Source organism: Phreatobacter sp. (assembly GCF_027532945.1).
Taxonomy (GTDB): Bacteria; Pseudomonadota; Alphaproteobacteria; order Rhizobiales; family Phreatobacteraceae; genus Phreatobacter.
Map to the genome: position 1 here is coordinate 1 of NZ_JAPZTZ010000017.1, position 223,246 is coordinate 223,246.

At 68.4% G+C, this 223,246-nt stretch carries 213 protein-coding genes, 1 pseudogene and 1 riboswitch (1 of these 215 cut by a window edge); of the genes and pseudogenes, 109 read left to right on the forward strand and 105 right to left on the reverse strand.

Annotation, left to right across the window (positions count from 1 at the left end):
- The 5 genes from O9344_RS13135 to O9344_RS13155 all read left to right on the forward strand — a co-directional run.
- A partial coding sequence (locus tag O9344_RS13135) for an integrase core domain-containing protein (RefSeq protein WP_298478545.1) occupies window positions 1-128 on the forward strand: 128 nt, incomplete at its 5' end.
- A gap of 91 nt (window positions 129-219) precedes the next feature.
- Window positions 220-978, forward strand: a complete 759-nt coding sequence (locus O9344_RS13140) for a carbonic anhydrase family protein (protein ID WP_298477883.1) — start codon at window positions 220-222, stop codon at window positions 976-978.
- 135 nt (window positions 979-1,113) lie between these two features.
- A complete protein-coding gene (locus O9344_RS13145; RefSeq protein WP_298477886.1) occupies window positions 1,114-1,332 on the forward strand; it encodes a hypothetical protein in 219 nt (72 codons plus the stop codon).
- Window positions 1,333-1,540: 208 nt separating this feature from the next.
- Window positions 1,541-2,212 (forward strand): response regulator transcription factor, encoded by a 672-nt coding sequence (locus O9344_RS13150; protein WP_298477888.1) that lies wholly within the window; start codon window positions 1,541-1,543, stop codon window positions 2,210-2,212.
- A 38-nt stretch (window positions 2,213-2,250) separates the two neighbouring features.
- On the forward strand, window positions 2,251-3,570 hold the full coding sequence (locus tag O9344_RS13155; RefSeq protein WP_298477891.1) for a HAMP domain-containing sensor histidine kinase: 1,320 nt from the start codon (window positions 2,251-2,253) through the stop codon (window positions 3,568-3,570).
- 64 nt (window positions 3,571-3,634) lie between these two features.
- On the opposite strand, the gene O9344_RS13160 is transcribed toward O9344_RS13155, so the two are convergent.
- From O9344_RS13160 to O9344_RS13190, 7 genes are all read right to left on the reverse strand, one after another.
- Window positions 3,635-5,098, reverse strand: a complete 1,464-nt coding sequence (locus O9344_RS13160) for a hypothetical protein (RefSeq protein ID WP_298477896.1) — start codon at window positions 5,096-5,098, stop codon at window positions 3,635-3,637.
- Between the two features lie 11 nt (window positions 5,099-5,109).
- Window positions 5,110-6,054 carry a DUF6384 family protein gene (locus O9344_RS13165; protein ID WP_298477899.1) on the reverse strand — a complete coding sequence of 315 codons (945 nt, stop codon included), beginning with the start codon at window positions 6,052-6,054 and terminating at the stop codon, window positions 5,110-5,112.
- A gap of 54 nt (window positions 6,055-6,108) precedes the next feature.
- Entirely contained in the window at window positions 6,109-7,314 is a 1,206-nt protein-coding gene (locus O9344_RS13170; protein ID WP_298477901.1) for a cell surface protein, read from the reverse strand.
- Window positions 7,315-7,416: 102 nt separating this feature from the next.
- Complete coding sequence (locus tag O9344_RS13175; protein WP_298477903.1) at window positions 7,417-8,160, reverse strand: SGNH/GDSL hydrolase family protein; 744 nt, start codon at window positions 8,158-8,160, stop codon at window positions 7,417-7,419.
- A gap of 95 nt (window positions 8,161-8,255) precedes the next feature.
- Window positions 8,256-9,311 carry an AbrB family transcriptional regulator gene (locus O9344_RS13180; protein WP_298477906.1) on the reverse strand — a complete coding sequence of 352 codons (1,056 nt, stop codon included), beginning with the start codon at window positions 9,309-9,311 and terminating at the stop codon, window positions 8,256-8,258.
- A gap of 75 nt (window positions 9,312-9,386) precedes the next feature.
- A complete protein-coding gene (locus O9344_RS13185) occupies window positions 9,387-11,024 on the reverse strand; it encodes a cisplatin damage response ATP-dependent DNA ligase (protein WP_298477909.1) in 1,638 nt (545 codons plus the stop codon).
- The gene (locus O9344_RS13190; protein WP_298477912.1) at window positions 11,021-12,070 is read right to left on the reverse strand and encodes a ligase-associated DNA damage response exonuclease; all 1,050 of its coding nucleotides are present in this window, start codon (window positions 12,068-12,070) and stop codon (window positions 11,021-11,023) included. Before O9344_RS13190 ends, O9344_RS13185 begins: the two co-directional genes overlap by 4 nt.
- An 87-nt stretch (window positions 12,071-12,157) precedes the next feature.
- On the opposite strand from O9344_RS13190, the gene O9344_RS13195 reads away from it, so the two are divergent.
- The 3 genes from O9344_RS13195 (at window position 12,158) to rmuC (ending at window position 14,208) form a co-directional block, all read left to right on the forward strand.
- On the forward strand, window positions 12,158-12,328 hold the full coding sequence (locus tag O9344_RS13195) for a hypothetical protein (protein WP_298477914.1): 171 nt from the start codon (window positions 12,158-12,160) through the stop codon (window positions 12,326-12,328).
- A 7-nt stretch (window positions 12,329-12,335) separates the two neighbouring features.
- The gene (locus O9344_RS13200) at window positions 12,336-12,959 is read left to right on the forward strand and encodes an SCO family protein (protein ID WP_298477916.1); all 624 of its coding nucleotides are present in this window, start codon (window positions 12,336-12,338) and stop codon (window positions 12,957-12,959) included.
- Window positions 12,960-13,026: 67 nt separating this feature from the next.
- Window positions 13,027-14,208: a DNA recombination protein RmuC gene (rmuC, locus tag O9344_RS13205; protein WP_298477919.1), complete on the forward strand. Its 1,182-nt coding sequence runs from the start codon at window positions 13,027-13,029 to the stop codon at window positions 14,206-14,208.
- 38 nt (window positions 14,209-14,246) lie between these two features.
- Here the strand turns inward: rmuC and dnaJ are convergent, their stop codons facing one another.
- Window positions 14,247-15,386 (reverse strand): molecular chaperone DnaJ, encoded by a 1,140-nt coding sequence (dnaJ, locus tag O9344_RS13210; RefSeq protein WP_298477922.1) that lies wholly within the window; start codon window positions 15,384-15,386, stop codon window positions 14,247-14,249.
- A gap of 79 nt (window positions 15,387-15,465) precedes the next feature.
- Window positions 15,466-17,361 (reverse strand): molecular chaperone DnaK, encoded by a 1,896-nt coding sequence (gene dnaK / locus O9344_RS13215; protein WP_298477925.1) that lies wholly within the window; start codon window positions 17,359-17,361, stop codon window positions 15,466-15,468.
- Between the two features lie 381 nt (window positions 17,362-17,742).
- On the opposite strand from dnaK, the gene O9344_RS13220 reads away from it, so the two are divergent.
- Both O9344_RS13220 and O9344_RS13225 read left to right on the forward strand, forming a co-directional pair.
- The gene (locus O9344_RS13220) at window positions 17,743-18,627 is read left to right on the forward strand and encodes a hypothetical protein (protein WP_298477928.1); all 885 of its coding nucleotides are present in this window, start codon (window positions 17,743-17,745) and stop codon (window positions 18,625-18,627) included.
- On the forward strand, window positions 18,624-19,247 hold the full coding sequence (locus O9344_RS13225; RefSeq protein WP_298477931.1) for an alpha-ketoglutarate-dependent dioxygenase AlkB: 624 nt from the start codon (window positions 18,624-18,626) through the stop codon (window positions 19,245-19,247). The genes O9344_RS13220 and O9344_RS13225 overlap by 4 nt, the downstream gene beginning before the upstream one ends.
- A 207-nt stretch (window positions 19,248-19,454) precedes the next feature.
- Here O9344_RS13225 and O9344_RS13230 read toward each other — a convergent pair whose 3' ends face one another.
- Window positions 19,455-19,835 carry a VOC family protein gene (locus O9344_RS13230; protein ID WP_298477934.1) on the reverse strand — a complete coding sequence of 127 codons (381 nt, stop codon included), beginning with the start codon at window positions 19,833-19,835 and terminating at the stop codon, window positions 19,455-19,457.
- A 114-nt stretch (window positions 19,836-19,949) separates the two neighbouring features.
- On the reverse strand, window positions 19,950-21,047 hold the full coding sequence (gene hrcA / locus O9344_RS13235; RefSeq protein WP_298477937.1) for a heat-inducible transcriptional repressor HrcA: 1,098 nt from the start codon (window positions 21,045-21,047) through the stop codon (window positions 19,950-19,952).
- 148 nt (window positions 21,048-21,195) lie between these two features.
- Between hrcA and rph the strand changes: the two genes are divergently transcribed.
- Window positions 21,196-21,909 carry a ribonuclease PH gene (gene rph, locus O9344_RS13240; protein ID WP_298477940.1) on the forward strand — a complete coding sequence of 238 codons (714 nt, stop codon included), beginning with the start codon at window positions 21,196-21,198 and terminating at the stop codon, window positions 21,907-21,909.
- On the opposite strand, the gene O9344_RS13245 is transcribed toward rph, so the two are convergent.
- Window positions 21,910-22,188, reverse strand: coding sequence for a hypothetical protein (locus O9344_RS13245; RefSeq protein WP_298477943.1), 279 nt, complete (start codon window positions 22,186-22,188; stop codon window positions 21,910-21,912).
- A gap of 85 nt (window positions 22,189-22,273) precedes the next feature.
- On the opposite strand from O9344_RS13245, the gene O9344_RS13250 reads away from it, so the two are divergent.
- Window positions 22,274-22,918 carry a non-canonical purine NTP pyrophosphatase gene (locus tag O9344_RS13250; protein ID WP_298477946.1) on the forward strand — a complete coding sequence of 215 codons (645 nt, stop codon included), beginning with the start codon at window positions 22,274-22,276 and terminating at the stop codon, window positions 22,916-22,918.
- A gap of 139 nt (window positions 22,919-23,057) precedes the next feature.
- Window positions 23,058-23,184, forward strand: a riboswitch (TPP riboswitch).
- 97 nt (window positions 23,185-23,281) lie between these two features.
- Window positions 23,282-25,180: a phosphomethylpyrimidine synthase ThiC gene (gene thiC / locus O9344_RS13255; RefSeq protein ID WP_298477949.1), complete on the forward strand. Its 1,899-nt coding sequence runs from the start codon at window positions 23,282-23,284 to the stop codon at window positions 25,178-25,180.
- A 135-nt stretch (window positions 25,181-25,315) separates the two neighbouring features.
- Here the strand turns inward: thiC and O9344_RS13260 are convergent, their stop codons facing one another.
- Window positions 25,316-25,852: a hypothetical protein gene (locus O9344_RS13260; RefSeq protein ID WP_298477952.1), complete on the reverse strand. Its 537-nt coding sequence runs from the start codon at window positions 25,850-25,852 to the stop codon at window positions 25,316-25,318.
- A 150-nt stretch (window positions 25,853-26,002) separates the two neighbouring features.
- On the opposite strand from O9344_RS13260, the gene O9344_RS13265 reads away from it, so the two are divergent.
- Entirely contained in the window at window positions 26,003-27,013 is a 1,011-nt protein-coding gene (locus tag O9344_RS13265) for an NADP-dependent oxidoreductase (RefSeq protein ID WP_298477955.1), read from the forward strand.
- Between the two features lie 27 nt (window positions 27,014-27,040).
- Entirely contained in the window at window positions 27,041-28,210 is a 1,170-nt protein-coding gene (locus O9344_RS13270) for a mannosyltransferase family protein (RefSeq protein ID WP_298477958.1), read from the forward strand.
- Between the two features lie 3 nt (window positions 28,211-28,213).
- Here the strand turns inward: O9344_RS13270 and O9344_RS13275 are convergent, their stop codons facing one another.
- A complete protein-coding gene (locus tag O9344_RS13275) occupies window positions 28,214-28,747 on the reverse strand; it encodes a VOC family protein (protein ID WP_298477961.1) in 534 nt (177 codons plus the stop codon).
- A gap of 121 nt (window positions 28,748-28,868) precedes the next feature.
- Entirely contained in the window at window positions 28,869-30,146 is a 1,278-nt protein-coding gene (locus O9344_RS13280) for a hemolysin family protein (RefSeq protein ID WP_298477963.1), read from the reverse strand.
- Between the two features lie 193 nt (window positions 30,147-30,339).
- On the opposite strand from O9344_RS13280, the gene dapD reads away from it, so the two are divergent.
- The 4 genes from dapD to dapE all read left to right on the forward strand — a co-directional run bounded on the left by dapD (window position 30,340) and on the right by dapE (window position 33,399).
- Entirely contained in the window at window positions 30,340-31,182 is an 843-nt protein-coding gene (gene dapD / locus O9344_RS13285; protein ID WP_298477966.1) for a 2,3,4,5-tetrahydropyridine-2,6-dicarboxylate N-succinyltransferase, read from the forward strand.
- A 13-nt stretch (window positions 31,183-31,195) separates the two neighbouring features.
- Entirely contained in the window at window positions 31,196-31,663 is a 468-nt protein-coding gene (locus O9344_RS13290) for a DUF805 domain-containing protein (RefSeq protein ID WP_298477969.1), read from the forward strand.
- A 123-nt stretch (window positions 31,664-31,786) separates the two neighbouring features.
- Complete coding sequence (locus O9344_RS13295; protein WP_298477972.1) at window positions 31,787-32,242, forward strand: DUF805 domain-containing protein; 456 nt, start codon at window positions 31,787-31,789, stop codon at window positions 32,240-32,242.
- The gene (dapE, locus tag O9344_RS13300) at window positions 32,239-33,399 is read left to right on the forward strand and encodes a succinyl-diaminopimelate desuccinylase (RefSeq protein WP_298477975.1); all 1,161 of its coding nucleotides are present in this window, start codon (window positions 32,239-32,241) and stop codon (window positions 33,397-33,399) included. The genes O9344_RS13295 and dapE overlap by 4 nt, the downstream gene beginning before the upstream one ends.
- Window positions 33,400-33,444: 45 nt before the next feature.
- Here the strand turns inward: dapE and ubiB are convergent, their stop codons facing one another.
- Both ubiB and ubiE read right to left on the reverse strand, forming a co-directional pair.
- Entirely contained in the window at window positions 33,445-35,013 is a 1,569-nt protein-coding gene (gene ubiB, locus O9344_RS13305) for a 2-polyprenylphenol 6-hydroxylase (protein ID WP_298477978.1), read from the reverse strand.
- A 4-nt stretch (window positions 35,014-35,017) separates the two neighbouring features.
- The gene (gene ubiE / locus O9344_RS13310; RefSeq protein WP_298477981.1) at window positions 35,018-35,770 is read right to left on the reverse strand and encodes a bifunctional demethylmenaquinone methyltransferase/2-methoxy-6-polyprenyl-1,4-benzoquinol methylase UbiE; all 753 of its coding nucleotides are present in this window, start codon (window positions 35,768-35,770) and stop codon (window positions 35,018-35,020) included.
- Window positions 35,771-35,890: 120 nt separating this feature from the next.
- Between ubiE and mutM the strand changes: the two genes are divergently transcribed.
- A complete protein-coding gene (gene mutM, locus O9344_RS13315) occupies window positions 35,891-36,775 on the forward strand; it encodes a bifunctional DNA-formamidopyrimidine glycosylase/DNA-(apurinic or apyrimidinic site) lyase (protein WP_298477984.1) in 885 nt (294 codons plus the stop codon).
- A gap of 12 nt (window positions 36,776-36,787) precedes the next feature.
- Window positions 36,788-37,405: a glutathione S-transferase family protein gene (locus tag O9344_RS13320; protein WP_298477987.1), complete on the forward strand. Its 618-nt coding sequence runs from the start codon at window positions 36,788-36,790 to the stop codon at window positions 37,403-37,405.
- A gap of 12 nt (window positions 37,406-37,417) precedes the next feature.
- On the opposite strand, the gene O9344_RS13325 is transcribed toward O9344_RS13320, so the two are convergent.
- The gene (locus O9344_RS13325; RefSeq protein WP_298477989.1) at window positions 37,418-38,449 is read right to left on the reverse strand and encodes an aldehyde reductase; all 1,032 of its coding nucleotides are present in this window, start codon (window positions 38,447-38,449) and stop codon (window positions 37,418-37,420) included.
- 80 nt (window positions 38,450-38,529) lie between these two features.
- Here O9344_RS13325 and O9344_RS13330 point away from each other — a divergent pair, with 80 nt between their 5' ends.
- The 5 genes from O9344_RS13330 (at window position 38,530) to yihA (ending at window position 42,381) form a co-directional block, all read left to right on the forward strand.
- On the forward strand, window positions 38,530-39,144 hold the full coding sequence (locus O9344_RS13330) for a TetR/AcrR family transcriptional regulator (protein ID WP_298478548.1): 615 nt from the start codon (window positions 38,530-38,532) through the stop codon (window positions 39,142-39,144).
- A gap of 144 nt (window positions 39,145-39,288) precedes the next feature.
- Window positions 39,289-39,423: a 50S ribosomal protein L34 gene (gene rpmH / locus O9344_RS13335; protein ID WP_108179624.1), complete on the forward strand. Its 135-nt coding sequence runs from the start codon at window positions 39,289-39,291 to the stop codon at window positions 39,421-39,423.
- Between the two features lie 48 nt (window positions 39,424-39,471).
- A complete protein-coding gene (rnpA, locus tag O9344_RS13340; protein ID WP_298477998.1) occupies window positions 39,472-39,849 on the forward strand; it encodes a ribonuclease P protein component in 378 nt (125 codons plus the stop codon).
- Window positions 39,850-39,863: 14 nt separating this feature from the next.
- Window positions 39,864-41,726 carry a membrane protein insertase YidC gene (gene yidC / locus O9344_RS13345; RefSeq protein WP_298478001.1) on the forward strand — a complete coding sequence of 621 codons (1,863 nt, stop codon included), beginning with the start codon at window positions 39,864-39,866 and terminating at the stop codon, window positions 41,724-41,726.
- Between the two features lie 4 nt (window positions 41,727-41,730).
- On the forward strand, window positions 41,731-42,381 hold the full coding sequence (gene yihA, locus O9344_RS13350) for a ribosome biogenesis GTP-binding protein YihA/YsxC (protein WP_298478004.1): 651 nt from the start codon (window positions 41,731-41,733) through the stop codon (window positions 42,379-42,381).
- 113 nt (window positions 42,382-42,494) lie between these two features.
- On the opposite strand, the gene polA is transcribed toward yihA, so the two are convergent.
- From polA to O9344_RS13365, 3 genes are all read right to left on the reverse strand, one after another.
- Window positions 42,495-45,512 carry a DNA polymerase I gene (polA, locus tag O9344_RS13355; RefSeq protein ID WP_298478008.1) on the reverse strand — a complete coding sequence of 1,006 codons (3,018 nt, stop codon included), beginning with the start codon at window positions 45,510-45,512 and terminating at the stop codon, window positions 42,495-42,497.
- Between the two features lie 73 nt (window positions 45,513-45,585).
- Complete coding sequence (locus O9344_RS13360) at window positions 45,586-46,218, reverse strand: NrsF family protein (protein ID WP_298478011.1); 633 nt, start codon at window positions 46,216-46,218, stop codon at window positions 45,586-45,588.
- A 25-nt stretch (window positions 46,219-46,243) separates the two neighbouring features.
- Window positions 46,244-46,792, reverse strand: a complete 549-nt coding sequence (locus O9344_RS13365) for a sigma-70 family RNA polymerase sigma factor (RefSeq protein WP_298478013.1) — start codon at window positions 46,790-46,792, stop codon at window positions 46,244-46,246.
- A gap of 166 nt (window positions 46,793-46,958) precedes the next feature.
- On the opposite strand from O9344_RS13365, the gene O9344_RS13370 reads away from it, so the two are divergent.
- The 3 genes from O9344_RS13370 to O9344_RS13380 all read left to right on the forward strand — a co-directional run bounded on the left by O9344_RS13370 (window position 46,959) and on the right by O9344_RS13380 (window position 50,984).
- A complete protein-coding gene (locus O9344_RS13370) occupies window positions 46,959-47,867 on the forward strand; it encodes a hypothetical protein (protein ID WP_298478016.1) in 909 nt (302 codons plus the stop codon).
- A 196-nt stretch (window positions 47,868-48,063) separates the two neighbouring features.
- Entirely contained in the window at window positions 48,064-50,421 is a 2,358-nt protein-coding gene (locus O9344_RS13375) for an Orn/Lys/Arg decarboxylase N-terminal domain-containing protein (RefSeq protein WP_298478019.1), read from the forward strand.
- 5 nt (window positions 50,422-50,426) lie between these two features.
- Complete coding sequence (locus O9344_RS13380; RefSeq protein ID WP_298478021.1) at window positions 50,427-50,984, forward strand: GNAT family N-acetyltransferase; 558 nt, start codon at window positions 50,427-50,429, stop codon at window positions 50,982-50,984.
- A gap of 43 nt (window positions 50,985-51,027) precedes the next feature.
- Here the strand turns inward: O9344_RS13380 and O9344_RS13385 are convergent, their stop codons facing one another.
- Window positions 51,028-51,807, reverse strand: a complete 780-nt coding sequence (locus tag O9344_RS13385) for a cysteine hydrolase family protein (RefSeq protein ID WP_298478024.1) — start codon at window positions 51,805-51,807, stop codon at window positions 51,028-51,030.
- On the reverse strand, window positions 51,804-52,226 hold the full coding sequence (locus O9344_RS13390; protein WP_298478027.1) for a cupin domain-containing protein: 423 nt from the start codon (window positions 52,224-52,226) through the stop codon (window positions 51,804-51,806). The genes O9344_RS13385 and O9344_RS13390 overlap by 4 nt, the downstream gene beginning before the upstream one ends.
- Window positions 52,227-52,832: 606 nt before the next feature.
- On the opposite strand from O9344_RS13390, the gene O9344_RS13395 reads away from it, so the two are divergent.
- The 6 genes from O9344_RS13395 to O9344_RS13420 all read left to right on the forward strand — a co-directional run bounded on the left by O9344_RS13395 (window position 52,833) and on the right by O9344_RS13420 (window position 61,502).
- Complete coding sequence (locus O9344_RS13395; protein ID WP_298478030.1) at window positions 52,833-54,032, forward strand: pilus assembly protein TadG-related protein; 1,200 nt, start codon at window positions 52,833-52,835, stop codon at window positions 54,030-54,032.
- Window positions 54,033-54,402: 370 nt separating this feature from the next.
- A complete protein-coding gene (locus O9344_RS13400) occupies window positions 54,403-54,873 on the forward strand; it encodes a MerR family DNA-binding transcriptional regulator (RefSeq protein ID WP_298478032.1) in 471 nt (156 codons plus the stop codon).
- Window positions 54,874-54,941: 68 nt separating this feature from the next.
- Window positions 54,942-56,738 (forward strand): acyl-CoA dehydrogenase C-terminal domain-containing protein, encoded by a 1,797-nt coding sequence (locus O9344_RS13405; RefSeq protein WP_298478035.1) that lies wholly within the window; start codon window positions 54,942-54,944, stop codon window positions 56,736-56,738.
- A gap of 135 nt (window positions 56,739-56,873) precedes the next feature.
- A complete protein-coding gene (locus O9344_RS13410; protein ID WP_298478038.1) occupies window positions 56,874-58,031 on the forward strand; it encodes an acyl-CoA dehydrogenase family protein in 1,158 nt (385 codons plus the stop codon).
- Window positions 58,032-58,071: 40 nt separating this feature from the next.
- On the forward strand, window positions 58,072-59,280 hold the full coding sequence (locus O9344_RS13415; RefSeq protein ID WP_298478041.1) for an acetyl-CoA C-acetyltransferase: 1,209 nt from the start codon (window positions 58,072-58,074) through the stop codon (window positions 59,278-59,280).
- A gap of 14 nt (window positions 59,281-59,294) precedes the next feature.
- Entirely contained in the window at window positions 59,295-61,502 is a 2,208-nt protein-coding gene (locus O9344_RS13420) for a 3-hydroxyacyl-CoA dehydrogenase NAD-binding domain-containing protein (RefSeq protein ID WP_298478043.1), read from the forward strand.
- Window positions 61,503-61,563: 61 nt separating this feature from the next.
- On the opposite strand, the gene O9344_RS13425 is transcribed toward O9344_RS13420, so the two are convergent.
- Window positions 61,564-61,956 carry a type II toxin-antitoxin system VapC family toxin gene (locus O9344_RS13425; RefSeq protein WP_298478045.1) on the reverse strand — a complete coding sequence of 131 codons (393 nt, stop codon included), beginning with the start codon at window positions 61,954-61,956 and terminating at the stop codon, window positions 61,564-61,566.
- Between the two features lie 3 nt (window positions 61,957-61,959).
- Window positions 61,960-62,211: a type II toxin-antitoxin system VapB family antitoxin gene (locus O9344_RS13430; protein WP_298478048.1), complete on the reverse strand. Its 252-nt coding sequence runs from the start codon at window positions 62,209-62,211 to the stop codon at window positions 61,960-61,962.
- Between the two features lie 356 nt (window positions 62,212-62,567).
- Here O9344_RS13430 and O9344_RS13435 point away from each other — a divergent pair, with 356 nt between their 5' ends.
- Genes O9344_RS13435 through O9344_RS13460 form a run of 6 tightly spaced genes read left to right on the forward strand, consistent with a single transcriptional unit; the run spans window position 62,568 to window position 67,910 of the window.
- Window positions 62,568-63,128, forward strand: coding sequence for a F0F1 ATP synthase subunit delta (locus O9344_RS13435; protein WP_298478050.1), 561 nt, complete (start codon window positions 62,568-62,570; stop codon window positions 63,126-63,128).
- Window positions 63,128-64,657 (forward strand): F0F1 ATP synthase subunit alpha, encoded by a 1,530-nt coding sequence (atpA, locus tag O9344_RS13440; protein ID WP_298478052.1) that lies wholly within the window; start codon window positions 63,128-63,130, stop codon window positions 64,655-64,657. Before O9344_RS13435 ends, atpA begins: the two co-directional genes overlap by 1 nt.
- Before the next feature lie 10 nt (window positions 64,658-64,667).
- A complete protein-coding gene (locus O9344_RS13445) occupies window positions 64,668-65,120 on the forward strand; it encodes a PH domain-containing protein (protein WP_298478054.1) in 453 nt (150 codons plus the stop codon).
- A complete protein-coding gene (locus O9344_RS13450; protein WP_298478056.1) occupies window positions 65,120-65,998 on the forward strand; it encodes a F0F1 ATP synthase subunit gamma in 879 nt (292 codons plus the stop codon). Before O9344_RS13445 ends, O9344_RS13450 begins: the two co-directional genes overlap by 1 nt.
- Window positions 65,999-66,026: 28 nt before the next feature.
- Window positions 66,027-67,469 carry a F0F1 ATP synthase subunit beta gene (atpD, locus tag O9344_RS13455; protein WP_298478058.1) on the forward strand — a complete coding sequence of 481 codons (1,443 nt, stop codon included), beginning with the start codon at window positions 66,027-66,029 and terminating at the stop codon, window positions 67,467-67,469.
- A 27-nt stretch (window positions 67,470-67,496) separates the two neighbouring features.
- Window positions 67,497-67,910, forward strand: a complete 414-nt coding sequence (locus O9344_RS13460) for a F0F1 ATP synthase subunit epsilon (protein ID WP_298478060.1) — start codon at window positions 67,497-67,499, stop codon at window positions 67,908-67,910.
- A gap of 432 nt (window positions 67,911-68,342) precedes the next feature.
- Here O9344_RS13460 and pncA read toward each other — a convergent pair whose 3' ends face one another.
- From pncA to O9344_RS13475, 3 genes are all read right to left on the reverse strand, one after another.
- On the reverse strand, window positions 68,343-69,089 hold the full coding sequence (gene pncA, locus O9344_RS13465; protein WP_298478062.1) for a bifunctional nicotinamidase/pyrazinamidase: 747 nt from the start codon (window positions 69,087-69,089) through the stop codon (window positions 68,343-68,345).
- 92 nt (window positions 69,090-69,181) lie between these two features.
- Window positions 69,182-69,694, reverse strand: coding sequence for an RNA pyrophosphohydrolase (locus tag O9344_RS13470; protein WP_298478064.1), 513 nt, complete (start codon window positions 69,692-69,694; stop codon window positions 69,182-69,184).
- A 26-nt stretch (window positions 69,695-69,720) separates the two neighbouring features.
- Entirely contained in the window at window positions 69,721-70,884 is a 1,164-nt protein-coding gene (locus tag O9344_RS13475) for a divergent polysaccharide deacetylase family protein (protein WP_298478066.1), read from the reverse strand.
- Window positions 70,885-71,063: 179 nt separating this feature from the next.
- Here O9344_RS13475 and O9344_RS13480 point away from each other — a divergent pair, with 179 nt between their 5' ends.
- The 5 genes from O9344_RS13480 to recF all read left to right on the forward strand — a co-directional run bounded on the left by O9344_RS13480 (window position 71,064) and on the right by recF (window position 75,503).
- Window positions 71,064-72,368 (forward strand): glutamate-5-semialdehyde dehydrogenase, encoded by a 1,305-nt coding sequence (locus tag O9344_RS13480; protein ID WP_298478068.1) that lies wholly within the window; start codon window positions 71,064-71,066, stop codon window positions 72,366-72,368.
- A gap of 77 nt (window positions 72,369-72,445) precedes the next feature.
- Window positions 72,446-73,021 (forward strand): nicotinate-nucleotide adenylyltransferase, encoded by a 576-nt coding sequence (locus O9344_RS13485; RefSeq protein ID WP_298478551.1) that lies wholly within the window; start codon window positions 72,446-72,448, stop codon window positions 73,019-73,021.
- A 72-nt stretch (window positions 73,022-73,093) separates the two neighbouring features.
- Window positions 73,094-73,621 carry a response regulator gene (locus tag O9344_RS13490; RefSeq protein ID WP_298478070.1) on the forward strand — a complete coding sequence of 176 codons (528 nt, stop codon included), beginning with the start codon at window positions 73,094-73,096 and terminating at the stop codon, window positions 73,619-73,621.
- A 100-nt stretch (window positions 73,622-73,721) separates the two neighbouring features.
- On the forward strand, window positions 73,722-74,237 hold the full coding sequence (locus tag O9344_RS13495) for an L-2-amino-thiazoline-4-carboxylic acid hydrolase (RefSeq protein ID WP_298478072.1): 516 nt from the start codon (window positions 73,722-73,724) through the stop codon (window positions 74,235-74,237).
- Window positions 74,238-74,360: 123 nt separating this feature from the next.
- Window positions 74,361-75,503 carry a DNA replication/repair protein RecF gene (gene recF / locus O9344_RS13500; RefSeq protein ID WP_298478074.1) on the forward strand — a complete coding sequence of 381 codons (1,143 nt, stop codon included), beginning with the start codon at window positions 74,361-74,363 and terminating at the stop codon, window positions 75,501-75,503.
- A gap of 64 nt (window positions 75,504-75,567) precedes the next feature.
- Here the strand turns inward: recF and O9344_RS13505 are convergent, their stop codons facing one another.
- From O9344_RS13505 to O9344_RS13520, 4 genes are all read right to left on the reverse strand, one after another.
- The gene (locus tag O9344_RS13505; RefSeq protein WP_298478076.1) at window positions 75,568-76,305 is read right to left on the reverse strand and encodes a TerC family protein; all 738 of its coding nucleotides are present in this window, start codon (window positions 76,303-76,305) and stop codon (window positions 75,568-75,570) included.
- A 116-nt stretch (window positions 76,306-76,421) separates the two neighbouring features.
- Entirely contained in the window at window positions 76,422-77,105 is a 684-nt protein-coding gene (locus O9344_RS13510) for a TerC family protein (protein WP_298478079.1), read from the reverse strand.
- A 329-nt stretch (window positions 77,106-77,434) separates the two neighbouring features.
- Window positions 77,435-78,511 carry a tartrate dehydrogenase gene (locus O9344_RS13515; RefSeq protein ID WP_298478081.1) on the reverse strand — a complete coding sequence of 359 codons (1,077 nt, stop codon included), beginning with the start codon at window positions 78,509-78,511 and terminating at the stop codon, window positions 77,435-77,437.
- Between the two features lie 73 nt (window positions 78,512-78,584).
- Window positions 78,585-79,661, reverse strand: coding sequence for a tartrate dehydrogenase (locus tag O9344_RS13520; RefSeq protein ID WP_298478083.1), 1,077 nt, complete (start codon window positions 79,659-79,661; stop codon window positions 78,585-78,587).
- A 131-nt stretch (window positions 79,662-79,792) separates the two neighbouring features.
- Between O9344_RS13520 and O9344_RS13525 the strand changes: the two genes are divergently transcribed.
- Window positions 79,793-80,488: a GntR family transcriptional regulator gene (locus O9344_RS13525; protein ID WP_298478085.1), complete on the forward strand. Its 696-nt coding sequence runs from the start codon at window positions 79,793-79,795 to the stop codon at window positions 80,486-80,488.
- 208 nt (window positions 80,489-80,696) lie between these two features.
- A pseudogene (locus O9344_RS13530) lies at window positions 80,697-81,524 on the forward strand (tripartite tricarboxylate transporter substrate-binding protein).
- A gap of 210 nt (window positions 81,525-81,734) precedes the next feature.
- Here the strand turns inward: O9344_RS13530 and O9344_RS13535 are convergent.
- Window positions 81,735-82,631: an alpha/beta hydrolase gene (locus O9344_RS13535; protein ID WP_298478089.1), complete on the reverse strand. Its 897-nt coding sequence runs from the start codon at window positions 82,629-82,631 to the stop codon at window positions 81,735-81,737.
- A gap of 161 nt (window positions 82,632-82,792) precedes the next feature.
- Here O9344_RS13535 and O9344_RS13540 point away from each other — a divergent pair, with 161 nt between their 5' ends.
- Window positions 82,793-83,776 carry a tripartite tricarboxylate transporter substrate-binding protein gene (locus O9344_RS13540; protein ID WP_298478091.1) on the forward strand — a complete coding sequence of 328 codons (984 nt, stop codon included), beginning with the start codon at window positions 82,793-82,795 and terminating at the stop codon, window positions 83,774-83,776.
- 73 nt (window positions 83,777-83,849) lie between these two features.
- Here O9344_RS13540 and O9344_RS13545 read toward each other — a convergent pair whose 3' ends face one another.
- Genes O9344_RS13545 through hisD form a run of 5 tightly spaced genes read right to left on the reverse strand, consistent with a single transcriptional unit; the run spans window position 83,850 to window position 88,538 of the window.
- Window positions 83,850-84,896, reverse strand: a complete 1,047-nt coding sequence (locus O9344_RS13545) for a putative 2-aminoethylphosphonate ABC transporter substrate-binding protein (RefSeq protein ID WP_298478094.1) — start codon at window positions 84,894-84,896, stop codon at window positions 83,850-83,852.
- A gap of 60 nt (window positions 84,897-84,956) precedes the next feature.
- A complete protein-coding gene (locus O9344_RS13550; protein ID WP_298478097.1) occupies window positions 84,957-86,258 on the reverse strand; it encodes a glycerate kinase in 1,302 nt (433 codons plus the stop codon).
- Window positions 86,251-86,715 (reverse strand): low molecular weight phosphatase family protein, encoded by a 465-nt coding sequence (locus tag O9344_RS13555; protein ID WP_298478100.1) that lies wholly within the window; start codon window positions 86,713-86,715, stop codon window positions 86,251-86,253. The genes O9344_RS13550 and O9344_RS13555 overlap by 8 nt, the downstream gene beginning before the upstream one ends.
- Before the next feature lies 1 nt (window position 86,716).
- Complete coding sequence (locus tag O9344_RS13560) at window positions 86,717-87,220, reverse strand: UPF0262 family protein (protein WP_298478103.1); 504 nt, start codon at window positions 87,218-87,220, stop codon at window positions 86,717-86,719.
- Window positions 87,221-87,239: 19 nt separating this feature from the next.
- Entirely contained in the window at window positions 87,240-88,538 is a 1,299-nt protein-coding gene (gene hisD, locus O9344_RS13565; protein ID WP_298478106.1) for a histidinol dehydrogenase, read from the reverse strand.
- A gap of 151 nt (window positions 88,539-88,689) precedes the next feature.
- Here hisD and O9344_RS13570 point away from each other — a divergent pair, with 151 nt between their 5' ends.
- Window positions 88,690-89,496 carry a DUF2470 domain-containing protein gene (locus tag O9344_RS13570; protein WP_298478110.1) on the forward strand — a complete coding sequence of 269 codons (807 nt, stop codon included), beginning with the start codon at window positions 88,690-88,692 and terminating at the stop codon, window positions 89,494-89,496.
- Between the two features lie 19 nt (window positions 89,497-89,515).
- Here O9344_RS13570 and O9344_RS13575 read toward each other — a convergent pair whose 3' ends face one another.
- Window positions 89,516-90,151 (reverse strand): TetR/AcrR family transcriptional regulator, encoded by a 636-nt coding sequence (locus O9344_RS13575; RefSeq protein ID WP_298478113.1) that lies wholly within the window; start codon window positions 90,149-90,151, stop codon window positions 89,516-89,518.
- Window positions 90,148-91,788, reverse strand: coding sequence for a long-chain-fatty-acid--CoA ligase (locus O9344_RS13580; protein WP_298478116.1), 1,641 nt, complete (start codon window positions 91,786-91,788; stop codon window positions 90,148-90,150). Before O9344_RS13580 ends, O9344_RS13575 begins: the two co-directional genes overlap by 4 nt.
- A 229-nt stretch (window positions 91,789-92,017) precedes the next feature.
- Between O9344_RS13580 and O9344_RS13585 the strand changes: the two genes are divergently transcribed.
- The 7 genes from O9344_RS13585 (at window position 92,018) to O9344_RS13615 (ending at window position 98,942) form a co-directional block, all read left to right on the forward strand.
- Window positions 92,018-93,208 carry an acyl-CoA dehydrogenase family protein gene (locus O9344_RS13585; protein WP_298478119.1) on the forward strand — a complete coding sequence of 397 codons (1,191 nt, stop codon included), beginning with the start codon at window positions 92,018-92,020 and terminating at the stop codon, window positions 93,206-93,208.
- A 7-nt stretch (window positions 93,209-93,215) separates the two neighbouring features.
- Window positions 93,216-94,352, forward strand: a complete 1,137-nt coding sequence (locus O9344_RS13590; RefSeq protein ID WP_298478122.1) for an acyl-CoA dehydrogenase — start codon at window positions 93,216-93,218, stop codon at window positions 94,350-94,352.
- Window positions 94,353-94,366: 14 nt separating this feature from the next.
- On the forward strand, window positions 94,367-94,828 hold the full coding sequence (locus O9344_RS13595) for a MaoC family dehydratase (protein ID WP_298478125.1): 462 nt from the start codon (window positions 94,367-94,369) through the stop codon (window positions 94,826-94,828).
- A 10-nt stretch (window positions 94,829-94,838) separates the two neighbouring features.
- Window positions 94,839-95,768 (forward strand): SDR family NAD(P)-dependent oxidoreductase, encoded by a 930-nt coding sequence (locus tag O9344_RS13600; protein ID WP_298478128.1) that lies wholly within the window; start codon window positions 94,839-94,841, stop codon window positions 95,766-95,768.
- Between the two features lie 32 nt (window positions 95,769-95,800).
- Window positions 95,801-96,991, forward strand: coding sequence for an acetyl-CoA C-acyltransferase (locus tag O9344_RS13605; protein WP_298478130.1), 1,191 nt, complete (start codon window positions 95,801-95,803; stop codon window positions 96,989-96,991).
- Window positions 96,992-97,143: 152 nt separating this feature from the next.
- On the forward strand, window positions 97,144-98,163 hold the full coding sequence (locus O9344_RS13610; RefSeq protein ID WP_298478553.1) for a phosphotransferase: 1,020 nt from the start codon (window positions 97,144-97,146) through the stop codon (window positions 98,161-98,163).
- Window positions 98,163-98,942, forward strand: coding sequence for a glucose 1-dehydrogenase (locus O9344_RS13615; protein ID WP_298478133.1), 780 nt, complete (start codon window positions 98,163-98,165; stop codon window positions 98,940-98,942). The genes O9344_RS13610 and O9344_RS13615 overlap by 1 nt, the downstream gene beginning before the upstream one ends.
- Window positions 98,943-98,951: 9 nt before the next feature.
- Here O9344_RS13615 and apaG read toward each other — a convergent pair whose 3' ends face one another.
- Both apaG and O9344_RS13625 read right to left on the reverse strand, forming a co-directional pair.
- Window positions 98,952-99,344, reverse strand: a complete 393-nt coding sequence (gene apaG, locus O9344_RS13620; protein WP_298478136.1) for a Co2+/Mg2+ efflux protein ApaG — start codon at window positions 99,342-99,344, stop codon at window positions 98,952-98,954.
- A 78-nt stretch (window positions 99,345-99,422) separates the two neighbouring features.
- On the reverse strand, window positions 99,423-99,770 hold the full coding sequence (locus O9344_RS13625) for a DUF952 domain-containing protein (protein ID WP_298478139.1): 348 nt from the start codon (window positions 99,768-99,770) through the stop codon (window positions 99,423-99,425).
- A 143-nt stretch (window positions 99,771-99,913) separates the two neighbouring features.
- On the opposite strand from O9344_RS13625, the gene O9344_RS13630 reads away from it, so the two are divergent.
- On the forward strand, window positions 99,914-100,540 hold the full coding sequence (locus tag O9344_RS13630) for a helix-turn-helix transcriptional regulator (protein ID WP_298478141.1): 627 nt from the start codon (window positions 99,914-99,916) through the stop codon (window positions 100,538-100,540).
- 31 nt (window positions 100,541-100,571) lie between these two features.
- On the opposite strand, the gene O9344_RS13635 is transcribed toward O9344_RS13630, so the two are convergent.
- Window positions 100,572-102,224, reverse strand: a complete 1,653-nt coding sequence (locus tag O9344_RS13635) for a lysine--tRNA ligase (RefSeq protein ID WP_298478144.1) — start codon at window positions 102,222-102,224, stop codon at window positions 100,572-100,574.
- A 119-nt stretch (window positions 102,225-102,343) separates the two neighbouring features.
- Between O9344_RS13635 and O9344_RS13640 the strand changes: the two genes are divergently transcribed.
- Entirely contained in the window at window positions 102,344-102,919 is a 576-nt protein-coding gene (locus tag O9344_RS13640; RefSeq protein WP_298478147.1) for a methylated-DNA--[protein]-cysteine S-methyltransferase, read from the forward strand.
- A 6-nt stretch (window positions 102,920-102,925) separates the two neighbouring features.
- On the opposite strand, the gene O9344_RS13645 is transcribed toward O9344_RS13640, so the two are convergent.
- Window positions 102,926-103,543 (reverse strand): DJ-1/PfpI family protein, encoded by a 618-nt coding sequence (locus O9344_RS13645; protein WP_298478150.1) that lies wholly within the window; start codon window positions 103,541-103,543, stop codon window positions 102,926-102,928.
- A 182-nt stretch (window positions 103,544-103,725) separates the two neighbouring features.
- Here O9344_RS13645 and O9344_RS13650 point away from each other — a divergent pair, with 182 nt between their 5' ends.
- Entirely contained in the window at window positions 103,726-104,814 is a 1,089-nt protein-coding gene (locus O9344_RS13650) for a TRAP transporter substrate-binding protein (protein ID WP_298478153.1), read from the forward strand.
- 28 nt (window positions 104,815-104,842) lie between these two features.
- Window positions 104,843-105,502 (forward strand): MSMEG_1061 family FMN-dependent PPOX-type flavoprotein, encoded by a 660-nt coding sequence (locus tag O9344_RS13655; protein ID WP_298478156.1) that lies wholly within the window; start codon window positions 104,843-104,845, stop codon window positions 105,500-105,502.
- A 6-nt stretch (window positions 105,503-105,508) separates the two neighbouring features.
- Here the strand turns inward: O9344_RS13655 and O9344_RS13660 are convergent, their stop codons facing one another.
- Window positions 105,509-106,378, reverse strand: a complete 870-nt coding sequence (locus tag O9344_RS13660) for a transporter substrate-binding domain-containing protein (protein ID WP_298478159.1) — start codon at window positions 106,376-106,378, stop codon at window positions 105,509-105,511.
- Between the two features lie 100 nt (window positions 106,379-106,478).
- Between O9344_RS13660 and O9344_RS13665 the strand changes: the two genes are divergently transcribed.
- Complete coding sequence (locus O9344_RS13665; RefSeq protein WP_298478162.1) at window positions 106,479-108,605, forward strand: glycosyltransferase; 2,127 nt, start codon at window positions 106,479-106,481, stop codon at window positions 108,603-108,605.
- Window positions 108,606-108,683: 78 nt separating this feature from the next.
- Window positions 108,684-109,118, forward strand: coding sequence for a PaaI family thioesterase (locus tag O9344_RS13670; RefSeq protein WP_298478165.1), 435 nt, complete (start codon window positions 108,684-108,686; stop codon window positions 109,116-109,118).
- A 3-nt stretch (window positions 109,119-109,121) separates the two neighbouring features.
- Here O9344_RS13670 and O9344_RS13675 read toward each other — a convergent pair whose 3' ends face one another.
- Window positions 109,122-110,093, reverse strand: coding sequence for an Hsp33 family molecular chaperone (locus O9344_RS13675; RefSeq protein ID WP_298478169.1), 972 nt, complete (start codon window positions 110,091-110,093; stop codon window positions 109,122-109,124).
- Window positions 110,094-110,408: 315 nt separating this feature from the next.
- On the opposite strand from O9344_RS13675, the gene O9344_RS13680 reads away from it, so the two are divergent.
- The 4 genes from O9344_RS13680 to O9344_RS13695 all read left to right on the forward strand — a co-directional run bounded on the left by O9344_RS13680 (window position 110,409) and on the right by O9344_RS13695 (window position 114,194).
- Window positions 110,409-111,032 carry a L,D-transpeptidase gene (locus O9344_RS13680; protein WP_298478172.1) on the forward strand — a complete coding sequence of 208 codons (624 nt, stop codon included), beginning with the start codon at window positions 110,409-110,411 and terminating at the stop codon, window positions 111,030-111,032.
- A gap of 179 nt (window positions 111,033-111,211) precedes the next feature.
- The gene (locus tag O9344_RS13685) at window positions 111,212-113,599 is read left to right on the forward strand and encodes a UvrD-helicase domain-containing protein (RefSeq protein WP_298478556.1); all 2,388 of its coding nucleotides are present in this window, start codon (window positions 111,212-111,214) and stop codon (window positions 113,597-113,599) included.
- An 81-nt stretch (window positions 113,600-113,680) separates the two neighbouring features.
- Window positions 113,681-113,875, forward strand: coding sequence for a type II toxin-antitoxin system HicA family toxin (locus O9344_RS13690; RefSeq protein ID WP_298478174.1), 195 nt, complete (start codon window positions 113,681-113,683; stop codon window positions 113,873-113,875).
- A 22-nt stretch (window positions 113,876-113,897) separates the two neighbouring features.
- Window positions 113,898-114,194 carry a type II toxin-antitoxin system HicB family antitoxin gene (locus O9344_RS13695; protein ID WP_298478177.1) on the forward strand — a complete coding sequence of 99 codons (297 nt, stop codon included), beginning with the start codon at window positions 113,898-113,900 and terminating at the stop codon, window positions 114,192-114,194.
- Between the two features lie 6 nt (window positions 114,195-114,200).
- Here O9344_RS13695 and O9344_RS13700 read toward each other — a convergent pair whose 3' ends face one another.
- Window positions 114,201-115,277, reverse strand: a complete 1,077-nt coding sequence (locus tag O9344_RS13700) for a methyl-accepting chemotaxis protein (RefSeq protein ID WP_298478180.1) — start codon at window positions 115,275-115,277, stop codon at window positions 114,201-114,203.
- A 248-nt stretch (window positions 115,278-115,525) separates the two neighbouring features.
- Here O9344_RS13700 and O9344_RS13705 point away from each other — a divergent pair, with 248 nt between their 5' ends.
- Entirely contained in the window at window positions 115,526-116,428 is a 903-nt protein-coding gene (locus tag O9344_RS13705; RefSeq protein ID WP_298478559.1) for a 50S ribosomal protein L11 methyltransferase, read from the forward strand.
- Between the two features lie 11 nt (window positions 116,429-116,439).
- Here the strand turns inward: O9344_RS13705 and O9344_RS13710 are convergent, their stop codons facing one another.
- Window positions 116,440-116,586: a hypothetical protein gene (locus O9344_RS13710; RefSeq protein ID WP_298478183.1), complete on the reverse strand. Its 147-nt coding sequence runs from the start codon at window positions 116,584-116,586 to the stop codon at window positions 116,440-116,442.
- Window positions 116,587-116,691: 105 nt separating this feature from the next.
- Between O9344_RS13710 and O9344_RS13715 the strand changes: the two genes are divergently transcribed.
- Together O9344_RS13715 and O9344_RS13720 are read left to right on the forward strand one after the other, a co-directional pair.
- Entirely contained in the window at window positions 116,692-119,139 is a 2,448-nt protein-coding gene (locus tag O9344_RS13715; protein ID WP_298478185.1) for a penicillin acylase family protein, read from the forward strand.
- 97 nt (window positions 119,140-119,236) lie between these two features.
- Window positions 119,237-119,572, forward strand: a complete 336-nt coding sequence (locus tag O9344_RS13720; protein ID WP_298478188.1) for a hypothetical protein — start codon at window positions 119,237-119,239, stop codon at window positions 119,570-119,572.
- 3 nt (window positions 119,573-119,575) lie between these two features.
- Here O9344_RS13720 and gor read toward each other — a convergent pair whose 3' ends face one another.
- Window positions 119,576-120,979: a glutathione-disulfide reductase gene (gene gor / locus O9344_RS13725; RefSeq protein ID WP_298478189.1), complete on the reverse strand. Its 1,404-nt coding sequence runs from the start codon at window positions 120,977-120,979 to the stop codon at window positions 119,576-119,578.
- A gap of 163 nt (window positions 120,980-121,142) precedes the next feature.
- Here gor and O9344_RS13730 point away from each other — a divergent pair, with 163 nt between their 5' ends.
- The 4 genes from O9344_RS13730 to O9344_RS13745 all read left to right on the forward strand — a co-directional run bounded on the left by O9344_RS13730 (window position 121,143) and on the right by O9344_RS13745 (window position 125,338).
- Entirely contained in the window at window positions 121,143-122,243 is a 1,101-nt protein-coding gene (locus O9344_RS13730) for a hypothetical protein (RefSeq protein WP_298478192.1), read from the forward strand.
- 96 nt (window positions 122,244-122,339) lie between these two features.
- Window positions 122,340-123,314, forward strand: a complete 975-nt coding sequence (locus O9344_RS13735) for a tripartite tricarboxylate transporter substrate-binding protein (RefSeq protein WP_298478195.1) — start codon at window positions 122,340-122,342, stop codon at window positions 123,312-123,314.
- Complete coding sequence (locus tag O9344_RS13740) at window positions 123,314-123,787, forward strand: tripartite tricarboxylate transporter TctB family protein (protein ID WP_298478198.1); 474 nt, start codon at window positions 123,314-123,316, stop codon at window positions 123,785-123,787. The genes O9344_RS13735 and O9344_RS13740 overlap by 1 nt, the downstream gene beginning before the upstream one ends.
- 45 nt (window positions 123,788-123,832) lie before the next feature.
- Window positions 123,833-125,338 (forward strand): tripartite tricarboxylate transporter permease, encoded by a 1,506-nt coding sequence (locus O9344_RS13745; RefSeq protein WP_298478201.1) that lies wholly within the window; start codon window positions 123,833-123,835, stop codon window positions 125,336-125,338.
- Window positions 125,339-125,420: 82 nt separating this feature from the next.
- Here O9344_RS13745 and O9344_RS13750 read toward each other — a convergent pair whose 3' ends face one another.
- The 3 genes from O9344_RS13750 to O9344_RS13760 are packed head-to-tail and all read right to left on the reverse strand — an operon-like array spanning window position 125,421 to window position 128,524.
- Window positions 125,421-125,981, reverse strand: a complete 561-nt coding sequence (locus O9344_RS13750) for a DUF2059 domain-containing protein (RefSeq protein WP_298478205.1) — start codon at window positions 125,979-125,981, stop codon at window positions 125,421-125,423.
- Window positions 125,982-126,035: 54 nt separating this feature from the next.
- Complete coding sequence (gene rpiA, locus O9344_RS13755; RefSeq protein ID WP_298478208.1) at window positions 126,036-126,737, reverse strand: ribose-5-phosphate isomerase RpiA; 702 nt, start codon at window positions 126,735-126,737, stop codon at window positions 126,036-126,038.
- A gap of 47 nt (window positions 126,738-126,784) precedes the next feature.
- On the reverse strand, window positions 126,785-128,524 hold the full coding sequence (locus O9344_RS13760; protein WP_298478211.1) for an NAD+ synthase: 1,740 nt from the start codon (window positions 128,522-128,524) through the stop codon (window positions 126,785-126,787).
- 239 nt (window positions 128,525-128,763) lie between these two features.
- On the opposite strand from O9344_RS13760, the gene O9344_RS13765 reads away from it, so the two are divergent.
- Window positions 128,764-129,639 (forward strand): hypothetical protein, encoded by an 876-nt coding sequence (locus tag O9344_RS13765; RefSeq protein WP_298478213.1) that lies wholly within the window; start codon window positions 128,764-128,766, stop codon window positions 129,637-129,639.
- A gap of 79 nt (window positions 129,640-129,718) precedes the next feature.
- On the opposite strand, the gene O9344_RS13770 is transcribed toward O9344_RS13765, so the two are convergent.
- Window positions 129,719-131,104, reverse strand: a complete 1,386-nt coding sequence (locus O9344_RS13770; protein ID WP_298478215.1) for a class II 3-deoxy-7-phosphoheptulonate synthase — start codon at window positions 131,102-131,104, stop codon at window positions 129,719-129,721.
- A gap of 247 nt (window positions 131,105-131,351) precedes the next feature.
- Here O9344_RS13770 and O9344_RS13775 point away from each other — a divergent pair, with 247 nt between their 5' ends.
- Window positions 131,352-132,845 carry a hypothetical protein gene (locus O9344_RS13775; RefSeq protein ID WP_298478218.1) on the forward strand — a complete coding sequence of 498 codons (1,494 nt, stop codon included), beginning with the start codon at window positions 131,352-131,354 and terminating at the stop codon, window positions 132,843-132,845.
- 15 nt (window positions 132,846-132,860) lie between these two features.
- On the opposite strand, the gene O9344_RS13780 is transcribed toward O9344_RS13775, so the two are convergent.
- Window positions 132,861-133,823, reverse strand: coding sequence for an MBL fold metallo-hydrolase (locus O9344_RS13780; protein WP_298478221.1), 963 nt, complete (start codon window positions 133,821-133,823; stop codon window positions 132,861-132,863).
- 22 nt (window positions 133,824-133,845) lie between these two features.
- The gene (locus tag O9344_RS13785; RefSeq protein ID WP_298478224.1) at window positions 133,846-134,859 is read right to left on the reverse strand and encodes a fumarylacetoacetate hydrolase family protein; all 1,014 of its coding nucleotides are present in this window, start codon (window positions 134,857-134,859) and stop codon (window positions 133,846-133,848) included.
- Between the two features lie 266 nt (window positions 134,860-135,125).
- On the opposite strand from O9344_RS13785, the gene O9344_RS13790 reads away from it, so the two are divergent.
- On the forward strand, window positions 135,126-135,611 hold the full coding sequence (locus O9344_RS13790) for a MarR family transcriptional regulator (protein ID WP_298478227.1): 486 nt from the start codon (window positions 135,126-135,128) through the stop codon (window positions 135,609-135,611).
- Between the two features lie 13 nt (window positions 135,612-135,624).
- On the opposite strand, the gene O9344_RS13795 is transcribed toward O9344_RS13790, so the two are convergent.
- Genes O9344_RS13795 through O9344_RS13805 form a run of 3 tightly spaced genes read right to left on the reverse strand, consistent with a single transcriptional unit; the run spans window position 135,625 to window position 138,594 of the window.
- A complete protein-coding gene (locus O9344_RS13795) occupies window positions 135,625-136,416 on the reverse strand; it encodes an alpha/beta fold hydrolase (RefSeq protein ID WP_298478230.1) in 792 nt (263 codons plus the stop codon).
- Window positions 136,417-136,419: 3 nt separating this feature from the next.
- Window positions 136,420-137,925 (reverse strand): long-chain fatty acid--CoA ligase, encoded by a 1,506-nt coding sequence (locus O9344_RS13800; protein ID WP_298478233.1) that lies wholly within the window; start codon window positions 137,923-137,925, stop codon window positions 136,420-136,422.
- A 33-nt stretch (window positions 137,926-137,958) separates the two neighbouring features.
- A complete protein-coding gene (locus O9344_RS13805) occupies window positions 137,959-138,594 on the reverse strand; it encodes a TetR/AcrR family transcriptional regulator (protein WP_298478236.1) in 636 nt (211 codons plus the stop codon).
- A gap of 136 nt (window positions 138,595-138,730) precedes the next feature.
- On the opposite strand from O9344_RS13805, the gene O9344_RS13810 reads away from it, so the two are divergent.
- From O9344_RS13810 to O9344_RS13850, 9 genes are all read left to right on the forward strand, one after another.
- Entirely contained in the window at window positions 138,731-139,933 is a 1,203-nt protein-coding gene (locus tag O9344_RS13810) for a substrate-binding domain-containing protein (protein WP_298478562.1), read from the forward strand.
- Window positions 139,934-140,007: 74 nt separating this feature from the next.
- Window positions 140,008-140,781, forward strand: coding sequence for an ABC transporter ATP-binding protein (locus tag O9344_RS13815; RefSeq protein ID WP_298478238.1), 774 nt, complete (start codon window positions 140,008-140,010; stop codon window positions 140,779-140,781).
- The gene (locus tag O9344_RS13820) at window positions 140,774-141,508 is read left to right on the forward strand and encodes an ABC transporter ATP-binding protein (protein WP_298478240.1); all 735 of its coding nucleotides are present in this window, start codon (window positions 140,774-140,776) and stop codon (window positions 141,506-141,508) included. The genes O9344_RS13815 and O9344_RS13820 overlap by 8 nt, the downstream gene beginning before the upstream one ends.
- A 10-nt stretch (window positions 141,509-141,518) precedes the next feature.
- Window positions 141,519-142,535, forward strand: coding sequence for a branched-chain amino acid ABC transporter permease (locus O9344_RS13825; RefSeq protein WP_298478243.1), 1,017 nt, complete (start codon window positions 141,519-141,521; stop codon window positions 142,533-142,535).
- Window positions 142,536-142,540: 5 nt separating this feature from the next.
- A complete protein-coding gene (locus tag O9344_RS13830) occupies window positions 142,541-143,602 on the forward strand; it encodes a branched-chain amino acid ABC transporter permease (RefSeq protein WP_298478246.1) in 1,062 nt (353 codons plus the stop codon).
- A 61-nt stretch (window positions 143,603-143,663) separates the two neighbouring features.
- Window positions 143,664-143,795: a hypothetical protein gene (locus O9344_RS13835; protein ID WP_298478249.1), complete on the forward strand. Its 132-nt coding sequence runs from the start codon at window positions 143,664-143,666 to the stop codon at window positions 143,793-143,795.
- A gap of 208 nt (window positions 143,796-144,003) precedes the next feature.
- The gene (locus O9344_RS13840; RefSeq protein ID WP_298478252.1) at window positions 144,004-144,606 is read left to right on the forward strand and encodes a TetR/AcrR family transcriptional regulator; all 603 of its coding nucleotides are present in this window, start codon (window positions 144,004-144,006) and stop codon (window positions 144,604-144,606) included.
- An 11-nt stretch (window positions 144,607-144,617) separates the two neighbouring features.
- A complete protein-coding gene (locus tag O9344_RS13845) occupies window positions 144,618-145,724 on the forward strand; it encodes an efflux RND transporter periplasmic adaptor subunit (protein WP_298478255.1) in 1,107 nt (368 codons plus the stop codon).
- A gap of 63 nt (window positions 145,725-145,787) precedes the next feature.
- Window positions 145,788-149,009, forward strand: coding sequence for an efflux RND transporter permease subunit (locus tag O9344_RS13850; protein WP_298478258.1), 3,222 nt, complete (start codon window positions 145,788-145,790; stop codon window positions 149,007-149,009).
- A gap of 37 nt (window positions 149,010-149,046) precedes the next feature.
- On the opposite strand, the gene O9344_RS13855 is transcribed toward O9344_RS13850, so the two are convergent.
- The 6 genes from O9344_RS13855 to O9344_RS13880 all read right to left on the reverse strand — a co-directional run bounded on the left by O9344_RS13855 (window position 149,047) and on the right by O9344_RS13880 (window position 154,095).
- Window positions 149,047-149,940, reverse strand: a complete 894-nt coding sequence (locus O9344_RS13855) for a sugar kinase (protein ID WP_298478261.1) — start codon at window positions 149,938-149,940, stop codon at window positions 149,047-149,049.
- An 86-nt stretch (window positions 149,941-150,026) separates the two neighbouring features.
- Entirely contained in the window at window positions 150,027-150,365 is a 339-nt protein-coding gene (locus tag O9344_RS13860) for a cupin domain-containing protein (protein ID WP_298478264.1), read from the reverse strand.
- The gene (kduI, locus tag O9344_RS13865) at window positions 150,362-151,198 is read right to left on the reverse strand and encodes a 5-dehydro-4-deoxy-D-glucuronate isomerase (RefSeq protein ID WP_298478267.1); all 837 of its coding nucleotides are present in this window, start codon (window positions 151,196-151,198) and stop codon (window positions 150,362-150,364) included. Before kduI ends, O9344_RS13860 begins: the two co-directional genes overlap by 4 nt.
- A 16-nt stretch (window positions 151,199-151,214) precedes the next feature.
- Window positions 151,215-152,495 (reverse strand): TRAP transporter large permease, encoded by a 1,281-nt coding sequence (locus O9344_RS13870; RefSeq protein WP_298478270.1) that lies wholly within the window; start codon window positions 152,493-152,495, stop codon window positions 151,215-151,217.
- A gap of 15 nt (window positions 152,496-152,510) precedes the next feature.
- Window positions 152,511-153,032: a TRAP transporter small permease gene (locus O9344_RS13875; protein WP_298478272.1), complete on the reverse strand. Its 522-nt coding sequence runs from the start codon at window positions 153,030-153,032 to the stop codon at window positions 152,511-152,513.
- Window positions 153,033-153,105: 73 nt separating this feature from the next.
- The gene (locus tag O9344_RS13880) at window positions 153,106-154,095 is read right to left on the reverse strand and encodes a TRAP transporter substrate-binding protein (RefSeq protein ID WP_298478274.1); all 990 of its coding nucleotides are present in this window, start codon (window positions 154,093-154,095) and stop codon (window positions 153,106-153,108) included.
- Window positions 154,096-154,240: 145 nt separating this feature from the next.
- On the opposite strand from O9344_RS13880, the gene O9344_RS13885 reads away from it, so the two are divergent.
- Window positions 154,241-154,933, forward strand: a complete 693-nt coding sequence (locus O9344_RS13885; RefSeq protein ID WP_298478276.1) for a GntR family transcriptional regulator — start codon at window positions 154,241-154,243, stop codon at window positions 154,931-154,933.
- 1 nt (window position 154,934) lies between these two features.
- On the opposite strand, the gene O9344_RS13890 is transcribed toward O9344_RS13885, so the two are convergent.
- From O9344_RS13890 to urtA, 9 genes are all read right to left on the reverse strand, one after another.
- Complete coding sequence (locus O9344_RS13890) at window positions 154,935-155,303, reverse strand: hypothetical protein (protein WP_298478285.1); 369 nt, start codon at window positions 155,301-155,303, stop codon at window positions 154,935-154,937.
- Between the two features lie 90 nt (window positions 155,304-155,393).
- Window positions 155,394-157,619: a PBP1A family penicillin-binding protein gene (locus O9344_RS13895; protein WP_298478288.1), complete on the reverse strand. Its 2,226-nt coding sequence runs from the start codon at window positions 157,617-157,619 to the stop codon at window positions 155,394-155,396.
- A 125-nt stretch (window positions 157,620-157,744) separates the two neighbouring features.
- Entirely contained in the window at window positions 157,745-160,555 is a 2,811-nt protein-coding gene (locus O9344_RS13900; RefSeq protein ID WP_298478291.1) for a [protein-PII] uridylyltransferase, read from the reverse strand.
- Between the two features lie 88 nt (window positions 160,556-160,643).
- Window positions 160,644-162,245, reverse strand: coding sequence for a gamma-glutamyltransferase (locus O9344_RS13905; RefSeq protein WP_298478294.1), 1,602 nt, complete (start codon window positions 162,243-162,245; stop codon window positions 160,644-160,646).
- A gap of 108 nt (window positions 162,246-162,353) precedes the next feature.
- The gene (gene urtE / locus O9344_RS13910) at window positions 162,354-163,049 is read right to left on the reverse strand and encodes an urea ABC transporter ATP-binding subunit UrtE (RefSeq protein WP_298478297.1); all 696 of its coding nucleotides are present in this window, start codon (window positions 163,047-163,049) and stop codon (window positions 162,354-162,356) included.
- A 3-nt stretch (window positions 163,050-163,052) separates the two neighbouring features.
- Entirely contained in the window at window positions 163,053-163,847 is a 795-nt protein-coding gene (gene urtD, locus O9344_RS13915) for an urea ABC transporter ATP-binding protein UrtD (protein ID WP_298478565.1), read from the reverse strand.
- Between the two features lie 25 nt (window positions 163,848-163,872).
- Window positions 163,873-165,015: an urea ABC transporter permease subunit UrtC gene (gene urtC, locus O9344_RS13920; protein ID WP_298478568.1), complete on the reverse strand. Its 1,143-nt coding sequence runs from the start codon at window positions 165,013-165,015 to the stop codon at window positions 163,873-163,875.
- Window positions 165,015-166,619 carry an urea ABC transporter permease subunit UrtB gene (urtB, locus tag O9344_RS13925; RefSeq protein ID WP_298478572.1) on the reverse strand — a complete coding sequence of 535 codons (1,605 nt, stop codon included), beginning with the start codon at window positions 166,617-166,619 and terminating at the stop codon, window positions 165,015-165,017. The genes urtC and urtB overlap by 1 nt, the downstream gene beginning before the upstream one ends.
- Before the next feature lie 93 nt (window positions 166,620-166,712).
- Window positions 166,713-167,975 carry an urea ABC transporter substrate-binding protein gene (gene urtA, locus O9344_RS13930; protein ID WP_298478575.1) on the reverse strand — a complete coding sequence of 421 codons (1,263 nt, stop codon included), beginning with the start codon at window positions 167,973-167,975 and terminating at the stop codon, window positions 166,713-166,715.
- 352 nt (window positions 167,976-168,327) lie between these two features.
- On the opposite strand from urtA, the gene O9344_RS13935 reads away from it, so the two are divergent.
- The 4 genes from O9344_RS13935 (at window position 168,328) to rlmJ (ending at window position 172,825) form a co-directional block, all read left to right on the forward strand.
- Window positions 168,328-169,512: an acyltransferase gene (locus tag O9344_RS13935; RefSeq protein ID WP_298478300.1), complete on the forward strand. Its 1,185-nt coding sequence runs from the start codon at window positions 168,328-168,330 to the stop codon at window positions 169,510-169,512.
- A gap of 67 nt (window positions 169,513-169,579) precedes the next feature.
- Window positions 169,580-170,965: an MFS transporter gene (locus O9344_RS13940; RefSeq protein WP_298478302.1), complete on the forward strand. Its 1,386-nt coding sequence runs from the start codon at window positions 169,580-169,582 to the stop codon at window positions 170,963-170,965.
- Between the two features lie 53 nt (window positions 170,966-171,018).
- Window positions 171,019-171,954 carry a methyltransferase domain-containing protein gene (locus tag O9344_RS13945; RefSeq protein WP_298478305.1) on the forward strand — a complete coding sequence of 312 codons (936 nt, stop codon included), beginning with the start codon at window positions 171,019-171,021 and terminating at the stop codon, window positions 171,952-171,954.
- A 31-nt stretch (window positions 171,955-171,985) separates the two neighbouring features.
- Window positions 171,986-172,825: a 23S rRNA (adenine(2030)-N(6))-methyltransferase RlmJ gene (gene rlmJ / locus O9344_RS13950; RefSeq protein WP_298478308.1), complete on the forward strand. Its 840-nt coding sequence runs from the start codon at window positions 171,986-171,988 to the stop codon at window positions 172,823-172,825.
- 5 nt (window positions 172,826-172,830) lie between these two features.
- On the opposite strand, the gene O9344_RS13955 is transcribed toward rlmJ, so the two are convergent.
- The 4 genes from O9344_RS13955 to O9344_RS13970 all read right to left on the reverse strand — a co-directional run bounded on the left by O9344_RS13955 (window position 172,831) and on the right by O9344_RS13970 (window position 175,894).
- Entirely contained in the window at window positions 172,831-172,953 is a 123-nt protein-coding gene (locus tag O9344_RS13955; protein ID WP_273510984.1) for a hypothetical protein, read from the reverse strand.
- A gap of 162 nt (window positions 172,954-173,115) precedes the next feature.
- The gene (locus tag O9344_RS13960; protein WP_298478314.1) at window positions 173,116-174,003 is read right to left on the reverse strand and encodes an NAD-dependent epimerase/dehydratase family protein; all 888 of its coding nucleotides are present in this window, start codon (window positions 174,001-174,003) and stop codon (window positions 173,116-173,118) included.
- A gap of 74 nt (window positions 174,004-174,077) precedes the next feature.
- Complete coding sequence (gene queG, locus O9344_RS13965; RefSeq protein WP_298478578.1) at window positions 174,078-175,187, reverse strand: tRNA epoxyqueuosine(34) reductase QueG; 1,110 nt, start codon at window positions 175,185-175,187, stop codon at window positions 174,078-174,080.
- A 14-nt stretch (window positions 175,188-175,201) separates the two neighbouring features.
- Window positions 175,202-175,894, reverse strand: a complete 693-nt coding sequence (locus O9344_RS13970) for a glutathione S-transferase family protein (RefSeq protein WP_298478317.1) — start codon at window positions 175,892-175,894, stop codon at window positions 175,202-175,204.
- 275 nt (window positions 175,895-176,169) lie between these two features.
- Between O9344_RS13970 and O9344_RS13975 the strand changes: the two genes are divergently transcribed.
- Window positions 176,170-176,973, forward strand: a complete 804-nt coding sequence (locus O9344_RS13975; RefSeq protein WP_298478320.1) for an undecaprenyl-diphosphate phosphatase — start codon at window positions 176,170-176,172, stop codon at window positions 176,971-176,973.
- A 4-nt stretch (window positions 176,974-176,977) separates the two neighbouring features.
- On the opposite strand, the gene O9344_RS13980 is transcribed toward O9344_RS13975, so the two are convergent.
- A complete protein-coding gene (locus tag O9344_RS13980; RefSeq protein WP_298478323.1) occupies window positions 176,978-177,940 on the reverse strand; it encodes a complex I NDUFA9 subunit family protein in 963 nt (320 codons plus the stop codon).
- A 101-nt stretch (window positions 177,941-178,041) separates the two neighbouring features.
- Window positions 178,042-178,515 carry a VTT domain-containing protein gene (locus O9344_RS13985; RefSeq protein WP_298478326.1) on the reverse strand — a complete coding sequence of 158 codons (474 nt, stop codon included), beginning with the start codon at window positions 178,513-178,515 and terminating at the stop codon, window positions 178,042-178,044.
- A 122-nt stretch (window positions 178,516-178,637) separates the two neighbouring features.
- Here O9344_RS13985 and O9344_RS13990 point away from each other — a divergent pair, with 122 nt between their 5' ends.
- Together O9344_RS13990 and O9344_RS13995 are read left to right on the forward strand one after the other, a co-directional pair.
- Window positions 178,638-178,988, forward strand: a complete 351-nt coding sequence (locus tag O9344_RS13990) for a MarR family winged helix-turn-helix transcriptional regulator (RefSeq protein WP_298478330.1) — start codon at window positions 178,638-178,640, stop codon at window positions 178,986-178,988.
- Between the two features lie 47 nt (window positions 178,989-179,035).
- A complete protein-coding gene (locus tag O9344_RS13995; RefSeq protein WP_298478333.1) occupies window positions 179,036-179,902 on the forward strand; it encodes an NlpC/P60 family protein in 867 nt (288 codons plus the stop codon).
- A 3-nt stretch (window positions 179,903-179,905) separates the two neighbouring features.
- Here the strand turns inward: O9344_RS13995 and O9344_RS14000 are convergent, their stop codons facing one another.
- From O9344_RS14000 to O9344_RS14040, 9 genes are all read right to left on the reverse strand, one after another.
- On the reverse strand, window positions 179,906-180,598 hold the full coding sequence (locus O9344_RS14000) for a DsbA family protein (protein WP_298478336.1): 693 nt from the start codon (window positions 180,596-180,598) through the stop codon (window positions 179,906-179,908).
- A 77-nt stretch (window positions 180,599-180,675) separates the two neighbouring features.
- Window positions 180,676-182,613: a HAMP domain-containing methyl-accepting chemotaxis protein gene (locus O9344_RS14005; protein WP_298478339.1), complete on the reverse strand. Its 1,938-nt coding sequence runs from the start codon at window positions 182,611-182,613 to the stop codon at window positions 180,676-180,678.
- 293 nt (window positions 182,614-182,906) lie between these two features.
- Window positions 182,907-183,857, reverse strand: a complete 951-nt coding sequence (locus O9344_RS14010; protein WP_298478342.1) for a glyoxylate/hydroxypyruvate reductase A — start codon at window positions 183,855-183,857, stop codon at window positions 182,907-182,909.
- Window positions 183,854-185,488, reverse strand: coding sequence for an ABC transporter ATP-binding protein (locus O9344_RS14015; protein WP_298478345.1), 1,635 nt, complete (start codon window positions 185,486-185,488; stop codon window positions 183,854-183,856). The genes O9344_RS14010 and O9344_RS14015 overlap by 4 nt, the downstream gene beginning before the upstream one ends.
- A gap of 10 nt (window positions 185,489-185,498) precedes the next feature.
- A complete protein-coding gene (locus O9344_RS14020) occupies window positions 185,499-185,963 on the reverse strand; it encodes a PIN domain-containing protein (protein ID WP_298478347.1) in 465 nt (154 codons plus the stop codon).
- Window positions 185,960-186,196, reverse strand: a complete 237-nt coding sequence (locus O9344_RS14025; RefSeq protein WP_298478349.1) for a hypothetical protein — start codon at window positions 186,194-186,196, stop codon at window positions 185,960-185,962. Before O9344_RS14025 ends, O9344_RS14020 begins: the two co-directional genes overlap by 4 nt.
- Window positions 186,197-186,216: 20 nt before the next feature.
- The gene (locus tag O9344_RS14030; protein WP_298478351.1) at window positions 186,217-187,380 is read right to left on the reverse strand and encodes an ABC transporter permease; all 1,164 of its coding nucleotides are present in this window, start codon (window positions 187,378-187,380) and stop codon (window positions 186,217-186,219) included.
- 3 nt (window positions 187,381-187,383) lie between these two features.
- A complete protein-coding gene (locus O9344_RS14035; protein WP_298478354.1) occupies window positions 187,384-188,478 on the reverse strand; it encodes a microcin C ABC transporter permease YejB in 1,095 nt (364 codons plus the stop codon).
- Between the two features lie 63 nt (window positions 188,479-188,541).
- Entirely contained in the window at window positions 188,542-189,201 is a 660-nt protein-coding gene (locus tag O9344_RS14040; RefSeq protein WP_298478357.1) for an aspartate/glutamate racemase family protein, read from the reverse strand.
- A 71-nt stretch (window positions 189,202-189,272) separates the two neighbouring features.
- Between O9344_RS14040 and hydA the strand changes: the two genes are divergently transcribed.
- Genes hydA through O9344_RS14055 form a run of 3 tightly spaced genes read left to right on the forward strand, consistent with a single transcriptional unit; the run spans window position 189,273 to window position 193,312 of the window.
- On the forward strand, window positions 189,273-190,754 hold the full coding sequence (gene hydA / locus O9344_RS14045) for a dihydropyrimidinase (protein ID WP_298478360.1): 1,482 nt from the start codon (window positions 189,273-189,275) through the stop codon (window positions 190,752-190,754).
- Window positions 190,751-191,212 carry an NUDIX domain-containing protein gene (locus tag O9344_RS14050; RefSeq protein WP_298478363.1) on the forward strand — a complete coding sequence of 154 codons (462 nt, stop codon included), beginning with the start codon at window positions 190,751-190,753 and terminating at the stop codon, window positions 191,210-191,212. Before hydA ends, O9344_RS14050 begins: the two co-directional genes overlap by 4 nt.
- Before the next feature lie 42 nt (window positions 191,213-191,254).
- Complete coding sequence (locus O9344_RS14055) at window positions 191,255-193,312, forward strand: M3 family metallopeptidase (protein WP_298478366.1); 2,058 nt, start codon at window positions 191,255-191,257, stop codon at window positions 193,310-193,312.
- Between the two features lie 13 nt (window positions 193,313-193,325).
- Here O9344_RS14055 and O9344_RS14060 read toward each other — a convergent pair whose 3' ends face one another.
- Entirely contained in the window at window positions 193,326-194,156 is an 831-nt protein-coding gene (locus O9344_RS14060; protein ID WP_298478369.1) for a trypsin-like serine protease, read from the reverse strand.
- 329 nt (window positions 194,157-194,485) lie between these two features.
- Between O9344_RS14060 and O9344_RS14065 the strand changes: the two genes are divergently transcribed.
- Window positions 194,486-195,151, forward strand: a complete 666-nt coding sequence (locus O9344_RS14065) for a response regulator transcription factor (protein ID WP_298478371.1) — start codon at window positions 194,486-194,488, stop codon at window positions 195,149-195,151.
- An 18-nt stretch (window positions 195,152-195,169) separates the two neighbouring features.
- Here the strand turns inward: O9344_RS14065 and O9344_RS14070 are convergent, their stop codons facing one another.
- Window positions 195,170-196,069 carry a neutral zinc metallopeptidase gene (locus O9344_RS14070; RefSeq protein ID WP_298478374.1) on the reverse strand — a complete coding sequence of 300 codons (900 nt, stop codon included), beginning with the start codon at window positions 196,067-196,069 and terminating at the stop codon, window positions 195,170-195,172.
- A 312-nt stretch (window positions 196,070-196,381) separates the two neighbouring features.
- Here O9344_RS14070 and O9344_RS14075 point away from each other — a divergent pair, with 312 nt between their 5' ends.
- The 4 genes from O9344_RS14075 (at window position 196,382) to O9344_RS14090 (ending at window position 200,512) form a co-directional block, all read left to right on the forward strand.
- Complete coding sequence (locus O9344_RS14075; RefSeq protein ID WP_298478377.1) at window positions 196,382-197,458, forward strand: site-specific DNA-methyltransferase; 1,077 nt, start codon at window positions 196,382-196,384, stop codon at window positions 197,456-197,458.
- Window positions 197,459-197,562: 104 nt separating this feature from the next.
- Window positions 197,563-198,561, forward strand: coding sequence for an efflux RND transporter periplasmic adaptor subunit (locus O9344_RS14080; protein WP_298478380.1), 999 nt, complete (start codon window positions 197,563-197,565; stop codon window positions 198,559-198,561).
- On the forward strand, window positions 198,558-199,793 hold the full coding sequence (locus O9344_RS14085; protein ID WP_298478383.1) for an ABC transporter permease: 1,236 nt from the start codon (window positions 198,558-198,560) through the stop codon (window positions 199,791-199,793). The genes O9344_RS14080 and O9344_RS14085 overlap by 4 nt, the downstream gene beginning before the upstream one ends.
- Complete coding sequence (locus tag O9344_RS14090; protein ID WP_298478386.1) at window positions 199,790-200,512, forward strand: ABC transporter ATP-binding protein; 723 nt, start codon at window positions 199,790-199,792, stop codon at window positions 200,510-200,512. The genes O9344_RS14085 and O9344_RS14090 overlap by 4 nt, the downstream gene beginning before the upstream one ends.
- A 3-nt stretch (window positions 200,513-200,515) precedes the next feature.
- Here O9344_RS14090 and O9344_RS14095 read toward each other — a convergent pair whose 3' ends face one another.
- From O9344_RS14095 to groES, 5 genes are all read right to left on the reverse strand, one after another.
- A complete protein-coding gene (locus O9344_RS14095; protein ID WP_298478388.1) occupies window positions 200,516-202,087 on the reverse strand; it encodes a TRAP transporter large permease subunit in 1,572 nt (523 codons plus the stop codon).
- Window positions 202,087-202,773: a TRAP transporter small permease subunit gene (locus O9344_RS14100; RefSeq protein WP_363321939.1), complete on the reverse strand. Its 687-nt coding sequence runs from the start codon at window positions 202,771-202,773 to the stop codon at window positions 202,087-202,089. The genes O9344_RS14095 and O9344_RS14100 overlap by 1 nt, the downstream gene beginning before the upstream one ends.
- Window positions 202,774-202,869: 96 nt before the next feature.
- Window positions 202,870-203,994, reverse strand: coding sequence for a TRAP transporter substrate-binding protein (locus tag O9344_RS14105; RefSeq protein ID WP_298478391.1), 1,125 nt, complete (start codon window positions 203,992-203,994; stop codon window positions 202,870-202,872).
- A 383-nt stretch (window positions 203,995-204,377) separates the two neighbouring features.
- Entirely contained in the window at window positions 204,378-206,015 is a 1,638-nt protein-coding gene (gene groL, locus O9344_RS14110) for a chaperonin GroEL (protein ID WP_298478393.1), read from the reverse strand.
- 55 nt (window positions 206,016-206,070) lie between these two features.
- A complete protein-coding gene (gene groES, locus O9344_RS14115) occupies window positions 206,071-206,361 on the reverse strand; it encodes a co-chaperone GroES (RefSeq protein WP_108178450.1) in 291 nt (96 codons plus the stop codon).
- A gap of 218 nt (window positions 206,362-206,579) precedes the next feature.
- On the opposite strand from groES, the gene O9344_RS14120 reads away from it, so the two are divergent.
- From O9344_RS14120 to O9344_RS14130, 3 genes are all read left to right on the forward strand, one after another.
- Window positions 206,580-207,083, forward strand: a complete 504-nt coding sequence (locus O9344_RS14120) for a MarR family winged helix-turn-helix transcriptional regulator (RefSeq protein WP_298478397.1) — start codon at window positions 206,580-206,582, stop codon at window positions 207,081-207,083.
- A gap of 128 nt (window positions 207,084-207,211) precedes the next feature.
- Complete coding sequence (locus O9344_RS14125) at window positions 207,212-209,542, forward strand: EAL domain-containing protein (RefSeq protein ID WP_298478401.1); 2,331 nt, start codon at window positions 207,212-207,214, stop codon at window positions 209,540-209,542.
- A gap of 92 nt (window positions 209,543-209,634) precedes the next feature.
- Entirely contained in the window at window positions 209,635-210,120 is a 486-nt protein-coding gene (locus O9344_RS14130; protein WP_298478404.1) for a PaaI family thioesterase, read from the forward strand.
- 191 nt (window positions 210,121-210,311) lie between these two features.
- On the opposite strand, the gene O9344_RS14135 is transcribed toward O9344_RS14130, so the two are convergent.
- The 3 genes from O9344_RS14135 to O9344_RS14145 all read right to left on the reverse strand — a co-directional run bounded on the left by O9344_RS14135 (window position 210,312) and on the right by O9344_RS14145 (window position 212,523).
- Entirely contained in the window at window positions 210,312-211,178 is an 867-nt protein-coding gene (locus O9344_RS14135; RefSeq protein WP_298478407.1) for a DMT family transporter, read from the reverse strand.
- A complete protein-coding gene (locus O9344_RS14140) occupies window positions 211,175-211,966 on the reverse strand; it encodes a sulfite exporter TauE/SafE family protein (protein WP_298478409.1) in 792 nt (263 codons plus the stop codon). Before O9344_RS14140 ends, O9344_RS14135 begins: the two co-directional genes overlap by 4 nt.
- 218 nt (window positions 211,967-212,184) lie before the next feature.
- Complete coding sequence (locus tag O9344_RS14145; protein ID WP_298478412.1) at window positions 212,185-212,523, reverse strand: DUF1127 domain-containing protein; 339 nt, start codon at window positions 212,521-212,523, stop codon at window positions 212,185-212,187.
- Window positions 212,524-212,724: 201 nt separating this feature from the next.
- Here O9344_RS14145 and O9344_RS14150 point away from each other — a divergent pair, with 201 nt between their 5' ends.
- Window positions 212,725-213,606: a LysR substrate-binding domain-containing protein gene (locus O9344_RS14150; protein WP_298478415.1), complete on the forward strand. Its 882-nt coding sequence runs from the start codon at window positions 212,725-212,727 to the stop codon at window positions 213,604-213,606.
- 66 nt (window positions 213,607-213,672) lie between these two features.
- Here the strand turns inward: O9344_RS14150 and O9344_RS14155 are convergent, their stop codons facing one another.
- The gene (locus O9344_RS14155; protein WP_298478418.1) at window positions 213,673-215,043 is read right to left on the reverse strand and encodes a glutamate--cysteine ligase; all 1,371 of its coding nucleotides are present in this window, start codon (window positions 215,041-215,043) and stop codon (window positions 213,673-213,675) included.
- 263 nt (window positions 215,044-215,306) lie between these two features.
- Between O9344_RS14155 and O9344_RS14160 the strand changes: the two genes are divergently transcribed.
- Genes O9344_RS14160 through hisS form a run of 3 tightly spaced genes read left to right on the forward strand, consistent with a single transcriptional unit; the run spans window position 215,307 to window position 218,199 of the window.
- Window positions 215,307-215,963: a hypothetical protein gene (locus tag O9344_RS14160; RefSeq protein ID WP_298478421.1), complete on the forward strand. Its 657-nt coding sequence runs from the start codon at window positions 215,307-215,309 to the stop codon at window positions 215,961-215,963.
- Entirely contained in the window at window positions 215,960-216,682 is a 723-nt protein-coding gene (locus O9344_RS14165; protein WP_298478423.1) for a hypothetical protein, read from the forward strand. The genes O9344_RS14160 and O9344_RS14165 overlap by 4 nt, the downstream gene beginning before the upstream one ends.
- Window positions 216,683-216,714: 32 nt before the next feature.
- Entirely contained in the window at window positions 216,715-218,199 is a 1,485-nt protein-coding gene (gene hisS / locus O9344_RS14170) for a histidine--tRNA ligase (protein ID WP_298478426.1), read from the forward strand.
- 173 nt (window positions 218,200-218,372) lie between these two features.
- On the opposite strand, the gene O9344_RS14175 is transcribed toward hisS, so the two are convergent.
- From O9344_RS14175 to dnaA, 6 genes are all read right to left on the reverse strand, one after another.
- On the reverse strand, window positions 218,373-218,993 hold the full coding sequence (locus O9344_RS14175; RefSeq protein WP_298478429.1) for a trimeric intracellular cation channel family protein: 621 nt from the start codon (window positions 218,991-218,993) through the stop codon (window positions 218,373-218,375).
- Window positions 218,994-218,999: 6 nt separating this feature from the next.
- Window positions 219,000-219,605 carry a nucleotide exchange factor GrpE gene (gene grpE, locus O9344_RS14180; RefSeq protein WP_298478432.1) on the reverse strand — a complete coding sequence of 202 codons (606 nt, stop codon included), beginning with the start codon at window positions 219,603-219,605 and terminating at the stop codon, window positions 219,000-219,002.
- A 78-nt stretch (window positions 219,606-219,683) separates the two neighbouring features.
- Window positions 219,684-220,706, reverse strand: coding sequence for a 2-dehydropantoate 2-reductase (locus O9344_RS14185; protein WP_298478435.1), 1,023 nt, complete (start codon window positions 220,704-220,706; stop codon window positions 219,684-219,686).
- 11 nt (window positions 220,707-220,717) lie between these two features.
- Window positions 220,718-221,626, reverse strand: a complete 909-nt coding sequence (folD, locus tag O9344_RS14190) for a bifunctional methylenetetrahydrofolate dehydrogenase/methenyltetrahydrofolate cyclohydrolase FolD (protein ID WP_298478438.1) — start codon at window positions 221,624-221,626, stop codon at window positions 220,718-220,720.
- Between the two features lie 5 nt (window positions 221,627-221,631).
- On the reverse strand, window positions 221,632-222,750 hold the full coding sequence (gene dnaN / locus O9344_RS14195; RefSeq protein WP_298478441.1) for a DNA polymerase III subunit beta: 1,119 nt from the start codon (window positions 222,748-222,750) through the stop codon (window positions 221,632-221,634).
- Between the two features lie 148 nt (window positions 222,751-222,898).
- On the reverse strand, window positions 222,899-223,246 hold the end of the coding sequence (dnaA, locus tag O9344_RS14200) for a chromosomal replication initiator protein DnaA (RefSeq protein ID WP_298478444.1). Its footprint extends 1,068 nt past the window's final position; 348 of the gene's 1,416 nt are visible here — the last part of the coding sequence; its start codon lies off the right edge, out of view; it ends in the stop codon at window positions 222,899-222,901.

Consider the following 223,246-nt stretch of genomic DNA (forward strand, 5'->3'; position numbering starts at 1 on the left):
TCATCGCGCAGTTGCCGCAATGGTTCGAGCACTACAACACCGTTCACCCGCATAGCGCGCTGGGATATCGTTCCCCGCGCGAGTTCATCAACGAGCGCTCAAGCCGGGAGGCGCTGTCCGGAACTTAAGGGGCGACAACACTGCAAGGCAGTCCCGTCTATATCGCAGTGACGACACGTGAATGGCGCCCCGGCGGCGCCGCGACCTGCGAGGACCACCATGAAGAACCCCCTGGACCGTCGGCGCTTCCTCGCGTCGATGATTGCATGTCCGGCCTGCGCCTCTGCGGCTCTCGCCCAGAGCCCGCTGCCACACTGGGAGTATGACGGCGCCCGCGGCGCAGAGAATTGGGGGCAGCTCGACAACAGGTTCCAGGCCTGCGCAGTGGGCAGCCAGCAATCGCCCATCGACCTGAAGGGCGCTGTCCGAGCCGATGTCGGCGGGCTTGATATCCGGTGGGAACCGCAGCCGTTCGAGGTCGTCAATAACGGCCACACGATCCAGGCCAATGCGGAGGCCGGGAGCCGCCTGACACTCGGGCGGACCGCTTACGAGCTGAAGCAGTTTCATTTCCACACGCCCAGCGAACACGCATTCGACGGCAGGAGGACGGCCATGGAGGCTCACTTCGTCCATGCCGCGTCCGATGGCAAGCTGGCCGTGGTCGGCGTGCTGATGACCGCTGGCAAGAAGCACGACGCCTTTGCCGAGATCATGAAGGCCGCGCCGAAGAGGGAAGGGGAGGCCAAGCTTCGCCGGCCGATCAACGCCCGCAGTTTCCTCCCCGAAGCCAGGGAATTCTTCCGCTACGAGGGCTCCCTGACCACGCCGCCCTGTTCCGAGACCGTGAACTGGAACGTCCTCCGCTCCACCATCGAGGTGGCGGCGAGCGACATCGATACGTTCAAGGGCCTGTTTCCCATGAACGCCCGCCCGCTGCAGGCGGCAAACCGCCGCTTCCTGCTGCGGAACCGGTAGAGCCAGCCGGCCGTCGCACAGCAGCCCGCCCCTCCCCCATACCAGCAGGGCGCCCGGCAACGGGTGCTGCTTCGAAAACCTTGCCCGGAAGGTTCCCCCAAGGGGCTTTCCCGAGGCCAATAGAGGAGTGTCCCCATGAGAACGACGCAGGATAACCTCGCCGGGCGGCCCATCCGCCTGGCGGACCGCCAATGCGCCCGCAGCGGCCTCACACAAGCTGCCATTTGTCTGGCGCTTGCCCTCGCCCTCGGCGCCTGCTCGGTGTCGCGCGACGCCGCCCGGTCGGCCACCGGGCAGACCTCCGGCCAGGTTGAGCCGAAAGTGCCGGTCAGGGACTATCCGAGCCAGCACTGATCGGCACGCCCCGGGGCCCCTTTGTCCGGTGGAGGGGCCCGCCGTTGTATGACGTCGAGGATCTTGGCCGCGGGTGCAACACTGCGAGGGGACCGTAACCAGCCGCCCCCGGCGAAGTCCGGAGATCGACAAAAATCATCGCAGGCGTCATGTGTTTCCGTTAGGGCACGTCAGATCGTGCGCCTGACGCGGCACAGGGGCAGCCTTCTTGCGTATTCTGGTCATCGAAGACGAAGTGCATATCGCCCGGGACATCCGTGACAGTCTGGTTGACGCAGGCTATCTGGCGGACCTCGCCCGCGACGGCGAGGACGGGTGGTACCGCGGCGACAGCGAAACCTTCGATGCGGTCGTCCTTGATCTCGGCTTGCCGGTCCTCGACGGCCTGACCATCCTCAGGCGGTGGCGTCGCTCGGGTCGGATGATGCCCGTGGTTATTCTGACGGCGCGGGACGGCTGGCGCGAAAAGGTCGATGGTATCGATGCCGGGGCCGATGACTACCTGGTCAAGCCGTTCCAGATGGAGGAATTGCTGGCGCGGATCCGCGCGGTGACCCGGCGCGCGGCCGGCCACAGCTCGCCGATCCTCTGCCGAGGCGTGCTTGAAGTCGATACGCGGCGCCGGGCCGTCAGCCTCGAAGGACGCGAGGTCGCCATGAGCCCCCTCGAATACCGGCTGCTCTCCTATCTCATGCACCATCAGGGGCGCGTCGTGTCCCAGGGGGAACTGTCCGAGCACATCTATGACCAGGACGCGGACCACGACTCCAATGCCATCGAAGTTCTGGTATCCCGCGTCCGCCGAAAGGTAGGCAGCGAACTGATCGAGACACGGCGCGGCCACGGATACATCGTCAGCCAGATCGAGGGCGCGCCATGATCTCGTTGCATCGACGGCTGCTGCTCACGGCAGCCGTCGTGCTCACCGCGGTCTTCGTCCTGATGGCGGGGGTCCTCAACTATGCTTTCGATCGCGCGGTGCGCGCCCACACCTATGCCGAGCTCGATGACCGCATCGGCGGACTGGCCCGGGGGCTGCACTCCGGTGCCGATGGCGGTCTGTTCCTGTTGCGGCTGCCGCATGATCCCCGGTTCGATGTGATCGCGGGCGGCCTCTATTGGCAGATCGGCACCGCCGACCGGGTCGTCCTGAGGTCGGGCTCGCTCGGCGCGCTCGACCTCGCATGGCCGGACATCTGGCCGCAGGTCGGCGGCAAGCGCGTGGCGGTGATGGCCGGGCCACGGGACCAGGAACTGCTCGCGGTGGAACGTGCCGTGCCGGTCGAGACCCCATCGGGGCCTTCCGAGGCGCGGATCATGGTCGCCATCGACGATGCGGAGCTGGTCGAGGCCCGCCAGGGCTTCCTCGCGGCCATTGTCCCTTCCCTGGCCGGGATTCTCATCCTGCTCGTGGCCGGCCTCTGGGGCTTCCTCCGGTTTGGACTGGCGCCGCTGAATCAGCTTCAGGGGGCGATTGCCGATGTCCGCGCCGGCACCCGGCCAACGATCTCGGGAGAGTTTCCCCGGGAGGTGCAGCCGCTCGTTGATGAAGCCAATGCCCTCATCGCGGCCCGGGCCAAGGACCTCGTCCAGGCGCGCGCCCGGGCCGGCGATCTCGCCCATGCGATCAAGACGCCGCTGGCTGTGATCGATGTCCATGTCAGGCGGCTGCGGTCGGAAGGGCAGCTGGACATTGCAGATCCCATCGCCCTCGAACTCTCGCATATGGACGGGGTCGTCCGACGGGAGCTCGCCCGGGCAAGAGCGAATATCCACGCCGCAAGCCGGCAGGGGCGGACAGAGGTCGGCCCCATCCTGAAGCGAACCTGCACGGCCTTGTCGAAGGTGGGGCGTGGACGCGAACTCAGCTTCAACATCGACTGCGACCGGTCCATCGCGGTGCTCATGGACGAGACTGACCTTCTGGAGATCACCGGCAATCTCGTCGAGAACGCGGCCAAATGGGCCCAATCGGCGATCCGGGTTTCAGCCAGGCGCGGCGACGACGGGTCTGCCCGGCTGGAGGTGACGGACGACGGACCCGGGCTTTCTCCCCAGGACATCATGGCCGTCCAGGCGCGGGGAGTCCGACTGGACCAGACTGTTCATGGTACCGGCCTCGGCCTCGGGATCGTGCGCGACCTTTGCGATCTCTATGGTGCCGAACTGCTTCTCGACCGAGCCCCTGCGGGTGGGCTCCGTGCGGTGGTCGCCTTTCCCGCCGAGCGGGTTGCCTGACTTTCGTGTCGGGCTCGGCCTTGCCGGCAGTCGCAGCAAGCCCTGCAGGACGATCCAAGGTTTCTCAGAAGCGTCCGCCGGTGTCGAAGCCGTCACCACCGCCCGACGAACCGCCTGACGAGCCGCCGCCGCTCCAAGAGCCGCCGGACGAGCTGCCACCGGACGAGCTGCCACCGGACGAGCCTCCGCCCCAGCTACCGCCGCCGCCCCAGCTGCCGCCACCCCAATTGCCGCCACCCCAGTTGCCATCGTCCTGGCGCTGCCAGCGGCGGCCCTGTTCCATGCGGCCCCAATAGTCGGCGCCGGTGATGACACCGGTGACGAGGCCGCGCAGCAGGGCGCCGACCACGTCGTTGGAGAAGACCGAGCCATCGGCGTCGTAGCGGCGCTGGCGGAAGCCGTTCGCCACCTGCGAGACCTCGCCCTTGCGGCGCGACAGCTCGGCGAGCTCGGCCCTCTGCCGTCGCGTGTCGAGCGCAAGCCGCTCCTGCTCGTCGCGCAGGGCGCGGATCCGGCCGACCAAGGCCTCGTCCTCGGGCGAGGGCGTGCGCAGGGCCTCGGCATAGAGGCGGTCGAGGTCTTCGCGGCGCAGCGCCTCGGCGAGGGTGCCCACGGCCTGGCGGAAACGGTCGTCCTCGCCGCGGGCGAAGGCGGCCGCCTTGTCGTCGAGGTCCTTGTGCCTTTGCTCGGCGGCGGCGCGGGTGGCGTCGAGCCGTTCCAGCTCGGCATGGAGCTTGCCGATCTCGGCCTCCGCGGCATCGCCGCCGGTGCCGAGGAAGGCCTCCCGCTCCATGGCCTTCAGCCGCTCGGTTGCCTCCACCGCGGCGGCGGCGCTGCGGTTGGCATGTTCCCGGAGCCGCTTGGGGATCTCGGTGAGGCGGGCATAGTTTGGACGGGCGTTGTTGTAGTCGACGAGCCTTGCCACCCAGCCATCGAGCAGCCGGGCGATGTTGCCGGCCTCATAGGCGCCCGTCGCGTAGGACCGGCGCCACAGATACATGAACAGCGCATCGTCCTCGTAGGGCTTGCGCTTGGCCTCGAGCTCCTCCTCGGCGAGCTTCGCCTTCTTGTCGGCCTCCTCGGCGACCCTGACGAGGCGTTCGGCCTCGGCCTTGCCGGCGAGATAGTCGGTCTTTGCGGCGAGGCCGATCTGGGCGGCATTGGCCACCGCCTCGCGCTTCTCGGCGGAGTCGTCGAGGCGACGGGTCGCCTGCTGGCGCTCGTCGGCGATGCGGTCGATCTCCGCTTCTACCGCGGTGATCTCGGCATCCAGCTTGTTGCGGTCGTTGAGGCGCAGCGCCAGCATGGCGCGCACGTCGGTGGCGAGCTGGGCGAGCGTGCCGCCGAGCGCCCCGGCCGCATTGAGGCGGAAGGCGGCGAGGCCGCGGAAGGCCTCCGCCTCCTCAGCCCGCGCCTCGGCCACGCGTCGCGTCGCCGTGTCGAGGCGCGCATTGGCGTCGGCCTCGGCCCGGCGGATTTCGGCGAGGGCGCTCTCGATGCCGCCGAGGGCGGAATGTCCGGGAATCATGGCGGCTCGTCCTACCAGTCGAGAATGGCGCCGCCGGGCAGCGCCTCGCGCCAGACCGGTTCGAGCTGCCCGCGGGCCTTGCGGCCGAGGATGGCGTTCTGGACGATGCCGTCGTCGCGCTTGTCGGCCTCGACGCGGCGATAGAGGCTCTCGGGAACCCTGACGCCCCACTTGGTTACGGTCCGCGTCGTGCCATCTTCCTCCGAGGTGACGGGCCTTGCGATGGCCCGACCGTCCCGGCCGATGGCCTCGACGATGACATAGTAGTTCATGGCGCCTGGGTTGCGACGCGGGCGGCGCCAGACGCCGGTGGATTCGCCGGGGCGTGAGACGATGCGCAGGTCATATTCGAGGCGAAGGTCGTCGCGCAGGGCCTCCAGGGAGGCGACCGCGGCGCGGGCGGCAGCCGCCTTGCCGTCGCGGGCCGCCGTCTCGCCGTCCATGACGAGGGCCGCGGCGCGCTGGCGCACGGCGTCGGAGCCGGCCTCGCGGGTGATGTCGGTGGAGAGGCGGGTGATGGCGGCGGGGATGGTCTGGGTCAGCTCGACGCGGGCCGAATAGCCCTCATAGGCAAGCCATCCCGCGCCGATGACGACGGCCGCGAGGGCGCCGAGGGCCCATTTGCCCCAGCGCTCACGGGTCACGTAGAGCCGGGCGAGCTTCAGCGACAGGCTGTCGCGCGGTGGCTTGTAGGTGAAGCGCTCCTCGCGCAGCGCCTTGACGCCCTGGCGCAGGATCTCGTCCGGCACCGCGATGCCCTGGCTGCGATAGACGGCGCGCAGGCGCTCGATCAGGTCCTCCTCACGGTCGCTCTCGGCGAGTTCCCGCTCGGTGATCTTCTGGTCGTGGCGCAGCGTGTCGACGACGTCCATGGCGAGCATGACGTCGTCGAGCTTGGAGGACTGCCTCTCGGGCGCCGGGGCGGCCGCGGCGGGAGCGAGAGCGGTATCTGTCATGAAGCGGACCCTCGGTCAGCGGCGGCGGCAAGGCTGGCGGGCGTCAGGCCCGCCTCACATGCCGAGCGCCGCGCCCTTCTCGGCGAGAGCCGAGAGCCGGCGCTTGCCGTCCTCGACCACGTCGCGGATCTCCTTGGAGTTCTGCGTCGACTGCTTGCGCATCTCGTAGATGATCTCGCCGGACTTCTCCTGGAACGAGACGACGCTCTCCACCAGCTTCTTCACGGCATCGGCGCGGATGGTCGGTCCGTAGCCGGCTCGTAAAGCCTCTTCCTGCACCTTGTCGCCGATCTCGGACAGGGTCTCCAGCGACTTGGAGACGCCCTCCTTCATCTCGTTGAGGGTGCGGGTCGATTCATGCAGGCCCTGCAGGCCGGTGAAGGAGGCCTTCAGCGCGGTCAGCACGGCATCGTTGGTGGAGAAGAAGGAGATGGCCTGGGCATAGACGCGCTCCTTGGCGTTCGTCGTCTGCATCAGGCGCGCCATGATGACCTCGGAGGTGTTGTAGCCGATGGTCAGGTTGTCGGAGAGGTCCTTGGCGATCTGGAAGCGCTTCTCCTCGTCCTGCATCTCGCGCAGCCTGCTGTCGCGGACGAGTTCGAGATTGGCGCGCTCGGCGGGCACCGAGCCGGCATAGGCGGCCACTGCCTCGGAGGCGGCCTTCAGCTCGGCCTGCTTCTCCTGCAGCTTGGCGTCGGCCTTCTGCAGAACCTCGAGGGCGAGGACCTCGGCCTGTTTCAGCGCGCCGCGGAAATCGCGATAGGCGTCGAGAATGGTCTGCTCGCGCTGGATCTGGTCCTTGGTGGCGCGGGCGACGTCGAGATAGGTGGTGCGGATGCTGTCGAAGCGGGTGGCGATGTCGCCGCGGCGCACCTTGGTCCAGACGTTCTCAAGCCGTTCGAAGGTCGAGAGCTTGCCATCGGCGAGCTGGTCGACCATGCGCTTGGCATCGTCACGGATCGAGTTGAAGCTCTTGGTGATGAGCTCGTAGCGCTCGCCGACCTCCATGCCGGCGACCTGGTTGCGCACCACCTCGTTGAAGACGCCGACCTGGTTGAGGGTGCGGGCGATCATGGTGACGCGCCCCTCGTCGAGGTCGGAGATCTTCTGCAGCAGCGGGATGATCGGCTGCTCGTCGATCTTGGCGGGCATGAGCCCGAGATCGCGCAGGACCCCGGTGGCGCGGTCGAGATATTGCATCGCCGAGGGCACGACCGTCGTCGTGGTTCCGGTCGGGGCGGTGGTGGTGGGCGTCGTCATCACATCGCTCATGGGGCCAGAACCGGCCTGACGCCGGCGGCCTCAATGTGATGGCGGCATGTGCCGATGGCAAGACAGCCGCGCGGCTGCGTCGCGGCTGTTTCAGCGGCGGGCGTTGCGGACGATGGTCCCGGCGACCTGCTGGGCCATGCAATCGTGGCCGGCGGCGCTGAGATGAAGGCCGTCGAAGGCGATCAGGCCGTCGAAGGCTGGGCGGTTCGATTGGGCGAGCTGGAACATGGCCTGGTAGCGCCGGACCACCGGCACGCCGGCCCGCGCGCCCTCGGAGGCGATGAGCGCGGCGAATTCGCCGGTGCGCGGGCGACCTTCGGCCCAGCGGGAATATTGCGGATCGACCAGCAGGGCGTCGGCATTCGCCGCACGGATGGCGGCGAGGCCGGCGGTGATGGTGGCGCGGAAGGCCTCGGCCGAGACGCCGAAATTGGCGTCGTTGGTGCCGAGCTGCCAGACGACGAGGATCGGCTGATGCTGGGCGAGCTCGGCCCGCAGGCGGCCCGCCGCGCCCGAGGCGGTCTCGCCGGAGACGCCGGAGACGACGACCTCGACGGTGGTATCGGGCCAGCGCGCCTTCACCATCGGGCCGAGGCGATGGGCGAAACCGGCTCCGCCCGCGCCGACGCCGGCGGTGGTCGAGGAGCCGATGGCGAGGATGCGCACGGGCTGGCGGGCCTTGAGGCGCGCTGTCGTGCGCGGCAGCGCGCCGGAGGCCGTCGCCGTGGCGATGGAGGGAACGGTGCAGAGGGCGGAGGCGGGGGATGTGGCGGTGCCGGCGACCAGGAGCGCGGCGAGGGCGATGCCGAGATGGGGCAGGCGACGACGGAGCATACGGGGAACCCCGAAAAAACCTGCTGCGACCGATAGCCGAGACGGACCGTGTCGGCAATCACGTTGGGGTTGTTTTTGGCCGTTTTCCGCCGTTTTCAGCCCTTCCGGGAGGGTCCGAGGACGATCCGCGCCGCAAGCGGCAGGAGCAAGGCGATGCCGACGAAGCGGACGAGATGGTGGGCGCCGACGAAGGCGGGGTCCATGTCGAGGACGAAGGCGAGGATGGCCATGGCCTCGATGCCGCCAGGGGCATAGGCGAGGATGACCTTGCCGGCGGGCAGGCCGGTGATCAGGGCGACGGCGAGGGCGACGACCAGCGTGACGGCGACGCCGACGACGAAGGCGCCGATGGAGGCTCGGAGCAGCTGGCGCAGCTCCACCAGCGAGGTGCCGGCGAAGCGTGCGGCGATGATGAGGCCGATGACGATGAAGCCAAGCGTCATCAGCGGCTCGGGCACGCCGACCGTCACGAGGCCGGTGCCGTGCAGCACGGCGCTTGCCAACATGGCGCCGACGGTCGCGCCTCCGGGTACGCGCAGGCGCTCCATGCCGAGGCCGCAGCTCGCCGACAGCACGGCGAGGAGCAGGAGTTCACCGGCCGTGTCCGTGGTGGCAGCCGGGGCGGGCGGCATGGGCACGCCGCCGAGGCCGGCGAGCGTCAGCAAGCCGGGCAGGGCCGCGACCAGCAGGACGAGTCGGAAGCTCTGGATCACGGCGACCGCGCGGGTGTCGGCGCGGGAGGCGAGCGTCATGGCCATGACGTAGCTCAGCGCGCCCGGAATGGAGGCGAAGAAGGCCGTGTTGCGGTCGAGGCGCTCCACCCGCTGCAGATAGAGCGTGATGCCGGCGATGATGGCCGGGACCAGGACGGCAAGGCCTGCCATGGAGACCGGCCAGGTCATCATCAGGCGCAGGGTGTTCGGCGTCACCGCCGAGCCCATGATCGTGCCGAAGAGCAGGAAGATGCCGGTGGCGATGGGGCCAGGCACCGCCACGGTGAAGCCCGCCAGCGCCATGACCGTGGTCGCGACCAATGCTCCCGACATCCAGGCGGCCGGAAGGCCGAGCCACGCGAAAATCCAGCCGCCGACAGCCCCGACGAGGCCGGGCAGCGCAAAGGTCCGGAGAAAGTGGAGAACCGAAGCGGGCATCACCTCGCCCGCTTCGCACGAAGCGGCGGGCGAGGCAAAGCCACGGGCGAATGCCTGCTGCGCGGGGCGCGCCGGTCAATCCTTCAGCCTGACCTCCAGCGCCTCGATCCGGTCGGCCTCGCCCGGCGGCTTGTCCCAGCGGATGCGGGCGATGCGCGGAAAGCGCATGGCGACGCCCGACTTGTGCCGCGTCGAGCGCTGCAGGCCCTCGAAGGCGATCTCCAGCACCAGCCCCTCGGTGGCGCTGTGGACGACCTCGCGCACCGGGCCGAAGCGGTTGATGGTGTTGTTGCGCACGAAGCGGTCGAGCTGGCCGAGCTCCTCGTCGGTGAAGCCGAAATAGGCCTTGCCGACCGGCACCAGCTCGTCGCCGGATGGGCCGGCGCGCCAGACGCCGAAGGTGAAGTCGGAATAGAAGCTGGAACGCTTGCCGTGGCCGCGCTGGGCGTACATCAGCACGCAGTCCACCGCCATCGGGTCGCGCTTCCACTTGTACCAGAGGCCCTTGGGGCGCCCCGGCATGTAGGCGGACTGGAGCTGCTTGATCATCAGCCCCTCGATGGCCTCGGCATCCTCGCCCGCTGCGGCGGAGGCCGGATCGAGGCGGGAGGCGGCGAGCGCGTCCCAGGAGTCGAAGGGGACGAGGGGGGAGAGGTCGACCCGCGGCGAGCCGATGCTGCCGACGAAGGCCTCCAGCAGCGCGCGGCGGGCGGCGAAGGGCCTGTCGCGCAGGTCCTCGCCATCGGCGACGATGAGGTCATAGGCGCGGATATGGGCGGGGAAGTCGGCCAGCATGGCCGGCGTCACCTGCTTGCGGTTGAGGCGCTGTTGCAGGACGTTGAAGCTCTGCACGCGGCCCTCGCGCAGCACCAGCAGCTCGCCGTCGATGGCGCCGTTGAAGCTCATGGCCTCGGCAAGGTCCGGGAAGGCGGCGGAGATGTCCTCGCCGGTGCGGGAATAAAGCCGGGCGACCCGCCGCCCGTCGGGCAGGGTGCCGGCGGCGGCCTGGACGCGGATGCCATCCCATTTCCACTCGGCGGCGAAGTCGGCAGGGTCGAGCTTGGCGAAATCCTCGTCCTCGATGCCATGGGCGAGCATGGGCGGTCGGAAGGGCGCGGGATCGATGGCCTCCGGGCGCGGCCCGCGGCCCTCGACCCAGGCGAAGAGCTCCTCGTAGGGCGGCTTGAGCCCCGGCCAGACCAGCTCGATCTCGTCGGGGTCGCGATCGCCCAGCGCCGCCACTGCCGTCTTGGCGAGGCGGGCGGAGACGCCGATGCGCAGCGCGCCGGTGATAAGCTTGAGCAGGGCCCAGCGTCCGGTCTCGTCGAGATGGTCGAGCCAGCCGGCAAGGATGCGCGGCAGCGCGGTCTTGGATGTGGAGGCAAGCGTTGTGACGACCTCGGAGAGGGTCGGAGGCGGCTCGTTCCGCGCGGGACCTTCGGGTGCCGGCCACATCAGCGCGACGGTCTCGGAGAGGTCGCCGACATAGTCATAGGAGAGGCCGAAGAGGACAGGATCGGTGCGCTCGGCGATGAGGCCGCGGATGAGGCCCGCCTTGGCATTGCGGAAGGAGAGGGCGCCGGTCATGGCGGCGAGGGCGAAGCCGCGCTCCGGATCGGGTGTCGAGCGGAAATGGTCGGCGATCAGTGCCAGCTTGGCGTTGCGGCGCGGCTCATAGGCGAGGCGGTCGAGAAGGGCGGCGAAGCGGTTCATGCCGCCGGCTCCGTGCTGGCGGGGGCGAGGTCGGCGGGCTCCGCCTCGCCCTCCTCGCCATAGCCGACGAGGCGCAGCGGCCGCGCCTTCAGGCCCACCGTGCCGCACCAGTGGACGAGGGCGTCCTCCTGGCCATGGGTGACCCAGACCTCCGAGGCCCCCGTCTCGCGGATGGTCTCGCGCAGCTCGTCCCAGTCGGAATGGTCGGAGATGATCAGCGGCAGCTCGACGCCGCCCTGCCGGGCGCGCGCTCTCACTCGCATCCAGCCGGAGGCGAAGGCGGTGACCGGGTCGGGGAAGCGGCGGGCCCAGACGTCCTTCATGGAGCCGGGTAGGCAGAGCAAGACGGCGCCGCCCAGCGCCTTGCGGTCGGCGGCCTTGACGAGGCGCACCTCGCCGAGGTCGATGCCCTCCGCCTCGTAGAAGCGCGTCAGCTTCTCGGCCGCGCCATGCATGTAGATCGGCTGGTCCCAGCCGGCGGCGCGCACCAGCGACATGACCCGCTGCGCCTTGCCCAGCGCATAGGCGCCGACGAGATGGGCGCGGTCGGGGAAGAGCCGCAGCGAGGCGAGGAGCTTGGCCACCTCCGCCGCCGGATCGGGATGGCGGAAGACCGGCAGGCCGAAGGTCGCCTCGGTGATGAAGACGTCGCAGGGCACGACCTCGAAGGGCTCCGCCGTCGGGTCGCGTCCGCGCTTGTAGTCGCCGGAGGCGACGATGGTGAGGCCCTTCCAGCTCACCGCGATCTGCGCCGAGCCGAGGATGTGGCCGGCGGGATGGAAGGTGAAGGTGACGCCGTTGATGGTGACAGGCCGCCCCCAGTCCGCCGCCTGCACCGTGCCGGCGAAGTTCTCGCCGTAGCGGATCGCCATGATCTTCAGCGTCGCGGCGGTGGCGAGCACCGCCCCATGGCCGGGCCGGGCATGGTCGGAATGGCCGTGGGTGATGAGCGCCCGCTCCACCGACCGGACCGGGTCGATATAGACATCGGCCGGCGGACAATAGAGGCCCCGCGGCGTCGGCTGGAGAAGGTCGTCGGGGCGCATCGGGGACGGGTGGCTCTTCACGAAAAGGGGAACGGGCGGGCGTCCCGGGCTTTTGCGTCGGGCTGCATTGTGGACTAGATAAACGCCATGTCGACCCGGACGGTTCAGCAGCCTTCCTCCAGCGTCCCGCGCCTCGCCAAATGGGCGACCGCGGCGGGCGTTGCCGCGCTGTTCCTCGCCTCGGGTCTCCTCTGGTGGACGCAGGGCGCCAAGGTCTTCCTCGACACGCTCGCCGCCGGCCTCGCCTGGTGCTTCTGAGCCTGCCATGACCGACAAGACACCCTCGCCCGCCAGGGGCCCGCGCTCCATCGCGCTGCTGCTCTCGCTCGCTCTCCTGGTCGGCGGCCTCGGCATTCTCGCTGCCGTGGTGCATTTCACCATGCCGCGCGGCGGCCAGCTCGCCTCCAGCCCCTCGGCGATCGGCGGCGCCTTCGCCCTCACCGACCAGACCGGCAAGGCGGTGAGCGAGCAGGACCTGATGGGCAAGCCGAGCCTCGTCTTCTTCGGCTTCACCCATTGCCCGGACATCTGCCCGACCAAGCTCTTCGAGATCACCCAGATCCTCGACCAGCTCGGGACGGATGCCACCAAGGTCAATGTGGTCTTCATCACCGTCGATCCGGCGCGCGACACGACGGAGCTGCTCTCGACCTATCTCGGCAGCTTCCATGCCGTTATCCGCGGCTTCACCGGCACGGAGGAGCAGGTCACGGCGGCGATGCGCGCCTACCGGGCCTATGCGCGCAAGGTGCCGCTGGATGCCGGTGGCTACACGATGGACCACACGACCTTCGTCTATCTGATGGACCGGCGCGGCCAGTTCGTCTCGACCTTCGACGTGGCGCGCGACCCGGCGAAAGCCGCGCAGGACCTGCGCCGCTATCTCTGATCGGGCGGTGCCCACTACCGTTCCCCCTTCGTTCGTGAAGCGCCGCCGAATCACCTAAGGTGGCGGCATGTCCGACATCCTTCTTGTCATCGGCGGCCGCCCCGTCACGGCCGGCGAACTCGTCCTCGGCCTCCTCGGCTTCGCGGTCCTGCTGCTCGTCGTGGTCTTCGTGGCGCTGCGCCGGCAGGCCGCCGCCCAGGCGCTGGAGGCCCAGCGCTCCGTCATCCACGCCCAGGAGCTGGAGGAGCGGATGGGAGAGATGACCCGCATTCAGTCCGAATTGACCGGCCGGCTCCAGGCCATGGCTGAAGGGCTCGGATCGCGCCAGAACGACCTCGCCAAGCAGCTCGGCGACCGGCTCGACGGCATGACGACCCGGATCGGCCAGTCGCTGGAGGGCCAGTCCAAGTCGACGATGGAGAACCTCGGCAAGCTCAACGAGCGGCTCGCCGTCATCGACAATGCCCAGCGCAACATCACCGACCTTGCGGGCCAGGTGGTGACGCTGAAGGACGTGCTCGCCAACAAGCAGGCGCGCGGCGCCTTCGGCCAGGGGCGCATGGAGGCGATCCTCACCGACGCCCTGCCGCGCAACGGCTTCCAGCTGCAGCCGACGCTGTCCAACGGCAAGCGTCCCGACGCGGTCATCCGCCTCGCCGGTGACAGCCGCGGCCTCGTCGTCGACGCCAAGTTCCCGCTGGAGGCGGTGACGCTGTGGCGCGAGGCCAAGGCCGAGGAGGTCAAGCGGCTCGCCGCCCAGCGGCTCAGGCAGGACCTCTCCGTCCACATCAAGGACATCGCCGAGAAATACCTGCTCGCCGGCGAGACGCAGGACGTCGCGCTGATGTTCGTGCCCTCGGAGGGCATCTATGCCGACCTCAACGAGTTCTTCGACGACGTGATGCAGAAGGCCTTCCGGGCCCGCGTGCTGGTCGTCTCGCCCTCGCTGCTGATGCTGGCGGTGCAGGTGGTCCAAGGCCTCCTGAAGGATGAGCGGATGCGCGAGGAGGCCCGCGTCATCCAGAAGGAGGTCTCGCTGCTGCTCGATGATGTCGGGAGGCTGACGGATCGGGTGCTCAACCTGCAGAAGCATTTCGGCCAGGCGCAGGACGATCTCGGCCAGATCATCACCTCGTCGGAGAAGATCACCAGGCGGGGGGCGCGTATCGAGGCGCTGGAATTCGACGAGCCGGCGGTCCAGCCACCGCTGGCCAAGCTGCCGCTGAAGGGGTCGATGGCGGCGGAGTGAGGGAAAACAGTGCCTGACGCATGGCAGGCCCGCCCGCCTCACCCCTCCTTCGCGAGACCGTCCCAGAACGCCTTGGCGCGGGCGAAGAAGCCGGCGGTCTCCGGCTGGGTGTCCTTGGAGCTCTCCTTCTCGAACTCCGCCAGCAGCTCCTTCTGCCGCTTGGTGAGGTTGCGCGGGGTCTCCACGTCGACCTGGACATAGAGGTCGCCCAACGCCTTGGAGCGCAGCACCGGCATACCCTTGCCCGACAGGCGGAAGCGCTTGCCGGACTGGGTGCCCTCGGGGACCTTCACCTGGGCGCGGCCGCCGTCGATGGTCGGCACCTCGAAGGTGCCGCCGAGCGAGGCGGTGACCATGGAGACCGGGGCGCGGCAATAGAGGTCCTGGCCGTCGCGCTGGAAGAAGGCGTGCGGTTCGATGGACAGGAAGATGTAGAGGTCGCCTGTCGGGCCGCCGCGGAAGCCCGCTTCGCCCTCGTTGGCGAGGCGGATGCGGGTGCCGTCCTCGACGCCCGAGGGAATGTTCACCGAGAGCACGCGCTCGCGGGTGACGCGGCCGGCGCCCGAGCAGGAGGCGCAGGGATCCTCGATGACCTGGCCGCGGCCCTGGCAGGTCGGGCAGGTGCGCTCGATGGAGAAGAAGCCTTGCGAGGCGCGGACGCGGCCATGGCCGCCGCAGGTGCCGCACGTCTTCGGCTTGGAGCCGGGCTTGGCGCCGGTTCCCGAGCAGGCCTCGCAGGACACCGTGGTGGGAATGCGGATCTGGGCGGACTTGCCGGCGAAGGCTTCCTCCAGGGTGATGTCCATGTTGTAGCGCAGGTCGGCGCCGCGCTCGCGTCCGCCGGACGAGCCGCGGCGACGGCCGCCGCCCATGCCGAACAGCTCCTCGAAGATATCGGACATGGAGGAGGCGAAGTCGCCGCCAAAGCCGGGATGGCCGCCACCGCCGCCATTCTCGAAGGCCTGGTGGCCGAAGCGGTCATAGGCCGCGCGCTTCTGGCCGTCGGACAGCACCTGATAGGCCTCGTTCAGCTCCTTGAACTCGGCCTCGGCCTTCTCGTCACCGGTATTGCGGTCGGGATGGCACTGCATCGCCTTCTTGCGGAAGGCCGATTTCAGGGCCGCCTCGTCGGCGTCCCGGGGGACACCGAGGATCTCGTAATAGTCGCGCTTGGACATCGACAGTCGCTCTCGCCCCTCGTCAAGCGAAGGCCCCCGGAACAATGTCCGGGGGCTCGATGGGTAGGCCCTTCAGGCCTTACGCGCTCTTCTTCTTGTCGTCCTTCACTTCCGTGAAGTCGGCATCGACGACATCGTCCTTCTTCGGCTGGGCGCCGCCCTCGGCTTCCGCCTGCTGGGCCGCATACATGGCCTCGCCGAGCTTCATGGAGGCCTGCGCCAGAGCGTTGGTCTTCTCCTTGAGGGCCTCGGCATCCTCGCCCTTGACCGCTTCCTTCACGGCCGCCAGCGCGTCCTCGATGGCCTTGCGCTCAGGTTCCCCGACCTTGGCGCCATGCTCGGCAAGTGCCTTCTCGGTCGAATGAACGAGGCCGTCGGCCTGGTTCTTCGCCTCGGCGAGCTCCTTGCGCTGCTTGTCCTCGGCCGCATGGGCCTCGGCGTCCTTCACCATCTTCTCGATGTCGGAATCGGACAGGCCACCGGAGGCCTGGATGCGGATCTGCTGCTCCTTGCCGGTGCCCTTGTCCTTGGCCTGGACGTTGACGATGCCGTTGGCGTCGATGTCGAAGGTGACCTCGATCTGCGGCACGCCGCGCGGCGCCGGCGGCAGGCCCACCAGGTCGAACTGGCCGAGCATCTTGTTGTCCGCCGCCATCTCGCGCTCGCCCTGGAAGACCCGGATCGTCACCGCGTTCTGGTTGTCGTCGGCGGTGGAGAAGACCTGGCTCTTCTTGGTCGGGATCGTGGTGTTGCGGTCGATCAGGCGGGTGAAGACGCCGCCGAGCGTCTCTATGCCGAGGGACAGCGGGGTCACGTCGAGCAGCAGGACGTCCTTCACGTCACCCTGCAGCACGCCGGCCTGGATCGCGGCGCCGATGGCGACGACCTCGTCCGGGTTGACGCCCTTGTGCGGCTCCTTGCCGAAGAACTGCTTCACGACCTCCTGGACCTTCGGCATGCGGGTCATGCCGCCGACGAGAACAACCTCGTCGATCTGGCCCGCGGAGATGCCGGCGTCCTTGAGGGCCTTCTTGCAGGGCTCCATGGTGCGCTGGATGAGATCGTCCACCAGCGCCTCGAACTTGGCGCGGGTGAGCTTCAGCTGCAGGTGCTTCGGGCCCGAGGCGTCTGCGGTGATGAAGGGCAGGTTGATCTCGGTCTGCGTCGAGGACGACAGCTCGATCTTGGCCTTCTCGGCCGCTTCCTTCAGGCGCTGCAGGGCGAGCTTGTCCTTGCGCAGGTCGATGCCCTGCTCCTTCTGGAACTCGGCCGCCAGGTAGTCGACGAGGCGCATGTCGAAGTCCTCGCCGCCGAGGAACGTATCGCCGTTGGTCGACTTCACCTCGAAGACGCCGTCGCCGATCTCGAGGATCGACACATCGAAGGTGCCGCCGCCGAGGTCGTAGACCGCGATGGTGCCGTTGGACTTCTTGTCGAGGCCATAGGCGAGGGCCGCCGCCGTCGGCTCGTTGATGATGCGCAGCACCTCAAGGCCGGCGATCTTGCCAGCGTCCTTGGTGGCCTGGCGCTGGGCGTCGTTGAAATAGGCGGGAACGGTGATGACCGCCTGGTCGACGCTCTGGCCGAGATAGGCCTCCGCCGTCTCCTTCATCTTCATCAGCGTGAAGGCGGAGATCTGCGAGGGCGAGTAGGCCTTGCCCTCGACCTCGACCCAGGCGTCGCCGTTGCCGGCGCGGGCGATCTGGTAGGGGACGAGCTTCTGGTCCTTGGTAACGGTCGGGTCGTCGAAGCGACGGCCGATGAGGCGCTTCACCGCGAAGATGGTGCGCTCGGGGTTCGTCACCGCCTGGCGTTTGGCCGGCTGGCCGACGAGGCGTTCCTCGTCGGTGAAGGCGACGATGGACGGCGTCGTGTTGGCGCCTTCCGAATTGATGATGACCTTCGGCGTGGTGCCTTCCATGACGGCCACGCAGGAATTCGTCGTACCCAGGTCGATGCCGATGACCTTGCCCATGGTCTACTCCTTCTCAAGCGGATCGGCCGGGCCCGAAGCACCCGTGATGCTCACGCGCCGGGACGAAGAGGGATTTTCGTTCCGGCCGCTCGCGCCGACCCCTTCGTCAAGCGGGGTTTGCAAGCTGGTGGTGACTGGCGAAAGCCGCGGCGCCCTGCCGCTTTCCGCCTGTTGGGCCGGATATAGGGGGGGCACCATGGCGCCGCAAGCGTCCGCGTCACGTCGCCGTGAGGGAATCTTTCGACCTGGGGATACCGGCAGGACCACCGGCGAGTGCGTCCCGCGCGCAACATCGCGGCAGCGTCGTGCCGAACTTGTACCGTGCGTAATGACGCTGAGTCGGGCGCAGGTTATGTGTCGGCTCCGAACTGTGGATGATTCATGCCCCGCCGCGCCGCACTCCTGCTGATTCTGACGCTCGCCGTTCCCTCCGGGCCGGCGCTGGCGCAGCTGCAGTTGCCGGGTGCCGTGAACCCCACGCCACAGGGGGCTGCGACGCCGGGCGGTGCCGGTGCCCGCCCGATCGGTGATCCCTCCGTGCCGCGCACGGTCTCGGGCCCGCCGCTGCGGCGCTGGGAGGAGGGTCTGCCCGGCCGCACGCTGCGCTTCCTCGGCCAGCATGGGTCCATGGTGATCAGCCGCACCGGGGCCGGCGCGCAGGCGGGCTACACGATCGCCGCCACCAACATCGTCGGGCGCCGCGGCAACGATATCCGCAATATGTGCGCGCCCGACCTCAATGGCGGCAGGCCGGTGACGCTGACGCCGGCGGGCCGGCCGGAGGGGCTCGCGCGCTACCAGGCCGCTTTCCCCGGCTGCACCATCATTCTTGACCTGATGGCGGATGCCGCCTTCGTTTCGGCGCCGGGCGGGGTCTGTACCTTCGACGATTGCGTCTTCGACCCGTCCGGGCTCTGGGGGCCGAACGACCGCGAGATCCCCGCGGATCGCGAGATCGAGCGTGCGCGCGGCGTCGCCGAACGCAAGCTCAACGATGCCCGCCGCATCCTTCAGGAGCGCCTGCGCAGCACGCCCGAGGGCCGGCAGTTCCTGCAGGAGCAGGCGGCCTTCCCGGCAAACCGCGAGCGGCTCTGCCGCAATTACGGCACCTCCGATATCGGGCCTGGCTTTTGCGCGCTGAAGTTTACCGAGGCGCGTGCCGAGAAGCTCACCGCCATGGTCGGCGGGCCGTCCTCCGACGCGCCTCCGCGCCCCGCCCGCCCGCGCCCGCCGCCGCAGAACCCGGCGCCCGCCCCGCAGCAATGAGCGCGGTTCCGGTCGTTCCGGGCTGCACCTGGTATCCGGGCTATTGCGATGGTGAGGCGCAGCGCCGCCTCGTGGACACGCTACGCGAGATCCTGCATGTCGCGCCGCTGTTCCAGCCGGTCATGCCGCGCACGGGGCAGCCCTTTTCGGTGAAGATGACCAATCTCGGGTCGCTCGGCTGGGTGTCGGATCGCGAGGGCTATCGCTACCAGCCGCTGCATCCGGTGACGGCCGAGCCCTGGCCGCCGATCCCCACCGAGATCATGGCGATCTGGGAGGCGGTATCGGGCTATCCGCATCCGCCGCAGGCCTGCCTCGTCAACTGGTACGGGCCGGGCGCGCGGATGGGCCTTCATCAGGATCGGGACGAGGAGGATTTCGATGCGCCGGTCGTGTCGCTGTCGCTCGGCGAGACCGGGCTGTTCCGCATCGGCGGCACGGTGCGCGGTGGCAAGACCGTGCCGGTGAAGCTCGCCTCGGGCGACGTGCTGGTCTTCGGCGGCGCGGCGCGGCTCGCCTATCACGGGGTGGACCGGCTCATCCCCGGGACCAGCGGCCTCTTGAAGGATGGCGGGCGCATCAACCTGACGCTCCGGCGCGTGACGAAGCCTGCGGTTTAAGCACCGGCCTGCTCCAGTCGATCAAGACCGTCACGGTTATGGGTCCGGTCGCCCGTTCATGCACCATTCCCCTCCCCCCGCTTGCGGCGGGGAGGGGTCAGGGGTGGGGGCCTTCCGGGGCATGGCATTCCATCCCCCCACCCGGCCCTCCGCTGCCGCTCGGGCCACCCTCCCCGCCGCTCTGCGGGGGGAGGGGAGCCGCGATCCTCAACTCGCGGGCGCGGTGACCGGCTTCATCAGGCCGAGCACGGCGCCGGCCGGATCCTCGACCACAGCGATGCGGCCGACATTCGGAATGTCCATGGGTGGCTGGAGGACCTGGCCGCCGCTGGCGGTGGTGGCCGACACGGCGCGGTCGAGGTCGTCGACCTGGACGTAGGACAGCCAGCCGGGCTGGCTTTCAGTGTCCTGCGGGTCCATCGGCATGATGCCTGCGGTCGGCGTGCCGTCGGGGGCGCGGGCAATCCAGTACTCGCCATCGGGCATGGGGAAGGGCTCGAACGTCCATCCCAGGGTCTGGCCATAAAAGGCCTTCGCCTTGGCAATGTCGTTCGTCATCAGTTCGTTCCAGTTGAACCGGCCGCTCATGCGGGTCTCCTCCCATGTATGCGCGCGGGAGGACGACCTCCCCCCGCCAGTCGCGAGAGGATCATGGTCGGATGGCAGCCCGGCGACAATGAGGCGGCGCCGGTCATGTGCCGTTCAGGTGATGAGCCGCGACAGGACTTTCGCCGTGTAGTCCACCATGGGCACGATGCGCGCATAGTTCAGCCGGGTCGGGCCGATGACGCCGAGCACGCCGACGATGCGGCTCTGGCCGTCGCGATAGGGCGCCACCACCATGGAGGAACCGGAGAGCGAGAAGAGCTGGTTCTCCGAGCCGATGAAGATGCGCACGCCGTCGGCGGTCTCGGCCCGGCCGAGGAGGTCGACGAGGTCGCGCTTCGATTCGAGGTCGTCGAACAGCAGGCGGATGCGCTCGAGGTCCTCCATGGCCTTGAGATCACCAAGCAGGTTCGCTTGGCCGCGGACGATGAGCTTGCGCTCGGTCGGATCGCCGCCGGACCAGGAGGCGAGGCCCGCCTGCACCAGCTTCTGCGTCAGCCCATCCAGTTCCTGGCGCGACTGGTCGAGGCTCGATTGCAGCTCGTTGCGCGCATCGGCGAGGGTTCGGCCGCGGATATGGGCGTTGAGGAAGTTCGAGGCCTCGATCAGCGCCGAGGGCGGAAGGCCCGCCGGGATCGGCACGATGCGGTTCTCGACCTGGCCATCCTCGGACACGAGCACGACGAGGGCGCGCTCCGGCTCGATGCGGACGAACTCGATGTGCTTCAACCGGACATTGCTTTTCGAGGACAGCACCACGCCGGCGCCGCGCGACAGGCCGGAGAGGAGCTGCGTCGCATCCGCCAGCACGGTTTCGAACGATTGCTGCCGGGCGGAGGCCGCCACCTGCGCCTCAATGGCCTGGCGCTCTTCCTGGGCGAGGTCGCCGAACTGCATGAGCGCGTCGACGAAGAAGCGCAGGCCCCGTTCGGTCGGCATCCGGCCAGCGGAGGTGTGCGGCGCATAGATGAGGCCGGCCTCCTCGAGGTCCTGCATGACGTTGCGGACCGAGGCCGGCGACAGCGTCATCGGGATGATCTTGGAGATGTTGCGCGAGCCCACCGGCTCGCCGGTGGCAAGATAGCTCTCGACGATCTGCCGGAAGATCTCGCGGGAGCGTTCGTCGAGCCGGGCCAGCGCCGAAGGGGCACCGGCGGTCGGATCGGGATTCTGGCGCGGGAACTCGGCTGACAAGGGGCAAACCTCCAGCAGCGAATTTGGGCCTGCCGGGCCCGCCGATCAAGCATTCTGTTGGCGGGCCCCCGGCTGAGCGTCCTTGCCGCCCCGGCCGTTCGGCCCTATGACCGCCCGACCCGGCCCCCTTCGCCCCAGGATCACGCCCATGCGTCCCTCGAAACGCGCCCCCGATGCGCTGCGCCCCGTCTCGCTGGAGCGCGCCGTCGCCCGCTACGCGGAGGGCTCCTGCTTCGTGAAGTTCGGCAACACCCACGTGCTCTGCACCGCCTCGCTGGAAGAGAAGCCGCCGCCGTGGCTGCGCGGCCAGGGCCGCGGCTGGGTGACAGCGGAATATTCCATGCTGCCGCGGGCGACGCTGGAGCGCACCCGCCGTGAATCGACCTCCGGCAAGCCCTCGGGCCGCACCCAGGAGATCCAGCGGCTGATCGGCCGGTCGCTGCGCACCATCGTTGACCTGCAGGCGCTTGGCGAGCGGCAGATCACCATCGATTGCGACGTGATCCAGGCCGACGGCGGCACCCGCACGGCCGCCATCACCGGCGCCTGGGTGGCGCTGCACGACTGCATCGCCTGGATGACGGCAAGGTCCATGCTCAAGGTGAACCCGATCCGCGACCATGTCGCGGCGGTGTCCTGCGGCATCTACCAGGGCACGCCGGTGCTCGACCTCGACTATGCCGAGGATTCGGACGCTGACACCGACGCCAATTTCGTCATGACCGGTGGCGGCGGCATCGTCGAGATCCAGGGAACGGCAGAGAAGACCCCCTTCAGCCAGGAGGAGCTCCTCAGCCTGCTCGACCTCGCGCGCGGCGGCTGCGCCCGCCTCGTCGACCTGCAGAAGACGGCGGTGGTCTGATCAGGCGATGCCGAGTTTCGCGCGGCCGAGGGCGTTCAGCGCCTCGCCGTCGGCGAAGACATAGCCACCCTCGACCAGCCGGGTCGTGTACTGCTTGTTGTACATGAAGGCCCAGATGATGTTGCTGATGCCAAGGGTGAAGAAGCTCAGCACCATGGTGACGAGGCCGATGACGATGTCGCCACGGAACAGGGCCGGGAAGCCGCCGAAGAAGAGCGTGGTCCAGGAAAAGCCCACCAGGCCCTTCTTCACCAAACCGGTCTGAGGATGCCTCATCATCACAGTCGTCGCCACGGATAGCCCCTTGAATGTACGAGCGAAATCGGTCGAATTCACTTGTGCATATGACCATACGGAAAGCACGATGTCACGCGCCATGACGGTACTGGAGGCTGGTATGCGCCTCGTGGTGGCCACCCATAATGCGGGCAAGCTCGCTGAATTCCGCGACCTGCTCGGACCGCACGGCGTCGAGCTCGTCTCGGCCGGCGATCTCGGCCTGCCCGAGCCCGATGAGACCGGCACGCTCTATGCCGAGAACGCGCTCATCAAGGCGCGCGCGGCGACGGATGCGACCGGCCTTCCCGCCATCGCCGACGATTCCGGCCTCGCCATTGACGCGCTGGACGGCGCACCGGGCCTGTTCACCGCGGACTGGGCGGGCAAGCCACGCGATTTCGCCGCCGCCATGGCGCGGGTGGACCGGGAACTCGCCCTGCGCGGCGTGACGACGGCGGGCGCGCGGGCGCATTTCGTCTCGGCGCTGGCGCTGACCTTCCCGGATGGCTCCGAGCGCATCTTCGAGGGGCGCGTCTTCGGCACACTCGCCTGGCCGCCGCGCGGGCCGAAGGGCTTCGGTTATGACCCGATGTTCCAGCCGGACGGCCATGCTCTGACCTTCGGCGAGATGACGGCCGAGGAAAAGCACGGTCTGCCGCCAAAGGGTGCCGGCCTGTCGCATCGGGCGCGCGCCTTCATCGCGCTGGAAAAGGCGGTGTTCGGCGGGTGAGCGTGGGTGAGGAGCCTGGATTGAGCTCCTGCCGCTCCGGTCCCGCTGTCCGTCATGCCCAGCCCCATGGGCACTCCTTCCCCCGCATCCCTCTCCCGCGCCCCTCCGCTTGACTTCGCCGGCGAAGGGTCCAGATTGGGCCCCGTCCAAGGGGGGCCCCGACGAAGGGGCTGAGAGGCTGCACCGTTCCTTCACCGGAACCCCGCAAGCGACCCTTGAACCTGATCCGGGTCATGCCGGCGGAGGGATGGGACACCTTGGTTTCACGACACTCCCCGTCCGTCATCCGACTGGCCCGTCCGACTGTCGCCGGCGCGCTTTCGCGCGGCCGGCCAACATCATCTGCCTGAAGGGAGGCGCCCCATGAACGTCCCGGTCAAGGACATCAAGCCCGCGGTCACCACCGGTCCGCTGCCCGCCTCCCGCAAGGTGCATGCGATCCCTGAGAGCGCGCCGGACCTGCGCGTGCCGTTGCGCGAGATCATCCTGTCGGAGGGCTCGGGCGAGCCGCCGCTTCCCGTCTATGACACGTCCGGCCCCTATACCGATCCCAGCGTCGTCATCGACGTGGAGAAGGGCCTTGCCCGCAACCGCACCGCCTGGGCGCTGGAGCGCGGCGGGGTCGAGGCCTATGACGGCCGCGAGGTGAAGCCCGAGGACAATGGCCATGCCGGCCGGCACCTTGCCCGCGCCTTCCCCGTCTCCCACCAGCCGCTGCGCGGCGTCGGCGATGCGCCGGTGACGCAATACGAGTTCGCCCGCGCCGGCATCATCACCAAGGAGATGATCTACGTCGCCGAGCGCGAGAATCTCGGCCGGAAGGCGATGATCGAGGGCGCCGCCCAGACGATCGCCGACGGCGAGAGCTTCGGCGCGGAGATCCCGGCCTTCATCACCCCGGAATTCGTCCGCTCGGAGATCGCCCGCGGGCGGGCCATCATCCCCTGCAACATCAACCACCCGGAGCTGGAGCCGATGATCATCGGCCGCAACTTCCTGGTGAAGATCAACGCCAATATCGGCAATTCCGCCGTCTCCTCCTCCATCGAGGAAGAGGTCGACAAGCTCGTCTGGTCGATCCGCTGGGGCGCCGACACGGTCATGGACCTGTCGACGGGCCGCAACATCCACAACACCCGCGAATGGATCATCCGCAACTCGCCGGTGCCGATCGGCACGGTGCCGATCTACCAGGCGCTGGAGAAGGTCGGCGGCGATCCGGTGAAGCTCACCTGGGAGCTCTATCGCGACACGCTGATCGAGCAGGCCGAGCAGGGCGTCGACTATTTCACCATCCATGCCGGCGTGCGCCTCGCCTATGTGCCGCTCACGGCCAAGCGCGTCACCGGCATCGTCAGCCGCGGCGGCTCGATCATGGCCAAATGGTGCCTCGCCCATCACCGCGAGAGCTTTCTCTACGAGCATTTCGACGAGATCTGCGACATCATGCGGCGCTACGACGTGTCGTTCTCGCTGGGCGACGGGTTGCGGCCCGGCTCCATCGCCGACGCCAATGACGCGGCGCAGTTCGCCGAACTCGAGACGCTGGGCGAGCTCACCCAGATCGCCTGGAAGAAGGGCTGCCAGGTGATGATCGAGGGGCCCGGCCACGTGCCGATCCACAAGATCAAGATCAACATGGACAAGCAGCTGCGCGAATGCGGCGAGGCGCCCTTCTACACGCTCGGCCCGCTGACCACCGACATCGCGCCGGGCTATGACCACATCACCTCCGGCATCGGCGCGGCGATGATCGGCTGGTTCGGCTGCGCGATGCTCTGCTACGTCACGCCGAAGGAGCATCTCGGCCTGCCGAACCGCGACGACGTGAAGACCGGCGTCATCACCTACAAGATCGCCGCCCATGCGGCCGATCTCGGCAAGGGCCACCCGGCCGCGCAGCTGCGCGACGACGCCCTGTCGCGGGCGCGCTTCGAGTTCCGCTGGGAGGACCAGTTCAATCTCGGCCTCGATCCGGACACGGCGCGCGAGTTCCACGACGAGACCCTGCCGAAGGAGGCCCACAAGGTCGCGCATTTCTGCTCGATGTGCGGGCCGAAATTCTGCTCGATGAAGATCACGCAGGACGTGCGCGACTATGCGGCGACGCTGAATGATCCGGAGCGGCGGGCAGTGGCCGGCGCCGACGGGATCACGGCCGAGGAGGGCATGGCGCAGATGAGCGAGAAGTTCCGTGCCATGGGCGGCAAGGTCTATGTCGAGACCACGCAAGCGGTGAAGGCCAGCAACAGCAAGCTGTGAGCGAGACGGGGGCGCGGCGAAGGTCGCGCCCCTTCCTCATCCTGAGGTGCGAGCGAAGCGAGCCTCGAAGGACGCACTCCCGACCTGCATCACAGTCAGTGCCGGCTCTGCACCAGATCACCCCTTGGGGTGAAGTCAGTTCAGTTGGCCCAAGTACCGCCTTATCAAACCCTCGTTCGCCGTGAGCCATCGAAGGCGGGCGTGCCAAGCCTGCTCGCCGTAGAACACGGTCTGCCAATTGCCGTTGTCGTAGGCGCGGGCGCGGTCGAGGAATTCCCCGAACATGGGATAGCCTTCGACGAGAAAGTTGCGTTCCGCGACGGCCCGCGCCCTTGAAGCGATCGCATCGGCCTCGCAGTGGTCGCAGCAGCGCCGAAGCTCCGGGATGGTTCCCGCGTGATCAGGTGCTCCGGTCAGGGCATAGGCCCTTTCGGCGATGTCCAGCATGACCCGCCAGTGGGCGACACAGTTCCACAGAAACTGCCCCCAGCCGCCATTGCTGACATTGTATTCCAGAGAATCCATCACGCAGAGCATCCGGATTTCGAAGGGCTCCGCCGCGAGAGCGTGATAATCGGCCTCGCCCCAACGGGGACCGTCCGGATCTCTTTCGTCCAGCTGCACCATGAGGGCACGCCAGAGGGTCAGGCCTTTCTCCACCGCCTCATCCATCGCCCGCTCGCTTGCTGCGCGTTATGTTCTTATTTTGTTCTTATACCCCAGGTTGCGTCAAGAGTATTGGGTTTAATCCTGATCTGGCTGGTGGTCAGGTCCCGGGCGCCCGTGCTTTCCTGCGCGTCCCCTCATCCACCGAGCCCGCCCATGCCCCTCTCCCGCCGCGTCGTCCTCGCCGCCCGTCCCGACGGCATCCCGCAGGCCCAGCATTTCCGGGTCGAGGCCTATGAGCCGCCGGCGCCGAAGGCCGGCGAGGTCGTCGTGCGCAACCAGTTCCTCTCGGTCGAGCCGGCCATGCGCGGCTGGGTCTCGGCGGTGGCGAACTATGCCGAGCCCGTCGGCATCGGCGAGGTCATGCGCTCCTTCGCCTCCGGCGAGGTGATCGCCTCGGAACATCCGGGCTACCGGCCCGGCGACAGGGTGACCGGCATGTTCGGCTGGCAGGAGGTGGCGGTGGTGCCGGCCTCGGCCATCAGCCGCAAGGTGACCGAGACGGACCTGCCGCTCTCCACCTCGCTCGGCGTGCTCGGGCTCAACGGCGTCACCGCCTATTTCGGCCTCCTCGATGTCGGACAGCCGAAGCCCGGCGACACCGTGGTGGTGTCGACCGCCGCCGGCTCGGTCGGCTCGGCGGTCGGCCAGATCGCCAAGCTCATGGGCTGCCGCACGGTCGGCATTGCTGGCGGCGCGGACAAGGTCGCCCAGTGCCGCGAGGAGTTCGGCTATGACGCGGCCATCGACTACAAGGCGACGAACGACCTCGCCGCGGCGGTGGCCGAGGCCTGCCTGCGCGGCGTCGACGTCTATTTCGACAACACCTCCGGCGCGGTGTCCGACGCGGTTCTCAGGACCCTCGCTATGGGGGCGCGTGTGGTGATCTGCGGCACGGCCTCCGTGTCCTCCTGGGATCCCTGGCCGACGGGGCCGCGGCCCGAGCGGCACCTCCTCGTCAAGCGCGCGCGGATGCAGGGCGTGCTCGCCTTCGACTATGCCCACCGCTTCCCCGAGGCGCTGTCGCGGCTGGCGGGCTGGGTGCGCAGCGGCGAGCTGCGCTACGCCGAGGACATCCTGGAGGGGATCGAGGCGGCGCCCGACGCGATCGCCTCGCTCTATCGCGGCGAGAACCGCGGCAAGCGCCTCATCCGCCTCCACGCCTGATCCATGGCTCCGGGCCTGCAACCGCGGATGGCGCATCCTGCCGGCGAGCCATCGCTCCCGGCCCGCATCGGCGCGCTGGCGCTCGCCCATCCCGTCGCCACCGCCCTTCTGGTCTTTGCCGCGTCGCGGGTCGTGGTCTGGCTCGGCGTGATCTTCGCCGATGTCGTCATTGCCCCCCGCACCGGGCCGGGCCTGTGGAACGTCGGCGAATACTGGTTTCACCGGCTGCTGCGCTGGGATGCCGGCTGGTACATGAGGATCGTAAACCAGGGCTACCGGGTCGGCGCGACGCCGCAGGCCGAGGGCTCCATCGTCTTCTTCCCGCTGCTGCCCCTGCTGGCGCGCGGACTGTCGGGACTGACGGGGCTGCGCGGCTTCGACGCGCTGCTGGTGGTGGCGAACCTCGCCTCTGTCGCGTCCATCGGCCTGCTGGCGGCCCTGGTGCGGCCGGTCTTCGGACCGAAGGTCGCGATCCTCTCGGCGGCGATCCTCGCCTTCACGCCCACCTCGGTGTTCCTGTCCTCCGCCTATACCGAGCCGGTGACGCTGGCTCTCGTGCTGGCCATGTTCCTCGCGCTGCAGCGCGGCTGGCTCTGGGCGGCGGCTCTGGCTGCGGGCCTTGCCTCCGCCGCCCGCCTGACGGCGGTGGCCGCAACGGCTGCGCTGGTCGCGCAGGTCGTCCTTGCGGGTGCCGGGTCCGCCCCGCGGCGGCTCCTCCTTGGCGCGGCGCTCGGCCTTGTCGGCATCAGCGGGCTCCTCGCCTTCATGGCCTGGCAGGCGTCCGTCTTCGGCGATCCGCTGGCCTTCATGCGTGGGCAGGAGGCCTGGTCCGGCCGGATCGATGCCGGCGAGCGACTGTGGCGGATGGTGACACTGTGGCCCCTCCGCTCGCTCAATCCAGGCGCCGCCTGTTTCCTCGCCTATACCGTGGTGCTCGCCATAGGCGCCCGGAAACTGCCCTGGAGCTGGACCCTCTATGGCGCCCTGACCCTCGCCATCCCCTATGCCACGGTCGGAACCGGCGTGGCAGGGCTGGGCTCCATGCCACGCTTTGTGCTCACGGTCTTCCCCGCCGCAGTGGCGGCGGCGCTGCTGCTGGAGCATCGCCCGCGCTTGACCCTCGCCGTGCTCGCGGCGGGGGCCATCGGGCTCTTCATCGCCACCGCCCGGTTCAGTGGCTGGCACTGGGCCGGCTGACGATCAGACCGCCGGGGCTTCGGCCAGCAGGGCCTGGAGGTCGAGGCGCTTCGTCACCATGGCGAGCGTGCCGTCGGCATTGCGTGGCCATTCCGCCTCGGGCCGGTCGCGATAGAGCTCGACACCGTTGCCGTCGGGATCGGAGAGGTAGAGCGCTTCGCTCACCCCGTGGTCGCTGGCCCCATCAAGGCGGATGCCAGCCTCGATCAGGCGGCGCAGCGCGTCGGCCAGCGCCGTGCGGTCGGGATAGAGGATCGCCGTGTGGAAGAGGCCGGTGGTGCCCGGCGCGGGCGGGCGGCCGCCACGGCTCTCCCAGGTGTTGAGGCCGATATGGTGGTGATAGCCGCCGGCCGAGAGGAACACCGCCTGGTCGCCATAGCGCTGGGTGACCTCGAAGCCGAGGACGTCGCGGTAGAAGGCGAGCGAGCGGTCGAGATCGGCGACCTTCAGGTGGACATGGCCGATCCGGGTGCCGGCGGCGACGGGGCGCGGCGGGCTCTCGGTGGGGACGAGCGGGACGGCGGTGGCGGTGGTCATGGTCATGCTCCTCGGATCGTGGGCGGCATCGCGCCGCGTCGTCGAGAAACATGCGCTTGCCGCTCTCGTGGCGCGAGAGCGGCAAGCGGATTCTTGCAAACGTGCATGATCGCCTTGCGGATCAGCCGATGCGCGTCGCCAGGATCTTGTCGATGCGGCGGCCGTCGAGGTCGACGACCTCGAAACGCCAGACGCCCTTGTCGAAGCTCTCGCCCACCTGCGGCAGGCGCTGCATCTCGTGCAGCACGAATCCGGCCACGGTGTGGAAGTCCGCGTCACGGTCCATCACAATGCCGAACTGCGCGGCGAATTCGTCCGCCGCCATCCAGCCCGCCACCAGCAGCGAGCCGTCGGTGCGGGAGACGACCGCGGGTTCCTCGTCGGTTTCATCGGGCAGCGCGCCGACGATGGCTTCGAGCACGTCATTGGCGGTGATGAGGCCCTCGAAATGGCCGTACTCGTCGAAGACCAGCACCATATGGGCGTTGGAGCCGCGCAGCGCCCTCAGCACGTCGAGGGCGGGTGTCCGGTCGAGCACCACAGGAACGTCCTGGATGAGGCCGGCAATATCCGGCCGCGCCTTCGCCCCAAAGGCCTCGAGCAGGTCCTTGGCGAGGATGATGCCGATGATGGAATCGGAATTGCCGTCCTGGACCGGCAGGCGCGAGCGGCGCGTCGCCACGGCGCGCTGGCGGATGGTCTCCAGCGGCTCGGCGAGGTTGATGACCTCCACGTCGCGGCGGGGCGTCATCAGGGCGTTGGCGGTGCGGTCGGCGAGGCGCATGACGCCGGCGATCATCTCGCCCTCGTCGCGCTCTATGACGCCTGCGGTTTCCGCCTCGGCGATGATGGTCTTGACCTCTTCCTCGGTGACCTTCTCACCGCTCGCGCCGCGCTGGCCGAGCAGGGCGAGGACGAGCCGGCCGGAATGGTCGAGGAGCCAGACCAGGGGCGCGGCGACGCGCGAGAGCAGACGCATGGCGGGCGCCACCATGACGGCGACGCGCTCGGGGTCGCGCAGCGCGACCTGCTTGGGCACGAGTTCGCCGATGATGAGCGAGAGATAGGTGATGAGCACCACTACCAGGCCGAAGCCGAGCCATTCCGCAATGTTCTGCGACAGGCCGAGGTCCTGCAGCCCTGCGGCGGCGCGCACGCCTAGGGTCGCGCCGGAAAAGGCGCCGGACAGCACGCCGACGAGGGTGATGCCGATCTGCACGGTGGAGAGGAAGCGGCCGGGATGCTCGGCCAGGGCGAGGGCTGCCGTGGCACCGCGGCTGCCCTGTTCGCTCAGCACCTTGAGACGCGCGGGGCGGGAGGAGACCACCGCCAGCTCGGACATGGCCAGCACGCCGTTGACGACGGTCAGGACCAGGATGATCGCAATCTCGAGGTACAAAGATCTCTCGCGTGACGCGGATGCCGCACTCGATATCGGCCCGCTTCCGGCGCCCCTCATACAGGATGGAGGTGGCATCGCGCCATGACTTCGCGACGCACCCGGCCTGCCGCGCGTCACCGCCTCGCTTGACAGGACCCGGTGGCACGGGGACAAGGCGCGACTGATCCTGCCCTTCCGCGGAACCCGCCCCATGTCCCACGCCCAGCTCCAGTCCGTCATCGAGACCGCCTTCGAGAACCGCGCCGAGGTGACCGCCGCGACGAAGGGCGAGATCCGCGAGGCGGTGGACACCGCCCTCGACCTGCTCGATGCCGGCACGCTGCGCGTCGCCTCCAAGGAGACGGGCGAGTGGGTCGTCCACCAGTGGCTGAAGAAGGCGGTGTTGCTCTCCTTCCGCCTCAACGACATGACGACCATTGCAGGCGGGCCGGGTGGCTCGTCCTGGTGGGACAAGGTGCCCTCGAAGTTCGACGGCTGGGGCGCGCCCGAGTTCTCCCGCGCCGGCTTCCGCGCCGTGCCGAACTGCGTCGTTCGCCGCTCCGCCTTCATCGCCAGGAACGTCGTGCTGATGCCCTCCTTCGTGAATCTCGGCGCCTATGTCGACGAGGGCACCATGGTCGACACCTGGGCGACGGTTGGCTCCTGCGCGCAGATCGGCAAGAACGTTCACCTGTCCGGCGGCGTCGGAATCGGCGGCGTGCTGGAGCCGCTGCAGTCCAACCCCACCATCATCGAGGACAATTGCTTCATCGGCGCGCGCTCGGAGGTGGTCGAGGGCGTCGTGGTCGGCCAAGGTTCGGTGATCTCGATGGGTGTCTATCTTTCCGCCTCGACCAAGATCGTCGACCGCCAGACCGGCGAGATCCATGTCGGCCGCGTGCCGCCCTATTCGGTCGTCGTCTCCGGCAACCTGCCGGGCAAGGTGCTTCCGGGCGAGAACTGGGGCCCGTCGACCTATTGCGCGGTCATCGTCAAGACGGTGGACGAGAAGACGCGCTCCAAGACCGGCATCAACGAATTGCTGCGCGACTGAGGCGGCCCGGTCCGTGGCGCGCCTCGACTGGACGAGCCGGCGGATCTGGGTGGACCCTGCCGCCTGGTCCTACCTCCTGCTGTCCTTCGAGGGGCGCATCCCGCGGCTGCCATTCTGGGTCGCCGCTGTGGCGCTCAACATCGCGGCCTTCCTCGCCGACCGGCTCGCGATGGCTCTCGGCGGCAATCCTGCCGCTGCGGTCGTCGGGCTCGCCTTCCTTTATCCCTCGCTGGCGCTCGCCATCAAACGCGCCTACGATCGCGGCCATTCCGACCTATACCTGCTCTTCCTCTTCCTGCCGGCCTTTCTCGTGACGGTGCTGCAGGTGCTCGGCTATCTCGATTCCTCCGGTCCCGTCGGCCCGATCCTGTCGATCCTCGGGCTCTGGGTGCTCATCGCGCTCATTGTCCTGGTGATCGATCTCGGGCTGCTGCGCGGCCAGGAGGGCCCGAACGCCCATGGGCCCGACCCCCTCGGCTGATCTGTGCGGAGGGGGGCCGATCGGCGACATGGGGTGGAAACCTTCGGCGTTGACCTTGCCGCCGTCACCAGCCACCTTCGGCACGGGTGGCGTTTCAGGCAGTGTCAGACCCGAGGCAGACCCATGGACCTCCAGTATCTTTTCCTCAACGGTGACGGGCGCATCGCCCGCCGCGACTTCTGGATCGGCATCGCCATCCTGATCGTCACCAACATCCTGCTCAGCATCGTCCTGGGCCTCATCGGGTCGATGATCGGCGGCATGTGGGGCGCCATCATCCTGGTTGGCATCGCCGGTCTCGTCATGGCCATCCCCGGCTATCTCCTCATGGTGAAGCGGTCCAACGACCGCGATTACCCGCAGACCTATGTCCAGGCCCTGACGGCGCTCAACATCGCCTTCCAGCTCCAGGCCATGGTGCTGCCGATGACCATGGGCGGGCAGAGCCTGCTCGCCAATCTCTTCTCCATCGCCATCGCGTTGGCGGGCCTCTGGGCGCTGGTCGATCTCGGCTTCTTCCAGGGCACCCGCGGTCCGAACCGCTACGGTCCCGATCCCCTGGAAGTTCCGCAGACATGACATCCGATCCGGTCGCGCTGACGCGCGCCCTCATCCAGTGCCCCTCCGTCACACCGACGGAGGGCGGCGCCCTCGCCTTCCTCGAAACGGTCCTCAAGCCTGCCGGCTTCAGGGTCGAGCGCGTCACCTTCTCCGAGCCCGGCACGCCGGACGTGGAGAACCTCTATGCCCGCATCGGCACCGAGGGCCCGCATCTGGTCTTCGCCGGCCATACCGACGTGGTGCCGCCTGGCGATGCCGGCCAGTGGCGGCACGGACCCTTTGCCGGCGAGGTCGTCGACGGCCAGCTCTATGGCCGCGGCGCGGTCGACATGAAGGGCGGCATCGCCTGTTTCCTCGCCGCAGCGCTGGATCACGTGGCGTCGCATGGCGGGCGACCGAAGGGCTCCATCAGCTTCCTCATCACCGGCGACGAGGAGGGCCCCTCCGTCAATGGCACGGAGAAGCTCATCGCCTGGGCGCATCAGCGGGGCGAGCGCTTCGACCATTGCATCGTCGGCGAGCCGAGCAATCCCGAGGCCCTCGGTGACATGATCAAGATCGGCCGGCGCGGCTCGCTCTCGGCCATCGTCACGGTGGAGGGCCGCCAGGGCCATGTCGCCTATCCGCACCGTGCGGCGAACCCGATCCCCGTCCTGCTGGCGATCCTGAACAGGCTGACGGCGGAGCCGCTGGACGCCGGCAATGCGCATTTCCAGCCCTCCAATCTCGAGATCACCTCCATCGATGTCGGCAATGGCGCGACCAACGTCATCCCGCAGGTGGCGACCGCGCGGTTCAACATCCGCTTCAACGACGAGCACACGCTGGATGGCCTGAAGGCGCGGATCGGCCAGGTGGTGGCGGAAGCGGCCCGGCCGGGCATCACGCCCTCCGTCACCTATGCCCGCGGCAATTCGCAGAGCTTCATCACCAAGCCCGGGCCCTTCGTGGAGATGGTGGCCGAGACCATCGCTGCGGTGACGGGGCGCCGGCCGGAACTGTCGACCACCGGGGGCACGTCGGATGCGCGCTTCATCAAGGACTATTGCCCAGTGATCGAGTTCGGCCTTGTCGGACAGACCATGCATGCTGTGGACGAGCGGGTGGCGGTTGCCGACCTCGTGGCGCTGACCGCGGTCTACCGGCGGATCATCGACCGCTATTTCGGCGACTAGGGCACCGGTTTCGGAAACGGGCACCCAAGCCGCAGGCTTGCCCGCCTAGCCCCAGATCAGGTTCGCCGCCAGCAGCGCGGCGATGATCCAGAGCGCCACGGTCGAGGACCGGTTGCGGCGGGCCTCGGCCTCGCCGATGCCCTTCAGCGAGTCCGGCGCCAGCACGAAGCCCTCCCGCGTCAGCTCGTCGATGCGCTCCGACAGCATGGCGGCGCGGCTGAGCAGGGCCGGGGCCTCGGCGATGACGCGGCCAACCTCGCGGACGCCGGCACCGGCCTCCTCGATGCGCCCGACGGGCCCGAGGTTGCGGGTGATCCACTCGCGCACGACAGGCTCGGAGCTCGTCCAGATGTCGAGGCGGGGATCGAGCGAGCGGGCGACGCCCTCGACCACCACCATGGTCTTCTGCAAGAGGATCAGCTCGGTGCGGGTCTTCATGTCGAAGATCGCCGTCACCTCGAAGAGCAGCGACAGGAGCTTCGCCATGGAGATCTGGTCGGCGGTGCGGGAATGGATGGGCTCGCCGATGGCGCGGATGGCCTGGGCGAACTCGTCGATGGAATGGTGCGCCGGTACATAGCCGGCTTCAAAATGCACCTCGGCGACGCGGCGATATTGCTTGGTGATGAAGCCGAGCAGGATCTCGGCGAGGAAGCGCCGCTCCTTCGGGCCGATGCGGCCCATGATGCCGAAGTCGACGGCGACGAGATTGCCGTCACGGTCGGCGAATAGATTCCCCTGATGCATGTCGGCATGGAAGAAGCCGTCACGCAGGGCATGGCGCAGGAAGCTCTGGATGACGATCTGGCCGAGCGCTCGCGCATCGATGCCGGCGGCGTCGAGGCCGGCGCGGTCGCCGAGCTTCAGGCCGTCGATCCATTCGGTGGTGAGCACGGAGCGCCCGGTGCGGTTCCAGTCGACCGAGGGCACGCGGAAGCCGGGATCGTCCTTCGTCCGCTCTGCCATCTCGGAGGCGGCGGCCGCCTCGAGCCTCAGATCCAGCTCGATGGCCATGGAGCGGGCGAGGGTGTCGACGATACCGAGGGGCTTGAGGCGGCGGCTTGCCGGCACGAGGCGCTCGGCGAGGTGCGCGGCGAAATAATAGTCGGCGAGATCGGCGCGGAAGCGGTCCGCCACCTGCGGCCGCAGGATCTTCACCGCGACGTCGCGTTCGATGTCGCCGTCGCGCACCCGCGCCTTGTGCACCTGGGCGATGGAGGCGGCGGCGATCGGCGGGCCGAAGGCGATGAAGGCGGAGGCAACCGGCTCGCCCAGCGTTTCGGCGACGATGGCCTCGGCGGTCGCCTGGTCGAAGGGCGGCACCTTGTCCTGGAGGCTTTCGAGGTCCCGCGCGATGAGCGGGCCGACCACGTCCGGCCGGGTCGACAGGAACTGGCCGAGCTTCACATAGGTCGGCCCGAGGCGGGTGAGGGCGGCGGTGAGACGGTCGGAACGGGTGCCGGCGCGGCGGCGCTCGACAAGGCGGGCGAGCCTGAGGCCGAGACGCGCCGGCGGCGGCAGGGCCGCCGGATCGACAAGCGCGAAGACGCCCTCGCGGGCGAAGACGAAGCCGGCCCGCCCGAGGCGGATGGCGTGGAGGAGACCTGCGATCACGGCGTCAGATCTTCCAGCCGCCGGAGAGGCAGGCAATGCCGCCGGTCATCGGCGTCACCTCGACGCGCGAGAAGCCGGCCTTGGCGATCATGCCGGCAAAGACGTCATTGCGCGGGAACTTGCGGATGGATTCGACGAGATACTGGTAGGGCTGGGCATCGCCGGTGACCATGCGGCCCATGGGCGGGATGACGGTGAAGGAATAGGCGTCGTAGACGCGGTCGAGGCCGGGGATGACATCGGGCGAGAATTCCAGCACCAGCAGCCGGCCGCCGGGACGCAGCACGCGATAGGCCTCGTCCAGCGCCTTCTGGATGCGCGGCACGTTCCGGATGCCGAAGGCGATGGTGTAGCCGTCGAAATGCGCGGAGGGGAACGGCAGGTCCTCGGCATTGCCCTGGACGAAGGTGACCCGGTCCGACAGGCCGCGCTTGTCGGCCCGGCCCTGCCCGACCTTCAGCATCTCGCCATTGATGTCGCAGACGGTGGCGCTGGCACGCTCGCCGGCGCCGACCACCTTGAAGGCGACATCGCCCGTGCCGCCTGCGACGTCGAGATGGCGGAAGGGCCGGGTCTTCGACAGGCCGAGCCGCGTCACCAGCACGTCCTTCCAGACGCGGTGGAGGCCGGCCGACATCAGGTCGTTCATCAGGTCATAGCGGGCCGCGACCTTGTGGAACACGTCGTCGACGAGGTCTTGCTTGGCGTCGAGGTCGACGCGGCGGAATCCGAAATCGGTCTGGGCGGCTGCTGACATGGCCAGGTCCTGTAAGGTTGGCCGGACCATAGCGGAATGGTCCTGCCGGCGCTATGTGGGGCAGGGCGCGGCTTCTGCCAGCGCTTCCGCTGCCCTTTTCGTGCCGAAAGGCCTGTTCTCATGCCTGAATTGCCCGAGGTCGAGACCGTCCGCCGCGGCCTCCAGCCGGTGATGGAGGGGGCGCGGATCGTTGCCGCCGAGGTGCGGCGGCCCGACCTGCGCTTTCCCTTTCCCGAGCGTTTCGCCGAGCGGCTCGCCGGGCGCACGGTGACCTCGCTGGGGCGGCGGTCGAAATATCTCCTCGCCGATCTCGACGGCGACGACGTGGTCATCATGCATCTGGGCATGTCCGGCTCGTTCCGCATCGCCCAGGCACCGACCGGCGGCGCGGTGGTCGGTGACTTCCACCATGAACGTTCGCGGGATGCCGCCCACGATCACGTCGTCCTGTCGCTCTCCTCGGGCGCCATCATCACCTACAACGATCCCCGCCGCTTCGGATTCATGCTGATGACGCCGCGGGCGAGCCTTGCCGACCATCCGCTCATGGCGAAGCTCGGCGTCGAGCCGACCGGCAACGACCTTTCGGCCGAGCACCTCGCGAGCGCCTTCCGCGGCAAGGCGGCGCCGCTCAAGGCGGCGCTCCTCGACCAGTCCATCATCGCCGGCCTGGGCAATATCTATGTCTGCGAGGCGCTGCACCGGTCGGGGCTGTCGCCGCAGCGGGCGGCGGGCACGCTGGTCACCAAGGGCGGCGATCCGACCGTCCGGCTGGAGCGGCTGGTGCCGGTGATCCGCGAGGTCATCGCCGAGGCCATCGCCGCCGGCGGCTCATCGCTGCGCGATCATGCCCAGCCCTCCGGCGAGCTCGGCTATTTCCAGCACAGCTTCCATGTCTACGATCGCGAAGGCGAGGCTTGCAGACGGTGCGGGGATGGGCACAGAGTGCGCCGCATCGTGCAATCTGGCCGCTCCACCTTCTACTGCGCGGCGTGCCAGCGCTGAGGATCAAAAAGAATGCTGAAGGTCTGGGGTCGGAACAATTCGTCCAACGTGCAGAAGGTGATGTGGGGCATCGCCGAGATGGGTGTGCCGCATGAGCGCATCGATGCGGGGCGCCAGTTCGGCGTCGTCAACGAGCCCACCTACCGCGCCAAGAACCCGAACGGCATGGTGCCGACCATCGAGGACGAGGGCGTCGTCCTGTGGGAATCGAACGCCATCCTGCGCCATCTCGCCCGCAAGCACGGAAAGCTGATGCCGGCGGCCCTCGCTGACCAGGCCCGCGTCGACATGTGGATGGACTGGCAGCAGACCGTGCTCGGCCAGGGTGTCGGTCCCGTCTTCATCGGCATGATCCGCACGCCGGCCGAACAGCGCGACATGGCGGCCATCGAGAAGGCCAAGCAGGCGGCCATCGCCGCCGTCGGCATCCTCGACGCCGAGCTCGAGAAGCACATGTTCGTGGTCGGTAACACGTTCACGGTGGCCGACATCCCGATCGGCATCATGATGTTCCGTTACAAGACGCTCATCCCCGAGGCGCCGGCGCGGGCGAATGTCGACCGCTGGTACGCCGCGATGCAGGCGCGCCCCGCCTTCCGCCAGCACGTCACCGACATCCCGCTGACCTGACCCGATCTGCGATCAGCGCCCGACATGGCCCCAACGGGTCATGTCGGCGACGGTCTCGGCGATCGACTGGCGGATGTCGCGGAAGGACATCGCAAGCTCCCGCTGGATCTTCGCGGTGTCATAGCGCGGGGCGCGGCCGATATGGCTGCGGAGATACGAGCCGACGCCCTGCGGCTGCGTGTAGGACAGGAGCCGGACGAGCAGGCTGCCGACAGGATTGTCGAGGCCGACAGTGGGAAGCCGCTGGCCCGGCACGTCGAGGCCCCGCATGAGGCCGACCACCTCGCGCATGGTGATGGTGTCGCCGGCGCAGAGGTAGCGGCCGGCGGCGGCCGGCGTTTCCAGCGCGCGCAGATGGGCGAGCGCCACGTCGCGGACGTCCACCATGCCCCAGGTCAGATCGATGATCCCGGGATAGGTGCCCTTCAGCAGGTCGGCGAGAATGGCGTTCGAGGTGTTGAGCTGGGGCGTCAGGCTCGGCCCGATGACGATGAACGGGTTGATGGCGACGAGGTCGAAGCCCGGCTTGTCGGCTTCGACGAAGGACCAGGCCGCGCGCTCGGCCTCGGCCTTGGAGAAGTAATAGGGGTTGCGGGTGAGGGAGGAGGTCGTGTTCCAGTTCGCCTCAGTCAGCAGCACGGCGCTGTCCGGCTCGTCGGTCACCGCGGCCATGGACGAGGTGAGGACGACCCGTCCCACCGACGGAGCCCGCGCACAGGCGCGCAGCACGGAGACCGTGCCCTGAACCGCCGGGTCTACCAGGTCGCGCTGCGCGTCCGCGACCGTCATGACATAGGGGCTCGCCATGTGCAGGACCGCATCGCAGCCGGCGACCGCCGCATCGAAGGACTGTGGCGCCAGCAGATCGGCCTCCACCAGGGTCAGCCGCTCCTCGGCTCCCGGGAGGCTGGTGAGAAAGGCATGGGCCTCCGGCCGCGCCAGCGAACGAACGGTGCCGCGGACGCGATGACCCGCCTCCAGCAGCAGGGCAATGGTATGGGATGCGATGAAGCCGGTGGCCCCGGTGACGGCGATGGTCCGCATGGGTGTTCTCACAAAAAAACTGTTCAGTATTTGAATACTATTCGGTATCTAAAAAAGCAAGGAGACCGGTGTTGACCCGCGTGCCGCGCGCCGAACAGAAGATCCGGACTCGCTCGCGCCTCATCGAGGCGGCGGGCCAGCTGTTCCTCGCCCACGGGATCGAGGGCGTCTCGCTGGACGCGGTTGCGGACGCTGCCGGCTTCTCCAAAGGAGCCGTCTACGCCAATTTCACCGGCAAGGAGGACCTGCTGCTCGCCGTCTGGCGTGAACATTTCGCCGCCAAGCGGATGCGTCTCGCCGATTCCGTCGCAAGCGCCGACGAGGCAGCGGCGGTGCTGGGCGCGATCCACGCGACGATGACGGCGTTCTTCGCTGCCGGTCCCTGGGCGCTGCTGCAGGCCGAGATCCGCCGCCGCTCCGCCGACTGGCCGCGTCTTGCCGGAGAACTCGCGGCGCTGGAGGCGGAGGAGCTTAACGAGATGAAGGCGCTGGTCTCCGGCTTCCTGCAGCGCTTCGCCGCCGAGCCCCGTCCCGATCCCGCCGAGATGACCGAAACCCTTGCTGCCTTGTTCGATGGGCTGGTGCTGCGCGGCGTGGTCGCGCCGGTCGCCCCGGAACGGCTCGCCGACCGGTTCATGAGCGTGGTGATCGCCCTCGCGGGGCTGGATCGGCTGGCACCGGGGGCATCGCGTTGACTTTTGCCGGCCCACCTGCCTATAACCCGCCCCGACTTGGGAGCGGCCCGCGCCCGAGCGCGTGATCCTTATACCGGTTCACCGCCCGCGATCTGCCCCGATCCCCATTTGACCGATTGACACCGATCCGCGCGGAGACGTCCCGTGAAACGCACCTATCAGCCCTCGAAGCTCGTCCGTAAGCGCCGCCACGGCTTCCGCGCCCGCATGGCGACCAAGGGCGGCCAGAAGGTTCTCGCCGCCCGCCGCGCCCGCGGCCGCAAGCGCCTGTCCGCGTGAGCCGACACGGCCGGTCACGCGGCTGATCCGATCGACGGGAGGGCGCGAATGACGCATTCGACCACGCCCATCCGTCTCGTTCGCCGGGCCGATTTCATCGCCTGCTCGAAAGGCCGCCGTGTCTCCACGGCGGCTTTCGTGTTGCAGGAGCGCCTGCGTGGCGATGCCCACCCGCCGCGCTTCGGCTTCACGGTGACGAAGAAGACCGGTGGCGCCGTCGAGCGCAACCGGATGCGCCGCCGCCTGCGCGAGGTGGTGCGTCTCGCCGCCGCAGAGGCGGCCCGCCCCGGTTCTGATTACGTGCTCGTGCTGAACCGCGCCGCGCTCGACCGCCCCTTCGAAGTGCTCAAGACCGACTTCGCCGAGGCGCTTGCTCGCGCCGCAGCTCCCCGCCCCGCCAAGCCGGCGGGCCGCCCCCCTTCCTGACATCCGACGGACCGATGGCCGATAACCGCAACTACATTCTCGCGATCGTTCTCTCGATCCTCGTCCTGGTCGGCTGGCAGTACTTCGTCGGCATGCCGCAGATGGAGCGCCAGCGCGAGGCGCAGCGCCAGCAGCAGATCCAGCAACAGCAGCAGGCGGGCCAGGCCCCCGGTGCCGCGGCCACGACGCCCGGCGCGCCCCCTGTGCCCGGCCAGCCGGCGGCGGCTCCCGGCGCCACGCCGGCCGCGCCCGGCGCTCCGGTCCCCGGCCAGACGATGACCCGCGAGGCCGCGATCGCCGCCACGCCGCGCGTCGCCATCGCGACGCCGCGCCTCACCGGTTCGATCAACCTCGTCGGCGGCCGCGTCGACGACCTGGTGCTCGCCACCTATCGCGAGACCATCGAGCGTAACAGCCCGAACGTGGTGCTCTTCGCGCCCGCCGGCTCGCCGATCGACCCGGTCCACCACAGGCATCCGTTCTATGCCGAGTTCGGCCATGTCGCCGGCGCCGGCCAGACGCTCGCCGTGCCGAATGCCCAGACCGTGTGGACGCAGCAGGGCACGGGCACGCTCACCCCCGCGACGCCGGTGGTGCTGACCTGGGACAATGGCCAGGGTCAGACCTTCCGCCGCACCTTCGAGATCGATTCCGAATATCTGATCACCGTGAAGGACGCCGTGGTGAACAGCGGCGCCGCGCCGGTCACGCTGCATCATTTCGGCCTCATCTCCCGTCACGGCCTGCCGCAGACCTCGGGCTACTACATCCTGCACGAGGGCCTGATCGGCGTGTTCGGCGACAAGGGCCTGCAGGAGGTCGGCTATTCCACGCTTGAGACCGCCAAGGTCCAGAACTTCCGCGCCCGCGGCGCCTGGCTCGGCATCACCGACAAGTACTGGGCGGCGACGCTGATCCCGGATCAGTCCATTGAGACCGACGCGAGCTTCAAGTTCTTCCAGTCCGGCACGGCCAAGGCCTTCCAGACCGACTTCCTCGCCCCCGCGGTGACGGTCGCCCCCGGCGCCACCTCCGAGACCACCACGCGCCTCTTCGCCGGCGCCAAGGAGGTCCGCCTCGTCGACGGCTATGCCGACCGGCTGAAGATCGACCGCTTCGACCGCCTCATCGACTGGGGCTGGTTCTATTTCATCACCAAGCCGCTCTTCGTGGTGATGGACTGGATCTTCATCCAGACCGGCAATTTCGGCATCGCCATCCTGCTGGTCACCCTGCTCATCAAGGGCCTGTTCTTCCCGCTCGCCAACAAGAGCTACGCCTCCATCACCATGATGAAGAAGGTGCAGCCGGAGATGATGGAAATCCGCGATCGTTACGCGGAGGACAAGATGAAGCAGCAGCAGGAGCTGATGGCGCTCTACAAGCGGGAGAAGATCAACCCGCTGGCCGGCTGCTGGCCGATCCTGATCCAGATCCCGGTGTTCTTCGCGCTCTACAAGGTGCTGTTCATCACCATCGAGATGCGGCACGCGCCGTTCTTCGGCTGGATCCAGGACCTCTCGGCACCCGATCCGACCTCGATCTTCAACCTCTTCGGTCTCCTGCCCTTCTCGGTCCCGGCCTTCCTGCTCATCGGCGTCTGGCCGATCATCATGGGCATCACCATGTGGGTCCAGATGCAGATGAACCCGGCCCCGACGGATCCGATCCAGGCCGCGTTCTTCAAGTGGATGCCGATCCTCTTCACCTTCATGCTGGCCTCGTTCCCGGCGGGCCTCGTCATCTACTGGGCCTGGAACAACCTGCTCTCGGTGCTGCAGCAGGGCCTGATCATGCGCAAGTACGGCGTGAAGATCGAGCTGTGGGACAACATGCGGTCGATGTTCGGAGGCGGGCCGGCCAAGCCCGCCGCCTGACGGCATGGCCGACGACGCCATTGAGGTCGGGCGCAAGCTCTTCGCCCGGCCCTGGACCTTCTGGCGGGGCACGCCCGACATGAAGCACCTGCCCCCGATGACGGGGGTGGAGATCGCCTTTGCCGGGCGGTCCAATGTCGGCAAATCCAGCCTGATCAACGCGCTCGTCGGTCAGAACCAGCTCGCCCGTACCTCCAACACGCCGGGGCGGACGCAGGAGCTGAACTTCTTCCACGTGCCCTCGGATGCCGGGCCGGGCATCGGCCTCGTGGTCGTGGACATGCCGGGCTACGGCTTCGCCGCGGCTCCCGAGGCCAAGGTGAAGGCCTGGACCAAGGTCATCCACGACTATCTGCGGGGCCGGCAGAACCTCGCCCGCGTCTATGTGCTGATCGACGCCCGCCACGGCATCAAGCCGGTGGATGTCGAGGTGCTGGACGAGCTGGGCAAGGCGGCGGTGTCCTACCAGATCGTGCTGACCAAGGCGGACCAGATCAGCCCGGCGGCGCTCGACAAGCTGATCGCGACGACGCTGGAGCAGCTCAAGAAGCGGGCCGCGGCTTTCCCCGAGATCATCGCCACCTCCAGCCGCAAGGGCGAGGGCATCCCGGAACTGCGCGCTGCCATCGCGCGGGTGGCGGCCGAGCGCGCCTGAGGGCGACCCAATGGCCTGCGGGCAGCCCTGCCGCCCGCAGGGTGAGATAGCGCCTCGCTTTCCGGACTTCCCGAAGGATGAGGCTGTCGGACAGACTGCCTCTCGTCCGTCCCTCAGTGCGCCTCTTCCCAGTTCGCCGCGGCCCGCGCATCCACCGCCAGCGGCACCTTGAGCTGCAGCGCCGGGTGGGTCGCCTCCTCCATCACCCGCTTGATGACGGGCAGAGCGCGGTCCACCTCGCCGTCCGGCACCTCGAAGACCAGTTCGTCGTGGACCTGCAGCAGCATGGAGGCCTTGAGCCCCGCCGCCTCCAGCGCCGCATCCATCCGCACCATGGCGCGGCGGATGATGTCGGCGGCCGAGCCCTGGATGGGGGCATTGATCGCCTGCCGCTCGACGAAGGCGCGCTCGGACGGATTGCCGGAGCGGATGGCGGGGAAGTGGCAGCGCCGGCCGAAGATGGTCTCCACATAGCCGTGCTCGCGCACGAAGGCCTTGGTCGCGTCCATATAGTCGCGGATGCCGGGGAAGCGCTCGAAATACTTCTTGATATAGGCGCCGGCCTCCTCCCGCGGGATCGACAGCTGGTTGGCGAGGCCGAAGGCCGAGATGCCGTAGATGATGCCGAAATTGATGGCCTTCGCCCGGCGGCGGACCAGCGGGTCCATGCCCTGGACCGGCACGCCGAACATCTCCGAGGCGGTCATGGCGTGGATGTCGATGCCGTCGGCGAAGGCCTGCCGGAGCTGCGGGATCTCGGCGATATGGGCAAGGATCCGCAGCTCGATCTGCGAATAGTCGGCCGAGACCAGCTTGTGGCCGGGCGCGGCGATGAAGGCCGTGCGGATCTTGCGGCCCTCCTCGGTGCGGACCGGGATGTTCTGGATGTTCGGCTCGGAGGAGGACAGGCGCCCCGTCGTCGTCGCGGCGAGCGCGAAGGAGGTGTGCACCCGCCCCGTCGTCGCGTTGATGTAGGTCGGCAGCGCGTCGGTATAGGTCGATTTCAGCTTCGTCACCGTGCGCCAGTCGATGATCTTGCGCGGCAGGGCGTGACCCTCTTCCGCGAGCTCCTCGAGCACGCCGGCGGCGGTGGACCAGGCTCCGGTCTTGGTCTTCGACCCGCCGGGCAGGCCCATCTTGCCGAAGAGGATGTCGCCGAGCTGTTTCGGTGAGCCGGGGTTGAGCGGCTCGCCGGCGAGCTCCTGGATCTCAGCCTCGACGCGTGCCGCCACCTGCGCGAAGTCGCCGGAGAGGCGCGAGAGCACCTGCCGGTCGACGAGGATGCCGCGCCGCTCCATGCGCGCGAGCACCTCCACCAGCGGTCGCTCCAGCGTCTCGTAGACGGTGGCCCGCCGCTCGGCGGCAAGGCGGGGTTTGAGCACCCGCCAGAGCCGCAGCGTTACGTCGGCATCCTCGGCGGCATAGGCGGTTGCCTGGTCGAGGGCGACGCGGTCGAAGGTGATGCGCGCCTTGCCCGTGCCGGTCACGGCATCGAAGGAGATCGGCTCGTGGCCGAGATGCTTCACCGAGAGCGCGTCCATGCCGTTCGAGCCGAGGCCGGCATCGAGGGCGTAGGACATCAGCATCGTGTCGTCATAGGGCGCGACATCCATGCCGTAGCGGGCAAGGACGAGGAGGTCATATTTCAGGTTCTGCCCGACCTTCAGGACGCTGGGGTCCTCGGCCAGCGCCTTCAGCCGGTCGAGCGCCGCGCGCATCGGGATCTGGCCCTCGACCGCACCGGAATCGAACAGGCCGGCCTCGCCGGTGCGGTGGGCGAGCGGCACGTAGCAGGCGGCGTCCGGGCCATAGGCCAGGGAGAAGCCGACGAGGTCGGCGGCCATGGCGTCCAGCGCATTGGTCTCGGTGTCGAGCGCGACGACACCGGCCTCCCGCGCGCCGGCGATGAAGGCGTCCAGCGCCTCCACCGTGGTGATGCACTGGTAGCGCGACCGGTCGACGCGGGCGGCGCGGGCCGCGGCGGCGACGGAGGTGGCGAGACGCTGCGGCGTCGGGGCCGAGGGATCGGCCGGTACCGGGGCTTCACCGTCGAGGGGTGCGGCAGGCGCCGCGATGGCGGCTGCCTTCGGGCCGGTAGCGAGCGCCGGATCGGGATCGATGGCGCTCGCGTCGACGCCGTAGAGATCGGCCACCTTGCGGGTGATGGTGGTGAACTCCATCGCCTTGAGGAAGGAGACGAGCGTCTTGCCGTCCGGCGGGGCGAGGCCGGTCTCGTCCAGGGGCACCTCCAGCGGCACGTCGCGCACCAACTCGACGAGCTTGCGGGAGATTTTCACCTTCTCGATGACGGCCGGGTCGGTCAGCGTCTCGCGGCGCTTTGGCTGCTTGATCTCGCTCGCGCGGGCGAGCAGCGTGTCGAGGTCGCCATATTCGCTGATGAGCTGGGCGGCGGTCTTGCGGCCGATGCCCGGTGCGCCCGGCACGTTGTCGGAGGTGTCGCCCTCCAGCGACTGGATGTCGACGATCTTCTCCGGCGGCAGGCCTTCCCAGTATTCGGTGACGTCGCCGAGCTTGTCGGCCGGCACGTTCCAGCGCTCGAAGCGGTCGCCATGGGTGAGAAGCCGCTCGGGGCGATAGCCGGGCTTGCCCTTGATGCCGCTTTCCGGGTCGTAGAAGGCGACGCAGGGGCGGACCAGCTGCATCAGGTCCTTGTCGGCGGAGATGATGAGCACGTCGGCGCCGCGCCCGCAGGCAATCTCGGCATAGGTGGCGATGAGGTCATCGGCCTCGTAGGTGTCCTGCTCGATGGCGTGCAGGCCGAAGGCGCGGATGCAGTGCCGCATCAGCGGGAACTGCGGCACAAGGTCCTCCGGCGGCGGCGGCCGGTGCGCCTTGTAGTCGGGATAGAGCGCCTTGCGGAACGAGTTCTCGCTCTTGTCGAGGATCATGGCGAGATGGGTCGGCTTCACCCCCAGCGCGCCCTCCTCGACGAATTGCAGCACCTTGGTGGCGAAGAGGCGCACGGCACCTGTCGGCAGCCCGTCAGACCGGCTGTTGTATTTCCGGTCCTGGTTCATCGACTGGAAATAGGCACGGAAGACGAAGGAGGAGGCGTCGACGAGGAAGACGCGGTCGCCCTTGCCGACGGGGCGATGATGCTCGGTGTGCATGAAAGGGGCCTTGTTGATCGGCGCGCATTATGGACGGCGGCGCGGCCCGCGTCATGTCAGCAGTCGCGTCTTCTCACCAGGCGAGCAGGCGGCGGCCGAGCAGGGCCCCGAGGCTGGCGAGCAAGGCGATGGCGGTGCCGTACCAGACGATGACGAAGAGCGGCGAATCGTCGGTGCAGTGAAGCCCATAGGCGGTGGCCGCGATGGCACCGGCGGCGAAGCCGGCGAGTGCGCCGGCCCGGGCCGCGTGGCGAGGCGCTGCAGCCCGCATGGCGCCGAGGATCGCCGCCAGCGGGATGAGGCCGAGCAGCGGGATGGCGATGAGGCAGACGCCCCAATAGCGGCCGATCATCCGGGCCGAGAGGTTCGCGGGAACCTGCGTCGCGACCTCGTGGCCGAGGGCAACCAGCAGGACCACCACCGGCACGACGAGCACCCCGCGCGGCAGGTCCGCCTCCGGCCGTGCGGCCGCCCGCACCAGCGCCATGGCGCCGACCGCGAGGGTTGCGACCGCGAGGATCTTGAGGGGAAAGAGCATGCCGGTGCTGGCCGCCGCGATGTCCGGGCGGATGCCGAGGGTCGGCAGCATCACGGCGCCGGCGGCCGCCGCGGCCGCCAGGAAGGCGAGGGCGAGCCGGCGGTGGACGTCCGGGCCAGTGGCGGCGGCGTCCCGGGAGAGGCTGGCGATGAGGTCGTCGGTCTTCATGGTTTTCGTCCCGATATCCACCCGCTCACACCGTGCCGCGCAGCATCTTGGCAAGGCCCGCGAGGCCTCGATGCAGCGCGACGCGCACCGCGCCCTCGCTCATCGACAGGGCCGCAGCCGTGCCCTTGGTGTCATGGCCATCGACGAACATGGCGTGGATGACGGCCTTCTGCCCGGATGGCAGGCCTTCCGCCAGCTTCACCACGTCGCGCGTGGCGATGCCCGGTTCCTCCGACGGTGAGGCGATGACCTCCGCGAGGTCGTCGATATCGACATGGCCGGTGCCGCCGCGTCGGCGCAGGTGGTCGATGAGCTTATGCTTGGTGATGGCGCGCAGCCACGGCACCAGCGGCTCCGTCGGGATCCAGCTGGTGCGCTTGGTGTGGACGGCGATCAGCACCTCCTGCACGATGTCCTCCGCCTCCGCGGTGCCACGGCCCGCCCGCGCCAGGCCGGAGCGGGCGATGGTCCGCAGAAACGGGGTCAGCTCGCGGAGGAGGCGCCCATAGGCCGCCTCGTCGCCCGCCAGTGCCGCCCGCATCCAGGCGCTCCAGTCGTCGTTCCGGTCTCTCAAACGTGGACCTTCATTGGGGGTTACGGATGGACGTCGGCATTCGTTACACGCGGCGGCGATCCGCGAAAGCCGGTCGTCGTGCCACGGGCCGATCCGGCTGTGTAACGGTTCGTTAGGGTTAACAGCATCTGATGCGGCCGATCCATTTTGCCGCAAGTCGATTTTCATGACCCGCCCGTCCAGCGCCATGACCTTGGCTCCTGCCACCTCGGCCCTCTCCGTCTTGCTCGCCACCGGCATGCCGCGACCCGCAGCAGCCGGTGCCGGGGTGCAGGCCACGGGGCGGGCCGACCCTACGGCAGCGCTCGCGGACACGGTGCAGCTCTCGCCAGAGGCGCGGGCGAAGCACGTGGCGGCGCAGGAAACGCTCGGCAAGCTGCAGCAGGCCACCGCCTCCATGGCCACCGATCGCAAGGCCGCGGCGAAGCAGAAGCTCGACCAGGCCAAGGCCAAGCTGCAGATGCTGCGGATGTTCAGCGGCGATCCCAAGGCCATGGCGCGGCAGGCCAGGCAGATCGCCCAGGAGATCCGCGAGGCGGCGCGCGACTATGGCGCGGCGGCGGCCAGCGAGGCGCCGGCTGAGGCGACACCCTCCGATCAGGCCCCGGGGACGGCGGCAGGGCAGACGGGCGCCGAGACCGCATCGGACGCCAGGAACCCGCAGGGCGAGGACAAGGCGTCCGCATCGCCCGCCCCTGATCCGGCGAAGACCGGGGAGGCCGGCAAGGCGCCGGATGCCGGCAGCGCCGGCACGGAGCGGCCACCGACTGACGAGGAGCGGCGGCAGCAGGTCGCCGATGCCTATCGCGCCGCCGCCCATGATATCGCCTCACGCGGGGCGAAGGCACAGGCCGACCGCGAGGATATCGAACAGTTCAAGGACGCGGCACGCCAGGCCCGCCAGCTTCTCCAGGAAGCCGCCCGCCGGCTCAAACAGGAGAAGGCCGATCCCGCCGAGATCGACGAGATCGAGAAGGCGAGCCGCTCGATGACTCACGAGGTGGACGAGCTCTCCGCGCCCGATGCCACGAGCGCTGAGCCCGGCGCGATGCCAGTCCTCGACCTGCTGGCGTGACGCGCTGGCCACGGCGCTGCCCGCGCTCGCCCTGGCCCTTGTCGATGGGACGGACGACCGCCGCATTTTGATGGCACTGTCAGCCAAGCTGCCGAAGGGCATCGAATCGGCGGCGGCCTTCGCCTCCGGTCCGGCCGGTGTCACCGCGATGTCACAAAACGCGCCGACACAGCCGCACAACAGGAGCATGGGTCGGATGGACTATTTCAAGCGCTTCAACTTCCTTTTCGCGACGCCGGCCTTCGACGAGGACGACCTGGAGGGACAGCGCTTCCACCAGATCGTCGGCGAGATCGAGCGGTCGGGCTTCGAGGTGGTCAAGGCGCCGAAGCTCGAGGATGCCGAGATCGCCGTTCAGACCGATGCCGCTATCGGCTGCATGGTCGTCGACTGGGGCAAGAAGGGCCTGGAGGGCCGCACCTCCGCCCTGATCAATCTGATGCGCCGCCGCGGCCTCGACTTCCCCATCATCCTGCTGATCCGCCGCAAGCGCTTCGAGGACCTGCCGGTGGAGGTGCTCGATTTCATCGACGGCTATGTCTTCCTCTCCGAGGAGACCCCGACCTTCATCGCCAAGAACCTCATCAGCCGGCTCAAGCAATATGCCGAGACGCTGAAGACGCCGTTCTTCGGCCAGCTCGTCGACTATGCGGAGGAGGGCAACCAGCTCTGGACCTGCCCCGGGCACAATGGCGGCGTGTTCTACAGCCGCAGCCCGATCGGTCGGGTGTTCATGGAGCATCTCGGCGAGGCGGTGTTCCGCGACGACCTCGACAATTCCGTCCTCGACCTCGGCGACCTCCTGACCCACGAGGGGCCGGCCCTCCACGCGCAGAAGGAGGCGGCGAAGATCTTCGGCGCGGAGAAGACCTATTTCGTGCTGAATGGCACGTCGGCTTCCAACAAGATTGCCCTCGGCGCCCTCGTCACCGACGGCGACCTCGTGCTGTTCGACCGCAACAACCACAAGGCCGCCCATCACGGCGCGCTGCTGATGGCCGGCGGCATCCCCGTCTATGTGCCGACGACCCGCAACCCCTGGGGCCTGATCGGCCCGATGCGCCACGATGCGCTCGACGAGGCGGCGCTGCGCGAGCGGATCCGCACCCATCCGCTGGTCAAGGACCCCGAGGCCTGGAAGAAGCCGCGCCCCTTCCGCGTGGCGGTGGTCGAGCAGTGCACCTATGACGGCACGATCCACAGCGCCGAGGTGATCCTCAAGAGCATCGGCCACCTGTGCGACTACATCCTCTTCGACGAGGCCTGGGCGGGCTTCATGAAGTTCCACCCGCTCTATGCCGGGCGCTTCGCCATGGGTCTCGGCGAGCTCGGGCCGGATGCCCCCGGCATCATCGCCACCCAGTCGACGCACAAGCAGCTGGCGAGCTTCAGCCAGGCGTCGCAGATCCACATCAAGGACCGGCACATCAAGGGGCAGAAGCGGCGCGTCGAGCATCGCCGCTTCAATGAGAGCTTCATGCAGCACGCCTCAACCTCGCCCTTCTATCCGCTCTTCGCTTCGCTCGATGTCGGGGCGCAGATGATGAAGGGCCGCTCGGGCGTCGTGCTGTGGGATGACACGATCCGGCTCGGCATCGAGCTGCGCAAGAAGATCCGCGCCGTGCGGCGCGAGTTCGAGGAGAAGGAGCAGCGCGCCGAGCGCCGCTGGTTCTTCGAGCCCTTCGTGCCCGATCGGGTCTCCATTCCGGACGCGGCGCGGGAGGGCGGCGTCCACGACGTCGCGTGGGAATCGGTCAGCACCGACCAGCTGATCGCCGACGCCTCGTTCTGGGAGCTGGCGCCGGGCGCGGCCTGGCACGGCTTCCCCGATATGGCGAAGGGCTTCGCCATCACCGACCCGAACAAGCTGACGTTGCTCACCCCCGGCTTCGACCGCGCCACCGGCCGCTATGCCGACCATGGCATTCCCGCGCCGGTCGTCGCGCAGTTCCTGCGCGAGAACCGCATCGTGCCGGAGAAGAACGACCTCAACTCCATGCTCTTCCTGCTGACCCCCGGCGTCGAGGCGAGCAAGGCGGGCACGCTGGTCAGCGGGCTGGTGGCCTTCAAGAAGCTGCACGACGACAACGTCCTGCTGGAGGAAGCGATCCCGGAATTCTTCCGCCGCCGGCCGCAGCGCTATGCCGGCGCGAGGCTGCGCGACCTGTGCGGCGAGATGCACGCCTTCTTCCGTTCCGCGGATGTGAGCGGGCTGCAGGCCCGGCAGTTCTCCCTCGACCACCTGCCTGACATGGCGATGTCGCCCCACGATGCCGCCCGCTGCCTCGTGCGGAACGACGTCGACTACCTGCCCATCGACCAGATTGCCGGGCGCATCGCCACGACGCCCTTCGTCGTCTATCCGCCGGGCATCGCCACGGTCGTGCCCGGCGAACGGCTGACCGACAAGGCCAAGCCGATGATCGACTATCTCAAGATGTTCGAGACCTGCTTCAACACCTTCCCCGGCTTCGAGGTCGAGATCCAGGGCGTCTATCGCGAGGTCGGCGAGGACGGCCGCGTGCGCCTCCACACCTATGTCGTGGCGGAGTGAGGGGGATGGAGGCCCATCCCGGCATTACCGTCAGGCCGTCCCGCGACCAGGATGTCGAGGACATGCTGGCCATCTACCGCCACCACATCCGGCGCGGCATCGAGGAGGGCGTGGAGGACGGCGACACGCCTGACCCTGATGACCTCCGGGAGCGGCGCAAGAATCTCAGGACGCGGCGCTATCCGCATCTCGTGGCGATCATCGACGGCCGCGTCGTCGGCTATGCCTATGTGGTGCTGTTCCGCAAGCGCCCGGCCTATCGCTACGCCGTGAAGCACTCGATCTATGTGCATCACGACCAGCTCGGCCGCGGCATCGGCCGGGCATTGCTCGGGGAACTGATCGATACCTGCGCCGCCGCCGGCTTCCGGCAGATGATCGGCTATGTGGATGCCGACAACGCGGCCTCGCTCGGCCTGCATGACGCTTTCGGTTTCAAGCGCGTCGCGCATCTGCCGGCGGTCGCCTGGCGCTACGGGCGCTGGGCTGACAGCGTCATGGTGCAGCGGTCGCTTGGCCCCGGCAGCACCGCCCCGCCGCCGCCGCTGCCGCTGTCGCGATGAGGCCTGAATCGGGGCCGCGGCCCGGTGCTGCAGGTGAGGCGGATCAGAGCCCCTGAAGCAGGGCGTCGGACTGCACGACGAAGCCGAAGCACTGGTTGACGTTGTAGACGGTTGCGGCGTGGCAGTAGTCGGGCGAGGTGGTCGCAGCGCAATCCTCGACGAGCAGGCAGTCATAGCCGAGGAAGTTGGCGTCCTGCAGCGTGCACAGGACGCACTGGTCCATGTTGACGCCGCCGAACAGCAGCGTGGTGATCCCCAGTGTGCGCAGGATGCTGTCCAGCGGCGTGTCCGGGAAACCGGACATGCGATACTTCGCGACCTCGATGTCCGATGGCGCGATGGTCAATTCCTCGACGACCGCCGCGGACCAGGATCCGAATTCGAGCACTCTTGCGCCGGTTGCGGGCAGCGGGTCGCCGAGGCCGACACCTGTTCCGGTGGGGTTGTAGACGTGAAGCAGAGCCGGGCTGAGGTTCAGCCGATCCGGCCGGTTGCCCCAATTGACCCAGACGATGGGCACGCCGGCTTGCCGCAAGGCCGGCAGCAGGCGCTGAAGCGGGGCGATTGGCCGCCGCGCCGGCGCGATGTCGACGCCGATATGGGCGAGCCAGCCGTCCGGGTGGCAGAAGTCGTTCTGCATGTCGATGACGATCATCGCCGTGCGCATGAGATCGACCGTGACCTCGCGCGTGCCGGTCGCCAGGGTCAGCGGCCGCGGCGCGATCGGCGCCCGCACGAGGTTCGCCGCCTGCGGCGACACGCGCCAGGCGGTTCTCGGAGAGGCGCCGAGGGCAACCGGTCCCTCCGCCGCGGCCTCGCTCACAGCAGGCCACCGAGAACGCGGCGATCCTCGTCGTCGAGTTCGACCCGCTGGCCGCTGCGGATCAGCTCGGAGAAGCCTTCGTTCGGGGTCATCACCGTCAGGGTGTAGAGCTTGCCTGCGCCGGTGTTCTCGAGGATGTGCTCGGTGCCGGGATGGACCAGGACGGCATCGCCCTTCTTCACCGGCGTCGCCTTGCCGTCGCAGCGGGCGATGCCCTCGCCCTCCAGAACGTAGAAAAACTCCTGGGCCGCCACGTGGGTGTTCGGCGGTGTGGCGCCGCCGACATTGAAGATCTCGATGAGGAAGATGGCTTCGCTCGCGCCCCTCTTGGGGTCGAACAGCACCGCGAAATAATTCGTGTCGGTGGGGCTGATCTGGAAGACGTCCGCCATGCGGGCATTGGCGAGCATGTGGCTCATCGGTTCAGTCCTCTCCGCGCTGCGGCATTCCTCGACGCGATCTCGCCGCAGCCGACAGCCGCCCGCAAGCGCAAGAAGCGGGCAGAACGGCGAGAAAGGAAGCAAGGCGCCCTTCGCGAGGCCGGGAACAGGTGCGCGCTATCGTCGCGGGTCCTCAGGGGGCGCCGATCTGGCGATGGCCGGGGCAGGAGCGAGGGGGCCTGCCAATGGCCTGTCCGTCCGGCCCGTGTGCGTCGTGTCGTCCCGCCCGGTGCCCACGGATGTCGCCAAAGCACAGGCTACAAACACGATTTTCTATGTATCAGTCATTCTGGAAATAAAAACTCTAGAACAACAATGATTATTGAAACTGATTTTGTGGGAGGAGGACTCTGAGAACAACCTCTATCGCGCAAATATACGAAACTGTCTGTATAATGTGCTGGGTCCGTACAATTAAGTATTCATGCATCAACCCAAGGTAGAATTCTGAACATTGTGCTCCTTGAAAAAGGGCGATGAATGTTTTGGATGATTTCTGTGGCGGGCAAGGCATTGCGGCGGAGGGCCCGTTGGATCTCCACGGGAGACGTGTTCCGTCGTTTCCGACGGGCCCGGACTGGCAGCGTGGCAACGGTCTTCGCGCTGGTGGCGCTTCCCCTGATCGGCCTCCTGGGGTCGGCTGTCGACTTCACCCGCGCCTCGGTTCAGCAGGCCCGGCTTCAGGCCGCGAGTGATGCGGCCGTCCTGGCCGGGGTCGTGGCTGCCAAGACGGAGCTCGATCGCGGCACTGTCGAAGCCACGGCGCTGGCCTCCGCCCGCGGCACCGCGCTGGCGTTCTTCCAGTCGAATTTCGGGTCCGGCGCCACATTCGACGCCCGGTTCGGCCTGAGCGGGTTGACCATTTCCGGCAATGGCACCGCCAGCTTCGCCCAGGTCAACGCCTTCATGGGGCTCTTTGGTTTCCCGAGCATGCCGATGGAGGTGCGCTCGCAGACGCAGGCATCGGTAGAGCCATTCCTCAACATCTACCTGCTGATCGATATTTCCGCGTCGATGCTTCTCCCCGCGACGAGCGCGGGCATCACCCGCATGAGCAGCGGCACCGGCTGCGCGCTGGCCTGCCACAACAAGACCGACGGATCGGACACCTATGCCTGGGCGGTCCGCAACAACATCCTCATGCGCTACCAGGTGGTGAACCAGGGCGTGGAGAACCTCCTGAACCACATCCGCTCCCGGCAGAGCCTGTCGGGGCGCGTGCGGGTTGAGCTCTGGTCCTTCGACCATGACATGCGCCGACTGGTGAACCTCACCTCCGACCTGACACGGGTGGCGAACAACTTCCCCGCGCCGGCCCTGGCCTCCAACGAGGAGTCGGCCGCCACCCGGTTCGACGATCTGATTGGGAATTTCGTCACGGCCGTCGGCACGTCCGGGTCCGGCGCGTCGCGGCAGGACGCGCGGAAACTGGTGATGATCGCCACCGACGGCGTCAACGATCCGACCCGCGCCTGGACTTGGAACACGCCCCTGCGGGCCCAGGTCCGGGCCTTCAACATGGCCTTCTGCGACACGCTGAAGTCGCGCGGCAACACGGTGGCGATCATCAATACACCCTACCTGCCGCTGCCCTGGGACTGGGGGTACAACGCGACCCTCGGCCAGCCCGGCCTGCATGGCGGGGCCACGCGGGTCGACGACATTCCCATCGTGATGCGGCGCTGCGCCGGCCGCTATTTCACCGCCGCCTCGGATGCCGATGCCATCCGGTCGGCCTTCGTGGCGCTGTTCACGGCGGCGTCGCCGGTGCGCCTGTCGCAGTGATGGCCGGCGCGGGCCGGGCGCTTGCCCTGGTCGTTTTAGGATGCGGCATGTCGCATCCGTGACGGTCATCGGTCAGGGGGCGGCCGTGCTGGCCCCGGCGCTTCGACGACGTCGGCGTGAGCGGCGAGCTTCAAGGAAACGGGCAGCCAGGACCAAGAGCGGCGGCGCCTCCATCGCGGCTGATCCGGTGATGACCGGGGATGTGCCGGGCGCCATCGAACGGCGTGCTGAGCATGGTCGGCGCTGTCGCCGCGGACCGTCTCCCGCCCCATCCGCCCTTCTCCCGATGTTGACGTTTACGTAAACGTGAGTTAGACAAAAGGCGAAGTCAGCCTGAGCCCTCCACGGGAGACCGACGCCGGTGAGCCGCATGGCCGAACAGGACCTCGCCCGGGACGGCGGCGCCACGCTCGCCGAGCTGCTGGCGCGCACCGGCAAGGCCTCCGAGAAGGAGGTCTTCACCATCCGTGAGCTGACGCGCGAGTTCGGCCTCACCGCCCGCGCCCTGCGTTTCTACGAGGAGAAGGGCCTGCTGGCGCCCAAGCGCCAAGGCCAGGACCGGCTCTATTCCCGCCGCGACCGGTCACGCCTGCGCCTCGTTCTTATGGGCAAGTGGGTCGGCTTCTCGCTGGAGGAGGTCAAGGCGATGCTCGACCTCTACGACCTCGGCGACGGCGGCGTCACACAGATGAAGGTGGCGCGGACCAAGTATCGCGAACAGGTCGGACGCCTGGCCGCCCAGCGCCGCGACATCGACACCGCCATGAACGAATTGCAGCGAGCGATCGGCGTGATCGACGAACGCCTCGCGGCCATCGGCGCCTCGGCGTCCAAGGACTGACATCCCGCCGCCGTGAGGCGGCCCAGCACGCGGCGCCGAAAGGTGCCCCTCTCGGAGGAGATGAGACCATGCCGACCTACAAGGCTCCCATCGAAGACACGATGTTCGTGCTCTATGACGTCCTGAAAATGGAAGCCTATGGCAACCTGCCGGGCTTCGCCGATGCGCCGCGCGACCTCGTCGAGGCCATCGTCAACGAGGGCGCCAAGTTCTGCGAGGAGGTCCTCCAGCCCCTCAACGTGGTGGGCGACACGGTCGGCTGCCGCCGCAATGCCGATGGCACTGTCACGACGCCGCCGGGCTTCAAGGAGGCCTACAAGCAGTACCAGGACGGCGGCTGGATGGGCCTCGCCTTCGATCCGGAATATGGCGGGCAGGGCCTGCCTGCCACCGTCAACACCGTGGTCGGCGAGTTCATGTCCTCGGCCAACCTCGCCTGGGGCATGTATCCGGGCCTGACCCAGGGCGCCATGGCGGCCCTGCATGTCCATGCCAATGACGAGATCAAGCGCACCTACCTGCCGAAGATGACCACCGGCGAGTGGACCGGCACGATGAACCTGACCGAGCCGCATTGCGGCACGGATCTCGGCATGCTGCGCACCAAGGCCGTGCCGAACGGTGACGGCTCCTACAAGATCTCCGGCCAGAAGATCTTCATCTCGGCCGGCGAGCACGACATGGCCGAGAACATCGTCCACCTCGTCCTTGCCCGCATCGAGGGCGCGCCGGCCGGCACCAAGGGCATTTCGCTCTTCGTCGTGCCGAAGTTCCTGCCCACCCCGGACGGCAAGCCGGGCCAGCGCAACGGCGTCTCCTGCGGCAAGATCGAGGAGAAGATGGGCATCCACGGCAATGCCACCTGCGTCATGAACTATGACGAGGCCACCGGCTGGGTCGTCGGCCACGAGAACAAGGGCCTCAACGCCATGTTCGTGATGATGAACGAGGCGCGCCTCTCGGTCGGCGTCCAGGGCCTGTCGCAGTCGGAGGTCGCCTATCAGAACGCGGTTGCCTATGCGAAGGACCGCATCCAGGGCCGCTCGCTTTCCGGCACGAAGGCGCCGGAGAAGGCCGCCGACCCGATCATCGTCCACCCGGATGTGCGCCGCACGCTGATGACGCTGCGCGCCGTGAACGAGGCCGGCCGCGCGCTGATGCTGTGGACGGCGCTGATGGCTGACGTGTCGCATCGCTCGGAGGATGCGGCCGAGCGCCAGAAGGCGGAGGACCATCTCGGCCTGATGACGCCGATCATCAAGGGCGTGCTCACCGATCTCGGCTTCGATAATGCCGTGAAGGCCCAGCAGATGTATGGCGGCCACGGCTACATCAACGAGTGGGGCATGGGCCAGTTCGTCCGCGATGCCCGCATCGCCATGATCTACGAGGGCGCCAACGGCATCCAGGCGCTGGACCTCGTCGGCCGCAAGCTCGGCGCCAATGGCGGCCGTGCGGTGATGAGCTTCTTCAACGAGGTCGGCACCTTCTGCGCCCAGAACAAGGACGACGCCACGGTCGGCCCCTTCATCGGCTCGCTGTCGAAGGGCCTGAAGGAGCTGCAGGCGGCCACCATGTGGTTCATGCAGAACGCCATGGCGAAGCCCGACAATGCTGGTGCCGGCTCCACTCCCTACATGCACATGTTCGGCCTCGTCGCCATGGGCTACATGTGGGCGAAGATGGCCAAGGTGGCGCAGGAAAAGCTCGTTGCCGGCGCCAATGGCTCCACCGACCGCATGAACGCCAAGCTGGTCACGGCGCGCTTCTTCTTCGAGCAGATGATGCCGGAGACCGGCGCCCATCTCGCCCGCATCCAGGCGGGTGCGGATTCGATGATGGCGCTCGCCGCCGACGCGTTCTGATTGGATGGAGAACGCATGGGAGCCGGCCCCAGGCCGGCTCCCCCGTAAGGCCCTCTTCCAGAGCCGCGGCGCCCGGTGGTGTAACTGCACACCAGGGCCGACAAGCGGCCAAAAAAGACTGCAAGGGAGACCCCAATGAGCGCGCTGAACCTGCCGAAGCCCGCCTGGCGCACCGAAGAGCACGACATGCTCGCGGAAAGCGCGCGGGCCTTCCTCGCCAAGGAATTCACGCCGAACCTCGACCGCTGGTCGGAGGAGGGCGTCATGGACCGCGACGCCTGGATCAAGGCGGCGGATGCCGGCCTGCTCTCGGCCTCGATCCCCGAGGAATATGGCGGGTCGGGCGGCGACTATAGCCACGAGGCGGTCATCGCCCATCAGATCGCCATGGCCGGTGCCGACAGCTGGGGCTGGGCCATCCACGGGCCGATCGTCGCGCCCTACCTCCTCCATTACGGCACCGAGGAGCAGAAGCGCGCCTGGCTGCCGAAGATGGCCACCGGCGAACTCATCGCGGCGCTGGCCATGACCGAGCCCGGGGCCGGCTCCGACGTCCAGGGCATCCGCACCAAGGCCGAGCGCTCCGGCAATGGCTGGGTGCTGAACGGCTCGAAGACCTTCATCACCAACGGCCAGCACGCCAATTTCATCCTGGTCGCCGCCAAGACCGACCCGTCCGCCGGCGCCAAGGGCACCTCGCTCTTTGCCGTCGAGACGGAGAACGCGCCGGGCTTCCGCCGCGGCCGCAAGCTGAAGAAGCTCGGCCTCGACTGGGCCGACACGTCCGAGCTATTCTTCGACGACATGAAGCTGCCGGCCGAGGCGCTGCTCGGGCCTGAGCCGAACCAGGGCTTCTACCAGATGATGCGGGCCCTGCCGCAGGAGCGCCTGACCATCGCCGGCGCCGCCGTCGGCATGATCGAGCGGGCGCTGACGCTGACCATCGACTACGTCAAGGAGCGCAAGGCCTTCGGCAAGGCGGTGATCGATTTCCAGAACACCCAGTTCGAGCTCGCCGACATGAAGACCGAGGCCACCATGGCCAAGATCTTCTACGAGACCTGCGTCGGCCTCCACATCGAGGGCAAGTGCGACACCGTCATGGCCTCCATGGCGAAGTACAAGCTCTCCGACCTGCAGAACACCATCGTCGACCGCTGCCTCCAGCTCTTCGGCGGCTATGGCTTCATGGACGAATATCCGATCTCGCGGATGTACCGGGACGCGCGCATCCAGCGCATCTACGGCGGCACCAACGAGATCATGAAGATCCTGATCGCACGCTCGCTCTGACCAGCGCAGCGCTCAACCGAACCACCGGGGAGGAACCCGCATGACCGACGTCTTCGTCTACGACCACGTGCGCACGCCGCGCGGCAAGGGCAAGTCCGACGGGGCCCTCCACGAGGTGACCGCCCTTGAGCTCGCCACCACGACGCTGCGCGCCCTCAAGGCCCGCAACGGCCTCGACACCAGCCTCGTCGACGACGTCGTCCTCGGCTGCGTCGATCCGGTGGGCGAGGCGGGCAGCGACATCGCCCGCGTCGCCGCCCTCAAGGCCGACTATGGCGACATCGTCCCCGGCATCCAGATCAACCGCTTCTGCGCCTCGGGCCTCGATGCGGTGAACTTCGCCGCGGCGCAGGTCATGGCCGGCCAGCACGACCTCGTCATCGGCGGCGGCGTCGAGAGCATGTCGCGCGTCGGCATGGGCGCCTCGGGCGGTGCCTGGCCGGTCGACCCGTCCATCGCGGTGAAGAGCTACTTCATGCCGCAGGGCATCTCGGCGGATCTCATCGCCACCAAGTACGGCTTCTCCCGCGACGACGTCGACGCCTATGCGGTGGAGAGCCAGAAGCGCGCCGCCAAGTCCTGGGAAGAGGGCCGGTTCAAGAACTCGGTCATCCCGGTGAAGGACATGAACGGCCTCACCATCCTCGACCGCGACGAGCACATGCGCCCGACCACGACCATGCAGTCGCTGGCGAGCCTCAACCCCTCCTTCGTGATGATGGGCGAGGCCGGCGGCTTCGACGCCGTGGCGATCCAGGCCCATCCCGAGCTTGAGGGCGTCACCCACGTCCACCATGCCGGCAATTCCTCCGGTATCGTCGACGGCGCCGCCGCCGTGCTCCTCGGCTCGGCCGAGGCCGGCAAGGCCTCCGGCCTGAAGCCCCGCGCCCGCATCCGAGCTTTCGCCAATATCGGCTCCGAGCCGGCGCTGATGCTCACCGGCCCGGTGGACGTCACCAAGAAGCTGCTGAAGAAGGCGGGCATGCAGCTCTCCGACATCGACCTCTTCGAGCTGAACGAGGCCTTCGCCTCGGTGGTGCTGCGCTACATGCAGGCCTTCGACATCCCGCACGACAAGATCAATGTCTGCGGCGGCGCCATCGCGCTCGGCCATCCGCTGGGCGCCACCGGCGCCATGATCCTCGGCACGGTGCTCGACGAACTGGAGCGCACCGGCAAATCCACCGCCCTCGTGACGCTGTGCATCGGCGCCGGCATGGGCACCGCCACCATCATCGAGCGCGTGTGAGAGGAGTGATGACCATGAACCTCAAGAACTTCACTTGGGTCGTCGATTCCGACGGCATCGCGCTCCTCACCTGGGACATGCAGGGCAAGTCGATGAATGTCATCGACGAGTCCGTCGGCCATGACCTCAATGCCGCGGTGGATGCCGCCGTCGCCGATCCGGCGGTCAAGGGCGTCGTCATCACCTCGGGCAAGGACACGTTCTCGGGCGGCGCCGACCTCACCATGCTCGAGCGCCTCGGCCAGACCTTCAAGGACGCGATCAAGGCCAAGGGCCCCGAGGCGGCCATGGCCGACTTCTTCGAGCAGAGCCGCGCCTATTCGCTGGTGCTGCGTAAGATCGAGACCTGCGGCAAGCCCTTCGTCTGCGCCATCAACGGCATGTGCCTCGGCGGCGCCTTCGAGATCGCGCTGGCCTGCCACGCCCGCATCGCCTCGGACAATCCGAAGCTGCGCGTCGGCCTGCCCGAGGTGAAGGTCGGCCTGTTCCCCGGCGCCGGCGGCACCCAGCGCGTGCCGCGCATGGCCGACATCCAGTCGGCGCTGCAGATGCTCTTGAAGGGCGACCAGCTCAAGGCCGACCGCGCCAAGGCGATGAACCTGATCGACGAGATCGTTCCCGCCGACAAGCTGATCGAGGCGGCGAAGGCCAGGCTGAAGGCCGGCGTCGACCCGGTGAAGCCCTGGGACAAGCCGAAGTTCAAGCTCCCCTCCGGTCCGGTCTATTCGGCTGGCGGCATGATGGTCTGGCCGCCGGCCAATGCCATCTACCGCAAGGAGACCTATGACAATTATCCGGGCGCCCGCGCCATCATGAGCGCGGTCTATGAGGGTCTTCTGGTCCCCATGGACACCGCGCTGCGTATCGAGTCGCGCTACTTCGCCTCGGTCCTGCGCTCGCCGCAGGCCCAGGCGATGATCCGCTCGCTCTTCGTCTCCATGGGCGCGCTCGGCAAGGGCCTTCGCCGTCCTGCCGGCGTGCCGGCGACGCAGCTCAAGACGGTCGGCGTGCTCGGCGCCGGCTTCATGGGCGCGGGCATCGCCTATGTCACGGCGCAGGCCGGCATGGACGTCGTCCTGCTCGACCGCGACGTGGAGGCGGCCGAGAAGGGCAAGGCCTATACCCACAAGCTGATGACCGACCAGGTCAACAAGGGCCGTGCCACCTCGGCGCAGCGCGAGGCGCTGCTCGCCAAGATCAAGACCACCGCCGACTATGCCGACCTCAAGGACGTCGACCTCATCATCGAGGCGGTGTTCGAGGACCCGGCGGTGAAGGCCGACGTCATCAAGAAGACGGAAGCGGTGATCCGCCCCGACGTGATCTTCGCCTCCAACACCTCGACCCTGCCGATCACCGGCCTCGCCAAGGCCTCGGTGCGCCCCGAGCAGTTCATCGGCATCCACTTCTTCTCGCCGGTGGACAAGATGATGCTGGTCGAGATCATCATGGCCGAGAAGACCGGCGATAAGGCGCTTGCGGTCGCCCTCGACTACGTCAAGGCGATCAAGAAGACGCCGATCGTGGTCAACGACACCCGCGGCTTCTATGTGAACCGCTGCGTCGGCAATTACATCAAGGAAGCCCACCTGATGGTGATGGAGGGCGTGCCCCCCGTCATGATCGACAATCTCGCCAAGCAGGCGGGCATGCCGGTCGGGCCGCTGACCCTCAACGACGAGGTCGCCATCGACCTCGGCCTCAAGATCCTCAAGGCCACCAAGGCGCAGGTCGGCACCCAGGCCGTCGATCCGCAACAGGAGAAGCTGCTGACCTTCCTGGTCGAGCAGGAGGGCCGCGTCGGCAAGAAGGCCAAGAAGGGCTTCTACGAGTACCTCGACAACGGCAAGAAGACGATCTGGCCGGGCCTCAAGGCCTTTGTCGGCAGCCAGCAGGACCCGGACGCGATCGACCGCCAGGAGATCATCGACCGGCTGCTGATCACGACGGCGCTGGAGGCCTCCCGTTGCGTCGAGGAGGGGGTGGTCACCGATCCGCGCGAGGCGGATGTCGGCTCCATCCTCGGCTTCGGCTTCGCACCTTGGTCCGGCGGCACGCTCAGCTACATCGACATGATCGGCACCAAGGCCTTCGTCACGAAGTGCGACGCGCTCGCGGCGAAGTACGGCGACCGCTTCACGCCGAACAAGCTGCTGCGCGAGATGGCCGAGACCGGTGAGACCTTCTACGGCCGCATGGCCGGTCGGAAGGCCGCCGCCTGAGGCTTCGCGGATTGCGAGGGGATGCGCGGGCGGCCTTCGGGCCGCCCGTTGCGTTTGGGGGCTACCACGGCACCGCGGCGATGTCCGTCTGCCTGAAATCGTCGCCCTTGAAGAGCAGGGGCTCGCCGGTGTCCCGTGCCAGGGCGTAGGCGATGCAGTCGCCGTAGTTGAGGCCGGCTTTGGCCTGGCCCTTGCCGAACAGACGAAAGGCGCGTCTGGCGAGATCGGCGTGATGCGGCGTCATCGCGACCACGACGATGCCGAGCTTGAGGATCATGAGGTCGAGCGCATGGCCACCGGCGTCGCCCTTGCGGGCCTGCGCGATGATGCCGGCCTCCAGTACGCTCCCCGCCGACATGAGCCGCGTCCCGTCCTGCGCGATGGCGCGGATGAGCGCGGGCGCCTCGGGCTCGGAGAACAGGATGGCGAGCAGCGCCGATGTGTCGATCACCATGGGTCACTCCGCCATCGTGTCGAAGCCTAGGATCGCCTCGTCACTGCGCTGATCGAGCACCGGCACGCCGGCGAGACTGCGCGCGATGCCTAGAACGTCATCGACCAGCACCTCCACATCCACCTGCCGCCGCTCCTCGCGCGCCAGCTTCTCCTTGAGGGCGATGACCACGGCCCGGGTGATGCTCTCGCCCGTCATGTCGGCGACCTGGCGTGCCAGCCGGTCCGCCTCCGGATCCTTGATGTTCAGTGCCATCTCGGTTCTTCCTAGCTTCCTGTTTGTCTTCTTGGGAATATAGCAGATCGCCATGGCCGCCGACAGGACTGATGCTTGCGCCTGTCCCTTTCACCGATGCGCTGTCGGACCATCCGGGTCGAAACCCGTGGAAAGCCGCGGCTCCGCGACCTTTGGTGCAGAGGCACACGGCGCGCATGGCGTTGCACCATGAGAATACGTGTGCTACCGGACAGCCGACTTCGGGGGCAGGCCACCGTCATGGCCCACTTCCGGGGCTGAATTTCCCAGTCGAGACAACGGTTTGATGTCACCGCGCGATAGCGGGGCGGCACATGGGGACCGGAGGTCTCGACGCCTCAAGCGCGAGAGACGCGGTGGCTGGCGAAGACAAGACCGTTTCCGGCATGGCGGGGCGCTATGCCTCCGCCCTTTTCGAGCTGGCGAGCGAGGCTGGCCAGGTGGACAAGGTCCAGGCCGATCTCGGCCGGTTCGTCGCCCTTCTGGAGGGGTCCGAGGACCTGCGCCGGCTGGTGAAGAGCCCGGTCTTCTCCTCCGATGACCAGTCCAAGGCGGTCGCTGCGATCCTCGCGAAGGCTGGCATCGATGGCATCGCCGCGAACCTCATCAAGGTGGTGGCGGCGAATCGCCGTCTCTTCGCCATCGAGAGCATCATCCGCGGCTTCAACGCCCTGGTGGCCAAGTCGCGCGGCGAAGTCGTCGCCGAGGTGACGGTCGCCGAGGCGCTCTCGCCCACCCATACTTCCTCGCTGTCGTCCGCCCTGAAGGACGTGCTCGGCAAGGAGCCCAAGATCGCCGTGAAGGTGGACCCGGCCATCCTCGGCGGGCTGATCGTGAAGGTCGGCTCGCGGATGATCGACACGTCCCTTCGCACCAAGCTCAACGCGATTCGAACCGCCATGAAAGAGGTCGGCTGATGGACATCCGCGCCGCTGAAATCTCTGCGATCCTCAAGGACCAGATCAAGAACTTCGGTCAGGAGGCGGAAGTCTCCGAGGTCGGCCAGGTGCTCTCCGTCGGTGACGGCATTGCCCGCGTCTACGGTCTCGACAACGTCCAGGCGGGCGAGATGGTCGAGTTCGACAACGGCATCCGCGGCATGGCGCTGAACCTCGAGACCGACAATGTCGGTATCGTGCTGTTCGGTGCCGACCGCGACATCAAGGAAGGCGACACCGTCAAGCGCACCGGCGCCATCGTCGACGTCCCCGTCGGCAAGGGCCTGCTCGGCCGCGTCGTCGACGCCCTCGGCAACCCGATCGACGGCAAGGGCCCGATCGAGGCCACCGAGCGTCGCCGCGTCGACGTGAAGGCCCCCGGCATCATTCCGCGCAAGTCGGTGCATGAGCCGATGGCCACCGGCCTGAAGTCGATCGACGCGCTGATCCCGATCGGCCGCGGCCAGCGCGAGCTGATCATCGGCGACCGCCAGACCGGCAAGACCGCCATTGCCCTCGACACCATCCTCAACCAGAAGCCGCTGAACGTGGCCGGCGCCGACGAGCACCAGAAGCTCTACTGCGTCTACGTCGCCGTCGGCCAGAAGCGCTCCACGGTCGCCCAGTTCGTGAAGGCGCTCGAGGAGAACGGCGCGCTCGAGTACTCGATCGTCGTCGCCGCCACCGCCTCGGACCCGGCGCCGATGCAGTTCCTGGCGCCCTTCTCGGGCTGCGCCATGGGCGAGTTCTTCCGCGACAACGGCATGCACGCCGTCATCATCTATGACGACCTGTCGAAGCAGGCCGTCGCCTACCGCCAGATGTCGCTGCTGCTGCGCCGTCCGCCGGGCCGCGAGGCCTATCCGGGCGACGTGTTCTATCTCCACTCCCGCCTGCTCGAGCGCGCGGCGAAGATGGGTGACGACGCCGGCAAGGGCTCGCTGACCGCGCTCCCGGTCATCGAGACGCAGGCGAACGACGTGTCGGCCTATATCCCGACCAACGTCATCTCCATCACCGACGGCCAGATCTTCCTCGAGACCGACCTGTTCTTCCAGGGCATCCGCCCGGCGGTGAACGTCGGCCTCTCGGTGTCGCGCGTCGGCTCATCGGCGCAGACCAAGGCGATGAAGAAGGTCGCCGGCAAGATCAAGGGCGAGCTCGCCCAGTATCGCGAGATGGCCGCCTTCGCCCAGTTCGGCTCGGACCTCGATGCGACGACCCAGCGCCTGCTCAACCGCGGCGCCCGTCTCACCGAGCTGCTCAAGCAGAACCAGTACTCGCCGCTGAAGATGGAAGAGCAGGTTGCGGTCATCTGGGCCGGCACCAACGGCTACCTCGACAAGCTGCCGCTGAACCGCGTGAAGGCCTTCGAGGAAGGTCTGCTCGGCAAGCTGCGCTCCGAGGGCGCCATCCTCGATGCCATCCGCACCTCGAAGGACCTCTCCGACGATACGGCCGCCAAGCTGAAGGCCGCGGTGGAGAGCTTCGCGGCGTCGTTCGGCTGATCGCCGGACAGTGAGCTACGTCGGCGACAGCCTCGGGCCGGGCGAGACCATCGTCCATGAAGCGACGATCCACTGGGTCGTCTACTTCTGGCCCATCGTCGCCGTGATCGTCGGCCTCGCCGCCACGGTCGTCGCCTGGCCCTATGGCCTGGCGGTTCTCGCGGTGGCGGCGCTCTGGCTGCTGGTGGCCTGGTTCCTGAGCCGGACCACCGAGCTGGCGGTCACCTCCCGCAAGGTGGTGGCGAAGTGGGGGCTCGTCGCCCGCTCCACCATCGAGCAGAGGCTCGAAAAGGTCGACTCCATTGCGGTCGACCAGACATTTCTCGGCCGCGTTCTCAATTTCGGGAACGTGACCGTCCATGGGACTGGCATCAACGCCACGCCCATCAAGATGATCGCGGATCCGCTGGCCTTCCGCCGCAAGGTGGAACAGGCCATCGAAGCCAGAAGGGACGTCGGCTGATGCCGAGCTTGAAGGATCTGAGGAACCGCATCGCCTCCGTGAAGGCGACGCAGAAGATCACCAAGGCCATGCAGATGGTGGCCGCGGCGAAGCTGAAGCGCGCCCAGACGGCGGCCGAGGCGGCGCGCCCCTATGCCGAGAAGATGGACGCGGTGCTCGCCAACCTGACCGCCGGCGTGTCGGGCTCGGATGCGCCCGTGCTGCTCGCCGGCACGGGGAAGGACCAGGTTCACCTCCTCGTCGTCGCCACCGCCGAGCGCGGGCTGTGCGGCGCCTTCAACAGCTCCATCGTCCGCCTCGCCCGCGAGCGCGCCCTGGCGCTGCAGGCCGAGGGCAAGACGGTCAAGTTCTTCTGCGTGGGACGCAAGGGCTACGACCTCATCCGCCGCCAGTTCGACAAGCAGATCGTCGGCTATATCGAGTTCCGCGCGGTGAAGCAGCTCTCCTACGCCCAGGCGGAAGAGGTCAGCACCCAGGTTCAGAAGCTCTTCGCCGACGGCCAGTTCGACGTCGCGACGCTGTTCTTCTCCAAGTTCAAGTCGGTGATCTCGCAGATCCCGACGGCGCAGCAGATCATCCCGGCGCAGGTCGCCGGCGAGGCCGCTCCGGCCGGCGCCGACATTGCCCCTTACGAGTTCGAGCCCGGCGAGACCGAAATCCTCGCCGATCTCCTGCCGCGCAACGTGACCATCCAGATCTTCAAGGCGATCCTCGAGAACGCCGCGTCGGAGCAGGGCGCCCGCATGTCCTCCATGGACAATGCGACGCGCAATGCCGGCGAGATGATCAAGAAGCAGACGCTCAAGTACAACCGTGCGCGTCAGGCGATGATCACCAAGGAACTCATCGAAATCATCTCGGGCGCTGAGGCGCTCTGAGCTCACGACATCAAGCGAGGACCCCATCATGGCAAAGACTGCGACCAACGCGCCGGCGGGTACCGGCCGGATCAGCCAGGTCATCGGCGCCGTTGTCGACGTGCAGTTCGACGGGCATCTGCCGCAGATCCTGAACGCGCTCGAGACCAGCAACAACGGCAACCGCCTCGTCCTCGAGGTCGCCCAGCACCTCGGCGAGAACACCGTCCGCTGCATCGCCATGGACACGTCCGAGGGCCTGGTGCGCGGCCAGGAGGTGAAGGACACCGGCCAGCCGATCGCCGTTCCCGTCGGTGACGAGACCCTTGGCCGCATCCTCAACGTCGTCGGCGAGCCGATCGACGAGGCCGGTCCGGTCAAGACGACGCTGACCCGCGGCATCCACCAGCCGGCCCCGACCTTCGCCGAGCAGGCGACCGAGGCCGAGATCCTCGTCACCGGCATCAAGGTCGTCGACCTCCTCGCCCCCTACGCCAAGGGCGGCAAGATCGGCCTGTTCGGCGGCGCCGGCGTCGGCAAGACCGTGCTCATCCAGGAGCTGATCAACAACGTCGCCAAGGCCCACGGTGGCTACTCGGTGTTCGCCGGCGTCGGCGAGCGCACCCGCGAGGGCAACGACCTCTATCACGAGTTCATCGAGTCCGGCGTGAACAAGAAGGGCGGCGGCGAAGGCTCGAAGTGCGCCCTCGTGTTCGGCCAGATGAACGAGCCGCCGGGCGCCCGCGCCCGCGTCGCCCTCTCGGGCCTGACCATCGCCGAGCACTTCCGCGACCAGGGCCAGGACGTGCTGTTCTTCGTCGACAACATCTTCCGCTTCACCCAGGCGGGCTCCGAGGTGTCGGCGCTTCTCGGCCGCATCCCCTCGGCGGTGGGCTATCAGCCGACGCTCGCCACCGACATGGGCGCCCTCCAGGAGCGCATCACCACCACCCAGAAGGGCTCGATCACCTCGGTGCAGGCGATCTACGTGCCGGCGGACGACCTCACCGACCCGGCGCCGGCCACCTCCTTCGCCCACCTCGACGCGACGACCGTGCTCAACCGCTCGATCGCCGAGAAGGGCATCTATCCGGCGGTGGACCCGCTCGACTCGACCTCGCGCATGCTCGACCCCCGCGTCATCGGTGACGAGCACTACGCGGTGGCCCGCAAGGTCCAGCAGACCCTGCAGCGCTACAAGGCGCTCCAGGACATCATCGCCATCCTGGGCATGGACGAGCTCTCGGAAGAGGACAAGCTCACCGTCGCCCGCGCCCGCAAGGTCGAGCGCTTCCTCTCCCAGCCCTTCCACGTCGCCGAGGTCTTCACCGGTGCTCCGGGTAAGTTCGTCGATCTGAAGGACACGGTGAAGGGCTTCGCCGATCTCGTCGAGGGCAAGTACGACCACCTCCCGGAGGCCGCCTTCTACATGGTCGGCACCATCGAGGAGGCCGTCGAAAAGGGCCGCAAGCTCGCCGCCGAAGCCGCCTGAGCGGCCTGAGAAAGAGGATCGCACGACATGGCGACCTTCCATTTCGAACTGGTCTCGCCCGAGCGTCAGCTCTTCTCGGGCGCCGTCGAGCAGGTGGTGGTGCCGGGTTCCGAGGGTGACTTCGGCATCCTCGCGGGCCACTCGCCCTTCGTTTCGACGCTGCGGCCGGGCATCCTGACCATCCATGGCGATGGCCAGCCGAAGCGGCTCTATGTCCGCGGCGGCTTTGCCGAGGTGTCGTCGGGTGGCCTCACCGTGCTGGCCGAGCGCGCCACGCCGGTCGAGGACCTCAACGCTGCCCATCTCGACCAGGACATCAAGAACGCCGAGGAAGACCTCGCCGACGCCAAGGACGACGCGGCGCGGAACAAGGCCTCCGAGCGCCTCGACCAGCTCAAGGGCGTCAAGGCTGCCCTCGGCACGGCCGGCTCGACGCACTGAACCGCGTCCGGTTTCTGACTTTAGCGAAGGCCGCCTCCGGGCGGCCTTTTTGCGTTTGGGTTTGCTTGGCGACGGGATGCCGGTCGATGTGCGGCGAACCGCTACCGGCCGCGCTGCATCAGTGAAGTGCGTCCTTCGAGGCTGGCTGCCGCTCGCACCTCAGGATGAGGGAGGTTGAGAACGGCATCGGGGTTGGTCTCTGGGATGGCCGTCGCACCCCCGTCGGAAACCTGCAGGTCTCGTCCCACCTCATCCTGAGGTGCGAGCGGCAGCGAGCCTCGAAGGACGCAATTGGGCAATGCAGCGGGAGGGTGGGGGCGGCCCCAGTCGGCGCTCGAGGCGCAGCACCGGAACCTGCCTCAACACCTACCACGGAGCGTTACGCTCGTCAAGGACAAAAATCCTATTTTGGTGTTTGCGGGCTGCCGACCCTCACCCCAGATCCGTCGCCTTGATCCGCTTGACCCCCAAGGCCGCCATGTCGGCCCAGGCCTTGTCCAGCGAGCCGCCGAGGTCGATGGCGCGGCAGGCCTCCTCGACTACGAAGGTCTCCAGGCCCGCCTTGGCCGCATCCTGCGCCGTCCAGTTGACGCAGAAATCGGTGGCAAGGCCAACCACCACGGCGCGGGAGACGCCGCGCTCCTTGAGATAGCCGCCGAGCCCCGTCGCTGTCCGGCGGTCGGCCTCGAGGAAGCCGGAATAGCTGTCGACCTCCTTACGGTAGCCCTTGCGGATGATGGTCTGGGCATGGGGCAGGTCGAGCCCCTCGTGGAATTCGGCGCCGGCCGAATCCCAGGTGCAGTGGTCGGGCCAGAGGACCTGCGGCCCATAGGGCATCTGCACCACCTCGAAGGGCTTCTTGCCGGGATGGCTGGTGGCGAAGGAGGAATGGCCCTCGGGGTGCCAGTCCTGGGTGAAGACGACGTTCTGGAAGCGCCGGCCGATCGTGTTGCAGATGGCCACGACCTCGTCGCCCTTCGGCACGGCGAGGCGGCCGCCGGGGCAGAAGTCGTTCTGCACATCGACGACGATGAGCGCCGTCTGCCCGTCGATCGTCGGCCGCCCCTGGCCGCGGGCGGCCGTGGTCGCGGCGGTGGCGGTCAGCACCGAGGCTCCGGCGATCATGGTGCGGCGGTCGAGGGTGAAGGGTCCGGCGGCGGGAATTCGGGGTTCGGTCACGGCGGCCTCCTCAGGCATCAGGTCCTGAAGGCTAAGGCTACGCCGATCGCAGGATGGTGCGATGCGGGAGAACCCTGATGCCGCAGGGTCCGTCAGACCGGATGGGCGAAGGGCCGGAAGGCCTCGACGACCCGCTCATAGACGCCGCGCTTGAAGGGGATGATCAGGCCGGGCGTCGCGTGGAGGTCCTCCCAGCGCCAGGCCTCGAATTCCGGCTTGTGGTGGCCGCCGCCGGGGCGCAGCACGTCGATCTCGGCTTCCTCGCCGTCGAAGCGGAAGGCGAACCATTTCTGCGTCTGGCCACGATACTTGCCGCGCCAGGCCTGGCCGGCGACGACCTGCGGCAGGTCGTAGGCGAACCATTCGGCGGCCTCGGCCAGCAGCGTGACCGAGCGGACATTGGTTTCCTCGAAGAGCTCGCGGCGGGCGGTGGCGAGCGGGTCCTCGCCGGGATCGATGCCGCCCTGCGGCATCTGCCAGGCATGGGTCGCATCGACATGCTCGGGCGCCGGGCCCTTGCGGCGGCCGACGAAGACGCGGCCCTGCCGGTTGAAAAGGGCGACGCCGACGCAGGGCCGGTAGGGCAGGTCTTCGAAGCGGGGCATGGCGGTGTTCCGGTCGGACAGGCAGATTAGCCGGTGGGCGAACGGCGGGCCACCCCGGCGGAGACGGGGACCAGCAGGATGCCCCTAGCCTCCAGCGCCCGCGCCCAGCGGGCGACGCGGTCGATGGTCACCGGCAGGGCGGCGCCGACGCCGAGGGCAAAGCCTGTCTCCCGCGCCCTCGCCTCAAGACGGGCAAGCTGCGCATCGACCTCGGCCGGGGTCGGCACGCGGTCGAGATGGACATCGCCGCGCAGGGCCGGCTGCTGCAGGCCGGCGGCGATCTGGGGAATGAGGCTGCGCGCCGAGGTGCCGTCGTCCACCACCATCAGGCCGCGGCGGTTGGCTTCGCGCAGCACCGGGGTGAGGGCGCCCTCGGAGGCCGAGAACTTGGCGCCCATGTAGTTGACGATGCCGGCATAGCCCTGGAAGCGTGCCATCGACCAGTGGAGCCGCTCGATGTTGCGCTCCGCCGGCAGGGTGGTGAGCAGGGTGCGCGGGCCGGGATCGTTCTCGGGATAGTCGAGCGGCTCCATCGGCACCTGCAGGAAGACCTCGTGCCCGTCGGCGCGGGCCCTGGCGACGAGCCGCTCGAGGTCGCTCGGATAGGGCGCGAAGGCGAAGGAGATCTGCCCGGGCAGCTTCGTCATGGCCTCGGACGTGCTCTGCTGGCTGATGCCGAGGCCGCCGATGAGGATGGCGACGCGCGGCTGGGCCGGGTCGGCGCCGGGCGGCAAGCGCACGGCGCGGGCATAGACGTCGCGGGGCCGGCTGCCATCGGGGGCGACGCGCGGCAGGATGCCCTGCGGCGTGCGCTCGACGAGGCGCGGGTCGAGGCCGGCGGTCTGTTCGGGCGGCGGGGCGGCGACCCGCACCTGGCGGGACTGGCCGGACATGCCGTCGATGATGGAGATGGTGTTGCCCGGCTCCTCTGCGGGAGTGGCGGCGGGGGGCGGGGCTGCCCGCTGCTGCGGTGTCGGTTCGGCGGCCCGCGGCGGGGCGGTGGCGATGGCGGCGATGGCGCGCGGCTCGCCGCCGAGCGGATTGTGGATGAAGGCTATGGCCCCGGCGATGCCGAGGATCATCACGCCGACAACGCCGGCAGCGATCGGCACGAGCGGAAGCGCCGGCCACCGCCGCTTCGTCTCCTGGTCGCTGGCCACCCCAAGCGGGGCATTGAGGTCGTCGGTCATGGCGCCCGTGTCGGCGCGGTTCGGATCACCGCTCCCCTAGATCACGGGTCAAGCGTTAAACCTCGGTTAACCAAACCGCCGAAACCCTCCACCTTCCCCTGGGGCGGCCGGCGATTTTACCTGTTTTGCCGGCCGTGCTACGCACGGTCCCCTAGAAGACCAGGGAAGCGGGGCGTGCGATGAGCGCGACGATCTCCGCCGGCGTCGCCGCCATCGGCGAGGCGGCGAGCACCGAGGAGCAGATGCTGGAGATCGGCCGCAAGGCCCGGGCCGCCGCGCGGCGCCTGGCCCTGGCGACGCCGGCCCAGAAGGACGCCGCCCTCGCCGCCATGGCTCAGGCCATCCGCGCCCGCTCCGCCGCCATCTGCGAGGCCAATGCCGAGGACGTGGCCGAGGCCCGCCGCCAGGGCATGACCGCCTCCTTCGTCGATCGCCTCGCCCTCGATCCCGCCCGGGTCGACGCCATCGCGGCGGGCGTGGACCTCGTGCGCTCGCTGCCCGATCCGGTCGGCGAGGTGATGTCCGCCTGGGACCGGCCGAATGGTCTCCGCATCGAGCGCGTCCGCGTGCCGCTCGGGGTCGTCGGCGTCATCTACGAAAGCCGGCCGAACGTCACGGCGGATGCCGCGGCGCTGTGCCTCAAGTCGGGCAATGCCGCGATCCTGCGCGGCGGTTCGGACAGCTTCCGATCCTCCCGGGCGATCCACCAGGCCATCGCCGCGGGACTGGAGAAGGCGGGCCTGCCGGCTGCCGCCATCTCCCTCGTTCCGACCCGCGACCGCGAGGCCGTCGGCCTCATGCTGCAGGGCCTCAATGGCGCCATCGACGTGATCATTCCGCGCGGCGGCAAGAGCCTCGTCGCCCGCGTCCAGGCGGAGGCCCGCGTGCCGGTCTTCGCCCATCTCGACGGCAACAACCACGTCTATGTCCATGGCGCGGCGCCGCTCGCCATGGCCCGCGACATCGTGCTCAACGCCAAGATGCGGCGCACCAGCGTCTGCGGCGCGGCGGAGACGCTGCTGGTCGATGAGGCCTGCGCTGGCACCCATCTCAGGCCGCTCGTCACCGCGCTGATCGATGCGGGCTGCGAGGTTCGCGGTGACAGCCTCACCCGCATCGTCGATCCGCGGGTGAAACCGGCGAGCGAGGAGGACTGGTCCACCGAGTTCAGCGACGCGATCATCGCGGTGAAGGTGGTCTCCGGCCTCGGCGACGCCATCGCCCATATCGAGCGCTACGGCTCGCACCACACCGACGCGATCGTCACCACTGATCAGGTGGCGGCCGACCGCTTCCTCGCCGAGGTGGACAGCGCCATCGTGCTGCACAATGCCTCGACTCAGTTCGCCGATGGCGGGGAATTCGGCTTCGGCGCCGAGATCGGCATTGCCACGGGGCGCATGCATGCCCGCGGGCCGGTGGGCGTCGAGCAGCTCACCTCCTTCAAGTATCGGGTGCGCGGCGCGGGGCAGACCCGTCCGTGAGACCGCAGGGCAGCCGCATCGCCCGCCGCCGGCCGCGGCCGGGCGCCCGCCTCGTCCTGCCGCCGCATGCGCCGGGCATGCGCATCGGCCTGTTCGGCGGCTCGTTCAATCCGCCGCACGAGGCGCATCGGCTGGCGGCGCTCGCCGCGCTGAAGAAGCTCGGCCTCGACGCGGTCTGGTGGCTGGTGAGCCCCGGCAATCCTCTGAAGAGCGGCCGGGGCCTCGCCCCGCTGGAGGAACGGATCGCCGCGGCGAAGCGTCTCGCCCGCCACCCGCGCATCGCGGTGACAGGCATCGAGGCGTCGCTCGGCACACGCTATACCTCCGACACCATTGCCGCGCTCAAGGCGCGCTGCCGCGGCGTGCGCTTCGTCTGGATCATGGGCGCCGACAATCTCGCCCAGTTCCATCTCTGGCAGAACTGGCGCGGCATTGCGGCCATGCTGCCGCTGGCGGTGATCGACCGCCCCGGCGCCAGCCTGCGCGCCAGCGCCGGCGTCGCGGCCCAGACGCTCGCCCGCCATCGCCTCACCGAAAGCGACGGTCTGCTCCTCGCCGACGCCCGCCCGCCGGCCTGGATCTTCCTGCACGGATTGAAGTCGCCGCTGTCCTCGACGGCGCTCCGCGCAAAAATGCAACTTCATTCAAATTGACTCAATCGGCTTAGCCCGGGTTCAAGCCGCGGCCCCTAATGTGCCCCCAACAGCCACAGGGGCGGCGGACACATGAACGGCCTGATTTCCAAAAAAAAGGCGGAACAGCTTCTGTCGAGCGTCGACGTGCTGATCGTCGACGACAACCAGTTCATGCGCAAAGTCGTGCGCAACATCCTCATCAATATCGGCATCAAGACGATCCACGAGGCTGCCGATGGCCTCGCCGGCCTCGAGCACATCCGTGTGCACGCGCCGGACATCGTCATCCTCGACTGGGAGATGCCGATGCTGAACGGGGCGGAGCTGCTGCGCATCGTGCGCAATCCGCGCTCCTTCCCCATGCCCGACGTGCCGATTATCATGCTGACCTCGCATCTGGAGCGCTGGCGCGTGATGGAAGCGACGCGGCTCGGCGTGCACGAATTCGTCGCCAAGCCGATCTCGGGCAAGGCGCTGCTGGAGCGCATCATCTCCATCATCGTCAAGCCGCGGCCCATGGTGCAGCTCGACGGCTATTACGGGCCGGAGCCGCGCAAGCTGCTCGTCGAGCCCCGCCTCAAGGCGCGCGCCCAGCAGCAGCCCGCCAACGTCGCCTGAGCGACGCGAGGATTTCGGCGGGAGCCTTGCACCGGCAGGCCTTGCAAGGCCAGAGCGATCCGGTTCCAATCTCCTTCGAACCATTCGAAGGAGCTTCGCCGTGACCACCCAGACCGCCGCCGCCGCGCCGCCCGCCCATCCCGCGGGCCTCTCCATGATCGAGAAGCGGCGGATCGAGGCGGAAATCCTCAAGCACGTCTACGACCAGCTGAAAGAGAGCCACGGCATCGAGGTGGCGCGCTCAACCATCGGCGAGGCCGTGCGCCGGTCGGCCCTGGAACAGGCCTCGCGCTTCGCCGCGCAGCAGGGCAGCACCTCGCTGCAGGCCTTCATCGACATGCAGTCGCTGTGGACCGCCGAGGGGGCGCTCACCATCGAGGAGGTCGGCCGCTCCGAGACGACCTATGCCTTCAACGTCGTGCGCTGCCGCTATTCCGAGATGTACAAGGCCATGGGCCTCGGCGAGATCGGCGGGCTGCTGTCCTGCCAGCGCGACGGCACGTTCTGCGAGGGCTACGACCCCAAGCTGAAGCTGGAGCGCACCCAGACCATCATGCAGGGCGCCTCGCATTGCGACTTCCGCTTCAAATACGAGGCCGATCAGCCGAAGGGGTGAGGGGCCCAGCCCCAAGGCCCACCGCCCCCTCCGCCTCCTGACACCTCGGGGGTGGCGCGGCGCGGCACGGATCGCCATAAGGTCCCTATGGCGGAGGCGATTCAGGACCTGGGGGACATGGGGATGGGCGCACAGCCCATCCGCGGCCGTGTCACGCGGCTCGCCCTGTCGCGCTTCCGCAGCTACCGCGCCGCCACGCTTGAGCCCCGCGCCGATCTCGTCGCCCTTGTCGGGCAGAACGGCGCCGGCAAGACCAATGTCCTCGAGGCCCTCTCCTTCCTGACCCCCGGCCGCGGCCTCAGGCGCGCCACCCTTGCCGAGGCCGCCCATGACCAGGGCGATGGCGGCTGGGCGGTGAGCGCCACGGTGGAGGGGCCCTATGACGAGGCGGTGCTCGGCACCGGCATCGACGGCGGCGATCCGGAGACGCGGTCGCGCCAGTGCCGTGTCGACCGGGTGCCGGTGGGCTCCGCCGCCGCCTTTGCCGACCATGTCCGCGTCGTCTGGCTGACCCCCGCCATGGATGGGCTGTTCCTCGGCTCGGCCGGCGAGCGGCGGCGTTTCCTCGACCGGCTGGTGCTGGCGGTGGACGCCGACCATGGCAGCCGCGTCAACGCGCTGGAGCGCTCGCTGCGCTCGCGCAACCGCCTGCTCGAGGAGGTCGCGCCCGACCCGGCATGGCTCGACGCGGTGGAGCACGAGACGGCCGAGCTCGCCGTGGCGGTCGCCGCCGGCCGCGCCGAGACGGTGCGGCGCCTGGCCGGGCTGATCGAGGCCACCAAGGACCCGGCCTCGCCCTTTCCCTTCGCGCTGCTCGCCCTCGACGGGGCCCTGGAGGCCGGCGTGCTGGAGCGCCCGGCGGTGAGCGTGGAGGACGAGTATCGCGCCGTGCTGCGCGACAATCGCCACCGCGACCGTGCCGCCGGCCGCACCACGGCCGGGCCGCATCTGACCGACCTGCTCGCCGTCCACGGGCCCTCCGGCGCGCCGGCCGAGCGGTGTTCCACCGGCCAGCAGAAGGCGCTGCTGATCGGTCTCGTCCTCGCCCATGCGCGGCTCGTGGCGGAGATGGCGGGCTTCACGCCGGTGGTTCTGCTCGACGAGGTCGCGGCCCATCTCGACCCGGCCCGCCGCGCCGCGCTCTATGACGCGCTGGAGGCACTTGGCGCGCAGGTCTGGATGACCGGGGCCGATCCGCAGGCCTTCGAGGGTCTCGCGGCCCGCGCCGATATCTTCACGGTCGCCGACGGCCTCGTCTCCCGCTGAACCCCTCTAACGACGAAGCCCGCCTCGAGGGCGGGCTTCGATGCGTGTTCAGGTCGCGGCCGCGTCAGTGGGCGGCGGAGGCCGCGGTGCGGCGCTTGCGCACCACGAGGCCCACCAGCACCACGAAGACTGCGCCGGTGACGGCGGCGATGTAGTGCGGCAACGGAGCGGCCTTCCAGCCGACGGCGGGGTTGACCAGGTCCTGGACCACGAGGGCCGGGTTAAAGGCCTGGAGCTGCTTCAGGACGAAGGGGTCGTTCAGCAACATGTCGCCGGCGATCCAGCCGAGCAGGGCCGCGCCGGCCCAGACGAAGAGCGGGAAGCGCTCGATGATGCCAAGGATCAGCGCCGAGCCGAAGATGATCAGCGGGATGGTGAGCGCCAGTCCGAAGACAAAGAGCCAGACATTGCCGTGCGAGGCGGCGGCGATGGCGAGGACGTTGTCGAGGCTCATCACCGCGTCGGCAATGGCGACGGTGCGCACCGCGGCCCACAGATTGTCGGTCTCGGCGATTTCACCATGGCCGCCCTCTTCCTCACCGATCGCCAGCTTGGCGGCGATCCAGAGCAGCAGCAGGCCGCCGACGAGCTTCAGGAAGGGAATGGCGAGCAGGTAGGTGATGATCAGGGCGAAGATGATGCGCAGGCCGACGGCCGCGCCAGCGCCGAGAAGGACGCCCATCTTGCGCTGCTTCTCGGGCAGGCCGCGGCAGGCCAGCGCGATGACGACCGCGTTGTCGCCGGAGAGGAGGAGGTCGATCCAGATGATCTGGAGGAGGCCGATCCAGAATTGATTGTCCATGCCGCGTCCATCGGGTGCGACCGCGGGACGCGGCCGGGGGAGGGTGGTGCGACATAATACGTAATTGTGCAGATGTCAGCAGGGGCCCGCGATTTTTTTGCGAGCCCCTGCTGGGATCAGACTGCTTCGGCCGTTCGCGTCCGGCGAATCAGATAGGCGATGCCGATGACGATGGCCGCTCCGACCACTTCGGCCGGCAGTTCGAAGCGATGGACCACGTCGCCGCCGAGATAGCCCTTCACGAGCGGGTCGTTCAGCATCATGTCGCCGGCGAGCCAGCCGAGCAGGCCTGCACCGGCCCAGACGAGGATCGGCAGGCGCTCCAGCAGCTTCATGATGAGCGAGGCGCCGGCAACGATCAGCGGGATGGAGATGATCAGGCCGATGACCAGCATGGCCTTGCTGTCGCGGGCGACCGCGGCAATGGCCAGCACGTTGTCGAGGCTCATCACCGCATCGGCGATCGCCACCGTCTTCACCGCGTGGAAGAGCTTGTCGGAGGCCTGGATATGGTCGTCGCCCTCACCCTCGTCGGTGACGAGCTTCACGGCGATCCAGAAGAGCAGGAGGCCACCGGCGAGCCGCAGGAAGGGCATGTCGAGCAGGGTGGCGACAAAGAGCGTGAAGACGACGCGGAGCGCGATCGCGACACCGGCGCCAAGCACCATGCCAATCATCCGCTGGCGTTCGGGCAGGCCGCGGCAGGCCAGCGCGATGACGACCGCGTTGTCGCCGGAGAGAATGATGTTGATCCAGATGACCTGAAGAAGACCGATCCAGCTCAGAGTCGAGAAATCCATGGGGGCGCCCTACCGTGTGGGCGCCAAAATTAGGCAATTGCTGCCTTCATGGACATACGCAGTTGTTGCTACGTAAGGGCTCATGCTCAGCGAATGACTTCTCGAAACTACGTACGTGGAAGAATCTACGTACGTGATTTCAGTTAATCGTCGAGTTTCTCGGAAGGCTGCGGGAAACACCGTCCGTCATGCCCAGGCTTATCCCGGGCATCCACGAATTTCGTCGACGACGTGGTGGTCAAGTCGTGGATGGCCGGGACGAGCCCGGCCATGACGGTTGAGGTTCCCATGGCTGTTCTGCCGCGCCGGCAGGCGCGCCGTCGCAGCTCTCACGCCAGGGCGTCAGCCACCGCCTTGCCGCAGCCGATGGTGTCGGCCGTGCCGCCGAGGTCGCGGGTGCGATACTCGGCCTTCGCCAGGACTTCCTCGATGGCGCGGACGATGGCCGCGGCGGCCTCCGGCTCGCCGAGATGGTCGAGCATCATCGCCGCCGACCAGATCTGGCCGATCGGATTGGCGATGCCCTTGCCCGCGATATCCGGGGCCGAGCCGTGGACCGGCTCGAAGAGCGAGGGGAACTTGCGGTCCGGGTTGATGTTGCCCGAGGGCGCGATGCCGATGGTGCCGGTGCAGGCCGGCCCTAGGTCCGAGAGGATGTCACCGAAGAGGTTCGAGGCGACGACCACGTCGAAGCGGTCCGGGTTCAGGACGAAATGCGCGGTGAGAATGTCGATGTGGTACTGGTCCACGGCGACGTCCGGATAGGACTTCTTCATCTCGGCGACGCGCTCGTCCCAGTAGGGCATCGAGATCGAGATGCCGTTGGACTTGGTGGCGCTGGTCAGCTTCTTGCGCGGCCGCTTCATGGCGAGCTCGAAGGCATATTTCAGGATGCGGTCGACGCCGATGCGGGTCATCACCGTCTCCTGCAGCACGAATTCGCGCTCGGTGCCGGGGAACATGCGGCCGCCGACGGAGGAATATTCACCCTCGGTGTTCTCGCGCACGACGAAGAAGTCGATATCGCCGGGCTTGCGATTGGCCAGCGGCGAGGGCACGCCCGGCATCAGTTTCACGGGGCGCAGGTTCACATATTGGTCGAACTCGCGGCGCATCAGCAGCAGCGAGCCCCAGAGCGAGATGTGGTCGGGGATCTTGTCGGGCATGCCGACGGCGCCGAAGAAGATGGCGTCCGAGCCGCCGATCTTCGCCTTCCAGTCCTCCGGCATCATGCGTCCGTGCTTCTCGTAATAGTCCCAGGACGAGAAGTCGTGGTGGTCGAGATCGACCGAGAATCGGAACTTGGCGGCCGCGGCCTCAAGCACGCGCAGGCCCTCGGGCATGACCTCCTTGCCGATGCCGTCGCCGGGAATGACGGCGAGCTTGTAGGTATTGGAACGGGCCATGGGGATCCTCCGGTGCGTCGCGGCGGTGATAGGGTCTCCCGCCGTCTCGCGCCAGAGGACCAGTGACGACCTGCTATTCGTTGTCGGCGCGGATGGCGGCAATCACCGCATCGGTGACCTTGCGCGTCGTCGCCTTGCCGCCGAGATCCGGCGTGTGAAGCGACGCGTCGGCCGTGACGCGCTCGATGGCGCGCATCAGCCGGGCGGCCGCCTTCGGCTCCCCGACATGGTCGAGCATCATCGAGGCCGACCAGAAGGTGCCGATGGGGTTGGCGACGCCCTTGCCCGTGATGTCGAAGGCCGAGCCGTGGATCGGCTCGAACATCGAGGGGAATTCGCGCTCCGGATTGAGGTTGGCGGTCGGCGCAATGCCGAGCGAACCGGCGAGTGCGGCGGCGAGGTCGGAGAGGATGTCGGCGTGGAGGTTGGTCGCCACCACCGTGTCGATGGTCTCGGGCTTCAGGGTCATGCGCATGGTCATGGCGTCGACGATGGCCTTGTCCCAGGTCACGTCCGGGAACTCCTTCGCTACCTCCACCGCGATCTCGTCCCACATGACCATGGCGTAGCGCTGGGCGTTGGACTTGGTGACGACGGTGAGGAGCTTGCGGGGCCGCGACTGCGCCAGCTTGAAGGCGAAGCGCATGATGCGCGAGACGCCGGCGCGGGTCATCATCGACACGTCGGTCGCCGCCTCGATCGGCAGGCCCTGGTGGACGCGCCCGCCGACCCCGGCATATTCGCCCTCGGAATTCTCGCGGACGATGACCCAGTCGAGTTCCGGGCCGGTGACGTGACGCAGCGGCGAGGTGATGCCCGGCAGGATGCGGGTCGGGCGCACATTGGCGTACTGGTCGAAGGGCTGGCAGATGGCGAGCCGGAGGCCCCACAGCGTGATGTGGTCGGGAATGTCGGGGTGGCCGGCCGAGCCGAAGAGGATGGCGTCGTGGTGGCGGATCTGCTCGCGGCCGTCCTCCGGCATCATGCGGCCATGCGTCTTGTAGTACTCGCCACCCCAGTCGAAATGGTCGAAGGCCATGGCGAAGCCGCCGTCGCGGGCGGCGAGGGCCTCGAGAACCTCGACGCCGGCGGACACCACCTCAGTGCCGATGCCGTCTCCAGGAATGGCGGCGATGCGATAGGTCTTCATGGGCGGCAGTCCTCGGGCGCCAGAGGGTCGTCGGGGCGGTGTGATGCGCCCGGCGAACCCTCCTTGTCAATGATCCATTGCAGCTTCCATGGAAGATGATATGGATGTCCCGTCTTTGCCGGTGACCACCAGTGACCCTGTCGCGCTCCTCCGATCCGCCCAGCCGCCCGTCCCGGGGTGACGACGCTTATGCCGCCATCAAGGAGGCGATCCGCGACGGCACCTTCGCGCCCGGCTACCAGGCATCGGCGCAGGAGATCGCCCTCAGGCTTGGCGTCAGCCGCACGCCGGTCCACGAGGCGCTGCTGAAGCTGCAGGAGGAGGGGCTCGTCCGCATCGTGCCGAAGCGCGGCATCGTCATCTGCGCGCTGGCGCCCGACGATGTCCGCGAGATCTACGACGTGATGATCGCCATCGAGGGCCGAGCGGCCGAACTCGCTGCGGGCCTTCCCGACGAACGCCGTGAGAAGGTGGCCGATAGCCTCGCCGCGGCGACGGACCGCATGGCCGAGGCGCTCGCCGCGGGCGACATGCGGGCCTGGGGCGTCGCGGACGAGGCCTTCCATCGAGGCCTCGCGGAAGCCTGCGGCAATGGCCGCATCGACCGCATCGCCCGTACCGTCGCCGACCAGATGCACCGTGCCCGCATGCTCACGCTGAACCTGCGCGGCAACCTCGCCGCCTCCACCGCCGAACACGAGGCGATCGTCACGGCGATCCGGGCCGGTGATGGCGCTGCGGCCGACCGTGCCGCGCGCGCCCATCGCCAGCGCACGCAAGCCGAACTCCTGCCGCTGCTGGCGGCCTGGGGCCTGAAACATCTCTGAACCCACGAGGGGCAGCCGGGCCAACCGGCGTCCCGCCACAGGAGGAACCACCATGACTTGCCTGACCCGACGCGTGATCCTCGGCCTCGCCGCTGTCGCGGGCCTTGCCGCCACCCCGGCGGTGCAAGCCCAGACCTTCCCCGACCGGCCCATCACCCTCGTCGTCCCCTTCGCCGCGGGCGGGCCGACCGACATCATCGCCCGCATCATGGCCGAGCACATGAGCCGCACGCTGGGCCAATCCATCGTGGTCGAGAATGTCGCGGGTGCCGGCGGCACCACCGGCTCGACCCGTGTCGCCCGCGCCACGCCCGACGGCTACACGCTCGTCATGGGCAATCTCGGCACGCACTCGGCTTCGCTCGGCCTCTATCCGCGCCTCGGCTATGATCCGCGCACCGATTTCGAGCCGGTGATCAATGCCGCCGGCACGCCCATGCTGATCGCCGCGCACAAGGATTTCCCGGCCAACACGCTGTAGGAGATGATCGCGCTGATCCGCGCCAATCCCGGCCGCTACAACTACGGCCATGGCGGCGTCGGCTCGACCTCGCACCTGACCTGCGTCTTCTTCCACCACCTCGTCGGCGCGCCGGTGCAGCACGTGCCGTTCCGCGGCTCCGGCCCGGCCATGGCGGCGCTGCTCGGCAAGCAGCTCGACTATGTCTGCGACCAGACCGTCGGCATCGTGCCGCAGCTCGCCAACCTCAAGACCTTCGTGGTGGCGACGCCCGGCCGCCTGCCGACGGCACCGGACGTGCCGACCAGCGCCGAGGCGGGTCTTGCCGCCTTCCAGGCGGTGGGCTGGAATGCCATCTTCGCGCCGAAGGGCACGCCGAAGGAGATCGTTGACCGGCTGAACGCCGCCGGTCGTGCGGCGCTGGCCGACGAGGGCGTGCGCCGCCGCCTGCTCGAGCTCGGCTGCGAGATCCCGGATGCGGCCGGCCAGACCCCGGATGCGCTGCGGGCGCATGTGGCCGCGGAGGTCGACAAGTGGACGCCGGTCATCAAGGCGGCCGGCGTGACCGCGAACTGAGGGCTACCGGGTGTCGCGCGAGACTGCCGCGACATCGATGACGTGCCTGAGCCTCAACCGTCATGCCCGGCCTTGTGCCGGGCATCCACGACTTCCCCGCAGCGGCCGTGGTCGAGTGGTGGATGGCCGGGACCAGCCCGGCCATGACGCGGGAACGGCGGCGCCCAACAGCCGCGGCTCGCTTTGCTCCGCACGGCGCGCCCCGGCACATCAGCCGAAGAACGCCTGCAGCTCGCCCGCAACCTCCTCGGGAAGCTCCTCCGCAAGGTAATGCCCGCCCGGCAGGGCGCGGCCGGACACATCCACAGCCCGCTGCCGCCAGAGCTCCAGCGCATCGAAGCAGCGCTCGATGACGCCATGTTGCCCCCAGAGAACCCGCATCGGGCAGGCGACCTTCCTGTCGCCGTCGGCATCGTCATGGGCGATGTCGATGGTCGCCGCGGCGCGGTAGTCCTCGCAGCTGGCGTGGATCGTGGCGGGATCGCGGAAGCAGCGCAGGTACTCGGCCAGCGCCTCGGGCGTGAAGGGCGCGAGGCCCGCCGATCCCGAGCCGCATTTCTTCAGCCAGTAGGCATCCGGGTCGGCGGCGATCATCCGCTCGGGGAAGGGCGCGGGGGTGATGAGGAAGAACCAGTGCCAGTAGGCACGGGCGAAGGCATCTGTGGTCCCCGCATACATCTCGCGGGTCGGCGCGATGTCGAGCACGCAGAGCTTCTTCACCCGCTCCGCGTGGTCGAGGGCGAGCCGGTGGGCGACGCGGGCGCCGCGGTCATGGCCGCAGACGAAGAAGCTCTCGTGGCCGAGGGTGGTCATCACCTCCGCCATGTCCTGGGCCATGACGCGCTTCGCATAGGGCGTGTGACCGGCATCGGTCGCCGGCTTGCCGCTGTCGCCATAGCCGCGCAGGTCGGCGGCGACGACGGTGAACCGCTCGGCAAGACGAGGGGCGACCTTGTGCCAGAGCACATGGGTCTGCGGATAGCCGTGCAGCAGCAGCAGGGCCGGACCCGTGCCGCCGGTGCGCAGCCGGATCGTCGTGCCGGAGGTGGCGATATCCAGCTTTCTGAAGCCGGGGAAGAGACGGTCCGTCACCACATGCTCGATCATGCATCCTCCTCGGCACCACACCCGGATGCCGCAGCCTTGCCGCGAAGCGTCGCAGCCCTAGCTCCTTACTATCCAAGGCTCGGGGAATTGGGTATGGCGTGGGTCAACCGGGCAACACAGGACCCGGACGCGAAATTTCCAGAGAGTTCAGGAGGACCTTGATGAATCGTCGCCACATCCTCGCCGCGACCGCCGCCGCCCTCGTGGCGGGCGTCGCCCCGGCTGCCGCGCAGACCTTTCCGGCGCGCCCGATCACCATGATCATTCCCTTCGCCGCTGGCGGCCCGACCGATGTTGTCGCCCGTATCGTTGCCGAGGCCATGTCGAAGAACCTCGGCCAGGCCATCGTTATCGAGAACGTCGCCGGCGCCGGCGGCACCACCGGCTCGACCCGCCTCACCCAGGCGGCCCCGGATGGCTACTCGATCATGATCGGCCACACCGGCACCCATGCCGCCTCCGTCGCGCTCTATCCGAACCTGCGCTACAACCCGGTTTCGGATTTCGCGCCGATCGGCCTCGTCAACACCAATGCCATCCTGATCACCGCCAAGAAGGCGCTGCCGCCGAACAACCTCACCGAGTTCGTCGCCTGGCTGAAGGCCAATGAGCGCACCGCCAACAACGCCCATGCCGGCATCGGCTCGGTCAGCCACACGACCTGCCTCCTGCTGCACGCCATCGTCGGCGTGAAGCCGCAGTCGGTGCCCTATCGCGGCACGGGCCCGGCCATGAACGACCTCGTCGCCGGCCAGGTCGACTATCTCTGCGACCAGGTGGTCAACGTCGCCCCGCAGGTTCGCGCTGGCACGATCAAGGCCTTCGCCGTCGCCCAGCCGCAGCGCAACGCCGCCCTGCCTGATGTCCCGACCACTGCTGAGGCCGGCCTGCCCGGCTATCAGGTCGTCGTCTGGAACGCGATGCTCGCTCCGAAAGGCACGCCGGATGCCGTCGTCACCCGCCTCAACCAGGCCCTGGTCGCGGCTCTCGCGGATGACGGCGTGAAGGCCCGCCTCGCCGAACTCGGCGCCGACCTGCCGGCCGCCAATCTCGCCACCCCTGCTGGCCTGCGTGCCTTCCTCGAGGCCGAGATCGCCAAGTGGACGCCGGTCATCAAGGCGGCGGGCGTCACCGCCTCCAACTGATCGGCTGGGCTGCGCCGCAGCTTCGCCGTCCCACAAGCGAAAGGCCCCGCCATTGGCGGGGCCTTTTTCTCGTTCAACGCGTTCCCGGCAGGCGCTGATCGAAGCGGCGCGACCATTCGGTGAGGATGCGATCGCGGTTCTGGGCCATCCAGGAGAAGTCGCTGCGCAGCATCCGCGCTTCGGCGAATGGCGGATAGTTCGCCGGCCTGTTGGTTACGTCGCGATGGGCGACCACGGCGTAGAATTGGCCGTAGAGTTCGTTGGCGCGCTTGCTCGCAGCCCAGTCAGCGATGCGCCGGGCGGCAGCGGCCTGGACCGCCGGCCGGTTCCGCATCAGGGCGAAGGCTTCCATCTCCCAGCCCGCGCCATCCTCCGGCACGACGACGTCGATGGGCGCTCCTTGCGTCTTCTCGCGGGCACCACGCATGTCGAAGGACAGGCCGAGGACGCGCTCGCCACGCCCGGCCTGGACGCAGGGCGCGCTTCCCGAATGGGTGTAGAGCGCGATGCTCTCGTGCAACTGCTCCATGAAGCGCCAGGCTGCCTCCTCGCCCATCATCTGGATCCAGCCGGAAACCAGCAGGAACCCGGTCCCGGAGGAGGCGGGATGGGGCATGACGATGCGTTGCCGGAGCGTCGGATGGAGCAGGTCGCGCCACCGGTTGATCGGCGGCGCGCCGACCTTGCGCGCCTCGTCGCGGTTGAAGCAGATCGCCGCGACATAGGCGTCCATGCCGGTCCAGCGATAGGCGGCGCTGCTGTCCTGGAAGGCCGGCTTCAGCTGATCCACGCCGGCGGGACGATAGGGCTCCAGCAGGTCCTGCTCAGCGAAGAGCAACAGGCTGGTGCCGGCAAGGCCGAGGATCATGTCGGCGCGTGGCGCGGCGCGCTCGGCCAGAACGCGGGCAGTGATGACGCCGGTGGAATCGCGCACCCAGCGCACCTCGATGTCCGGCAGATCCGTCTCGATGGCCTGTTTGAGCGCATTGAGCTGGTCGGTCTCGACCGAGGTATAGAGCGTCACGACGGTGCGCGCCTGGGCGAAGACCGCTCCGGTGGCAGCCGCGAGAGCGACGGCGGCCGACAGGGCGAGAGCGGCGAAGCGGCGCGTCGGCGTCATGGTTCGGCATCCCCTTGGCTTGGTGCGGGCTCGGCCAGAGCCTCGCATGAGGCCGCCGCCCTATTCTACCAGCACAGCGCGGAAATCGTTGACGTTGGTATGTGACGGTCCAGTGACGACGAGGCCGTCCACCGCAGCGAAGAAGCCGAAGCCGTCGTGGCGGTCGAGGAAGGCGCGCAGCGAGAGGCCCTGGGCTTCGGCTGCGGCGAGAACGGCGGGGGTCACCAGTGCGCCGGCATTGGCCTCGATGCCGTCGATGCCGTCGGTGTCGAGGGCGATGGCGTGGATCCGGTCGCGCAAGGCGCGCGGCAGCGGCTGTATCGCGGCGGCGAAGGCGAGGGCGAACTCGGAATTGCGGCCGCCGCGCCCGGTCGTTCTCTCCCGCGGCAGGGTGACGGTGGTCTCGCCGCCGGAGAGGATGAGGAGCGGGGCGGGGAAGGGCAGGCCATGTTCGAGTACCGAGCGGGCCAGCGCCGCATGGACCTGCGCCACGTCGCGCGCCTCGCCCTCGATGGTGTCGCCGAGGACGAGGGTGCGCAGCCCCTCGCGCTCAGCGATGGCCGCGGCGGCGCGCAGGCTCTCCACCGGCCGGGCGATCATGCGGATGTCGAGGCCGCCGGCGAAGGCGGGATGGTCGGGCTTCACGCTCTCTGAGGCCGGGCTTTCGAGATGCGCCATCACGGCGGCGGGCAGGTCCATGCGGTAGCGGCGGACGATGGCGAGGGCCTCCTCGCGCGTCGTCGGGTCCGGCACCGTCGGGCCCGAGGCGATGACGGCGGGGTCATCGCCCGGCACGTCGGAAATGGTGATGGTGACGAGCTTCGCCGGATGGGCTGCCGCGGCGAGCCTGCCGCCGGCAATGGCCGAGACATGTTTGCGCACGCAGTTCATGGCGGTGATGTCGGCGCCCGAGGCGAGGAGGGCGGCATTCACGGCCTTGAGGTCGTCGAGGCTGAGGTCGCCGCCGGGCAGGGCGAGCAGCGCCGAGCCGCCGCCGGAGATGAGCGCCACGACCAGGTCGTCAGCCCCGAGCCCGTCGAGCCGCGACAGGATGCGCCGGCTCGCGGCGAGGCCCGCAGCGTCCGGAACGGGGTGGGAGGCTTCCAGCACCTCGATGCGCGAACATGGCACCGCATGGCCGTAGCGGGTGACGACGGTGCCCTCGAGCGGCGCCGGCCAGAGCTTCTCAAAGGCGGCGGCCATGCTGGCAGCGGCCTTGCCGGCGCCGATCACCACGGTGCGGCCGGCGGGCACCTGCGGCAGGTGCTCGGCGATGCGGTCGGGCAGCGCAGCACGGATGGCGGCGTGGCCGAGCGACAGGAGGAAGGCGCGGGGATCGGTCACGGCTGGGTCCTCATTCATTGCCGGTGGCGCCGCGGTTGAAGCGCTGGCGGATGCGCTGGAGCAGCATGTCGCGCACCTGGCGATAGGCGTCGAGGCGCTGCTCGCGCGAGCCTTGGGCGAGCGTCGGGTCGGGCGTCGGCCAATATTCGACGTCCATGTCGTTGGTGCGGGTGAGGTCGAGGGCGCGGTGGTGCGCGTCGGGGGCGAGGGTGACGACGAGGTCGAAATTCAGCCCCTCCCATTCCTCCAGCTCCTCGATGGTCTTGGGGCGGGTCTTCTGGGTGTCGATGCCGATCTCGTCCATCACCGCATCGACGAAGGGGTCGTGCTCGCCTTTGTGGACGCCGGCACTATCGGTGAAGATCCGCTGGCCGAAGAAATGCTTCATGATCGCGGCGGCCATGGGCGAGCGCACCTGGTTCATGCCGCAGGCAAAGAGCACGGCCTGGGGGTTCTTGCGCCGGTCCGAGACCACCTCAGCCCTTCCAGTGCAGGACCGAGACGAGGGTGAAGAGGCGGCGGGCCGTGTCGAAGTCGAAGTCCAGCTTGTCCTTCAGCCGTTCGCGCAGCGTCTCCGAACCCTCGTTGTGCAGGCCGCGGCGGGCCATGTCGATGGTCTCGATCTGCGACGGGGTGGCGTGGCGGATGGCGTCGTAATAGCTGTCGCAGATCATGAAATAGTCCTTCACGATCCGCCGGAACGGCGTCAGCGACAGGATGTGCGTCACCACCTGTCGGCCATCCTCATGCTTCACGTCGAGGACGAGCTTGCCGTCCGACAGCGAGATGTGGAGCGTGAAGGGCCCGCTCTCGATGCCGACCGGGCAGAAGCTGTTCTCCTCCAGCAGATCGTAGATGGCGATGGCCCGCTCGTGCTCGATATCGGGCGAGGAGCGGCCGATGGAGGCCTCGTCGATCGTGACCGCCACGAGGCGCCGGCCGGGTGCCTTGCCTCCGTCCTGTCCCTCCCGATCGGTCATGGTCGTCCTTTCCGGCGGATCAGCCGCCGAGGTTCATGCGGATGGCGACGGAGCGGGCATGGGCGGACAACCCCTCCGCTTCGCCGAGCGCGATGGCGGCAGGCCCAAGCGCGCGCAACTGGTCCGGTCCGCATTTGAGGATCGAGGTGCGCTTCATGTAGTCGAGCACGCCGAGCCCGGAGGAGAAACGCGCCGAGCGCGCCGTCGGCAGCACGTGGTTCGAGCCGCCGACATAGTCGCCGATGGCTTCGGGCGTGTGGCCGCCGAGGAAGATGGCGCCGGCATTGCGGATGCGGCTCGCCAGGGCGTCGCCGTCGGCGGCGATGATCTCGAGATGCTCGGCAGCGATCCGGTCGGCGAGCGGCACGGCCTCGTCGAGGGTCTCGACCTCGATCACCGCGCCGTAGTCGCGCCAGCTGGCGCCGGCGATTTCGGCGCGGGGCAGGGTGGCGAGCTGGCGGGTGACGGCTGCCTCCACCGCGGCAGCGAGGGCCGGGTCGTCGGTGATGAGGAGGGACTGGGCAGCAGCGTCGTGCTCGGCCTGCGCGAGGAGGTCGGCGGCGATCCAGTCGGGATTGGCGGTTCCGTCGGCGATCACCAGGACCTCGGAGGGACCGGCAATCATGTCGATGCCGACCGTGCCGAAGACCTGCTTCTTGGCGGCGGCGACATAGGCATTGCCCGGCCCCATGATCTTGGCGACCGGGCGGATCGTCTCGGTGCCATGGGCGAGGGCGAAGACGGCCTGGGCGCCGCCGATGCGATAGATCTCGTCGACGCCGGCGAGGTCGGCCGCGGCGAGGACCAGCGGGTTCAGCGTGCCGCCGGGGGCGGGCACCACCATGACGACGCGCGGGCAGCCGGCGACCTTGGCCGGCACGGCGTTCATCAGCACGGAGGAGGGATAGGCCGCCGTGCCGCCGGGCACATAGAGGCCCACCGCCTCGATGGCGGTCCAGCGATAGCCGAGCTCGACGCCGAGCGCGTCGGTGAAGCGGTCGTCCTTCGGCCTCTGCCGCTCGTGATAGGCGCGGATACGGTCGGCGGCGAGGCGTAGCGCATCGAGCGTGCGCGGATCGCAGGCGGCGACCGCCGCGGCGATCTCCTCCGCCGTGACGCGCAGCGTCGCGGGCGTGAGCACCAGCTTGTCGAACTTGGCCGTATACTCGATCACCGCCGCATCGCCGCGGGCGACGACGTCCTGGCCGATGGCGCGCACCACGTCGTTCACCTCTTCCGACACCTCGCGTTTCATCGCCAGCAGGCTGGCGAAGCGGGCGTCGAAATCGGGGTCGCGGGTCGCGAGGCGCAGGGGCATGAGGGGGCCTTTCGGATCGCAGGCAGGCATGGGGGAGGCTCCCCGTCCCGTCAAGTCCCGGAGGTCTCCGTCATCGATCGGGTCGCTTCGCGGGGCGGGGGCTTGAAGCGGCCAAGAGCCTTCGCCATGGTCGCGCGCCTGGAGTGACCCCATGACCGATGCAACCCGTGACACGCCTGCCCCGCTGCCCGGCATGATGCCGGGGAACCTGCCGGAAAATGCGCCGCAGGCGCGGGATTTCAAGCCGGTGGAATGGGCGCGGGACCTGTTGCGCACCATCCGCACCGGGGCGCTGGGAACGCTCGATCGCAACACCGGCCATCCCGTGACGACACTCGCCAATGTCGCCACCGACACGGATGGCGCGCCGGTCATCGCCATCTCCAAGCTCTCCAGCCACACCGCCAATCTCGAGGCGGATGGGCGCGCCTCGCTGCTGCTGGCGCGCATGGGCAAGGGGGACCCCCAGGCCCATCCGCGCCTCACCGTGCTCGGGCATTTCGCGCCGGTGACCGATGAGGCGGTGCGGGCGCGGCTGCGCGGCCGGTTCCTCGCCCGGCACCCCAAGGCGCAGATCTACATCGACTTCCCGGATTTCTCGCTCTGGCGGATGGACGTCGCGGCGGCGCATCTGAACGGCGGTTTCGCCCGGGCTGCTGACCTGACCGCGGCCGACCTGATGCTGGATGTCACGGATGCGGCCGGGCTGATGGAGGCCGAGGCTGGCGCGATCGAGCACATGAATGAGGATCATGCCGAGGCGGTGGCGCTCTATGCCACCGTGCTGGCTGGCGAGGAGCCGGGGCCGTGGAAGCTCACCGGCGTCGACCCGGAAGGCTTCGACCTCGGGGCAGGGGACCGGACCGCGCGGGTTCTGTTCCCGGAGCGGATCACGAGCGGCGAGGCGCTGCACAAGGTTCTGGTTCAGATGGCGCGGCAGGCGCGGGCGAAGGGGTAAAGCCGACAACGATGCTCCCTTAAGCCAGATACCCCTGCAGCACCTGATCGACGATCCCGTCCGCCAGCGCCTCGCGATGGGCGCGGGTTTCGCCGGGCCGCGGCGAGTACCAGACTGCCACCCAGTTGATGGCGCCGAGCAGCGTGCGCATGGCGAGGGAAGGGTCGGGCGCCGCCAGCGAGCCATCGGCCTTGCCGGCCGCGAAGGTGCGGCGGAAGGCGTCCTCATAGGCACGGCGCAGGTCCATCAACTCTTCCAGCGTTGCGCGATGCTCGGCGCTGGTCTCGCCGAAGCGATAGAGATCGACGCCGAGGGTGAGGTTCCGCTGGAAGGTCTGCGTCTCCATCATGCAGAGCACGTGGGCACGGGCCATGCGGCGGAGCCGCGCGGCGGCCGTGCCCGGTCCCGTCTCGTGCACCCCGGCCTCGCGGGCCAGGATCGAGATGGCCCGCCGGAACACCTCGAAGAACAGCTCCGGCTTGGAGCGGAAGTGGTGATAGACGCGGCCCTTGGTGGCGCCGAGCATCTCCGCCACGTCGTCCATGGACGTCGCTTCGTAGCCGCGCCGCATGAAACATTCTGCGGCGGCGGCGAGCACCTCCTCGCGGCGGTCGGCACTGATGCCGTCGTTGGCGGCAATGGGATGCGCGGTCATCCGGCCTCCGGCAGCGGATGGTCGGCGAATTGCCGGCGCAGCGTCAGCTTGGAGATCTTGCCCGTGGCGGTGAGGGGCAGCTGGTCGACGAAGACCACGTCGTCGGGGAGCTGCCATTTGGCGATGGCCTTTTCCAGCGTCGCCAGCACCTCGGCCTTGCTCGGCTCGGCGCCGGGCGCCTTCACCGCGACGAGGAGCGGCCGCTCCTGCCATTTTGGATGCGGCACGCCGATGACGGCGCAGGCGGCGATGCCGGGATGGCCCATGGCGGCGTTCTCGACGTCGATGGACGAGATCCACTCGCCGCCGGATTTCACGAGATCCTTGGTGCGGTCGACGATGACGAGATAGCCGTCGGGCGTGATCTTGGCGACGTCGCCGGTGCCGAACCAGCCGTCGGCGTCGAAGGCGCGGGCGCTGGCCTCGGGGTTCTCGTAATAGCCGGAGATGATGCCCGGACCGCGCACGAAGAGCTCGCCCGAGGCCTCGCCGTCATGGGGCAGCGCCTTGCCCGCCTCGTCGACGATCTTCAGCTCGACGCCGAACATGCGGCGGCCCTGCCGTCCCTTCAGGTCGATGCGCTCCTGAAGCGGCTTGCCCTGGTCCTTGGTGGCGAGGATGCCGAGGGTGCCGACCGGGCTCATCTCGGTCATGCCCCAGCCATGGACGATGGAGACGCCCATGGTTTCGAAGGCCTCGATCATGGCGCGCGGCGCCGCCGATCCGCCGATGATGACCTCGCCGAGGGCGGCGGGCTTGCGGCCGCGCTTCTCGATCTCCTGGAGGAGACCCATCCACACCGTCGGTACGCCCCAGGAGGAGAAGACCTGCTCGCTCTCCATGAGGTCCCAAAGGTTCGGGCCGTCGAGCTTCACGCCGGGCATGATGAGGTTGAGGCCGGTGATCGGCGCCGTGTAGGGGAGGCCCCAGGCATTGACGTGGAAGAGCGGCACCACGGGCAGGATCGTCTGGCCGGTGCGGAGGCCCGGCATGCCCGAGGTCAGCGTGAACAGCGCGTGCAGCATGACCGAGCGCTGCGAATAGAGCGCGCCCTTGGGCTCGCCGGTCGTGCCGGAGGTGTAGCAGAGCGAGACCGCGGCATTCTCGTCGATGCGCGGCCAGGCGAAGGAGGTCGGCTGTCCGGCGAGCAGGTCCTCATAGGCGAGGACGCCCTCGAGGCCCTCGCCCGTGGGCAGATGCGCCCGGTTGCACATCGCCACATAGACGAGGTCCTTCGGCCAGTGCGCCCGCATCTTCGCCACGAGGGGCGCGAGGTTGATGTCGAAGAACAGCACGCGGTCCTGAGCGTGGTTGACGATGTAGGTGAGCTGTTCGGGGAAGAGCCGCGGATTGATGGTGTGGCAGACCGCGCCGATGCCACCCACGGCATAGTAGAGCTCGAAGTGGCGGTAGCCGTTCCAGGCGAGGGTGGCGATGCGGTCGCCTTGCCTCACGCCGAGGGCCTTCAGCGCATGAGCGAGCTGGGCCACGCGCGGTGCCGTCTCGGCATAGGTGGTGCGATGGATGCCGCCCTCGATGGTGGCGGAGACGATCCGCGCATCCGGGTGCATCTCGGCGCCATAGTCGATGGCCGCGGACACGTTCAGCGGCGTGTCCATCATCATTCCGCGCAGCATCGCGGCATCCTCCCTCATGTCGCGCCTTTGCGGCGTCCTTGCTTCGTCGGGGACCGGCGGCCCTCTGCCGGAAGGGGGACGGGCTGAGCGCCCGGACCACCCGGCGGGGGGCTCGACAACGGCCGGGCACCCGAACATACTCCAGAGTATGTCCCTGCCTTGGCGGGGCCGTCAACGACGACAAGCAGGGGGCCGCCGACAAGGCCAAGGCGCCCGCGGGAGGATGCCCATGGATGCCCTCGAAGCCTTCAGGCGCGAGACGCGCGCCTGGCTCGATGCCAATTGCCCGGCCGAGATGCGCACGCCCGTCTCCGGCGATGACGACATCTGCTGGGGCGGCCGCAACTTCGTCTTCAAGTCCGAGGCCCAGAAGGTCTGGCTCACGCGCATGGCGGCGCGCGGCTGGACCGTGCCGGGCTGGCCGAAGGAATATGGCGGCGGCGGCCTCTCCCACGAGGAGGTGAAGGTTCTCAAGGAGGAGATGCGGGCGATCGGCGCGCGCTCGCCGCTGGAGAGCTTCGGCATCTGGATGCTGGGTCCCGCCCTTCTCGCCTTCGGCTCGGAGGCGCAGAAGCAGGAGCATCTGCCGAGGATCGCCCGCGGCGAGATTCGCTGGTGCCAGGGCTATTCCGAGCCCAATGCCGGCTCCGACCTCGCCTCGCTCCAGACCCGCGCCGAGGATGCCGGCGACCATTTCGTCGTCACCGGCTCGAAGATCTGGACGAGCTATGCCGACAAGGCCGACATGATCTTCTGCCTGGTGCGCACCGACTTTTCGGCGCCGAAGCATCTCGGCATCTCGTTCCTGCTGTTCGACATGACCTGGGCGGGCGTTTCGACCAAGCCCATCCTGCTCATCTCCGGCAAGTCGCCGTTCTGCGAGACCTTCTTCGATGGCGTGACAGTGCCGAAGGCGAACCTCGTCGGCACGCTGAACCGTGGCTGGGACATCGCCAAGTACCTTCTCACCCACGAGCGCGAGATGATCGGCGGCGGGGGCGGTGGGTTGCTCGGCGGTCGCTCGCCGGGCCAGGTCGCGGCCAATGAGATCGGCACGGACGGCGAGGGCAAGCTCGCCGATGCCTTCCTGCGCGCCGACGTCGCCCGCGCCGAGGTCGATGCTCTCGCCTTTGCGGCGACAATGGCCCGCTACAAAGACGAGGCGGCCTCCGGCGGCAAGGGCGTCGGCGACCGTTCCGCCGTGCTCAAATACTACGGCACCGAGCTCAACAAGCGCCGCCATGAGCTGCTGATGCGCGCCGCCGGCCATGAGGGTCTCGAATGGGAGGGCGCGCGGTCCAATGACGGCGAGCGGCCGAGGGGCTGGCTGCGCACCAAGGCCAATTCGATCGAGGGCGGCACGTCGGAGGTGATGCTCGACATCGTCGCCAAGCGCCTCCTCCAGCTGCCGAATGCGTGAGGCCGCCATGCTCGTGCTCAATGACGACCAGGTGATGCTGCAGGACGCCGCCCGCGGCTTCGTCTCCGAGAAGGCGCCGGTCGCGGCGCTGCGCAAAATCCGCGACGAGAAGGTCACCGACGGTTTCGACCGCGACCTCTGGCGCTCCATGGCGGAGATGGGCTGGACTGGCGTGCTCGTGCCGGAGGACCAGGGCGGGCTTGGCTTCGGCTTCGTCGGCGCAGGCGTGATCTGCGAGGAGATGGGCCGCACGCTCACCGCCTCGCCCTTCCTCTCCACCGCCATGATGGCGGCGACCGCCCTGTCGCGCGCCGGCTCCCCTGCCCAGAAGGAGCGCTGGCTGCCCGCCATCGTCGCTGGCGAGGCGGTCATCGCCGCCGCCGTGGACGAAGGCCGCCGCCACGATCCCGCTGGCACGGCCATGCGGGCCGAGCGCCACGGCAACGGTTTCCGCCTCTCGGGCACCAAGACCTATGTGGTGGATGGCCAGGCTGCCGATGCCGTGCTGGTCGCAGCGCGCACGGCGGGCGCTGCCGGCGAGACGGGAGGGCTCAGCCTCTTCCTCGTCGAGACCGGCACGAAGGGCCTCTCATCCGAACGCCTCTCGACCCTCGATTCCCGCGGCGCCGCCGAGCTCACCTTCGACGGCGTCGAGGTGACGGCCGATGCGGTGGTGGGCGAGGTCGATGACGGGTTTCCCCTGCTCGAGGTCGTGCTCGGCGCAGGCCGCGCCGGCCTTGCCGCGGAGCTCTCGGGCAATGCCCAGGAGAGCTTCGGCCGCACCATGGCCTACCTGCGTGAACGCAAGCAGTTCGGTCGCACCATCGGTGCCTTCCAGGCCCTCCAGCACCGCGCCGCCCATCTCTTCTGCGAGGTGGAGGTCGCCCGCTCGGCGGTGCTCGCCGCGCTGCAGGCGCTCGACACCGATCCGGCGGGCGCATCGCTCGCCGTCTCCGTCGCCAAGTCGAAGGCCTCGTCCGTTGCCCGGCTCGCGGCGCAGGAGGCGGTGCAGATGCATGGCGGCATCGGCATGACGGATGCCATCGATATCGGCCTGTTCATGAAGCGGATGCAGGTCGCCTCCACCCTCTACGGCGATGCCGATTTCCATGCCGACCGCGTCGCCCGGGCGCGCGGTTTCTGATCCCGAGGACGACCATGGCAGAGCAAGTGACCATCGATGAGCTGAAGGGCCGCATCGGCCAGGAAGTGGGCGTGTCGCAATGGTTCGACATCCCGCAGGCTGCGATCGACGCCTTCGCGGACCTGACCCACGACCATCAGTTCATCCATATCGACGTGGAGAAGGCGAAGCAGACGCCCTTCGGCGGCACCATCGCCCACGGCTTCCTCACCGTCTCCATGCTCTCCGCCATGGCCTATGACGCGCTCCCCGACATTGCCGGGCGCACCATGGGCGTGAACTACGGCTTCGACCGGCTGCGCATGATGAGCCCGGTCAAGGCGGGCGCGCGCATCCGCGGCCGCTTCGTGCTGAAGGCGCTCGATAGCAAGTCGCCCCAGCAGCACCAGCTCACCCATGCCGTGACCGTCGAGATCGAGGGCGCCGAGAAGCCGGCGCTCGCCGCCGACTGGGTCACGCTCGCGTTCACGCAATGAGGACCACCCCATGACCATTCGCTTCGACGGCCGCGTCGCCATCGTCACCGGCGCCGGCAACGGCCTCGGCCGCTCCCATGCCCTCGGTCTCGCGGCGCGCGGCGCCAAGGTGGTGATCGTCGATTTCGGCGGCGCCCGCGACGGCACCGGCGGCTCCACTGAGGCGGCGGAGAAGGTCGTCGCCGAGATCAAGGCGGCGGGGGGCGAGGCGATAGCCCATGGCGCCAATGTCGCCGATTTCGGTCAGGTGCAGGACATGGTGAAGCGCACCATGGACACCTGGGGCCGCATCGACATCCTCATCAACAATGCCGGCATCCTGCGCGACAAGACCTTCACCAAGATGGAGCTCGCCGATTTCGAGGCGGTGGTGGACGTGCACCTGATGGGCACGGTCAACTGCACCAAGGCGGTGTGGGACATCATGCGGGCGCAGAATTACGGCCGCATCCTCTTCACCTCGTCGTCCTCGGGCCTCTACGGCAATTTCGGCCAGGCGAACTACGGCGCCGCGAAAGCCGCCATGGTCGGCCTGATGAACGTCCTCCACCAGGAGGGCGCGAAGACCGACATCCGCGTCAACACGCTCGCCCCGACCGCCGCGACGCGCATGACCGAGGAGCTGATGACGCCGGAGACGCTGGCGCTCTTGAAGCCCGAGGCGATCACGCCGGGCGTGCTCTTCCTCGTCAGCGAGCAGGGGCCGTCGCGCACGATCCTCTGCGCCGGTGCCGGCGCCTTCGCCCGCACGCTCATCTACGAGACCGACGGCATCTGGCTGGACGAGGCCGAGCGCACGCCCGAGACCATCGCCGCGCGCTTCGCCGACATCTCCAACCCCGATGGCCAGAAGGCGCTGCAGGGCGCCTTCGAGCAGACCGCCAAATTCGCCATGAAGGCCGCCGCCGCCAAGGGCATCGCCCTGCCGCCGCGCGGCTGACCACCCGTATCAGGACACGTCAGGAGAGACCCATGCGTGAAGCCGTCATCGTTTCCACCGCCCGCACGGGCCTGGCGAAGTCCTGGAAGGGCGCGCTGAACAACACCCATGGCGCGTCCATGGGCGGCCATGCCGCGAGCCATGCCATCGCCCGCGCCGGGATCGATCCCGGCGAGGTCGAGGACGTCATCGTCGGCTGTGCCACGCCCGAGGGCGCTACCGGCGGCAATATCGCCCGCCAGATCGCGCTGGCCTCAGGCTGCCCGGTCAATGTCTCCGGCATGACCATCAACCGCTTCTGCTCCTCGGGCCTGCAGACCATCGCGACGGCCGCCCAGAACATCATTTCCGGCGAGGCGGACATCTATGTCGCGGGCGGCGTGGAATCGATCTCGCTGGTGCAGAACCAGGCGAACAAGTCGAACGGCCAGGACCCGGCGCTCAAGGCGAAGAAGCCGGAGATCTACTGGTCCATGCTGCAGACGGCGGAGATGGTGGCCAAGCGCTACGGCATCCCGCGCGAGCGCCAGGACGAGTACGGCGTCGAGAGCCAGCGCCGCGCTGCCGCCGCCCGCCAGGGCCGCAAGTTCGACCAGGAGATCGTTCCCTTCACCACGAAGATGCTGAAGTCGGAGATCAACGAGAAGAAGGAGGTCGTGCGCACCTGGGAGGAGGAGGTCACCCTCACCGAGGACGAGGGCATCCGCGCTGACACGACCTATGAGGGCGTCGCCAAGATCCGCCCGGCCCTCGAGGGCGGCGTGATCTCCGCCGGCAATGCCAGCCAGTTCTCCGACGGCGCCTCCATGGCGGTGGTGATGGAGGCGAAGCTTGCCGAGAAGCGTGGCCTCGCCCCGCTCGGCATCTTCCGTGGCTTCGCGGTGGCGGGCTGCGAGCCGGACGAGATGGGTATCGGCCCGGTCTTCGCGGTGCCGAAGCTCCTGAAGCGCGCCGGCCTGCGCGTCGAGGACATCGACCTGTGGGAGCTGAACGAGGCCTTCGCGGTGCAGGTCCTCTATTGCCGTGACAAGCTCGGCATCCCTGCCGACCGGCTCAACGTGAATGGCGGCGCCATTGCCGTCGGCCACCCCTACGGCGTCTCGGGCGCGCGCCTCGCCGGCCACGCCCTCATCGAGGGCAAGCGCCGCGGCGCCAAGCATGTGGTCGTCACCATGTGCATCGGCGGCGGCATGGGCGCTGCCGGCCTGTTCGAGGTCGCCTGACGAAACCGCGCCTCGGCCTTCCGTCGGAGAGGACGGATGGCCGGGCGCCATGGCAGTGTCGCGCTGCCGCATGACAGCGGTGGCGCGCCGACCGGCGCCGCCTCGCATCCGCAGGGAGTTCCGCCTTGGCCACGCCAGTGCCGGCATCCGCCATGATCATCGACGAAGCGGCGCTCGGCGCCTATCTCGAGGCCCACTGGCCGGGCTTCCGCGGGCCGGTGAAGGCGGAGAAGTTCGCCGGTGGCCAGTCCAACCCGACCTTCATGCTGACCCATTCCGGCGGCCGTGCCGTGCTGCGCAAGAAGCCGCCGGGGCAGCTGCTCAAGTCCGCCCATGCCGTCGACCGCGAGTATCGCGTGATGAAGGCGCTCGGCGGCACCGCCGTTCCCGTTCCGAAGATGCATGTGCTCTGCGAGGACGAGAGCGTCATCGGCACCGCCTTCTACGTGATGGAATTCGTCGAGGGCCGGATCATCTGGGACCCGGCGATCCCCGAGGTCTCCAGGGAGCAGCGCTCGGCGATCTACGACGCCATGAACGCGGCGCTCGCCGCCCTGCACATGGTCGATCCGGCGGCCGTCGGCCTCGCCGATTTCGGCAGGCCCGGCAATTATTTTGCCCGCCAGCTGTCGCGCTGGACGGAACAGTACCGCGCCTCGGAGACGGAGCACCTGCCCTATGTCGACCAGGTCATCACCTGGCTCGAGCAGAACCTGCCGCCGGATGACGGCTGCTCCTCGCTCGTCCATGGCGACTACCGCATCGACAACATGATTTTCGCCCAGTCGAGCCCGGAGCTCCTCGCCATCCTCGACTGGGAGCTCTCGACCATCGGCCATCCCTTCGCCGACATCGCCTACCAGTGCATGCACTGGCGGCTGCCCCATGCCGGCTCGTTCCGCGGCCTTGCCGGCATCGACCGCAAGGCTGTCGGCATCCCGAGCGAGGCGGACTATGTGGCGCGCTATTGCCAGCGCACCGGCATCGACGGCATCCCCGACTGGAGCTTCTACCTCGCCTTCTCGCTGTTCCGCATGGCGGCGATCCTGCAGGGCGTGCTGAAGCGGGCGCTGTCCGGCAATGCCTCGAACCCCGAGCGCGCCATGCAGGTGAAGGACAATATCCCGATCCTCGCGCGCATGGCCGTGGACGTCATCGAGAAGGGTCCGTGATGACCGCCATCCGCCGCTACGAGGGCAAGGTCGTCCTGATCACCGGTGCCGCCAGCGGCTTCGGCCGCCGCGCTGCCGAGCGCTTCGCGACGGAGGGCGCCTCGCTGGTCCTCGGCGACATCCAGGCGGCGGGTCTTGCCGAGACCCAGCGCCTCGCGGAGGCGGCCGGTGCGAAGGTCGTCGCCCGCGTGACCGACGTCTCCGACGGGGCGGCCGTTACGGCGCTCGTCGCCGCCGGCACCGATGCCTTCGGCCGCCTCGACGTCGCCCTCAACAATGCCGGCGTGGCCCACGGAACGATGAAGCTCGTCGATACCGACGAGGCGGTCATGCGGCGCATGATCGACGTCAATGTCATGGGCGTTTTCCATGGGATGAAGGCGCAGATCCCGGTCATGGAGCGGCAGGGCGGCGGCGTCATCCTCAACACGGCCTCCGTCGCCGGTGTCGCCGGCGCGCCGCTGCTCGCCGCCTATGCGGCGGCCAAGCACGCGGTGATCGGCCTGACCAAGACGGCGGCCGCCGAGACCGCGCGCAAGGGCGTGCGCATCAATGCCATCTGCCCGGCCTTCGCCGAGACGCCGATGCTCACCCAGTCGCTCGCCCAGCCCGGCCGGACGCAGGAGGAGATGGTCTCGCGCCTCGTCCAGACCATGCCGATGCGCCGCGCCGGCACGGCCGACGAAATCGTCCAGGCCATGCTGTGGATCTGTTCGGACGAGAATTCCTTCATGACCGGCCACGCCCTCGTGGTCGATGGCGGGCTCACGGCGCTCTGAGGCCGGCCTTCAGTTCACCGTGCGGTGGGCAAAGGGGCTGTCGAGCGAGAAGGCCGGGATCTCCGCGTGGAAGCTCTCGTTGCGCTCGCTGACCATCAGGTAATGCCCGGCCATGATGCCGGTCGGCGTGGTGAGCGGGCATCCGGACGAATATTCGAAGGCGGCGCCCGGCTCGATGATCGGCTGCTCGCCGACGACGCCCGGCCCGCGCACCTCCTGCAGCCGCCCGATCTGGTCGGTGATGCGCCAGTAGCGGGCGCGCAGCTGCACCCGCTCGCCCGACAGGTTCAGGATCTCGACGTGATAGGCCCAGAAGAACTGGTTGGAGTCCGGTTCCGACCGGTCGGGCAGGAATTCCGGCGTCACCGTGACCTGGATGCCCCGCGTCAGCGCGCGATACATCGGATGCCTCCCTCGGCTCGCCCGACAGGCTCGCCAAGCCGGCGAAGCCTGTCAACCGTTGACGGTTCCGCGAGCGCCTCAGGCCGGCATGTCCGGGAAGATGTGGCGGCCGTCGGGCCCAAGCGGCAGCGGCTTCACCCAGAGCACGGCGTCCATGCCGAGATCGGCGTAGAGATGGGGGAAGAGGGCGCCGCCGCGGGAGGGCTCCCAGCGCAGCGTTTCGCCGAGGCGGGCGGCATCCACTGCGACGAGGACGAGGTCGGCCTGTCCGGCGAAGTGCTTGGCAGCCGTCTCGACCGCCTGCGCGGCCGTGGAGAAATGGATGTAGCCATCGGCGAGGTCGACCGGAGCGCCGGTGAAGCGGCCGGCGGCCTCCGCCTGCTGCCATGCGGCGCGCGGCGAGATCTTATAGATGGTGGGGGTCATGGCTTCACCGGCGGCACGATGTGATCCGCGCGGACTTGCCGTGGATTGACAGGCGCTGTCAAGGCCAATAGTCCTAGAAACGGATGTTCTTCCTGACATCCGGGGCATTGCAGCGGCTTCTCCGCTTCATGCCGGGAGGCCTCATGTTCTCGCACGCCGATATCTGGGCGGCCATCGATCGTCTGGCTGAGACCAACGGCCTGTCCGCCTCGGGCCTTGCCAAGCGCGCCGGGCTGGACGCCACCACCTTCAACAAGTCGAAGCGCGTCATGCTGGACGGGCGCGAGCGCTGGCCCTCCACCGAGTCGCTCGCCAAGGTGCTGAATGCCACGGGCACCAGTTTCGGTGAGTTTGTCGCGCTGGTCGGCGGGGCGCGGCTGGCGACGCGGCCGCTACCGATCCTCGGCTTCGCGCAGGCTGGCGCCGGGGGCTATTTCGACCAGAGCGGGATGCCGGCCGGCAACGGCTGGGATGAAGTGTCCTTCCCGGACGTGCCGGAGGAGGCGATCTATGCGCTGGAGATCCAGGGCGATTCCATGCTGCCGGTCTATCGTGACGGCGACCGCATCGTCGTCTCGCCGACCGCGCCGATCCGCCGTGGCGACCGCGTCGTGGTGCAGACCGCCGAGGGCGAGATCATGGCCAAGGAGCTGAAGCGCCAGACCAACAAGACGGTCGAGCTCGCCTCGCTCAATGCCGATCATGCCGACCGCAGTTTCGCCGTGTCGGAGGTGGCCTGGATGGCGCGGATCATGTGGGTGAGCCAGTAGGGGGGCGCCGGACGGCGTCGCCCCTCGTCGCTCACCCCTTCACGAACTCGCCCACCAGCGCCTTGCGGATCAGCGCGCGGGTCTCGTCGAGGCCGTAGAGGACGGCGAAGGAGCCGAAGCGCGGGCCCTTCTCCTGTCCGAGCAGCACCTTGTAGATGGCCGAGAACCATTCGGCGGAGACGCCGGGCTTCTCCGGCGTCGCGCCCTTGGCCTTGAGGTCCTGGTAGCGCGGGATGGCGCGGCCGACATCGTAGACGGCACCCTGCACGTCCTCGGCGCTGGCGTCCTTCGGCAGCGCCATGATGGCGGCGGCGAGCGCCTCCAGCGCCTCGCGCTCGACCGCGTCGGCCTCCTTGTAGACCTTGGTCGGCTTCACGAAGTCGTGGAAGTAGCGCACCGCATAGCCGGCGAGCTCGTCGAGCTTCGGGTTCTTCTCCGGCGAGGCGTCGGGCGCATAGCGGCGGATGAAGCCCCAGAGCACGCTGGTCTCCGGCGCGTTCGACACCGAGACGAGGTTCATCAGCATGGAGAAGGAGATCGGCACCTCGACCGTCGGCGGCGTGCCGGAATGGATGTGCCAGGCCGGGTTCATCAGCCGGGCCTTCTCGTCCTGACCTGGGAACTTCTCGACAAAGGTCAGGTAGTCGTCGACATTGCGCGGGATGACGTCGAAATAGAGCCGCTTGGCGCTCTTCGGGTTCTGGTACATGAACAGCGACAGGCTCTCGGGCGAGGCATAGGCCAGCCAGTCCTCGATGGTCAGGCCATTGCCCTTGGACTTCGAGATCTTGCTGCCGTTCTCGTCGAGGAAGAGCTCGTAGTTGAAGCCTTCCGGCGGCGTGCCGCCGAGCGCGCGGCAGATCTTCCCCGACTGCGTCACGGAATCGATCAGGTCCTTGCCGGCCATTTCGTAATCGACGCCGAGGGCGGTCCAGCGCATGGCCCAGTCCGGCTTCCACTGCATCTTGGCGTGGCCGCCGGTCACCGGCGTCTCGTAGCGCGTGCCCGAGGCCGGGTCGCGCCAGACGATGGTGCCCTTGGAAACGTTGCGCTCCTCCACCGGCACCTGCATGACCACGCCCGATTCCGGGTGGATCGGCAGGAAGGGCGAATAGGTGGCGCGGCGCTCCTCGCCCAGTGTCGGGAGCATGATCGCCTGGATGGCGTCGAAGCGCTCGAGGGCGGTCATCAGCGTCGCATCGAAGGCGCCCGACCGGTACATGGCGGTCGAGGAGACGAACTCGTAGTCGAAGCCGAACTGGTCGAGGAAGCCGCGCAGGCGGGCATTGTTGTGGGCGCCGAAGCTGTCATGCGTGCCGAAAGGATCGGGCACGGCGGTGAGCGCGCGGCCGAGATGCTGGGCGAGCAGCTCCTTGTTCGGCACGTTGTCCGGCACCTTCCTCAGACCGTCGAGGTCGTCGGAGAAAGCGACGAGGCGCGTCGGGATCTTGTCCTCGGTGAGGAGGCGGAAGGCGTTGCGCACCATGGTGGTGCGGGCGACCTCGCCGAAGGTGCCGATATGCGGCAGCCCCGAGGGGCCGTAGCCGGTCTCGAAAATGATCGGACGGTTCTTCGGCGTCTTTTCGAGCCGCGCCACGAGTTTCTTCGCTTCCTCGAACGGCCAGGCGGTGGAGACGCGGGCGGCCTCCAGGAGGGCAGGCGTGATCGGGAGCGCGGGCAACATGGCGGGGTCCGGCGGCAAGCGAAGGAAACGGGTGGGTTGCAATAGGGCGGGGGGGCTAGAAGGTCAATGAAAGCCGCTGCCGCCACGACGATGGCCGCGGCCTCTGCTAGGCTCCGCCCGTGATCTCGTTCGTCCTTTTCGACACCGTGCTCGGAACCGTCGGCCTCGCCTGGGGCGAGGGCGGCATCGTCGGCGTGCGCCTGCCGGCGGCAAGCCGCGAGGCAACGCGGGCGAGCCTTCTGGCCCGGCATCCCGGCGCAGCCGAGGCCGAGCCGCCGCCCGCCATCCGCGCTATCATCGACCGGATCGTGGCGCTGGCCGGTGGCGAGCGCGTGGATCTGTCCGATGCGCCGCTCGACCGGGCCGGCCTCGCAGACTTCCCCGCCCGCGTCTATGACGTGGCGCTGACGATCCCGCCCGGCGAGACGCTGACCTATGGCGAGGTCGCCCGCCGCATCGGCGAGCCGGGCGCCGCACAGGCGGTGGGCCGGGCGCTCGGCGCCAATCCCTGGCCGATCATCGTGCCCTGCCACCGCGTTCTCGCGGCGAGCGGTGGCACCGGCGGTTTCTCGGCGCCGGGCGGCGTCGAGACCAAGCTGAAGCTTCTGTCGATCGAGCGGGCGCGCACCTCCGCCGCGCCAACCCTCTTCGACGACGATCCGGCCTTCGGCCTTGCGGTGAAGCCGCGTCGCTAGGCGCCGCTACGCGATCACATGGCCGAGGGCCGCACGGTTGGCGGCGAAGGCCCGGTCGTACTCGATCAGCGCCGCCACCTCGTCGCGCGTCTCCGCACCATAGAGCCGGCCGATGATGTGCAGCGTCGCGTCAATGGCGAGCGACACGCCGCCGCCGGTGACTATGCCGCGGTCCTCGACCACGGCCGCCTCCACCGGCTCACTCCCGCGGGCAAAGCTGATGATGAGCGCCAGCGGTGCGTCCGTCTCCGCACCGACGGCCCGCCGCCGGGTGGTGAGGCGATGCCCGTCGAGGGTGCCGGAGGCTGCGAGAATGAGCGCGCCGGTGCAGACGGAGGCGAGGCGCAGCGGATCGAGGCCACGCAGGAAGGCGAGCATGGCGGGGTCGGTGACCTGCTCGCGCCAGCCCGGTCCGCCGGTGACGATATAGGTGTCGCAGGCGGGCGCTTCGGCGAAGCCCGCATCGGCGAGGATGGTGAGACCCCCGGCGAGCGCCACGGGACCCGCCTCTGCGGCGATGGTCACGGCGCTGATGTTCGGCAGGATCCGCCGCGCCATGGAGACGACGCCGGTCGTGCCGCCGATATCGATGGGCTCGACCCCCGGATAGACGATGACGCCCATGCGTGCGGCTGCTTGCCGGTCCCGATGCATGTTGGGTCCTCCCGGTGGCGACAGATGCAACGGTTGGGCCGCGCGCAGGGCTGCATCGCGCTGAAGGGGGCCGCGGGTGGCATGGCGGTTGCGACTGGGACCATCGGACAAAGCCGCGATGGCCGCGGCCCGACCGACCCCGGAGGTTCCGCATGAAACGCCGAGACGTGCTCACTTCGACCGGTGCCGCCCTTCTGGCCGGCGCGGCAGTCGCCAGCCCCGCCATCGCGCAGTCGCTGCCGACCATCCGCTGGCGCGCGACGTCGAGTTTTCCGAAGAGCCTCGATATCACCTATGGCGCCGCCGAGCAGTTCTGCCGCCATGTGGGCGAGCTGACTGAGGGCCGCTTCACCATTCAGCAGTTCGCCGCGGGCGAGATCGTGCCCGGTCTGCAGGCACTCGATGCCGTCTCCAACGGCACGGTGGAGGCCGCCTATACCGGCATGCTCTTCTATGTGGGCAAGGACCCGACCTTCGCGCTCACCGCCTCGGTGCCGTTCCTGATGAACCCGCGCCAGCAGCACGCCTGGTACTATCACGGCGGTGGCCTCGCCATGACCAACGCCTTCTTCCAGAAATACAATGTCTATGCGCTGCCCTGCGGCAATACGGGGATGCAGTGGGGCGGCTGGTTCCGCAAGGAGATCAAGACGGTTGCCGACCTGTCGGGCATGAAGATGCGGATCGCGGGCCTCGCCGGCACCATCGCCGCGCGGCTCGGCGTCGTGCCGCAGCAGATCGCTCCCGGCGACATCTATCCGGCGCTGGAGCGCGGCACGATCGACGCTGTCGAGTATATCGGGCCCTATGACGACGAGAAGCTCGGCTTCAACAAGGTGGCGCAGCGCTACTATGCCCCCGGCTGGCAGGAGGGTGGCACCGTGTTCCACGGCGCCTTCAACCTCGCCAAGTGGAACGAACTGCCGCCGCTCTACAAGAAGGCGGTGGAGGTGGCGGCGCAGGCCGCGACCACCGACATGCTCGCCCATTACGACCAGAAGAACCCGGAAGCGCTGATGCGCCTTGTGGCGCAGGGCGTGCAGGTCTCGCTCTTTCCGCAGGAGGTGCTGGAGCGGCTCTATGTGGAGGCGGAGGCCTACTACAAGGAGATCACCGCGACGAACCCCGAGTTTGCCCGCATGTTCGCGCATCAGCGCGAGTTCCAGCGCAAGGGCAACATGTACCATCAGGTTGCGGATTTTCAGTATGACCTGATGATGCTGCGGCTCCGGCGCAGCTGAGGCGGGGCGGTCGCGGGGAGGACAGCCGATGACGATCCACACGACGCCGGAGGCGGCTCCCGCCTTCGATCCGGAGGCGGTGAGCTATGTCGCCTCCATCGACGCCGTCCGGGCCGTCCATCCCGCGCCGATGTCGCGGGCGACCGACAAGGTGATCACCCGGCTCGACAAGCACTGCCGGGCGATCATCGCCCGGTCGACCTTCGTGATCGTCGGCACGCACGGGCCGAAGGGCGCCGACGTGTCGCCGCGTGGCGATCCCGCCGGCTTCTTGCGGGTGCTCGACGACACGCACCTGCTTCTGCCCGACCGCATCGGCAACAACCGCTTCGACTCGCTGGAGAACATCTTCGCCACCGGGATCATCGGCATGCTCTTCGTGGTGCCGGGGATGGCGGAGGTGCTGAGGGTCAACGGCCGGGCGCGCGTCACGGATGATGCGGACCTTCTCGCCGCGTCCGAGGTGCAGGGACGCCCGCCGAAGATCGGCGTGCTCGTTACCGTTGGCGAGGCCTATCTCCACTGCGCCAAGGCGGTGAACCGGGCATCGCTCTGGGACCCGAGCCGCTACATCAACCGCGACGACCTGCCGAGCTATGGCGCGATGCTGGTCGACCATTGCGAAGGCTTGACCCAGGACGAGAGCGATCGTCAGGGCGCCGAGATGGCAAGGCGCGGCATGTACTGACCGGGCTCAGTAGATCCCGCCGGGAAAGGCCTTCAGCACCAGTTCGGCATAGATGCCCTTCTCCCACAGCCGCTGCAGGGCGTGGTTGATGGCGCGGCGCAGGGGCTCGTTGCCGCGACGCATGACGATGGCGAGGCCCTCGCCGAAATAGCGGTTCTCGGTGAAGGCGCCACCGAGGAAGCGGCAGCAATCCGCCGAGGCCTCGCCGATGATCCAGAAGCCGGAGGCGACGCCGTCGGCGAAGAGCACGTCGACGTCGCGCTCCAGCAACGCCTTCCGGGCCGCGGCGATGTCGGGGAAGCGGCGCAGCGACGACGTCGGGTAGAACGTCGCGGCATAGGCCTCGTGGGCCGAGCCCTGCACCACGGCGATGGAGCGGCCGGCGAGCGCTTCCGGGCTCGCATCGGTGAGCCGCGTATCCTTGCGCATGACGAAGCGGGCCGGCGTGTCGAGATAGCGGTCGGAGACTTCGAAGCGCCGGCGCAGGTCCGGCGTGATGGCGAGCGAGGCGATGACCGCATCGCCGGCATTGCGATCCAGCCCTTCGGTGAGGAGGTCCAGGCGCCGCGCCTGGATGGTGCAGGGGATCTTCAACTCCTCGCAGATTGCGCGGGCGAGGTCGACGTTGAATCCGGCAGGGCGACCGTCGGGGCCGGGGAAGCCGAAGGGCGGCAGCTCGTCATCGGTGAGGAAGCGGATCTGCGGCACGCGGGTGAGATCGACGCGGTCGGTGCGCCGGCGCGGGTCCCAGTAGCCGGGGATGAGCACGGTCGGGGCACCGGCCTCGGCCGCCGGCGGGGCGGGAGGCACCTGCGCCTGCGACGGCACGGCCGCGGCGACCAGGATCGATGCAACCATAATCAGCAGAGGCGCCATCGCGCACGTCATCCGTGTTTGTCCGACTGATGCCGGATCACCGGCCGCTTATAGCCTCGACTGCGGCGTTCCGGGAGGGGCCGGCTGGGGGGCGCGGATCATGCGCTTTGTGGAGGAGGGGCGTCCGGTGGGGGGCGGAGCGTCATGGGCGCAGCCGCAGCGCCGCCCGGCGCCGCTCCCGCGGCAGGATCGTCCGGTCGTCGCGCCGACCCGTCAGCCACGCCTCGTCGACGAGTTGGTCGCGCCGCTGCATCGGCCGCGGGTGGACTGGGTGGCGCGGCGCTGGGGCGTCGATCCGCTCGATGCCGCCATCGGGCTCGGCCTGGTCACGCCCGAGGCGATGATCGACCGTCTCGCCCGCCGCATCGGTGCCGGGGTCATCCGGGCCGAGGCGGCCATCCAGATCGCGGCGGACCGGTCCGAGTGGCGGGCCCTGCGCGAGCGCGGCTGGGTGGCGATCGACCGGTCGGTTGGCGGCATGGCCGTGCTGGTGGCGCCCGATGGCGCGACTGCCGAGAGGCTTGCCGCCGGTCGGGTGGCCATTGCAGGCGGTGCCTTGCCGCTGGTGCTGGCGACAGAGGCCGCCTTCTCGGCGCTGCTGCGGCGCTGGGCGGAGGCTGTCTGGGTCGAGGAGGCGGTGACCCATCTCGCACGGGGCGATCCCGCCGCGTCTGCCGGCGACCGCGACCTGATGCGGTGGACCGCTGCGCTGCTTGCACTGGGGCTTGCGGGCCTGTTCGCGGCGCTGGCCTTTGCGCCACCGCCCTTCGCGCTGGCGGCCGGTGCCGCTGTCGGGCTGCTGGTCGTCCTCTGGACGGCCATTCGGCTGTCGGCCTGCGCGATCCGCCCGCCGCCGTTTCCGCGCCAGACCCTCTGCGACGCCGAACTTCCCCGCTACACGATCCTCTGCCCGCTCCATCGCGAGGCCGCCGTCGTGCAGGCCTTGCTCGCCGCGCTCGGTGGGCTGGACTATCCGCGCGCGAAGCTGACGATCCTGCTGCTGGTCGAGGCCGATGACCCGGACACGCGGGCGGCCATCGTCGCCTGCCGGCCGGACCCGGCTGTCCAGGTCGTGGTCCTGCCGCCAGATGGGCCGCGCACCAAGCCCAAGGCGCTGATGCTCGGCCTCGCGCTGGCCGATGGCGATCACGTCGTCGTCTACGACGCCGAGGACCGGCCGGGACCTGGCCAGCTCCGCGAGGCGGCGGAGACCTTCGCCGCGGCGGATGCATCGATGGGTTGCCTGCAGGCGCCGCTCACCATGGTCGATGCGCCGGGGCTGCTATCGCGCTTCTTCGCGGCGGAATACGAGGCGCTGTTTCGCGTGCTGCTGCCGGCGCTCGCCCGCTGGGGCTGGCCGCTGCCGCTCGGCGGAACCTCCAACCATTTCCGCCGGTCGGCGCTGGTCGCTGCCGGCGGTTGGGACCCCTACAACGTCACCGAGGACGCCGATCTCGGCTTTCGCCTCGCCCGCCACGGCTTCACCACCGGCACAATCGCAACGCCGACGCGGGAAGAGCCGCCGGCCACCGTCGCCGGCTGGATCGGCCAGCGCGCCCGCTGGTTCAAGGGGTGGATGCAGACCCTCGCCGTCCTCGCGCGGCGGCCGCTGCATCTTCACCGCGAGCTCGGCATCGGCGGCTGCCTTGCCCTTGGCGTGACGCTGGCGGGATCGTTGCTCGCCGCCCTCGTCCATCTCGTCGCCCTCGCGGCGCTCGCGACCGGCTGGGGGCTACACGGGCCGCCGCCCTGGCTCGGCGCGGCGGCCCTGGTCTTCGTCGCCGGCTATGGCGGGAGCCTCGTGTTCCTCGCCGCCGGGCTCGCGCGGGGCGGGCGCACCGGCCTCCTGCCGTGGCTACCGCTCCTGCCCGTGGTCTGGCTCGCCATGGGCCTTGCTGCTCTCATGGCGCTTCGCCAGCTCTGGTCGCGTCCGTTCCATTGGGAGAAAACCGCCCATGGCGGCATCGCCTGGCCGGAGGATCGTCGTGCCGCCGGCCAGCCCTCTCCCGTCGAGGCCGAGGTTCTTGAGCGCGTGCGTGTCCTGACAGAGGTCGCGCTGGCGACGCGGCGGCACCAGCCGCAGGACGTGGCGGCGGCGCTGAGACGTCACGCCTTGCGGCTCAAGCGGGGAAAGGCTTCGCCGTCGATCGTGTCGGGGCTTGAGGCGATGGCGCGGGACCTCGGCGGGTCCGCGTCCCGCGCATCTCCGCCATTCGAACGAGGTTGAGCCCGCCCCTGCGACCTTGCCTCCGTCGCTGCGCCGCGACATGGTCCCGCGCCGCAGCCGAGGGAGGGATGACACGGAATGAGCGAGGGGGATGCACCGGTCGCGGTCCGGCCAACCGATCGCCACAGCGCCTTCCATCGCCTGATCGGCTGGGAGGTGGTGGAGTGGAGCGACGGTCATGCCGTCATGCTCTGCCCGGTGCGCGAGGAGTTCATGAATCGCGGCGGCGGCCTGCATGGCGGCCTCGTCGCGACGCTGATGGATTCGGCCGGCGGCTATGCGGCGCTCGGCGGCCCCCCGAAGGACCCCGACGCCGTGGACGGGCGCGGCGTCACCCTGTCGCTGACGGTGAACTATCTCGGCACGGCGCGGGAGGGCACGCTGAAAGTGACCGCCACCCGCACGGGCGGCGGCAAGAGCGTCGCCTTCGTGACCATCCGCTGCGAGGACGACAAGGGCAACCCGATCGCCGAGGGCGTGGGCACCTTCCGCCGGTTTCAGCGGGAGGGCTGACCTTTACTCCGCCGCGTCGAATTCGCCCGGCGCGAAGCGGTAGCTCGACGAGCAATACTCGCAGGTGACGGTGATGGCGCCGTCCTCGACCATGTCGCGGCGCTCGTCCTTCGAGAAGCTGCGGATGATGCCGTCGATGCGGTCGCGCGAGCAGGTGCAATGCTCGCGCACGTCCTGCGCGTCAAAGACCCTGACGCCGCGCTCGTGGAAGAGGCGGAACAGCAGCCGCTCCGGCGACAGGTTGCGGTCGACAAGTTCGTCGTCGCCGATCGTGTCGGTGAGCGCACGGGCCTCGGCCCAGGCCTCGTCCGGTTCGGGGATGGCGGTGCCGTCCGGCGCATCGCCCGGATCGAGGTCGCGATGGCCGGTGGAGGCTTTCGGCAGGTGCTGGACAAGCACCCCGCCGGCGCGCCAGGCGCGGGTCAGGCCGTTGTCGCCGGCGACGAATTCCTCCGCCGCCGCCAGGCGGACGCGGGTGTCGATCTGCTCGGACTGGCGGAAATACTGATCGGCCGCCTTCTCCAGCCCCTGGCCGTCAAGGGAGACGATGCCCTGGTAGCGCTGCATGTCGCCGCCCTGGTCGATGGTCATGACCAGCTGGCCGTCGCCGAGGAGCGACGCGGGCTCGGCCTGGCCGGCAGCGATGGCGGCATCCACCGCCTCGGCGTCGAAACGGGCCAGGGCCCTGACGCGATCAGGCGTTGCAACGTCCACCACGACCATTCGAACGGGGCCGTTGGTCTGGGTCTGCAGGATCAGCCGGCCGTCGAACTTAAGGCCCGAGCCGAGCAGCAGGGTGAGCGCGGTGGCCTCCGCCAGAACGCGGGCCACCGGGGCGGGATAGCCATGGCGGTCGATCATGGTCGAGACGGAACGGCCGAGGCGGATGACGCGGCCGCGCAAATCGATTTCTTCGACCTGGAAGGGCACGACGATGTCGTCAGCGCCATGGGTGATGTCGGGGATCGTGGACATGCCGGCTATATGAGCCTTCCGGGCCGGGAATGCGAGAGGCAGATACGGCGCGGAGCGGTGCCTCCGGCGATCACGGCGCCGTGATCACTCTCCGCAGAACTACGCAGGATTTTTCAAGGTGCTGGTGTATTGAACAGGAGCGATCGTTGCGTCGCGGTCACACCTGCATGGCAAATCATGGCACGACGGGGTGTCCGTCTGCCATGCCATTGCGCAGCGGTAGGTCGTTACGCTCTATCGATTCGTCCGTTTCGCGACGGGCGGGTGCCACATGCCGTGCCGCCCTACCGACGCGCACAACTCCGGGGTTCCCTCATGCGGCGCTTGTTGCCCGTCCTTGCTGCCCTTGCGGCGCTCGCCTTCTCCGGCGCTGCGTCCCAGGCGCAGACCGTCAATTTCGGCTACGGCGATCAGGTCATCTTCGATCCGGCCACCGGCGGCCCGATGCAGATGCGCCCGCGCACCGATGGCGGGCCGCGCCCGTCCGCCGGCGTCTCGGCCATTCCGCGCGAGACCGTTCAGTTCTCGGGCCGCTACGCCCCGGGCACCATCGTCATCAACACCCAGGAGCGCCGCCTGTACCTGGTGCAGGCCGGTGGCACCGCGATCCGCTACGGCGTTGGCGTCGGCCGCCCGGGCTTCTCGTGGGGCGGCAACCAGACCATCACCCGCAAGGCTGAGTGGCCGGATTGGCGTCCGCCGGCCCAGATGCTGCGCCGTCGTCCCGATCTGCCGCGCTTCATGGCCGGTGGCCCGGACAATCCGCTCGGCGCCCGCGCCCTGTATCTCGGCTCCTCGCTCTACCGCATCCACGGCTCCAACGAGCCGGATACGATCGGCACCGCGGTGTCTTCGGGCTGCTTCCGCCTCACCAATGACGACGTGATCGATCTCTACAACCGCGTCCGCGTCGGTACCCGGGTGGTCGTCCTGCGCTGATCGCGCCTGCGATCCTGTTCCTTTGCGAAGGCCGGCGGTGACGCCGGCCTTTTGCTTTGGGGTGCGCGGGTTGGCTTTGGACGCTCCAAGCCCCATTTTGGGCGAGAACCGAATCGGAACATCCCGCGCCCATGACCGACCCCGCCGCCTCCCGCCAGCCAAGCCTTGCCGAAAGGGCCATGGCTGCGCGTGGACAGCAGGCGGCGGCTTCCTATCTCTCTGGCCTCAACCCTGAGCAGCGCGCTGCGGTGGAGACAGTGGACGGGCCGGTTCTGGTCCTCGCCGGCGCCGGCACCGGCAAGACGCGGGTGCTGACCACCCGCATCGCGCATATCCTCTCGCAGCGCCGCGCCTATCCCTCCGAGATCCTCGCCGTCACCTTCACCAACAAGGCGGCGCGCGAGATGAAGGAGCGCATCGCCCATCTGGTCGGCGAGGCGGTGGAGGGCATGCCCTGGCTCGGCACGTTCCACGCCACGGGCGTGAAGATCCTGCGACGCCATGCCGAGCTGGTGGGACTGAAGCCCGGCTTCACCATCCTCGACACGGATGACCAGATCCGCCTGCTCAAGCAGCTCATCCAGGCCGAGAACATCGACGAGAAGCGCTGGCCGGCCCGGATGCTCGCCTCCGCCATCGACGGCTGGAAGAACCGCGCGCTCACCCCGGACAAGGTGCCGGCCGGTGAGGGCGCGTCCTATGCCAACGGTCTCGGCCTCAAGCTCTATGCCGATTACCAGGCGCGGCTGAAGGTGCTCAACGCCGTCGATTTCGGCGACCTGCTCCTGGAAGCGATCCGCCTGTTCCGCGAGAACCCGGAGGTGCTGGCCGAGTACCAGCGCAAGTTCCGCTTCATCCTCGTCGACGAGTACCAGGACACCAACGTCGCCCAGTATCTCTGGCTGCGCCTCCTCGCCCAGCGCCAGGAAGGCCGGCCGCAGAACATCTGCTGCGTCGGCGACGACGACCAGTCGATCTATGGCTGGCGCGGCGCGGAGGTCGACAACATCCTGCGCTTCGATAAGGACTTTCCCGGCGCGACCGTCATCCGGCTCGAGCGCAACTATCGCTCCACCGGGCATATCCTTGCCGCCGCCTCGCACCTCATCGCCCACAATGAGGGCCGGCTCGGCAAGACGCTGTTCACCGACGGCGAGGACGGAGAGAAGCCGACGCTCACCTCGGTCTGGGACTCCGAGGAGGAGGCGCGCTCTATCGGCGAGGAGCTCGAGCAGTTGCAGCGCTCCGGCCACCTGCTGAACGAGACGGCGATCCTCGTCCGCGCGTCGTTCCAGATGCGCGAGTTCGAGGACCGCTTCATCACCATCGGCATGCCCTACCGGGTGATCGGCGGTCCGCGCTTCTACGAGCGGCTCGAGATCCGCGATGCGCTCGCCTATCTGCGCTGCGTCGCGCAGGCCTCCGACGACCTCGCCTTCGAGCGCATCGTCAACACGCCGAAGCGCGGCCTCGGCGATGCAACGCTGCAGCAGCTCCACGACTTCGCGCGCGCGAAGGGCGTGCCGCTGATGCAGGCCGCGCGGGTGCTGGTGGAGACCGAGGAGCTTAAACCCAAGGTGCGGAGGTCGCTCAAGGACCTCACCGAGCAGTTCGACCGGTGGGCCGGCCAGATCGAGGCCATGCCGCATTCCGAGCTTGCCCAACTCGTGCTCGACGAGAGCGGCTACACGGAGATGTGGCAGAAGGACAAGACGGCCGAGGGCGCCGGACGGCTGGAGAACCTCAAGGAACTGGTCCGTTCCATGGAGGAGTTCGAGAACCTCTCAGGGTTCCTTGAGCACATCGCTCTTGTCACCGAGGCGCGCGGCGATGCGGAGACCGAGGACGCGGTCTCGATCATGACCCTCCACTCGGCCAAGGGCCTTGAATTCGAGACGGTCTTCCTGCCGGGCTGGGAGGAGGGGCTCTTCCCTCACCAACGCTCCCTCGACGAGAACGGCCGCGCCGGTCTGGAGGAGGAGCGGCGTCTCGCCTATGTCGGCATCACGCGCGCGCGGCGACGGGCGAAGATCTATTTTGCCGGCAACAGGCGCATCCACGGCCTGTGGCAATCCACCGTGCCGAGCCGCTTCGTCAATGACCTGCCCTCGGCCCATGTGCAGATCAGCGAGGGGCTCGGCACCTCGGGCTATGGCGGCATGGGCCGGGGCGGCTTCGGCCAGAGCCGCTTCGACAAGGTCGAGAGCTTCTCGTCGAGCTATTCGACGCCCGGCTGGCAGCGCGCCCAGGCGCAGCGCTCGCTGCACGAGGCGCAGGCGCGGTTCACCGGCCGCACCGGCAGCCAGGCCTTCGGGTCGAGCTATGCCGAGGGCCGCGGCGGCTTCCAGGGCCGTCTCACCGACCGGTCCGGCGGGGGCAAGACCATCGACGGCGAACTCGTCGCCAAGTCCACGGGCGAGTCCTCCCGCTACCGACCGGGCGACCGGGTGTTTCACCTCAAGTTCGGCTATGGCGAGGTGACAGCGGCCGAGGGCAACAAGCTCACCGTGCAGTTCGACAAGGCCGGCGAGAAGAAGGTGGTCGACAGCTTCGTGCAGGCGGCGTGAATTCGATGATCGTTGCCCCTGGTTCATAGCCACCGGTCGAAGGTTGTGGCGTCTTAGGCGGAAATCGGTGGGGCCCTCTCCATGATCCGCGATAGTCGTGACATTATCCGACGTCTTGAAAGCGAAGGGTTCGTGCTGCGCGCCGTGAAGGGCTCGCACCACAAATTCCTCCACGCCGCCACACGACGGATGGTCATTGTCCCTCACCCCAAGCGAGACTTGCCGCGCGGAACGGTGTATTCCATCTATCGACAGGCGGGCTGGTCCCGCGATTGATAGTTCGAGCCTTCGTCGCGCCATGCCGAGCTACATCGCCATCGTCCACAAGGATTCCGACAGCTGCTACGGCGTCCAGTTTCCGGACGTACCCGGCGTTTTTTCTGCAGCTGACGAAATCGAAGACCTGGTCGCGAATGCGGTCGAGGCGCTTGAGCTGGGCGCTGAAGACTGGGAGGAGACCCATGGATCTCCCTTCCCTCTGCCCCGGACGATCGACGAGCTTCGCGACGATCCTCAGTTCCGGGAGGCGGCGGTGGACGCCATGCTCCTGATCGTCCCATTTGATCCGGCCACCCGCCGCGTCGCGGCGGAGTGATGCTCCTTAGCCCGCCCGTTGCTGGATGACGCCGTACCAGCCGAGCCCCGCATAGGTCTCGTAGCCCGGGGTCAGGTGGAAGGCGGTGGTTGTTCCCCCCGCATCCGTAGTGAACCCGGCGCTTCGGCCGCCGGTTTCGAAGGCCACGGTCTCCGAGAGGACGCCCTTGCCGTCGGAACTGGCGATCACGCGCTTGCGGGCATCGACCAGCAGGACGCGGCTGCGGCTCGCCTCCTCCTCGCTCAGCCGCACGCCCTGGACTATGGCGCGGGCCTGGGGCTCCCAGTCGAAATGGATGGCGAGGACGCCGAGCGGCATGCCGTGCATGGCGCCGCCGGCGCGAACCGCAGTGGCGTAAGTCGCGACCTCGGCATCGCGCAGCAGGGCTGAGCGGGTGACATCCGCCACGGTGTAGTCGTCACCGGTCGACAGGCCCATGGCGCGGGTGAACCAGGCCTCGTGCCGCGCCGACTGGCCCGCAACGGGGAAGCGGTCCGGACGCCCGGAGGCGATGATGCGGCCCTCGCGGTCGCAGAGCCAGATGTCGAGATAGACGGTGTAGGCGCCGAGGATGACGCCGAGCCGGCTGGAGGCATGGCTGGCGCGCTCGGGCGTCGGCTCGGTCAAGGCCTCGACGACGGCGGAATCGGTTGCCCACCAGCGCACGTCGCAGGTGCGCTCATAGAGGTTCCGGTCCATCAACTCGATGGCGTTGAGCGCAAGATCGACAAGGCGCTGGCCCGCCGCCTGGCTGCTCATCGCCAGTGTCATGGTCTCCAACTCCTGCATCTGCCGGGCGAGTTCGGCGGAGAATTGCTGCGCGATGGCCCCGACCCGGCCGGAGATCTCCCGCACCTCGGCTGCGACAACGGCGAAGCCACGACCGTTCTCGCCGGCGCGAGCGGATTCGATCAGCGCATTCAACGCCAGCATCCGCAGGCCATTGGTGATCTTGTGGATCTCGTCGATCTTTGCGGACGTGCTGCCGCGCACCTCGCGGGTGGCGGCGAGGATGGCGTCGAGGGAGGGGGCGGGCTCGTCCAGCGAGGAGGCCGAGACTGCAGATGAGGTGGAGATGGACATGAGGGTTGGCTCGCGGACCTGATGGGCATTTCCTTGGCGGGAAACTGCTATGTCCATCCTTACCGAAATCTAAACTTCCCAAAGGGAATGTTGAAATCAAACCATTGATATCGAACGGTATTTTCTCATTGCATACAATTTGAGCACTCGCGCCGAAAATTCCCCACCACCTCTGGATTGCAGCCTGCTCTGCCGGCTCATTCCAAGGGTTGGTGACAGGGGCGCAGACGATCGGCTATCACGCCTCCATGCTCGAAGGCCTCCATCCCGTCGCCCCCACCCATCTCATGCGGCTCGAAACCTCCGAGCGCGCGGCGCGCAAGGTCGGCGACCTCATCGGCGAGATGTTCGATCCCGCCGAGACCGCGGTCGCCGCCTTTGAGGCTCCTGATGGCCAGATCTGGCTGGTGGAGGTCTTCTTCCGCGAGGCTCCCGACGAGGAGCACGTGCGGGCCCTGGTGCGCGGCGCCGCCGGCGATGCGGTGGCGGCCTGCGTCACCTTCCACGCCATCGAATCCCGCGACTGGGTGCGCGCCTCGCTCGACGGGCTCAAGCCGGTCGAGGCCGGCCGCTTCACCGTCTTTGGCAGCCACGACCGCCACAGGGTCGCGCCCAATGCCATTCCCATCGAGATCGAGGCGGCGCTCGCCTTCGGGACCGGCCACCACGGCACGACGCTCGGCTGCCTGCGCGCCATCGACCGCCTGGCCAAGGCCCGCCGGTCCTTCCGGCCGCTCGATGTCGGCACGGGCACCGGCGTCCTCGCCATCGCTGCCGGCCTGCGCCACCGCGTGTCGGTCCTCGCCTCCGACATCGATGCGGTCTCGGTCGAGGCCTCGCGCGATAATGCCGTGCTCAACAAGGCGCGCGGCTATGTCCAGGTGATCCATGCGGCAGGGCTCAAGGATGGGCGCTTCCGCAACGGTGGTCCTTACGACCTCGTGCTCGCCAATATCCTGCCGCGCCCGCTGGTCGGCATGGCGACGGATCTCGTCCGCCTTGTCGCGCCGGGCGGCTGGGTGGTGCTCTCCGGCATCATCCCGGCGCACGCCAATCTCGTCATCTCCGCCTATCGCGACCGCGGCCTGAAGCTGGTCATGCGAGAGACCATCGAGGGCTGGGTGACGCTCACCATGCGTCGCGGCGGCTGAAGGCCAGCGCGTCAGGCCTTCTTCGGGTCCGGCCGTCGGCTCGCGGTCTCGCTCTCCGCCGTCCGGGCCTCGCCGGGACCGGGCTTTCCGGGCTTCTGAAGCTCGGCGATCCGCCGCGCCGCGCGCTCCACCGCAGCCTCGTCTTCGTCCCGCGCCATGGTCACCTCCCCGTTATCCGTTGCCGTGATGCTGCGCCGAGCGGTCAGCTTGCCCCGCCCGGGCACGGGTGATCAACTCCGCCGCCGTCCATCGGGTCCTCGTCCATGCGCATCGTGAAGACCATCGTCAAATGGGCCACCGCCCTCGTCCTGCTGCTGGTCGCCGGCGTTCTTGGGGTAGGGCTCTGGTACGTCCGGTCGGTGGAGCCACAGGTGGCCGGCACCATCACCCTGCCGGGCTTCCAGAAGCCGGTGGAGGTCCTGCGCGACCAGGAGGGCGTGCCGCATATCTTCGCCGAGAGCGATCTCGACGCCACTGCGGCCCTCGGCTTCGTCCATGCCCAGGATCGGCTGTGGCAGATGGAGATGAACCGGCGCATTGCTAATGGCCGCCTCTCCGAGCTCGTCGGCGCGCCGGGACTGGAGACCGACCGCTTCCTGCGGACCATCGGCATCCGCCGCGCGGCCGAGGCGATCTTCGCCAATCTCGACCAGGACACGCGGGTGCAGCTTGCCGCCTATGCGCGCGGCGTTAACGCCTATCTCACGACGCGCTCCTCGCCGCTTCCGCCGGAATTCTGGCTGCTGCGGGCTCCCGCCCCTGAGCCCTGGTCGCCGGTCGATTCCATCGGCTGGTCGCTGATGATGGCCCTCGATCTCGGCGGAAATTTCAATGCCGAGATCACCCGGATGCGGCTCGCCCAGCGGGGTCTCACCATGGAGCAGATCGGCCAGTTCCTGCCGCCCTATCCCGGGGAGAGCTGGCCGGCGCTGCCGGACTACACGGCGCTCTACCGGTCGCTCGGTGGCCAGACGCAGCGGGCGGCGGCGCTCATCCGCGCCTTCGATTTCGGCGTCGAGGGCCTCGGCTCCAACAACTGGGTCGTCTCCGGCGCCCGCTCCGAGACCGGCAAGCCGTTGCTTGCCAACGACCCCCATCTCGGCCTCTCGGCGCCGGCGCTCTGGTATTTCGCCCGCCTCACCTCGCCCTCGGGCACGGTGATCGGCGCGACGTTGCCGGGCGTGCCCAGCGTCGTCCTCGGCCGCAACGATCGCATCGCCTGGGGCTTCACCAATACCGGCCCGGACGTGCAGGACATCTTCATCGAGAAGATCGATCCGGCCGACCCGACCCGCTACCAGACCCCCGATGGCTGGGCGCGTTTCGAGACGGTGCGCGAGGTCATCCAGGTGCGCGGCGCGCCGGACGAGGTGCTGAATGTCCGCATCTCCCGCCACGGCCCCGTCATCTCCGACGGCGCGTCCGGCGGCGCGACGCAGGCCGTGCCGCAGGGCCATGCGCTGGCGCTGCAATGGACGGCGCTCTCCCCCGACAACCTCACCGTCCAGGCCTTCGCCAAGCTGAACTTCGCGCGCAATTGGGACGAATTCCGCGACGCCGCCCGGCACTATGCCGTGCCGCAACAGAACATGGTCTATGCCGATGTCGACGGGAATATCGGCTTCGTCGCGGCAGGCCGCGTGCCGGTGCGCCGTCCCGACAACGACCTGAAGGGCCTGTTCCCGGCGCCGGGCTGGGATGCTCGCTACGACTGGGCGGGCTTCATTCCGTTCGAAGAGCTGCCGCAGGAGTTCAACCCGGCGCGCGGCCACCGCATCACAGCCAATGAGCGGATCACGCCCGAGGGTTATCCGCACCACATCACCTTCGAATGGTCCACGCCGCATCGCGCCGACCGCATCGCCGAGCTGCTCGCCGCGACCCCGCGCCACGGCATGGCGAGTTTCCGCGCCATGCAGGCCGACCACCGGTCGAACGCGGTGCGCGAGGCGCTGCCGCTGCTCCTCGCCGCCCACCCCAGGGGCGAGGCCGAGCGTGCGCGGCAGACGCCGGAGACAGTGCGGCAGGTGCTGGCGGCGCTCGGCACCTTCGACGGCACCATGGCGACCGACCGTGCCGAGCCGCTCGTCGTTGCCGCCTGGATGCGCGAGCTGACGCGGCTCATCTATGCCGATGAGCTCGGCCCGCGGCTGTTTGCGACGCTATGGGACCAGCGCCACAGCTTCATGATGGGCGTGCTGAAGGACCAGAACGGCGCTGCTGCCTGGTGCAACGCCGAGGGGCGTCCGCAGAGCTGTGCCTTGCTCGTGTCGCGTGCCCTGGATCTCGCGCTCGAGGACCTGACGAAGCGCTATGGCGCCGACTGGCGCGCCTGGCGCTGGGGCACGGCGCATGAGGCCCTTTCGGAGCACCGGCCCTTCTCGCGGGTGGCCCAGCTCGCCCCGCTCTTCGACGTGCGCGTGCCCGTGCCTGGCGACACCTACACGGTGAACGTCAACCGCTACACGATCCGCAACGAGGCCGGGCCCTTCGTGTCGCGCCATTCCGCCTCGCTGCGCGCCATCTACGACATGGCCGACCCCGAGCGGTCTGTCTTCATGCACTCGACCGGGCAGTCGGGCATCCCGACCTCGCAGCTCTACCGCAATCTTGCGGAGCGCTGGGCGCGGGTGGAGTTCATGTCGATGCGCACGAACCGGGCGGAGATCGAGAAGGGCGCGATGGGCCGGCTGGTGCTGCAGCCGCGCTGAGCGGCGCTGGACGAAACACAAGGGACCGCGGCCCGCCACAGGGCCGCAGGATCCGCGCGCTAGGGACTGAGGATCACACTCGTTCCGGAGCACCGCCATGGTCCGTCGCTGTCTGTTCGCTGCCTTTGCCGTCGCTGCCCTCGCTGCCACACCGGCCAAGGCCATCAACGCCGTGTGCGAGGTGCTCCCGACGTCCGATGGCTTTGCCGCCCTGCGCGCCGGCCCCTCGGTGGATGCCCGGCTGATCGCACGGATGAAGACAGGCCATAACGTCCAGCTGCGCGCCCGCAACCAGGGGGAGGTCATCCGTTCCGGTCCCTGGACGCAGGTTCTCTACTGGCCCGACGGCGAGCTCTACATGCCCAGCCAGCCCGAATATCGCAGCGCCAAGATCGGCTGGGTGGCGCAGCGCCTCATCGGCGATTGCGGCTGAGCCTCAGGCGGCTTTCGGCGCCTTCGGGTGGCGGTGGCTCGGCGTGCGCATCGTGACGAGCTCCTCGGCCGCGGTCGGATGGACGGCCATGGTCGAATCGAAATCGGCCTTTGTCGCGCCCATCTTCACGGCTATGCCGGCGAGCTGGATCATCTCGCCCGCATCCGGACCGCAGACATGGACGCCGAGGACGCGGTCGGTCTCGCCATCGACGAGCAGCTTCATCAGCATGCGCGTGTCGCGGCCGGAGATCGTGTGCTTCATGGGACGGAAGGTCGCCTTGTAGACGTCGAGGGCGCAGCCGGTGGCCAGCGCCTCGGCCTCCGACATGCCAACCGTGCCGATCTCGGGCTCCGAGAAAACGGCGGTCGGGATCAGTTGATGGTCGGCCGTCCAGGTCTTGCCGCCGAACACGGTGTCGGCGAAGGCATGGCCCTCGCGGATGGCGACGGGGGTGAGGTTCACCCGGTCGGTGACGTCACCCACCGCGTAGATCGACGGCACTGACGTGCGGCTGTCGGCATCGACCAGCACCTCGCCGGCCTTGCCGAGCTTGACGCCCGCCGCTTCGAGGCCGAGGCCGGCCGTATTGGGCTTGCGGCCGATGGCCATGAGCACCTGGTCGGCGACGACGGGGGGATGGCCGTTGCGGAAGCTGACGGTGAGGCCGTCGGCGCCCTTCTCGATGGACGTGAAGACCTCGCCCATCACCAGGCGGATGCCCTTCTTCTGATACTCCGCCATGAGGTGGTCGCGGATGTCGTCGTCGAAGCCGCGCAGGACCTTGTCGCCGCGATAGACGAGGGTCACCTCCGAGCCGAGGCCGGCGAAGACCCCGGCGAATTCGACGGCGATGTAGCCGCCGCCGGCGATGACGATGCGCTTCGGCTGTTCAGGCAGGTGGAACACCTCGTTGGAGGAGATCGTGTGCTCGCGGCCGGGCAGGGCCTCGTCGGTCGAGGGTCGGCCACCCGTGGCGATGAGGATGTAGCGGGCGGTGATGGTGCGGCCATCGGCGAGCTTCACCGCATGGGGGCCGGTAACGGTGGCGCGCTGGGCGACGATCTCGACGCCGGCCTTGGTGAGGTTGGCGCCGTAGATGCCCTCGAGGCGGGTGATCTCGCGATCCTTGGCGGCAATGAAGCGCGGCCAGTCGAAGGCCGTCTCTCCCACGGTCCAGCCGAAGCCGGCGGCATCCTCGAAATGCTCGTGGAACTGCGAGGCGTAGACCATCAGCTTCTTCGGCACGCAGCCGCGGATCACGCAGGTGCCGCCCATCCGGTACTCCTCGGCGACCATGACACGGGCACCGTGGGTGGCGGCGATGCGCCCGGCGCGGACGCCACCGGAGCCACCCCCGATGACGAAGAGGTCGACGTCGAAGCGCGGATCGGCAGCGGTGCTCATGGTGTCCTCGGCGGGCTGGCGGCAGGCTCGCGCCGTGCCGCCGGAAAGATCGTGACCGGTCCGGCCTTAACACAGGGGGGCGGGGACACAAATCCGCGAGGGGCGTGCTTGCTGCGTGGGATCAATCCACGCATTGTCCGCCTGCGTTTCAGGAGCCAAGTTCATGTCCCAGGAATCCGGCCCCCCGGCCGATGGTCCAGCTGCACAGACGGGGGACAGGGCCTGGCTGTTTCGGGCGGTGACGGGTCAGACGGCAGCCGCGGATCACCTGTCGCATCCAGGCGACGCTGCGCAGTTTGTGACGGACCTCCTCGCCTCCTCCGACTACCGCAACCGCTTTCGCGATGCCGCGCGCGAGGATGCGGACATCGTCGCCGCCGTGGAGCTGTGGCCGCCGGAAACGCGGCCGCATGACCTGCATATCTTCGTCGTCACGGGGGATCCCTGGTCGAAGTCGCGCGCCTCGATCGAGCGCCTTGCGCCGCGTCTGGGGGATCGCCTCGTCATGACGGTCCTGACCGGCAAGGCCGACGACGAGCCGTTTCCCGATGTCCCAGGTCTCGAGCTGATCGTGATCCCCGGCCAGAGCATCTTCCAGCTGCGGGCGCGCCTGCCCGAATTCATGAAGGAGAGCGCCTGGGTGATCTCCATCGAGGACCATTCGGTGCCGACGCAGGACTGGCTCGACGGGCTTCTCGCGACCCTTGCGACAGTCCCTTCGACCTGCCTTGCGGTGACGGGCACTGCGGCCAACCTCACGTCGACGAAACCCTGGGCCTGGGCCAATTTCCTCTTCAACTTCTACCGTCACTGGCACCCCGCCGCCGCGCCCGAACTTGGCGGCACGGTCGCGACCACGGCCTTCCGGCGGGACATGGCGGGGCGCCGGCCCTTCGCGATCCACGCCTTCGAGAGCCGTGTGCTCGGCCGTAGCATGCCGGTGAGCAACGCTTTCCCGGTGAACCACACCCAGCACACCCGTTTCATCGAGGCGACGCTTCACGTCATCGACAATGGCCTGGTCTATGGGGCCTCGCTGCGCCGCAATCACCTTCGACCGCGCTCCGCGCTGTTCCACTCCGTCCGTCACGTGCTGGGCGGGCGCATGCGGGACATTGCCGAGGTTCTCGCCGTCCATCCCCGGCGCGCCGAACTGCCGCCGGGCACGCTCGCTCGCATCCGATGGATCGCCTGGTGCCATTCGCTGGGTGCCGTGCTTGGAGCCCTGGTCGGCAGCGGCAGGGCACATCTGCGGCTCGAGTAGGAGCCACCGGCACCCCACCGGCATCCGGATAAGACGCTATGGCGGTTTGTCGCACCTGGTGCGACATTCCACGTCATGAATGGGGAGTGAACGACCATGGCGACTTTGACGCGGCGCGAGGCTCTGGCCCTCGGCAGCGCCATTTTGACAGCGGCCGCAAGTGGGAGCCTGCAGGCCCTGCCGAGCGAGCTGAAGATCATGGCGCCGGCTGCGCCGGGCGGCGGCTGGGACCAGACGGCCCGCGTCATGCAGGGCGTGCTCACCGCCGAGCGGATCGTCCGGTCCGCCCAGGTCACCAATGTCGCGGGTGCCGGCGGGATCATCGGCATCGCCCAGTTCGTCAACGGCTCGAAAGGCGACCCGACGGCGCTGATGGTCTCTGGCTTCGTCATGGTCGGCGCCATCCTCATGAACCGCGCGCCGGTCACTCTCGACGCTGTAACGCCCATCGCCCGCCTGACCGGCGAATGGCAGGCGCTGGTGGTGGCGGCGAATTCGCCGATCAAGACGCCGCAGGACCTCATCGCCGCAATCAAGGCTGACGTCACCAAGGTCAGCTGGGGCGGGGGGTCGGCCGGTGGTGTCGACCACATCACCGCCGCCATGTTCGCGGGCCTTGCCGGTGCCGACGGCTCGAAGGTCAATTACATCGCCCATTCCGGCGGCGGCGAGGCCATGGCGGCCATCCTGTCGAACCGCGTGACCGTCGGTGTCGGCGGCGGCAGCGAGTTCGAGCAGCATGTGAAGGGCCGGCGCCTGCGCTGGATCGGCCTGACCGCGCCACAGGGCACGGCCGGCCTTCCCGGCCCGACCCTGTCCGAACAGGGCATCAAGCTCGAGCTGCAGAACTGGCGCGGCGTCTTCGCCGCCCCCGGTATCACCGAGGCGCAGCGCGCCGAACTCGGCCAGCTCGTCGAGAGAATGGTGAAGTCCAAGGGCTGGGCCGACCAGCTCTCCGCCAAGGGCTGGCAGGACACCTATCTCGGCGCCAGCGCCTTCGAGGCTTTCCTCAAGGAGGAAATCGCCCGCGTTTCCGGCGTGCTCGGCCAGCTTGGTCTGGTGAGGGCGTGATGTCGGGCGGGGGAGGAACCGGCGCCGACCGTCCGGTCATCGCCATCGGTGCCGGCCTGATCGCCGTCGCCGCCATCGTCTTCTGGCAGTCCTGGGCGCTCCGCGCGAGTTTCGGCAGCCAGACGCTCGGGCCGCAGATGATGCCGTTCCTGGTGTCGCTGCTGCTGCTGCTCTTCGGCTCGCTGACCGTCGTCGCCGGCTGGAAGGGCACTTTCCCGACCCGGGAGGAAGCGGATTGGACCAGCGTCGCCTGGATCACCGGCGGCCTCGCCGTGATGATCCTGCTTATCAAGACCGCCGGCTTCGTTCCGGCCTGCGCGCTGCTCTTCGCCTCCACGGCCCGGGCGTTCGGCTCACGCCGCGCACTGGTCGACGTCGGCATCGGCGGCCTCATGGCGGCGGTCGTCTATCTCTTCTTCGTGCGCCTCCTCGGCCTGTCTCTCCCGTCCGGCTTTACCGAAAGCCTGTTCTGACCCCGCGGCGGTCCCCGCCCGCGTCACCCCCCGCCCCCGATCGCCATGGAAACGCTGTCCCTCCTCGGCAATGGCCTCGCCATCGCCGTCCAGCCGATGAACCTCCTCTTCGCACTCGTCGGCGTCATCCTCGGCACGGCCGTCGGTGTGCTGCCGGGCATCGGTCCGGCCATGACGGTAGCGCTGCTGCTGCCCATCACCTTCAAGATGGACCCGGCGGGATCCCTCATCATGTTCGCCGGCATCTACTATGGCGGCATGTATGGCGGCTCGACCACGTCGATCCTGCTCAACACGCCGGGTGAGAGCTCCTCCATCGTGACGGCGCTGGAGGGCAACCGCATGGCGCGGGCGGGACGCGGCGGCGCGGCGCTCGCCACCGCCGCCATCGGCTCCTTCGTCGCCGGCACGATCGCCACCGCGCTCCTCACCATCTTCGCGCCGTTCCTCGCCGAGGTCGCCATCGCCTTCGGGCCCGAGGACTATTTCGCGCTGATGCTGGTGGCCTTCATCACGGTCTCGGCGACCTTCGGTTCGTCGCGGCTGCGCGGTCTCACCTCACTCGCCATCGGCCTGACCCTCGGCCTTGTCGGTATAGACAAGCTCACCGGTCAGGCGCGGCTCTCCTTCGGCGTGCCGGACCTGCTCGACGGGCTTGAGGTGACGACGGTGGCGGTCGCCATGTTCGCGGTTGGCGAGGCCATGGCGGTGGCGTCGCAGAAGGGCGGGGCGGATGATGGCAAGGTCGAGCCGATCCGCGGCTCGCTGTGGATGACCAAGGAGGACTGGAAGCGGTCCTGGCTGCCCTGGCTGCGTGGCACGGCCTTCGGTTTCCCCATCGGTGCGCTGCCGGCCGGCGGGGCGGAGGTTCCGACCTTCCTCTCATACGCCACCGAGAAGCGGCTCTCGAAACATCCGGAGGAGTTCGGTCACGGCGCCATCGAGGGTGTTGCCGGGCCCGAAGCGGCCAACAACGCCTCGGCCGCCGGCACGCTGGTGCCGCTGCTCACCCTCGGCATCCCCACCTCCGCCACGGCAGCGATCATGCTGGCGGGCTTCCAGCAGTACAACCTCCAGCCGGGCCCGCTGCTCTTCGTCACCTCGGCGGACGTCGTCTGGGGCCTCATCGCCTCGCTGTTCATCGCCAACACGATGCTAATCGTGCTCAACCTGCCGCTGGTCGGCCTTTGGGTGCGGCTACTGTCAATTCCCCGCCCCTGGCTCTATGGCGGCATCCTGGTCTTCGCGACGGTGGGCGTGCTGGCGGCCAAGGGCTCGCTCGTCGAACTGACTCTGGTGCTGGTGCTCGGGCTGCTCGCCTTCGCCATGCGCCGCTTCGACTATCCGATCGCGCCGGTGGTGGTCGGCATGATCCTCGGCCCCATGGCGGAGACGCAGCTGAGGCGCGCCCTGCAGATCAGCAACGGCGACGCGACCGTGCTCCTGACCAGCCCCATCTCGGCGACACTGCTGGTCGTCGCGGTGGTAGCGCTGTTCGGGCCGCTGCTCTGGGCGCGGCTCGGCTGGCGGATGAAGTCCGACGAGGACTGACATCCCCGGGAACGACGATTGGCCTTCACAAACGAAAACGCCGGGCACAAGCCCGGCGTTTTGCATTCACGAGGGGAAGGCGTCAGAGGCGGATGCCGCGCTTGGCGAATTCCTCGCGGAAGCGGGCGACGAGATCGCGCGTGACGATCTGGCTCCACTGCTGGGTGCGCCCGAAGGTCTCTTCCATGATGGTCGGGATGGTGCGGACCAGCTTCTGGCCATCGGCCGACTGGTAGAAGGCCTGGATGCGGCGCAGCTCTTCGACGGTGAAGCGCTGTGCATAGGCCACTGCGATGCCCTGGATGAGCTCGTTCACGCGCGGCTGGAACTCGGTCTTCAGCATGTCGCCGACCTCGTTGAACTGGCGGCCGAGATCCGGGTTGGTCGGCAGGAAGAGCGACTTGGCCTGCTCGACGAAAGCCGGAATGACGTTCTCGAAGGAGGCCGAGGCGCCGGAGAGCTCGACGACCTGGCGGGCGATGGCGACATGCTCGGCCGAGGGCTGGGGTGCGGTAGGGGCGGCGGGAGCGGCCGGCTGCGCCTGGGCCTGCGTGGCCGGGGGCCGCGGGCTCTGCGCGGTCGCAGCGGTCGCGGCGACTAGGGCGCTGGCCGTGACGGCTGCGGCGAACATACGGGCGAACATCGGGATCACTCCTCGGGAAGTCTCGGGCCGCGGCGTGCCGAAGCGGCTCTCGTGTCAGACACGTCCTACGACCTCTGCGCCTCCAGGGGAAGCGATGATCGCGCAGGACGCAAGACCAATGAACAGGCCGTGCTCGACCACGCCGGGCACGGAATGAAGGCGGGCACCGAGCTGGACCGGATCGGGAATCCGGATGCAGGCCGCATCGAGGATCATGTGACCGCCGTCCGTGACGAAAACATGGCCACCGGCCTTGCGGCGCAGGGTCAGCGGCGCGGGACAGACGTAGGCCTCCAGCACCCTGGCGATGGCGCGCTCGGTGGCGCCGAGGCCAAAGGCGTTGACCTCGATGGGAAGCGGGAAACGGCCGAGAGCCTCGACGCGCTTGGAGGCGTCGGCGATGACGATCATGCGGCCGGAGGCGGCGGCGACGATCTTTTCGCGCAGCAGGGCGCCGCCGCCGCCCTTGATGAGGTTCAGCGCCGGGTCGATCTCGTCGGCGCCGTCGATGGTGATGTCGAGTTCGGGCGTCTCGTCGAGGGTGGTCAGCGGCACGCCGAGCCGCTCGGCCTGGGCGCGGGTCACCTCAGAGGTCGGGACGCCGACGACCCTGAGGCCGGCCGCCACGCGCTCGGCGAGCAGATCGACGAAATGCTTGGCGGTGGAGCCGGTGCCAAGGCCGAGGCGCATGCCGTCCTCGACGAAGGTCAGGGCCTTGGCGGCGGCGTCGCGCTTGAGGGCTTCGGGATCGGTCATCGCTGTCTCGGCCGTCGGGTGTCGGCGCGGGATAGCGCGGGACGGGGTCAGAAGTCCACCACGTCCAGCTTCGGCATGGCGGTGGGGTTCATCACCGCCATGTCGGGCCGCGGCAGCGGCTCGCCGGTGTCGCGGAAGCGGTTGACGATCGGATAGCGCCGGTCGCGGCCGAAATTGCGGGCGGTGACCTTCACGCCGGGGGCGGCCTGGCGGCGCTTGTATTCGGCGATGTTCAGGAGCCGCTCGACCTTTTTGACCGTCTCGGCCTCGTAGCCCTCGGCGACAATGGAGGCGACCGGCGCCTCCCTTTCCACCAGGCGCTCCAGAATGGCGTCGAGGATGTCGTAGGGCGGCAGCGAGTCCTGATCTTTCTGGTTCTCGCGTAGCTCCGCCGTCGGTGGCTTGGTGATGATGTTGACGGGGATGACCTCGCCGTCCGGCCCGAGGGCGCCGGCCGGCTTCCAGCGGTTGCGCAGGGCCGAGAGGCGGAAGACCTCGCTCTTGTAGAGGTCCTTCACCGGATTGTAGCCGCCGTTCATGTCGCCATAGATCGTGGCGTAGCCGACCGACATCTCGCTCTTGTTGCCGGTGGTCACCACCATGGCGCCGAACTTGTTGGAGATGGACATGAGGATCGTGCCGCGGGCGCGGCTCTGCAGATTCTCCTCGGTGATGTCACGGTTGGTGCCCTTGAAGAGCGGCGCCAGCGTCGCCTCGAGGCCCTCCACGGCGGCGGCGATCGGCACGACGTCGTAGCGTACGCCGAGCGCCCGGGCGCATTCGAAGGCGTCTTTGAGCGAATCCTCCGACGTGAAGCGATAGGGCAGCATCACGCAATGGACCCGCTCCGGGCCGAGGGCGTCGACCGCCATGGCGGCGCAGATGGCGGAATCGATGCCGCCGGACAGGCCGAGGACCACGCCGGGGAAGCGGTTCTTTTCGACATAGTCGCGCAGGCCGAGGACACAGGCGGCGTAGTTCGCCTCGTCGCCGGTCTCGTGGGCATGGACGGGCCCCGAGAAGCGCCAGGCGCCATCGACGCGCTTCGCCTCCACGATGGCGATGGTCTCGGCGAAGGCGGGAAGCTGCATGGCCAGCGAGCGGTCGGCATTCACCGCCAGCGAGGCGCCGTCGAAGACCAACTCGTCCTGCCCGCCCACCTGGTTGACGTAGAGCAGCGGCAGGTCGCTCTCGCCGATCCGGGCGACGATGGTGCTCATCCGCTCGTCATAGACGCTCTCGCGGTAGGGCGAGCCGTTGGGAACGATAAGCATCTCGGCCCCGGTCTCGGAGAGGGTCTCGACCACCTCCTCGCCCCAGATGTCCTCGCAGATCGGCACGCCGATGCGCACGCCGCGGACATTGACCGGGCCGGGCAGCGGGCCGGGCGCAAAGACGCGCTTCTCGTCGAAGACCGAATAGTTCGGCAGGTCGACCTTGAAGCGCACCGCCTGGATCATGCCGGCATCGGCGACGACCACGGCGTTATAGACGCGGCCGTCCTCCGCCCAGGGCGTGGTGACGAGCAGGGCGGGGCCGCCATCTGCCGTCTCGCGCGCCAGCGTCTCGGTGGCCGCGCGGCAGGCGGCCTGGAAGGCCGGTTTCAGCACCAGGTCCTCCGGCGGGTAACCGGAGATGAAGAGCTCGGAGAAGACCACGAGGTCGGCGCCCGCTGCCGCCGCATCGGCCCGTGCGGCGCGTGCCTTGGCGAGGTTGCCGGCGACATCGCCCATGACGGGATTGAGCTGGGCGACGGCGATGCGGAGCGAGGACGGCGTCTGGGTCATGGGTGAGATGTAACGCGCGGGCCTGCGGTTCTCAATGTGTCGAGGGACGGGGCGGCCCGCGGCCGACGCGCATCCCGCCGGAGGCCAAGGCGGCGCCAATCCTCAACAAAAGGTAAAAATCCAAACAGAAACAGATGCTTGAATGATGTTGCACTTAACCCGGCAGTAACCTTGATGATTCATGAATGGTCGCGAGGGAGAGCGACCCGTGCGGGGTCGCGGCTCGCGAGGAGGCCGGAATGGCGGCGCGTTCGATGATCACGATGGGCAAGGCCGCAGGGGCGGCGGTGCTCGCAGGGCTGGTGGCCCTGGCTCACCCGGCCGCGGCGGCCGACATGTCGCTGCGCGGTTCGCTGCCGGCCTATGAGGACACCGGACCAAACTGGTCCGGCATCTATGGCGGTGTCCACGGTGGCATCGGCAGCATGACGGCCGACACGCAAGCGATGGCCCAGCGTGAGGCGAGGCGGCTGCTCAACGGCCTTGTCTATCTCAACCCGCCATCGGGCACCCCGGCACCCGATTTCATCAATGTCGACCCGGTCCGGGCCTCGCCGGTGATGTTCGGCATCTTCGTCGGCTACCAGCAGCAGTACGAGGATGCGGTGATCGGCTTCGAGGTCGATTACAACCGCGTCGCCAGCGGCGGCGGCGGGAGCCGGACCTGGACCCAGCCCTTCAGCGTGCTCTACGCCCAGACCGGCTTTACCGACGCCTTCTCGCAGAGCACGACGGTGCGAGCCTCCATCACCGACTATGTGACGGCGCGCCTGCGCGGCGGCTGGGCCTATGGCCGGGTCATGCCCTATATCACCGGCGGTCTTGCGCTGGTGCGCGGCAATTCCTCGGTCAGCTACCGCGCCGGCATCTCGCGCATCGACACCGACTCCTCGGACAGCGTCGACTGGACCGCCGCCTACAGCGACATCGTCAACTCGACGAGGAGCGCCAACGGCACGATCGGCTTCGGCTATGTCATGGGCACCGGCGTCGAGGCGCTGCTGACCAACAACATCTTTGCCCGTGCCGAGTATCAGTTCCTGCGCGTGCCCTCGATGGGCGGCGTGCCGGTGACGCTGCACACGATCCGCGCCGGCGTCGGCATCAAATACTGATCGGCCGATCCCCGACATCAAAAGGCCCGTTCCGGATGCCGGAGCGGGCCTTTGTCTTTCTGTCGCCTTGGGGCGGAGGTCACTCCGCCGCTTCGCGCACCGCTGGGCTGCGGGTGAGGCGCTGGCGCTTCAGCATCTCGGCCACCTTGAACGACACTTCCAGCGCCTGCTCGGCGTTGAGCCGCGGGTCGCAATGGGTGTGGTAGCGGTCCGACAGGTCGAGGTCGGTGATTGCCGCGCGACCGCCCGTGCATTCCGTGACGTTCTTGCCGGTCATCTCGAGATGGATGCCGCCGGCATAGGTACCCTCGGCCGCATGGATGGCGAAGAAGCGCTCGATTTCGCCCATGACGAGGTCGAAGGGGCGCGTCTTGTAGCCATTCGCGGCCTTGATCGTGTTGCCATGCATCGGATCGCAGGACCACACGACCGTCCGGCCTTCCTTCTCCACGGCGCGGATCAGGGCGGGCAGGTGCTTCTCCACCTTGTCGGCGCCGAAGCGGCAGATCAGCGTGATGCGGCCGGCCTTGTCCTCGGGGTTGAGGACGTCGAGCAGGCGGATCAGGCCGTCGGCATCGAGGCTCGGACCGCACTTGAAGGCGATCGGGTTCTTGATGCCGCGGAAATACTCGACATGGGCATGGTCGACCTGGCGGGTGCGGTCGCCGATCCACAGCATGTGGCCAGAGGTGGCGTACCAGTCGCCGGAGGTGGAATCGACGCGGGTCAGCGCCTCTTCGTAGCCCAGCAGCAGCGCCTCATGGCTCGTATAGAGCTCGGTGGTGCGCATCTCCGGATGAGCCTCGGGGTCGATGCCGCAGGCGCGCATGAAATCCAGCGCCTCCTCGATCCGCTCGGCGAGGTGCCGATAGCGGTCGTTGGCCGGCGTGTCCTTCACGAAGCCGAGCATCCACTTCATGGCGTTGTCGAGATTGGCGTAGCCGCCATAGGCGAAGGCGCGCAGCAGGTTCAGCGTCGCCGCCGACTGGCGGTAGGCCATGGCCTGGCGGGTCGGATCCGGCTCGCGCGACTCCGGCGTGAAAGCGATGTCGTTGATGATGTCGCCGCGATAGGAGGGCAACGTCACGCCGTCGATCGTCTCGGTGTCGGCCGAGCGCGGCTTGGCGAACTGGCCGGCAACGCGGCCGACCTTCACCACCGGCATGCCGCCGGCATAGGTCAGCACCACGGCCATCTGCAGGAAGGCGCGGAAGAAATCGCGGATGTTGTCGGCGCCGTGCTCGGCGAAGCTCTCGGCGCAGTCACCGCCCTGCAGCAGGAAGGCCTCGCCTCTTGCGACTTTCGCGAGGGACTTCTTCAGGTTGCGCGCCTCGCCCGCAAAAACCAGCGGCGGAAAGCCCGAAAGGCGCTTCTCGACGTCCTGAAGCGCCGTCTGGTCCTTATAGACCGGCACCTGCAGGATCGGCTTCGACCGCCAGCTCGACGGGCTCCAACGCTCGCCCATGACACGTTCCTCTCGCCTGGTCTCGCGACGGGTTCGCTCCCGCGCGAAAAAGTGATCCCTGCGCCTCGGGTCTTTGGACCACGCGGGCAGGGGACGAGCCTTATACACCAGGATGGGGGCGTGAGCGAGCGGTCCGAAGGGCGGTGCTGCGTCCGGCCTCGCCGGAGGCCCCGCGCGACGGGATCGCGCGTTGCCTTGGTGCCCTTGCTCCTGTACCCCCGATCCGGCCGTGACACAAAGGTTCGCCATGACCCGCACCGTCCGTAACCTCCTCCTCTCCGCTGTCGCGGCCTCGGTTCTCGCGATGGCGCAGCCGCTCGCGGCGCAGGCGCCGCACGCCATCGAGGTCACGGTCGACGAGGCCGCCTGCACCGCCGCGCCGACCCCGGCCTGCACCGCCGAACTGGCGCTCAAGGCCGCCGCCGAGGAGCCGGAGGGCTGGGCCGCCACAGCCGCCTTCGAGGCGTTCCTGCAATCCGATCCCGACCTTGGCGCGCGTGAACGCTGGATGGCGCGCTACGAGGCCTGGGCGAAGATCGCGACCGTCGATGGCATCAAGGAGCGCATCGTGCCGGTGCGGGCCGAGCACCTGGCGCGCAAGGGCGATTTCGCCGCCGCCTATCGCGAGCTCGGCCTCGACCAGCCGCAGCCGGCGCCGCTGTCGGAGCCCTCCGTGCTGATCCTCGACGAGGCGCGCTCGGGCCGCGTCGCCGACGCGCTCGGTCGGGTTGATCGCCTGGTGGAGAGCGACAGCCGCGACGAGATCAAGCTCGAGCTTCTCGAGATCGCCATCGCCCGCGCGCCTGCCGAGGCGGATGCCGTGGCGAACCAGATCAAGGACCGCTTCACCCGCCGCATGGCGCAGGCGCTGCAGGCCGGTGCCCGCGGCGACATGGTGATCGCCCGCTCCATCGACGAATGGGCGCGCGGGGCGCGCGCGAACCAGACCGCTCCGTTCGACGATGCCGAGACTGCGCGTCGCGACAGCTGGGACATGGTGCTTCGGGGGGCCGTCGCGGCGAACAATCTCGAGGGCTTCCGCAAGGCGCTGGCGGCCCGGCCGCCCTTCAACACCTCGGCGGATGCCGAGTCGGGGAGCCGCATCCTGCGCGTCCTCATGCGCGAGGGGCGCGCCGAGTGGATCCGTGCCTTCGGGCCGGCCCTGCGCCTGCCGCCGGAGGACGCGGTCTCGGTCGACGAGGACATCGGCGGGATGCGGAACTTGCCCGTGGCGAGCCTCGTGGCCGTCGCCGAGGCGGCGGAGGCGACCGGCCGGTCGCGCGGCGCCGTGATCGATACGGCCGTGGAGATGCTCATTGGCCGCGGTGCCGTGGCGGAGGCGCGCGACCTCTTCGTGCGTCTCGGGCGGGTCGACGAGCTCAACCGCGTGACCTTCGACCAGGAGCGGGTCGGCGTGGTCTTCGAGACGCTGTGGCGCGCCGTCGTCGGCCGTGGCCCGAAGGAGGCCGTGGACGCCGTTGCGGCCCGCATCACCTCCGAGGGCGCGAAGGCCTATATCGCGCGAGTCGACGGGCTTGCCACCCGAATGAGGGCGATCGCGGCAGGCACCAAGGGTGAGGAACCGGCCGACGACGAATGGGCGATCATGCTCGACATCGCCATCGCCTCGGGCGATCCGCTGCTGATGACAAAGATTGCCGCTTCGATGAAGGATGCCGGCCTGCGCTCGACGGCCTTTGTCCAGGTGACGAAGAACCTGTGGGAGCGCGCCGCCCGCTGAGCGCGGGCCGCTTCCTCAGCCCTGCAGCTTCGCCCACATCTCGCGGTCGCGGACATCGGTCCAGATGACCGGCCAATCGATGCCGCTCGCCTCGTCAAAGGCGCGCGAGACGTTGAAGGGCAGGCAGTGCTCGTAGATGGCGAAGGAGCCGAATTTCGGGTCCATGGCGACACGGCAGGCGTCGAAGGCCTGCTTCAGTGTCAGACCTTTCCCGACGCTCTCCGCCACCGATCCGTAGAGCGTGTCGAGGAAGTCGCGGGTGAGGCGGATGCCGTCCGCCACCATGTCGGGGGAGGTGAGCGCCGCGCCGCGACCGGGCACCACGGCCTTGGGCGCCAGCGCCTCGATCGCGGCGAGGGTCTTCGGCCAGTCCCTGAAATGGGCGTCGCCGCAATAGCAGGCGGAGTGATACTCGACGAGGTCACCGGTGAAGGCGACCCCGGAATCCGGGACCCAGGCCACGGTATCGCCGGCCGTGTGGCCGCGACCGAGATGCATGAGCTTCACCTCGCGGCGACCGAGCCAGACGGTCATCTCCGTACCGAAGGTGACATGCGGCCAGGTGAGGCCGGGCGGGATCGATTCCGCGCCCGGGAAGAGGCGGGGAAAACGGCCGATCTCGCTCGCCTTGTCCTGTTCGCCGCGCTCGACGATCAGGCCGCGCGTCGCGTCCGAGGCGATGATCGTGGCGCCCTCATAGGCCGAGGCACCGAGCACGCGCACTGCATGATAATGCGAGAGCAGGACGTAGCGGATCGGCTTGTCGGTCACCTGGCGCACGCGCGCGATGACGTCGGCGGCCATGGCGGGCGTCGCCTGGGCGTCGATGACCATGCAGCCATCGTCACCGACGATGATGCCGGAATTGGGGTCGCCCTCGGCGGTGTAGGCGTAAAGCCCTTCGCCCAGGCGGTCGAAGGAGACGGTCTTCGGCCCCAGATCGGCGGTGGACGCAAAGGCCCGGGTCGGTTCGGTCATCTGTGCTCGTCCTCGAACCCGTTCAGGCGTGGTGCTTGCGCACGATCTGGTCGATGGCGCCGAAGATCGAATGGCCGCGCTCGTCCTTGACCTCCAGGCGCACCGCATCGCCGAAGCGCATGAACGGGGTGCGCGGCGCACCGGCGCGGATCGTCTCCACCGTCCGCATCTCGGCGATGCAGACATAGCCGAGCCCGCCCTCGGCAATGGGCCGGCCGGGGCCACCGTCGGGGTCGCGGTTCGACACGGTCCCCGAGCCGATGATGGTGCCGGCGGAGAGCGCCCGGGTCTTGGCCGCGTGGGCGATCAGCGTGCCGAAGTCGAAGGTCATGTCGATGCCTGCCTCCGGTCGGCCGAAGGGCTCACCGTTGAGATAGGCGAGAAGCGGCAGGTGCAGCTTGCCGCCGCGCCAGGCATCGCCGAGCTCGTCCGGCGTCACCGCCACCGGCGAGAAGGCGGTGGAGGGTTTCGACTGGAAGAAGCCGAAGCTCTTGGCGAGCTCGGGCGCGATGAGGTTCCGCAGGCTCACATCGTTGACGATCATGACGAGGCGGATGTGGTCAAGGGCGGCGACCGGATCGACGCCCATCGGCACGTCGTCGGTAACCACCGCCACCTCGCCCTCGAAGTCGATGCCGTGCGCCTCGTCGGGGAGCATGATCGGGTCGCGCGGCGGGATGAACGTGTCGGAGCCGCCCTGGTACATCAGCGGATCGGTCCAGAAAGAGGCGGGCATCTCGGCGCCGCGCGCCTGCCGGACGAGGGCGACGTGATTCACATAGGCCGAGCCATCGGCCCACTGGTAGGCGCGGGGGAGGGGACTGGCGCAGTCGTGCTCGTGGAAACGGAAGGACGGGACGGAGCCGTTTTCGAGCTGCTCGGCGAGGTCGCCGAGGCGCGGCGCGACGTGGGACCATTGGTCCAGCGCACCTTGCAGCGTCGACACGACCGGAAAGGCATCGGTCGCCCGGGTCAGATCCCGCGACACGATGACCAGCCGGCCGTCGCGGCCGTGCTTGAGAGAGGCGAGCTTCATGGCGTTATTCTTCCCCACAGCGCATGCGGAGCCGGTCTGTCGCGGCCCCTGTCGCCATCAAAGCCTGTCCGCGCGCCCTTGACCAGAGCCGCAGCGGTAAGCTCCACCTCAGCGAGTTGTATTATCCTTGTCGCGTTGCACAACGGATTGCGCAGCGATACGGTGCCGATTGGGCCGATACCGATTCCCCCATGACGACCTCGATTTCCATTGACGCTATTCCATCGACCGCCCCATTGAACGGTCGTGATACGGACGCATCCTCGATGTCTGACACGAAGCTCGAACTAGACGGGTTCCTGCCCTACCGGTTGAACCTGCTCGCCAATGTGGTGAGCCAGGGGCTGTCGACCATCTATGCCGAGCGCTACGGCTTCGGCATCCCGGAATGGCGCATCATTGCGACGCTGGGCCAGTTCGAGACCATGACCGCCAAGCAGATCGGTGCCCACAGCCATATGCACAAGACCAAGGTCTCGCGCGCGGTGGGCAGCCTGTTGCAGCGCCGGCTCATCCAGCGGCGCATCAACCGCCAGGACCTGCGCGAGGCCTTCCTGTCGCTGACCCGCGAGGGCCGGATCATCTATGACGATCTCGTGCCGGTGGCGCAGCGCTTCGCGGCGGAACTCAGCGCCGGCTTCACGCCGCAGGAGCAGGCCCAGCTCGATGCGCTGCTGCGACGACTCACCGAGAGCAGCCATCGTCTCCTGGCCGCGTCGCCCCAGGCCGTGGCCGAAGAGGTCGGTGACTGACCACGCCACGCTCCTAGAGGCCTGCCGCGAACCGCGCCACAATGGCGTTGAAGGCGTCCGGCTGTTCGAGATGCGGGGCATGGCCGGCATCGGGCATGGTGACGGCGTGCCCGTGTGGCGCCGTCGCCGCGATCCAGGTGGCGACGCCGCTGCGATAGAGGCGGCTGCGTCCACCGGCGATGGCGAGGACGGGCACCGGGAGCCGTGCCACCGTCGCCCGATGGTCCGCCTCGACGAGCGAGCGCCAATAGCCGGCCATGAGCGCGGGATCGCGGGCGGCAATGCGTGTCGTCGCATCGGCAACCAGCCCGTCATCCTCCTCGCCGCCCTCCGCGAACATGGAGCGGGCGATGCGCCCGGCGTAATCCGCCCAGTGGCGATGCATGCGGTCGGCGGCGGCGTGGGTCGCGTCGAAATCCTGGCCGCCGGCGAGGCCATGGCGCCAATGGGCGTCGTTGGCGATCCTGGGTGACATGTCGACGATGACGAGGCCGGCGAGGGCGGGACTGGGCCCGCGGGCGAGGAGTTCGAGGGCGAGCATCGCCCCCATCGACCAGCCGACCAGCACCGCACCGTCCAGGCGCTCGGCGGCGAGCATGTTGCGGAGATCGTCGGCCAGCGCCGCCATCGTCGTGGCTCCGCCGATGGCTGCCCGCTCGCCGTGGCCGGGCAGGTCGGGCGCGAGAAGGCGATAGCCCTGCTCTGCCAGCGGCGCTTGTCGCGTGAAGAAGCTGCGGTCCACGGCCCAACCGTGCAGCAGGACGAGCGTCCGGCCGGTGCCGATGTCGGTGAGCGCCGGGGCCATGGGTCAGTCGCCCCGTCCGCGGGCGAGCAGCTCGCGCAGCACGTGCTTCTGGATCTTGCCGGCGGCGGTGCGGGGAAAGTCGGTGACGATGGTGATGTCGCGCGGCACCTTGTAGCCGGCAAGCCTTTCGCGGGCATGGAGCCGCAGCATCTCCGGATCGGCGTCCGCACCCGGCCGGAGCACGACGAGGGCATGTCCGGCCTCGCCCCAGCGCCGATCGGGGACGCCGAGCACCGCCACCTCCAGCACGGCCGGATGCGCGTGCAGCGCGGCCTCGACCTCGGCTGGATAGACGTTCTCGCCGCCGGAGATGAACATGTCCTTGATCCGGTCGACGACGAAATAGCAGCCGTCCGCGTCCATGCGGCCGATATCGCCGGACCGTAGCCAGCCGCCCGGGGCGAAGGCCCGCGCCGTTGCTTCCGGGTTGTTCCAGTAGCCGGGGGTCACGCCGGGGCCGCGGAAGAGCAGTTCGCCGGCCTCGCCCGGCGCGACGTCGCGATCCTCGAGGTCGACGATGCGGACCTCGGCGAGGATCTGGGGCCGCCCCACCGAGCCGATCTTCGCCGCCGCCTCGCGGGGGTCCATGAGGAAGACGGTCGGGCCGGTCTCGGTCATGCCCATGCCGTTGCAGACGGTGGCCCCGCGCGCGAGGAAGGCGCGGAGCAGCGGCTCGGCGATCGGCGCGCCGCCGCAGCCCCAGTGGCGAACGGCAGTGAAATCCGCCTTGGCGAAGGACGGGAGCAGGCTGAGGGCCTGGAAGACGGCCGGTACGCCGAAGAACAGGCTGATGCGCTTTCCCGTCAGCAGGGTCATCACCGCGTCCGCATCGAATTTCGGAATGACGAGCGACCGGCCCCCGGCGATGAACAGCGGCAGGGCGTGGAGATTAATGCCAGCGGTGTGGAACAGTGGCAGGAAGTTCAGCGTCACGTCCGATGCACCAAGGCCGGTCGCCTGCTGGATGTTGACGGCGTTGGCGAGGGCCATGCCGGCCGTCTGGACGACGGCTTTGGGCCTGCCCGTCGTGCCGGACGTGTAGAGAAGATACCAGGGCCGCTCGGTCTCCCATGCCGCGGGACGGCCCTCCGGCACGGGCGCCGCGGCACAGCGCGCGTGGAACCGGTCGAAGGTCAGCACTGCGACACGGCCGGACAGGTTCTCCGCAAGCTCGGCATGGGCATCGTCGCAGATCAGAAGCTTCGGGCCGCAATCGTCGAGGATGGGCACCAGTTCGGCCGGCGTCAGGCGCCAGTTCAGCGGCACGAAGACGAGGCGGGCCCGCGCAGCGGCGAAGAGCAGGACGAAGAAGGCAGGGTCGTTGTGGCAGAGCACGGCGAGCCGGTCGCCTTCCACCAGTCCGAGATCAGCGAGGGCACCCACCGTGCGTCCGACGGCTTCGTCCATGGCGGCGAAGGTCAGGGTCTCGCCGCTGGCGACCGTCTCAAAGGCGACCGCGTCCGGCGAGAGTTCGGCGCGGCGACGACAGAGATCCGGAACGGTCTTCACGTGACGGTCTTCCTCGGCCTCGCGAGGGTCCGGTCAGCCGCGGCTGCCCGGCATCCCAGCCCGCGGCGCCATGCCATGGGCGACGAAATCATAGGCGGCCTCGGCGGCTGCATCGAGCGGCCCGTTCGGGTCATAAAGGGCGAAGCGGCGCCCGACCATGTCGGTCACCCCCATGAGCGCCCAGGCCCGCACCTCGGCATTGCCCGGCGCGATCTCGCCGCGCGCTTCCGCCGCGCGAAGCCCTTCGCTGTAGCCGGCGGCGAATTCCTCGTAATAGGCGCGGTGGACGGCCGGGTCGACAAACTGGGATTCCGCCACGACCCGGTAGAGGTTGGGGTGGTCGCGCACGAACTGCAGGAAGGCGCGGATGCCGAGACGTTCGGCCGCCATCCGGTCGGGGGCGTCCATGACGGCGCGGGTGAGGTGATGGCGCAGCCGCCGGCCCATCCGCAGCACGAGCTCGCGGAGCACCTCCTCCTTGGAGCGGAAGTAGAGGTAGAAGGTGCCCTGCGCCACAGCCGCCTCCGCCGTGATCGTGGCGATGGAGGCATCCGAGAAGCCGCGGGCGCCGATCTCGCGCTCGGCAGCGTCGAGGATCTTCTGCCGGGTGCGCTCGCCGCGCTGGGTCTTGGGCGCCGGCAGGGGTTCTGCCGCGTGCACGTTGCTCATGGGCGTTTCCGTCGTCGCTCCCGTCCGTCGCGGTCCGGAAGCCTCCCCGCTTGACGCGTTTGTGGGACGAAGCTAGCGTCACATGAAACATGACTCAAGTGTCAGTTTACAGAATGGATCAGGGAGGATCCCCATGCTGAGGACTAAGCTGGCGCTGGCTGCCGCCTCGCTCATGCTGGCCGCTGTGCCGCAGACCGCCGAGGCCCAGACCCGCGACGTCAAGATCTGCCTCATCGCCGGCAAGACCGGTCCGCTAGAGGCCTATGCCCGGCAGACCGAGGTCGGTTTCATGATGGGCCTCGAATATCTCACCCGCGGCACCAACACCGTGGCCGGCATGCGCATCCAGGTCATCGTCAAGGATGATCAGCTGCGTCCCGACCGCGGCAAGGCGCTGCTGGAGGAGTGCTACAACGACGACGGTGCGGCGCTGGCCGTCGGCACGACGGGCTCGCCGGTCGCCCTCGCCATGCTCCCCGTCGCCGAAGAGGCGAAGAAGATCCTCATCGTCGAGCCGGCGGTGGCGGATTCCATCACCGGCGCGCGCTGGAACCGCTACATCTTCCGCACGGGTCGCTCGTCCTATCAGGACGCGCTGGCGGCGGCGGCTTCGGTGCCGGAGAACGAGGATGTGTCCATCGGGATGCTCGGCCTCGACACCGCCTTCGGCCGCGACGGCGTCGCCGCCTACAAGGCCGCGCTCGCCGCCATCCGGCCGCGCGCCCGCATCGTCGCGGAGGAATATGCCGCCGGCAACACGGCGGACTTCGCGCCCTTCGCCGAGCGCCTCTTCGCCTCGCTGCGCGATCGTCCGGGCAAGCGCATCATCGGCTTCATCTGGGCCGGCGCCCATCCGATGGCGAAGTTCGTGGACATGCGGCCCGAGCGCTTCAACATTTCCCTCGCCCCCGGCGGCAACATCCTGCCCGCCATGAACGCCTGGAAGGCCTTCGCCGGCACCGAGGGCGGCATCTACTACTATTACGACTTCCCGCGGAACGCGCAGAACGACTGGCTCAAGGCGGAGTACCAGCGCCGCCACAACGCGCCGCCGGACTTCTTCGTCGCCGGTGGCTTCGCTGCCGCCGCGGCGGTGGTTGCGGGCCTCGAGCGCGCCGGCTCGGCCGACACCGAGAAGCTCATCGCCGCAATGGCCGGCATGACCTTCGAGACGCCGAAGGGTCCGATGACCTTCCGCCGCGAGGATCATCAGGCGCTGCAGGAGATGTATCACTTCCGCATCAAGCCGAATGCCCGCGACAACGACCTCCTGGAACTGGTGCGTACCATTCCGGCCTCCGAGATGCCGCTGCCGATCACCAACCGGCGCACCAACTGAGGGCCCTGTCCTGTCCATTCCCGGCCGGGTCTGTGCCCGGCCGGGTTCTGCGCATCGCCCGCTGAAGAGACGTCATGCCTCCCGTCCTCGAAACCCGCGGCCTGACCGTCCGCTTCGGCGGCCATGTGGCCGTCGACGCTGTGTCCTGTGCCTTCCATGCCGGCACGCTCACGGCCATTGTCGGGCCGAACGGGGCAGGCAAGACCACCTATTTCAACCTCATGTCCGGGCAGATTCCGGCGACGTCCGGCGACACGCTCCTTGAGGGCGAGGACATCTCGGGGCTTGGCGCTGCCGGCCGGGCGCAGCGCGGCATCGGCCGCGCCTTCCAGATCACCAACCTCTTCCCCAATCTGACGGTGGCCGAGAACGTCCGCCTCGCCGTGCAGGCGCGGGGCCGGGGTGCGGCCAGCCTTTTCTCGCTGTGGTCGCGCCACCGCGACTGGATCGAGAGGGCCGACCACTATCTCGCCCTCGTCAATCTCTCCGGTGTGCGCGACACGCTCGCCGCCGCCCTGCCGCATGGTGACAAGCGCAAGCTCGAGGTCGCCATCATGATGGCGCTGGAGCCGAAGGTCTTCATGTTCGACGAGCCGACCGCCGGCATGTCGGTGGATGAGGTGCCTGTCATCCTCGACCTCATCCGGACCCTCAAGGCGGACGGCAGCAAGACCATCCTCCTGGTCGAGCACAAGATGGACGTGGTGCGTTCGCTCGCCGACCGCATCGTCGTGCTGCACAACGGCAAGCTGGTGGCTGACGGCGACCCCGCCACCGTCATAGCCTCGCCGGTGGTGCAGGAGGCCTATCTCGGCCAGGCGCCGAAGCGGGAGGCCGCCCATGGCTGAGATGACCGGGACGCCGCTGCTCTCGCTGGCAGGGGTCCACACCCATATCGGCCAGTATCACATCCTCCAGGGGGTCGACCTCGATCTTCCCGCCGGTGGCATGACGGTGCTGCTCGGCCGCAACGGCGCGGGAAAGACCACGACACTGCGCACCATCATGGGCCTGTGGAAGCCCTCGCGCGGCACCGTGACCTTCGATGGCCGGCCGATCGGCGGCCAGCCGACCCCCGACATCGCCCAGGCCGGCATCGCCTATGTGCCGGAGACGATGGCGGTTTTCGCCGACCTGACGGTGGCCGAGAACATGGTGCTGGCGGCGCGATCAGGCCCTATGGATCCCGCGCGGCTCGAGTGGATCTTCGGCCTTTTCCCGGCGCTGAAGAAGTTCTGGCAGTTCCCGGCCGGTGTGCTGTCGGGCGGCCAGAAACAGATGCTTGCGATCGCCCGGGCCATCGCCGAGCCGCGGCGCCTCATCCTCATCGACGAGCCGACCAAGGGCATCGCGCCGGCCATCATCGAGGCGATGATCGGCGCCTTTGCCGAACTCAAGCGCGAGACGACGATCTTGCTGGTCGAGCAGAATTTCCGCTTCGCCGCGAGCCTCGGCGACCATGTGGCGGTGATGGACGACGGCCGCATCGTCCATCGCGGCGCCATGGCGGACCTTGCCGGCGACGAGGCGTTGCAGCAGCGGCTGCTTGGCCTGTCGCTCGACGCGCATCAGTGAGGCACACGCCATGACCGCTGTCCCCGCCTCCTCCTCCGACACGCTGCCGACGTTGAAACACGACTGGCTGCCGATCCTGCTGCCGATCGTGCTCTCCGCCATCGCGCTGCCCTTCATCGGCAATGTCACCACCTGGGTGACGCTGACCGTCGCGGCGCTCGCCATGGGCATGATGATCTTCGTCATCGCCTCTGGCCTCACCCTCGTCTTCGGCCTGATGGACGTGCTGAACTTCGGCCACGGCGCCTTCATCGCCGTCGGCGCCTATATGGCGCTGTCGGTGCTCGGCCTGCTGTCGGGCTGGGTGCAGGTGGATTCGCTTGGCTGGAACCTGCTCGCCCTCGGCCTCGCCGTCTCGGTGGCCATGGTTGGCACGGGCCTGCTCGGCTGGGCCTTCGAGCGGATCATCGTCAAGCCGGTCTATGGCCAGCACCTCAAGCAGATCCTCATCACCATGGGCGGGCTCATCGTCGCCGAGCAGCTCATCCACGTGATCTGGGGCGGTGACCAGAAGGCCATGGCGCTGCCGACCGCGTTGCGCGGCGCCATCGTCATCGGTGATTTCGCCATCGAGCGCTTCCGCATCCTCGCGGTGGTGGTCGGCCTCGTCGTCTTCGCCACGATGCTGCTCGTCCTGAACCGCACACGAATCGGCCTGCTCATCCGCGCCGGCGTGGAGAATGCCGAGATGGTCGAGGCGCTGGGCTATCGCATCCGCCGGCTCTTCGTCGGCGTGTTCGTTGCCGGCTCCGCCCTTGCCGGCCTCGGCGGCGTACTCTGGGCCCTCTATCGCGAGACGCTGACCGCCGCTATCGGCGGCGACATCATGGTGCTGGTCTTCATCGTCATCATCATCGGTGGGCTTGGCTCGGTCGGCGGCTGCTTCATCGGCGCCATCTTGGTGGCGATGATGGCGAACTACACCGCCTTCCTGCTGCCGAAGGTGGCTCTCGCCTCCAACATCTTGCTCATGGTGGCCATCCTCATGTGGCGGCCGCAGGGCCTCTATCCCGTGGCGAAGAGGTGACGGCCGTGCTGACCTCCATCCTCTCCGGCGATTTCCCCCGGAGCCGCGTGCTCACCGCCATCCTGCTGGCGATCCTCGTCGGCCTCGCTCTGGCGCCCTTCCTCTTTCCCGGCGCCGCGGCCATCAACACGGCGGCCAAGATCTGCATCTTCATCGTGCTGGTGGCGAGCTACGACCTGCTGCTCGGCTATACCGGCATCGTCTCCTTCGCCCACACGATGTTCTTCGGCATCGGCGGCTATGGCGTCGGCCTCGCGCTCTACACGTTCGGTGCGAGCTGGGGCGTCATCGGCGTCGGGATCCTGGCCGCGCTCCTTGTCGGCGTGACGCTCGCCTTCCTGATCGGCCTCCTGTCGCTGCGCGTGCGCGCGATCTTCTTCGCCATGATCACGCTGGCGGTGGCCTCCGCCTTCCTGATCCTCGCCACCCAGTTCTCCGAATTCACCGGCGGTGAGGATGGCCGGTCCTTCTCGGTGCCGCAGGTGCTGCGGCCGGGCTACCGGCTGCTGGAGCAGCCGCTGTTCGGCACGGTGGTGAACGGCCGCATCCTCGCCTACTACCTCGTCTTCGTTGCGGCAGTCGTCCTCTTCCTGGTGGCACTGCGCGTGGTGAACTCGCCATTCGGCCGGGTGCTCCAGGCGATCCGCGAGAACGACATGCGGGCCGAGGCGCTGGGCTATCGCGTCGTGTACTACCGAACCGTCGCCAACTGCCTCGCTGCCGGCATGGCGGTGCTGGCCGGCGCCATGAGTGCCATCTGGCTCCGCTACACCGGTCCGGACACGACGCTGTCCTTCGCCATCATGCTCGACATCCTGCTGATGGTGGTGATCGGTGGCATGGGCACCCTCTATGGCGCCGTGATCGGCGCGACCCTGTTCATTGTCGCGCAGAACTACCTGCAGAAGCTGATGGGTCTTGCCTCAGCGGCGACCGAGGGCCTGCCGCTCATCCCGAAGCTGGTCCATCCGGACCGCTGGCTGCTGCTGCTCGGCATCCTCTTCGTGCTGAGCGTCTATTTCTTCCCCACCGGTATCGTCGGGCGGTTGCGCGGCAAATCCGGCTGAGGCTGCGGGACCCGGCGCCGATCCGGTGGTTTCCGAGCCATCGCGAAGCTCAGGAGCGCCGATGAACCGGGACCGTGTCGAGAGCCACTGGAAGCAGCTCAAGGGCAAGCTTCAGGAACGCTACGGCTATGCCCGCGACCAGGCCGCCTCGGAGGTAGACAGCTGGTCCCACAGCAGCAACTGGCTGCCATGAGCCCATTTCGCCACGACTAGTGCGCCCGGACCGCCCTCTTGCGCCTCCCGGGCAGGAGGCCCGTCCCTGCTGCAGGGGCGGGCCTATTCGCATTTGAGATGTTTGACTCACGGTTTGTTAGGCGTCCCCGCTGCACTGCAAAATACCTCTTTACTCACACATATGAAGTGATAACGTTCCAAAATCGTCAGTCATAAGTCGTTAACCCATGAGCTCCCGCGCCCGCTTCACCGCCGACGAGACCCGCGAACGGATCCTCACCGTCGCCGAGGAGCATTTTCGTCGCGTGGGCTATGCGAAGACGGCCATCGCCGAACTTGCCAACGAGCTCGGGATGAGTTCGGCCAACGTCTACCGCTTCTTCCCGTCGAAATCGGCGATCTGCCAGGAAATCGCCCGGCGCTTGCTCGACCAGAGCCATGCGCTTCTGCGGGACATCGCCGCCGACCGTTCGCTCTCCGCCGAAGGGCGCCTCGCGCGGATGACGATGACGCTTCATCGTTTCAACAAGTCGCAGTTCATCGACGAGAGGCGCCTCTACGACATGGTCGAGGCCGCCATGACCGAGAGCTGGCCGGTTATCCAGGAGCACCTGAACACGCTGGTTGCCATGTTCGCGGACGTTATCCGTGAGGGAATGGCCGCCGGCGAGTTCATCGTGCGTGATCCCCTGGAAGCGGCCATCTGCTTCAAGCAGTCCCACGTCAGTGTCTTCCATCCCACCCTGATCGCCCATTGTGCCTTCGACCAGGATCTCGACGAGCAGACAGCCCGTCTCACCCGTTTCGCCATCCGTGCCCTGAAAGCCTGAGGACCGCCATCATGTCCCGCACCACCGGCTTCCGCTTCGTCCCTCTCGCCAGCGTCGCGCTGGCGGCCCTCGCCCTGGCCGCCTGCACCGACGGCAATGCCCGCACCGACGCCAAGGCGCAGGAAGTCCAGGCCCGCGCCGTCCGCGTCGAGACGGTGGCCTTCAAGCCGCAGTCGCGGGAGCGAAGCTTCGTGGGCACGGTGCGGCCGCGCATCGAGAGCGACCTGGGCTTCCGCGTCGCCGGCAAGATCGCCGAGCGCTATGTGAACCAGGGCCAGACCGTCACCAAGGGCCAGCCCCTGGCCCGCCTCGACAGCATCGACCTGCAGCTCCAGCGCCAACAGGCCGAGGCCGAACTCGCCGCGGCGCAGATCAACCTCGACGCCTCGCTCGCCCAGGACAAGCGCACCCAAGACCTGCGCGCCGCCGGCTGGGCCACCCAGGCGACGCTCGACACCCAGCTTGCCAGGACCGCGGATGCCCGCGGCCGCCTGGACAAGGCGAAGCGTGCCCTGGACCTCGCCAACAACCAGTTCGCCTATGCCACGCTCGCCGCCGACAGCGATGGCGTCGTCACCGCGACCCTCGCCGAGCCCGGCCAGGTCGTGGCGGCCGGCACGCCGGTCGCCCGCCTCGCCCGCTCGGGCGAGCGCGAGGCGGTCGTCGCCATCCCCGAGACGATGATCGAGGCGGTGCGTACCGGCGTCGCCTCCGTCAGCCTGTGGAGCAATGCCGGCAAGGTCTACCAGGCCAAACTGCGCGAGTTTGCTGCGTCCGCCGACACGGCGACGCGCACCTTCCAGGCCCGTTTCACTATTCAGGACGCCGATGACGGCGTGGTCATTGGTATGACCGCGACCGTCACGGTTGGCGAGCCCGCGTCCGCCCGCGTGGCTCGCCTCCCCATCTCCGCGCTCTATGCCGAAGGGCGCGGTCCCTCGGTCTTCGTCGTCGATGCGGCGACCGGAGGCCTGACGCTGAAGGCCGTGACTGTTGCCGGCTATGACGGTCGCGACGTGCTGATCTCCACCGGCGTCGCCGAGGGCGACAAGGTCGTCGCCCTCGGCGTCCACAAGCTCGACGTGCAGCAGCGCGTGCGCATCGTCGACGGCCGCTGAGCCGCCACGGGCCCGCTCCCCATTTTCGAAACCGTACCGTATTTTCCCGCGGAGCGACCCGCCATGTCCGCTGCCCACGACAGCCACGACGCCAACCTCACCAAGGGCAACTGGTCCTACTGGGCGGTGACGCACCGGGCCCTGTTGCTCTTCGCCATCCTCGTCGTCATGGCTGCCGGCACGATCTCCTACATGCGCCTCGGGCAGGCCGAGGACCCATCCTTCACCATCAAGGTGGTGACGATCACGGCGGCCTGGCCGGGCGCCACCGCCCGCGAGATGCAGGACCAGGTGGCCGAGCGCATCGAGAAGAAATTGCAGGAGCTGCCCTATTTCGAGCGGGCGCAGACCTACACAAAGCCCGGCTTCACCGCGATCCAGATGGTGTTCCGTGACACCACCCCGCCGCGCGACGTGCCGCAGCTCTTCTACCAGGTCCGCAAGAAGCTCGACGACCTGAAGTCGGACCTGCCGAGCGGCCTTATCGGCCCGAATGTCAACGACGAGTTCGGCGACGTCGATTCGGTGCTCTACACCCTGACCGGCGAGGGCGCGACCTATGCCGAACTCAAGCGCATCGCCGAGCGGCTGAAGAGCCACCTCCTGCGGGTTCCCAATGTCACCAAGGTGAACCTCTACGGCACCCAGGACGAACGCATCTTCGTCGAGTTCAGCCATGCCAAGCTCGCCACGCTGGGGGTGCCGGTCTCGACGATCTTCGATAGCCTGCAGAAGCAGAACGCCGTCACACCCGCGGGCACGATTGATACCGGAGCGGCCCGCGTGCCGCTGCGCGTCACCGGTGCGCTCGACGGCGTCGAGGCCGTCGCCGCCATTCCGGTCGACGTGAACGGGCGCATCTTCCGCCTCGGCGACATCGCCACCATCAGCCGCGGCTTCGTTGACCCGCCGACCTATCTCATCCGCCAGGAAGGCCAGCAGGCGGTCCTCGTCGGCGTCGTGATGCAGAAGGGCGCCAATATCACCACGCTCGGCGACGATCTTGAGCGCCTTATACAGCCGTTCCGCGCCGAGCTGCCGCTCGGCATCGAGATGGGCCAGATCGCTGACCAGCCGCACGTCGTCCGCGACGCGGTGTCGGAGTTCAGGACGTCCTTCGTCGAGGCGCTGGCCATCGTGCTCTTCGTCTCCTTCGTGTCGCTCGGGCTGCGCACCGGCATCATTGTCGCGCTGTCGGTGCCGCTCGTGCTCGCCGTCGTCTTCACGCTGATGTACCTGTTCGGCATCGATCTCCACCGCATCTCGCTTGGCGCGCTGATCATCGCCCTCGGCCTCTTGGTGGATGACGCCATCATCGCGGTGGAGATGATGGTGGTGAAGATGGAACAGGGCTGGGACCGCGTCTCGGCGGCCGCTTATGCCTGGACCTCCACCGCCTTCCCCATGCTGACCGGCACCCTGGTCACCGCCATCGGTTTCCTGCCCGTCGGCCTCGCCAGTTCCTCAACCGGTGAATATGCCGGCTCGATCTTCTGGGTTGTCGGCATGGCCCTCGTCGTATCGTGGTTCGTGGCGGTTCTGTTCACGCCCTATCTCGGCTCCGTTCTGCTGCCCGACTTCCACGCCCTGGCCGAGCGCAAGTACCAGCGCGCGGTGAAGCGGGCGCAGAAGCGCGGCAAGCCCTTGCCGCCGAAGCCCGACCATTCCGATCCACATGCCATGTACAACACGCCGACCTACGAGGCTCTGCGCCGCATCGTGCGTTGGTCGGTGAACCACAAGATCATCGTCGTGGTCGCAACGATCGGCATTTTCGCCAGCTCGGTTGTCGCCTTCACCCGCGTCCAGCAGCAGTTCTTCCCCGTGTCGGGCCGCCTCGAGCTCTTCCTTGAGATGCGCCTGCCGCAGGGCTCGTCGATCACTGCTTCCCTCGACACCACCAAGCGTGCCGAGGTGCTGCTCAAGGGCGACACCGACATCCGCACCTATACGAGCTATGTCGGCCAGGGCAGCCCGCGCTTCTGGCTCGGCCTCAACCCGCAGCTGCCCGACGAGTCCTTCTCGCAGATCGTCATCCAGACCAAGGACCTCGCCGCCCGCGAGCGCGTCAAGACACGGCTCGAGAAGGCGATCGCCGAGGGCGCGCTGTCGGAAGCCCGCGTCCGTGTCGACCGGTTCAACTTCGGCCCGCCGGTCGGCTTCCCCGTCCAGTTCCGCGTCGTCGGCACCGAGCCGCAGATGTTGCGCGAGATGGCGGTGAAGGTGCGCGAGATCATGCGCGCCAACCCCAGCACGCGCGATGCCCATCTCGACTGGAACGAGCAGTCGCCCTCCGTCCGCCTGGTGGTGGATCAGGACCGCGCCCGCTCGCTCGGCCTCAACGTCCAGGACGTCGCCCAGACGCTGCAGACCCTGCTTTCCGGCGTCACGGTGACGACAATCCGCGACCGCACCGAGAAGGTCGACATCCTCGCCCGTGCCGTCCCCAACGAGCGAGTCGATCTCGGTCGCATTGGTGACCTGACCATCATCGCCCGCGGCGGCGTGCCCGTGCCGCTGGCGCAGGTCGCCCGGATCGAGTTCCAGCAAGAGGACCCGATCCTCTGGCGGCGGAACCGCGAGCTCGCCATCACCGTGCGGTCCGACGTGGTGGACGGTGTCCAGCCTGCGGTGGTTTCGGGCCAGGTGGGCGAGGCGCTCAAGGGGCTCACGGCGTCACTGCCGCCTGGCATGCGCATCGAGGTCGGCGGCGCGGTCGAAGAATCGGAGAAGGCCAACGCGTCGCTGGCGGTCCTCTTCCCGGTGATGGCGCTGGGTATGCTCACCGTGCTGATGATCCAGCTCCAGTCCTTCTCGCGGCTTTTGCTGGTCTTATCAACGGCGCCGCTTGGCCTGATCGGCGCCTCCTTCGCGCTGAATCTGTTGAGCGCGCCCTTCGGCTTCGTCGCCCTGCTCGGCCTGATCGCTCTCGCCGGCATGATCATGCGCAACACCGTCATCCTTGTGCAGCAGATCGACGAGAACCGTGAGGCCGGCCTGTCGCTCTACGACTCGATCGTCGAGGCGACGGTGCATCGCGCGCGGCCTGTCGTGCTGACGGCCTTGGCGGCGATCCTCGCCATGGTGCCGCTCGCCCGGTCGTTGTTCTGGGGCCCCATGGCCATCACCATCGGCGGCGGTCTCTTCGCCGCGACGCTGCTCACCATCCTGTTCCTGCCCGCGCTCTATGCCCTGTGGTTCCGGGTTCGCAAGCCAAAGCCGGACGCGATGGAGAAGCCCGCGGCCGAACCGACCCCGGCCGGTCTCTCCCTCGCCGCAGAATGACCTCCGAAAGCCCGGCCCCTGCGCCGGGCTTTTTCGTTCAGCCCTGGTGCTCGTAGGCTGCGCGCACAGCCGCGATATCGGCGAGGGTCGGCAGGCTCGCCTCGTTGCCGAGATGCTGGATCGCATGGGCGGAGGCTGCACGTGCGAAGCGGAAATGGTCGCCCCAGGAGCCTTCCGGGCGCGCGAGATAGGCGTAGCAGTAGGCGCCGTGGAAAATGTCGCCGGCCCCGTTCGTGTCGATCACCCGGTCGGCCGGCACAGGCAGGGCAGGCAGCGCGTGCGTGATGCCGGCTTCGTCGATCCAGATCAGGCCACGCTCGCCGAGAGTGACTGCACCGACCTTACAGCCGCGCGCATGGAGATAGGTCAGCATCTCCGCCGGCGTCAGCTCCATTTGCTCGCACAGGCGCTCGGCCACCACCGCGACGTCGATATAGCCAAGCAGCTCGTCCGTGTTGGACCTGAGGCCACCGCCGTCGAGGGAGGTGAGGATGCCACGCTCGCGGCAGGCCTTCGCATAGGCGAGCGCCGCGTCAGGCTGATGGCCGTCAAGATGCAGGAGGCGGCAGCCGTCCAACGTCAGCGTCGGAAAAGGGTGGAGATAGCCATCGTCGCGGGCGCGCAGGATGGCGCGCTTGCCGTCGTTGGGAATGACGAAGGAGAGCGAGGAGCGCTTCACCGGCCGGGGATGGACGAAGACGCCGTAGCGGGCCGCCATGTCGGTGAACATGCGGCCCAGCCAGTCCGGCGCCAGCGAGGTCAGGAGGTCCGGCTGGATGCCGAGTTTCGCGCAGGCGAAAGCGGCGGTGACGGCGTTGCCGCCGAAGGAGACGGCATGGTCGCTGGCGACCGCCTTCTCGTCCCCCGTGGGAATGGCGTCAGCCACCAGCGTGACGTCAATATAGGTCTGTCCGATGAAGAGTGCGTCCATGCCGCCGAAGGTCCCGCCGCTATCGGCCCAAAGTGTGGCCGATCATCAACGGCGGCGCCCCGGGGCAGGGTTCCCCTGGCAGGCAGTCAGAGGAAATCCTCACGCCGGGGCGTAAAGGTGTCGACGAGTTCGCCCGCCTCCAGGGCCACCACGCCATGGACGAGGTTGGTCGGCACAATGAAGCTGTCACCGGCATCGAGCACCGCCTTGCGGCCGTCGATGGTGACCTCGAAGCGCCCGCGCGCGACCAGCGTGCACTGGATATGCGGATGCTGGTGCGGCGCGCCGACGGCGCCCTTCTCGAAGACGACGCGGACCATCATGACGCTTGCGTCATGGGTGAGGATTTTGCGCTTCACGCCGCCGCCGAGGTCGGTCCAGGCGACCTCGCCGTCATGCAGAAAGATGTCGGTGCCGGCGCTCATCGCAGCGCCTCCATCGGCACCATGTCCATGTCGGTGAAGTCCTGGTTGTCGCCGCCCATGGCCCAGACGAAGGAATAGGCGGCGGTGCCGCAGCCCGAATGGATCGACCAGGGCGGCGAGATGATGGCCTGGTCGTTGGCGACGACCAAGTGGCGGGTCTCCTGCGGCTCGCCCATCAGGTGGAAGACGCGGGTGTCCGGCTTCATGTCGAAATAGAGATAGGCCTCGCAACGCCGGTCGTGGACATGGCTCGGCATGGTGTTCCAGGTGTTGCCGGGCTTCAGGGTGGTGAGGCCCATCACCAGCTGGCAGGACTGCACGCGTCCGGGAATGATGTACTGGCGCAGCGTGCGGGTGTTGGCCTGCTCCTGGGTGCCGAGTTCCAGCGCATTGGCCTCGGCCTCCCGCACCAGGACGGTGCGATGGCGGGCGTGGGCGGGCGTCGAGAACAGATAGAATTTTGCCGGCTCATCGGCGCTTTGCGACTCGAACCGGACGTCGGTGGTGCCCATGGCGACATAGAGCATGTCGCGATGGTGGACGTTATGGGCCTCGCCGTCGCAGACGACGCGGCCGGGGCCGCCGACATTGCAGATGCCGAGTTCGCGGCGGGCGAGGAAGGTTGCCTGGCCGATGGGCTTGGAGGTCTCCAGCTTGAGCGGCCCGTTCACCGGCATGGCGCCGCCGACGATGATGCGATCGACGTGGCTGTAGGTCAGCTCGATCGAGTCGGCCTTGAACAGGGTCTCGACGAGGAAATGGGCGCGCAGTTCGGTGGTGTCATAGGCGCGGGCGGCACCCGGATGGGATGCCTGGCGGACGGTGATGGACATATCGGACCTCGGTGGATCAGCGGAAGACGGCGGGGAGCCAGAGCGAGAAGGCCGGGACATAGGTGACGAGCAACAGCACCACGATCGAGGCGCCGTAGAAGGGCCAGATCGTGCGCATGCTCTCGCCGATCGAGACCTTGCCGATGGCGCAGGCGACGAACTGGACCGAACCCACGGGCGGGGTGTTGAGGCCAATGCCGGCGTTGAGGATGAGGATGACGCCGAAATGGATCGGGTCGACGCCGAAGGCCTTCACCACCGGCAGCAGGATCGGCGTGAGGATGATGATCATCGGCGCCATGTCCATGAAGGTGCCGAGGAAGATCAGGATGACGTTGATCAGCAGCAGCATCATCGTGGGATCGCTGGTGATGCTCTTCATGAAGGCTACCGTCTGGGCTGGGACCTGCAGGAATGCCATGAGCCAGCCGAAGGCGCCGGCCGTGCCGATGACGAGCAGGACCATGGCCGTGGTGCGCACAGCGCCGAGCGTTGCCTCGACGAAGTCGGTCCAGGACAGCTGGCGATAGACGAGCACGGTGATGAACAACGCGTAGACCACGGCAACGCAGGAGCTCTCGGTGGCGGTGAAGATGCCCGAGCGCACGCCGCCGAAGATAATGCCGATGAGCAGCAGGCCGGGCGTGGCGATGACGAGGGTGCGCCCCACCATGGACCAGCCGGGGAAGGTGCCGGCGGGGTAGCCGCGCCGCACGGCGACGATATAGGCCGCTACCATCAGCGATCCGGCCAGCATCAGGCCGGGGATGATACCCGCCGTGAAGAGGTCGGCGATGGAGAGGTTCCCGCCCGCCGCCAGCGAGTAGATGATCATGTTGTGCGAGGGCGGGATGAGCAGCGCGATGATGGCGGCATTGGCCGTCACGTTCACCGCGTAGTCGGCGTCGTAGCCGCGCTTCTTCATCTCCGGGATCATCAGGCCGCCGACCGCCGAGGCGTCGGCTACGGCCGAGCCGGAGATGCCGCCGAACAGCGTGCAGGTGACGATGTTGACCTGGCCAAGGCCGCCGCGCAGGTGTCCGACGAGGGAGGCGGCGAAGGCGATGAGGCGCTCGGCGATGCCGCCGCGGATCATCAGGTCGCCGGAATAGATGAAGAACGGGATCGCCATCATGGCGAAGGCGTTCATGCCGGAATTCATCTGCTGGAAGATCACCACCGGCGGCACGTCCATGTAGAGGACGGTGGCGAGCGAGGCGACGCCGAGGCAGAAGGCGATCGGCATGCCGATGAGCAGCAGCAGGGCGAAGCTGCCGAAGAGAATGGCGAGTTCCATCGGTGCGTTCCGGCCTTACTCGATCATGGGGGCGGCGGTATCGACCGCCTCGTCGGTGCCGGCCAGGACCATCAGCAGGCGTTCGACGGAGAAAAGGGTGATGAGCGCGCCGCCGATGGCGACGGGCACGTAGTCCCAGCCCTGGCTGATGCCAATCATCGGGGTCGTTGCGCTCCAGGTGCCAATGGCGAGCTGGCTGCCGTAGCCGGTCATGGCCAGGCCGAAGCCGACGAGCAGGACCTCAGTGATGAGCTTCAGCACGAAGCGCAGCGGCGGCGGCGAGGCGGCAAGCCCGATCTCGAAGCCGATATGGCCCCGCTCGCGCACGCCGGCCGCCGATCCCAGCAGGATGAACCAGCTCATCAGCAGCAGCACCGCCGGCTCGGTCCAGGTCGGGGTGTCATTGAGGATGTAGCGACCGAAGATGCTCCAGAAGACGAGCACGGTCATCACGACGACCCCGAAACCCGCGATCAGCAGCGAGATGCGGCTGAGCAGCGCGGCCACGGGACTGAGACGAGCGAGGATGGCTTGCATGGGAAATGGCCGCGAGGGATTGCGCGAAGGGGGCCTGCCACCTATGGCGGCAGGCCCGGCATGTGGACGAGCGTCAGGTCACGGCCTGGATGCGCGCGACCAGCTCCTTCATCCTGGCGTCGGTGACGAAGCGGTCGTAGACCGGCTTCATTGCGTCGATGAAGGGCTGCTTCTCGACGGTGTTGATCTGCGCGCCGCCGGCGCGGACCTTGGCCTCGGAGGCCTTCTCGCGCTCGTCCCAGAGCTCGCGCATCTTGGCGACCGATTCCTTGGCCGCGGCGCGAACAAGGGTCTGGTCCGCAGCGCTGAGGCGGTCGAAGGACCGCTTCGACATGACGAGGACCTCGGGGCTGAGCGAGTGCTCGGTGGCCGAGAAGAATTTCGCCACCTCGAAATGGCGGGTCGATTCATAGCTCGGCCAGTTGTTCTCGGCGCCGTCGATGACGCCGGTCTGCAAGCTGGTGAAGACCTCGCCGAAGGGCATGGGCGTGGCATTGGCGCCAAGCGCCGACACCAGCGCGACAAACATGTCGGACTGCTGCACGCGGATCTTCATGCCGCGCATGTCGGCCGGCGTATTGATCGGACGCTTGGAGTTGTAGAACGAGCGCGAGCCCGAATCGTAGAAGGCGAGGCCGACCAGACCATGGGCCGAGAAGTCGTTCAGGATGGAATCGCCGATGGCGCCGTCCATCACCTTCCGCATGTGCGCGACCGAGCGGAAAATGAAGGGCAGCGAGGGAATGTTCGTCGACGCGATCAGGTTGTTGAACGGCGCCATGTTGATGCGGTTCATGTCGATGACGCCGAACCGCGTCTGGTCGATCGTGTCCCTCTCCTGGCCGAGCTGGGCGGAGTGGAAGACGTTGATCTTGATGCGACCGCTGGTGCGCTGCTCAAGCAGCTGGCCCATGAATTTCACAGCCTCGATGGTCGGATAGCCATCGGGGTGAATGTCGGTGGAACGCAGGGTCACAGTGGTCTGGGCCGAGGCCTGGCCGATGATGGCGGGGCCGGCCACGAGGGCGCCGGCGGTGGACACGAAGGTGCGACGTGTCAGCATGGGGGATCCTCCCGGTTACGAACGGGTCCCTTCTGGCGGGGACATATGAGCGGATCGGTTGCCCCCACATTTGTGGGCTTCCCGATCTGCGCGCAGACTAGTATACACTTGTATGGAAGTTCAAGCGGGAAAGAGCGGTGACACTATGACCGTGGCCATCCTCCACCAGCCGCCGCCGCGCATCATCGAGAGCGCTGCCGCTCGGGTCGAGCGCGAGCTGCGCGCCGGGATCATCGACCTGACGATCCGTCCGGGCGAGCGGCTGTCGGAATCGGAGATCGCCGACCGGTTCCAGGTGTCGCGCCAGCCGGTGCGCGAGGCTTTCATCGCGCTGATGCGACAGGGCCTCGTCGACGTGCAGCCGCAGCGCGGCACCGTGGTGGTGAAACTGTCGGTGCGGCGGATGCTTGACGCCCGCTTCATCCGCGAAGCGCTGGAGGTGGCCATCGTCAGGCGTGCCTGCGAGCGCTTCGACAGTCACTACCGGGACCGTGCCTCGGCGCTCATCTCAGCGCAGGATGAGGCGGCAAAGGCGGGCGACCACGTGACCTTCCAGCGCCTCGACAGCCTGTTCCACATTGCGCTGGCCGAGGGCGCCGATTGCCTCGAGGCCTGGAACGCGGTGGAGATGCAGAAGGCCCACATGGATCGCGTCTGCGCGCTGACGCTGCACTCATCGGGATCGATGGGCCCGCTCGTCGTCCAGCACCAGGCGATCCTCGACGCTGTCGAGGATGGCGATGCGGAGCGCGCGGTGGCGGCGATGAGCCATCACCTCAGCGAGATCCTGCGGGCCGTGGCCGGGCTCGAGCTGAAATTCACCGAGCTGTTCGAATAGGTCAGCGGGTCCGTCCATCGCGGGCGGGCGTCGCGGTGGCGCCTGGAGCACCCGAGGGGATCGACGAGCCCCAGGAGGTACGACCACGCATGGCTGGAGCGGCGCGGCGGCCGAAGATGCGGTGCAGGATGGCGGTGCCGCCGAAGATGACAGCGATGCCGAAGAGCCAGCCAAGCGCGATGGCCCCGATGCCGAGGCTGTGGGCCGCAGCGGCGATCCAGGCGAAGCTGAAGGGCTCGGGCGTGAAGCCCGGCACCGTGCCGTAGGACACCATGCCGGTGCCGATCGTGTCGAAGACCAGATAGGACATCAGCGCCACGAACGACCAGACGGCGGCGCCGGCACAGGCTCCCCACCAGACGAAGCGCATCGGACCCATCCTCCCATCACCGCACCATCGCGGTTTACCTGGAGGATGTGGGGACGGCCCCCCGCCGTTCAAGTGCGGCGGAATGCGCCGTCAGCGGAACAGGCGGTCGAGGATGCCGTTTCCTGGCTCGGGCCTGAGCACGGCGCTGCGGTCGTCAGCCTCGGCCGGCGGGCGCTGCGGCCGGCGGCCACCGGCAGGCTCGACGCGCGACATGGTCATGGGCTGGTCGAGGGTCTCGCCGGGGAGGATGCGGCCCGGCGCGTCGTAGGAGCGCCAGTTGCCCGGCAGGTCGACGATGGACTGGCCCTTGTGCGCCTCCGCCATAGTCCGGTTCCACACATCCACCGGCAGGCCGCCGCCGGTGAGGCGCCGCGTCGGCGTGCCGTCGTCATTGCCGAGCCAGACACCGGCGATGAAGCGGCCAGTGTAGCCGACGAACCAGGCGTCGCGGAATTCCTGGCTGGTGCCGGTCTTGCCGGCGACGATCCAGCCCGGCAGGCGAACCGTCCGCGCCGTGCCCGAGACGGTGGTCTGGTTCATCATGGCGTTCATCATCGCCACTTGCCGTGGCTCCACGACCTGGCCGAGGGTCATGGGGCGGCGCTCGAAGAGCACGCGGCCACTGCTCGTCCGGATCTTGGTGATGACGTGCGGCACGACGCCAACGCCGCCATTGGCGAAGGGCGCATAGGCGCCGACAAGTTCCAGCACGTTCACTTCCGACGTGCCGAGGGCGATGGAGGGGTTGGCGGCGAGCGCCGAGCCGATGCCGAGGCGCTGGGCCGTGCGCACGACCGTGCGGGGCCCGACCTCCTGGCCGAGGCGCACGGCGACGGTGTTCAGCGAGGAGGCGAGCGCGGTTGTGAGGTTCACCTCGCCGCGATAGTCGCGGGTATAGTTCTCGGGGCGCCAGCCCGCGATGGAGACGGGCGAGTCGGAGCGGGCACTGTCTGGCGTCAGGCCGTTTTCGAGGGCTGCGAGATAGACGAAGGGCTTGAAGGCGGAGCCGGGCTGGCGCCGCGCCGCGACGGCGCGGTTGAACTGACTCTGGGCATAGTCGCGGCCGCCGACGAGGGCACGCACCGCACCGTCGCGGTCGAGCACAACGACGGCGCCCTGCGCGACGTTGAAGCGCTGGCCGCCGCGGGTGAGGGCGTCAACGAGAGCTGCCTCGGCCGCCTGCTGGACAGGCCCCAAAACCGTCGTCTCGACCATCAGGTCGGTCTCGACCTTGCCGACATAGTCGTCGATCAGATCCATGACCCAGTCGGCGACATAGTTGATCGAGCCGCCGGGGATGGTGCGGCTGGCCTGGGCCGGATTGGAGCGGGCAAGGCGTGCCTGATCCTCGGTGATGTAACCCTGGTCCGCCATGGCTGCGAGCACCAGCTGGGCGCGCGCCTGGGCCGCTTCCGGGTTGCGTGTCGGAGCAAGCCGCGACGGCGCCTTGACGAGGCCGGCGATGACAGCTGCCTCTTGCACGGTGAGGGCAGTGGCGGGCTTGTCGTAGTAGCGGCGGGCAGCGGCCTCGATGCCATAGGCGCCGGCGCCGAAATAGACGCGGTTGAGGTAGAGCTCGAGGATCTGGTCCTTGGAGTAGTTGTGCTCCAGCCAGAGGGCGAGCAGCGCCTCCTGCACCTTGCGGCCCGGCGTACGGTCGGGATTGAGGAACAGGTTCTTGGCGAGCTGCTGGGAGAGCGTCGAGCCGCCCTGGCTGACGCCGCGGTTCGTCAGGTTGGTGACCATGGCGCGGCCGAAGCCGATCACGTCGATGCCGAAATGCGAGTAGAAGCGCCGGTCCTCGATGGCGATGAGCGCCTGGGATACGTGTTTCGGCAGGCTCTTCAGCTGGATGGCCGCGCCGCCCATATCGCCGCGGTTGGCGAGTTCGGTGCCGTCGGCGGCAAGGATGGCAATGTTCGGCGGCCGGGGCGGGACCTCCAACGTATGGGTCGGCGGCAGGTGCGCGGCATACCAGGCGACGATGCCGGCAACGCCGATGAGGCCCCAGATGCAGAGGGTCATGCCCCAGATGACGAGCGTGCCGAAGAGCCCGCGGCGTCGGGCGCGGCGGGGCTTGTCGTCCCGGTCGCGGCGGCTGCCGCCGGAGCGGTGGCGAGCGGAGCGCGGGGCCTCGTCTTCCTCGTCCTCGTCGCGGCGGCGGGAGCGCGCGGGTTTGGCCGGTTTCGGGGCGGTGGCGGCTTCGGCATAGCGCTGCCAAGGGCGATCGTCCGGCGAGGCGCGCAGGTCCATGCCGCCGCGCGCCGTGCCGAAGCTCGGTTCGATCCGGTCACCCTGTCGGCCGCGCCGCGCCATGCCCCGTTGTCACCCCCATCGCGTCCTGATGACGCTCTTCACCGGTAAAGCGGGCGCGATGAAGGGGGGGTTAAGGCAATTTTGCGGAGCGCCTTCATCGTCCGGCAGGGTTAACGCGGAAGCCGTCAGCGACCGCCGTCATCCTCCAGCACGGAGGTGAGCACCTTGCGGATCGCCGCCTGGCGCTGGGCCGACTGGATCTTCGCGCCCATGAGGTCGGTGACGTAGAACACGTCCACCGCCCGCTCGCCGAAGGTCGCCACATAGGCGGAGGCGATGTTGAGGCTGTGGCGGGAGAGCGCCGAGGTGAGGTCGTGGAGAAGGCCCGGCCGGTCGAGGCCGGAGACCTCGATCACCGTGTAGCGGGTCGACCAGGTGTTGTTGATGGCGACATCCGGGTTGATGCGGAAGGTCCTGGAGCGATTGCGCGCCGGCGATTTCTTGGCCACCGCCGCCACGGCCTCGCCGACCTTGAGCTCACCGCGCAGCGCCTTCTCGATGGCCTCGGCGATGCGCCGGGCGCGGCGTTCCTCGTCCTCGTCGCGGTCGAAGCCGCGGGTGATGGAGATGGTATCGAGGGCCAGCCCGTCGGTGGTCGTGTAGATCTGCGCGCCAACGATATTGGCGCCGGTGGCCGCGCAGGCGCCGGCGATGATCGACAGAAGGCGCGGGTGGTCGGGCGCGAGCACGGTCAGGTGCGTCACGCCCTGGCCCGCCAGCAGGTCGACGCGGCTCGCCAGCGACTTGCCCTCGGCCTCGGCGGCCATGAGGAAGCGGGCATGCTCGATCTTGGTGGAAAGGTCCACCTTGAGCCAGTAGGCGGCATAGTGGCGGCCGATATAGGTCTCCAGCGCATCGCCAGAGAGAGCCGGCAGCCGCTCCGGGACTGCCTTGCGGAACTCCATCTGGGCGAGTTCGACGCGGCGGGAGCGGTTCACCTCGGAGAAGCCGCCGGTCACGACCGGCTCGGTCTCATAGTAGAGTGTCTTGAGAAGCTGGCTCTTCCAGCCGTTCCAGACGCCCGGCCCCACCGCCATGATGTCGGCGGTGGTGAGGATGAGCAGAAGCTTCATCCGCTCCAGCGACTGCACCACATTGGCGAAGGTTTCGATGGTCTTGCGCTCGGCGAGGTCGCGCGACTGGGCGATCGTCGACATGACGAGGTGCTGCTCGACGAGCCAGGCCACCGTCTCGGTCTCCAGCGCGGTGAGGCCGAAGCGCGGGCAGAGCTTGCGGGCGATCTTGGCGCCGGCGGTCGAATGGTCCTCCGGCTTGCCCTTGGCGATGTCGTGGAGGAACAGCGCGACATAGAGCAGGTCGCGGTTGCGCGGCTGGATCGACTTGACGATGTCGGCGGCAAGTCCGTCCTCCGGCTTGCCGTCACGCTCGATGCGGTGGAGCACGCCGATGCAGCGCAGCAGATGCTCGTCCACCGTGTAGTGGTGGTACATGTTGAACTGCATCATCGCCACGACCCGGCCGAAATCCGGCACGAAGCGGCCGAGCAGGCCCGCCTCGTTCATGCGGCGCAGCACCACTTCCGGCGTGTTGGCGGAGGTGAGGATGGACAGGAAGAGTTGGTTCGCCGCGGGGTCGTGGCGCAGCTTGTCGTCGACGAGCTTCAGCGATTTGGTGAGCAGGCGGATCGCATCGGGATGGAAGGCGAGATTGTAGCGGTCCGCCAGCCAGAACATGCGGATGAGATTGACCGGATCGCGCGCAAAGGCGCCCTCGTCGGCGACGGTGATCCGGTCGTGGTCGATCTGGAAATCGGCGCTTTCCTTGAAGCCGCGGCGCGATTTCGGCCGGAGCCTCGCGATGAAGCGGTCGAGCACCGGCGCGGGCTTCTCGTGGCGCTCCTCCAGCTCGGCGCAGAGGATGGCGGTGAGGTCGCCGACATCCTTCGCGATGAGGAAGTAGTGCTTCATGAGGCGCTCGACGTCGACGAGGCCGTTGTGGTCGCGATAGCCGAGGCGGGGGGCGAGCTCACGCTGGAGGTCGAAGGAGAGGCGCTCTTCCGACCGGCCGGTGAGGAAGTGCAGGTGGCAGCGGACCGTCCACAGGAAGGTCTCGCAGCGCCGAAACATCTGCGCCTCGCGGCGGGTGAAGACACCCTTGCGGGCCAGTTCCTCGTCGGTCTTCACCCGGTAGGCATAGCGGGCGATCCAGAAGAGGGTGTGGAGGTCGCGCAGGCCGCCCTTGCCGTCCTTGACGTTGGGTTCGACGAGATATCGGGACTGGCCGGTCTTGCGATGCCGCTCGTCGCGCTCGGCGAGCTTGGCGGCGACGAAGTCCGGCACGGTGTCCTTGACCACTTCGGCATCGAAGCGGCGCTCCAGCTCGCCGAAGAGCCTCTCGTCACCGAGGATGTAGCGTGCCTCGAGCAGGGCAGTGCGGATGGTGAAGTCGGCGCGGGCCTGGCGGATGCATTCGTCCACCGAGCGGGTGGCGTGGCCGACCTTCAGGCCCATGTCCCAGAGGCAGTAGAGCATGGCCTCGGCGACGCTCTCGCCCCAGGCGGTCTGCTTGTAGGGCAGCAGGAACAGGAGGTCGATGTCGGAGCCGGGGGCCAGCATGCCGCGGCCATAGCCGCCGGTGGCGACGATGGTCATGCGTTCGCCGGAGGAGGGGTTCTCCGAGGGGTAGAGCTGGGCGGTAATCCAGCCATAGAGCGTGCGGATGATGTTGTCCTGGAACAGCGACAGCGCCTCGGCACAGGTGCGGCCGTCGATGCTGGCGAGGAGCCGCTCCTCGGCGACCTTGCGCGCTTCGATGAGGCGCTTCTTGAGCAGCTGGACGACCTCCGCCCGGGCCTCGCGGGTGCGCCCGGCCTCGACCCTCACGCCAGCGACGTCGGCGGCGAGCAGGGCCGGATCAAGCAGCGGGCCGCGCGGCGCTGCGCTGCGCGACGGGCGGAGGGTGATGGGCGAATCCATGGGCGTCTTCACGTCTCAACAGTCGGCGGACCATACGCGCATCACGGAGGCGATGCGAGCGAGCCGGCTTCAGACCTGACCGGCGCCGCTAAAGGCCTGCGGCGCCGCCGTCGGCACGGGGATCGTGGGCGCCCGACAGCGACATGTCGGTGTGCAGCGTCACGCCGCCAGCATGGCCCATCGTGTCGGAATAGGGCTCGTCCACAAGGGCTGTCTGGTGGCCGATCCTGTCGAGGCCGGCAACGATGGCGTCGTCGAAACGCGGCTCGAAGCGCAGGCTGGTGACGGAGGAGCCCCAGGTGCGGCCGAGCAGCCAGCGCGGCGCATCGAGGGCCGCCTCCAGCGGCTGGCCATGACGCACATGGCGCTCGAAGATCTGCGCCTGGGTCTGTGGCTGGCCCTCGCCGCCCATCGTGCCATAGGCGAAGACGCGGCCGTCGGTCAGCTGGGCCATGGCGGGGTTCAGCGTGTGGAAGGGCCGGCGGCCCGGCTCCAGCGGATTGAGCGCGCGCGGATCGAGGACGAAGCTCGCGCCGCGGTTCTGCATGAGGACGCCGGTCGACTTCGACACGCAGCCGGAGCCGAATTCCCAGTAGATCGACTGGATGTAGGAGACGACGCGGCCTTCCGAATCCGCCACGCCCATCCAGATCGTGTCCCCGGGGGCCGGCTTGTAAGGCCAGGGCAGGGCGCGTCCCATGTCGACCTTGCCGGCCTCGGCTTTCAGCGCTTCCGGCCTCAGGTAGGCCAGCGGGTCACCATCCAGGCGGTCATAGTCGGTGACGAAGCGGTCGCGCACCAGGAAGGCGCGCTTCGTCGCCTCGACGATGCGGTGGATGAAGCCGAGCGTGTCCGGGGTCACCGACCCGTGCATGGACTCCAGCTGGTCGACAATGCCGAGGATCATCAGCGAGGCGAGGCCTTGCGTCGGCGGCGGCATGTTGTGGAGCGTGCCGAGCGAATGGGCGAGACTCAGCGGGGCGCGCTCGACGGCGTAATAGGCCTGCAGGTCGGCCCGGGTGACGGGCGAGCCGATGGCTTCGAGATCGCTGGCAAACTCCCGGGCAATGTCGCCGCGATAGGCGTCCTGGAAGCCGGAACGGGCGAGATGGTCGAGCGTGTCGGCGAGCGCCGTCTGCTTCAGCACCGTGCCCTCGGCCGGCGGCTTGCCGTTGACCAGGAAGGTCTCGGCGAAGCCCGGGCAGTCCTTCAGCTCGTAGAGCTTGTCGACGGTCAGGCGGGCCTGGGAACGGCTGACCTTGTAGCCCTCCCGGGCGGCGCGGATGGCCGGCTCCATCATGACGGTGCGCGGCAGCTTGCCGCCGGAGGCCTTGGCCATGGCGTTGGCGAGGCGCCATCCACCGATGGCGCCGGGCACGGTGAGGGCAGCAAGCGGACCACGCGTCGGGATCTCGTCATGGCCCTTGTCGAGATAGCTGCGCAGGGTGGCGCGCTCGCCGGCAAAGCCGCAGGCCTCGATGCCGTGGACGCGGCGGCTCGGCTGGTGGATGAGCCAGAAGCCGTCGCCACCCACATGGGTCATGTGCGGATAGACCGCCGCGATGGTGGCGGCGGCCGCGATCATCGCCTCGATGGCGTTGCCGCCCTCGCTCAGGATCTGCCGGCCGGCCTCGGCCGCAGCGGCGTGGGGAGCGGCGACGACGCCGCGCGTGAAGGGGCCTTCAGACATGCATGCGCTCTCCGGGCCGCGAGGATAGACGAAGGCGCGACGAAACGGGAATACGCAAGCCGGCCTAGGTCTGGCGTCCGTCAGGTGGATGCGGCGGAGGCCGCGGGGTCAGATCGCCATGCTCTTGTGGAGCGCGTCGCGGTCCACCTCGCCCTTCAGCCCCTGCACCACGACGCGGCCGCGCTCCATCACGTAGAAGCGGTCGCCGAGCTCCTCGGCGAAGTCGAGATATTGCTCCACCAGCAGGATGCCGATGTCGCCCTTGCGGCGCAGATAGTCGATGGCGCGGCCGATATCCTTGATGATCGAGGGCTGGATGCCTTCGGTCGGCTCGTCCAGCACGATGAGCCGCGGACGCGTGACAAGGGCGCGGCCGATGGCGAGCTGCTGCTGCTGGCCGCCGGACAGGTCACCGCCGCGGCGTCCCAGCATGTCTTTCAGCACCGGGAAGAGCGAGAAGATGTCATCGGGAATGGTGCGGTCGGCGCGCTTCAGCGGCGCGAAACCCGTCTCGAGATTCTCCTTCACCGTCAGCAGCGGGAAGATCTCGCGGCCCTGCGGCACATAGGCGATGCCGCGCCGCGCCCGCTCGAAGGGCGGCATGCGGGTGATGTCGCGGCCCTCCCACAGGATCTCGCCGCCGGAGATCGGCTGGTGGCCGATGATGGCGCGCATGAGCGAGGTCTTGCCCACGCCGTTGCGGCCGAGGACGCAGGTGACCTTGCCGGGCTCGACCACGACGGAGACTTCGCGCAGGGCCTGGGCCGCGCCGTAGTGGAGGTCGACGGATTTGACGTCCAGCATCTCTCAGCGCCCCAGATAGACTTCGATGACGCGCTCGTCGGAGCTCACCTGGTCGAGGCTCCCCTCGGCGAGGACCGAGCCCTCGTGCAGGCAGGTGACCTTCACGCCGAGCTCGCGGATGAAGCCCATGTCGTGCTCGACGACGACGACGGAATGGGTTTTGGCGATGTCCTTGAGGAGGTCGGCGGTGGCGGCTGTCTCCACGTCGGTCATGCCGGCGGCGGGCTCGTCGACGAGCAGGAGCTTGGGGTCCTGCGCCAGCAGCATGCCGATCTCCAGCCATTGCTTCTGGCCGTGGGAGAGATCACCGGCCAGGCGCTTGCGGTGGTCGCCGAGGCGGACGATGCCGAGGATCTCGTCGACGCGGCGGGCGATCTCGGCCGAGCGGCGCTGGAAGAGCGTGCCGAAGACGGTGCGGTCGGCCTTCACCGCCATGTCCACATTGTCCTCGACCGTGTGGCTCTCGAAGACGGTCGGCTTCTGGAACTTGCAACCGATGCCGAGATTGGCGATGGCCGTCTCGTCGAGCCGGGTCAGGTCCACCTCGCCGGCAAAGATGACGTCGCCGGTGTCCGGCTTGGTCTTGCCGGTGATGATGTCCATCATCGTCGTCTTGCCGGCGCCGTTGGGGCCGATGATGGCGCGCATCTCGCCGGGGGCGATGATGAGCGACAGGTTGTTGATGGCGCGGAAGCCGTCGAAGCTCACTGAGACGCCGTCGAGATAGAGCAGCGACTGGGTGACGATCTGCGGGCGTTCGATGGCCTTGACGGGCTCGGCGGGCAGCTGGGTGTCCATCGGATCGATCAGCACCGGGGCCTCCTCACTCGGCCGGCTGGCCCACGGCCTTGCCGGCCGGGGGCTCGCGGGTCTCGCCGCGGCGCTTCCACCAGTCGGTGAAGGTGCCGAGGATGCCTTTGGGCAGGAACAGGGTCACGACGATGAACAGGCCGCCCAGGGCGAAGAGCCAGCCCTGCGGGAAGGCGCCGGTGAACCAGCTCTTGGCGAAGTTGACGATGCCTGCGCCGAGAGCTGCGCCCACCAGCGTGCCGCGGCCGCCGACGGCCACCCAGACGATGGTCTCGATGGAATTGGCGGGAGAGAATTCGCTGGGATTGATGATGCCGACCTGCGGCACGTAGAGCGCCCCGGCAATGCCGGCCATGACGGCGGAGACGGTCCAGACGAAGAGCTTGAAGTGCTCGACGCGGTAGCCAAGGAATCGGGTGCGGGCCTCGGCGTCGCGCACGGCGATGAGGATCTTGCCGGCCTTGGAGGTGACGATGGCGCGGGCGAGCAGATAGCCGATCATCAGCGCCACGACCGAGAGCGAGAACAGCACCGCGCGGGTCGTCTGCGACTGGATGTTGAAGCCGAGGATGTCCTTGAAATCGGTCAGGCCGTTATTGCCGCCGAAGCCCATGTCATTGCGGAAGAAGGCGAGCATCAGCGCATAGGTCAGGGCCTGGGTGATGATCGACAGGTAGACGCCGGTGACGCGGGAGCGGAAGGCGAACCAGCCGAAGACGAAGGCGAGCAGGCCGGGGACGAGGGCCACCATGAACAAGGCATAGGGGAAGGAGGAGAAGCCCCACCAGGTCAGCGGCAGCTCCTTCCAGTTCAGGAAGACCATGAAATCGGGGAGGATCGGGTGGGAATAGACGCCGCGCGGGCCGATCTGCCGCATGAGGTACATGCCCATGGCATAGCCGCCGAGGGCGAAGAAGGCGCCGTGGCCGAGCGAGAGGATGCCGCAATAGCCCCAGACCAGGTCCACCGCGAGGGCGAGCAGGGCATAGGTCATGTACTTGCCCCACAGACTGACCGCCGTGTTGGAAACATGGAACGGCGAGCCAGGCGGCACCGCGAGGTTGAGGACGGGCACCATCACAGCGGCGAGGGCGAGAAGGACGAGGAAGATCCAGCCGGTGCGGTCGATCTTCTCGAGGAGGAACCGGGTGAGCATCATTCCACCGCCCGGCCCTTGAGGGCGAAGAGGCCCCTCGGACGCTTCTGGATAAACAGGATGATGAAGACGAGCAGCAGGATCTTGCCGAGCACGGCACCCGCATAGGGTTCGAGCAGCTTGTTGGCGATGCCGAGCGTCATGGCGCCGACCAGCGTGCCCCAGAGGTTCCCCACCCCGCCGAAGACCACGACCATGAAGCTGTCGATGATGTAGCCCTGGCCGAGGTTGGGCGAGACGTTGTCGATCTGGCTCAAGGCAACGCCCGCGAGCCCGGCGATACCGGAGCCGAGGCCGAAGGTGAAGGCGTCGACCCAGTTGGTGCGGATGCCCATGGCGCCGGCCATGCGGCGGTTCTGGGTGACGGCGCGGGTCTGCAGGCCGAAGGGCGTGCGCTTCAGGAAGAGCAGCAGCGCGGCGAAGACCATGGCCGCGAAGATGATGATGGCGAGGCGGTTTGCCGTGATGGCGAGGTGGCCGACCTCGAAGGAGCCGCTCATCCAGGAGGGCGTCGTCACCTCGCGGTTGGTCGGGCCGAACCAGGAGCGCACGGCCTGTTGCAGCACGAGGCTGACGCCCCAGGTTGCGAGCAGCGTCTCCAGCGGCCGGCCGTAGAGATGGCGGATGATCAACCGCTCGATGGCGATGCCGATGGCTCCCGCCACCAGGAAGGCCATGGGCAGGGCGATGAAGAGCGAGACGTCCATGAGGCCGGGCGCCATGGTGCGCAGCACCTGCTGGACGACGAAGGTCGTATAGGCGCCGATCATCACCATCTCGCCGTGGGCCATGTTGATGACGCCCATGACACCGAAGGTGATGGCAAGGCCGATGGCGGCGAGCAGCAGCACCGAGCCGAGGGACAGGCCGTACCAGACGTTCTGCACCGCCTCCCAGACGGCGAGCGTCCGGCGGATGGCCACGGAGGCGCTCTCGGCTGCCTCCCGGACCCGGGGTGGCGCGGTAGCGGGGAGCGAGCCGAGCATGCGAAGGGCATCCTGGTCGCCGCGTCGCTGGATCACGCCGATAGCGGTGATGCGATCGGCCTCGTTCGCCTCGGGGCTTGCGACGACGACGGCGGCGCGCGCCTCCTCCATGAGGATGCGGATGCGGGCGTCGCGCTCCTGGCCGATGGCCTGTTCGAGGGCCGGCAGCGCGGAGGCGTCCCGCGACTTGAACACGGCCTCGGCGGCGGCGGCGCGGCGGGCCGGGTCGGGGTTCATCAGCGTCAGGGCGCCCATGGCGGCGTCGATGGCGCGGCGCACCGCGTTGTTGAGGCGGACGGGGCGGGTCGTGCCGGCGTCGGTGACCGGCTCCCCGGTGAGGGCCGAGACGAAGCTGCCGCTCGCCTCACGGATGAAGACGGCGCGATCGGCCTGGCGGTAGACGAGCCGGTTGTCGCGCAGGGCCTCGATGACCGGGGCGGCGCGGGGCGAGCCGGAGGTCGCGAGGGCGGCGACCGCGCCGGCGATGTCGTTGAAGGTCTCGGTCGCCATCCGCTGGATCAGCGGGGCAGCGTCCTGCGCCCTGGCGGAGGGCGGGGCGAGAAGAACGACGGTGAGTAGGGCGGCGAGGAGGGCCACGAGGCCGGGGCGTCGGATCATGTCGCTCAAGCTCGGCCCTCTTCAGGAAAGCACTGCCGGGGGAAGGCGAGGCGCGCCGCGGGCGGCGCGCCTCCTGTCGGTTCGGGGCCGGTGTCAGCGCTGGGCGCCGCCGCAGCGACCGGTGCGGACGTTGAAGTTGCCGCAGTTCATCGGCGCGCGATGGTCGGCGATCAGGTCGCGCGAACCCTCGAGGTGAGGCGACCACTCCTGGGCCACCACGGTGCCAGGCGTCTGCCAGACGGTCTGGATCTGGCCATTGGCCTGGATCTCGCCGATCAGCACGGGCTTGGTGATGTGGTGGTTCGGCATCATGGTGGAGATGCCGCCGGTCAGGTTCGGCACGGCGATGCCGATCATGGCGCGGCGCACGGCGGTCGCGTCGGTGGTGCCGGCGGCCTCGACGGCCTTAACCCACATGGCGAAGCCGATGACGTGGGCCTCCATCGGGTCGTTGGTCACGGCCCGCTCGTTCTTCTTGAAGGCGCGCCAGCGGGCGATGAAGTCGCGGTTGGCCGGGGTGTCGACGGACTGGAAGTAGTTCCAGGCGGCGAGGTGACCGACCAGCGGACGGGTGTCGATGCCGGCGAGCTCCTCTTCACCAACCGAGAAGGCGACGACGGGGATGTCGGTGGCCTTGATGCCCTGGTTGCCGAGCTCCTTGTAGAACGGCACGTTGGCGTCGCCGTTGACGGTGGAGACGACGGCGGTCTTCACGCCGGTCGAGCCGAAGCGCTTGATCGCCGCGACGCGGGTCTGCCAGTCGGCATGGCCGAAGGGCGTGTAGTTCACCGAGATGTCCTCGGCCTTGACGCCCTTGGAGAGCAGGTAGGCCTCGAGGATGCGGTTGGTGGTGCGCGGGTAGACGTAGTCGGTGCCTTCCAGCACGAAGCGCTTCACGCCCTCGGCGAGAAGATAGTCGATGGCCGGGATGGCCTGCTGGTTCGGGGCGGCGCCGGTGTAGAAGATGTTCGGGGAGGATTCCTCACCCTCGTACTGGACGGGGTAGAAGAGGATCGAGTTCAGCTCCTCGAAGACCGGCAGGACCGACTTGCGCGACACCGAGGTCCAGCAGCCGAAGGTCACGGCAACCTTCTGCTGGGCGATCAGCTCGCGGGCCTTCTCGGCGAAGAGCGGCCAGTTCGAGGCCGGATCGACGACGACCGCCTCGAGCTTCTTGCCGAGCACGCCGCCGCGCTTGTTCTGCTCCTCGATGAGCATGAGCATCACGTCCTTCAGCGTGGTCTCGCTGATGGCCATGGTGCCGGAGAGCGAATGCAGGATGCCGACCTTGATCGTTTCCTGCGCCTGGGCCGGCGCGGCGAGGGCACCGGCTGCCATGGCGGCGCCGGCGAACATGCCGAGCACTTTGGTTTTGAGGTTCAACATGGATTGTTCCCGTTACGTGTTGCGCCCCGGACTGCGGCAGCCAGATCCTTGCCCGATGGCGTTCCAGTCTTCGCAACGGGCGTGCCAGCACCGGATTTTTCTCCCAATCCTTTGACTCCTTGTTTGAATCATCCGCGGCCTGCCGCTGGGGAAGAAAATGCCGCAGTGCGACCAAGCGTCCCGGTATGCAATGCGCCCAAAAAACAGGCAAACATGGGTGCGCAATGATTGGGCACGTGATCCGTAAAGGTCCTTATGCGCGCGGCACGGGTCCTGCACTTGATGGATCAACCAAGCCGACCACCCGAGGATCTGTGCGACGATGACACATCCGGCCTCGCTTCCAGCCCTTCTGCCAGCCCGTTTCCGGGCCCTCGACGCCTGGCGCGGCATCTGCGCGGCGCTGGTCGTGCTGTTCCATGTGCCAGTCCTGCACATCGCCAAGGACTGGCCGGCCTTTGCCAACCTGCAGCTCGGCGTCGACTTCTTCTTCGTGCTGTCCGGCTTCGTCATCAGCCACGCCTATCAGGAGCGGCTGTCCTCGGCCGACCAGGCGCGGGGTTTCCTCGTCGCCCGCTTCCGCAGGCTTTGGCCGATGCATGTGGCGGTGCTCGCCGCCTTTGTCGCGCTGGAATTCGCCAAGCTCGCCTATGCGACCGTCAACCCCGCCTTCGGGGTCGAGGCCGCGCCCTTCTCGTCCGGACGCTCGCCGCTGGAGATCCTCACCAACCTCACCTTCCTGCAGTCCTTCGGCCTGCATCCCGGCCTCAGCTGGAACGGGCCGGCCTGGAGCATCGCGGTGGAGTTCTGGACCTCGGTGGTCTTCCTCGGTGTCGTGCTGTGGTGGCCGGGGGCGAAGCGCGAGACGTTCCTCGCGCTCGCCCTTGGAAGCGCCGTCGTCCTGGCCATCGTCTCGCCGGCGACGCTCTTCGTCAGTTCCGACTGGGGCTTCATGCGCTGCCTCTTCGGCTTCGCCATCGGCTGCCTCGTCTATGACCTGAGGCTGCGCTACGCGCTACCGGCCCGGCTGCTCGGCTGGTTCGAGGCCGCGATCGCTCTTGCCGCCTTCGCCTTTATGGCGCTCGTGCCGATGGGCCTCCTGCACCTGACCGCTCCGCTGCTCTTCGGTGTGCTCGTCTTCGTCTTCTCCTTCGAGGGCGGACCGATCTCGGCGGCACTGACGACGCGCATCCCCCAGGCGCTCGGGCGCTGGTCTTTCGCGATCTATATGACCCACGCCTTCCTGTTCCAGATCCTGAGGACCGGCGGCACCTTCCTCGACAGCAAGCTCGGCCTTGGGCGCATGGTCATGCACCATGGCGACAAGCTGGTCACCATCGGCTCGCCCTGGCAGGGCATCGCGATGCTGGTGGTGATCCCGGCGGTGGTGATTGCGGTCGGCGCCTTCTTCCACCGCTTCGTCGAGGTACCGTTCTCCGGCAAGGGCCGGCCCGGCGCAGTGAAGCGCGGGGCTCCCGAGCCAGCGCCGGCGGTGCAGCGGGCCTGAGGCCCCTTTTCAGCCTTCGTTAACCATGATGACGTCACCTGCTCGGATCAAGCGAGCGGAGGACGTCATGACGAGCCAGGGGGCGGCGGCCGAAGCTGCGGCACCGCAGCGCCGGTCCTGGGGCGAGGCGGCGGCGGTCTATCTGCGCCGTGACGTGCTCATCGTCCTGTTCCTCGGCTTCTCGGCCGGCCTTCCCCTTGCGCTGTCGGGCTCGACGCTGCTGGTCTGGATGGCCGAGAGCTCGGTCAATCTCTCCACCATCGGCCTCTTCGCGCTGGTCGGCACGCCCTACACGATCAAGTTCCTCTGGGCGCCCGTCGTCGATGCGCTCGACATCCCCATCCTCTGTCGTCTCTTCGGTCGCCGTCGCGGCTGGCTGCTGTTCAGCCAGATCCTGCTGATGGCGGCGATCATCTTCCTCGGCCTGCAGAACCCCGACGTCTCGCCCTTCATGATTGCGGTTGGCGCCGTGCTGGTGGCGGTGGCTTCGGCCACGCAGGACATCGTCATCGACACCTACCGTGTCGAGAAGCTCGACACCTCCGAACAGGCGGCGGGCGTCGGCTCCTATGTGGCCGCCTACCGGGTGGGCATGCTCGTCTCCACCGCCGGGGCGCTGTTCATCGTCTCCTTCTTCGAGAAGGTGCAGGGCTTCGACAAGGCCACCGCCTGGACGTTCGGCTACATTGTCATGGCGGCCTTCGTCCTCGTCGGCATGGTGACGACCCTCGTCGCCCACGAGCCTGAGCGCTCGAAGATCGCCGAGACGGCGCTGAAGGGCACCGACCAGCTCTCGCGGGTCTGGTCGGCCGCGACAGGCGCCTTCACTGAGTTCCTGACACGCGATGCGGCCCTGGCGATCCTCGCCTTCGTCATCCTCTTCAAGCTCTGCGACGCCTTCGTCGGCGCCATGACCGGCCCCTTCGTCATCCGCGGCATGGGCTACAGCCGCGAGGAATATGCGGCCATCGTGAAGGGCCTTGGCCTCGCCGCGACGCTCGCCGGTGGTTTTGCCGGGGGCTTTGTGGCGCGCGGTCTCGACCTTCGGACCAGCATGTGGCTCGCCGCCCTCCTGCAGATGGGCTCCAACCTCGTCTTCGCGCTGCAGGCGGTGATGCCGGCGAGCTACGGGATGCTCGCCTTCGTTATCGTCGCCGAGAATTTCACCGGCGCCATCGGCACGGTGATCTTCGTCGCCTACCTGTCCTCGCTCTGCCAGTCGCCGCTGCACACGGCGACGCAATATGCGCTGCTCTCCGCCCTCTCGGCGGTGGGGCGGACCTATATCTCGGCGCCGGCGGGCTTCGTTGCGGCACAGACCGGCTGGTTCTGGTTCTTCGTGCTCTCCGTCTTTACTGCCATCCCGAGCCTCATCCTTCTCTGGTGGCTGCAGCGGCGCGGGCATTTCGAGGCCCTCGCCAAGCCCGCCGGGCCGCTTGCGGCGGATGACTGACGGGCCGCCGCAGGCTAGGGAACGCGCGACCTCACCGCATCCCGGCCCGCCCAGTGACCCTTCCGCCCGCCTTCCGCTCCTCCGGCGATCTCCTCGCCGACCGCCGCTACGACTACGCCATGGCCGCCAAGTCGGACGGCGACCTCGTCGCCGCGGCGGACCTCTTTCAGCAGGCGCTGGAGATCGCGCCCCGCTGGGTCGCCGGCTGGTTCGCGCTGGGCGAGGTCGAGGCGGCGCGCGGCGAGACGGCGGCCGCGGAAGCGGCCCTCGGTGAGGCCCTGGCCCTCGACCCCGCCGATGCCCTTGGTGCCCGTCTCCTGCTCGCGCGGCTCGGCCGGGCCGATGCGCAGGAGGCCATGTCGGAGGCCTATATCCGCACGCTCTACGACGATTATGCGCCGCGCTTCGAGAAGGCGCTGCGCGAGGGCCTGTCCTATCGCGCGCCGGAGATCCTGCGCGACGCCGTCCTTGCGGCCTGCGGGACGCTCGGGCGCGAGCCGACCTTTTCTCGCATGCTCGACCTTGGCTGCGGCACGGGCCTGGCCGGACCCGTTTTCGCTCCGCTTACCGCGGCGATCGACGGCGTCGATCTCTCGCCCCGCATGGTCGATCTCGCGCGGCAGAAGGGCGTCTATCGCTCGCTCGCCGTGGGTGACCTCATGGCTTTCCTTGCCGGCGAGCCGGAACGTAGCGCCGACCTCGTGCTGGCCGCCGACGTGCTGATCTATGTCGCCGATCTTGGTCCCGTCTTCGCCGGCGCGGCGCGGGTTCTGCGGCCCGGCGGGCTGCTCGCCTTTACCGTCGAGGCTCATGACGGGGAGGGCCTGATGCTCCATGCCTCGCTCCGATACGCCCATGGTCGCGACCTGATCGAGGCGGGTCTTGCCGCGGCGGGCCTTGCTCTCCTCGCGCTGGAAAGCGTCGTTTTGCGCACCGAGGCGGCTTCGCCCGTTGCCGGTTGGGCGGTCGTCGCGGCGAAGGACCGTTGACGCGCCCGCTCGGGGCGTCCACAGGCAGGCCATGAACTACCGCCACGCCTATCACGCGGGAAACCCGGCCGACGTCATCAAGCACGCGGTGCTCGCCTTCGTGCTCTCCCACATGGTGCAGAAGGACAAGCCGCTCAGGGTCATCGACACCCATGCCGGGCTCGGTCGCTACGACCTGACGGCGGATGCCTCCGAGCGGACGGGCGAATGGGTGGAGGGGATCGGCCGGCTCTGGGCTAAGGACCTGCCCGAGCCGCTGGCGGCCCTGCTCGATCCCTATCTCGACGCCGTCGCCCTGCTGAACCCCGACGGGCGGCTGCGGTTCTATCCCGGCAGCCCCGACATCGCGCGGATGCTGACGCGGCCCGTCGATGGGCTCACCTTCTGCGAACTGCATCCGGAGGACAGCGCCGATCTCGGCCGCCTCTTCGCCAGGGAGGACCGCGCCAAGGTCATCGAGCTCGACGGCTGGCTGGCGCCGAAGGCCTTCCTGCCGCCGAAGGAGAAGCGCGGGCTGGTGCTGATCGATCCGCCCTTCGAGCAGCGCGGCGACTATGACCGGCTCGTGGAGGCGCTGGCGCAGGGCTACCGACGCTTTTCGACCGGCGTCTTCCTGCTCTGGTACCCGGTGAAGGACCCCGACGAGGTCAAGCGGTTCCATCGGCGGATCGCGGAGCTCGCAATCCCGAAATGCCTCACCATCGAGGCGACCTGGCGCGTCGTCGACGGGCGGCGGCTGTCAGGGGCGGGCCTGGTGACGGTCAATGCCCCCTACACGCTCGCGCCGCATCTGCGGGCGGCCGGTGAGTTGCTGTGGGACGCGCTCGGCGTCCCCGCGGGCCGGCTTCTCCTGTCCGGCGACGCGGCCTGAAGCCCTTACGGGTCGGTGCGCAGGTTCATCTGCTTGCCGGCATCGACGACGAAGAGCGCCAGCGCGCCTCCGACGGCGAGACCGATGAGAACGATGGCCAGGTCTGCAATGCTGATGTCGATCATCATGACATGCCCCTCAAGGCTCGGGTGACGGCCGTCATCCGCTGCACCGGCCCAAGGGAGGCGGGCGGCTGACGATCGAGGGGCATGGTTCCGTGATTTGTGCGTCGCAGCAATGCTATCCCGGCTTTGCTGCGATGCAATAACAAGATGACTCTGCGGAACTCCCTATCGCCTGCCGTCGCCCCCGGCGGCCAATGCCCGGAGCGCCACCCTGTAGTTTGGGTACAAGAGCTTAACGGACAGTTCACCCTTCAGGCGGTCGTTCCGGACCCGCTTGCACTCGTCGTAGAAGCTGCGGCCCATCTCCGAGAGGCCGCTTTGCTCGAAGGGAATGTCGGGCGGGACCGGCAGCCCGAGGATCTCGGCGGCATGGGCGACCACGTCCTGGGCGGGCGAGGGTTCGTCGTCGGTGACGTTGACGATGCCGTCATAGCGCCTGTCGAAGCTCGCCAGCACGGCCTGGGCTATGTCGTCGACATGGATGCGGTTGAAGACCTGGCCCGGCCTGATGATTCGCCGCGCCGTGCCACGCGCGAGGTTCACCAGCGCGTTCTGGCCCGGACCATAGATCCCCGAGAGGCGCAGCACCGCGACGGGCACCCCGTGGGCCCGGCCGAAGGCCTGCCAGACGGCCTCCGCCTCGACGCGCTCGCGGCTGCGGATGCTGGAGGGCATTGCCGGGGTCTCTTCGTCCACCCAGCCGCCGTCATGGTCGCCATAGACGCCGACGGTGGACAGATAGGCCACGCCGCGCGGGGGGTGGGCGGCGAGCAGGGCGCCACAGGCAGCCAGCACCGGGTCGCCCGCCGGACCGGGCGGCGCGGAGATGAGGATGTCGTCAGCCGAGGCGATGGCCGCGGCCAGAGCCTCCGGCACGTCCGAGCCGTCAAAGGGCAGAACGGTGACGCTCTGGCCCTCGACGGGCGCCCCGGACAGGGCCTGCGCGCGGTCGGCCGACCTGACGGTGGCGGTGATGCGGTCGTAGCGCGTGCCGGCAGCGCGGATCGTGGCGCGCGAGGAATAGCCGAGGCCGAAGACAAGGAGATGGGGCATGGGGCACCGCGGAATGACCGGGACGAGGCACCTTCCTTAGCCGGTCCCGGCGGCGCGGTGGAGGGGGCCGCCGATCAGCGCGTCATCATCGCGCCGGCCGCCGCCCATTCGGCGAGAACCTCGGGATCGGCCTCGGTGGCCGGCGGACCGTCCGCCAGCCGCTGCGGCGCGAGCTCGGACAGCGCCCAGATGGCGGCGCCGCGCACCAGCGGCGCGGCATCGGCGAGGAGATCGGCGGCAACCTCCGCCAGGGAATCATCACCGCTGTTGCCGATGGCGACGAGCACGTTGCGGAGAAACCGGTCGCGGCCGATGCGCTTGACCGGACTGCGGGTGAAGAGGGCGCGGAAGGCCGCATCGTCCAGCCGCGCGAGATCGGCGAGGGCCGGGCGCTTCAGGTGATCGCGCGCCGCGAGCTTCAGGTTGCGGCCCTCCTGCGCGAACTTGTTCCAGGGGCAGGCGGCGAGGCAGTCGTCGCAGCCATAGATGCGGTTGCCCATGGCCTTGCGGAACTCGCGGGGGATCGGCCCCTTGTTCTCGATGGTGAGGTAGCTGAGGCAGCGCCGCGCATCGAGCGCATAGGGGCGCGGGAAGGCGGCGGTCGGGCAGATGGTGAGGCAGGCGCTGCAGGAGCCGCAATGGTCGCGCTCGGGCGCGTCCGACGGCAGGTCCAGCGTCGTCATGATGGCGCCGAGGAAGAGCCAGGAGCCGAAGCCGCGCGCGACGAGGTTGGTGTGCTTGCCCTGCCAGCCGAGGCCGGCGGCCGCGGCAAGCGGCTTCTCCATCAGCGGGGCGGTGTCGACGAAGACCTTGAGCTCGCAGCCCGTCTCCTCGGCGAGCCATCGGCCGACGGCCTTGAGCCGCGCCTTGATGACCTCGTGATAGTCGTCGCCGCGCGCATAGACCGAAAGGAGACCCGCGCCGCGGTCTTCGAGGCCGTCAAGCGGGTTCTCGTTCGGCCCGTAATTGACGCCGAGCATGATGACCGAGCGGGCCTCGGGCCAGAGCACGCGTGGATCGCCGCGGCGCTCGGCGGTCTCCTCCATCCAGGCCATGGAGCCGTGGTGGCCGGCGGCTATGGCCTCGGTGAGGCGGGCGGCAGCCTCCGGCACGGCATCGGGGGTGGTGAAGCCGATCGTGTCGAAGCCTTCGGCGCGGGCGCGGTCGGCGATCGCCTGCCGCAGCGCGGCCGGATCGCTCAGAAGTCGAGATCGGCGTAGGTCGCGCTCGGCTGCATGCCGACCACGCGGTCGTTCAGCAGCGCCCGGAAGCAGGGGCGCGACTTCACCCGCGCGTACCAGTCCCTCGCCGCCGGTTCTTCGTTCCACGATACCTCGCCCAGATAGTCCACGACCGACAGATGCGCCGCTGCCGCCAGGTCGGCATAGCTCAGGGCCGAGCCGGCGAGCCAGTCGTTGCGGGCCGCCAGCCAGCCGATATAGGCGAGATGATAGCGGATATTGGTGCGGGCCGCGCGCAGCGCTGCGGTGTTCGGCGCGCCACCGCCGAGCTCGGCCGGGATGAAGCGCTTGTCGATCTTCTCCTCGACGAGCAGGCCCGAGACCTCCTCGAAGAACTTGCCATGGAACCAGCGGGTGAGGCGGCGCACCTCGATCCGCGCCACCAGCGCCTCCGGCATGAGGCGGCGGTCGGCCGCGCCATGATCGGTGTCGTCCAGCCAGGCGGCGATGCCGTCGGCGCCCACCACCGCGACGCCCTCGCCGATCTCGAGCACGGGCGTGCTGCCCTCGGGGTTCATGCGCAGGAAGTCCTCCTGCCGCTCCCAAGGCCGGGCCTCGACGAGGTCCGTCTCGACGCCGCGTTCCGCCAGGATCAGCCGGGCGAAGCGGGAATGCGGGCAGAAAGGTCGGTGATGGAGGATCGGGTTCATGCGCTCCAGGCCGGGTGGACCTGCCTTGGACAGGTCCGGAATGGTTTTTCCATGACGGGAGTGGAGGCGGGTGAATAGCCGCGCAGGCGCGCCCCGACAACCGTGCTGTTCGCGTGTCGGCGTTCACGATCCGTCATGGTTGACCAATGGTGAAAGGCGCACCGGGGCGCCGACCGCCTCCGCAGTTTCCCTGATGAACATGCTTAACCGAACGTGAAGGGAGCCGCGCTTATCTGGCGGAACGGCCGGCTCCTGTGCCCGCCGCGGAGGAGCCGATGGACATCGTCAATCTCGCCAAGGCGCTGGTCCTCGGTGTGGTCGAGGGCGCGACCGAGTTCATCCCGGTCTCCTCCACCGGCCATCTCATCCTGATCGGCCATTTCCTCGGCTTCCAGTCGACGGGCAAGACCTTCGAGGTGCTGATCCAGCTCGGCGCCATCCTTGCCATCCTGCTGGTCTATTTCACCCGCCTGCTCGGCGTGGTGCTGTGCCTGCCCACCGATGCCTGGGCGAGGCGCTTCGTCGCCTCGGTGCTCATCGCCTTCCTGCCGGCGGCGATCCTCGGCGCGGTCCTGCACAGCCGCATCAAGGCGGTGTTCGAGCGGCCGGACCTCGTCTGCGTGGCGCTCATCCTAGGCGGCATCGTGCTGCTCGTCGTCGACCGGCTGAAGCTCGAGGCGCGCGAAGATAATGCCTTCCGCTTCTCACCTATGCTGGCGCTGAAGATCGGCCTCTGCCAGTGCGCGGCGCTGTTCCCCGGCGTGTCGCGCTCGGGCGCCACCATCGTCGGTGCGTTGCTGATGGGGACGACGAAGCGGGCCGCGGCGGAGTTCTCGTTCTTCCTCGCCATGCCGACCATGGCAGGGGCCTTCGCCTACGACCTCTACAAGAACTACAAGATCCTCGACTTCTCGGACGTGACGACGATCGGCGTCGGCTTCGTCGCCGCCTTCATTTCCGGCCTCTTTGTCGTGCGCTTCCTGCTCGACTATGTGAGCCGCCACGGCTTCGGGCTCTTCGCCGTCTGGCGGATCGTCGTCGGCGCGGCCGGGCTTGCCGGCCTCTATTTCATCGGCTGAGGGATCAGCGCGCCGGCTCGGCGAACTGGCCGTGCTTGCGGAATCGCCACAGATAGCTTGGCACGATGGCCTCCACCGATTGCGGGTGGATGCCGAGCCCCTCGAGGGTGCGGCCCTCGGCCTTGGCGGCCTCGCTGACCACGTTGTCGGACTTCAGCAGCTCGACCTGGTCCTCGGTCAGCATGGGCTTGGGCAGCAGCTGCAGTACCTTGGCCTGCAGGCGGGCGAGGCCGAAGGGCAGCGGCACCAGCAGGCGGTTGCGCTGGGTGGTCTTCAGCACCAGCTCGAGCAGCTCGCGGAAGCTCTTCACCGCCGGCCCGCCGAGCTCGTAGGTCGCGCCCGCATTGGCGCGGCCGTCAACGGCGGCCATGACGGCCTCGGCGAGGTCGCCGACGAAGACAGGCTGGAACCTGGTCTCGCCGCCGCCGACCAGCGGCAGGACAGGCGACATCTGCGCCATGGCGGCGAAGCGGTTGAAGAAGTCGTCCTCGGGACCGAAGACGATTGAGGGGCGCAGGATCACCGCATCGGCAGCTGCCTCGCGTACCGCAGCCTCGCCGGCCGCCTTGGTGCGGGCATAGAGCGCGGCGCTCTCGGCATCGGCGCCGATGGCCGAGATGTGGATGAGGCGGGCGCCGGCCTCGCTCGCGGCGCGGGCGACAGCGGCGGCGCCGCGGGCCTGGACCGAATCGAACTTCTGCCGGCCGGTCTCATAGAGGATGCCGACGCAGTTGATGACGATCTCGGCGCCGGCGACGGCCTGGCGGACGGAATCGGGATAGCGCAGGTTGGCCTGGACGGCATGGATCTGGCCGACCGCGCCAAGCGGCTGCAGATGACCGGCGAGATCCGGCCGGCGGACCGCGACGCGGATGCGGAAGCCGCGCTTGGCCAGTGCGCGCACGACGTGCCGCCCGACGAATCCCGAACCGCCGAAGACGGTGACGAGCCGATCGAAGGTCTGCATCGCAATGCCTCTTGCAGTCACGGGGAACGGGGCCGTGATTAGTCGATTTCAGGGGTCAGGTACAGGGGCGTGGCGGCAGGGCCAGCCCCGCCGCGGGGAGTTCAGCTCCACCACGCGATAAGGCCGGCTCCCGCGCCCCAGATGGCGGCATAGCGCAGGGTGCGGGCGAGGCCGGTGATCAGCGCTGTCGTTAGGGCGGGGTATCGCGCCATGCCGGCGACCAGCGTGATCGGATCGCCGATCACCGGCATCCAGCAGAGAAGCAGTGTTGCCCAGCCCCAGCGCTGGAACAGGCCGGAGGCGCGGGCGAAGCTTTCAGGAGGCAGACGAAAGCGGCGCATCCAGGCATGGCCCGCCTCGCTGTCGGCGCCGCGGGCGATCTGCGTGCCGATCCACCAGCTGGTCATGCCGCCGGCGGTATTGGCGATGGCGGCCACGGCAAACAGCGCCCAGGGGTTCGCCGTCCCCGCCGCCAGCAGCGCGATGAAGACCGCCTCCGACCCGCCGGGCAGGAGGGTTGCGGCGGTGAAGGCGGCGAGGGCCATGGTGGCGAGGCTGGCGAGGTCTGCGACCAAGGCGGGCTCCGGATTAACCCTCGCCTCATGCCACGCCGCCGCGCGCTTGCACAGGCGTCGCGCTGGCCGTTTAATACGGGTCCGTAACGAGTTCCCCCAGCGTTCGAGCGGTTCGCGTCTCCATGGCCGTCGTGTTGCGCCCGTCCCTGGCGATGAAGCTAATGCACGAGGTCTCGCTGGCCCTGGTGCAGGACGGCGAGGCCGACCTGTCGTCGCGCCAGCTCGCCATCCTGCTGACCATCTATCTCGAGCCGCCGCCGCATCACGTGCGCGACCTTGCCCGCAAGCTCGGCGTGACCAAGCCGGTCATCACCCGGGCGCTCGACAGCATGGGCAAGCTCGACCTCGTCTCCCGCCGCCGCGACGAGAACGACCGCCGCGACGTCGTCATCCAGCGCACCGTGGCCGGCGCACTGGCCGTCGAGCGGCTCGGCGACCTCGTCACTGCCAAGGCCGCGGCCCTGCCGCCATGAGCCGTTAACGGCTTCTTGCCGGGGGCGGGCTTGTGATAGGAGGCGCCATGACCTTCACGCTACCGCCCGGCCTCGACCGCCGCCTCACGCCCGCCCGCGCCGATCTCGCCGCCGCCCATCTGCGCGGCCAGGTGGACAGTGCCCGCTTCGTCGAGGGACGGCCGATGCGCACCAGCTTCCCCGTGGTGCCGCTCGCCCCCTCGCGGCTGATGAATGCCGCCCGCGACACCGAATACCTGCTCGGCGAGGAGGTCACCGTCTTCGACGAGGATGGCGGCTTCGTTTACGTCCAGTCCGACCGCGACCTCTATGTCGGCTATGCCATTGCGGGCGCGTTCCGGCCGCGTGGCAAGCCGACGACGCACCGGGTGGTGGCGATGCGGACGCATCTCTATCCCGGGCCGAGCATCAAGCTGCCGCCGACCTTCATCCTCCACCGCAACAGCCTGCTCACCATCGAGCGCTTCACCGAGGCCTTTGCCGTGACCGATACGGGCGCCCACGTCATCGCCTCGCACCTGAAGCCCGTCGCCGAGGTGGAACCGGATTTTGTCACCGTCGCCGAGGACTATCTCGGCTCGCCCTATCTATGGGCCGGACGCACCAGTTTCGGGCTGGACTGTTCTGGTCTCGTCCAGACCGCATTCGAGGCCAGCGGCATCGCCGTGCCGCGCGACACCGACATGCAGGAGAAGGCGATCGGGACGCAGGTTCCCTTCGATGGGGACGTGATGGCGCTCCAGCGCGGCGACCTCGTCTTCTGGAAGGGCCATGTCGGCATCGTCTCGGGGCCGGACGAACTCCTCCACGCCAATGGCCATCACATGATGGTGGTGAAGGAGCCGCTCTCCGGCGCCATCGCCCGGATCCGCGAGAAGTCCTACGGCGCGGTCACCAGCGTCCGGCGGCCCTGACCCTCAGGTGCAGACCGGCTTGTCGCAGTCGCGGACGGCGGCGACGATCCGCTCCATGGTCGGGCGGCCCGGCCAGCCGATGACGGCGGTTCCGGCGATCAGCCAGGACGGCGTTGCCGCGAGGTTGGTGGCATTGGCGAGCCGCACGGCGTCAGCGATGACCCGGCCGGTCTCGGGCCGGTCGGCGACCTCCTCGACCTGCCGGCGGTCGAGGCCGAGATCCGCCGCGAGCGCCAGCGCCCGCCGTCCGTCGAAGACACCGCGCATCGCCATGGAGCCGGCGTGGAAGGCACGGGCCTTGTCCTCTCCGCCGAGCTGCTTCACCGCATATTCCACCCGCGCCGCCTGAACCGAAGGCAGGCCGAGGCTCGGGGCGTTGACGAGCGAGACGGCAAGATCGCTGTCGCGCTCGGTCATGCGCTTCACATCCATCGCCGCGCGGCGGCAGAAGCTGCAATTGGAATCATAGACCTCGATCAGCGTCAGGTCGGCCTCGCGCGCGCCGAGGAGCACGGCATTGTCGAGAGCCATGATCTCGGTCTGGAGCTCGACCGGCACGCGGAAGTTCTGGACCTCGCGGCCATCGGGGCCGGCGATCGGATACCAGGCGTCCTGGGCGACGGCGCGGCGGCTCAGGGCCGGGGCGGCGATGCCCGAGAGGCCGGCGAGAAGGGCGAGGCGGCGCGACAGGGTCATGCGGAGGTCCCGAATGAAAGGCGGCCGCACCATCGTGGAGCGGCCGCCTTCAGGACAATCAAGCCTGCGTGAGGGCGTCAGGCCGCCTTCACCGTCTCGATGAAGCGGGCGACCTCACGCTGGAGCACCTCGCTGTCGCGGGACAGGGAGCGGGCAGCGCTCAGCACCTGGCTGGAGGCGGAGCCGGTCTCGGCCGCCCCGGCATTGACGCTGGCGATGTTGCTCGCGACCTCGGCGGTGCCCTGCGCCGCCTCCTGAACGTTGCGCGAGATTTCCTGGGTCGCGGCGCCCTGCTGCTCCACCGCGGCGGCGATGGCGGCGGCGACGCCGGAGATGCGGTCGATGGTCGAGCCGATCTCCTTGATGGCGACGACCGAGTCCTGGGTCGCGGCCTGCATGGCGCCGATCTGGGCGCCGATCTCCTCGGTCGCCTTGGCGGTCTGTGTTGCGAGCTGCTTCACCTCGGAGGCGACCACCGCGAAGCCCTTGCCGGCCTCGCCGGCGCGGGCCGCCTCGATCGTGGCGTTCAGCGCGAGGAGGTTGGTCTGCTCGGCGATGGCGGTGATGAGCTTCACCACGTCGCCGATGCGCGAGGCGGCCTGCGTGAGCTGGGCGATGCGCTGGTCGGCCTTCTCGGCCTGCTGCACGGCTTCCGCCGACATGCGGCTCGACTCGGCGACCTGGCGGCCGATCTCATGCACGGAGCTCGCCATCTCCTCGGCGGCACCGGCCACCGACTGGACATTGGCGGAGGCTTCCTCCGAGGCTGAGGCGACGACCACCGACTGGGCCTGGGTATTCTCGGCGGTGCGCGAGAGCAGGGTGGCGGCAGATTCAAGCTCGCCCGAGGCGCGCGAGACCGTCTCGACCACGCCGCCGACGGCGGCCTGGAAGCTGTCGGCGAGCTGCAGCATGGCAGTGCGGCGTTCGGCGGCGGCGCGGGCCTCCATGGCGCCCTGCTCGGAGCGCAGGCGTTCGGCTTCGATCATGTTGTCGCGGAAGGTCTGCATGGCGCCCGCCAGCGCCCCGATCTCGTCGCGGCGGGTGACGAAACGGCTTTCAACGCTGGTGTCACCGTTGGCGAGGCGTAGCATCGAGTCCTTGATCTCGTTGAGCGGCCCGACGACCCGGCGCGCCATCAGGACGAGGGCGGCGACGGCGAAGGTGAGGGCGAGGGTAAGGGCGCCGAGCTGAACCAAGAGGTTCCGGAAGGCGGTTGCGCGGGCGGCTTCCGAATGATCGCCGGCCACATTGAGTGCCGCATCAGCCGCCGACAGGATCATCCCGAGCCTGGGCACGGCGACCTGCGTCCACTGGCTGGGGGTGAAGCCCGGCGGCTGCTTGGCGATCAGCGCGTTCAGGGTCGCCATCAGGACCTTCGTGAATTCCGGGTCGAAGAAGCCGCTGCGCGCCTTCTGCATGGCTTCCGCGAAGCTCGGGGGCAGGGACAGGCTCGCGGCGAGCTGCTCGACCGCCGCCCAGGACGTCTCCGTCCGGGTCATGAGGATCGTGTAGGCGACGAGGGGATTTTCCGGCAGCGGCATGCCGGCGAGCGGGTTGGAGATGAAGACCGACACGTCGCCGGCCGCCTGCCGGGCGTTCCAGGCGTGCTGCTTGATGGCCATCAGCTGGTCGACGAAGGGATCGTCGAGGACGATCAGTCTCGTCAGTTCGCTGGACAGACGGTCCAGCATCGTGATCGTCTGGTCTGTCAGGTTGAAATAGTCCTCCGCGATGCCGGCCCGGCGCTGGGCCCGCGGAACGGCTATGGCGCGTGCCGTTTCCGCCATCATCGCGTCCAGGCGGGTGATCGCTGATTCCAGTTGGCTTGCCGCCGCGGCTGCGCCCGGATAGTCGACCGTGCGCAGGTTGACCAGCGCTGCCCGCAAGGCCGGCATTGTGGCCTCACGATGCGGGGCGATCGAGCGGGGCAGCGTCGGATGGACCTCGTCGAGGATCAGCGCCCGGCGCGAGGACGCCCTGTCGACGCGCAGATTGTGCAGGGCCGTGAACATATGCGTCGTCGAATCAACGACCGCCGCGATCCGGTTAGACTTCTGATACTGAGTCTAGGAGGTCCATGCTCCCATCGCCAACTGGGCAACCGTCACCAGTGCGAGAATGGACACAACGGCCTTGACGAGGCCGCTGACGGTGAGGCGATTCAACACGGCTGATCTCCGGAACGTCTTCGCAGGTGCAAAACACCATCGTCGCTCTGCGTAAACGAACCGCTAAGTCAAACCCGCTCCGTCACCAAAAAAGTGTGGCCGACAACTGTCCTATGCTTACCGAGCGGAAGGTTCATTCAGTAGCCGTGTGCGGGATCGACGATGTTGACGAGGTCACCGCCCGCCATGTGCGTCCTGATCTGCTGGGCCACATAGGCGGCGATGGCCGGCGGCGAGGAGATCGCCGAGTTGTGGGGCGTCACCGTCACCTTCGGATGGGTCCAGAGCGGGCTATCGGCGGGCAGCGGCTCGGTCTGGAACACGTCCAGCACCGCAGCGCCGAGCTTGCCGGTTTCCAGCGCTGCGAGGATGTCCGGCTCGTTCTGCAGGCCTCCGCGGCCGACATTGATGAGGACCGGGCCGCCAATGGCCTCGGCCTTCGGCATCCGGGCGAAGAGCTTGGCCTCGAGGATGCCCGCCGTGTCGGCGGTGAGCGGCATCATGGCGACGAGGATGTCGGAGGTGGCGACGACGGCGTCGAGGCCGTCCGAGCCGTGATGCATCTCGACCCCGTCGACAGCTTTCGGCCGGCGGCTCCAGCCGGCGACCTTGAAGCCCATGGTGCGCAGCTTCATCGCCGCGTCCTGGCCGAGCACGCCCATGCCGAGCAGGCCGACGCGGATGTCACTCGCCTGCGGCTGGTCGCGCAGGTCGATCCACTGCCTGTCGCGCTGGAAGCCCTCATAGACGCGCACCCGGCGCAGGGCCATGAGACAGTGCATCACCACATATTCGGACATGCGGGTGGTGAGGTCGGGATCGACGACGCGCACGACCGGCACGCCCTCGGGGAGGCGGCGGTCCTTGAACAGATGGTCGACGCCGGCGCCGAGCGAGAAGATCGCGTCGAGCAGCGGCAGGTCGGCGAAAGTGCCCTCCGGCTGCTTCCAGGCCGCGCCATAGCGCACGGCGCGGCGGTCGAAGATCTCACCGGGCAGGACGACCTTCCAGCCAGGAAGGGCGGACTGGAAGCGTTCACGCCAGGGTTCGGGATCCCAGGAGCCGATGCCGAGAAGCAGGGTGGTCACGTCGATGGTCTTTCGCTGGAGACGGGCGCGAGGTCGAAGGCGGCTGCGAACAGCGCCTTGGTGTAATCGTTCTGCGGCGCCTTGAACACGCGTTCAGCGGGACCCTGCTCCACGACCTTGCCGCCCTTCATGACGATGATGTCGTCGGCGAGCGCCGAAACCACCTTCAGGTCGTGGGAGATGAAGAGGTATGTGAGGTTCCGCTTCGCCTGCAGGTCGCGCAGCAGGTCGACGATCTGCGCCTGGACGATGCGGTCGAGGGCGGAGGTCGGCTCGTCCAGCAGGACGAAGCTCGGCTCGAGGATCATGGCGCGGGCAATGGCGATGCGCTGGCGCTGGCCGCCGGAGAATTCGTGGGGGTAGCGGTGACGCGTCCCCGGGTCGAGCCCGACATCGGCAAGGGCTGCCACCACCCGCGCATCGCGCTCGTCCTCGGTGAGGCCTGCATGGTGGATGGCAAGGCCCTCGGCGACGATCTCGGCCACCGACATGCGCGGCGACAGCGAGCCGTAGGGGTCCTGGAAGACCACCTGCATCTGCCGGCGGTTGGGCCGCATGGCCTTGAAGCCGAGGCCCTGGATCGGCCGGCCCATGAAGACGATGGGCCCTTCGGAGGAGATGAGGCGGAGCAGGGCAAGGCCAAGCGTCGTCTTGCCCGAGCCGGATTCACCGACGATGCCGAGCGTGTGCCCTTCCCGCACCGCCACCGAGATGCCGTCCACCGCCTTGATGTGGCCGACGGTGCGTCGCAGCAGCCCGCGCTTCACCGGAAACCAGACCTTGAGGTCGTCGGCCTGCATGATGACGGGTGCATCTGGGTCGGCGGCGCGCGTCTCGCGCCGCGGTTCGGCGGCCATCAGGGCGATGGTGTAGGGGTCCTGCGGCCGTTCGAAGATGGTGGCGACCGGCCCCTGCTCGACGATACGGCCATGGCGCATGACGCAGACGCGATCAGCGAAGCGGCGGACGATGCCGAGGTCGTGGGTGATGAAGAGGATCGCCATGCCGAGTTCGCGCTGGAGGTCCTTCAGCAACGTCAGGATCTGCGCCTGCACTGTCACGTCGAGGGCGGTGGTCGGCTCGTCGGCGATGAGCAGGTCCGGCTCGTTGGCCAGCGCCATGGCGATCATGACGCGCTGGCGCTGGCCGCCGGAGAGCTGGTGCGGATAGGCGTCGAGACGGCCTTCCGGGTCGGGAATGCCGACGCGGCCGAGCCATTCCACGGCCTTGGCGCGGGCGGCCTCGACCGTCAGGCCCTTGTGGAGGATGAGCGGTTCGGCGACCTGCTGCCCGATCGTGTGCAGCGGGTTCAGCGAGGTCATCGGCTCCTGAAAGATGATGCTGACCGCATTGCCGCGCACCTTGCGGATGGCCGCATCGTCGGCGGCGACGAGGTCCTCGCCCTTGAACAGGATGCGCCCCGAGGGATGGGAGGCGGCCGGATAGGGCAGCAGCTTCATCACCGACAGGGCGGAGACGGACTTGCCCGAGCCGCTCTCGCCAACGATGGCCAGCGTCTCGCCGCGATGGATGGCGAAGGAGATGCGGTCGACGGCGAGGCTGTCCCGCCCGCCCTGCCGGAAGGCGACGGAGAGGTCCTGGACGGAAAGGAGGGGCGTGTCGGCGGTCATGGCGTCCTTGTCAGGGCAGGGCCGTCAGATAGCGATCGACATCGGCAGGTGTGTCCGGATTGACCAGCCTTACCGCCGCGGGAAGAGGCAGTTCGCGATCGGCAGAGACGAAGGCCGCGCACCCGGTCTGCAAGCATGTCGCGACATGGATGGCATCGGGCAGTTTCAGGCGCGGAAAGCGGGCGCGGATGGCCGCTGCCGCTTCCAGGATGGGGCGGTCGATGCCGGCCAGAACCATACGCCAGCGCGGCGAGAGAATGTCCCGGTAGGCGTCGGCCGTCTCATCGTCGCCACGCCTCAAGGGTTGCACCAGCACCTCGGCCAGGGTGAGCTCGCTCGTCCATCCCGCCAGCCGGCCTTCTGCGATGCGGTCGAAAAGGGGCGCCAGGCGATCCGTGCGCGGTCCGGTTCCCTCCACAATGCCGATGAACGCGTTGGCATCGAGGTAGACGCGCTCCAATTCCGGCTCGCTCAAGGGGCTTCACCGTCGCGCACGTGCCGGACATGGGCGACGATATCCGCCCAGTTGTCGAAGCGCGGGTAATCCAGATGCGCCAGCCTGGCCCGCAGCTTGGCGACCGAGGATGACTCCGGCGAGGCCTCGGCCGCGTGCTGCACGATCTCGACGGGGCGCGACGGGTCGAGACCGGCCCGCAGATGCTCCGGCAGGTCGGCAACCCTAACGATCTTGCGGACGACCTCGTTCATGGCCCGATCCTACCACAGCGTCAGGCGAAGGTCTTGCGGGGGTCGAAAGCGTCGCGGACCGCCTCGCCGACGAAGATCAGCAGCGAGAGCATCAACGCCACCGTGCAGAAGCCGGTCAGCGCCAGCCAGGGCGCCTGGAGGTTCGACTTGCCCTGCTGGAGCAGTTCGCCGAGCGAGGGCGAGCCGACCGGCAGGCCGAAGCCGAGGAAGTCGAGGGCGGTGAGCGTCATCACGCTGCCCGACAGCACGAAGGGCATGAAGGTGATGGTCGCCACCATGGCGTTGGGCAGGAGATGCCGGCGCATGATGGTGCCCGAGGAAACGCCGAGGGCGCGTGCGGCATTGACGTACTCGAAGTTTCGGGCGCGCAGGAATTCGGCGCGCACCACGCTGACCAGTGTCACCCAGGAGAAGAGCAGCAGGATGCCGAGCAGGACGAAGAAGCTCGGCGCCAGCACCGAGGAAATGATGAGCAGCAGGTAGAGCGAGGGGATGGCGGTCCAGATCTCGATGAAGCGCTGGAACAGCAGGTCCGTCCAGCCGCCGAAATAGCCCTGCACGGCGCCTGCCGCGATGCCGATGACCGAGGAGATCAGCGTCAGCGCCAGGCCGAAGAGCACGGAGATGCGGAAGCCGTAGATGACGCGGGCGAGCACGTCGCGGCCCTGGTCGTCGGTGCCGAGCCAGTTCCAGTTGCCGATCTCGCAATAGCTGGAGCCGTGGGGCCGCTCGCCGCGTGGCTTGGCCAGTGCTGCGGCGCAGTCCGGCAGGCGCTGCCGCTGCGCCCAGGTGGGGGCGGAGGGGAAGGGCGTCACCGGGTCCTTCACGGTGGAGGAATAGTTGTGGCGGATGAGCGGCCAGATGACCGTCGCGCCCTTCTCGGCGAAATGGTCGAGCAGGAAGGGGTCCTTGTAGTCGGCCGGGGTCTCGAACTCGCCGCCGAGCTGGCGCTCGGAATAGGCCATCACCGCAGGGAAGAAGGACTGGCCCTCGAGGCGGATGAAGAGCGGCCGGTCATTGGCGATGAACTCGGCGAAAAGGGTGAGGGTGAAGAGCGCGAGGAAGATCCTGAGGCTCCACAGCCCCCGCTTGTTGGCGCGGAAATTGGCGAGGCGGCGCTGGTTCAGCGGCGAGAGGCGCGGGCGCGGCGCGGCTTCGGCGGAGCGCAGGACGGCATCGCTCATGGCTCAGACCTCCCGCGCCTCGAAGTCGATGCGCGGATCGACCCAGGTGTACATGAGGTCGGAGATGAGGTTCACCACCAGGCCGACGAGCGAGAAGATGAAGAGGGTGGCGAAAACCACGGGATAGTCGCGGTTGAGCACGCTCTCGAAGCCGAGCAGGCCGAGTCCGTCGAGGGAGAAGATCGTCTCGATCAGCAGCGATCCGGTGAAGAAGGCGTGGACGAAGGCGCCGGGAAAGCCGGCGATGACGATGAGCATGGCGTTGCGGAAGACGTGGCCATAGAGCACCTGGTGCTCGTCGAGGCCCTTGGCGCGGGCGGTCGTGACATATTGCTTGCGGATCTCGTCGAGGAACGAGTTCTTCGTCAGCAGCGTCATGGTGGCAAAGGCGCCCAGTGCCATGGCGGTGATCGGCAGGGCGAGGTGCCAGAGATAGTCGAGGATCTTCTGGCCGAGGCTCATCTCCGACCAATTGTCCGACCACAGGCCGCGCAAGGGGAACCAGTCCAGGAACGAACCGCCGGCAAAGAGCACGATGAGCAGGATGGCAAAGAGGAAGCCGGGGATCGCATAGCCGACGACGATGACGGCGGAGGTCCAGACGTCGAAGCGCGAGCCGTCCTTCATCGCCTTGCGGATGCCGAGCGGGATCGACACGAGATAGGTCAGCAGCGTCAGCCAGAGCCCGAGCGAGATCGATACGGGCAGCTTCTCGCCGATCAGCTGCAGCACCGAGACGTCGCGGAAATAGCTCTTGCCGAAGTCGAACCGCGCATAGTTCCAGATCATCAGGAGGAAGCGCTCGTGGGCCGGCTTGTCGAAGCCGAACTGCTTTTCGAGCTGGGCGATGAACTGTGGGTCGAGACCCTGCGCGCCGCGATAGGAGGAGTTCGCCGCCTCCACCGCACCCGCCTGGGCGGCATCCGCCCCGCCGCCGGAGACCCGCTGCGTCGCCGAGACGTCATTGCCGGTGAGCTGGGCGATGACGCGTTCCACCGGCCCGCCGGGGGCGAATTGCACCACCAGGAAGGAGATCAGCATGATGCCGAGGATGGTCGGCACCATCAGCAGGATTCGCCGGATGATGTAGGTCAGCATGGCGGCAGACTCGTGTGTGCCGAGTCCGCCGTCAATAGCGGGTGCCGCCGCGCCTTGATGGGCTCACCCCACCGCCAGCGTGCCAATGGCCATGGTGACCGCGGCCTGGGTCGGGTCGATCACCGGAATGCCGAGGGCGTCCTCGAGCGGCTTCCGGTGCCGGGCCATGCCGGCGCAGCCCATGACGATGGCGCCGGCGCCGTCGAGGTCCTTGAGCTCGCGGCCGACCGCGATCATGCGGGCGAGCGTGCCCTCGCCCGAGGCTGTCTCGGCGACCGACATTTCCAGCGGCCGCTCGCGGGCGAGGCGCTCCATCAGGCCCATCTGGCGGAGGTAGCGGATGTGGCGGGGGATGGAGCGCGACTTGATGGCGATGACGCCGAAGCGGTCGGCGCGGGCCAGCGCGGTGAGGACGCCGCATTCGGCAATGCCGAAGACCGGGCGGCTGGTGCCTTCGCGGGCCACGAAGAGGCCAGGATCGGAATAGCAGGCGATGATGAAGGCGTCGGCGTCGTTGGTCGCCTCCACCTTGCGGCGCAGCGGCAGGGTGATGCTCTCCACATGTTCCTGCGTCTCGACGCCGAAGGGGCCCTCAGCGAGCGTCTCGCAGACGATCTCCGGCCCGTCGGCATAGGTCAGCGGCTTGACGGCCTGGCGCAGGCCCTCGGTGACGGCCTCGTTGGAATTTGGATTGATGACGAGGATACGGGGTCTGCGTGCCATGAGGTACCGTCGCGGCTGAAGGTCGGTCTATTGTCGGGCCTCCATACCCCCGCGTCCAGCCGGAGCACGACATGCCTGCCTCGCCCTTCGACCTCGTCATCCGCGGCGGCACGGTTGGAACCGCCACCGGCCATTTCACCGCCGATGTCGGCATCCGCGACGGCAAGGTCGCGGCGGTCGGCCTCGGGCTTGGCGACGGCGTGCGGACGATCGACGCCACGGGCAAGCTGGTGCTGCCCGGCGGCATCGACAGCCACACCCATATCGAGCAGGTCTCGGCGGGCGGGCTGCTCAATGCCGATACGTTCGAAAGCGCCACGACCTCGGCGGCCTTCGGCGGCAACACGACGGTGATCTCCTTTGCTGCGCAGCATCGCGGCAAGGACCTGCGCAAGGTGGTCGACGACTACAGCGTGCTGGCCGAGCGCGGCGCGCTCATCGACTATGCCTTCCACCTCATCGTCGCCAATCCCGACGAGAAGACCATTACCAAGGACCTTCCCGAGCTGATCCGCGAGGGCCATGCCTCGGTGAAGATCTTCATGACCTACGACCTCATCAAGGTCGACGATGAGCCGCTGCTCGACGTGCTGCTCACCGCCCGCGAGAACCGGGCCATGGTCTGCGTCCATGCCGAGAACCACGGCATGATCTCGTGGATGGGCAAGCGCCTGGTCAAGAAGGGCTATGTCGCGCCGAAATATCACGCCATCAGCCATCCGCGCGGTTCGGAGGCGGAGGCCTTCACCCGGCTCATTGCGCTCTCCGCGCTGATCGACCAGCCGATCATGATCTTCCACGTCTCGACGGCGGAAGGCGCGCAGGTGGTGCGCGACGCGCGGGCGCAGGGCCTCAAGGTCTTCGCCGAGACCTGCCCGCAATATCTGTTCATGACCAAGTACGACCTCGACAAGCCGGGCATGGAGGGCGCCAAGTGGATGTGCTCGCCGCCGCCGCGCGAGGCGGAAGACCAGGACGCGCTGTGGCAGGCCCTCGCGCTCGGCGACCTGCAGACGGTGACCTCCGACCATGCGCCCTATCGCTTCGACGAGACCGGCAAGCTCTCGGGCGGGCCGAATGCCAATTTCAAGACCATCGCCAACGGGTTGCCGGGCCTCGAGGTGCGCCTGCCGCTTCTCTTCGATGCGATGGTGTCCAAGGGCCGGCCGGAATTCTCCGGCCGTGGGCTCGAGGCCTTCGTGTCGCTGACGGCGACCCAGCCCGCCTCGATCTACAACCTGCCTGGCAAAGGCCAGATCGCCCCGGGTTTCGATGCCGATATCGCCATCTGGGACCCACAGAAGCAGGTCACCATCACCGATGAGGCGATGCACGATCTCACCGGCTACACGCCCTTCGCCGGCCACTCCGTGACCGGCTGGCCGGAGACGGTGCTGGTGCGCGGCCGCGAGGTGGTTTCCGGTGGCACGCTCGCCGGCAAGCCGGGCGAGGGGCGCTGGCTGAAGCGCACCGGCGGCTGGGCGGCCGAGCCCACCGGCAAGCTCACCGCGGACATGGACCCGAAGCGGAACTTCGGCGCCGAGGTGCTGTGAGCGCGGATCGCGGCTCCGTCTGGGTTCCGCCGCAGGTCGTGGTCGTCAAGGTCCTCGGTCTCGCGCGGCATGGCGATCGGTGGCTCGTCACGGAGGTTGCGGGTTCCGATGGTCACGTGGCCGGCGTCCGCCCCCTGGGCGGCACCATCGCCTTCGGTGAAACGCGGGACCAGGCGCTGCACCGCGAGTTCCGCGAGGAACTCGGCTGCGCCATCACCATCGCCGGGCCCTGGCACGCCTTCGAGAACCTGTTCGAACTCGGCGGTGTCGTCGGGCACGAAATCATCTTCGCGGCGGAGGTCACGCTGCACGAGGGTGCGGTCCCACTGGACGCGGCCTTTACCTACAGGGAGTCGGACGGAACAGCCTGCACGGCCGGCTGGTACTCCCTCGCCGATCTCGCCGCACGGGGCTGGGCTCTCTATCCGCCCCGATTGTCGGCACTCCTCGCCCCCTGATCCACCCTTGCCGACCCCTGTCCTGCCCGCCACATTGGCCCAATGACCCAGACCGCCCAGACCACCGACAACCCATTCTTCCGCCCCTGGACCACGCCCTTCGGCATCGCGCCCTTCGGCGACATCCGCATTGATGACTATCGCCCCGCCTTCGAGCAGGCGCTGGCCGAGCATCGCGCCGAGATCGAGACCATCGCTGCCAATTCGGAAGCGCCGACCTTCGCCAACACGATCGACGCGCTGGAGACCGGCGGCCATGCCCTCGACCGTCTCTGCGGTGTCTTCTTCAACCTCGCCGGTTCGGACGCGACCGACGCGATCCAGGCTATCCAGCGGGAGATGGCCCCCGTCCTTGCCCAGCATGGCAATGCCATCACCCTCGACGCCCGGCTCTTCGCCCGCGTGAAGGCCCTTCATGACCAGCGCGACACCCTCGCCCTCACGGGCGAGCAGAAGCGGGTGCTGGAGAAGACCTACAAGAATTTCGTGCGCGGCGGCGCCGCGCTGGACGAGGCCAACAAGGTGGAGATGCGCCGCATCTCCGAGCGGCTCGCGACGCTCGGCACTGCCTTCTCCCAGAATGTGCTGAAGGACGAATCCACCTGGACGCTCGACCTCACCGAGGCCGATGTCGCCGGGCTCCCGGACTTCCTGAAGAGCGCGCTTGCGCAAGCCGCCAAGGATCGCGGCCGCGACGGCTATGTGATGACCCTCGGCCGCTCCATGGTCGAGCCCTTCCTGACGCTCTCCCCGCGCCGCGACCTGCGCGAGACCATCTTCAAGGCCTGGGTGAAGCGCGGCGAGATGGGCGGCGAGAGCGACAACACCGCCATCGTCGCCGAGACAGTCAAGCTGCGCGTCGAGCGGGCCAATCTGCTGGGCTACCCGACCTTCGCCGCCTTCAAGCTCGACGAGACCATGGCCAAGACGCCCGACGCGGTGCGTGCTCTGCTCGAGAAGGTCTGGACCCGTGCCGTGGCGCGTGCCGGCGAGGAACGCCAGGCGCTGGCCGAGATCGCCCGCGAGGAGGGGATGAACGCGGCCATCCAGCCCTGGGACTGGCGCTTCTATGCCGAGAAGGTGCGCCAGCGCCGCTACGCGATCGATGAGGCGGCGCTGAAGCCGTACTTCCAGCTCGACCTGATGATCGAGGCCGCCTTCGACGTGGCGACGAGGCTCTTCGGCGTCACCTTCCGCCGCCGCGACGACGTGCCGGTCTACCATCCGGATGTCCGAGCCTACGAGATGCTGCGCGACGGCAAGCCGGTCGGCCTCTTTCTCGGCGATTACTATGCCCGGTCGACCAAGCGCTCGGGCGCCTGGATGAGCGCCTTCCGGAGCCAGGAGAAGCTCTCCGGCGAGGTGCTGCCCACCATTGTCAATGTCATGAATTTTGCGAAGCCGCCGGAGGGCAAGCCGGCGCTGCTTTCCTTCGACGATGCGCGGACCCTGTTCCACGAGTTCGGCCACGGGCTGCACGGGCTTCTCTCGAACGTCACCTATCCGCTGCTCTCCGGCACGTCGGTCGCGCGTGACTTCGTCGAATTCCCCTCGCAGCTCTACGAACACTGGCTGGAGCGGCCCGAGGTGCTCTCCCGCTTCGCCATCCATGCCGAGACGGGCGAGGCCATGCCGCAGGCCCTCATCGACAAGCTCATTGCCGCGCGCACCTTCAACCAGGGTTTCGCGACGGTGGAATATGTCTCCTCGGCCCTCGTCGATCTCGCCTTCCACTCGCTCTCCGAAGCCAACGGCCTCGACCCCATTGCCTTCGAGGTGCAGGAGCTGAAGCGCATCGGCATGCCCGACGGGCTCGTCATGCGTCACCGCACGCCGCATTTCGCCCATGTCTTCTCCGGTGACGGCTATTCGGCCGGCTATTATAGCTACATGTGGTCGGAGGTTCTCGACGCCGATGGCTTCGCCGCCTTCGAGGAGACGGGCGATCCCTTCGATCCGAAGCTCGCTGAGCGGCTCGGCGCCTATGTCTATTCCGCCGGCAACAGCCGCGACCCCATGGAGGCCTATGTGGCCTTCCGTGGGCGCGAGCCCGACCCGGAAGCGCTGCTGGTGAAGCGGGGCCTGGCGACGGCGGCCTGAGCCGCCGCCCGCATTACTGCCGCATCTCGACAGGCGTGCCGAGCGGGGCGTTCCAGCCGGCCGCCGTCTGGCGGATCCAGCCGACATAGTCGCGCAGCGGCACATAGACCGGTGACGAGGTGCATTCGCGCCCCGGATCCGTCGTGCCGCCCTTGAGGACGCCGACGACGAGGAAGCCGCGGCCCGACCGGCGGTAGACCGGCCCGCCGGAATCGCCGACGCACATGCCTGGCCTCTGCTGGGCGTCCTCGCCGGTGAGGCCGGCAAAGCCACGGCCGGGGACGCTGGGGCTGGCGGTGCGCATCAGGGCCTCGCGCAGCACGCCGTCACGGGCGCGGGACCGTTCGGTCGAGCCGAACCCGGCGATGAGAAGTTCCTCGCCCGTTCCGCCGCCGGCGAACCAGCCGACGCCCCAGGAGCCGGAGGGCAGTGCTGCCGGGCGGATATCCGCACCGAAGGGGCGGGCAACCTGGATCAGGCCGACATCGTCGGAGGCGAAGCCGTGGCTCGGGTCGAAGCCCGGATGGGCGGCGGTGCGCGCCACCGCGACATTCTGGCGGCGGAAGGAGCGATCGAGATAACGCACGCGGTAGCGGCCACGCGCCGAGACGCAGTGGGCGGCGGTGAGCACGAGGTCGGGGCCGACGATGGCGCCGGTGCAGATGCCCTCGGGCGTCTCGATGAGAACCGTGGACCGGCGAGTGCCGTTGGGATCACGGGCCGGTTCGCCGCGCATGACCGCGCCGGCATCGCCGATCCCGATCAGGGGCAGCATGAGGGCGGCGGCGAGGATCACCGTCGCGGCGCGCCGCGGGGCGCCGTGCCTGTCGTCGCGTCGTTTCATGAACATCCTCGCCATGAACAACCTCGCTCTGATCACATGCGTCCGACCGCGCCCCCCACACGTCCGGCCTGTCACCCCAAGCAGCAGAACGCCCGGTGTCTCGCCTGTCAATCGCCCCGGTGCGCCGGCCGCACGTTTTTCGCGACGAAGCGGCGTCTCCCTCCTTCGACCGAGGGACGGATCAGACTTTCGGCCGGGCACAGGGGTAATTTTGAAGAGCCGGCGCTCTTGGCCTTGTCTTGGCGGCGTCAAGGCGCGACAATTCGCCCGATCGGCGCGACAGAATGCCGACGGACGAGGAAACCGGGGGGCGCGGCGTGGACACCGCAATGGCAACCTATCGCATCGTCATCGCAGACGACCATCCGCTGTTTCGCGGGGCCCTGCGCGAGGCGGTTTCGGGCCTGCCGCATGCCATGACCATCGCCGAGGCTGGCAGCTTTGCCACCATGTCGGAGATCGTCGGGGCCGACCCGGACGTTGATCTCGTGCTGCTCGACCTCGCCATGCCCGGCGTGAAGGGCTTTTCCGGCCTGATGTACCTGCGCGCCCAGCATCCCGGCGTGCCGGTGGTCATCGTCTCGGCCACCGAGGACCCAGATGTGATCCGCCGCTGCTTCGAGTTCGGCGCCTCCGGCTTCATCCGCAAGACGCTCGGCATCGACGAGATGCGCCAGGCCATCCAGGTCGTGCTGGACGGCGGCAGCTATGTGCCGCCGGACATCGACCTGTCGCAGAGCCGGGATTCGGAGAGCGCCAAGCTCGCCGCGCGGCTCGCCAGCCTCACGCCGCAGCAGGTCCGGGTGCTGATGATGCTGTCAGAAGGCCTGCTCAACAAGCAGATCGCCTACGAGCTCTCGGTCTCCGAGGCGACGGTGAAGGCCCATGTCTCGGCGATCCTGACCAAGCTCGGCGTCGACAGCCGCACGCAAGCCGTCATCGCCGCTTCCAAGATCGCCGCCGACGGCTGGCCGGGGCAGGCCCTCAACGGGTGAGGCGCCCGCCGTCTCCCCTCACAATTGCGCTGCCCGGAACGTGTTGCATGCGGCGATCTGGCCGCTGCGCAGCCCCGTCATGAACCAGCGCTGGCGCTGCGCCGAGGTGCCGTGGGTGAAGCTGTCGGGCACCACATAGCCCTGCGAGCGGCGCTGCAGCATGTCGTCGCCGATGGCGGCGGCGGTCTGCATGGCGGCGCGGACATCCGCCTCCTCAAGGCGGATCTGCTGCTGCGTGTGGAAGGCCCAGACGCCGGCGAAGCAATCGGCCTGGAGCTCGACGCGCACCTGCATGGCGTTGGACTCGGCCTCGCTGCTGGCGGCGCGCTGGGCCTGTTGCACCCGCGGCAGGACGCCCATCAGATTCTGCACGTGATGGCCGACCTCGTGGGCAACCACATAGGCATAGGCGAAGCGGCAGGCCGTGTCGGGGCCGGAGCAGCCGCGGAAGCGGGTCTGCAGCTCCTGGAAGAAGGCTGTGTCGAGATAGACCTTCTTGTCGTTCGGGCAATAGAACGGGCCCATCTCCGACTGCGCCGCACCGCAGCCCGACCGGGTGCGGGCGTTGAACATGACGAGGCCCGGCGCCTGGTAGCGGCGGCCGGCCTCCTGGAAGATCTTCTGCCAGGCATCCTCGGTGGAGCCGAGAACGGCAGCGACGAAATCGCCCATCTGGTCGGAGGGGCGGCCCTGGCGCTGCGGCGCCTGCTGCTCCACCTGCCGCTGGCTGCCGCGCGTCACCGCATCATAGCCGCCGATGAGGATCGCCGGGTTGATGCCGGTCACGTAGGAGATCAGGCCGACGATGATCATGCCGCCGATGCCGATGCCGGCAGGGCCTCCCGGCACCGCGCCGCCACCGCCACCACCGCGGCGGTCCTCGATGTTCTCCGAACGGCGCAGATCTTCCCAACGCATGGCACGAAACTCCCTGCCTCCGGCGATCATGACGCGGCGTCACGACAGGTGCAACTCGTGGGCGGGACGCTGGTTTCACACCTCGTTCACCTTTCGCGGGACGCCGGGTTTACCTTTCGGTGACAGAAAAAACCGCAGTTGTCGTCAGTAACTTAAGCATACATTTACCGTGCCGGCTCCAGTCTCGCCTGGCGTTGCGACACCTTAGTTTTGCGTATCGAGTGCCGCCTCATGCCGACGACGAACGGAACTGCCCGATCTGGTGCTCGCGTACGGGCCGTCCGTTCGCCGTCGCTCGTCCCCGACCAGGGGATGGGTCTTGCCGGCCGCATCATCCTTGGCGATTGCATCGCCGCGATGGAGGCCCTTCCGCCGGCCTCCGTCGATCTGGTCTTCGCCGATCCGCCCTACAATCTGCAGCTCCAGGGCGAGCTGCACCGGCCCGATGACAGCCGGGTGGACGCGGTCAACGACGAGTGGGACCAGTTCGAGAGCTTTGCCGCCTATGACGCCTTCACCCGCGCCTGGCTCACCGCCGCGCGCCGCGTGCTGAAGCCGGACGGTTCGCTCTGGGTCATCGGCTCCTATCACAACATTTTCCGCGTCGGCACGGTGCTGCAGGACCTCGGCTTCTGGGTCCTCAACGACGTCATCTGGCGCAAAGCGAACCCGATGCCGAACTTCCGCGGCCGGCGATTCACCAATGCCCACGAGACGCTGATCTGGGCTTCGCGCGACGCCAAGGCGCGCTACACCTTCAACTACGAGGCGCTGAAGGCCGGCAACGAGGATGTCCAGGTCCGCTCGGACTGGTTCCTGCCGCTCTGCACCGGCGAAGAGCGCCTGAAGGATGATGCGGGCCGCAAGGTCCACCCGACCCAGAAGCCGGAGGCGCTGTTGGCGCGCGTGCTCCTCGCTTCCTCCAAACCCGGGGACACCGTCCTCGATCCGTTCTTCGGCTCCGGGACCACCGGGGCCGTTGCCAAGCGCCTCGGCCGCCGGTTCATCGGGATCGAACGCGATCCCGCCTATGCGAGAGCGGCCGAGGCGCGCATTCTTTCCGTGGAACCGCTGGAGGAGGCCTCGCTCGCCACCTTCACCACCGCGCGCGAGGCGCCGCGCGTCGCCTTCGCCTCGCTGGTCGAGCGCGGCATGATCTCGCCGGGCACGGTGCTGACCGACGAGAAGCGCCGCTATCAGGCCATCGTGCGGGCCGACGGCGCGCTGATGGCGGGGCCCCAGGTCGGCTCGATCCACAAGATCGGCGCACTCGTGCAGGGCGCCCAGGCCTGCAACGGCTGGACCTTCTGGCACGTCAACGACAATGGCCGCCTGTCGCCGATCGACGCCCTGCGGGCGCGTATCCGCGAGGAGATGGGCGTCGGCTGATTCCTGCCGCGCCACCCTGTCGCCGAGATGCGGCATGACGCCGATCAAGGCGGGGGTCTATAAGGACTGCTAGCTGGCGATGGTCACATCGCGAAAGGCTGGCGATGAAGCTGCGCTCCTGGATCGTTCTTGTCGTCCTCCTCCTCGCCGGCGGCGGCGCGCTGTGGTGGCGCTATGGCCGTGGGCCGGAGGTGCAGACGCAGGCGGTTGGCCGCGGCACCGCTGCCGAGATCGTCTATGCGACGGGGGTGGTCGAGCCGGTGCGCTGGGCCAAGATGGCCTCCATGGCGCGCGAGCGCATCGTCGAGCATTGCGCCTGCGAGGGCCGCGCCGTGAAGGAGGGCGACATGCTCGCCCGCCTCGACGACCGCGAAGTGCGCGCCAATCTCGCCGAGCAGCAGGCCCGCCAGGCGCTCGTCCAGCGCGAGGTCGACCGGGTGAGCCAGCTCCTTCAGCGCGGCGTTGCCACGCAGCAGGCCTATGACAAGGCCATCGCCGACCTTGCCCAGATCCGCGCCCTCATCGCCGCCACCACGGAGCGGCTGGGCAATTACCAGATCCTCGCCCCGCGCGCCGGCATCGTGCTGCGGCAGGACGGCGAGGTCGGCGAGATCGCCGATGTCGGCCAGATCCTGTTCCGGGTCGGAGATCCGCGGCCGCTGCAGGTCACCGCCGACGTCGCCGAGGAGGACATCCCGCGGGTGAAGGTGGGGCAGGCGGTGCTGCTGCGCACCGACGCCTTCAAGGACCGGGCGCTCGACGGCCATGTGCGCGACATCACGCCGATGGGCGACACGACCACCAAGACCTTCCGCATCCGCATCGCGCTGCCCGACGACACGCCGCTGCATTTCGGCATGTCGGTGGAGGCGAACATCATCGCGCGCGAGGCCAAGAACGTGCTGCTGGTGCCGAACGAGGCGGTGATCGGCGGCGCGGTCTTCACCGTCGCCAACGGGCGGATCGTCCGCAAGCCGGTGGAGGCGGGCATCCGCGGCACCCGCCTGACCGAGATCCGCTCCGGCATCGCCGAGGGCGAGCGGATCGCCGTTCCCGCCGAGGCGCGCTGGCGCGGCGGCGAACATGTGCGCGCCGCGCCGTGAACCTCGTCCTCGACATTGCCTGGACACATATCGCCGCCCGTCTCCGGCAGACCGTCGTCGCGGTGGCGGGCGTTGCCATTGGCGTCGGCTTCTCCATCATGATGGCGGCGCTGATGCAGGGCTCGCAGGAGGATTTCGTCCGCACCCTCGTCAATGCCATGCCGCATGTGTCGATCAACGATGAGCGGCGCGAACCGCCGCGCCAGCCCGCCGAGGAGGCCTTCGATGCGGCGCAGATCCGCGGCCTGACCCCTGCGACGCGGCGGCGGGGCATCAACAATCCCATCGCCACCATCGCCGCGCTGGAGAGCTGGGTGCCGGGCGCGGTGACGCCCTCGGTGCAGGCCCGGGGCATCCTGCGCTATGGCGGCAAGGACGTCGCCTCTGTCATCGTCGGCATCGATCCGCAGCGCGAGCCGCGCGTCTCGCAGCTGGTGACCCAGATGAAGCAGGGCTCCATGCCAGCCCTCTACCGCGCCACCAATGCCATCATCCTCGGCGACCGGCTGGCGGAGAAGCTCGGCGCGCGCATCGGCTCGAACATTTCCATGTCCGCCGGCACCGGCAAGGTGATGACCGGCCAGGTGGTCGGCATCTTCCGCTCCGGCGTGCGCACGGTGGACGAGGGTACGTCCTATGTCCTCATCAAGACGGCGCAGGTGCTCTCCGAGCAGACCGGCCTCATCAACGAGATCCGCATTCGCCTGAACGACCCCATGGCCTCGCGGGCGGTGGCGGACCGCATCATCGCCGATACCGGCCTCAAGACCGTGTCCTGGCAGGAGGCGAACGAGGACCTGATGTCCGCCTTCGTCATCCGCAACATCATCATGTACACGGTGGTCGGCGCCATCCTGCTGGTGGCCTCCTTCGGCACCTACAACATCATCTCGACCATCACCTTCGAGAAAAGCCGCGACATCGCCATCATGAAGTCGCTGGGCCTCAGCCAGTCGACGGTCAGGCGCATCTTCATCCTCGAGGGCCTCGCCATCGGGCTTGCCGGGGCGCTCGGCGGCGCGGTGCTCGGCTTCGCACTGACCCAGGCCATGCTGATGGTGGAGATCCGCACCGGCTTCACCGATTCCACCCACCTGCCGCTGGTGGTCGCGCCGCTGCACTACCTCATCGCCGGCGGAGTGGCGCTCGCCTCCTCGGCGATCGCCGGCTATTTCCCCGCCCGCAAGGCCGCCCGCCTCCATCCCGTCGAGATCATCCGGGGGGCGACATGAGCCGGACCATCATCGAGGCGCGCAAGGCGACCCGCATCCTCGACGGCATCGTGCCGGTGACGCTGGTGGCCGACATCGACCTTGCCATCGGCGAGCGCGAGTTCGTCGCGATCACCGGTCCATCGGGCTCCGGCAAGTCGAGCCTGCTCTACCTGCTCGGCCTGCTCGATGTGCCGACCTCCGGTGCTGTGCTGGTCGAGGGCCGGGACACCACGGATTTCGACGACACCGAACGGGCGGCGGCGCGGCTCGCCACGCTCGGCTTCATCTTCCAGTTCCATTTCCTGCTGCCGGAATTCACCACGACGCAGAACGTGATGCTGCCCATGCGGGCGCTCGGCAAATTGTCGATGGGGCAGATGAAGGAGCGGGCGGAGGGGCTGCTCAGTTCGCTCGGGCTCGAGGACCATCTCGCCAAGCGGCCCGACCAGCTCTCCGGCGGCCAGCGCCAGCGCGTTGCAGTTGCCCGGGCGCTCGCCAACGATCCGCCGGTGATCCTCGCCGACGAGCCGACGGGGAGCCTCGATTCCAAATCCTCGGAGCAGGTGTTCCAGATCCTGCGCGATCTCGTCGACAGGGACGGGCGCACCGTGGTCGCCGTCACCCATGCGATGGAACTCGCCGAACGCATGGACCGCCGCGTGCACCTCGTCGACGGACGGATCGTCTCGGATCAGCGCCAGGCGCCCGTCGCAGGTGTCCCCGCGACGGGCGGTTGATCATCAGCGGTAGAGCACGCTCGGCAGCCAGAGGGCGATGCCGGGGAATGTGTAGACCACCACCATGCAGCCCACCACGATGACGATGAACGGCATCACACCCGAGAAGATCTGGTTGATCGTCACGTGCGGCGGCGCCACGCCCTTCAGGTAGAAGGGCGCCATGGCCACGGGCGGCGACAGGAACGACGTCTGGATGTTCAGGGCGATGAGGATGCCAAAGAACAGCGGGTCGATCTTGAACGTCTCCAGCAGCGGCAGGAAGATCGGCACGAAGATCACAATGATCTCGGTCCATTCCAGCGGCCAGCCAAGGATGAAGATGATCACCTGCGCCAGGATCATGAACATGGTCGGCGACAGGTTCAGCATGGCCACGAAGGCCTTGATCGGCTCGTGACCGCCGAGGATGGCGAAGATCGACGAGAAGATGAAGGAGCCGACGAAGAGCCAGCAGACCATGGCGGAGGTGCGGGCGGTGAGGAACACCGATTCCTTCAGCTTGTCGAAGCTGATGGACTTGTAGGCCGCCGCCAGGATCACCGAGCCCATGGCACCGACGGCGGCGGCTTCCGTCGGCGTCGCGATGCCGAAGAAGATGGCGCCGAGGACCGAGAGGATCAACATGGTGAGGGGGAAGAAGCTGCGGGCGAGCTCCTTGAACACCGCCTTGCCGAGGATCAAGAGCAGCACGAAGCCGATGGCGCCGGCGCCGAGGATCACGTGGGGCAGCTTGTCCGGGACCGAATAGTCGATCTCGCGCAGCGGCATGCCGGCCGGCGTCGTCAGGATGCGGATCATGTTCAGCATCCATTCGAGGCCGTAGATCACCGCATAGGCCACCGGGATGGCCAGCAGGATGATGGCCACGTACTTCACCAGGGCCATCTTGTCCTTGTCGAAGTCGAAGCCGAGCGGCATGCGCTGTTCCTTCGGCAGCTTGGGAGCCAGCGACGGGTTCAGCATGCAGCGGATGATGACATAGACCATGTAGAGGCTGGCGAGCAGCAGGCCCGGCAGGAAGGCGCCGGCATAGAGCTTCGGCACCGAGACGCCCGCCGTCGCGCCGTAGAGGATGAGCATGACGCTCGGCGGGATGAGGATGCCGAGACAGCCGCCGGCGCAGACCACGCCCGCCGAGAGGCGCTCGTCATAGCCGGCGCGCAGCATGGCCGGGAAGGCGAGCAGGCCCATCAGCGTCACCACCGCGCCGACGATGCCGGTGGCGGTGGCAAAGATGGTGCAGGTGACGAGGGTGGTGACGGCGAGCGAGCCGGGCAGGCCACCGATGGCGAGCTGCACCGAGTTGAACAGCCTGTCGAGGATGTTCGCCCGCTCGATGATGTAGCCCATGAAGATGAAGAGCGGGATGGCGACCAGCACGTCGTTGGTCATCACCGAATAGGTGCGCTGGACAACGAGGGCGAAGACGATGTCGCCCTGTGCCATGTAGCCGAACATGACTCCTAGGGCCATCAGCGTGAAGGCGATGGGGAAGCCGAGCATGATGAAGACCACGAACAGGAGGAGCATGAGCACCCCCAGTTCCGGATTGCCGATGGTGATGCCGAACATCAGGCGGCTCCTTTTGCCTTGGCCGCCTCGGCCTGTTCCAGAATGATCTTCTCGGTCTCCTCCACGTCGTGGAGGCGCTGCGGCCACTCGCCGGTGCGCAGGCAGAGCACGCAGCGCACCACTTCCGACGCGCCCTGGATCACCATGAGCCCGCCGACCAGCGGGATGAGCGACTTGAACGGGAACACATAGGGTCCGTTCGGCGAGTTGGCCGAGCGCTCGAAGATGAACCAGGAGAAGTTCGCGAAGGTGAAGCCGGCGTAGCAGAGGGCGAGGATGCCAGGGAAGAAGAAGACGAAGTAGAGGACGAGGTCGAGCCGCGCCTGGGTGACCGGGTTCCACTCGCGATAGAGGAAGTCACCGCGCACATGGCCGTTGCGGGCGAGGGCGTAGGGGCCGGCCAGCAGGAAGAGCACGCCGTAGAGCATGTAGCTCACGTCGAAGGCCCAGGAGGTCGGCGACTGCAGGATGTAGCGGGCGAAGACCTCGTAGCAGATGGCCAGTGTCAGGGCGACGATGGCCCAGGCACCGGCCTTGCCGATGAAGGTCGAGACCTCGTCGACCGACAGGAGCAACGCCATCAGGCGGTCCTTGGTCGTGCGGCGAAACATCACCACGAGGATGGCGGCGATGGTCAACGCATAGGCGCCGAGCAGCAGCGAGAGAAACAGCGGATTTGGCGCCATGAGAAATGTCCAGGCACGTCACGACAAAGGCGGCCGAAGCCGCCGTGAACTGCAGGAAGGCGGCGGGGGTGCCGCCGCCTTCCTTGTCGGCGAGGCTCAGGAGCCGCCGAAGAAGTGGGTGTAGGACATCTCGCGCGAGGGCGTGTTGATGCGCTCGTAGCCGACGGTCCGCTGGGCCCAGGCGCGCTGGCTGTCGATGACCTTCTTGAAGAAGGGGTTCTCGGCCGACAGGCGGGCGACGACACGATCCCAGGCCTCGAGCTGAGCCTTGAGGATCGCGTCCGGCGTCTTGATGATGTTGACGCCGCGGCCGCGCAGGGCGGCGAGGTCCTTGGAGTAGCGGTCGAGCGCCTTCCAGTACATGTCGGAGGAGGCGGACTCGGCAGCGAACTTCAGGATCGCCTTCTGCTCGGCGCTCATCGCGTCGAACTTGCCCTTGTTGAAGATCACCTCGAAGGCCTCGGCCGACTGGTGATAGCTCTGCAGCATGTAGGTCTTGGAGACGTCCGGGAAGCCGAGGATCGAGTCCGAGGTCGGGTTGTTGAACTCGGCGCCGTCGATCAGGCCGCGCTCCAGCGCCGGCACGATCTCGCCGCCGGCGAGGATGGTGACGGCCGAGCCGAGCTCGTTGAACAGGTCGGCGGCGAGGCCCACGGTGCGGTACTTCAGGCCGCGCAGGTCGCTGGCCTGTGTCAGCTCGCGCTTGAACCAGCCGAGCGGCTGGCAGGGCATCGGGCCGGTGAGGAAGCCGACGACATTGACGCGGGTGATCTGGGTCACGAGCTCGTTGTAGAGGTCGTAGCCGCCGCCATAGTTCATCCAGGCGAGGAAGTTGTGGGCGTCCCAACCATAGGCCGGCGGGGTGCCGAACAGCGAATAGGCCTTGTTCTTGCCGAACCAGTAGGCGGTGACGCCGTGGCCGCCGTCGAGGATGCCGGCATGGACGGCGTCCTGCAGCTGGAAGGCGGGCACGACGGCGCCGGAAGCCAGAACCTCAAGGCGCAGGCGGCCGCCCGACAGGGCGTTCACGCGGGCGGCGTAGTCGTTGCAGAACTCGTGGAAGATGTCGCGCTGCGGCCAGGTGGACTGGAAGCGCAGGGTCATCGTCTGGGCGTTCGACACGGCCGGGGCGGCAACCGTGGCCGCGGCAGTGGCGCCGGCGAGGGCAAGAAAGCGGCGGCGGTCGGACTTCGGCGAGGCCGAAGCGGTTCCTTCTGTCATGGACGTCTCCTCTGGCGACGGGGCAGGCCCGTTCAGGCTCTTTGTCGCTCTCGCCTACAGTGGGTCACGTACCCCGAAGGTCAAGGGGGGGAGATGCCGCAGGGGCGTGGAATCTGTGCCTTGGCGGCACAGGATCTTTGCCAATGCGTGACGGAAGGGACTTTGACGTCGTCCTGCGTGACGCTGAGTCCGCCTATCCGAAACGAAAAGGGGCGCCTCGCGGCGCCCCTTCCTTAAGCTGAGCCTGGTTGGCTGGATCAGACGTCCATGCCGCCCACGCGCGCCGGGCTTGCCCGGCTCGCGTCACTTGAAGGCATGGGCTGGCCCAACGAAAAGGGGCGCCTCGCGGCGCCCCTTCCTTAAGCTGAGCCTGGTTGGCTGGATCAGAAGTCCATGCCGCCCATGCCGCCGCCCGGCATGGCCGGAGCGGGAGCGTCCTTCTTCGGGGCCTCGGCGATCATGGCACCGGTGGTGATGAGCAGCGAGGACACCGAAGCGGCGTTCTGGAGGGCGGTGCGGACGACCTTCATCGGGTCGACGATGCCGGCCTCGAACATGTCCACATACTCTTCGGTCTGGGCGTTGAAGCCGAAGGTGGCGGACTTGTTCTCCAGCACCTTGCCGACGACGATCGAGCCCTCGACACCGGCGTTCTCGGCGATCTGGCGGATCGGAGCCTCGATGGCCTTCAGGACGATGTTGATGCCGGCCTGAACGTCGGCATTGTCCGACTTCAGCTTGGCGACAGCGGCCTTGGCGCGCAGGAGGGCGATGCCACCACCGGGGACGATGCCCTCGAGGACGGCAGCGCGGGTCGCGTTGAGAGCGTCGTCAACGCGGTCCTTCTTCTCCTTCACCTCGATCTCGGTCGAGCCGCCGACCTTGATCACGGCGACGCCACCAGCGAGCTTCGCCAGGCGCTCCTGGAGCTTCTCGCGGTCATAGTCCGAGGTGGTCTCCTCGATCTGCGCCTTGATCTGGCCGATGCGGGCCTCGATGTCCTTCTTCTTGCCGGCGCCGTCGACGACCGTGGTCTTCTCCTTCTCGATCAGCACCTTCTTGGCGCGGCCGAGCATGGCGAGGGTCACGCTCTCAAGCTTGATGCCGAGGTCTTCGGAGATGACCTGGCCACCGGTCAGGATGGCGATGTCCTCCAGCATGGCCTTGCGGCGATCGCCGAAGCCCGGAGCCTTCACGGCGGCAACCTTCAGTCCACCACGCAGCTTGTTGACGACGAGCGTGGCGAGAGCCTCACCCTCGACGTCCTCGGCGACGATGACCAGCGGCTTGCCGGTCTGCACCACGGCCTCGAGGACCGGGAGCATCGCCTGGAGGCCGGCGAGCTTCTTCTCGTGGATGAGGATGTAGGCGTCCTCGAGATCCGCGATCATCTTGTCGGCGTTGGTGATGAAGTAGGGCGAGAGGTAGCCGCGGTCGAACTGCATGCCCTCGACGATGTCCACCTCGGTGTCCAGCGACTTGGCTTCCTCGACGGTGATGACACCCTCGTTGCCGACCTTCTGCATGGCGTTGGCGATCATCTCGCCGATCAGCGCGTCGCCGTTGGCGGAGATGGTGCCGACCTGGGCGACCTCAGCCGAGGACTTCACCTTCTTGGCCGACTTCTCGAGAGCCTTCACGACCTCGAGCACGGCGATGTCGACGCCACGCTTCAGATCCATCGGGTTCATGCCGGCGGCGACGAACTTGGCGCCTTCCTTCACGATGGCCTGGGCGAGAACGGTGGCGGTGGTGGTGCCGTCGCCGCCGAGGTCGTTGGTCTTGGAGGCGACCTCACGGACCATCTGGGCGCCCATGTTCTCGAACTTGTCGGCGAGCTCGATCTCCTTGGCGACGGTAACGCCGTCCTTGGTGATGCGCGGGGCGCCGAAGCTCTTCTCGATGACGACGTTGCGACCCTTCGGGCCGAGCGTGACCTTCACGGCCTCAGCGAGGATGTCGACGCCGCGCAGCATCTTTTCGCGCGCGTCCTGGCCGAATTTCACGTCCTTGGCAGCCATTGTGGCTAACTCCTGTCGGAATGAATGGAATGAGGTGGCGGAGGAGCGGTGCGGCTTACTTGCCGATCACGCCCATGATGTCGCTCTCCTTCATGATGAGGAGGTCGACGCCGTCGATCTTGACCTCGGTGCCGGACCACTTGCCGAACAGCACCTTGTCGCCCTTCTTCACGTCGAGCGGAACGAGCTTGCCGGCTTCGTCACGGCCGCCCGGACCGACGGCGAGGATCTCGCCCTCCTGCGGCTTCTCCTTGGCGGTGTCCGGGATGATGATGCCACCCTTGGTCTTCTCTTCGCTCTCGAGGCGACGGACGACCACGCGGTCGTGCAGCGGACGGAACTTCATGGATCAGGTCCCTGGCAGTGCGGCGCTTGGGGCCGCTGGAAATCGATACGACCCCGGGGGCCGTCGCTGTTAGCACTCAACCGAAGTGACTGCTAACGGCTGGCGTAGGAGATAGTCGGCCCTCCCGGGAGAGTCAAGAATTGGCCCCGGCATGGTAAACGGCGCCGGGCACCCCATATCGCCTTGACGCGCCCGCCATTGCACCGGATCGTGACACCATGACGTCACCGACCATCCCCTCGGCCGAAACGGCGCCTCCCGCCGCCGAAGGGCTGCCCGATCCCGCGACCCTGCAGCGCATCGGCCGCTCCTGCATCTGCTACCAGACCCGCATGACGGCCCATGTGGTGACCCGCGCCTATAACCGGGCGCTGGCGCCTCTCGGCCTTGAGGTGACGCAGTTCAACATCCTCATCTGCCTTGCCGGCGCGAGCAGCAATTCGGTCACCGCGTTGTCGGAGGCGCTTGCCCTCGACCGGACCACGATGACGCGCAACCTCAAGCGCCTCGAACAGGCCGGCCTGGTCGGGATGACCTCCGGCCAGGGCCGCGCGGTGCGCCCGGCGCTGACCGAGGCCGGAGGGGCGCTGCTCGCCGCGGCGGTTCCCCTGTGGGAGGCCGCCCACGGCCGGATGGAGGCAGCCGTTGGCGAGGAGGTCTGGACGCGGACCCGCGAGGGTCTCAGGGCGATCCGAAGGAGCGTCAAGACTTGCCCGCTATGAGCGGTAGCGGGGTGTTAAGGCTCCCCGCATTCCCAAGCGGCGGCCTGGCATAGCGAGGGCGGGTTTCGCTGAGACCATTCAACTTTGTTTAGAATCCGGCGCTACCAGCTTCCCCTGACGGAGGTGTCATGGTGAGTCCGGCTCCCAGCGCTGAGACGACCGAGCGACGGATCGCCGCGGACGCCGTTGCGGCCGCCGATCTCGCCGGCCGCGTCCGCGCGGCGCAGATCCATGCCGTGACGCGGTTCGCGCCGCTCACCATGCTCGCCAATCTCATCAATGCCGGCGTGGTGCTCTGGGTCGTCGCCGGCGACGCCCATATCGGGCTGGTCGGCGGCTGGGCGATCGCGGTGCTGCTGATGGTGGCCGCGACCACGCTGGGCTGGCTGAGAACCAGAGGCCGGCAGCCCCGTTCCACGGCGTCTCCCCGCGCCATCCGCAACGCGACGATCCATGCGGCGTTGCTGGCCATGCTTTGGGCGGCGGTACCGCTCCTGTGGTTCGCCGAGTTGCCCATCGAGGACCAGCTGGTCATCGCCTGTCTGATGACCGGCATGATCTGCGCCGGTGGCTTCGCATTGTCGACCTTGGCGCCGGCTGCCCATGTCTATGTCGGCATCCTCACCCTCGGATCGGTGCTCGGCCTTCTGCAGACCGACAACAGCTTCGTCGGGGCATTGGTGGCGCTGATCGTCGCCTATTCCATCATCGTCGTGCAGAGCGTGTCGGGTTATTCGCGGCTCTTTGCCGAGCGCTTCGTTGCCGAGGCGCGGCTGAAGGATCGCGGCGAGATCATCGAGCTCCTGCTCAACGACTTCGAGGAGAACGCCTCGGACTGGCTGTTCGAGACCGATCCGGACTTCGTCGTCACCAGCCATTCTCCGCGCTTTGCCACGGCTGCGGGCCTTGCGGGGCAGTCGCTCGTCGGCCGTCGGATCGCAGACCTGCTGGCGCCGGAGGGCCGCGAGGGGCTCGCCCGCCGCGTCGCCATCGCCGAGCCGTTCCGCGACATGGAAGTGCGGGTCGAGACGCCGAACGGCCCGCGCTGGTGGTCGCTCACGGCGAGGCCCGTCCTTGCCGAGGACGGCCCGCCTCGCGCCTGGCGTGGCGTCGGTTCCGACGTGTCGGAGCGGCGGCTTGCCGGCGACAAGGTCGCCTGGATGGCGCGGACCGATCTCCTCACCGGCCTGCCGAACCGCACCCATTTCCGCGACATCGCCGCCGCGAAGCTCGACCGGGCCCGCGGGGAGGGCAGCGGGTTCGCCATCGGCTTCCTCGACCTCGACCATTTCAAGAGCATCAACGACACGCTCGGCCACCCCGTCGGGGACGCGCTGCTCACCGCCGTCTCCCACGACCTGTCGCAACTGGCCGGACCGGACGTGGTCTTCGGCCGCGTCGGCGGCGACGAGTTCGGCATGATCGTCACGCGCTTCGCCGACCGGCAGGCGGTCCTCGCGCTCGCCGATCAGGTCATCGACGCGGTCAGCCGGTCGCGCGCCATCGACGGGGCGCGGCTCACCGTCGGCACCAGCGTCGGACTGGCTTTCGGTGTCGCCGAGACGATCGACGACCTCATCCGCAACGCCGATCTGGCGCTCTACCGGGCCAAGGACCAGGGGCGCGGCAAGTCGGTGGTCTTCGACGATGCCATGCACAGCGAGGCCGAGGAGCGCCGCCGCCTGCAGGAGGACCTTCGCACCGCGCTCGCTGGCGACGAATTGCGGCTCGTCTACCAGCCGATCGTCGATCTCGGGCACGGCGAGGTCGTCGCCTTCGAGGCGCTGATGCGCTGGCAGCATCCCGAGCGGGGCCTTCTGTCGCCAGGCCTGTTCATCCCGATCGCCGAGGAGAGCGGGCTCATCGACGCGATCGGCGGCTGGGCGCTGCGCCAGGCCTGCCGCGACGCCGCGACCTGGCCGCGCCATCTCGGCGTCGCGGTCAACCTGTCTCCGGCCCAGTTCGGACAGGCGGGTGTGCTCGCCCATGTGACCCGTGCCCTCGCCGAGAGCCACCTCGCCCCGAACCGGCTGGAGCTGGAGATCACCGAGGCCCTGTTCATGGCCCGGCACGGCAATAACGAGCGCTTCCTGAACGACCTTCACGCCCTCGGCGTACGTCTTGCGCTCGATGATTTCGGCACCGGCTTCTCGGCGCTCGGCTATCTTACGCGCTTCCCCATCCAGAAGCTGAAGATCGACCAGTCCTTCGTCCGCGGCCGGTCGGATGACGACAGCCGCCACGCCGTGGTCGAGGCCATTGTCGGCATCGCCCACAGCCTTGGCCTGGTCACGACAGCCGAAGGGGTGGAGACGGCGGAAGACCTCACCTGGGTCACCGCGCTCGGCTGCACCCAGGGACAGGGCTATCATTTTGCCCAGCCGATGCCGGCCGCGGCGATCCCCGGCTTCCTGGCCCGTTTCGAGCCTGCCGCACCGGTCGCCAGCCCGGCCTTTTGACAGCGCGCCCGACCATCGCCGTCCGTCCTTCGGCGCGTTGACCGGCACGGCTGAGCTCCCTATCGTGCATATACACGAAAGAGGAGCCCCCTATGTCCCGTCGCTACGGCGTCGTTCCTGCGGCCGAGGCCACGAGCCAGGATGGCATCGACTTCCTGCGCGGCATGCTGGAGCAGCGCTATCCGGCCCCGCCCATCGCCGAGTCCATGGGGTTCATCCTGACGGAGGTCGAGCCGGGCCGTGCGGTCTTCGAGGGCACGCCGCCCGCCGCCTTCTTCAATCCGCTCGGCACGATCCATGGCGGCTGGACCGCGACGATCCTCGATTCAGCGCTCGGCTGCTGCGTCCATTCCGTCATCAAGAAGGGGCAGGGCTACACCACGGTGGAGATGAAGGTGAACTATGTCCGCGCGCTCATGCCGGATACCGGGCTGGTCCGCTGCGAAGGCAAGGTGGTCCATGCCGGCAGCCGCATCGCCACGTCCGAAGCACGGCTGGTGGATGGCAAGGGCCGTCTCATCGCCCACGCCACCGAGACTTGCATGATCTTCGAGGCGCGGGTGCCAGGGGCGTCCTGAGGCGACAGGGCGGAAAATTACAGAAGCCCCACCCGCACCCTCCCCGCTGCGCGGGGAGGGGGACACGATGTCGTGCCTTTGCTGGTGAAGGCTGGGCCAGCCCCAACCATCTCCGAAGATGGCGCGACGTCGAAGTGCCCCTCTCCTCGCGACTGCGAGCGGGGGTGCGGGTGGGGCCTGTCTCCGCAGGTTTACCGCCGCATGGCCATGAGGCAGGCGACGATGATCAGCGCCGCACCCGCCCAGGTCGTCCAGGCCGGGATCTCCGCGAAGACGAGGTAGCCGAGGCCGGCGCTCCAGACGAGGGCGGTGTATTCGAGCACGCCGAGCGGGCCGGCATTGGCGTGTTTGAAGGCCCAGGCCATGCAGAGATGGCCGGCGAGGCCAAAGGCGCCGATGCCGAGGAAGATCACCCAGGACCGCAGCTCCGGCGCCTCCCAGACGAGAAACGCGAAGGGGGCGATCATCAACAGCGGAAAGAGGTTCTGGAACAGGATGATGAGGCCAAACGGATCGGTCTGCGCCCGCTTGCGCAGCAGCACGAGGTTCGCCGCATAGGTCAGCGCGGATGCGACCGCCGCGGCAATGCCGAGCACCCGGACGAGGTCGAAATCGCCGCCGCCGACCTTGCCGGCAACGATCACCGCCATGCCGATGAAGCCGACGAGGATGGCAACAAGGACGGCGCGCTGGATCGCCTCCTTGAGGATCAGCGAGGCAAGGAGTGCCAGGAACAGCGGCGACAGGAAGGAGAGCGTGATTGCCTCGGCGAGCGGCAGCACTGCCAGCGCATAGAAGAACAGGAAGGCGGTGATGGTGACGAGAACGCCGCGCAGCAGGTGGGCGCGCAGCATCGGCGCCGTCGGCGCCGAGGGCCGCGTCCACAGGAAGAAGGCGATCGCCCAGGGCATGCCGCAGGCGTAGCGCATCAGCACGATCTGCGCCGTGGGATGGGCGGTCGCGACGCCCTTGATCATGGCGTCCATGACCGAGAGCAGGAAGATGCCGAGCCCCGCCACGAGGAAGGGCGCGTAGCGATGCTGTGCGATGGCGGTCATGTCATCCAGAGGGCGCGAAGCGCGTCGACGAGGAGTTTCGTGCCGGCGAGCCCGACGAGGACGTAGCACAGGGTGAAGAGGCGCTCGCGCGGCAGCCGGTCGTGGAGCCAGCGGCCGATCAGCACGCCGAAGGGCACGATCGGTGCGAGGACCAGCGCCTTGACGAAGACGGTGGGCTCGTCGAGGCCGGAATAGACGTAGCCCGGCAGCTTCACGAGGTTGCCGATGGTGAAGATGATGACTGTGGTGGCGGCGAACTCGGTCTTGGTCAGGCCGCGCCGCAGGAGATAGAGCGCCATGGGCGGGCCGCCGGCATGGGCTACATAGGTCGTGAAGCCGGCCCCCGCGCCGGCGAGGGCGGCAAAGCCCGGCATGACCGGGATAGCGGCTGGCGCGGCGCCGCGGCGGGCGAAGTGATGGATGGTGAAGGCGAGGGTGATGAGCGCGATCACCAGCGCCACCCAGCGGCGGTCCACCCATTCGAAGGTGAGGAAGCCGAGGAACAGGCCGGCGAGGAAGCCCGGCATGATCCAGGTGAGGTCCGGCTTCGACCAGGCGGTGCGCGGGAAGGAGCCGAGCGCGAAGAAATCCATGAAGGCGACCAGCAGCGCCGTGACGATGGCCGCCTGGATCGGGTCCATGACCAGTGCCAGCAGCGGAATGCCGAGGATGGCCAGGCCGCCGCCGAAGGCGCCCTTGCCGAGCGCCATGAGGAAGGTCGCCACTGCGCCCACGGCGTAGAAGCTCCAGTCAGCGGGAAGGGCGGCGGTGAGGGATGCGAGGGTCAAGGCTGTCGGCTCGGAGGGCGCGCCGGTCTAGCCCAGCCGCCGGCTGCCGCCTAGGGCTGTAGGGCAGTGCCCTCACGCGAAAAAGGAGCCACCGCGGGGGACGCGACGGCTGGTCCCTACGCGAAAAAGGAGCCGCCGCGGGGGGCGCGACGGCTCCAGGAGGTCCAGGGACGCGAGCGAGGGGACGGCGAGTCGCTGGACGGATGGGAAGGCGCGGCTCACATGCAGGGCACGGAGCGCGGCAGGGCGGCATCGACGTCCGGCACCAGCGATGGGCCGTTGAGATGCACAGCGCGGGCGAAGCGCCGCCGGCCCTCGCGCTCGGCGACCCGCGCCGCGAGCGCCGTCGTCGGATCACCGAAATAGCCGGTGGCCGAGACATCGCGCAGGTCCGAGCGCGTCAGGCCGAGATCGGACAGGGTGCGGTCATCCATCTCGCAGAGCTCGGCATAGCCGCGGCGCGCCTCGTTCCGTGTGCGGAGCGACTTGGCCTGATTGCGCACGACGGCGACCACCGAGAGGACGGCGGAAGAAAGCGTGACAGCGAACATCGGCATGGGGGGTCTCTCCTACGGTTCGGACGCGGCACGCCTGTCCCTGCGCCTGCACCGGGTGGTGCAGGCGGCCGGGGATCTCACCCGGGCCGCGGGGTCATGTGCCGATGAAGGCAGAGTGTCACAGGGCGATTGATCATTGAAGCGAATGTTTTTAATGTGGGTCATCAGAATTGATGATGTGACCGTCCGAGGGGGAAACCGGTGGCCGTCCTGCTTGATATCGACCAGCTGCGCACATTCATGGCCATAGCCGACACGGGCAGCTTCACCCGCGCCGCCGACGTCGTCTTCAAGACGCAGTCCGCGGTCTCCATGCAGATGAAGCGGCTGGAGGAGCGCATCGGCAAGCCGCTGTTCGAGCGCGACGGCCGCGCCTCGCGACTCACCGAGGACGGCGAGCGGCTGCTCGACTATGCCCGCCGCATCGTGAAGCTGAACATGGAGGCGGTCTCCGCCTTTGCGACCGCCGAGCTGACGGGGCGCGTGCGGCTCGGCGTGCCGGACGACTATGCCGACCGCTATCTCCCCGAAATCCTCGCCCGCTTCTCACGCTCCAACCCGCGGGCGGAGGTGACGGTCATCTGCGAGCCCTCGTCGATGCTGGCCGAGCGTATCCAGTCAAACGAGCTCGACATCGCCATCATCACCCATACGCCGCAGAAGGGCCCAGCGCTGGTCTTCCGCCGCGAGCAGCTTTTGTGGGTCGGCTCGGCGCGCTCCCCGGTCCATTGCGACGATCCGGTGCCGCTCGCCGTCGGGCGGCCGACCTGCGACTGGCGCCGCGCCGCAACCGAGCGGCTTGAGGCGGCGGGCCGGGCCTATCGTATCCTTTATGCGAGCTGGAACGCGGCGGCCGTCGGCGCTGCGGTCATGGCGGGGCTCGCCGTGTCGGTTCTGCCGGAATCGGCGCTGCGGCCGGGGATGCGCGTGCTGCAGCCGACCGACGGCTTCCCGGCGCTGCCCTCGGTCAGCGTCGCGCTGCTGCGCAATCCGCACGAGATGTCGCAACTCGCCGAGGCGCTGGCCGATCACGTCGTGTCGAGCCTCGATAACCTGACGGAACACGCTCAGGCGGCGGAGTGAGGGCGCAGCGCGGCTTGGCGCGTCGCTGATGCCGGGCAACGGATTGGTCGTCGCCCCCACCCCGCCTCAATAAGCCGCGTCCTCGAAGACCCGGTCGATCTGGCCCTGCCAGGGGCCGAGATATTTCTCGATCAGCACCTCGGCGGCGGTGCGGCCCTCGTCGACGATGGCCTGGAGCGGCTCGAGATAGCGCGTCTCGTCGCAGCCGTTCATGTCGAGCCTGTCGCGGCGGCGCAGGCCCGTGCGGGCCAGCGTCAGCATCTGCCGGGCGAGCTCGTGCACGGTGATGCCGCGGATCTCCGCCTTGAAGCCGAGCTTCGGCACGTCGTCGCGCAGCTTCTGCCGCTCTTCGGCCGTCCAGTCCTTGACCAGGTCCCATGCGGCGTCGAGCACGCCGTCGTCATAGAGCAGGCCGACGAAGAGGGCGGGCAGCGCGACGATGCGCGACAGCGGGCCGGAATCGGCGCCGCGCATTTCGAGGTACCGCTTCAGCCGCACCTCCGGGAAGATCGTGCCGACATGGTTCACCCAGTCGGAGAGCACGGCGCGCTCGCCGGGCGCCGCGGCGTTCTTCCCCTCCAGCAGGTCGCGGAAGGAGGAGCCGGCGACGTCGACATAGGTCTCGCCGCGCTTGATGAAATACATCGGCACGTCGAGGGCGTAGTCGACATAGCGCTCGAAGCCCATGCCGTCCTCGAAGGCGAAGGGCAGCATGCCGGCGCGCTGGTTGTCGGTGTCCATCCACACCGCCGAGCGGAAGGAGAGGTAGCCGTTGAGCTTGCCCTCGGTGAAGGGCGAGTTGGCGAAGATGGCGGTGGCCACCGGCTGCCAGGCGAGCGACACCCTGAGCTTCTTGACCATGTCGGCTTCGGACGAGAAGTCGAGGTTCGCCTGCACCGTTGATGTCCGGTACATCATGTCGAGGCCGAGCGTGCCGACCTTCGGCATGTAGCGGGTCATGATCTGGTAGCGCGACTTCGGCATGACCGGCGTCTCGGCGCGCGACCATTTCGGGCTCATGCCGAGGCCGAGGAAGCCGATGCCGAGCGGCTCGCTGATCTCGCGCAGCTGGGCCAGGTGGGCGTGGGTCTCGGTGCAGGTCTGGTGGATCGTGTCGAGCGGCGCGCCCGAGAGCTCGAACTGGCCGCCCGGCTCCAGCGAGATGGCGCCGCCGCCGGTGACATCGGCGAGGCCGATGATCTTGCCGCCGTCCTCGATGGGCTCCCAGCCGAGAAGGCCTTCCATGCCCCTGAGCAGAGCCTCGATGCCACGCGGGCCCTCATAGGGCACGGGTGCGTGGGTGGCACGGTAGAAGCCGAACTTCTCGTGCTCGGTGCCGACGCGGAACCTCTCCTTCGGCTTCACGCCCTTCTCGATCCAGGCGACGAGTTCGTCGCGGGACTCGATGGGCGTCATGTCGACAGTATCGCGGGCCATGCAGGGGTCCTGATGCGGATGCGAAGGCGGGGCGGGAGAAAAGCACGACGGCCCCCGCCTCGGATAGACCCGCACATAGCGATCCTCCTGCGGTTTCGGAAGACCAGCCGCCCTCCGGACGCCATGCTGCGGACACAATCCCGTCACCCCCGATGCGGCTTCACCCGCCAGGATGGGGGCGTTGCGTCGCTGCCCGGCACCGCCGGTTGCGGCGCCCGCCGTGATATCCTGACCGTCGATTCGTCCGCAGGAGCCTCGTCCCCATGAATCCCGTTGTGGTGCGTTCCCCCCTGCCGCTCGCCGCCCTGATCCTCGCTTTCTGCCTTGGCGCCGCCGCTGCGCAGACGCAGCAGGTGACGCCGGTCCAGCAGGCGCCCGACCGCGTGGCCCCGCCGCCGGTCGGCCCGACGCCGACCGACATCTCCGCCGAGACGCGCCGGGCGCAGGAGGCGGCCGCCGCCGGCCGCTCCGTGGAGGCCCTCGACGCGCTGGACGAGGCGGCCATCGCCGTCTCCGAGAAGATGCCGCTGACCATCCGTCGCGCCACCTTCGTCGCCGAGGAACCGCAGGGCTACGGCGTGTTCAACCCGCGCGATTCCACCAGCTTCGAGGCGAGCCAGCCGCTGCTCGTCTATGCCGAGCTGGCGGGCCAGGGCTGGCGCCGCTCGGGCGACATTTTCCGCACCGACATCGTGCTGGATTTCGAGCTGCGGCGGGCCGATGGCCAGTCGCTGGTGGCGCAGCAGGCCTTCAACACCATCGCCACGGCGAGCCGGCGGCGGAACCGCGAGTTCTTTCTCTACGTGACCTATTCCTTCTCCGGCCTCGAGCCCGGCGACTATGTCGTGCGCACCACCGTGCGCGACCGCGTCGGCGCCAAGCAGACCGCCTTCGATCTCGCCTTCGCGGTTCGCCGGTGAGGACAGCGCTGGTCGCGCTGGCACTGCTCGTCAGCGGCGGGGTTCAGGCGCAGGACTTTCCCGGCTTCGCCCGGCAGGCGGCCGCCGGCCCGCATCCGGTGATGGAGGTGCTGCAGCCCCATCCTGTCAGGCTGCCGGGCTTTGCCACGACGCGGATCGAGCTGCGTGCCGGGGAGTGCGGCGCGCCCTGCCCGGCGGATACCGAGCGGGCGGAGATGGTCGAGAGCGGGCCGGGCCTTGCGCCGGGCACTCCCGCCTTCACCGCGCTCTCCCTGTTCATCCCGCGCGGCACGCTGGCAACGCCGGATCTCACCGTGACGCTCGCCCGCCTCATGCAGGGCGAGGCCGTGCTGCTGACCATCGAATGGCGGCCGGGCGGGCTCTTCGCCACCGGTCCCGCTCTTGGCGACGATCGTCTCGTCGTGCCTGACCAGATGCTTACCCAGTGCTGGCACGACATCCTCATCGACCAGTTCTGGTCGGCTGGCCCCGATGGCCGCTTCGCGCTCTGGGTCAACGGCCAGCGCGTTGTGCAGCGGAGCGGCGCCAATGCGGTGGCGGGCGCGGCTGTCAGGCTCGCCTATGGGCTCTCCCGCCGGCCGGTCTCCGCCTGGACCGCCCGGACAGGGGCCCGTCCTCCCACCCAGGTCGCCTATTTCGCCGCGGTGCGCCGCGACGCCGACCGCGGGCAGGTCGACATCGACCTGAGGGTGCGCTAGCACACCGGCCTCACATTTGCCGGAAGAGATCCATGTCCGAGACCCCGAAGAAGAAGCCCGGCGCGCTCGCCCGCCTGCCGCGCGGCTTCGTCGACCGTGACGCGGCCGAGATCGCCGGCGTCACCGCCATGCTGGATACGATCCGCAAGGTTTATGAGCTCTACGGCTTCGAGGCGGTTGAAACCCCGGCCATCGAGTTCACCGACGCGCTCGGCAAGTTCCTGCCCGACCAGGACCGGCCGAACGAGGGCGTCTTCTCCTTCCAGGACGACGACGAGCAGTGGCTGTCGCTGCGCTACGACCTGACGGCCCCGCTCGCCCGCTATGTCGCCGAGCATTTCGACGCGCTGCCGAAGCCCTATCGCAGCTATCGCGCCGGCTACGTCTTCCGCAACGAGAAGCCGGGCCCGGGCCGCTTCCGCCAGTTCATGCAGTTCGATGCCGACACGGTGGGCTCCGCCTCGCCCGCGGCGGATGCCGAGATCTGCATGATGGCTGCCGACACGATGGAGCGGCTCGGCATCGCCCGCGGCGACTATGTGGTGAAGGTGAACAACCGCAAGGTTCTCGACGGCGTGCTGGAGGCCATCGGCCTCGGCGGCGAGGAGAATGCGGGGCGGCGGCTGACGGTGCTGCGGGCCATCGACAAGCTCGACAAGTTCGGTCCCGAAGGCGTGAAGCTGCTGCTCGGCGAGGGCCGCAAGGACGAGAGCGGCGACTTCACCAAGGGCGCCGGGCTGGATGAGGCCTCCATCACCCGTGTCCTCGCCTTCACCGCGGCCAAGGGTGCCAATGGCGCCGAGACCATCACCAACCTGCGCGCCGTCGTTGCCGGGATTCCTCGAGGCGAGGAGGGCGTCAGCGAACTCGCCGAGATGGCGACGCTCTTCGATGCAGCCGGCTATGGCAGCCGCATCGTCATCGACCCCTCCGTCGTCCGCGGCCTCGAATATTACACTGGCCCTGTCTACGAGGTGGAGCTGACCTTCCCCGTGACCAACGAGGACGGCCAGGTCGTGCGCTTCGGCTCGGTCGCCGGCGGTGGCCGCTATGACGGGCTCGTCGCGCGCTTCCGCGGCGAGGAGGTGCCGGCCACCGGCTTCTCCATCGGCGTCTCGCGCCTCGCGGCGGCGCTGAAATCCCTCGGCAAGCTCGGCGCCGAGAAGCCCGTCGGCCCCGTTGTCGTCCTCGTCATGGACCGCGACCAGGTCGCCGGGTACCAGGCGATGGTGTCAGAGCTGCGCGCCGCCGGCATCCGCGCCGAGATGTATCTCGGCTCGTCCGGCATGAAGGCGCAGATGAAATATGCCGACCGCCGCAACGCCCCGGCCGTCATCATCCAGGGCTCGAACGAGCGCGAGGCCGGCGAGGTGATGATCAAGGACCTCGTCGCCGGCGCCGAGGCCGCCAAGACCATCACCGACAATGCCGAATGGCGCGCCGCCCGGCCCGCCCAGTTCGCGGCCAAGCGCGGCGAGCTGGTGGAGAAGATCCGCGAGCTGCTGGCGGTGCGGTGAGGGGGCTCCACGACCCCAGTGCGTCCGTGCGATGCTTTGGCGAGCCTCGAAGGACGCACTCGGATTATTTGGGGCGACATCGCCATCGGAGTGACAGCAGGATCAGAGCGCAGCTCTCGAACCTGCCAAAACCTATCCGACCAGCGTGACGCTGTCAAGGATAATAATCCTAGTCAGCCGTCCCGCCTTCCATAGGTCGGCAGCGACCAGTTGCCCCGGATCGCCAGGGCGCGGATGGCGAAGGTCGTGGTGAAGCCGGCGAGGTCGTCGAGGTCCGGCGAGATCCAGAGGTTCACCGCGACGAAGGCGACAGCCCCGGCCAGCGAGGCCGTGACATAGACGTCCCGCCGCAAGGCCAGCGGCACATCGCCGGCGAGGATGTCGCGGATGATGCCGCCGAAGGTCGCCGTCACCACGCCGAGCAGAACGGCCGAGATGGCCGGCGCGCCTGCATCGAGGGCCCGGGCGGCGCCCGTGGCGGTGAACAGGGCGAGACCGACCGCGTCGGCCCAGAGGATGGCGCGGGCCCGGTTCTCCCGCTCGAAGAGATGGGCGGTGAAAAAGGCGGCGAGCGCGACGGCCGCGCAGATCACCACCGCCGTCGGGTCGATGATCCAGGTGACCGGGCGGATGCCGAGCAACACGTCGCGCAGCGTGCCGCCGCCAATGCCGGTGACGGTGCCGAGCAGCGCGAAGCCGAAGGGGTCCATCTGCTTGCGCGCCGCGACCAGCGCGCCGGTCAGCGCGAAGACCGCGATTCCTGCCCATTCGAGCCAGGGCAGGAGCGCGGTCATGCGGGATCAGGCCTCGTCGGAGGCAGCGGGCTGGGGCGCTGCCTTCGGACCGCCGGTGGAGACGCCGACCAGGGCCGGGCGCAGCACGCGCTCGCCGATGACGAAGCCGGCCTGGACGGTCTGCACCACCGTGCCCTTGGGCAGCTCGGCATTGGGGACCTCGAACATGGCCTGATGCAGGTTCGGGTCGAACTTCTGCCCGTCCGGCTCGATCTTCTTCACGCCGTGCTTCTCCAGCGTCTTGAGGAGCTCGCGCTCGGTGAGGTCGATGCCCTCGACGAAGGCCTTGAGCGGGCCCGCGGCCGGGCGGGCCTCGGTGGGGAGGGTGTCGAAGGCGCGGCGCATGTTGTCGGCGACGTTGAGCATGTCGCGGGCGAAGGAGGTGACGCCGTAGGTGCGGGCATCGGCGACCTCGCGCTCGGTGCGCTTCCGGAGGTTCTCCATCTCCGCCAGCGTGCGGAGCATGCGGTCCTTCATGTCGCGCGCCTCGGCCTGGGCGGCGGCGAGCAGGGCCGGGCCGGCATCCATCAGCGAGGCCTCGGCCTCGGGCTCGGCGGTTCCGGTGGCCTCGTCGATCGGCACTTCGTCGTGCCCGTTGGTCGGGTTGGTCATGGCAATTCGCCTCGGGTGCAAAAGGTTGGCCCGGATATCGAACCTGCCGGCGACAAAATCAAGGCTGGAGGGGCGATGTCAGGCCGCGCAGAGGGCGGCGAGCAGCTCCGGGCCCGACATTCGGGTGCCAGGGCGGGCGGCATCGACCAGCCTGACCATGGCCGCATTGAGCGGCGCCTCTCGTCCATGGGCCGCGGCGAGGCGGATGACGGCGCCGCAGAGATCGTCGATCTCGGTGGGACAGCCGGCAGCAAGGTCGTCGGCCATGGAGGAGCGGGCGGTCGGGCCGATCGTCAGCATCGAGGCGGCGATGCGGGAGAAGAGGAAGGTCGGCAGGCGGAGGATCGTCGGGATGAGGGCAGGTGGCGCGGCGCCGACCTTTGCCGGGCGGAGGCCGGCCGCCTTCATCGCTGCGAGCGCCTCGTCCTGCAGCGCGGCGAGGACCCGGCGATAGGCGCGGTCCATCAGCTCGTCGCGGAGCGGCAGGCCGGAGAGCGCATTGACGGGATTGTTGAGGTTGAGGAGCAGCTTGCCCCATTGCACCGTCGCCATGTCCAGGCAGAGCGTCAGCGGCAGGCCGGCCGCGGCGAAGGCGGGTGCGGCAGCGCGGGTCGCGGCATGGTCGGCGGCGTGGAGGTCGCCGGAGGTGGTGCGGCGGGCGATGAGGCGCCCGTCGGCTCCCGCGTCCAGCGTCACATTGAAGGGCACCATGCCGGCGAGGGCGGTCAGGTGCGGCGCCGCGGCGGCGATGCGGGTGGGATTGTCGATGCCGTTCTGCAACGACAGCACCGGTGTTCCCGACGCGAAGGCCGCGCCGATGGCTTGCGCTGCATCGCCTGTCGCGCCGGACTTGGTGCAGAGGAGGACGATCACGTCACCGGGACCGGCGGCCTCGGCTACGGTCTCGACGACCGACAGGGCTCCGGGCTGCAGGATCGCCTCGGTGCCGTCGAGATCGGCCACCATGAGACCATGGGCCCGGAGCGCAGCTGCCTTCCCGCCACGGGCGACGACAATGACATCCGCCCCGCCCCGTGCCAGCCGCCCGCCGATGAAGCAGCCGATGGCCCCGGCTCCGACAATGACGAAGCGCTGGGCCATGGCGGGTTCCGTCAGGCGCCGAAGCGCGGCCGGGCGAGGCCCTCGCGCAGATGCGCCGCCGTGACCGTGTTCGCCATCAGCAGCGCGATGGTCATGGGCCCGACGCCACCCGGCACCGGCGTGATGGCCGAGGCGACCTCGGCGGCCTCGGCAAAGGCCAAATCACCGACGAGGCGCGTCTTGCCCTCGCCCTTGTCCGGCGCGGGGATGCGGTTGATGCCGACATCGATGACCACTGCGCCGGGCTTGACCCAGTCGCCGCGGACCATCTCGGGCCGCCCCACTGCCGCGACCAGCACATCGGCCTGCCGGCAGAGGGCGGCGAGGTCTGTGGTGCGGGAATGGGCGATGGTGACGGTCGCGTCGCGCTGCAGAAGCAACTGGGCGATCGGCTTGCCGACGATGTTGGAGCGGCCGACGACCACGGCATGCTTGCCGGCGAGGGAGGGGCCGAGGACGCTCTCGAGAAGGATCATCGAGCCAGCGGGGGTGCAGGGCACCAGCGCGCGGTCGGTGGCGCCGGAGCCGAGCAGGCCGACATTGACGGGGTGGAAGCCGTCGACGTCCTTGGCCGGGTCGATCGCGGTGAGCACGGTCTCGGCATCGATGCCCTTGGGCAGCGGCAGCTGGACGAGGATGCCGTCGATCCCGGGATCGGCGTTGAGGCGGGCGACCAGCGCCAGCAGGTCGGCCTGGCTCGTGGTCACGGGCAGTGTGTGCTGCTCGGAGCGGAAGCCGGCGGCCTCGGCCTCGCGGCCCTTGTTGCGGACATAGACCTGGCTTGCCGGATCCTCGCCGACCAGCACGACGGCAAGACCGGGCGGGCGGCCCCTGGCGGCGCGGAAGGCGTCGGCACGCGCCTTGACCTCGGCGAGGACGGCGGCGGCCGTGGCCTTGCCGTCTATGATGCGGGCGGTCACTGGGGTCAGACCCGCATCGGCATGAGGACGTAGAGCGCGCCGGGACCCGCGGGGTCATGGATCAGCGTCGGCGAGCCTGGATCGGCGAGCTTCAGCTCGACGGTGTCGCCGTCGATCTGGCCGGTGATGTCGAGGAGGTAGCGGGAGTTGAAGCCGATATCGAGGCCATCGGCCTCGTAGGAGACTTCGAGCTCCTCGGTCGCGCTGCCGGAATCCGGGTTGGTCACCGAGAGGGTCAGGCGGCCGTCACTGGCGGAGAGCTTCACGGCGCGGCCACGCTCCGACGAGACGGTCGAGACGCGGTCGACGGCAGCGGCGAACTCGCCCTTCTCGACGGTGAGGATCTTGTCGTTGGCCTGGGGAATGACCCGGGCATAGTCGGGGAAGGTGCCGTCGATGAGCTTCGAGGTCAGCACCGTCTCGCCGAAGCGGAAGCGGATCTTGGCGGTGGAGAGCTCCACCGTGACAGAGGCGTCCGGTGCATCGGCCAGGCGCTGGACCTCGGCCACCGTCTTGCGCGGCACGATGACGCCGGGCATGCCGGCCGCACCCGCCGGGGCCTCGAACTCGACCTGGGCGAGGCGATGGCCGTCGGTGGCGACGGCGCGGATGAGGCTCTGGCCGCCCTTCTCGACGACATGCAGGAAGATGCCGTTGAGATAGTAGCGCGTCTCCTCGGTGGAGATGGCGAACTGCGTCTTGTCGATGAGCCGCTTCAGGTGCCCGGCGGGCAGGGAGAAGGAATGGCTCATGTCGCCGGCGGCGATGTCGGGGAAATCGCTCTCGGGGATGGTCTGGAGCGTGAAGCGCGAGCGCCCGGCCTTGACGGCGAGCGTGCCCTTGTCGCCGACCATCTCAAGCTGGATCTGCGAGCCGTCGGGCAGCTTGCGGACAATGTCGTAGATCATGTGGGCGGGCACGGTGGTGCCGCCGGCCGCACCCACCTCGGCGGGGAGCGTCTCCACCACCTCGATGTCGAGGTCCGTTGCCTTGAGGCGCAGGGAGGTGCCGTCCGCCTTCATCAGCACGTTCGACAGCACGGGAATCGTGTTGCGGCGCTCAACGACGCGGTGGACATGCCCGAGGGACTTCAGGAGCTGGGCCCGTTCGACGGTGACCTTCATCCATGCTGCTCCGATCGACGGGGGCGCCGGGCTGTCCGGCACCCCGAAAACAAGGGGCGTCAGTCAACCCCGCGGCGCAGCATGATGCAAGCGGAAGGCCAGTCGCGGCCGCCCTATCCACGTCTTTCCTGTCGACAGGCGACCAGGTTCAGTCGTTGAGACGCCGCTTCAGCACCTCGACCTCCTCGCAGAGCGCCGGATCCTGGCCGACGAGGCCCTCAATCTTGCGCACGGCGTGCAGGACGGTGGTGTGGTCGCGGCCGCCGAAGCGCCGGCCGATCTCGGGCAGCGACCGCAGCGTCATGGTCTTGGCGAGATACATGGCGATCTGCCGCGGCCGAACGACGGTGGCGGTGCGGCGCGAGGAGAGGATGTCGGAGCGGCTGACATTGTAGTGCTGCGCCACGATCTTCTGGATGTCCTCGATCTTCACCCGCTTCGGCTCGACCACGCGGACCAGGTCGCGAATGGAGCGCTCGGCCATTTCCACCGTCAC

Bases quoted from the DNA above. Each gene is read 5' to 3' on its own strand.
- O9344_RS13140 (WP_298477883.1), top strand. From the start codon at position 220: ATGAAGAACCCCCTGGACCGTCGGCGCTTCCTCGCGTCGATGATTGCA.
- O9344_RS13145 (WP_298477886.1), top strand. From the start codon at position 1,114: ATGAGAACGACGCAGGATAACCTCGCCGGGCGGCCCATCCGCCTGGCG.
- O9344_RS13160 (WP_298477896.1), bottom strand. From the start codon at position 5,098: ATGATTCCCGGACATTCCGCCCTCGGCGGCATCGAGAGCGCCCTCGCC.
- O9344_RS13165 (WP_298477899.1), bottom strand. From the start codon at position 6,054: ATGACAGATACCGCTCTCGCTCCCGCCGCGGCCGCCCCGGCGCCCGAG.
- O9344_RS13170 (WP_298477901.1), bottom strand. From the start codon at position 7,314: ATGACGACGCCCACCACCACCGCCCCGACCGGAACCACGACGACGGTC.
- O9344_RS13175 (WP_298477903.1), bottom strand. From the start codon at position 8,160: ATGCTCCGTCGTCGCCTGCCCCATCTCGGCATCGCCCTCGCCGCGCTC.
- O9344_RS13180 (WP_298477906.1), bottom strand. From the start codon at position 9,311: ATGCCCGCTTCGGTTCTCCACTTTCTCCGGACCTTTGCGCTGCCCGGC.
- O9344_RS13185 (WP_298477909.1), bottom strand. From the start codon at position 11,024: ATGAACCGCTTCGCCGCCCTTCTCGACCGCCTCGCCTATGAGCCGCGC.
- O9344_RS13190 (WP_298477912.1), bottom strand. From the start codon at position 12,070: ATGCGCCCCGACGACCTTCTCCAGCCGACGCCGCGGGGCCTCTATTGT.
- O9344_RS13195 (WP_298477914.1), top strand. From the start codon at position 12,158: ATGTCGACCCGGACGGTTCAGCAGCCTTCCTCCAGCGTCCCGCGCCTC.
- O9344_RS13200 (WP_298477916.1), top strand. From the start codon at position 12,336: ATGACCGACAAGACACCCTCGCCCGCCAGGGGCCCGCGCTCCATCGCG.
- rmuC (WP_298477919.1), top strand. From the start codon at position 13,027: ATGTCCGACATCCTTCTTGTCATCGGCGGCCGCCCCGTCACGGCCGGC.
- dnaJ (WP_298477922.1), bottom strand. From the start codon at position 15,386: ATGTCCAAGCGCGACTATTACGAGATCCTCGGTGTCCCCCGGGACGCC.
- dnaK (WP_298477925.1), bottom strand. From the start codon at position 17,361: ATGGGCAAGGTCATCGGCATCGACCTGGGTACGACGAATTCCTGCGTG.
- O9344_RS13220 (WP_298477928.1), top strand. From the start codon at position 17,743: ATGCCCCGCCGCGCCGCACTCCTGCTGATTCTGACGCTCGCCGTTCCC.
- O9344_RS13225 (WP_298477931.1), top strand. From the start codon at position 18,624: ATGAGCGCGGTTCCGGTCGTTCCGGGCTGCACCTGGTATCCGGGCTAT.
- O9344_RS13230 (WP_298477934.1), bottom strand. From the start codon at position 19,835: ATGAGCGGCCGGTTCAACTGGAACGAACTGATGACGAACGACATTGCC.
- rph (WP_298477940.1), top strand. From the start codon at position 21,196: ATGCGTCCCTCGAAACGCGCCCCCGATGCGCTGCGCCCCGTCTCGCTG.
- O9344_RS13245 (WP_298477943.1), bottom strand. From the start codon at position 22,188: ATGATGAGGCATCCTCAGACCGGTTTGGTGAAGAAGGGCCTGGTGGGC.
- O9344_RS13250 (WP_298477946.1), top strand. From the start codon at position 22,274: ATGTCACGCGCCATGACGGTACTGGAGGCTGGTATGCGCCTCGTGGTG.
- thiC (WP_298477949.1), top strand. From the start codon at position 23,282: ATGAACGTCCCGGTCAAGGACATCAAGCCCGCGGTCACCACCGGTCCG.
- O9344_RS13260 (WP_298477952.1), bottom strand. From the start codon at position 25,852: ATGGATGAGGCGGTGGAGAAAGGCCTGACCCTCTGGCGTGCCCTCATG.
- O9344_RS13265 (WP_298477955.1), top strand. From the start codon at position 26,003: ATGCCCCTCTCCCGCCGCGTCGTCCTCGCCGCCCGTCCCGACGGCATC.
- O9344_RS13270 (WP_298477958.1), top strand. From the start codon at position 27,041: ATGGCGCATCCTGCCGGCGAGCCATCGCTCCCGGCCCGCATCGGCGCG.
- O9344_RS13275 (WP_298477961.1), bottom strand. From the start codon at position 28,747: ATGACCACCGCCACCGCCGTCCCGCTCGTCCCCACCGAGAGCCCGCCG.
- dapD (WP_298477966.1), top strand. From the start codon at position 30,340: ATGTCCCACGCCCAGCTCCAGTCCGTCATCGAGACCGCCTTCGAGAAC.
- O9344_RS13295 (WP_298477972.1), top strand. From the start codon at position 31,787: ATGGACCTCCAGTATCTTTTCCTCAACGGTGACGGGCGCATCGCCCGC.
- dapE (WP_298477975.1), top strand. From the start codon at position 32,239: ATGACATCCGATCCGGTCGCGCTGACGCGCGCCCTCATCCAGTGCCCC.
- ubiE (WP_298477981.1), bottom strand. From the start codon at position 35,770: ATGTCAGCAGCCGCCCAGACCGATTTCGGATTCCGCCGCGTCGACCTC.
- mutM (WP_298477984.1), top strand. From the start codon at position 35,891: ATGCCTGAATTGCCCGAGGTCGAGACCGTCCGCCGCGGCCTCCAGCCG.
- O9344_RS13320 (WP_298477987.1), top strand. From the start codon at position 36,788: ATGCTGAAGGTCTGGGGTCGGAACAATTCGTCCAACGTGCAGAAGGTG.
- O9344_RS13325 (WP_298477989.1), bottom strand. From the start codon at position 38,449: ATGCGGACCATCGCCGTCACCGGGGCCACCGGCTTCATCGCATCCCAT.
- rnpA (WP_298477998.1), top strand. From the start codon at position 39,472: ATGACGCATTCGACCACGCCCATCCGTCTCGTTCGCCGGGCCGATTTC.
- yidC (WP_298478001.1), top strand. From the start codon at position 39,864: ATGGCCGATAACCGCAACTACATTCTCGCGATCGTTCTCTCGATCCTC.
- yihA (WP_298478004.1), top strand. From the start codon at position 41,731: ATGGCCGACGACGCCATTGAGGTCGGGCGCAAGCTCTTCGCCCGGCCC.
- polA (WP_298478008.1), bottom strand. From the start codon at position 45,512: ATGCACACCGAGCATCATCGCCCCGTCGGCAAGGGCGACCGCGTCTTC.
- O9344_RS13360 (WP_298478011.1), bottom strand. From the start codon at position 46,218: ATGAAGACCGACGACCTCATCGCCAGCCTCTCCCGGGACGCCGCCGCC.
- O9344_RS13370 (WP_298478016.1), top strand. From the start codon at position 46,959: ATGACCCGCCCGTCCAGCGCCATGACCTTGGCTCCTGCCACCTCGGCC.
- O9344_RS13375 (WP_298478019.1), top strand. From the start codon at position 48,064: ATGGACTATTTCAAGCGCTTCAACTTCCTTTTCGCGACGCCGGCCTTC.
- O9344_RS13380 (WP_298478021.1), top strand. From the start codon at position 50,427: ATGGAGGCCCATCCCGGCATTACCGTCAGGCCGTCCCGCGACCAGGAT.
- O9344_RS13390 (WP_298478027.1), bottom strand. From the start codon at position 52,226: ATGAGCCACATGCTCGCCAATGCCCGCATGGCGGACGTCTTCCAGATC.
- O9344_RS13400 (WP_298478032.1), top strand. From the start codon at position 54,403: ATGGCCGAACAGGACCTCGCCCGGGACGGCGGCGCCACGCTCGCCGAG.
- O9344_RS13405 (WP_298478035.1), top strand. From the start codon at position 54,942: ATGCCGACCTACAAGGCTCCCATCGAAGACACGATGTTCGTGCTCTAT.
- O9344_RS13410 (WP_298478038.1), top strand. From the start codon at position 56,874: ATGAGCGCGCTGAACCTGCCGAAGCCCGCCTGGCGCACCGAAGAGCAC.
- O9344_RS13415 (WP_298478041.1), top strand. From the start codon at position 58,072: ATGACCGACGTCTTCGTCTACGACCACGTGCGCACGCCGCGCGGCAAG.
- O9344_RS13420 (WP_298478043.1), top strand. From the start codon at position 59,295: ATGAACCTCAAGAACTTCACTTGGGTCGTCGATTCCGACGGCATCGCG.
- O9344_RS13425 (WP_298478045.1), bottom strand. From the start codon at position 61,956: ATGGTGATCGACACATCGGCGCTGCTCGCCATCCTGTTCTCCGAGCCC.
- O9344_RS13430 (WP_298478048.1), bottom strand. From the start codon at position 62,211: ATGGCACTGAACATCAAGGATCCGGAGGCGGACCGGCTGGCACGCCAG.
- atpA (WP_298478052.1), top strand. From the start codon at position 63,128: ATGGACATCCGCGCCGCTGAAATCTCTGCGATCCTCAAGGACCAGATC.
- O9344_RS13450 (WP_298478056.1), top strand. From the start codon at position 65,120: ATGCCGAGCTTGAAGGATCTGAGGAACCGCATCGCCTCCGTGAAGGCG.
- atpD (WP_298478058.1), top strand. From the start codon at position 66,027: ATGGCAAAGACTGCGACCAACGCGCCGGCGGGTACCGGCCGGATCAGC.
- O9344_RS13460 (WP_298478060.1), top strand. From the start codon at position 67,497: ATGGCGACCTTCCATTTCGAACTGGTCTCGCCCGAGCGTCAGCTCTTC.
- O9344_RS13470 (WP_298478064.1), bottom strand. From the start codon at position 69,694: ATGCCCCGCTTCGAAGACCTGCCCTACCGGCCCTGCGTCGGCGTCGCC.
- O9344_RS13475 (WP_298478066.1), bottom strand. From the start codon at position 70,884: ATGACCGACGACCTCAATGCCCCGCTTGGGGTGGCCAGCGACCAGGAG.
- O9344_RS13480 (WP_298478068.1), top strand. From the start codon at position 71,064: ATGAGCGCGACGATCTCCGCCGGCGTCGCCGCCATCGGCGAGGCGGCG.
- O9344_RS13485 (WP_298478551.1), top strand. From the start codon at position 72,446: ATGCGCATCGGCCTGTTCGGCGGCTCGTTCAATCCGCCGCACGAGGCG.
- O9344_RS13490 (WP_298478070.1), top strand. From the start codon at position 73,094: ATGAACGGCCTGATTTCCAAAAAAAAGGCGGAACAGCTTCTGTCGAGC.
- recF (WP_298478074.1), top strand. From the start codon at position 74,361: ATGGGCGCACAGCCCATCCGCGGCCGTGTCACGCGGCTCGCCCTGTCG.
- O9344_RS13505 (WP_298478076.1), bottom strand. From the start codon at position 76,305: ATGGACAATCAATTCTGGATCGGCCTCCTCCAGATCATCTGGATCGAC.
- O9344_RS13510 (WP_298478079.1), bottom strand. From the start codon at position 77,105: ATGGATTTCTCGACTCTGAGCTGGATCGGTCTTCTTCAGGTCATCTGG.
- O9344_RS13515 (WP_298478081.1), bottom strand. From the start codon at position 78,511: ATGGCCCGTTCCAATACCTACAAGCTCGCCGTCATTCCCGGCGACGGC.
- O9344_RS13520 (WP_298478083.1), bottom strand. From the start codon at position 79,661: ATGAAGACCTATCGCATCGCCGCCATTCCTGGAGACGGCATCGGCACT.
- O9344_RS13535 (WP_298478089.1), bottom strand. From the start codon at position 82,631: ATGATCGAGCATGTGGTGACGGACCGTCTCTTCCCCGGCTTCAGAAAG.
- O9344_RS13540 (WP_298478091.1), top strand. From the start codon at position 82,793: ATGAATCGTCGCCACATCCTCGCCGCGACCGCCGCCGCCCTCGTGGCG.
- O9344_RS13545 (WP_298478094.1), bottom strand. From the start codon at position 84,896: ATGACGCCGACGCGCCGCTTCGCCGCTCTCGCCCTGTCGGCCGCCGTC.
- O9344_RS13550 (WP_298478097.1), bottom strand. From the start codon at position 86,258: ATGAATGAGGACCCAGCCGTGACCGATCCCCGCGCCTTCCTCCTGTCG.
- O9344_RS13560 (WP_298478103.1), bottom strand. From the start codon at position 87,220: ATGACCGATCGGGAGGGACAGGACGGAGGCAAGGCACCCGGCCGGCGC.
- hisD (WP_298478106.1), bottom strand. From the start codon at position 88,538: ATGCCCCTGCGCCTCGCGACCCGCGACCCCGATTTCGACGCCCGCTTC.
- O9344_RS13570 (WP_298478110.1), top strand. From the start codon at position 88,690: ATGACCGATGCAACCCGTGACACGCCTGCCCCGCTGCCCGGCATGATG.
- O9344_RS13575 (WP_298478113.1), bottom strand. From the start codon at position 90,151: ATGACCGCGCATCCCATTGCCGCCAACGACGGCATCAGTGCCGACCGC.
- O9344_RS13580 (WP_298478116.1), bottom strand. From the start codon at position 91,788: ATGCTGCGCGGAATGATGATGGACACGCCGCTGAACGTGTCCGCGGCC.
- O9344_RS13585 (WP_298478119.1), top strand. From the start codon at position 92,018: ATGGATGCCCTCGAAGCCTTCAGGCGCGAGACGCGCGCCTGGCTCGAT.
- O9344_RS13590 (WP_298478122.1), top strand. From the start codon at position 93,216: ATGCTCGTGCTCAATGACGACCAGGTGATGCTGCAGGACGCCGCCCGC.
- O9344_RS13595 (WP_298478125.1), top strand. From the start codon at position 94,367: ATGGCAGAGCAAGTGACCATCGATGAGCTGAAGGGCCGCATCGGCCAG.
- O9344_RS13600 (WP_298478128.1), top strand. From the start codon at position 94,839: ATGACCATTCGCTTCGACGGCCGCGTCGCCATCGTCACCGGCGCCGGC.
- O9344_RS13605 (WP_298478130.1), top strand. From the start codon at position 95,801: ATGCGTGAAGCCGTCATCGTTTCCACCGCCCGCACGGGCCTGGCGAAG.
- O9344_RS13610 (WP_298478553.1), top strand. From the start codon at position 97,144: ATGATCATCGACGAAGCGGCGCTCGGCGCCTATCTCGAGGCCCACTGG.
- O9344_RS13615 (WP_298478133.1), top strand. From the start codon at position 98,163: ATGACCGCCATCCGCCGCTACGAGGGCAAGGTCGTCCTGATCACCGGT.
- apaG (WP_298478136.1), bottom strand. From the start codon at position 99,344: ATGTATCGCGCGCTGACGCGGGGCATCCAGGTCACGGTGACGCCGGAA.
- O9344_RS13625 (WP_298478139.1), bottom strand. From the start codon at position 99,770: ATGACCCCCACCATCTATAAGATCTCGCCGCGCGCCGCATGGCAGCAG.
- O9344_RS13630 (WP_298478141.1), top strand. From the start codon at position 99,914: ATGTTCTCGCACGCCGATATCTGGGCGGCCATCGATCGTCTGGCTGAG.
- O9344_RS13635 (WP_298478144.1), bottom strand. From the start codon at position 102,224: ATGTTGCCCGCGCTCCCGATCACGCCTGCCCTCCTGGAGGCCGCCCGC.
- O9344_RS13645 (WP_298478150.1), bottom strand. From the start codon at position 103,543: ATGGGCGTCATCGTCTATCCGGGGGTCGAGCCCATCGATATCGGCGGC.
- O9344_RS13650 (WP_298478153.1), top strand. From the start codon at position 103,726: ATGAAACGCCGAGACGTGCTCACTTCGACCGGTGCCGCCCTTCTGGCC.
- O9344_RS13655 (WP_298478156.1), top strand. From the start codon at position 104,843: ATGACGATCCACACGACGCCGGAGGCGGCTCCCGCCTTCGATCCGGAG.
- O9344_RS13660 (WP_298478159.1), bottom strand. From the start codon at position 106,378: ATGGCGCCTCTGCTGATTATGGTTGCATCGATCCTGGTCGCCGCGGCC.
- O9344_RS13665 (WP_298478162.1), top strand. From the start codon at position 106,479: ATGCGCTTTGTGGAGGAGGGGCGTCCGGTGGGGGGCGGAGCGTCATGG.
- O9344_RS13670 (WP_298478165.1), top strand. From the start codon at position 108,684: ATGAGCGAGGGGGATGCACCGGTCGCGGTCCGGCCAACCGATCGCCAC.
- O9344_RS13675 (WP_298478169.1), bottom strand. From the start codon at position 110,093: ATGTCCACGATCCCCGACATCACCCATGGCGCTGACGACATCGTCGTG.
- O9344_RS13680 (WP_298478172.1), top strand. From the start codon at position 110,409: ATGCGGCGCTTGTTGCCCGTCCTTGCTGCCCTTGCGGCGCTCGCCTTC.
- O9344_RS13685 (WP_298478556.1), top strand. From the start codon at position 111,212: ATGGCTGCGCGTGGACAGCAGGCGGCGGCTTCCTATCTCTCTGGCCTC.
- O9344_RS13690 (WP_298478174.1), top strand. From the start codon at position 113,681: ATGATCCGCGATAGTCGTGACATTATCCGACGTCTTGAAAGCGAAGGG.
- O9344_RS13695 (WP_298478177.1), top strand. From the start codon at position 113,898: ATGCCGAGCTACATCGCCATCGTCCACAAGGATTCCGACAGCTGCTAC.
- O9344_RS13700 (WP_298478180.1), bottom strand. From the start codon at position 115,277: ATGTCCATCTCCACCTCATCTGCAGTCTCGGCCTCCTCGCTGGACGAG.
- O9344_RS13705 (WP_298478559.1), top strand. From the start codon at position 115,526: ATGCTCGAAGGCCTCCATCCCGTCGCCCCCACCCATCTCATGCGGCTC.
- O9344_RS13710 (WP_298478183.1), bottom strand. From the start codon at position 116,586: ATGGCGCGGGACGAAGACGAGGCTGCGGTGGAGCGCGCGGCGCGGCGG.
- O9344_RS13715 (WP_298478185.1), top strand. From the start codon at position 116,692: ATGCGCATCGTGAAGACCATCGTCAAATGGGCCACCGCCCTCGTCCTG.
- O9344_RS13720 (WP_298478188.1), top strand. From the start codon at position 119,237: ATGGTCCGTCGCTGTCTGTTCGCTGCCTTTGCCGTCGCTGCCCTCGCT.
- gor (WP_298478189.1), bottom strand. From the start codon at position 120,979: ATGAGCACCGCTGCCGATCCGCGCTTCGACGTCGACCTCTTCGTCATC.
- O9344_RS13730 (WP_298478192.1), top strand. From the start codon at position 121,143: ATGTCCCAGGAATCCGGCCCCCCGGCCGATGGTCCAGCTGCACAGACG.
- O9344_RS13735 (WP_298478195.1), top strand. From the start codon at position 122,340: ATGGCGACTTTGACGCGGCGCGAGGCTCTGGCCCTCGGCAGCGCCATT.
- O9344_RS13740 (WP_298478198.1), top strand. From the start codon at position 123,314: ATGTCGGGCGGGGGAGGAACCGGCGCCGACCGTCCGGTCATCGCCATC.
- O9344_RS13745 (WP_298478201.1), top strand. From the start codon at position 123,833: ATGGAAACGCTGTCCCTCCTCGGCAATGGCCTCGCCATCGCCGTCCAG.
- O9344_RS13750 (WP_298478205.1), bottom strand. From the start codon at position 125,981: ATGTTCGCCCGTATGTTCGCCGCAGCCGTCACGGCCAGCGCCCTAGTC.
- rpiA (WP_298478208.1), bottom strand. From the start codon at position 126,737: ATGACCGATCCCGAAGCCCTCAAGCGCGACGCCGCCGCCAAGGCCCTG.
- O9344_RS13760 (WP_298478211.1), bottom strand. From the start codon at position 128,524: ATGACCCAGACGCCGTCCTCGCTCCGCATCGCCGTCGCCCAGCTCAAT.
- O9344_RS13765 (WP_298478213.1), top strand. From the start codon at position 128,764: ATGGCGGCGCGTTCGATGATCACGATGGGCAAGGCCGCAGGGGCGGCG.
- O9344_RS13770 (WP_298478215.1), bottom strand. From the start codon at position 131,104: ATGGGCGAGCGTTGGAGCCCGTCGAGCTGGCGGTCGAAGCCGATCCTG.
- O9344_RS13775 (WP_298478218.1), top strand. From the start codon at position 131,352: ATGACCCGCACCGTCCGTAACCTCCTCCTCTCCGCTGTCGCGGCCTCG.
- O9344_RS13780 (WP_298478221.1), bottom strand. From the start codon at position 133,823: ATGACCGAACCGACCCGGGCCTTTGCGTCCACCGCCGATCTGGGGCCG.
- O9344_RS13785 (WP_298478224.1), bottom strand. From the start codon at position 134,859: ATGAAGCTCGCCTCTCTCAAGCACGGCCGCGACGGCCGGCTGGTCATC.
- O9344_RS13790 (WP_298478227.1), top strand. From the start codon at position 135,126: ATGTCTGACACGAAGCTCGAACTAGACGGGTTCCTGCCCTACCGGTTG.
- O9344_RS13795 (WP_298478230.1), bottom strand. From the start codon at position 136,416: ATGGCCCCGGCGCTCACCGACATCGGCACCGGCCGGACGCTCGTCCTG.
- O9344_RS13805 (WP_298478236.1), bottom strand. From the start codon at position 138,594: ATGAGCAACGTGCACGCGGCAGAACCCCTGCCGGCGCCCAAGACCCAG.
- O9344_RS13815 (WP_298478238.1), top strand. From the start codon at position 140,008: ATGCCTCCCGTCCTCGAAACCCGCGGCCTGACCGTCCGCTTCGGCGGC.
- O9344_RS13820 (WP_298478240.1), top strand. From the start codon at position 140,774: ATGGCTGAGATGACCGGGACGCCGCTGCTCTCGCTGGCAGGGGTCCAC.
- O9344_RS13825 (WP_298478243.1), top strand. From the start codon at position 141,519: ATGACCGCTGTCCCCGCCTCCTCCTCCGACACGCTGCCGACGTTGAAA.
- O9344_RS13835 (WP_298478249.1), top strand. From the start codon at position 143,664: ATGAACCGGGACCGTGTCGAGAGCCACTGGAAGCAGCTCAAGGGCAAG.
- O9344_RS13840 (WP_298478252.1), top strand. From the start codon at position 144,004: ATGAGCTCCCGCGCCCGCTTCACCGCCGACGAGACCCGCGAACGGATC.
- O9344_RS13845 (WP_298478255.1), top strand. From the start codon at position 144,618: ATGTCCCGCACCACCGGCTTCCGCTTCGTCCCTCTCGCCAGCGTCGCG.
- O9344_RS13850 (WP_298478258.1), top strand. From the start codon at position 145,788: ATGTCCGCTGCCCACGACAGCCACGACGCCAACCTCACCAAGGGCAAC.
- O9344_RS13855 (WP_298478261.1), bottom strand. From the start codon at position 149,940: ATGGACGCACTCTTCATCGGACAGACCTATATTGACGTCACGCTGGTG.
- O9344_RS13860 (WP_298478264.1), bottom strand. From the start codon at position 150,365: ATGAGCGCCGGCACCGACATCTTTCTGCATGACGGCGAGGTCGCCTGG.
- kduI (WP_298478267.1), bottom strand. From the start codon at position 151,198: ATGTCCATCACCGTCCGCCAGGCATCCCATCCGGGTGCCGCCCGCGCC.
- O9344_RS13870 (WP_298478270.1), bottom strand. From the start codon at position 152,495: ATGGAACTCGCCATTCTCTTCGGCAGCTTCGCCCTGCTGCTGCTCATC.
- O9344_RS13875 (WP_298478272.1), bottom strand. From the start codon at position 153,032: ATGCAAGCCATCCTCGCTCGTCTCAGTCCCGTGGCCGCGCTGCTCAGC.
- O9344_RS13880 (WP_298478274.1), bottom strand. From the start codon at position 154,095: ATGCTGACACGTCGCACCTTCGTGTCCACCGCCGGCGCCCTCGTGGCC.
- O9344_RS13885 (WP_298478276.1), top strand. From the start codon at position 154,241: ATGACCGTGGCCATCCTCCACCAGCCGCCGCCGCGCATCATCGAGAGC.
- O9344_RS13890 (WP_298478285.1), bottom strand. From the start codon at position 155,303: ATGCGCTTCGTCTGGTGGGGAGCCTGTGCCGGCGCCGCCGTCTGGTCG.
- O9344_RS13895 (WP_298478288.1), bottom strand. From the start codon at position 157,619: ATGGCGCGGCGCGGCCGACAGGGTGACCGGATCGAACCGAGCTTCGGC.
- O9344_RS13900 (WP_298478291.1), bottom strand. From the start codon at position 160,555: ATGGATTCGCCCATCACCCTCCGCCCGTCGCGCAGCGCAGCGCCGCGC.
- O9344_RS13905 (WP_298478294.1), bottom strand. From the start codon at position 162,245: ATGTCTGAAGGCCCCTTCACGCGCGGCGTCGTCGCCGCTCCCCACGCC.
- urtE (WP_298478297.1), bottom strand. From the start codon at position 163,049: ATGCTGGACGTCAAATCCGTCGACCTCCACTACGGCGCGGCCCAGGCC.
- urtD (WP_298478565.1), bottom strand. From the start codon at position 163,847: ATGGACACCCAGCTGCCCGCCGAGCCCGTCAAGGCCATCGAACGCCCG.
- urtC (WP_298478568.1), bottom strand. From the start codon at position 165,015: ATGCTCACCCGGTTCCTCCTCGAGAAGATCGACCGCACCGGCTGGATC.
- urtB (WP_298478572.1), bottom strand. From the start codon at position 166,619: ATGATCCGACGCCCCGGCCTCGTGGCCCTCCTCGCCGCCCTACTCACC.
- urtA (WP_298478575.1), bottom strand. From the start codon at position 167,975: ATGTTCGCCGGCGCCGCCATGGCAGCCGGTGCCCTCGCCGCGCCGGCC.
- O9344_RS13935 (WP_298478300.1), top strand. From the start codon at position 168,328: ATGACACATCCGGCCTCGCTTCCAGCCCTTCTGCCAGCCCGTTTCCGG.
- O9344_RS13940 (WP_298478302.1), top strand. From the start codon at position 169,580: ATGACGAGCCAGGGGGCGGCGGCCGAAGCTGCGGCACCGCAGCGCCGG.
- rlmJ (WP_298478308.1), top strand. From the start codon at position 171,986: ATGAACTACCGCCACGCCTATCACGCGGGAAACCCGGCCGACGTCATC.
- O9344_RS13955 (WP_273510984.1), bottom strand. From the start codon at position 172,953: ATGATGATCGACATCAGCATTGCAGACCTGGCCATCGTTCTCATCGGT.
- O9344_RS13960 (WP_298478314.1), bottom strand. From the start codon at position 174,003: ATGCCCCATCTCCTTGTCTTCGGCCTCGGCTATTCCTCGCGCGCCACG.
- O9344_RS13970 (WP_298478317.1), bottom strand. From the start codon at position 175,894: ATGAACCCGATCCTCCATCACCGACCTTTCTGCCCGCATTCCCGCTTC.
- O9344_RS13975 (WP_298478320.1), top strand. From the start codon at position 176,170: ATGGACATCGTCAATCTCGCCAAGGCGCTGGTCCTCGGTGTGGTCGAG.
- O9344_RS13980 (WP_298478323.1), bottom strand. From the start codon at position 177,940: ATGCAGACCTTCGATCGGCTCGTCACCGTCTTCGGCGGTTCGGGATTC.
- O9344_RS13990 (WP_298478330.1), top strand. From the start codon at position 178,638: ATGGCCGTCGTGTTGCGCCCGTCCCTGGCGATGAAGCTAATGCACGAG.
- O9344_RS13995 (WP_298478333.1), top strand. From the start codon at position 179,036: ATGACCTTCACGCTACCGCCCGGCCTCGACCGCCGCCTCACGCCCGCC.
- O9344_RS14000 (WP_298478336.1), bottom strand. From the start codon at position 180,598: ATGACCCTGTCGCGCCGCCTCGCCCTTCTCGCCGGCCTCTCGGGCATC.
- O9344_RS14005 (WP_298478339.1), bottom strand. From the start codon at position 182,613: ATGTTCACGGCCCTGCACAATCTGCGCGTCGACAGGGCGTCCTCGCGC.
- O9344_RS14015 (WP_298478345.1), bottom strand. From the start codon at position 185,488: ATGACCGCCGACACGCCCCTCCTTTCCGTCCAGGACCTCTCCGTCGCC.
- O9344_RS14025 (WP_298478349.1), bottom strand. From the start codon at position 186,196: ATGAACGAGGTCGTCCGCAAGATCGTTAGGGTTGCCGACCTGCCGGAG.
- O9344_RS14030 (WP_298478351.1), bottom strand. From the start codon at position 187,380: ATGAGCGATGCCGTCCTGCGCTCCGCCGAAGCCGCGCCGCGCCCGCGC.
- O9344_RS14035 (WP_298478354.1), bottom strand. From the start codon at position 188,478: ATGCTGACCTACATCATCCGGCGAATCCTGCTGATGGTGCCGACCATC.
- O9344_RS14040 (WP_298478357.1), bottom strand. From the start codon at position 189,201: ATGGCACGCAGACCCCGTATCCTCGTCATCAATCCAAATTCCAACGAG.
- hydA (WP_298478360.1), top strand. From the start codon at position 189,273: ATGCCTGCCTCGCCCTTCGACCTCGTCATCCGCGGCGGCACGGTTGGA.
- O9344_RS14055 (WP_298478366.1), top strand. From the start codon at position 191,255: ATGACCCAGACCGCCCAGACCACCGACAACCCATTCTTCCGCCCCTGG.
- O9344_RS14060 (WP_298478369.1), bottom strand. From the start codon at position 194,156: ATGAAACGACGCGACGACAGGCACGGCGCCCCGCGGCGCGCCGCGACG.
- O9344_RS14065 (WP_298478371.1), top strand. From the start codon at position 194,486: ATGGCAACCTATCGCATCGTCATCGCAGACGACCATCCGCTGTTTCGC.
- O9344_RS14070 (WP_298478374.1), bottom strand. From the start codon at position 196,069: ATGCGTTGGGAAGATCTGCGCCGTTCGGAGAACATCGAGGACCGCCGC.
- O9344_RS14075 (WP_298478377.1), top strand. From the start codon at position 196,382: ATGGGTCTTGCCGGCCGCATCATCCTTGGCGATTGCATCGCCGCGATG.
- O9344_RS14080 (WP_298478380.1), top strand. From the start codon at position 197,563: ATGAAGCTGCGCTCCTGGATCGTTCTTGTCGTCCTCCTCCTCGCCGGC.
- O9344_RS14090 (WP_298478386.1), top strand. From the start codon at position 199,790: ATGAGCCGGACCATCATCGAGGCGCGCAAGGCGACCCGCATCCTCGAC.
- O9344_RS14095 (WP_298478388.1), bottom strand. From the start codon at position 202,087: ATGTTCGGCATCACCATCGGCAATCCGGAACTGGGGGTGCTCATGCTC.
- O9344_RS14100 (WP_363321939.1), bottom strand. From the start codon at position 202,773: ATGGCGCCAAATCCGCTGTTTCTCTCGCTGCTGCTCGGCGCCTATGCG.
- O9344_RS14105 (WP_298478391.1), bottom strand. From the start codon at position 203,994: ATGACAGAAGGAACCGCTTCGGCCTCGCCGAAGTCCGACCGCCGCCGC.
- groL (WP_298478393.1), bottom strand. From the start codon at position 206,015: ATGGCTGCCAAGGACGTGAAATTCGGCCAGGACGCGCGCGAAAAGATG.
- groES (WP_108178450.1), bottom strand. From the start codon at position 206,361: ATGAAGTTCCGTCCGCTGCACGACCGCGTGGTCGTCCGTCGCCTCGAG.
- O9344_RS14120 (WP_298478397.1), top strand. From the start codon at position 206,580: ATGACGTCACCGACCATCCCCTCGGCCGAAACGGCGCCTCCCGCCGCC.
- O9344_RS14125 (WP_298478401.1), top strand. From the start codon at position 207,212: ATGGTGAGTCCGGCTCCCAGCGCTGAGACGACCGAGCGACGGATCGCC.
- O9344_RS14130 (WP_298478404.1), top strand. From the start codon at position 209,635: ATGTCCCGTCGCTACGGCGTCGTTCCTGCGGCCGAGGCCACGAGCCAG.
- O9344_RS14135 (WP_298478407.1), bottom strand. From the start codon at position 211,178: ATGACCGCCATCGCACAGCATCGCTACGCGCCCTTCCTCGTGGCGGGG.
- O9344_RS14145 (WP_298478412.1), bottom strand. From the start codon at position 212,523: ATGCCGATGTTCGCTGTCACGCTTTCTTCCGCCGTCCTCTCGGTGGTC.
- O9344_RS14155 (WP_298478418.1), bottom strand. From the start codon at position 215,043: ATGGCCCGCGATACTGTCGACATGACGCCCATCGAGTCCCGCGACGAA.
- O9344_RS14160 (WP_298478421.1), top strand. From the start codon at position 215,307: ATGAATCCCGTTGTGGTGCGTTCCCCCCTGCCGCTCGCCGCCCTGATC.
- hisS (WP_298478426.1), top strand. From the start codon at position 216,715: ATGTCCGAGACCCCGAAGAAGAAGCCCGGCGCGCTCGCCCGCCTGCCG.
- O9344_RS14175 (WP_298478429.1), bottom strand. From the start codon at position 218,993: ATGACCGCGCTCCTGCCCTGGCTCGAATGGGCAGGAATCGCGGTCTTC.
- grpE (WP_298478432.1), bottom strand. From the start codon at position 219,605: ATGACCAACCCGACCAACGGGCACGACGAAGTGCCGATCGACGAGGCC.
- O9344_RS14185 (WP_298478435.1), bottom strand. From the start codon at position 220,706: ATGGCCCAGCGCTTCGTCATTGTCGGAGCCGGGGCCATCGGCTGCTTC.
- dnaN (WP_298478441.1), bottom strand. From the start codon at position 222,750: ATGAAGGTCACCGTCGAACGGGCCCAGCTCCTGAAGTCCCTCGGGCAT.